Consider the following 230686-nt stretch of genomic DNA (forward strand, 5'->3'; position numbering starts at 1 on the left):
AAAGACTGAAACGCCCGAGCAGATTGCCGAGCGCGACCAGCGCCACGCCGACGACGAAGCCTACTTCGCCGACCAGCGCGCAACCCACGCCCAGCAGGCCGACGAGCTCAGCGGCCGCAAGCAGCACCTGGAATCGGTGATTCTGCGCAAAACGGTGCTCCAGTCCAACGAGTACATAACGGGCCAAATTCACTTCCCGCGTACCGATGCTGCCCGGCGGCTACGGGTGGTACTGTTCGTGAATGCTCGGCCGGTGGTATTCGATTTCACCCAGAAGCCCGGAACCTACTCGGCCGCGCCAAGCAGCAGTACGGCATCCGGCTATTAGGGCTGTTCAGCGGGCGGGCTGAGGCAGAAATGTTACTTCAGCAAACCCAACTGAACCGGAAATAAGGCTTGCGCTTCTGACGGCTACTGAGCAGGTGTAAAACCAGCACGGCCCTTTCTGAACTGGTCAGAAAGGGCCGTGTGGGCTTCAGGCAGCGGAAGGCTAGATGAATTCGGCCAGCTCCAGCCACCGCTCGCCTTTGGCGTCGAGGTCGGCGTCGGTGCGCTTGAGCTGGGCGGCCCAGTCGGCCAGGTCGGTGTGCGAGCCGGAGCCGGCGTTGAGCTTGTCGATGAGCTGCTGTTTCAGGATTTCCAGCTGTGCCAGCTCCTTTTCCAGCGTTTCGTACTCCTTTTTCTCGGCAAAGCTGGCCTTGCGCTTGGCCGGCGCGGGGGCGGCCACGGGAGTCGGGGCTGGGGCCGCTACGGCCGCTTTAGTGGCAGCGCGGGCTGCCTTGGCGGCTTTTTCCTCGGCTTCGAGGGCGGCTTCGGTTTCGCGCTCCGCCAGGTACTCACGGTAGTCGGTGTAGTTGCCGGGGAAATTAAGCACGGCCCCGCCGGGCTCCAGCACAAACAAGTGCTCGGCCAGCTGGTCGAGGAAGTACCGGTCGTGGCTGACGATGAGTAGGCAGCCCGAGAAGTGCAGCAGGAAGTCTTCCAGGATGTTGAGCGTGCCCAGGTCCAGGTCGTTGGTGGGCTCGTCGAGAATCAGGAAGTTGGGGTTCTTGATGAGCACGCGCAGCAACTGCAGCCGGCGCTTTTCGCCCCCGCTCAGCTTGCTTACCAGCGTGTACTGCTGGGCCGGCGGAAACAGGAACAAACTCAGGAACTGGCTGGCCGTCAGCACGTCGCCGTTGGCCAGCTCCACCACCTCGGCCACCTCCTTCACAATGTCGATGACGCGCTGAGAAGGGTCGAATTCCAGCTCGGTCTGGGTGTAATAGCCGAACACGGTGGTCTGGCCCACCTCGATGGTGCCGGAGTCGGGCGCCAGCTTGCCTGTGAGCATGTTCAGCAGCGTAGACTTGCCCGCGCCGTTGGGCCCCACAAGGCCAATCCGGTCTTTCTTCTTGAACACGTAGCTGAAATCGTCCAGCACCACGTTGTCGCCGAAGGCCTTGTTGAGGTGGCTGGCTTCAATGATTTTGCCGCCCTGGCGGGTGGTTTTCACGCTCAGCTCCACCTGCTGCTTGCTCAGGTTGGTGCTGGCTTTTTCCTTGGTTATGTAGAAGGCGTCGATGCGGGCCTTCTGCTTGGTACCGCGGGCCTGCGGCATGCGGCGCATCCATTCCAGCTCCTTCTTGAACAGCTGGCGGGCCTTTTCCACCTCGGTAGCCTGGCGCATTTCGCGGTCGGCTTTTTTCTCCACGAAGTAGGCGTAGTTGCCCTGGTAGCGGTACATCTGGCCCTGGTCCAGCTCCACAATTTCGTTGGCCACCTTGTCGAGAAAGTACCGGTCGTGGGTCACCATGAGCAGCGTTAGGGTCGGCGACGACAAACGGTTTTCCAGCCACTCGATGGTGGCCAGGTCCAGATGGTTGGTTGGTTCGTCGAGCAGCAGCACGTCGGGCTCCTCAATCAGCACGCGGGCCAGGGCCACGCGCTTGCGCTGCCCACCCGAGAGCATGCTCACGTTGCGGGTGAGCAAGTCGCCCAGAATGCCCAGGCGGCTCAGAATCTGCTGCACCTGCGCCTCGTAGTCCCAGGCATTGAGGGCGTCCATGCGCTCCAGTACCCGCTGCAGGTCGTCGGATTTGTGGTTGGGGTCATTCACCACGTGCTCGTACTCCTTAATGGCGCGGAGCGTGTCGTTCTGGCTGGCGAAGATGGTTTCCTCCACCGTCAGGCTCTCATCGAACACAGGCTGCTGGCCCAGATACGTCACCCGGATGCCCTTGCGAGTGCTCACCAGGCCGGTGTCTGGCTGCTCCAGGCCCGCCAGAATGCGCATCAGCGTGGTTTTGCCGGTGCCGTTGATGCCCACAAAGGCCACGCGCTGGCCCTGCAGCAAGCCAAAGTTCAGGTCCCGGAAAAGCCACCGGTCGGCATAGTTCTTCGAAAGGTTCTCAGCGGAAAGCAGATTCATGCCGCAAAGGTAGCCTTTGCAGAAGTGAGTACCGAGTATTGAGTAATTAGTAGTGAGACTTTGCCGGTCAGTTATCGAACGAAGTCTCACTACGCACTACTATGTACTCAATACTTACTTCTGCGCTAAATCACCAGCACCCGGTCGACGTGCAGGTCGTCGCGCAGGATTTCCAGGCCCCGGTAGGCCAGCGGGCGGCCGGTGTTGTGGGTCAGCTCGCCACCATCGGCGTGCAGGTGGGCCACATCCAGAATCAGCTGCGTGTATTTTCTTTCGCCCAGCTCAATGGCAACAGGGCGTCCGCGGGAAGAATCGAAAGAGGCCAGAGCCTGGTCAATTTCAGCCAGAATAGTGCTCATACGCAGGGGCAGAAGGGCGGTACGAAGTCGGAAGATAGGAAATTGGCGGTATTGTGGAAACCGGCAGCTACAACAGTTTGCGTGCTTCCTCGTTACTTGCCGCCGATATGAACCCAGACCTTTCCACCCGTCCCATCGGCGTATTCGACAGCGGTATCGGGGGCCTCACCGTCGCGCGGGCCGTGGCGCGCGTGCTGCCCCACGAGCGGCTCGTGTATTTCGGCGACACAGCCCACCTGCCCTACGGCGACAAAAGCACCGCCGCCATTCAGGCGTACAGCGTCAAAATCTGCGACTTACTGCTCAAGCAGCAGTGCAAGGTCATTCTCATTGCCTGCAACTCAGCTTCCGCCGCGGCCTACGAGCTGGTGCGCGAATACGTGGGGTCCAAGGCGCGTGTGCTCAACGTTATCGACCCGATTGTGGCCCACGTGGGGCAGGCCTACGCCGGCCGCACCATTGGGCTGATTGGCACCAAGCAGACGGTAAACAGCAACGTGTACCGCAAGAAAATAGACGAGCTGGATGCCGGCGTGCAACTGCAGAGCCTGGCCACCCCCTTGCTGGCCCCGATGATAGAAGAAGGCTTTTTTGATAACAGCATCGCCGGCAACATCATCGAAAGCTACCTCACCAACCCTGCTCTGGAAGGCATTGAGGCCCTGGTGCTGGCCTGCACGCACTACCCGCTCATCAAAAAGCAGATCACCGACTTCTACCAGGGCCGCACGGCCGTGCTGGACGCCTCCGACGTGGTGGCGGCGCACGTGCAGCACTACCTGCAGCAGCAGAACCTGGCGGCCCAGCCGGGCAAAGCGGCGCCGGTGCATCACTTCTACGTTTCCGATTTCACCCGTTCGTTCGAGGAAAGCACGCGTATATTTTTTGGCCAGGAAGTGCACCTGGAGCACTATCCGCTCTGGGAGTAGTGTTGTACTAGTTGCCGCTCACGGCCCGTGCCGTTGCTTTCCGTTTCGTAACCCTTCCTTTTCTCACTCCGATGAATAAGCCTTATTACCGCCTCGGCGACCTGCGCCGCAATGTGCTGCTGATGGCTGCCGCTACCAGCCTGGGACTCCTGCTGCCCGCCTGCTCGGGCGGCAGCTCCGACACCGATAGGGCCACCACCCAGGAAGACTGGGGCGGCGGCGAGTCGTACTCGGAAGGCGTCATCACGGAAATGACCGAAGTGAAGCCGGGCGAATGGAAAATCACGGCGGAGCGCCCCGCTGGCAAGGAAGAAGTGGCCGCCGTGCTCAAGCACTTCGATGGCAAGGTAGATACCCTGCAAGGCCAGGCCCTGCAGCGCCAGATGCAGGATTACACGCGCGTGAACCCGGAAAACCGCATGGGCGGCACCAGCATGATGGACATTCTGATGTGGGGCGGTATCGGCTATATGGCCGGGCGCTTCCTCACGCCGAACGTGGGAGCCTACGCCAACCCCGGTATTGTGCAGCAAAACAACGGCTGGCGCGGCCGGGTGGCGCAGGAGCGCGACCAGGGCCGGGGCTTCTTCGGCCGCGGCTTTGGTGGCAGCCGCACCAACAACGGCGTGCGACCCAGCACCAGCGTAGTGCGCAGCACCGGTTTCGGCAGCCGCAGCAGCGTCCGGAGTACCGCGCCCAGCAGCAGCCGGAGTTCCGGTTTCGGTAGCCGCAGCAGCAGCCGGGGCTTCGGCGGCTGACTTTGGCGGCCGGCGCGGCCCATCAGCCTACACGCTTTTTTGATTCTCCTTTCCTAATCTCGCATTCATACCGCTTACCCCCATGCCTGATATTTCGCTTTTGCCGCTTTCCGGTGACGTAACGCCGGCCGTACGTAGCCTGGGCTGGGATTGGGTGGTGGAAGAAGACTGCCAGAACTACGTGGCCCGCGAGGCCGTGCAACTACCCGAAGCCGAGGCCGACGCGCTGCTGGAGGCCGCCGATACGCTCTACGAGCTGCTGCTACAGTCCATTCCCGACCCCATTCCGGACACGCTGCTGCGGCTACTGGCCATTCCGGAGCTGCTGTGGCCTGCCGTGCGCCACTCCTGGAACGACGACCGGCACTGGCACCTCTACGGCCGCTTCGACCTGGCCCAGACCCCGGAAGGCCCCAAGCTGCTCGAATTCAACGCCGACACCGCCACCAGCATCCCCGAAACCGCCGTGGTGCAGTGGGCCAGCCTGGTAGCCGCCGGCCAGGCCTCCGACGACCGGCAGGCCAACGGCCTCTTTGAAGGCCTGCAGGCCCAGCTAACCGAGTGGCTGCAGCGCAACCCCGACCTGCCGCCCACGCTGCTGCTCGTGCACCTGCCCGACAGTGCCGAAGACGCCGCCAACTGCGCCGTAGTGGCCGAGGCGGCTGCGGAAGCCGGCTTCGAGCACGTGCACATCTGCTCCGTCGATGCCATGCAGGTGTCGGTGGCAGGGGAGGAGCGGGGCGTGTGGGCCGAGCAGGCCCCGGAGCAGTGGCGGCAGTACGGGTTTCTGTTCAAGCTGGTGCCCTGGGAAATTCTGGCTGCCGAAGAGCCTGAGCTGACGGCCGACCTGCTGCAACTGCTCCAAAGCCGCGACCTGATCATCGCCAACCCGGCCTACACGCTGCTGTTCCAGAGCAAAGCCATCCTAGCCTGGCTCTGGCAATGCTTCCCGCAGCATCCGCTCCTGCTGGATGCCTCCCTCTCCGAGCTGCCTGGCCACAGTGTGCGCAAGCCGCTGCTGGGCCGCGAGGGCCAAAACGTCACGGAAATGAATGCCGGCCGGCCCGGGCAGGGCGTAGAAGGCGAGTTTGCCGGGCAGACGCAGGTTTATCAGCGTTTCGCCAAACTCCCGCAGGATGCCCAACAACGCTTTTATCAAGCCGGGGTGTTCTGGGCTGGCAGCGGCTGCGCCATCGGCTTCCGCCGGGCCGCCGGCTTCATCACCAACCTGTCGGAGTTCGTGCCGCACGTGCTGGGATAAAGCGCCTGCAAGCTTATTGCTTACATAGATAAGGCCCGCCTTTACGAAAGTAGAGGCGGGCCTTATCTATAAGCTTTGAGCTATGGCGTCTGAGCAATAAGTTGTTACGGAGTGACGTGTGCATGGATTTTTAATTATTTCAATTATTGATAGATTAAAATCGTGAAAAATCATTGTATTATTTTGTTTAATATTTACATTCATGCCGCAAAACTGCTCTGCCTATCTGGTCCTGGTAAAACCGAGTTTTTAACGTCCTGGCTTACTCTGCCTGCGAAGGGCATACTAGGTACTACGTAAGCTCAATCTGGCGACAAACGGACAGTCTATAAATCCATCAATTCTCATTCAACCCAATGCTACGCCAGCTCTCCTTACCTACATTGGTGTACTGGCTTACTTGTAAGCAGCCGCCGTTTAGACAGCTGGCCAGCACCTGTTTTGTTATCTGGTTGGTATTGTTAGTCTGCCCGGCGCTGGCCCAAAATGAGCGACGGATTCCGGTAAGGGAAGGTAGCAATGCCCAGAAAACGCCCGAAGTGCCTGTAAAAGAATCGCAGGCGGCACCGTTGCCGGCCAAGAAACTGGAGGAGGCCCTGCGGCTGCTGTTGCAAGCCGACTCTTCGCAGACACAACGTCGCCAGACGGCTGGAATAGAATCACAAGGTTTGGTTGTCGATCAGACGATAACCAAGATTGGCCGTGACTTCTACAGCGTATTCTATACCGCCTTCGAAGCCCCACCAGGCGTCATCGAATACAACATCACCATCACGGAACTACCGGCTCGTGGCAACAGTGCCTTGGTGTCGCTCGCCGTGAACGACGAGACGCTACTCGAAATACCCTTGCAGCCTAAGTACGACCTGATAGAAGAAGCCGCCATCCAGGCCGTAGGGTTGGCCAGCGACTATCTGGTGGAAGCCCAGCGCGTGAGCAATCAATTAGAGCGCGGCGAACTGAAGGGCCGAGAAACCTACTGACAACTTCCCATTTCTTGCTTCACTACTCCCACCCCTTATGAAAACTCTTTTTACTCTATGCACTGCCCTGCTGCTTATGCTCGCTGGTAGCCAAGCGCATGCACAGGACTTCGTTTACGAACCCAAAAACCCATCTTTTGGTGGGGGGAACAGCTTCAACTACCAATGGCTGCTCAGTTCCGCCACTTCGCAGAACACCATTGAAGAGCCGGCCCGCGATACCGGCACCGGCGTCAACGCCAACGATCCGCTTAATGGCTTTGCTGAAAACCTTAACCGGCAGATTCTGAGCCAGCTGACCAACCGGTTTATTACGTCGCAGTTTGGCTCGGGGCCGGTGCGGGAGGGTAGCTATACAGTGGGTTCTTATCAGATTGAGGTGACACCTGGTGCCAATGGAGTAGTAATCCAGATTACCGATTCCGGCACCGGCAACCAGACCACCGTCACTATTCCAAATATCCCTTAGCCAGTCGCACGGCCACTAGCTTATCTTCTCTCTGTCATTGCCTCACCTCCCCATGCGTACCATCGCCACCTGGAAAGTATACTTAGCCATCACGCTGCTCCTGGCAACTGGTGCCTGCGCGCCTTATTTCCATCAGCCACTCACCACCGAGCCCGCACGTCTGGGGGCCGAGGTCATCCGGCCCCGTCCAATCCAGAATATGCCGCAGCCCCGCGAAAAGGCGGTAGTGGCCGTATATAAGTTCCGCGACCAGACCGGGCAGTACAAGCCTACCGTGAACGGATCAAGCTTCTCAACGGCCATCACGCAGGGTGCTACTACTATTTTGATAAAGGCGCTGGAAGAGTCTAATTGGTTTGAGCCGATTGAGCGCGAAAACCTAGGCAATCTGCTGAATGAGCGCAAAATCATCCGTTCGACTCGGGCTGAATATAGCGAGCAGACTGGGCAACGACAGTCACCATTGCCGCCGCTGCTGTTTGCAGGAGTGCTGCTGGAAGGCGGTATTATCTCCTATGATGCCAACATGCTAACCGGCGGTGCCGGCCTGCGCTACTTTGGAGCCGGGGCCTCGGGCCAGTATCGGCAGGACCGTGTCACGGTGTATCTGCGGGCCATCAGTACATCCAATGGGCGGGTGCTCAAAACAGTTTACGTCAGCAAAACGATTCTTTCGCAGCAAGTGGATGCCAGCCTGTTCCGATTTGTGAACTTCAAGCGGCTGCTGGAAACCGAAACTGGTTTTACCTACAATGAGCCCAGCGAAATGGCAGTGAAGGAGGCCATCGAGAAATCAGTGGAAGCTCTCATCTTCGAGGGCCTGCGCGACCGGCTGTGGGCGCCTAAAAACGTGGAGGACCTGCAGGGGCCGGCTATGGCTGCCTACTTCCAGGAGAAAGAGCAGAATGCTTCTATTGATGTGCTGGGCCGCGAACTGACGGAACGCCGCAGCCGCTTTGGGATAGGGCTTTCGGCCTCGCTACAGCAATATTCCGGCGACTTTGCCAGCCCCCGTAACGATCCGGAAGGCACTGCCACGCTCCGCTACCAATGGGGCACCGGCTTCCTGAGCTCATTCGCCAACGTAGGATGGGGCCAGTTGTCGGCCCGGCGCTACTTCAGCCAGGACTTCAGCTATGCCGAAGCGGGCCTGATGATGCGTCTGCTGCCGCAAGACCGATTCACGCCCTACGCTATGGCAGGGGCAGGTGCTACGTTGCGCAATCAGCCAGCAGTCAGCGGCAGCCAGCGGGTACTGCCGCATACCTTATTGGGCATAGGAGGAGAGTACCTGCTCTCACCACGTATTGGCCTGAATGCCAGCATCGAAAACCGCTACTACCTGAGCGACGACCTCGATTATATGGACTACGGCAAGTATAATGACTATGTCTGGGCAGCTCGTCTGGGCTTTACCTACTACTTAGGTAGCCGTCGTATAAAATAATGTGAAGCCCTTTTAATCGGTCAAATGGCTGATTGAAAGGGTTTTCACTTGTTATATAACTATGTAAATAAAAATTTGAATAAAAAATTTACACACTTGCTTGTATTATGAAAAAAGTGCTTTATATTTGAATTGTCTATCCGGAAGAGACAATTAAAAAGAAGTAAAACAAAATTCTAACCCTCCCCAAAAGTCCCCCTTTTCCCCATGAAAAAGATCCAACTCCTCGCCGCTGCACTCCTGATGGCCGGTGCTGCTTTCGCTCAGTCTACCCCTAATGCCCGCCCAGCAGCACAAGGCCGTGGTGCAGCTGTCCGCGCAATTCCCACTACTACCCAGATTTCTGCTACCAGCCGTAATGCCGGTTCGGTTGACCATGATTCGTATGTGCAGCAGGTAGGTACTGATAACTATGGCGTCGTTCGGCAGGTTGGTTCCAACCAGTCGGCTGATATGTACCAGAACGGCACGGGCAACGATGCCTATCAGACGCAGTCTGGCAGCTCGCCACTTAATGGCCTAAACACTGCTTACTCCAGCCAAACCGGCAACAACAACTATGTTGACCAAGTACAAAGCGGCTGGCGTGGAGAAGCCATCGTAGAGCAAGGTGCTACTGGTGACGCCCAGAACCGCAACTATGCTGTGCAAGAGCAGACCGGTGACCTCAACTACGGCTACATCGACCAGGATAGCGACGACAACTTTGCTCATCAGAAGCAAACCAATGCTACCGGTTTGATCTTTGGAATCCCCGGCAACTTTGCTGACACGCGTCAGGGTGATGGCAGCCTGGGTTCTAACAACCAGTGGAGCCAGGTTGTACAAGATGGTAGTGGCAATGCTGCCATCGTTCGTCAGGACCACCCCTAATCGGTTTTGTGTCTAACGCACAATTGGCCGGGTCTTCTCTTCTTTGTGAAGGGAGGCCCGGCCTCTTGGGCATTAACATGACATGGCTATGAAAAAACTGTTTTTTCTGCTTTGCACAGTTAGCGCCGCAAGCCTCTGGCTGCCAGCTACTGCGCAAAGCCGTACCGACCCGGAAGACCTGCGTGTAGAGCAGCGTCTCGCCGAAACCATTGGCTTGGAGCGACTGCCCAATGCCCCAAGCCAAGCCGATGCGCGCAACGTGTCGTCGTTGCTACAAATGGGCACCGGCAATCGGGGCGCTATTACGCAGAACAATACCGGCGTTTTGGCCAACTCGGCTTTTGTGGAGCAGGCAGGCCTTAGCAACCAACTCAGCTTCACTCAGACAGGAGAAGGCAACAGCGCCCGCATTACGCAGGACGGTGACCGGAACGAGCTAAACGTAAACCTGACCGGCGACAGAAACGAAATGAAGCTGGTGCAGGATGGTGACGACAATAAGATCAACAGCACCGTCGTTGGCGACAGCCGTAAGTACGAAGTCATGCAGATAGGTAACAACCATACTCTCAACCAGCTGGAGTCTACACCTTTGGCGCCACGTGGCTATAGTGTGGAAATGCGCGGCAACGGTATCCAGCTCACCATTGAGCAAGGTAGGGTATTGCCCTAAGCTGCACCATGCATATTGTAAAAGGCTGATGGCAACCTGGTTATGTACGATAACCAGGTTGCCATTTTTTGTGTTAGTGTATTTTTGAATTAAATTCTGAATTTTTAAAATTATTCTTACATTTATGGATCCAATAATGCGGCCATTCTCATAATAGCATATTCTTATGCATTGCATAGATGATTGGTTTGAACAGACCTTGCTATACACCTGCTGTGCCCGTCTGGCACTCTATACATAGGGTTTCTTGATTTATAATACTGAATTTACTGTGTATAGTGGTTTTGCTGCCCGATACCTGAATAAGTTCCCTTGCTACCGCACTGGTTGTACCTACCCTGAACTCTCCCACCTTAGCCTACCTTAAGCCATGAAAACACATGTTACCAACCGAATACCACTCGTGTGGATTATCCAGTGTCTATTACTAGTAAGTGCCCTGTTTGCCGGGGGCTGTAAAGAAGATACAATAGAACCTACGTTGTATGGAGCGGTGGAAGGAGTAGTAATAGATGGGGCAACCAACCTGCCACTTGCAAACGTATCCATTACCACTAACCCTGCCACCAGCTCTTATACTACGGATGCCGCTGGCAAATTTTCCATCCCGGACGTGCCGGTTGGTGCGCTGGCTGTGACGGCCCGCAAGGCGGATTATCGCCAAGAAGTAACAAACGTATACGTTAATGAAAATCAGACCCTGCCCGTTTCGCTAACGCTGAGCAAAGCCACTACCGCTAACAGCCGTCCTTATTTACCTTCTAGGCCTCGTCCGGCTGATGGTGCAACTGCCCAGCCAGTTGAATTGACGCTTCGCTGGAAGGTATCGGACCCCGATAAAGTTGACTCGGTGCTGTATAGCGACGTGACGCTGTTTGAAAGCAATTCTACCGACCGGCGCCAACTGTTGACCAATTCCACTGACAGCAGTGTAGTGGCCAGTGGTTTGAAATTCAATACCACCTATTACTGGCAGGTAACGGTGCGCGACAAAGCCGGTGAGATAGTGCGTGGGGATGTATGGAGCTTCCGCACACGAGAAGTTCCCGATAATGCATTCCTGTACGTGCGGCAGGTAGGGGGCAACACTGACATCTACTCATCGGATGCCACTGGTGGCAATTTGGTTCAGCTTACTAATTCACCCTTTGTGGAAGCCTCGCCCCGGCTTAGCCCCTTACTCGACAAAGTGGCCTATACTTCTAATGCTTCTGGCCAGTACCGGCTCTATACTATGAATCGCGACGGTTCCGATCAGCGTCTGGTTTCGCCGTTGCCAGTGGAAGGCTACAATAACTTTGGTACCGGGTATTGCTGGTCGCCGGATGGCGCGCAACTATTGTTCGCCAACAACGACAAGCTTTGGCGCATCAACCGCGACGGCTCTGGCCTAATGCTACTGGCCACGGCACCCAGCGGCCGCAATTTCCGCGAGTGCGACTGGAATGGTCAGATCAACCGGATTGTAATACAAACGGTAGGAACCAGCATCTATGATTCGGAGATTTATCTGCTCGATGCCAATGGTGGGAATCTTACGCAACTGGTCGGTAACCTACCTGGACGGCTGGATTCACCAACTTTCAATCTGCTAGGTACTAAAGTGATGTATACACGTGATTTAAGCGCCTATATGGATCCGACAGGTCGGCAGTTGGATGCCCATATATTTATTCAGAATCTGGACGGAACAGGAGTAACTTCCCTGTCAGCTACACAAGGTAGCGGCGGGGGAGGAGGCAAGCCTGTTGGTACCAACGATATTGTGCCCCGCTTCAGTGGCAATGGTGCGAAAGTGGTTTTCGTGAACGTAAGTAACGTCAACCAAGCAACACCGGAAGTATGGCAGATGGACCTGACGGGTAATAATCGTGCCCGTTTGTTTCAAAATGCGACGCAGCCTGATGCTCGCTAGCCACAGCTACAGGCTTGCATAATGTGCTCATTTAGTCCACTATCCTCGAAAGGGTAGTGGATTTTTTTGTATCATCTTGTTTGTGTCCAGTTTTTGATGGATAATGGTTTCAAATTGGGACAACAATACTATGAGGTTAATGAGGCTATCTATACTAGCATATCCAGCTTAGTAGGTTGCCTTCGCTATGGCTATATAAGCTACCAATAATGCCTGGTCTTTGGCCAGATGTAGCCACTACAAGTGGGACCTTATTACAAACGGGAAAGGGTAAAAGGAGAGTGAATGAGGTGGCAGGTAGGTTATAATCAGGTAATATCGAAGTATCTGTAGTAGCTAATGCACTGACTTGCAATGGATAAAAAAACTATTATTTGGTGTGTAGCATAACAAACTGACAGGTTATTCAGATTTTTGCCGCAAATTTGCATTTGAAACAAAGAGCATAAAACATTCATTATTTTATATATGATGAGTCCTTTAGGGATAATTATTCTTGTCTGCCCGAAGACCTAAAAAGAGAGGTGTTGGCACGGAATGTGGTCAGGTGGCTTCAAAAAATGAAAAACAAATTACATTCTGCATGCTTAAAATTGTTCAATAAGATGTAAGAAACATGGTAATCTTTAGGGTTACTTCTGCGTACCATCTTCTGTCGCCGGTGCAGTTACTCGCTGCCTTTCCTCTGTTCTTTTCTCACGCTTGAAACGCTTACTTTTTCCTATACTATGAATCACTCTTACCTGCGTAATGTACGCTGGACGTTGAGGCCCTTCCGTCAGCTGCTTCTGCTGATGGCATTGGTATTGCCAGGCTTGTCCCACGCTCAAAACTTCACCGAGACGTTCGGCACTGCTGTGCCTTTCGAAACACCGGCGAATGCAGATGCCAACGGCCGTCTGGATAATTCGGCGACGCTCACGTTCAGCGGGGCCTCCGTAGTTTCGCCAGCCAACGGATTTTCCACTAATCAGTACACATTCACCAATGCGGCTGGGGTAACTCAGTCGGCTTCTGGTGGAGCCAGCATTGCTCTGGCCCGCGAGAATGCTACGAGCCCGGGAACCCTGCAGTCGCCAATAAATACGCAGTTCGATCTGACTATTGGTGGTATCAATACTACCACGCTCAGTAGCCGTCAGCGTATCTCGTTTGGCCTAAGGATTCCGCCGGCTGGCGCTGCCAACGATGTACGGCTACAGTTTCGCGACGCCACTGTTGTGGGTGCCACTTTCACCGAAATTCCGTTTACGTTTCCTACGCTTGGCACTACGGCAGACTGGTATTTTATCAGCACCGTGGCATCGCTGCCCAGCACCACAAACTTGGAAATTCGTTTTCTGAAGCCCGCCGGCATCAGCAACCGTCAGTACCGCATTGATGATGTCACGTTCCGGGCGTTCCAGCCCTCGCTGGCAGTTAGCATCAGCAGCCAGCTGTTTCCAAACACAGCTGTTAATCAGCGTTCGATAGCGCGCACACTGACCGTTACGGGTACTGATCTGGTAGCAGATGCAACGGTAACGGCGCCTGCTGGATACCTGTTGCGCCCTACTGGTTCTTCCGATCCGTATGAGCAGTCTACTACGGTTACGCCCAATGCCAATGGCAATGCCTCGGCACAGTTTGACGTGATTTTCGCGCCTACCTTCGCTTCGGCTCCTGGTCCTTATCCTCAGACCATCCAAAATGACATTACTGTAACCAGCTCGGGGGCTACGGCCGCTGCTATTACTGTATCAGGTACTGCTACAACTCCTCAGCCTCAGCTATCGGCTGCCCCGACTTCTATAGCATTCGGCTCGCAGGTGGTTGGTACTAGCTCCGCTCCGCAGTCGTTCACCTTAACTGGCCAGGATCTTACCGGCAATGTAACCGTAACTGCTCCGGTAGGCTACGAAATCCGGGTTAATGGCCAAGCCTTTTCGCCGAATCCCATCTCGCTGGTTCCTGCTAATGGTGCCATCAACCAGTTGATAGATGTACGCTTTGTGCCAGGTGCCACTGGCGCTATCACTGGCAATATAGTAGCTACCGGCAACGGCAGTGCTACAGCTTCGGTGGCCGTAAGCGGCTCGGGTGCTCCGGCTCCGGTTACGCCCACGATCAATGCTTCGCCTCTGGCTCTGGATTTCGGTACCGTTACTAACAGTGGTTCGGCCCAGACCCAGACCTTCACGGTAAGTGCCACCAACCTGAGCGGCCCGCTGACGCTGGCTGCCTCGAACGGCAACATTCAGTTCCGCGACATTACGAACGGTATTAGTGATTACACCAGCGGCCCGCTGAACATTCAGCCGAATGCTTCCGGCAACATCACCAACCGGACAATTGAAGTACGGTTGGTGCCCACGGTAGCGCAGGGTAGCTTCTCGGGTACCATCGCCCTTACTAGCACGGGAGCCACTCAGGTGAATGTTGCAGTTACTGCTAACAACCCTAGCGGTAGCATCTCCGACATTTCGCTCACCGATGCTATTTTGCGCGAGTTCAGCACGTCGCCCGGCGTACCTTCTTCGATTCAGTCGTACAAAGTTTCGGCTGATAACCTGCTGCGGGACCTAACGATTCTGGCGCCGCAGTTCTTCCAGATTTCGCTGTCGGCTGATCCGGCTGCTGCTGGTGGCTTCAATTCCCTGGGCACGACTACCGGCAACTCGCTGACGCTGCCCCGCATCCAGAATTCGCCAACGGCGTCGCTGAATGGCGACGTTGACCAGACGACCATCTATGTGCGTTACTTCCCGGCAGCAGCGCAGACCAACCGCGGCCAGGTAATTTCCAACGAGAGTGCTCCGGCCCGGCCGCAATATGTATCGGTGAACGGCTCGAGCGAGCCGGAACTGAACGTGCGTGGCTCGTTTACGCCGGTAGTAAACCAAGTGAAGGGCACGCAGTCAGCTATCCAGACTCTGACGCTGGAAGGCGCCCGCCTGAACAGCCCAGTAGTTGTGCGGGTACCGAACGATCCTGAAGCTCCAACTACGGCTTCGCCGCTGAACCCCAGCCGTACGCCACAGTTCCAGATTTCGTTGACGGCTGACTTCTCGGACTTGGGCACTGCTGCCAACCCAACTGGTTTCCAGCTTACGCTCACGCCAGACGCTCAGGATAGCTTGGCCCTGGTGCCATTGTATGTTCGCTATGCACCAACCCGCGTAGGCTCGGCGCTGGCCGACCTGCTGTTCCGTACGCCGGACATCAATGGCAACGTAGAGTTCAACCGCGTACCAAATGCTCGTCTGCAGGGCCGCTCCATCGATGTGGAGCCTACGCGTCAGTCGTCGGCTACGGTAGTGCGCTCGACGGATGGCACTACGGTAACCATCAACTTCACGCAGGAAGATGGCTCGACTTTCCCCGGCAACCCTGAGGGTGCTGGTTTCGGTGAGAACCGCCTGATTGTGGCCAGCCTCAGCCCAACGCTGACTCCCGGCTTCTTCCCGCAGGATGCTACGCCATACGATCCAGGCAACAACATCTATGGTAACGGTTCCAACCTGAACGGCAACTTTGTAGTATTCGCCAGCTCGGCTACTACGGCCGTAATTACGGGCCTCAACCCAGGCACGCAGTACTACTTCTTTGGCTTCGAATACAACAACGACCAGGTAGGTGGTGCTGAAAACTACAAGACGCCAAACCTGCCCATCACGGTGCAGCTGCCGCTGCCAGTGGAGCTGAAGAGCTTCACGGCTCAGCTTCGCAACGGCCAGGTGAACCTGAACTGGGTAACGGCTTCGGAGCGTAACAACCAGGGCTTTGAAGTACAGCGCAGCCAGGACGGCCGCGAGTTCTCGACCATCCTGTTCAAGAAAGGCAACGGCACCACCAGCGCCCGCAGCAACTACGACGCCGTAGATGCCCGCCCACTGGCCGGCCTGAGCTACTACCGCCTCAAGCAGATTGACACCGATGGCAAGTTTGCGTACTCGCCGGTAGTGACGGTGAAGAACGCCGGCCTCACCGAGGCTAGCTTCTACCCCAACCCAACCTCGGGCAAACTGACTGTGGCTCTGCCCCAGGCCACGACTGCTGAAGGCCTGCGCGTTCGTATCGCCGACCTGACCGGCCGTGTGCTGCGCGAGCAGACGCTGCCCGTAACCGGCGAGCTGGACCTGACCTCGATGCCCGCTGGCACCTACATGGTGACGGTAGGCACCGGCGACCAGCAGGTGACCCGCAAAGTGGTAAAGAACTAAGCTAACGGCGCGGCGCTTGCCGCTCTGCCCCAGGAAAAAGCCTCCCGCAGATGCGGGAGGCTTTTTTTATGGCCCGATTTGTAATGATTCCTTAATATGTAGTATGTTGTACTACGCCTTGAATAACTTGTACCTTTGGGGTTGCACTACCTCGTCTACTACACCTCTTACCCTTGTTGCACATGGTCACACCAGTTACTCGCTTATCCGCAACCCGTTCTGGCCCTGTCTGGCGGGCGTTGTTTGTCTTGCTGCTTTTGCTGAGCCCAATAGTAGGATGGGGGCAGACGACGATTGCAATTCAGGATTTTGAAACTACGCCAGCAACACCAACTGCGGCTGTATCATTTACTGGTGCCGCTGGTGCTTTTAGAACAGGCAATGGTACAGCTCCTAATGCTCCGCTTTTTGTAAGTGGCACGAGAGGGTACGGCGCAAGCAATGGTACTACTACGATTCAGTCGTCGGCTGATATAGATGCTAGCTCTTACAGTGATATATCAGTTGAATTCAGGCTAGCATCTTTCTCTTTAAGTTCTACCATGAATGGAGCCGATACGGGAGACATTGTTACGTTCGCAGTAAGTACTAACGGAGGAAGTAGTTACTCCAACGAAATAACAGTCAACGGAAACTCCAATGCTCGTTGGAGCTTCTCAAGTGGGACAGGGACAGCCACTACTGTATATGATGGTAATAATATAGCATCAGCAAATACAGGATCCAATACTCTCGGTTATAGCACGGTTCGAGTAACTGGTGTAAGTACTACTTCTCAACTACGCTTCCGGATAACGCTACTTAATAATGATGCTAATGAGTTATGGGTCGTTGATGATGTGGTTGTAAAAGGAACACCAACTACTGCTACTCCTACCATCACTACTGGCACAGTTACGCCGAACCCAGTAACGGCTGGCAGCAACCTAACGGTGAACTTCAGTACTACCGGTACCTTCAACAGCGGCAACACGTTCAGCGCAGTATTGTCGGATGCGGCTGGCACTTCCTTCCCAACACCCCTTACTACCGTCTCTTCTACGGCCACTAGCCTGACCGTAACTATTCCGGCCGGTACCGTAGCCGGCACCACCTACAAAGTGCGTGTTGATGGTTCCAGTCCGGCTACGACAGGCACACCTTCAGGTAATTTTGAGGTTACGGCGCCTGCCACCACTCCCACACTTACCGCTAACCCTACCGCACTGACGGGCTTCACCTACGTAGAAGGGTTCGGGCCTTCGCAGATTCAGAGCTACCGCCTCACCGGCAACAACCTGCCCGCTAACTCCACCGTGACTGTTACGGCTCCTACCAACTACGAGGTGTCGCAGGACAATGCCACGTTCGGGAGCGGCTTTACCGTGAGCAACTTTTCGACGACCGACGTGTACGTGCGCCTGAAGGGCGGGCTGCCGGTGGGCACCTACAACAACGAACTGGTAGTGAATACCGGCGGCGGGGCCGCCCAGCTGGATGTGCCGCTAAGTGGCAGCGTCGCGCCTCCGAATTCGGTGCCGGCTATCAGCAGCCTGTCGCCGAATACGGCCGTGGCCGGGAGCGGCAACTTCACGCTCACTATAGATGGTACGGGTTTCATTAGTGGATCTACGGTCAGCTTCAACGGCACAGACCGTGCTACTACGTTTGTGTCGGCCACACGCTTGACGGTCGCCATTCTGGCTGCTGACATTGCCACGCCCGGCACCTTCGATGTGGTGGTGACTAATGCCGCGCCGGGCGGCGGGGCCTCGGCTGCCGCGCCATTTACGGTTACGGCGCCAGTCGCCACCCTTACGGCCACACAGTCTTCGCTGAGCTTCAGCGCACAGGTTGGCACCACTTCCATCTCTCAATCCTACACCCTCAACGGTAGTAATCTGCCTGCTTCAAGTACGGTAACCATCACGGCTCCGGCTGCCTTCGAAGTATCTGTAACATCGGCTACGACCGGTTTTGCTGAGACCCAGACAGCCACCACTACGGCTGCTGGTTCCTTGAGCCGGCAGGTATGGGTACGGTTTGTAGCCCCAGCCACACCCGGTACCACCGGCCCGGCCGATGTCACCAACGTCATTGGCAGCACAAGCGTGGCCGTAGCTGTAACAGGCAATGCCACGGCCCCGCCCTCTGCGTTGAAATGGGACGGTGGAGGTGATGGCACTAGCTTTGCCGACGCGCAAAACTGGGCGCCGGACGTAGTGCCTGCCACAGGTGATGATGTACTGTTGGATCATTCACTGGTTACAACTGCTTACACGGTAACGCTGCCTGCGGTTAGCTCTGGCACGCTAAGCTTGGGTTCTTTGGTAATTAATCCGGATGGAGGGGCTGCCATCACGGCAATATTGCCCAATACCAATACTGCCAACGACTATCTACGCTTTACCAAGGCTGCCGACGCCTTGGTGATATACAGCGGTGGTACATTCATCAACAGTTCTGCAAGCGGAAGCGGTACGCCTGTTGATGTGCAGCCTGCCGGCGAGAACTTTATCATCTATAATGGGGGCACCTACGTGCATAACACCATCCGTTCTGCATCCACCCTAATTGATAATCTGTCGGCCGCAAGCGGCACTGAGAACGGCAATTTCCAATACGATGTTCCCAGCGGCACGAGCCAGACGTTGTCGTTGTCAGGCCGTAGCTACGGGAACTTGGTATTGCGTGCTACGGCACAAGCCTTCTTCACATATTCCGGAGCTGGTGGCAGCGGATTAATTATCCGCGGCAACCTAGACATTGCTCCCAATGTAACCTTTAACCCGGCGCTTACCAGCAATCTGGAAATCAGGGGTGATTTACTCAATGCCGGCCGTTTCCGGTTTGTGCCTTCTAATAGCACTACCCGCCGCTTTTTGGTTATGAACGGGACGGCAGCACAAACCATTAGCGGTTCACCACTTACACTCAGTAATACCGGTACTTCTTATCTGGGCTTCAACGTGATGCTTCGCATTGATAATCCTGCCGGGGTGACGTTGGCTACCAGTGTTGTACTGAACTCGACCAGCAACACTGCCACTACCGGTGGTTTGGACTTGGTATCCGGTCTGCTGACCACGTCTGCTACCAATCTGCTGACCTTTGCCAGCGGAACTGAAGTACTCGGCGGCAGCAACACCAGCTTCGTGAACGGCCCGGTAGCCCGTCAAGCCGATGCAGCCGGCAGCCTGCTGTTCCCGGTAGGCAAGGGCACGGCCTACCGCCCGCTTACCGTAAACGTGGCCTCGCAGGCCGCCGGCACCGTAACGTACACGGCCGAGCAGAAGGAGAGAGCTAACCCGCAGACCTTCGACAACGCCGCCAGCACCCTGGACCCGCTCACGCGCGTGTCCAACATCCGCCGCTACACCGTTACGTCGTCCGACAACACGGGCTTCAACGGCAACATCCAACTCAGCTTCGGCGCCGATGATGACGTGAACAACCCCGCGTCGCCGTCGCTGGTGATTGGCAAGAACAACGGCAATGGCTGGTTCAACATCGGCAGCGTCACGTCTGATGCCAGCACGGTTACCTCCGGCAACTTCACTTCGTTCAGCGACTTCGCCCTGGCCAGCACCGACCCCGACGTGACCAACAACCCGCTGCCCGTGGAGCTGATCCGCTTCACAGCCCAGCGGCAGGCCGACGCCGTGCGCCTGGACTGGGCTACGGCTTCCGAGCAGAACAACGCCCGCTTCGAGGTGCAGCGCTCCGCCGACGGGGTGCAGTTCCGCACCCTGAGCACCGTAGCCGGCCAGGGCACCACCACCCAGCGCCATACCTACTCCGCCCTCGACCGGCAGCCGCTGCCCGCCACGGCCTATTACCGCCTGCGCCAGGTGGACACCAACGGCCAGGCGTCGTTCTCGCCGGTGGTGGCCGTAGCCGCCGGCAAGGAGTTGGCCCTTTATCCTAATCCCGCCCACACAGAACTGCAGGTGGTAGCGCCCGCGCCGGAGGCTACCTACCGCGTGCTGAGCACCATCGGAGCCGTACTGCTGGAAGGCCGCACCAGCACCGGCAGTGCCACGCTGAACGTAGCGTCGCTGCCCGCCGGCCTCTACCACCTGGAGGTTACGACGGCCACCGGCCGCGTGGTGCGCAAGTTCACCAAGCAGGAGTAGCAACTCAGAATACGTAGCAACAAAGGTTGCTACGTATTCAAGAGCATCAACAAAAAGCCTCTTCTACTGCAGTAGAAGAGGCTTTTTGTTGATGCTCTTGGGGCATTGCAGTACAACCGATACAGGATATATGGCTGGGCTTAATTGTATGGATTTGTTCACTGGTTGTCAGCACTATCGGGGCACTCCAGCTGTGAAAGCAGTAGTTTATTCATAATAGGAATGTAGGATATGTAGAAATGTATGTACAATTAAGGTACATTTATCTAAAATAACTTGCAAAAGGATACTAACATGCAACTCTCTACGACTAATTTCTTCGCTTCGGCCGCTCTCCGCACCGCCGTGTTGCTTGGTGCTCTTCTAAGCTTGGGACAAACAGAATTGTACGCGCAGGCATCCTATCTACAGCAGGGATTCGAGCCAAGTGGTAACACGCCGGCTACAGGTCCTGGAGCCAATGCTAGCGGAGGTGCGGGTGGACAATACATATACAGCGTTACTGGCGCTGGTGCAACCTATATAGGGACATTCTCTCAGGCTACATCTGCCAATAACGCTAACACAGGTCCACTTACCGCTAACGTATTTTCAGAGGGTACGACGGGGTTTGGTGTGGTGAATAACAACGGCAACGGAGATGTTTCATCTACCCTGACGTTTAATAACGTGTCATTTCCTCTGTCATCAACAGGCAATTATATCTCTTTTAGGTTAGCCTCTTATCGTACTAACAATAATGGAGGAATAGATAATGGTACTAGTGGGAACCCAGCCATAACCAATAATGGAGTAGCTGTCAGGATAGCATATAATGGCTCAAGCACTTTTACTAGGCTGTGTCTGAAAAGGGGTGTTATGTATCTTAGGGTATGGCAGCACGGTATGAGTTAACAGATGCCCAATGGGCCGCGGTGGAAAGCGAATTGCCCCCACAACGTCTGGGGCGCCCCCGGCGCGATGACCGCCAGCAATGGAATGCCTTACTCTGGATCCTATGCACCGGAGCGCCCTGGCGGGATTTACCAGCACGCTACGGCCCCTGGCAAACGGCGTACGAACGATTTCGCCGGTGGGCCGCTGATGGCACCTTCGAGCGGGTGTTGCACCGCTTACGCCTGCGCCTGGATGCGGCCGGCTTGTTAGACCTGGACACGTGGCTGGTGGATTCGACCACGGTGCGGGCCACCAAAAGTGCGGCGGGCGGCACGAAAAAAAAGCCCAGTGCCTCGGGCGCAGCCGCGGCGGGCTGACCAGCAAGCTGCATGTAGTCTGTGATGGCGCGGGTACGCCGCTGGCCCTGCATCTGTCGGCCGGCCAGCGGCATGATGGGCCCCAGTTTGAACCGCTTTGTGAACAGGTGCGGGTGCGTCGACGCCCACGTCAACTCCTGGCCGACCGCGGCTACGACGCGGTCCACATTCGCCACTGGCTCCGTCGTCGTCGCATCCGGGCCGTCATTCCACGTCGGCAACCAGCCGCAGGCCGTCGCTGTCGGCGGCGAGGACGGCCACCCCGAATCGAGCCAACTCGCTATGCGCGGCGCAATGTGGTGGAACGCTTCTTTGGCTCGCTCAAAGAACATCGCCGCGTGGCCACGCGCTATGAGAAACACGACGCCCATTTCCTCAGCATGGCCTCGCTGGCCTGTATCCGCCGTATTTTGCAGCATCACTTTTCAGACACAGCCTAATACACTGGAAGTGAGAGGAGACCGTAATGGCTCTGTTTTTGGATTTAATGCTGCCGGGGTTGCATCACCAACTGGTGTAATCAATGCAGCTCCACTAACCCCAACTATAGTTACTTCACCATCAGATTTAGACAATAGTGGAAACGTTCCTGCTTCAGGCGGAAGTGGTACGTCTACAGTTAGAATAGATTTTGGAAGTGCCATTAGTAGTGTTCGATTGGAAATTTTTCTAACGGCAACCAATAAAACGGCTGTATTCATCGACGACGTGCGCATTGGTAGCAACCGCCCGCTTCCGGTGGAACTGAAAAGCTTCACGGCGGAGCCAACGGCCAAAGGCACCCAGCTCAAGTGGGCAACGGCTTCCGAGAAAAACAACGTCGGGTTTGATGTGCAACGCGGCACTGACACCAATGAATTCACCACCATTGCCCGGGTAGCCGGGCAGGGCACCACCGCCCGCAGCCACAGTTACGAGTGGCTGGACACCCGGCCGCTGGCAGGCCTGAGCTACTACCGCCTCCGCCAGCTGGACACCGATGGCACCGAAGCCTTTTCGCCGGTGGTAGCCGTGAAGGCGGGAGCTGCCCAGACAACTTTCTTCCCCAATCCCACCACCGGCCAGATCATGTTGTCGGCGGCCCCCGGACCGGTTCACTACCGGGTGCTCAACCCGCTGGGCCAAGCACTGCTGGCGGGCGAAGCGGCAGGCGGTGGGATAGTCGACGTACAGGCGTTGCGGCCGGGTTCCTACTTCTTGGAACTGCAGACTGCTGCCGGCCGCCAGGTGCAACGTTTCGTGCGGGAGTAACCGCCGTAATTGGGCTGCCTGACAACAGCACCAATACAAAGGGCCTCATCCGAGTGGATGAGGCCCTTTGTATTGGTGCTATGCAAAGGCTGAAAACCGGCTGGCTATACCGAGAAACTCTCGCCACAGCCGCAGGTACGCGAGGCATTCGGGTTATCGAAATAGAAGCCTTTGCCATTGAGGCCGTCGGAGAAGTCCAGCTCGGTGCCGGCCAGGTAGAGGAAGCTTTTCATATCCACCACTACCCGCACACCTTTGTCCTCAAACTCCTGGTCCATGTGCTTCACTTCGTTGTCGAAGTCAAGCTTGTAGCTCAGGCCCGAGCAGCCACCGCCGGCCACAGAGGCCCGCAGGCGGTAGGTAGAATCCAGCTCTGCATCGCGCATGAGGCTTTCTACTTTCGCTTTAGCTTTTTCAGAAACGGTAATCATGGCGTTGGTACTTGGTATGGAGTGCTTGTGCAACTGGAAAGGCAGCCAGAATAGTCCGGCACTGCGCTATGCCAGCCGCGTATTGCTACGACGATGGATTCAATACAACACTGAACACGGTGATTGTGTTCAGGTCGCGGCCGAAGTACAGCTTGTCCAGCGCTTCATAGGCGTTGTGGGCCCGGAAGTAGGACGTCTGTAATTCCTTGTCGCCGCGGGCGCGCCACTGCAGCGTGAAGGAGCTTTCCTCGTCGCGGTAGCGCTGCACGTAGGCCAGCATCCGGCGCAGGGCGTCCAGTTTGTCGTATCCGGTTTCGTAGCGAAACAGGAAGCTCTGCTGGTGCCGTGGGTTCACGGTAATCAGGTCCAGGCGGGTCTGCCCGTCCAGTTGCCGAAACTCAAACAGCAGGTTGCCCGGGCCCAGCCCCAGATAGTCCTCTATCTGTCGCTGAATCCGGGCACTTTCTACGTGTACGTCAGAAGAAGTAACGTCCATTTATTAAATAGCTGAATGGCCGAATTATTAAATGGTTAGTTGCCTTCCAACTTTTCGTAAAGCAGACAGCCATTTAACAATTCAGCTATTCAACAATCAACTTAGTGGTGCGACTTGGCCATTTCCAGCTCCGGCATCCCGTTTTTCACGCGGTAGTCGTTGATGGCGGATTTTATGGCGTCTTCGGCCAGCACCGAGCAGTGGATCTTCACGGGCGGCAGCGCCAGCTCTTCCACAATCTCCATGTTGTCGATGGCCAAGGCCTCGTCCACGGTCTTGCCTTTCAGCCACTCCGTCGCCAGCGACGACGAAGCAATGGCCGAACCGCAGCCGAAGGTTTTGAATTTGGCGTCGGTGATGGTGTTAGTGGTTTCGTCAACCTCGATCTGCAGACGCATTACGTCGCCGCACTCAGGCGCGCCTACCAGGCCGGTGCCTACGTTTTTCTTGCTCTTGTCCAGCGTGCCCACGTTGCGGGGGTTGCTGTAATGGTCGATTACTTTATCGGAGTAAGCCATGGCTTTTGTTGTTTGTGCTTAGTTGTTTGTGCTTAGTGCTTAGGACAAAACTTGACTGTTGATGCGGAGTGCAAACTACGCCCTGACAACCAAGAAATAAGCACTATTAATGTTCAGCCCACTCGATTTTGTCGAGGTCGATGCCTTCCTTGAACATCTCCCACAAAGGCGACATTTCGCGGAGCTTGGTGACGGCCTCCTTTACGTGGTTGATGGCGTAATCGATTTGCTCATCGGTGGTAAAGCGGCTCAGGCCGAAGCGCAGCGAGCTGTGGGCGAGGTCGTCGCTCAGGCCCAGGGCCTTCAGCACGTAGGAGGGCTCCAGCGAAGCCGAGGTGCAGGCCGAACCCGACGATACAGCCAGGTCTTTCACGCCCATCATCAGGCCTTCGCCTTCCACATACTTGAAGCTGATGTTGGCTACATGGGGCAGGCGGTGTTTTACCGAGCCGTTCACGTAGCTTTCTTCCAGTGTCAGCAGTTCTTTCTCCAGCCGGTCGCGCAGAGTGCTCAAGCGGGCCGTGTCGGCCGCCATTTCCTGCTTGGCCAACTCACAGGCTTTGCCCAAGCCTACAATGCCGGGTACGTTGAGCGTACCGGAGCGCATACCACGCTCGTGGCCGCCACCGTCCATCTGGGCCGTCACTTTCACGCGTGGGTTCTTGCGGCGCACGTACAGGGCACCTACACCTTTCGGGCCGTACATCTTGTGGGCCGTGAAGGCCATCAGGTCGATGCCGTCGGCAATCACGTCTACCGGAATCTTACCTACAGCCTGGGTGCCGTCGGTCATGAACAGGGCGCCGTGCTTGTGGGCAATGGCGGCAATCTCGCGGATAGGCTGGATGGTACCAGTCTCGTTGTTGCCGTACATGATGGTCACCAAGATGGTTTCCGGCGTCATGGCAGCTTCCAGCTCAGCGAGGCTGATGAGGCCTTCGGAGTCGACGGGCAGGTAGGTTACCTTGCCGCCCAGCTTCTCGATGTGCTTGCAGGTATCGAGTACGGCTTTGTGCTCGGTGGTGGTGGTGATGATGTGGTTGCCTTTCTGGGCATACATCTCAAACACGCCCTTGATGCCCAGGTTATCGGACTCGGTAGCACCTGAGGTGAAGATAATCTCCTTGGGGTCGCAGTTGATCAGGCCGGAAATCTGTTCGCGGGCGTAATCCACGGCTTCCTCGGCAGCCCAGCCGAAGGGGTGGTTGCGGGAAGCCGCATTGCCGAATACCTCTGTCAGGTACGGCATCATCGCCTCCAAAACGCGCGGATCGAGAGGCGTGGTGGCGTTGTTGTCGAGGTAAATAGGTAGCTTGAGCATGGCTCGGGGTCTGGTTTCAGCGGAGAATCTTTCGCAGGTAGAACACAAAAACCGCTAAACAGGTTTTCATTTCTTCCCACATTTGCACCTGCAAAAGTAGAACAAATCCAAACAAGCCGCGCTATCCGGCGGCGGCACTTTTACAACCCCACCATGCTCCTCAACCTCGAACACTTAGGCTTAGCCGTACCTGATCTGGAAGCCGCCACGGCGCTCTACACCACGCTGCTGGGCCAGGAGCCCTACAAGCGCGAGCATGTAGCGTCTGAGGCGGTAGATACGGTGTTTTTTCAGGTGGGAGGCTCCAAGATAGAGCTGCTGGCCGGCACCTCGCCCGACAGCGCCATTACGCGGTTTCTGGAGAAGAAGCCGGCCGGGATTCACCACGTTGCGTTTGAGGTAGACGACATCCGGGCCGAAATGGCGCGCTTACGGGCCGAGGGGTTCCAACTGCTCAATGAAGAACCCAAGCCGGGAGCCGACAACAAGCTGGTATGCTTCGTACATCCCAAATCAGCCGGCGGTGTGCTGGTGGAACTGTGCCAGACCATTAAGTAGTATAAGGCTTTAGGGCATAGGAATCAGGGCCTATGGATTAGGTATTCCTGAACTCCTGACGCATATTCTAATCCCTAATCCCTAATCCCTAATCCCTATGAGCCCCCGATTCCTCCGTGAAGAAGTAGATGCCGCTGTGGATGCACTGCTGATGCAGCAGGTCATTCTGTATCCGACCGATACGGTGTGGGGTTTGGGGTGTGATGCCGAGCTGCCGCGGGCTGTGGAGAAAATCTATCAGCTCAAGAACCGCCCTGCCAACAAGGCCTGCATTGTGCTGGTGGCCGATGAGCAGATGTTTGCCCGCTACGCCGCCGTGGTGCCGCCCAATCTGCCGGAGCTGCTGGCCACCCAGCAGCGGCCTACCACCTACGTGGTGCCCGGCAGCCCGCACCTGGCGCCTAACCTGCTGGCCCCGGATGGCACCATCGGCCTGCGCGTTGTGCTCAACGACGAGTTCTGCCGGCTGGTGGTGCGGCGGCTGGGCCACGGACTGGTGTCGACGTCGGCCAACCTGAGCGGCGAACCAACGCCCGCCCTGTACACGGAAATCAACCCGGCCCTGGTGCGCAAAGCCGACTACGTAGCCTACTGGCGCCAGGACGATACCACGCGCGCCGCCCCTTCGCGGGTGGTGCGCGTGCTGCCTGATGGTAGCCTGGAAGTGCTCCGCGACTAAGCTGTCAGCCCCAGTTCCGCTCTTATGGGCGGGCAGAATGACGTAGCCGGGCCCGATAATGGCGCACGGTGCGCGCAATCAGCAGGCTGCCTACCAGCGTGGGAACAATCCAGACGGCCGTGCCCAGCCAGGCGGGCGCATCAGCAGGCAGCACCCGGCCCGTATTCACAACCAGAAAAGCCGTGAAGGCCGCTATATACGAGCCACCGAGGCGCGCAAGGTGCCGCAGCATCCAGGGCTCGGCTTGCTCGGCCGGCCTTGGAAACAAACTCTGGCGAGTGTCGAGGCCGGCAAACAGGCAGATCAGGCCGCCAAAAAACGCGAACAATACCGCCTGCAACCACAACCCAGTTCCTACCATCAGCACCCCGACCAGCAAGGCCACAACAGCCAGCAACTGGTCTGGGCGGGCCAGGCTGGCACTGCGGCGGCGGGCGGCGCGCCAGCCGCTGAAGCTGAGGTAGAAGCTCAGCATGGCCACGCCCGTCAGGAAAAGCCGGCTCAGTGTCAGGGGCTGCAGCAGGCATAGCCCGACGGCGGTGAGGGCGACGGCCAGCATGCAGTAGACATAGAGGCGGCCAGCCCGCACGTGCCAGACGCCGCCTTTGCGGCCCAGCATTGGCACCAGCCCGGCCAGTAGGGCCGTGGTACCGGCCGCAATGTGTGTGGCCAGCAGCAGCCGGACGGGCAGAGCCGAAGCAGACAGAGCGAAAAACAGGGAAGAGGCCATGGCTTAGGTGCAGATCAGGAAGACAGTTAGAACACCCCAAACGTCTGGTTTTCCGGCTAAGACTTCAATATAAACCTCCTCGAACGCCGCATTTCAGGGACAGAGCGTCATAAAATCGGTACAAGCTGATTGCCGCTATATAGCAACCGGCAACGCCTATTTCGGGGATGGGAGGGTGAAAGCAGGTTACGTTTAATCGATTGGGCTATAAACCGTACATCCATCACCAACTCTGTTTGTACTTATGAAAACGACCTTCAAATCCCTGCTCGTTCTGGCTGCATTCGCTCCATTCGCTCTGGCTTCGTGCTCGGAGAAAACCCAGGAAAACGCTGAAGCCACTGCCGAAAGCGCTGCCACCGATGCTGCCAATGCTACCGAAAATGCCGGCGACGCTGTAGAAAATGCTACCGATAATGCCGCCGCTGACGTGAAAGCCGATATGGCTACCGAGGCTGGCGACACGGCCGTTGTGGTAGACAAAGAAGCCAACAAAATGGTAGAAGAAGTGCCTGCCAAGCAGTAATCGGCAGCTCACATCATCTTGCGAAAGCGCCTTCCGACTAGTTGGAAGGCGCTTTTTTATTTTGGCGGACGCCCGCGGTGGCAGGAGCCTGCAACTCTGGCTGGAAACCTGCCGGCAAGAATCCTGCACCGCCGGCGTAGGCTGATGCAGCCGGGGCCGTACCTTTGCGCTTCACTCTGACCAGCATGAAAAACCCACAGCTCCCCAGCCTGCCCTTGTTTCAGACCATTGCCGAAGCCGCCGGCGAGCTGGGGTTTCCGGCTTATGTGATTGGGGGCTACGTGCGGGATCTGGCGCTGGAGCGCGGCAGCAAAGACGTGGACGTGGTGTGCGTCGGCGACGGGATTGCGCTAGCCCAGGCCGTGGGGCGCAAGCTGCCCGGCCGGCCCCGCGTGACGGTGTTCAAGAACTTCGGCACGGCCATGCTGCCCACGCCCGAGATTGAAGTGGAGTTTGTGGGCGCCCGCAAGGAAAGCTACCGCGCCGAAAGCCGCAAGCCCGAAGTGGAGGCCGGCACCCTGGAAGAAGACCTGGCCCGGCGCGACTTCACCATCAACGCCCTGGGATTGAGCCTCAACCCTGACACCTACGGCGAGCTGGTAGACCGCTACGACGGCATGGGCGACCTGCAGCGCCGCATCATCCGTACGCCGCTGGACCCCGACGTGACTTTCTCCGACGACCCGCTGCGGATGCTGCGCGCCATCCGGTTTGCCACCCAGCTGGACTTCGACATCGACCCCGACACGTTTGACGCCCTGGCCCGCAACAAGGAGCGCATCAAGATCATCTCACAGGAGCGCATCACCACCGAGCTGAACAAGATCATCATGGCCCCGAAGCCCAGCTACGGCTTCAAGCTGCTGTTCAGCTGCGGGCTGCTGCAACTCATCTTCCCCAAGATGGCCCAATTGCAGGGGGTGGAGAAAGTGGGCAAACACGCCCATAAGGACAATTTCTACCACACCCTGCAGGTGCTCGACAACGTGGTGGCGGCCGGCGGCGACCTGTGGCTGCGCTGGTCGGCCATCCTGCACGACATCGCCAAGCCCGCCACCAAGCGCTTTGATGCACGCGTGGGCTGGACCTTCCACGGCCACGAAGACAAGGGCGCCCGCTGGGTGCCGGGCATCTTCACGGACCTGAAGCTGCCGCTGGGCGAGGAGATGCGCCAAGTGCAGAAGCTGGTGCGCCTGCACTTGCGCCCCATTGCCCTGAGCAAGGAAATCGTGACCGACTCGGCGGTGCGCCGCCTGCTGTTCGAGGCCGGCGACGACATCGACCGCCTGATGCTGCTGTGCCGCGCCGACATCACCAGCAAAGACTACGACCGCAAGAACCGCTACCTGCGCAACTTCGACGTGGTGGAGCAGAAGCTGAAGGAGGTGGAGGAAAAAGACCACCTGCGCAACTTCAAGCCCGTCATCACCGGCGAAATCATCATGGCCACCTTCAGCCTGAAGCCGTCCCGCGACGTGGGCGAGCTGAAGGAAGCGCTGCTGGAAGCCATCCTGGAAGGCAAGATTCGCAACGAGCATGACGAGGCGTTTGCGCTACTCCTGGAGCTGGGGGCGCGCAAAGGCCTGACGCCGGTACCCGCTGCAGAATAGGCACAGCCGGCCAGCCAGCTTGGGAGGCCAGCTGTGCTGTCAGCCAGATTCTATTTAGCGCCAGCGCGGCCTAGCGTTTGGGCGGCTGGGCGCACAGCGTGGCCAGCGTTTGCCGGAGCAGCGCCGGGCCCTCGGGGCGGTAGAGGAAGCCGTGGCCGCCGCTGGGCAGGGTCTGCAGAAACCATTGCGCCGCCTGCGACGGGCGGGCGTCGTAGGTGGCCTTCACGGCCGAGTACTTATACAACGAGTCATCCTGGGCGCTGAGCTGGTAGCAAGGCTTGTCCTGGCCTAAGCGGCCGTAGCTGGCCTGCAGCGGCAGCACCGGCGCAGGCGACAACGCGTAGAACCCGCTGAAAGAAGCGGGGCGCTGGCTGGCAAACCACAGGGCGGCACTGCCACCGTTGCTCATGCCGCCGAGTACCGTGTGGCGGCCGTCGGTGCGGTAGCGGGCCTGCACTTCGGCCAGGATTCGCTCGATCTGGGCGAAGGCGGCCGGTTGCGTGACCCAGCCAAAGCTGGCCCGTCCGAACGGATACACCACCAGCGCATTGGCGGGCGCCACCTCGAAAATCGTTTCTTCTGCCACGTCCCGGTCGGCATAGCCAAACTGCTTGGTGTTCACCACGCCGCCGTGCAGATACACCACCACCGGGGCTGGCTTGGCCGGATCGTAGCCGGCCGGCACGCGCACCAGATAAGGCATCCGAACGGTATCGGCCGGTACCGGACTGAAGTAGAGAGCGAAACCGGGCGTGGCGGCCGTTCGGGCTTTACCGTTGTAGGCGGGCAGCGTGCGGGCCTGGGTTTCGGCTATCCAGCGGGTACTGGCGGCTCGGGCGTCAGCGGTTTGCTGGGCTAGGGCCTGGCGCATGGCGGCCAGCCAGCGCGGCCAAGCGGCCTCGGTGCGCAACGGGGCCAGCATCGGGTCGTTGGCGACGTTGTCAAGGTCGCGGGGCTGCATGCTCAGGGGGCGGTGGCGGCTCAGCTGCCCTAGCCAGCGCCAGGCCAGCGGGCGGCGCGCCGGGCAGTTGGCGGCTGCTATGGCCCCGCTAAACAGCTCAAACTCATTGGCGCGGGTGCTATCGGGCCGGAAAGCCTGCTCGAAGGTGGCAGCAGCCGCGCAGAAGTCTTTGGTTTGCATCTGGGCGCCGCTCTGGTTTATCAGCTGGTCATAGGTAGGCGTGGCAGATTGCGCAAACGAAACGGCTGGAGCCAGCGCCAGCGCGAAAATAAGAGGCTTCATAGATGGGAGGATAACAGGAGGGAAGGAACCTAATCGGGCGCCCGGTTAGGCGAATAGAACCACTATTTGTTCAGGCCCAAACATGAGAAAGCCCCTTATCTACTGGTTGCAGCACAGTAGGTAAGAGGACTTTCTCGACCAGTCTTTCACTCACCAGAAAAAGACACTTTGGGTCACTCAGGCAGATAGATGCACGTTGGAACAGCAAGGTTGCCTGCCTGAAAACAATTGTGGGTCCCGGTAGCAAAAGTGTTGCCAGCCGGGTGAGGACCGCATGAAGTAGCAGTTATTTACACACGGCACTGACGCAGGAAGCCCCAACGATATCTTTTCCCTCGTTGTGCGGGCTGCCGTTGTTGTACCATGCCGGGCCCGATGGCGTCGGCTTTCAGGTTATCTGCCACGTGAAGGCACACTTTGCTGAGGCCGGCCAGATCCACGCCAGCGGTGCGAGCCAATGTAGGCTGGCCCGCACCGGGCGCGGCTACTCCACGCTGCGGACGGAGGCAGCCCCCAGCGCTTCGCGGCGGATGGTAGTAGGCTTGCCGCTGTACTCGATGAGGCTGGCGCCGATGGCCTCGGCCCGCAGCTCATCCGTCACGTGCAGGCGCACCTTGGTGGCACCTACCGCGTCGATGTCGGCGCGGCGGGCGGTGAACTCGGCGGCGGCCACTTCGCAGGCGCCGGCGCCGTCTACTTTCAGCTCGTCGGCGCTGCCCTGCAGGGCGGCCTGGCAGCCGCCGGCCAGCTCCAGCTGCAGCTGCTGCAGCGTGCCGGTCAGGCGCAGCTTGCTGCCCCCAGCCTGCGTGACGCGAAGGTCTCCGGAATTGAAGCCGCTAACCTCGGCGTGGGTGCCGCCAACCAAACTCAGGTTGTTCAGCTCGGGCAGCTCAATGATGAGCAGCACTTGGTCCTGGTCGCCGCTGCGGGAATCGAACAGGTCGCGGTTGCGGGGGCTGATGGTCAGCTCGCGGCCGTCGCGGGTGACTTTCAGGTCGCGCAGGGTGCGGTCGTCGCCGGCGGCGCGCACGGTGTAGGTGCTGCCCTGCCGGATGATGGCCCGGTAGCCGCCCACGATGTTGACCTCGTTGAAGTCGGTTTCGTTGAAGCTCTCCCGCCCGGAGCCGTAGGCGTCCTCGTCGGCGTTGATGGACCGCACGCGGTCAAAGCTCAGTTTCACGTCGGAGTCGTCGCGGCCGTCGTTGTAGTCTTCGTCGTCGGAGTTGGAGGCGTCCTGCTCGCGCAGGTCATCGGCGGAGCAGCTGAGGCACTCCACCTTGTTGCCCTGCATGCGGAATACCTCGTTTTCGGGGCGCTGGGGCTCGCGGCCGTTCACGTAGTTGTCGGAATCAAGCCAGTCGGCAAACGTCTCGCTCATGCGGAAGGTGCGGCCGCGGGGCATTAGCAGGCGCAGGCGCATCTGCTGGTCGCGGAAGCGGGCGTTGGGCTGGTAGGTGAAGTGGTCGTCCACGCTCAGGGTCGAGTCGTTGAGGACGCGCACATTGTGGCTGGTGGAGGTGGCTGCCGTGCGGCGGGCCAGCGAATCGGTAGCGCCCTTGGCGGCGATGATGCGCTCCAGGCGCGGGGCCTGGGCACTGTCGATGCCTACTAGGTCGAGGTCCACCCACTTGTCGTTGTTGAGCTGCCGGCGCTCCAGCACCAGGCGAGGGCTGCTGAGGCGGTCGAGCGTGGTGGTCTGGGTGATTTCCTCTTCGCGCTGAAACTCGCGGCCCACCCGGATGCCGGCCACCGAGCTACCCACGATGCCCAGCAGCCACAAGCCCAGCAGCGTGAGCGACGCCGTGCGGCTCAGCACGGAGCGGCGCAGCAGCAGCCCCAGGCCCGACAGCATCAGGGCCAGCGCCGGAATGGCCGTGAGCAGGAAGAAGGAAAGCACGGCCCACACTGAAATGTCATTGAAGAGCAGGAAGGGCTGCAGCGGGCCGAAATCCAGGTTGTCGGAAGAGGAAATCAGCCCCAGGCCGATGCCCAGCGCAATAACCACGCTCAGCAGGATGGCAAAGCCGGTGAGGGCCATGATGCCGCCGGCCACCACCCGGATCAGCGAGCCAATGCCATTGATGACGGGCCGCACGTTGCTGAACGAGTCTTCCAGGAACGTGCCCACGGGCCGGTTGTTGACGGGGCTAGTCTCCGAACCGGCGGCGTAGGGGTTGTTGCGCAGGTTTTCATCCAGGGCCGAGAGCGTGACGGCGTCGCCGCGCATGCGGAGCTTGTCGGAGGCGGTTTTCGCCTCCGGCAAGAGAATCCACAGGATGATGTAGAGCCAGAAGCCCAGGCTGCCGGCAATGAGCAGCAGCAGGAAGGCAATGCGCACCACCACCACATCTACCCGCAGGTAAGCCGCCAGCCCGGCCGAAACCCCGCCGACCTTGCCGTTGTCGGTGTCGCGGTAGAGCTTCTTAAACGCCGGGTCGGTGTCGGGGTCGGTGGTGTCGTAGCGTTTGGGCAGCACCACCCACAGAATGATGTAGGCCAGCACCGTGATACCCGCTACCCGCTCGCCAAACTGGTTGAGGGGCGTATCGTCGAACGCTGCGGGCACGGCCAGCAGCAACACCAGCAGGGCAATCCGAATCCAGAGCGGGTTGGTGCCGAAGTAGTGCGCCAGCCCGGCTGCCACCCCAGCCACCTTGCGGTGAGCCATGTCGCGGTACATCTGCCGGGGCGCGGCCTGGGCGGTATCGGCGGTTTCGGGGCCGGACTTGGCGCGGCGGCCGGCACCGGCAGTGCCGTCGGCGTAGGTGCCCTGGGCCGAGCCGCTAGCTACGGCCTCGGCCAGCAGTTCTTCCTCTTCTTCGGCGTCGTCGGCGCTCTGAAAGTCGCTCACCCGGCCCATTTTGGCCGTCATGGCCTCCACGTCGTCCAGCGTGATGACCTGCTTGAGGCCGGAGAGGCGGGCGGCGAAGAGCTCGGCAATGCGGCCTTCGATGTCGGCCACAATTTCCTCGTGGCCGCGGTAGCCGCTGAAGTGGGCTTTCACTTCCGCCAGGTAGCGGCTAAGCACTTCGTAGCCATCCTCCTCAATGTGGAAGATCATGCCCTGAAGGTTGATGCTGATGTTCTTTTTCATCTCAGTGCTGCAACTAGTCAAGAAAAACGGGTTGGGGGCGGTGCGTTAGAGCAGCGCGTCAGGAGGAGAGGGCGCGTCCGGCGGGGCTACCGTGAGCGGGGCCGGCGTGGCGGCGGCCGGGGCGTGCGGTTTCTGACGGATGATGCGGATGGAGTCCTGGACTTCCTCCCAGGTCAGGCGCAGCTGGTGCAGAAACTCCTGGCCGTCGGGCGTGAGGGTGTAGTACTTGCGGGGTGGGCCGGAGGTGGATTCCTTCCAGGTGTAGTCCAGCAGGCCCGCGTTTTTGAGGCGCGTCAGCAGCGGGTAGAGCGTGCCTTCCACCACAATCATGCGGGCAGCAGTGAGCTCTTCGAGCATATCAGACGCATACACCTCCCCGCGGGCAATGATTTCCAGAATGCAGAACTCCAGGATGCCCTTCCGCATCTGCACTTGGGTGTTCTCGACTTTCATGGGCTGAGGCAGATATCGGTGAAGAATGAGACAAATATAACGGAAGGTACTATGCAACGCAAGGTACTGGTAGAAAATATTTTTCAGCAGCAGATTTCGGCCGAAAAAAAACGGTTTGACCGTCCGACGGGCGCCTGGCCGGGCTGGTGGCAGAGTCAGTGAAGGATCCCATATAATGGGCTATTGGCTGGCAGGGCGCTATTTGCCGCCAGCCGGGCCATTTGGGGAGGGCTGCGCCGACGGCCACGCCCGGAATCCGGGAAGGGTAGGGGTGCGTAAGTGCCGGAGAATCCGGCTGGTTGCGGGCAGTAGCCACGCGGAGCGGGGGCGGGTTTATCGAGCCCCCGAAGTCACGGCGCACTATTAGTTAGTAACTTGCGTTGTGAATCGGATTAGCCGTTTTTAGCTTGTTTTCTATGTCGCACATTTTCCGTATTGCTCCTGTAGTGCTGGGGGTTGGTGGGTTGCTGGCGCTGTCTTCGCAGCGGGCCGTTGCCCAGGACACCACGCCCAAGTACAGCAACGAATTCCTCAACATCGGTGTCGGGGGCCGCGCCCTGGGCATGGGCAAAGTGCAGGTCAGCCTGGCCAACGATGCCACCGCCGGCTACTGGAACCCAGCCGGCCTGCTCGACCAGAAAGCCAAGTACGATGCCGTGCTCATGCACTCCGAGCTGTTTTCGGGCATCGTGAAAAACGACTACGGCGCCTTCTCCATGCCCCTCGACGACAAAAGCGCCATCGGCGTGAGCGTCGTGCGTCTGGGCGTCGACGACATTGCCGACACCCGGGACCTGATCAACGAGTACGGCTACATCCAGTACGACCGGATCCGGTACTTCTCGGTGGCCGACTACGCCCTGATGCTGTCGTATGCGCGGCGCCTCGGCAACATTGAGGGCCTGAAAGTGGGGGCCAACGCCAAGGTCATCTACCGCAACATCGGCGAGTTTGCCAACGCCTGGGGCTTCGGCATCGACGCGGGCGTGCAGTACGACAAAGGCAACTGGCGCCTCGGCCTTATGGCCCGCGACATCACCACCACCGTCAACGCCTGGTCCATCAACTCCGACAAGCTGCGCCCCATTGCCGGCGACTCTACCGGCAGCAGCGTGCCCAAGGGCAGTACCGAAGTCACGCTGCCCCGCTTTGTGCTGGGCGTAGGCCGCTTGGTGAAGCTGCCCGGCGAATTCACAGCCCTGGCTGCCGTGGATCTGGACCTGACCACCGACGGGCAGCGCAACACGCTGGTATCGGGCAAGCTGGTGAGCATCGATCCGCGCGCCGGCCTGGAAATCGGCTACAAAAACCTGGTATTCCTGCGCGGTGGCGTGAGCAACGTGCAGAAGATCCAGGCCTTCTCGGGCTCCGAGGAGTGGAAGGTGCAGCCCAGCCTGGGCGTAGGCGTGGCCCTGAGCGGCCTGCGGCTGGATGTGGCCCTGTCGCAGCTGGCCATTGAGAAGCTGGCCGGCCGCACCCAAACCAACAACATTATTGTTTCGCTGGGTTACGGCATCAAATAAGACTGCCAGTGGAACCTATTGCCGCGCCAAGCGAGTTGGCGCGGCACTTCTCTCTCACTACGTTTCTACGTTACTATATGACACAACCTTACCGACTTCGCTATCTGCTGAGCTGGTGTCTGGTGTTGCTAGGCCTGCTGACTGCCGGCTCCGCCTCCGCCCAGACGCTCTACGGCAACGAGTGGATTGTGCCCAGCCAGCAGTACTATAAGATCAAGATTCTCAAAGACGGCCTCTACCGCCTCGACCAGCAGTACTTGGCGCAGGCGGGCATCAGCGGCGTAAACCCGCAGCGGGTGCAGCTCTGGCGGCGCGGCCGCGAGGTGGCCATCTTCGGCGGCGGCAACCAAACCACACTCGACGCCACCACCTATTTCGAGTTCTACGGCCAGCGCAACGACGGCAAGCTCGATCAGGCTATTTATAAAGGTGGCGCCGCCACCCAACCCAATCAATTTTATAGCCTCTATACCGACACCGCCGCTTATTTTCTTACTTGGTCGGCGACAAGTAATGGTAAGCGGATGGCACAGCCAGCGGTGCCTGCCACTGTTACGCCCCATCCACATCGTATCAGTCGCGAGCTAGAACAATTTACATATGCTAATGCCTATGTAGATGATGAATCCAACGTTTACTTCCCTTGGGGCGAGGCCGGTGAAGGCTTTCTATCACTTGCCTTTGGTGGCAATAGTAATAACCCTACTGCTGGAGCACTTACCGATTCGCTTTGGAGCCGTAGTAGCAGTGGCCCATCCCCAGCAGTAGAGGTGATGATGGTGGGCGGCTGGAACGGACAGCGTTCAGTTGACATTTCGGTTTCCTTACCGGGTTCTACAGCAAAGCGTCTATTGGGACGTGTGGTACTCAATAATTATAATAAACAGCTAGTAAAATTACCTCTACAGCGAAGTGATATTGATGCAGCAGGCCGAATAGATTTGTTCTTTAACGTAACAGGCAACCCACCAGCGGCTAATAGCAACCGATTTAGAGTAGCTTATGCGCATTATAGCTACGCCCAGAACAGTCGTTGGTTTGCTGGGCGCAAGCATGTAGCCTTTCATAATGATTCTACCTTGGCTGGGCCGGCTTATTATGCACTGGATTCTATTCCGGCTACAGTCGTTGGCTTTGATATCACGGACCCTTACAATGTGCAGCGGATTGCCGGAGCTACCTTAGGGGGCCAGCGCAAAGGTTACGTGTTTCCTGACGCCTCTAGCCGCACACGTAACCTTTTGCTCGCTGATGAGGCCGTAGCATCTGTGCCCCGCCCCGCTATGCGTGTGCGCTTCCGTACGCTGAATGCTGCTGCCAGCAACTTTCTTATCATTAGTCATCCGTTACTAATGCGGCCAGTTGGTGGTGTTGATGCAGTGCGTGCTTATGCTACTTACCGTGCTTCTACAACTGGCGGCCGCTACGATACGGTTGTAGTTACTTCGCAGCAGCTTTATGACCAGTTCCATTATGGAGAAAAGTCAGTAGGAGCCATGCGTAATTATGTGCGCTGGGAACTAGCTAATTCTCCAACTGCGCAGACCAACTATCTACTGCTACTCGGCAAAGGGCTGATAGTTGGGGAATACCGGCGTGACCGGCTTGCACCAGCTCTTGACTTAGTACCTGCTACAACTCGCAGCGGATCCGACAACTTTCTTTCGGCCGACTGGGAAAACAACAGCTACATTGCTCGGATGCCCACCGGTAGGCTCTCGGCAACCAACCCAACAGATATTATAAACTATCTGAACAAGCTTAAGGCACACGAAGCGCTGGGTGCTGAACCTTGGCGCAAAAATATTGTGCACATGGTAGGTGGGCAGAAAACAGAGGAGTACCCTATTTTCGAAGGGTACATGGAAAAATATCGCCAACTGGCAGCTAAGCCTCTATTTGGTGGTACCGTGCTGAAAACATACAGACGCTCCGATGCTGGTGCTGCTAGCCCCTTCCCGGTAAGTATTACGATTGCACCGGAGGTGAATGCTGGCGTGTCGTTGGTAACCTATTTTGGGCATGGCTCCACTTCCGCTTATGACCTGAATTTTGGGGATCCCAGCGACGCGGGAAAAGGGTACAACAATCCAGGCAAGTACCCGGTATTTCTGCTGAACGGCTGCGCGGCCAACGCCGTGGATCGGAATGTAATAGGAAAGACAGTTTCTGAGAACTGGATTTTCTCTGAAAACAAAGGTGCCGTAGGATTTATGGCCGCTTCAGATGAGGCATTTGCCTTTGATTTGGATCTGTTTACCACCAATTTTTATAAAGTAGCCTTCAACGAGCCGGCTTGGTACGGTAAGCCTATAACTGTGCTACAGGCAGAGGCATCCCGGCGCATGCTAGCCCAATCTGGTGGTGGTGCTTCAGCTTTGGCTTTGTCATTTATCAATGTGTGGCTCGGTGATCCGGCCTTGCGCTTCTACGCTCCCGACAAGCCCGACTTCATTGCCAACCAGCCCGGCGACGTGCAGATCCAGCCCATCGGGGCCGGGCCACTGCAGGCGTCGGCTACTAGCTTGAAGGTGGTGGTGAACGTGAAGAACCCCGGCAAAATCACGACGGATCCGCTGGACGTGCGCATCACGCGGCGTTACCCCACCACCAGCGCCGGCACCCGCGCCCCCGACGTGTATACTTTTACTGTACGTCAGGCCTGGCGCGATACTACGTACGCATTCGTGCTGCCCAACGCCGGCAACGTGTTCGGCGAAAACTGCTTCCAGGTAGAGCTGGATTACCAGCAGCGCATTGCGGAACTGTCGGAAACCAACAACAGCGGCCAGGCCTGCTTCAACTTCCTGCAGGGCGGCGTCACGACGCTCTGGCCGCCGGAATTTGCCATTGTGCCCGCTGCCGGCCTGCGCCTGGTAGGCCAGACCAATGACCCCCGCGGCACCTCGCGGTCCTATGAAATGGAGCTCGATACCGTGCCCACGTTCAACAGCGGCCTCAAGCAGACCCGCACCGTCACGACCACGCTGGTGCCCGATTGGCGCCCCACGCTGCCCACCCTTGCGGGCCGCGACAGTGTGGTATGGTACTGGCGCCTGCGCTTCCAGACGCCCGACCCTACGCTCAACGAAAATCCGGAGTGGGCCACCAGCTCGTTCCGTGTGATTCCAGGCACCCCGGGCGGGTGGTCGCAGAGTCACCACGGCCAGTTCAAGCGCAATCAGCTTGGTCGCGTGATGGTAGCCGCGCCTTCCGGCCGCTGGGATTTCGCCGAAATCAACCAAGCCATAACAATGGTGACGCGCGGTGGCGGCACCGGTGCCGGAGCTACATTCAACGAAATAACCGACGGCATTACGGCAGCTACCTCTCCGTTTACTGGTAACTGCGCGGTGTCACGACCCAATATCATGGTGGCCGTGTTCAACGGCCGCACGCTGCGGCCCGTGCGCAATGTGGGGGGCGGCCTCTACGACTCCTGCGGACAAGGTGATTTGCGCTTCTACCATTTTGCTGCACAAGGAGGTGCCGGCGGTACCGACAACATCAATACACCCGCCCGGCAGGCGCAGCTGCAGGCGCTGCTCACCAACGTGCAACCCGGCGACTACATAGCCCTGCTGTCGATGAACAAGGTGAACTTCTCCGCCTTCCCGGCTTCGCTGAAAACGGTGCTGGCTGGCTTGGGTGCCACGCGCATCAACAGCTTGCAGGATGGCGACCCGTACGCGCTGCTGGTGCAGAAAGGCCCCAACGCCCGCCCGGCCCAGGAAGTAACCGCCGACCCTACCAGCTCAACACCGCGCAGCAGCCAGGTGGTAACGCTGAACGGCCAAATCGGAACCCGCGTGGGCAGCGGCACGGTGTCGTCTACCCGCATAGGGCCCGCCCGGCAGTGGGAAACGCTCTACCACACCGTGCGCCTGCCCGACGCCTCCGACAGCTACACGCTGCAGCTGGTGGGAATCAATGCCCAGGACGTGGAGAGCGTGCTCAACGCTAACGTCATGAGCCGTAGCCTGTCGCTGGCGGGCATCTCGGCGCAGCAGTACCCGTACTTGAAGCTGGTGCTGACCCTGCGCGACACTGTGAATCGCACGGCGCCGCAGCTGGAGCAGTGGCTGGTAACCTACCAGGGCGTACCCGAAGGCATCGTGCGCCGCGACCTGGCCACGCCCGCCACGGCCTACGACGCCGCCACTCTGGCCCGGCAGGCTGCCGCAACCGGCAGCGTAACGGTGCCGGTAGTGTTTGAAAACGTATCGTCCATCAATTTCAGCGGAGCGTTGAAGGCGCGTATCACGCTCAGCAACGGCGGGGCCACCCGCACGACGCTGGTAGATGTGCCCGGTGGGCCGCTGGCAGCCAACTCGCAAGTGAGCTTCAACGCCAGCGTGAACGTGGTGGGCCTCGATGGCTCCATCAGCGGCAACGTGGTGGTGAACCCGCGGCCAGCCACGGCGGCCGAGCCACAGGCCCTGCCCGAGCTGTACTTCTTCAACAACGAACTGCTGCTGCCGGCCTTCCAGGTGGACGACCGCAACACGCCGCCGGTGCTGGATGTGGCCTTCGATGGCCGCCGGATTCTGAACGGCGAAATTGTGTCGCCGACGCCCATCATCCGCGTGCAGCTCAAGGACGACGACCGGCTGCGCCGCATCAAAGACGTGAACAACTTCGACGTGCTGCTGACTGCGCCCGGCCAGACCACTGCCACCCGCCTCAACCTGAACGGCTCCAACGTCATCTTCGAATCGGACTCGACCAGAGGCCTGGCGGTGCTGACGCTGGACATCGGCAAAACCCAGGCACTGGCCGACGGTATCTACACGCTGGAGGTGCAGGGCCGCGACGCTACCAACAAGCCTGCCGGCTCCGAGCCGTACCGCGTGACGTTTGAGGTGGTGAATGCCTCCACTATCACCAACGTTTTCCCGTATCCGAACCCCGTCACCAGCAAAGCCCAGTTCGTGTTTACGCTCACGGGCGCCGAGCTACCGCGGGACATGAAAATCCAGATCCTGACCCTCACGGGCCGGGTGGTGAAGGAAATCATGATGGAAGACATTACGGCCAAGGGTCCGCTGCGCATCGGCAACAACATTACGGGCTACGCCTGGGATGGCACCGACACCTACGGCGACCGGCTGGCCAACGGCACCTACCTGTACCGCGTCATCCTCGACGACCCGACCAGCAAGTTCAGCCGCCGCGCCACCAGCGCCGAGGCCGACCGCCGGGCCTTCAAAAACGACTGGGGCAAGATCGTCCTGATTCGCTAAGCGGGTAACGCTAGGTAATACCCAATAAAAAGGGCCGCCAATTTTGGCGGCCCTTTTTATATGTACAGAATGTTGCTGACAACTGCCTACCGCCGCCGCAGCGTCACGAAGCTAAAGGCGTAGGTGTGCCGCTCGTCGGCTTCGTGCCGCTCGCGCGACTCTTCGCGCCACTCGGTGTGGTTGAGCTCCGGAAACACGGTGTCGCCCTCGAAGCTATGGTGTACTTCGGTGAGGTAGATGGTGTCGGCGGCCGGCATGGCCTGGCGGTAGATTTCGGCGCCCCCAATCACGAATACTTCCTCATCGAGCTGGGCGGCCTGCTCCAGCGCGGCGGGCACCGAATACGCCACTTCGCAGCCCGGCGCTTGCCAGTCCTGCTGCCGGGTAATGACGATGTTGGCGCGGTTAGGTAGGGCGCGCCCGATGCTGTCGTAGGTGCGGCGGCCCATGATGACGGGGTGGCCCTGGGTGAGGCGCTTGAAATGCTTGAGGTCGTCGGGTAGGTGCCAGAGCAGCTGGTTATCATGCCCGATGACGTTGTTTTCGGCCGTAGCTACTACAAAGGATACCATGCGTTTTGATTAGTGAGTTGCTGTGGTCAGAAGCACATTTCAGTCGGACTCAGACTGACAGACGACGAATTCAGACTGACAGAGAAGCCGCGTTGAACCCGCGCAGAAACTCCTGCACGGGCATGCGCTTTTTGCCTTCCAGCTGCACGTCGAGCAGGCTGAGCAGGCCGCTGCCGGTTTGCACGCGCAGGTAAGTGCGGCCGTCGGTGTGCCAAGTGCCGATGCCGCCCGTATCGGGGCCGCTGGCTTCCTCGTCGTCGAAGGGCTGGGCGCGGAACACCTTGAGCGTGCGGCCGTCAGGCAGCTGGGTGAAGGCCGTGGGGATGGGGGAGAGGCCCCGCACGCGGTTGGCCAGCGCCGGCGCCGACTCGTTGAAATCCAGTCGGCCGGTTTCCTTCTGGATTTTGGGGGCGGCGCGCAGCTCCGCGCTTTCCTGCTGGGGCAGGCTGGGTGCCGTGCCGGCCGCAATGGCCTGCACCGAGCGTAGCGCCAGGGCTGCGCCGGCCAACTTCAGCTTCTCGTAGAGCGAGCCGAAGTCGTCCTCGTCGGCAATTGGTACCACGTCCTGGAAAATCAGGTCGCCGGTATCTATTTCGTGGCGCAGGAAAAAGGACGTGACGCCGGTCTGGGTTTCGCCGTGGATGAGGGCCCAGTTGATGGGCGCCGCCCCGCGGTACTGCGGCAGCAGCGAGGCGTGAATGTTGATGCTGCCCCGCGGCGGCATGTTCCAGACAGCCTCGGGCAGCATCCGGAAAGCCACCACCACCTGCAAATCGGCCGCGTAGCCCTTCAGCTCCGCCTGAAACTCCGGCGACTTCAGGTTGGTGGGCTGCAGCACGGGCAGGTTATGCGCTTCGGCGGCCTGCTTCACGGCCGAGCCCTGCAGCTGCCGGCCGCGCCCGGCCGGCTTGTCGGGCGCCGTCACGACGGCTACCACTTGGCAGCCGTCCCAGGTTAGCAGGCTTTCCAGCGTCGGAACGGCAAATTCCGGCGTGCCCATGAAGATGATGCGGAGGGGAGTCATAGAAAAGCGTAACGCGAAGCTTCACTTCGCGGAGTAGTGAACAATTGGCTTCCGAAAGCCGGCCAGTTGGGGCGCTGGGGCGCGAAGTGGAACTTCGCGTTACCTCTCCGGATACAACAGATACTTCTGCCGCATGGCTTTGTACTGTCCCAGCGCCGGCTCCCACGAAGCCCGGATTTCCGGCTCCGTCTTGCCGGCCACAATCATCTGGCGAATGGTGGAAGTGCCGGTCAGCTGCTCGAAGTACTTGCCGAAGAACTTGTCTTTGGCGGTGCTTTGCTGGTAGAAATCGAGCAGATACTTCACCGTGAAGCCCACCTCGTTGTCGGAGCTGCGCAGGTCGAGGCCGTAGCACTGCTTGCCGTTCTGGGGCGGCGTGGGCGAGCCGGTGTTGGGCTTGGGCGTGAAGCGGAACGGGCGCGTGGCGGGCTGGGTAGGCGCTCCAATCACCTCAAACGGCATATCGGTGCCCCGGCCCACGCTCACGTCGGTGCCCTCAAACAGGCAGACGGTGGGGTAGAGGCTCACGGAATGAGCGTTGGGCAGGTTAGGGGAGGGGCGCACCGGCAGCTCGTAGCGGGTGGCGTGGGTGTAGCCCTGCACGGGCACCACCGTCAGGCGGCATTGCTTGCCGCCGGCCAGCCACTTTTCGCCGTTGATCATCTTGGCCAGCTCGCCCACCGTAAGGCCGTGCACCACCGGAATGGGGTGCATGCCCACAAACGACCTGTGTTGCGGCTCCAGCACCGGCCCGTCTACGTACCAGCCGTTGGGGTTGGGGCGGTCCAGCACAATCACCTCTTTACCCTGCTCGGCGGCCGCCTCCATTACATAGTGCATGGTGCTGATGAAGGTGTAGAACCGCACGCCCACGTCCTGAATGTCGAATACCAGCACGTCCACGTCGGCCAGCATTTCGGGCGTGGGCTTTTTGGTGGCGCCGTAGAGGCTGCGTACCGGCAGGCCGGTTCGGGCGTCTTTGCCGTCCTTGATGGTGGCGCCGTCGGCGGCCTCGCCCCGGAAGCCGTGCTCGGGCCCGAATACGGCCTTGACCGCTACGCCCTGGGTGAGCAGTGTGTCGAGTAGGAAGGCGCGGCCCACCAGCGCCGTTTGGTTCACCACCAAACCCACACGCTTGCCCTTCAGCAGCGGCAGATACCGCTCAAACTGGGCGGCACCCATGCGCAGGCCGGCGGCCGGCTCGGTGAGCACCTGCGGCGCCGAAACCACTGTGGCAGAAGGGGAAGCAACTGGCGCAGTAGCGACAGGCTGGGTGGGCGCGGTGGCGCTGCAGTTGGCGAGCAGGAGCGCAGTGCTCAGCAGCCCGGAGAAATTGGATATCGGCATCAGGAAACGAAGCTAGGAAACTGACCGTAGACGCGTAGCTTTACGGCAGTGAACGTCTCGCGGTACATATCCCACAAGATTGACGGAGCCGACTCGGGGTCTTTTACCTCGTCGGTGACAAAGATAGCCATCATCAGCATTGCCATGGGCGTTGCGGTGATGATCGTGTCTTTTGCTATCCTCGAAGGATTTCGCAACGAAATCCAAAGCAAGATCTTTTCCTTTGGCGCGCACCTGCAGATCAGCAAGTACGACACCAACAATTCGCTGGAAGTGGAGCCCATCGGCGGGCCCCGCCTGGTGCGCGACCTGCACCGCTTTCCGCAGGTGCAGACCATTCAGCCTTTCGCCCGCAAAACGGCCATCATCAAAACCAAGGATGAGGTGCTGGGCGTGGTGCTGAAAGGCATTTCGGAGGAAGACGGCAAATCGCCGATGCGCGAAAACCTGCAGTCGGGCAAGTTTCTGACCTTCCCCGACTCAACGGCTTCCAACGACATTCTGCTTTCGCGCAAGGTGGCCGACAAGCTGCGCCTCAAGGTCGGCGACGACGCTCTGTTCTACTTCATCCAGAATCCGCCGCGGGTGCGCAAGTTCACCGTGAAGGGGATCTACCAGACCGGCCTCGACGAGTTCGACGATGTGTACGTCATCGGCGACATTCGCCAGATCCGGGAGCTGAACGCTTGGCCCGACTCCCTGGTAGGCGGCGTGGAAGTGGTGCTCAAGGACTTCAACCGCCTCGACCCCGTAGCCGAAAACCTCTACGAAAACCTGCGCTACGACCTCAAACTGGACAAAATCACGGACCAGTACGCGCAGCTCTTCGACTGGCTGCAGCTGCTCAACCGCAACGTCATCATCTTCCTGATTCTGATCATTTTTGTGGCCACGTTCAACATGGTGGCCACCATCTTCATCATGATTCTTGAGCGCACCAATATGATTGGGGTACTGAAGGCCGTGGGTGCCACCGACCGCCAGATCCGGAGCATGTTCTTCTTCCGGGGCCTGAGTCTGACGCTGCGCGGCATGCTCTACGGCAACCTGGTGGGGCTGGGCTTCTGCGCCCTGCAGTACTACACCCACCTCATCCCGCTCGACCCCGAGAACTATTACATGGACCGGGTGCCGATTTTCTGGGACCCTAAAATCATCGTCATCCTCAACGCCGCCGTGTTTGCCACCTCGTTGCTGGCCGTGCTGATTCCTACTTACCTAATCTCCCGCATCAAGCCTGTCACGGCTATCAAGTTCGACTAAACAAAGAGGCCCCGCAGCACTGCTGCGGGGCCTCTTTGTTTGAATATAGCTTACAACCAGCGGCTCTGCAGAATCAGGTTTGGGTTGGGGCATAGGGCAGCCCACTGCTCGCGCTCCTCGGGCAAGGCCACGCCGGGGAAGTCGCCGGAGCGGCCCTGCAGGTCGGCTATCACCTGGAAGTGCAGGTGCGGCGGCCAGTCGCCGTTTTCGGGCGCGGGGCCGACTTCGGTGAAGGTCTGGCCTTTTTCGATGGCCATGCCGGGGCGGAGCAGCGCGGTTTCGCGGCGGCTCAGGTGGCCGTAGAGCGTGTAGAACGTGGTGTCTTCGAGGGTGTGCTGCAGGATGACGGTGGGGCCATAGTCGCCGAAGTTGTCGTTGTCCTGCACGCTGTGCACGGTGGCATCCAGCGGGGCCAGCACGGGCGTGCCGGCGCGCAGCCATACATCTACGCCCAGATGCAGGGAGCGGGCAGGCACGGCCGGGTCGCCGAACAGGCCGGGGCTGCGGCGGTAGATGACGCGGTTTTCGAGGTAGCCACCCACGCCGATATGCGCGTTCTGGTCGGCCAGCAGCTGCGTTACCAGCGTCTCGAAGGCAGTCGTATCGCGCAGGTCGGCGTCGCGCACCACGGGGTTGTGGGCCGTGAAGTCGAGGCGGGCTACGTCGGCAGCATTCAGGTCGACGGGCAGAACGGGGTGGAATTCGTGTTGGTGGCGTTCGAGCAGATCAGCAAGCATACTTCTGAACAAGATGAAAATGAAAGGAGTTACCCAGGTGCCCCGGCCTACGGCCGTGGGGCAAGGCCGGCCGGTCATACGGCATAGCCGCAAGGCAATATTTTATACGCCGGGCAGTGGGGCCGCAAGCTAAAGCATCCGCTATAGAATCCCGTACTTTGCAGCCCTTATTCCACGTCTGCACGCGGCTACCGCCAACTTGCGCAGGCTTTCCGGTCAAGTTCCCAAGTCCCCAAGCCCCTAAGTCTCTAATGAGCAGTACGTACCTCACGCTTACCGTTGTTGAGCTCACCCAGGAAACCAACGACGCCGTTACCATTCACCTCGAAGCCCCCGGTCGTCAGCCCATTGCCAGCGCCCCCGGCCAGTTCCTGACCCTGATTCTGCCCTGCGGGCCGGGCGGCAAAAAGGAGCGCCGCGCCTACTCGCTCAGCAGCACGCCCAGCGAGGCGCCGCGCCTGTCCGTGACGGTGAAGCGCGTAACGGGCGGCCTCGTCAGCAACTACCTGCTCGACACGGTGCGCGTGGGCCAGCAGCTGGAGGCCATGGCCCCGCTCGGCAACTTCACGCTCACGCCCAACCCCGCTGCCGCCCGCTCGCTGGTGCTGGTAGGGGCCGGCTCGGGCATCACCCCGCTCATGAGCATGCTGAAAGCCGTGCTGCGCGACGAGCCCCGCAGCCAGGTGCTGCTGGTGTACGGCAACCGCAACGAGGCCTCGGTGATATTCGGAGAGCAGCTGCGCCAGCTGGAAGCCCAGAGCGGCGGCCGCCTGCAGGTGGAGCACGTGTACAGCCAGCCCACCGGCCCGGTGGCCGCCCACCAGCATACCGGCCGCCTCAACCGCACCATGCTGTTGCGCATTCTGGAGCAGCGCCACCAGGCCCCGCCCGCCCAGGCCGACTACTACCTCTGCGGCCCCGACGGCATGATGGCCGAAGCTAAATCGGCGCTGGAGCTGCTGGGCGTGCCCCAGGCCCAGATCCGGCGCGAGAGTTTCGTGGCCGCCGCAGACACGCAGGAAACCGCCGCCGCCCAGCCTGGCGGCCATGGCGACGTGTCGGACGCCGACGACGACGGCCAGCTCGTGACCCGCAACGTGACCGTGAACTACGAAGGCACCGAGTACCAGTTTGAGGTGAAGCCCAGCCAGACCATTCTGGAAGCCGCCCTCGACCTGGACATCGACCTGCCGTATTCGTGCCAGGCCGGCCTGTGCACGGCCTGCCGCGGTAAGTGTCTCTCGGGCAAAGTCCACCTGGATGAGCGCGAGGGCCTGTCGGACTCGGAGATGAAGCAGGGCTACGTGCTGGTGTGCGTGGCGCACCCGCTCACCCGCGACGTGGTTATCGAAATCGACTAGTGCCTGTAGCCACCGCTGTGGTGCCACGAGTTGCCCGTAGGGCCTCGTGGTACCACTACCGTTGAACGGCCTTCGTTGCAGTCATCCGCAACAATAGGGATGCCCCGACTGTGAAAATGTCGGGGTGCCACCCCCGCCGCCCATTTCCCCGTATCCGAGCTTCTATGTCTACTTCCTCTGAATTGCCGACTGCTTCGGCTACTGATACCCAGCGCCCGCCCCGCCACTACCTGCCCGAAGACTACCTGGTGACGGATTGGGCGGCGCTGGAGCCCTTTTTTGTGGAGCTACGCGACCGGGCCATTGGTTCCGGCGCGGAGCTGGAGCGCTGGCTGCTCGACCGCTCGGAACTGGAGTCGGCGCTGAGCGAAGACTTGGCCTGGCGCTACATCCGCATGACCTGCGACACCCAGGACGAGGCCCGCAGCACGGCGTTTCAGTACTTCGTGAGCGAGATTGAGCCCAACGTGGCGCCCTACGACCACGCCCTCAACGAGAAGATGCTGGCCTCGGAATTTCTGCCGGAGCTGGATCCGCAGAAGTACCGCGTGTTTCTGCGCTCGGTGCGGCAGGCGCTGGAAATCTACCGCGCCGAGAACATTCCGCTCAAAACCGACATCAGCACCAAGCAGCAGCAGTACGCTGCCATTGCCGGCGCCATGACCGTCACGCTCGACGGCGAGGAGGTAACGCTGCCCCGCGCCGCCGACCGCCTCAAGAGCACCGACCGTACCGTGCGCGAAGACGCCTACCGCGCCATTCAGGCCCGCCGCCTCCGCGACTCGGAGCCGCTCGACGCGCTGTTTACCGAGCTGATTGGGCTGCGCCACCAGGTGGCGCTGAACGCCGGCTTCGCCAACTTCCGCGACTACATGTTTGCCGCGCTGGGCCGCTTCGACTACACCCCGCAGGATTGCTTCAACTTCCATAAGGCCATCCGCGAAACCGTGGTGCCGCTCATCGACGACCTCGATCTGGAGCGCCGCCAGGATCTGGGCCTGCCTGAGCTGCGCCCCTGGGACCTGGACGTGGACGTAAGCGGCAAAGCCCCGCTGCGGCCCTTCGAAACGGGCGCCGAGCTGCTGGAAAAGACTATCGACGTGTTCCAGCGCCTCGACCCGTACCTGGGCGAATGCCTGCGCACCATGCGCCAGATGGGCCACCTCGACTTGGAAAGCCGCAAGGGCAAAGCCCCCGGCGGCTACAACTACCCGCTCGACGAAACCGGCGTGCCGTTCATCTTCATGAACGCCACCAGCTCGCTGCGCGACGTGGTAACGATGCTGCACGAGGGCGGCCACGCCGTGCATTCGTTCCTGACCCGCAACCTGCCGCTGGGCGCCGACAAGCACCCGCCATCCGAAGTGGCCGAGCTGGCCTCCATGAGCATGGAGCTGATGAGCATGGACCACTGGGACGTGTTCTTCACCGACCCCGACGAGCTGCGCCGCGCCAAGAAAACGCACCTGGAAGGCGTGCTTGAAACCTTCCCCTGGGTGGCCACCATCGACAAGTTTCAGCACTGGATCTACGAAAACCCTACGCACACCGAAGAGCAGCGCCACCAGCAGTGGCAGCAGGTATTCGACGAGTTCAACCAGCGCACCGTGAGCTGGAAGGGCCTGGAAGGCATCAAGCCCTACCTGTGGCAGAAGCAGCTGCACCTCTACGAAGTGCCGTTCTATTACATCGAGTACGCCATGGCGCAGCTCGGGGCCATTGCCGTGTGGCGCAACTTCCGCCAGAATCCGCAGCAGGGTTTGGCGGCCTACAAGCGCGCTTTGGCGCTGGGCTACACCGCGCCCATCGGCGAGATTTATGCCGCTGCCGGCATCCGCTTCGACTTCAGCACCGAGTACCTGCGCACCCTGGCCGACTTTGTGCGCGACGAAATGGCGAAGCTGTAAATCTGCAAGGCTTCCCTTTAAAAGATCAAGGCCCCGCTTTCCAAAGAAAGCGGGGCCTTGATCTTTTAAAGGCTCATTTACCTGTCGATCAGCAATAGAAGAGAAGCTATTCAAACACAACCCCTTGAAACGTAAAAAAGCGGCCGGAAACTTCCGGTCGCCTTTTCCACAACCAACTCAACCAGCATGGCCGGGCGCAAAGCGCGCCAGCCAGCGGTTTGATCAAGGAGTCACGGTCAGGGCAATTGGTTGCATGGCCTGCTGCCTTTTTTTGCCGCGCTGCCCGCGCCCGGCGGTCTGGGCCGGCGCGGCGCGGAAGCCGCGGCTTATTCCTGCAGCTCAAACAGCGGAAGCGGGGCCAGGGTGCTATTGGCCTTCTGGCCCCGCAGCTGGCTTTCGTGCAGCTTCAGATAGTTGTTAAACTGCTTGGCCGCCCGGTCGTACTGCACGCGGTAGCCGACCACCTGCCCATCGTACTGGCCAATGGTTTCGAGCGTGTTCTGGACAGTAGTGCTGGCGCCGGGCGCCTTCGCGAGGCCACGCAAAGCCGTCAGCAGCGAGTCCTGGGCGGAATCGTAGCGGTCAATCTGGGCCGACTGCATGCTGAGCTGCTGGTAGCGCAGCGCCTTGAGGCGGTCGTTGGCGCGGCTCAGTTGTTGCAGCTGCGGCTGGCTGGCGCCGGGGGCGCGTTCCAGCTCGTTCAGAATCTGGGCGGTGGCCACCAGCTTGGCGTCGTCGCTGGCCATCATCTGCGTCCAGCGTATATCCACGGAGTCGCGCAGTACACTCAGCTGGGCTTTAGCGGCCGATGCCGAAGCCGGGTCAACAGCTTTAGGGGTGCGGTTACACGCGGTGAAGGCAGCCAGCAGCAGCGCCAGCCAAACGGTGTTTTTCATAAACAAAGAAGGGCGGTTCGGATCAGCGAAGAAAGTACGCAATGGTGGGCAAATGCCAAGCAATGATAATAGGCTCAGGATAATTTGGTGCTGTAAGCTACTGCTGGCAAGCAGGCGCAGGCGCATCAGGCTCGTGGAAACGTGCAAAAATACGACCTGAAACCCACGTGGCTATTTAGTCTACCGGCTGATAATCAGAAGATTCAACTATATAGCTGATGCGCGTTTTACACATTGGTAACGTATAAACCCCAGGCAAAGTGCCTATCTTTGATTTCAGATTAGTGACCCTTTCACCAACCTTCTTCATGAAAAAACATTACGTATTAGTGTCGGCGCTGCTGCTGGCAGCGGCTACTTCCCGCGGCCAGGGCACCGAACTGTTCCTGTCGGAATACACCGAGGGTGCTCACCAGTCGGGCATCAGCTACAACGGCGGCGTTTCCAACTCCACCGGCAACGAGCGGGCCCTGGAGATTTTCAACCCCACGTCTTCGTCGGTCAGCCTGAACGCCTACTCCATCCGGCGCTATTCCAACGGCAGCGCTACCGTAACTGAAGAAGAGAAGCTGCAGCGCACCACCGGGGCCAATACCCTGAACTCTGCTGCTGCCTTCGTGTACGCCAACGGCGAAGCAACTATTACGGCCATCGTGAGCAAAGCCAACCAGCTGGCGGCTTCCCCCGTGGCTACTGTCGGCCCCAACACGCTGGTGCGTGGCGGCGTGGCCTACCATAACGGCGACGACGCCCTGGCCCTTGTTCGCTGGACCAGCGGCACGGCTGGTGTCGGTACGCCAGTATTGGTTGACATCTTCGGCGTTATTGGCTTCCAGCCTCGGCCAGCCGGCGGTGGCACGGGCACCGGCCAATGGAGCGGCACCAATGCCGCCGACCCGCCCGTGAACGGCCAGACGACTCCGCCGCTGGTAGCCTCGGCCAACCAGTCGCTGATTCGCCGCGCTACGGTTTCGAGCGGCACGCGCGTGAATCCGGCTTCGGCCACCTACAACATTGCCGATCAGTGGCAGGCGTACAGCTACGCTTTCCCTCCCGGAGGCACTTCTGACCCGGCTGCCCAGAGCTACTCCCGCCTCGGCGAGCACAACGACTACACCGGCCCGTTCGGTACCTACGGCCCGCTGAAGGTGCTGGAGAAATTCAACAACGGCATCAGCGTGTATCCTAACCCCGCCAGCGGCACGGCGTTCGTCGAGCTGAAGGATGTGAAGGTGGGCTCCATCGTGGTGATGAACAACCTCGGCCAGTCCATTTCGGCGCAGCCACAGGGCCTGTCGACGGAGAAAATTACGCTGGATATTTCCGGCCTGAAAGCCGGTTTGTACTTCGTGCAGTTTATCTCAAAAGACGGCCAGACCAAGCTCTACAAAGAGCTGATGGTGAAGTAAATTGCTGATTCGCGCTGATTTCATTGATTGCGCTGATCTTTTTAAGAGCAACGAGGCCCACGACTTATCGTGGGCCTCGTTGTTTTATGGGCTCTTGCAAGGACGCGCTGGCGGTCTGGCCGAAATACGGGCCGCCGACTTCCTGTCGTACCTTTGCTCTTGGCGCCCATGGTAGCCGGGCCGCCGGGCATTACTTGGTGAACAGGCCAGCCAATCAGCGAAATCAACACAATCAGCGCAAATCAGCGATTCTAATGAGCGACGTAACCCCCCTTGATAAAGTAGGCGAATTCGGGTTGATTCGCCGGATTCAGGAAACCGTACACCTGCAGCAGCCCAGCACCATCCTCGGCATCGGCGACGACGCGGCCATCCTCGCGCCCCCGGCCGGGCAGGAAGTGGTTATCAGCACCGACCTGCTGGTGGAGGGTGTGCATTTTGACCTCACGTTCTGCCCCCTCAAGCACCTGGGCTACAAAGCCGTGGCCGTAAACGTATCGGACGTGGCGGCCATGAACGCCCTGCCCACCCAGATTGTGGTGGCCTTGAGCGTGCCCTCTCGCTTCTCCGTAGAAGCCGTGGAGGAACTCTACGAAGGCATCCGGCTGGCCTGCGAGGCCTACAACGTGGACGTAGTGGGCGGCGACACCACCGGCAGTCGCTCGGGCCTGACCATCGGCATCACGGCCCTGGGCTTGGCTGAAGCCGGCAAAGCCGTGCGCCGCAGCGGGGCCGGCCCCAACGACCTGCTCTGCGTGACGGGCGACCTGGGCGGGGCCTACCTGGGCCTGCAGGTGCTGGAGCGCGAAAAGCAAGCCTGGCAGGCCGACCCCGAAACCCAGCCCGAGCTCGGCAAGTACCCCTACGTGCTCCAGCGCCAGCTCCGCCCCGAAGCCCGCATGGACGTGGTGCACGAGCTGCGCGACCTGGGCGTGGTGCCCACCAGCATGATTGACATTTCCGACGGGCTGGCCTCCGAGGTGCTGCACCTGTGCGCCGCCAGCGGCACCGGGGCCCGCGTGTTCACCGAAAACCTGCCCATTGCCAACCCCACGCTGGAAGTAGCCGAGGAGTTCAACCTCGACCCCATCATGTGCATGCTCAACGGCGGCGAGGACTACGAGCTGCTCTTCACCGTGCCCTTGTCGGCCCACGACAAAATCAAGAACCACCCCGATATCACCATCATCGGCCACATGGTAGACAAGAGCGAAGGCGCGAACCTCATCACCAAAGCCGGCCAGCCCATCCCGCTGCGGGCCCAGGGGTTCAACCACTTTGATCACTGATTAGCACGGATTTTAGCAGATTTCACGGATTTTGTGGACGGCGCTGCTCTGTTGAACATGCCCCACATAACGCAAAGAGGCTTGCCGATCGGCAAGCCTCTTCTGTTTCTCAGTCGTTCACAAAATCCGTGAAATCCGCTAAAATCCGTGCTAATCCGTGATCAGTCTTCCGGGTAGGGGATGTAGACGAAGTTGGTGAACTCCTCGTCGAGCACGAACAGGCAGCAGTACTCATCGGCGTCGCGGTAGGTGTTTTGGAAGGCTTCGATGCCGTCCTGGCCCACGATGCCCTGCTGCACGAACAGCTCCAGGTAGCTGGCAAACACGTGCCACTCCAGGTTCAGCTCGTCGGCGTTGATGAGCAGGCCGCCCAGCGGCACCTCCTGACGGGCAAACACGAAGATGGGATACTTGGAAATATCCCGCTTGCGGATCTGTGAGGAAGCCTCGCTCAGCGTATCGGAAACGGTAGCAAAGTCCTTGGTGATAGTGCCGAGGTACTTGCCATTCAGTTCGGGGTCGTTGGTATAGTCCATATTTAGTAGGCTGAAGGTATTAGGCAAACAATCGAAACACCCAATCAACAAATCGTTTTGGCAAAGATTGTCCCGGCGAGATTTTTTGGTCCCAAAGACCATACTGGGAGGGAACCAGTTCTCGCAGCCTTTGCACAACTGTGGAATCCTCACAAAAGGCCGATAAGTTGGCCTCAAGTTCCTTTACATAGGAACTTGAGGCCAGTCCGTTTTGAATAAGGTACAAGTCCTGTACGCTCCTGTCGATTAAAGACCAATCTTCCTCCCTCAATATGCTGGGCTTACCTGCTTGCAAACTATGGATTCCTTCTGAGCTACGTAGCCAGTTTTCCCAGTTGCCCTTATAGCGCGCATAAATATCCAGCTTTTCGTGGGTCAGCATGGCGCTCAGGATGATAGTTACCGCAACTCCAGCAACACCACATTCTCCACATGGTGGGTGTGGGGGAACATGTCTACGGGCTGCACTTTCACTACTTTATACGCTTCGTCCAGCAACTCCAGGTCGCGGGCCTGGGTGCCGGGGTTGCAGCTGACGTACACGATGCGGGGGGCGCGCATTTCGAGGAGGCGGGCCACTACGTCGGGGTGCATGCCGGCGCGGGGCGGGTCGGTGATGACGACGTCGGGACGGCCGTGCTTCTGGATGAACTCGGCGTTGAGCACGTCCTTCATGTCGCCGGCGTAGAACTCGGTGTTGGTGGTGCCGTTGATTTCGGAGTTGATGTAGGCGTCCTTCACGGCCGATTCCACATACTCCACGCCCACTACGTGTTTCGCCTGCCGGGCCACGAAGTTGGCGATGGTGCCGGCCCCGGTGTAGAGGTCATACACCAGCTCCGAGCCGGTGAGCTGGGCGAAGTCGCGGGTGATTTTGTAGAGGTTGAAGGCCCCGTCGGAGTTGGTCTGGTAGAAGGATTTCGGGCCGACGCGGAAGCGCAGGCCTTCCATTTCCTCGTGAATGTGCGGCTCGCCCTTGTAGCACACCACCTCCAGGTCGTGGAAGGTTTCGTTGCCCTTGTCGTTGAGCACGTAGTTGAGGGAGGTGATTTGCGGGAACCGCTCGTGCAGGAAATCCAGCAGGGGAAATAGCGCGTCGTGGGCATAGTAGCACTGCAGAATCACCATCAGGTCGCCGGTGTTGGCCGTGCGGATGATGAGGTTGCGCAGGAAGCCTTCCTGGGTCACGAGGTTGTTGAAGGGCAGGTCGTGCTCCAGGGCGTAGTCGCGCACAGCCAGCCGGATCTGGTTGCTGGGGTCGGGCTGCAGCCAGCAGTGGTTGATGTCGAGAATCTTATCGAAGCGGCCGGGGGTGTGGAAGCCCAGCACGCGCCGCTCGTAGTTGTGGCCGCTGGCAATCTGCTCGTTGGTGAGCCAGCCGTTGTGGCTGAAGGTGTACTCCAGCTTGTTGCGGTAGTAGGTCTGGTCGGGGGAAGGCTGAATCGGCAGAATTTCGGGCAGGGCCACCTTGCCGATGCGCTGCAGGGTGTCGGCCACCTGCTGGTGCTTGAACTGCAGCTGGGTTTCGTAGCCCAAATGCTGCCACTTGCAGCCCCCGCAGGTGCCGAAATGCTCGCAAAACGGCTGCACGCGCAACTCCGAATACTTGTGGAAGTGCGTGGGCACGGCTTCCAGGAAGTTCTTTTTGGCCTTGGTCACGCGCAGGTCCACCACGTCGCCGGGGGCCACTTGCGTCACAAAGATGACCAGGTTCTCGCGGCGCACCAGGCATTTGCCCTCGGCCACCATGTCGGTAATTTCGACTTCGCGGAGCAGCTCCGCCGGGATGTTTTTAACGGATTTTCTCACCCGACAAAGGTAATCACGGATTACAGCGGATTTGACGGATTCATCGGATTTTGTGGACGGCGCACGTTTGGGCTCTTTGCTTTGGATGGGGCACGTTTGGGGGCTTTGCTCGTAGCCGACACCTGTTCGATTTCTTCAAGTAGACCACAAAAAAGAGGCTTGCCGCTTGGCAAGCCTCTTTTGCTTTAGCAAACCCCGAATTTGAATCGACTACAAAATCCGATAAATCCGTCAAATCCGCTGTAATCCGTGATTCTATTTCACCACGTCGAACCAGCCTTTGAAGGAGCGGCCGTCGGGCAGCTTCAGCAAGTAGTAGTAGACGCCGGCCGAGGTGGTGCTGGCGTCAAAGGTGTTGCGGTAGCTGCTGGCTTTGTAGACTTCCTTGCCCCAGCGGTTGAAGATGGCCAGCGAGTTGCCGGGGTAGAGCTCCACGTTTTTGATGATGAACTGGTCGTTGAGGTTGTCGCCGTTGGGCGTCACCACGTTGTAGAACACCAGGTCGTTGGCGAACTGCACGCAGGCCTCGTTGGACGTGGACGTGAGCGTGCCCGGGCCAACGGCTTCAATCCGGAAGCATTGGTCGAAGCCAGCGCTGCCCGTGGTGAGCTGCACGCTGGTGGCGGTGCCGGCCACGGTCTGCACCAGCTCGGCGGTGCCGTTGGCGGCCCGGCGGTAGAGTCGGTACTGCTGCACGGCAAAGCCCTGGTAGGCGTTCCAGCTCACCGTCACCTTGCCTTCGTCGCGGCCCGCACCGCCCTCTGCGGCCAGCGCCTGGGTCCGGATGGTGGTATGCTGGGTGCTGGCCAGCAGGTCGCCGCAGGCATTGGTCAGCTCCACGCGGTACTCGTAGGCGGCGGCATCGGCATCCACGCCGGTATCGATGAAGGTGGTGGCGGTGTTGGGCACGTTGCCCACGGTGGCGAAGGCCGAGGTGCTGCCCGCCACGCGGCGCAGAATCTGCACGCGGTTGGCGTTGCCGGTGTTGTTGGGCACGTTGAGCGCGAGGTTGATTTTGCGGTCATCCTGCAAATCCACCGAGGCCACGTTCAGTGCCACGGTGGCGTTGTCGGGGCGGATGGTGAAGGTGGCGGCGCAGGCGGTGCTGGTAGTTTCCGAGACGCTGAGCGTAGCGTTGGCCGCGCCGGCCGGCACGTCAACCGTTATGGTGGGCGTGCCCTGGCCGCTGGTGATGGTGCCGCCCGTTATCGTCCATTGGTACTGGCCTCCGCTGAGGGCCGCGGTGCTGTAGCGCAGGCCGGTGCGGCTGGCTGGGCAGTAGCTAGCCGGACCGGCAATAGCCAGCGGCGGCACGACCACGAAGGTTTTGGTGAACACTGGCCCGGCGCACAGGCTGGTGTTGGTTTCGCGGGCCGTGATGTTGTAGGTGCCCACGGCGGTCGGTACGCTCAGGGTGCTGGCCGTAACCGTCTGGGGCGCGCCGTTCACGGTCCAGGCGTAGGTGGAGCCGGCGGTGCCGGCCAGTGCAAACTGCGCTGCCGTCTGGCTGGCGCAGGCCCGGGCCGGGCCGCTGATGGCCAGGTTAGCGGCCGGCGACGGCAGTACCGTCACGTAAAGCGTGTCGCTCTGGCCCAGGCAGCGGCCGCCGGCCGGGTTGCTGGATTCCGTCACGACCAGCTTGGCAATGCCGGGCCGGGTGAAGTTCACCTGCACCGTGTTCTGGCTGGTGCTCAGCTGGGTGCCGCCCACAATCTGCCAGCCGTAGGTGGAGCCGTTGGTGAGCTGGGTCTGGTAGGTGAAGGGGCCATCGGCGAGGCACACACGCAGCGGACCGGTGGGCCGCTGCGTCACGAGCTGCTGATTGATGCGTACCGGGAACCGTACGGTATCCGACGAGCAGCCTTCAGCATTCAGCCGGAACGCCTGCACGCTGGCCGTGGCGGAAGCCCCGCCCCAGTTCACGGTGATGGCCGCCGTGCCCTGGCCGCTGGCAATGGTGCCGCCAGTCACAAGCCACTGGTACGCCGTGGAGCGCGGCGCCCGGATGCTGTAGGCAATGCCCTGCACCGTGGGGCACACCGAAGCCGAGCCCTGGATGCTGTCGGGCAGCGGCCGCGGGTTGACGAGGATGCGCACCGTGTCGCGGGCCACGCAGTTCTGCGCGCTGGTAGCCGTGAGGATGTAGGTGAGCGTGAGCGGCGTTTGGGTGGTGTTCACGCCCGTGAATACCGGGCGGGCCGTGGTGGCGCTGCTCAGGTTGGCGGCCGGGCTCCACTGGTAGCGGTAGCCGGTGAGGGCCGCGCTGCCCAGCGTTGTCGACTGCCGGTCGCAGAGCGTGGCGTCGGGGCCGGCGTTGGCAATGGCGGCCGGGTTGAGCGTGATGCGCACCGTGCTTTGGGCCACGCAGCCCTCAGCCGTAGTAGCCATGACCGTGTAGGTGAGCACCTGCGCCGTAGTGCCAGTGTTGGTCAGGCTGAAAGTCGGGTTGGCAGCCGTAGCGCTGCTCAGGCCGGTGGCCGGGCTCCACTGGTAGGTGTAGCCCACCAATGAGGCGGCGCCCAGCGTGGTGGTTTCGCCCGAGCATACGGCCCGGTCGGTGCCGGCCGTGGCCACGGCGGCCGGGTTGATGGTGACGCGCACCGTGTCGCGGCTCACGCAGCTGTTGGCGGTAGTGGCCGTGACGATGTAGGTGAACGTCTGCGGCGCGCTGCCGGTGTTGGTGAGCGTAACCGTCGGGTTGGCGGCGGTGGCGCTGCTCAGGCCGGTGGCCGGGCTCCACTGATAGGTGTAGCCCACGAGCGAGGCCGAGCCAATCGAAGTAGGCGTACCGGAGCACACGGCGCGGTCGGCGCCGGCATTAGCCACAGCGGCGGGATTCAGCGTGATGCGCACCGAGTCGCGGGCCACACAGCCCTGGGCCGTGGTGGCCGTTACGGTGTAGGCGAAGGTCTGCGCCGTGTTGGTGGTGTTGCTCAGCACGAAGGTGGGCTGCGCGGCGCTGGTGTTGCTCAGGCCGGTAGCGGGGCTCCACTGATAGGTGTAGCCGGCCAGGGCAGCCGTGCCAATCGACGCAGACACGCCGGAGCAGGTAGCCACATCGGTGCCGGCATTGGCCACGGCCGCCGGGTTGACGGTCACGGTGGCCTGGCGCGTAGTGGTGCAGATGCCGTCGAACGTCGATACCGTGTAAGTGGTCGTTACGGCCGGCGAGACGGTGATGGTGCTGCCCGTGAACGTCTGGCCGGTGCTGGAAGTCCACTGGTAGGTGGTGCTGCCGGTAGCCGTGAGGGAAGTGGAGCCGCCCGGGCAGATGGCGGTGGCGGTTGGCGTCACGGCCAGCGCACCGGCCGGCCGCACATCGATGATGCGCACCACCGAATCAGTAGGGCAGCCGAACGCCGATACGCCGCGCAAAACCAGGCGGCCAGCGCCGGTGCCGGTCCAGAGCACCTGCACGGTGTTGTTGGTGGCCGGGCCCTGAATGGTGCCGCCCTGCACCGTCCAGCGGTAGGAGCTGGCCGTGGGGCCGCCCGCCGTATACTGCTGGGCTACAGTTCGGTCGCAGATAACGTCGTTGCCGCTGATGCTGGTTGGCCCCAGGGCCTTCGTCACCTGAATCTGGAACACGTCGGCCACGCTTTTCGCGCCGCAGGCTACGTCGGTGGCGGTTACTACCACGTCGTAGGGTGTGGCGCGGCCGTTGCCGCACTGGGTGTTGAACACAAACTGCCCGTTGACGGCACCCGCCCCCTGGATGGTGGCGCTGCCGGTCACGGCGCCCGGCAGCACGGTGCCCTGGCTGCCGGCGAAGGTGGCATTGAACGGGCCGCTGCCATCAAGCAGCACGCTGTTGACACGCAGGTTGATGGGGTTGCCATCGGCATCAGTGGCGCCCAGGTTGAAGCTGACCGGCTGGCCTTCCTCCACGGTAAACAGCCGCGGCTGCGCGGTGGTGGCGGCCGTAAACTGCGGCGAGTTGTTGGGCGAGCAGGTGCGCGACACCAGCTGAATTTCGCGCCTCGTCGAGCCAATCAAAACCTCCGCGCCGTTGATGGTGCGGTATTCCTTGACTTCCACGGCCACCACATAGCGGCCCACGCGTGAGGTGGCGTAGCGGCTGATGCCGTTGCTGGCATTTAGAAAGGCGTAGTTGCCGGCGCCGGTGCCAAACGGTGTGGTGGCCGAGAAGCCGCCGGTGTTGGCATACGTGACGCTGGGCGGCGCCACAAAGGTGGCTGCTGAGCCCTGGTTGCCGTTGTAGGGGGTGCTGAACGAGTAAATCAGCCGGTCACCGTCGGGGTCGACGGCGTTGTTGACCAGAATGCTGGTGTCGCCCTGGCAGATAACGACGACGGCCGTATCGGAGAAGGTAGGCGAGGAGTTGGGCAGCAGCGGCGGCGCCATTTCCACAAACAGCGTCTGGTTCTGGTTGCTGGGGTTCTGCAGGTTGTCGATGTTGAAGTTGCGCGTGCCGTCGGTGTACACGGCGTAGTAGCCATCAAACGACACGGGCAGGTTCACGATGGCCTCGTAGCGGGCCAGGCGCACGGGCGGTACCGAGCCGGGCGGGATGCTGCAGCCGCCGGGCTGCGGCGGCGTGATGCTGGGGTTGGAAATGCGCGGCAGCCGGAACGTGCCCGCCTGCTGCTGGTCGTTCTGGATGGGGTTCTGCAGCGTCGAGCAGCTGACCTGCGTGCAGGGGAAGGTGTTGGCCCCTTCGTTGCTGGCAATGCGCTGCCGGGTGGCTTTGTCGTAGATGTTGAGGAAGATGTTGCAACGCCCGTCGGGCACGTTGGACTGCGTGCTGGACGAGCCGCCAGCCGGCGGGCATTCCCAGTTCAGATACACAAGCACCGTAACGCGGTACCGGTAGCGGGCGTTGGCCGGGCCGTTGGCATCCAGATACTGATAGCGCATCTCGCCGCCCAATAGGTGAGAGGCAACGGCCCACCCGGGGCTCAGCCCTGCCAGCAGCAACAGGAAGCATATGGCGCGGAGTACAGTTTGGCGCATATAAAGTAATGAGGTAATGAGGGAGAGAGGAGACAGGGAATAGGTGATAGGAGTGATGTGTGACAGGAAAGAACGTCATTCCGAGCCTGCGAGGAATGACGTTCGGCTTCTCACCTCATCACCAAAAATCACTCAACTTATTGCAGTTGCACGCGGCGCACGGCGGTCTGGCCGTCGGCATTTTGCAGGCGCAGTACATACAGGCCGCGGGGCAGGCCGGCCAAGTTCAGCTCGGCATCCTGGCTGGGGCTCAGGCGCAGGGTGGTTTCCTGAACCAGGGCTCCAAGCAGGTTCTCCACCCGCACGGCGTAGGTGCCGGCCGCCGTGGGGTCAGGCAGGCGCAGGTGCAGGCGGCCATCGGTAGTGGGGTTCGGGAACACGCTCAGGGCGGGCAGCGTGCGGGCCTCCATCGACGACTGCGGCTGGCTGACCAGCACCGAGTAGTCCTCGGTTTCCGAGTTGTTCTGGTTTACCTGGCAGGGGTTGGGCGTGGGCAGGTTGTTGAGGCGCACCATCACCCGCATGCGCGTCAGGCCCCGGAAAGCCGGGTTAGTAGGCACTGTGAAGCCCGCCGTGAGGGTCGTGGCCGACGTGGCCGTGTTGGCCAGCAGCTCCGAGGCCTCAAACGTGCCGTTGCGGTTCCAGTCAACCCAGGCCCAGAGCAGGTGCTGGAAGTTGGCATTCACGCTCATGTCCAGGAAGGTGTTGGTGCCCTGGTACAGCGGAATCACCTTGTCCACGAAGTTGCCGTAGCCGTTGGCGTTGGCGCCCGAAGTGTTGGTGAAGTCGATGGCCGTGCCGCGGCGCGTGGCCACGGTGGTCAGCCATATATTGGGGGTGGTGCCGGTGGCCTCACAGTAGCGCACGCAGGGCACCATCAGCACCACGGCGTTGGTTTTGCTGATTGTGTTGGAGCCGAAGGCATTGGTGGTGGTGAGCGTGACAGTGAAGGCCCCGCCGGTGGCATACTGGTGGCTGGGGTTCTGCAGGGTGCTGGTGGTGTTGTCGCCGAAGTTCCAGAGCCAGCTGGTGGGCGCGTTCTGGCTCTGGTCGGTGAACTGCACCGGGTTCTGGCAGTTGCCGGGCACGTGGTTGGAGCTGAACGCCGCCACCGGTGGGGTTGTGTTGGCGCGCACTGTCACGGTATAGTCCTCAATCTGGCCCAGCTGCGGCGTGGCGCAGGCCGTGGCGGCCCCGCCCACGAAGTCGGCCAGCACCCGCAGGCGCAGCGGCACATTCTTGAGCGCCGTGGCCGGAATCAGCACTGTACCGGCCGGATTGGTGCGGTTAAGGGCTGTGTACAGCAGCTCGTTGCTCGTGAAGATGCCGTCATTATTAAGGTCCAGCCACACCCGGATATCCTGCGGATTGGTGGCGGTGCCAAAGCTGATGGGGTAGGAGTTGCCTTCGGTCAGCTGCGCCCGGCTGGTGCAGGTGAAGTCCTCGTAGCTGGCCTGCCCATCTTGGGAAGTCTTGCTAAGCGGGCCCAGCGTAAACTGCGTGATGCCGTAGCCGCAGCAATAGGCCGCCGTGGTGGGGGTGCAGGAAGCGGCCACCGGCACGGCGTTGTCATACACGATGTAGCTGGCGCGGGTGCGCACGTTGCTACCGGCCGCGTTGGTAGCCGTGAGCGTGACGGTGTAGGTGCCCGGCGTAGAGTAGCAGTGGTTGGGGCTTTGCTGAGTGCTGGTGGTGTTGTCGCCGAAGTTCCAGAGCCAGCTGGTAGGCGCGTTCTGGCTCTGGTCGGTGAACTGCACGCAGCCCGAGCAGGTCAGGGTCTGGTTTGCCACGAACTCGGCTACGGGCGCCGCCGTGTTGGCCTGCACCGTCACAGCGTAATCTTCGGTCTGCGAATATTGGGACGTGCTGCACGGGCCCGGAATGGGCGCATTTACGTAGTCGGCGGCCACACGCAGGCGCAGGCGGGTGCCCAGCACCGCCGAGGCGGGCAGCGAGATGGTGCCGGTGTGTACCCGGGCCGAAATGGAGCTGAACACCATTTCGGTGGTGGGGTTGAGGGTGCCGTCGTTGTTGAGGTCCAGCCACACGCGCACGTTCTCGTTGGCATTAGCGTTGGTGCGGATGCTGATAGGGTAGCTCTGGCCCGCCGTAAGCGTGGTGCCCACCGTGCAGGAGTAGTCCTGAAAGCCTTCCTGAACACCGCCGGTGGTGCTGTTGATGGTGCCCAGCGTCACGTTGAGAATGCCCATCCCAAAGGGTATGTTGGAGGCTGGTGCCGCGCCGGGCGTGCAGGCACTGGCCGTTGCCGGGCATTGTGCCCACGCCGTGCTGCCCAGCGGCAGCAACCCCAACAGACTGCACAGAAGAAAAGGCGCACTGCGCCGGATACGTAGAGTTGTAATCATAAAAAGCAGCTGGAAAAGGCTAAGGAAGAGGTAGGTAAATGTAGGTACATTGCGGAGACAAAATACAATTTCTCACACCGACAATCCAATATAGCAGAGGATTAATTCAGGCCGGGCCGGCGGCTAACCGAAAGCCGGTTTATTCCGGCGAATAGGCGCGAAAATCGGTAGTTTTGCCCGCCGCCTGCCCCGGCAGATTTCACCGCGGCGCTTCCAGATGAAAGACAAAGTAGTATTGATTACCGGCGGTACTTCCGGCATCGGCCGGGCCTGTGCCGTGGCCTTCGGGCAGGCCGGCGCGCAGGTGGTCGTCACGGGCCGCGACGAAGCCCGCCTGCAGGAAACCGCGCAGGAGCTGGCCCGCCTGGGCATCCGCCACCACACCGTGCGCGCCGACGTGGGCGTGGCCGCCGACGCCTTGCGCGCCGTCGCCGAAACCATCAGCGCCTTCGGCCGCCTCGACGTGCTGCTCAACAACGCTGGCATCAGCATGCGCGCCCGGTTTCAGGACGTAGACCTGGCCGTGATTGAGCGCCTGATGCAGACCAATTTCTTCGGGACGGTGTACACCACAAAAGGCGCTTTGCCGCACCTGCTGGCCAGCAAAGGCTCGGTGGTGGGCATCAGCAGCATTGCCGGCTACCGCGGGCTGCCAGGCCGCACCGGCTACTCGGCCTCCAAGTTTGCCATGCACGGTTTCCTGGAAGCCCTGCGCACCGAGCTGCTGCCGCAGGGCGTACACGTGCTGCTGGCCTGCCCGGGCTTCACGGCTTCCAACATCCGACAAGTAGCGCTGGCCGCCGACGGCTCGCAGCAAGGCGAGTCGCCGCGCGACGAGCAGAAGATGATGAGCAGCGAGGAAGTGGCCCAGCACATCCTGTACGCCGTGCAGCACCGCCGCCGCGACCTAGTGCTCACCAGCCAGGGCAAACTCACCGTCTTCCTCAACAAGTGGCTCCCCGCCCTCACCGATAAACTGGTGCTAAGCCACTTCCGCAAAGAGGAAGAAGGGGAGATGAAGTGAGTTTTTGGTGATGAGGTGACAGGTGACAGGTGAAAAAAGAACGTCATTCCGAGCGGAGCGAGGAATCTCGCGTGCTGATGTTGACCTGTCACCTGTCACCTGTCACCTCATCACCAAAAAAACTCACTGCACCAGCAGCAAATCCTGGGTGCGGATGTAGGCATCCTGGCCCTGCCACTGCACGCGGTACCAGGTGTCCTGGCGGCCTTGCACGAGGAGCCGGTCGCCAGCGGCGGCGGTGGTAAGCCAGGAGGCGCCGGCGCTGGGGCCGCTCATCAGCGCGGCGCGGGGGCGGGCCACCAGTGCCGCCCGCTCGGGCGCCAGCCGCAGCAGGTACACGCCCGCCAGCAGCAGATACGTCCCGTACGATACCCACCAGCCACGGCTAAGCCGGCGGCGGCGCAGAATCAGCAGCATGCCTCCCGCCACGGCCCCAATCAGCAGCACCTGCAAACCCGGGTAATAGTAGCGCTGCACCAGCAGGCGCAGGTCCTGGCGCCAGGTGTCGGGGTAGCCGGTCAGGCGCCGGTCGCGGGCCAGGGCGGCCATCTTGCGCCACGTGGCCAGGCTGGGCTGGCGCTTGTAGGCCATGCTCAGGTAGTAAAGGGCAGCCGGATAGTGGCCCAGGCCATCCTGCACGTAGGCCATGCGCAGCAGCATCTGGGGCGAGGCTACCTTGTGTTGGCGCAGTACTTGTCGATATAATTGATAAGCAGGTGTATAAGCACCGGCTACAAAGGCCGAATCGGCTTTCTGAAGCTCCTGCGCCCCCGGTTGCGCCATGACCGAGCCGGCAGTCAGCAGCGAGGCGGTAAAAAAAGGAAGAGTTTTTTCAGCAAAACATTTGGAGGGTAAAAGGCGGCCGACTACTTTTGTGCCACAATCAGCAAATAAGCCACGATTTGCGTGCAAAGTAACTGATTCTGTAGCTCAGCTGGTAGAGCAATACACTTTTAATGTATGGGTCCTGGGTTCGAATCCCAGCGGGATCACCAAAGCCCTCATCTGCACTGCGCAGGTGAGGGCTTTTTTGTGCTCCGGAATGGAGGTATGGCGGGGGAGACGTTGGCGCGAAACGGATACCATAGCACAATGCTCGGGTTGGTACCCAGGCAGTAGCACGAAGCCTTTTCTTCGCGCTTGCGGTTTCCGGCCAGCCGTACACCAACCTGGCATCTGATATACATGCCTGTTTTCAGGCCTGTGAGGGACGCAGCAAAAAGCCCCGCAACGCTGGAGTAGCTGTGCGGGGCTTTTTGCTGGGTAAGGAATCAGAAGGAAATCAGGCTGGAAGCGGGGTGGCGGCTACCACCTCGTCCACGTGCTGCTCGAAGAACTCGTCGCACCAGCGGCACACGTTCTGCAGGTCCTCGGTGCGGGCCAGGGCATGTGCTTCCGACACGCCGATGGATTCGCCCATCTTCCAGGGCTCGCCCTGGTTGAGGCGCTGCATGATTTCAGACTGAGAGGCGCGCAGCAGTACGTCGGCTACCTTTTCGCGGCGGGCGTCGCCGAGCGGGAACTTGGTGCCAGGGCAGCAAGGGTTGATTTTCCAGAGTTGAATGCTGATTTCCTGCGGCAGATCGGTGCCGCCCAGGAAGCCCTTGGCCCCCGACAGGATGGCGCAGAAGTTGTGGCTGGGGTCGCGCAGCCAGATGTTTTTCTCCATGGCCCGGCCGCGGGCCCAGTTGCCGCCCAGCCACATTTCCTCGGTGGCGCCCCAATAGCCCCAGCTCAGGCGGTGGCCTTCTACCAGCAGGTGCTCTTTGTCGATGAGCGGGTCGTGGTCGTCGCCGTTGACGCCGCGGCTCTCAAACAGGTCGGCCAGCGTCATCAGGCGGGCTCCGGCGGCTTTGTGGTAGCGGTCGATGCTGGCAATATCGAAGCGGGTGACGCCTTTGGCAATCAGCAGATCCAGGATTTCGGGCGTGAGCAGGTCGCCGTTGGTCTGGAGCATAATCTGGGTGCGGCCCTGGTACTTGGCCTGCAGCGCCTCCAGAATCGAATACAGCTTCACCCGGTCGGCCAGCGGCTCCCCGCCCGACAGAATCAGGCGGTCGACCCGCTCCGGCAGGTTATCGATGATGCGGAAGCAGTCCTGCACGCTGATGCGCGTACCCTGCGGGCCAGAGTCGTTGTAGCAATGGTCGCACTTGTCGTTGCAGAGCTGGGTGAACACCCAATAAATGGATTCGCAGTGCGTGAAGTCGGTTTTCATGTAGGGCTTAGTTGTTAGCGCCAAGTTGTTCGTGCTTGGTGCCTAGGTCGTTTGACCTAAGCACTAAGCACCAGCTACTAGGCACTAAATGCGGTGCGCTGGATAGTGTCCCAGAAAGACAGTTCGGCGGCAATATTGGTGCGTGGGTCCTGGATAAAGTCGGCGACGGAGGCGAAGCTGCTCAGCGTGCCGCGGTCGAGGTAGGCGAAGCGGGTACCGACGGTGAGGGCCTCGCGGCTGTCGTGCGTGACGAAGAGCGAGGTAATCTGGTGTTGCTCACTGACGCGCCGAAACAGCTCCTGCATGGCGGCGCGGGTCTGGGCATCGAGGTTGCCGAAGGGCTCATCGAGCAACAGCAGGCGCGGCCGGATGATGAGGGCCCGCCCAAACGACACGCGCTGCCGCTGCCCGCCCGACAGCTGGTGCGGTGCCTTACGGGCGTGCTCACTCAGCTCCAGCTCAGCCAGCAGGGCCGTTACCTGGGCGTTGATTTCGGCCTCTTTCACGTGGCGGATGCGCAGCCCGAACGCCACGTTCTCGAACACCGTGAGGTGTGGAAACAGCAGGGGCTCCTGGTAGAGGTACACCATCTGCCGCTCGTTGGGCGGCACCGGGCGCAGGTCGTGGCCGTGCAGGGTGAGCGTGCCGGTTTCGGGCGTTTCGAGGCCAGCCAGGATCTTGAGGAGCGTGGTTTTGCCACAGCCCGAGCGGCCCAGCACCGCCAGCACCTCGCCCTCGCGCAGCTCCAGGGAAATGTCGCGCAAGACGGGCTGGCCGTTGAACTGTTTGGATAGCTTAGAAACGCTGAGCATGGAGTTGGTAGTGGGAGAGGTTGGTGCGGAAAACCCGCCGCAAGCAGTCAGAGGAGATGTAGGGGGCGGGCTAAGCCGGACACTGATTGATCATACTGGTCGTCGTGAAGCAATCCAGGCACACGAATACGTGGATCACGCAACAATCCATCAGGTCGTACGCATCCCCGATGGAATCCACCTGCGCGTAAAATGTCATGGTGTCCGAGCACTCCGGGCAAGTCGGATACACCACCTCACCTGCCGAATCAGGCTTACCTCCCAGCTTGTGTCTGGTCCCCGCAACGTCGTTCCACTGGTAGCCAACCGCTTGTTTCGCTGCCTCAGACTCGGGCTGCGGCACCATCTTTATTTCCGGTATTTCCTCCATTTTTTCACTGTAATCTGAGAGTTGAAAGCAGGTTGATTCAGTGCGGAGAAGTTGCCGCGCAATGGCTAATCGTGCTTTGCTGATGGTTGAAACCTGCCTTCCGGCCTTAAGCTACGGCTTCCGGAGCAGGGCAGATTTGTTGGCCAGCAGCAGCAGGGCCGGCGGCAGCAGCAGCAGCAGCGAGGCCACGGCCGCCAGCGGGGCGTTGGCCTCGCCCACGTAGGTGAACACCTGCACCGTGAGCGTACGCACTTTGCCCACGCTCAGCAGGTTGGTCAGGCCGAAGTCAAACCAGCTCAGCAGAAACGTCTGGACCAGGGTGGTGCGCAGCAGCGGCCAGGCCAGCGGCAGCAGCACCAGCCGCAACGCCTGCCGGGGCGTGCAGCCCAGGGTGCGGGCCAGCTGCTCGTACTCGGTGGCCTGGCGGGTCCAGAAGCTGCCTAGCAGCAACGTGGCAAACGGCAGCGCCACCAGCAGCAGCCCCAGCAGCACGCCGCCCACCGAGCCCGAAAGGTGCATCCGGATGATAAACGGCTGCACCAGCACCGCCAGCAGCACCGGCGGCAGGGCGTAGGGCAGGTAGCTGAGCAGCAGCCAGCGTTGCCCGCCGCCAGTGCGGGCCACAGCACGCGCCACCCCGAAGCCCCCGGCCGTAGCTACCACCGCCACCGAGCCCGCCAGCAGCAGACTGCGGCCCAGGCCGGCCAGCAGGTCGTTGTCGGCGGAGAGCAGGCTACGTATAGCAGCCAGCGAGTAGGCGGGCGGCAGCGCGTCGGGAAACCGCCAGCCTTCTCCTACGGCCAGCAGCCCCAGCAGCCCAAACGGCAGCAGGAACAGGGCGGCAAGCAGGAAAACGAGCAGTCTGGAGCGCATTTTTTTATTTGGTGATGAGGTGATGAGGTGATGAAGGGAGCGTGCTAGCTGGTTAGCTGTGTCAGTTTTTTTCGGCCTGGGTTACCCGCAGCACCCGGAGCAGCAGGGCAATCAGCAACAGCAGGCCCACCGCCACCAGGAAGCCTGCCAGGTAGGCGGCGGGCAGCTCGCTCAGGTCGAAGCGTTGGAGGCGGGTGGCGATGTATACGCTCAGCATTTGGGGGTAGGGGCGGCCCAGCAGCAGCGGGATGTCGTAGGCGCCAAGCGTGGCAATGATGCTGAGCAGCAGCGTGGGCGCCGCCCGGCGCAGCAGTACCGGCACCGCCACCCGCCACCGGAACTGCCCGGGCCTAGCGCCCAGCGTCAGGGTGAGCTGGCGGTAGTCGTCGAGGCGACTTTCGTGGTAGATTGTTTGGAGCAGCAGCGTCAGGAACGGGAACAGCAGCAGCACGTGGGCCAGAATGATGCCCAGGCCAGCGGCGTCCTGCACCAGCTCCGGAAACGCCTCGGGGCTGCCGGTCAGGCCCAGCCGGAAGCTAATCCGGGAAAGCCAGCCGGCCCCGCTTAGCAGCTGAAACAGGTAAAACGCCACCACCAGCGCCGGCATGATCAGGGGCACGTAGAGCAGGCCCGGCAGCGGCCACCGCCGCAGCGCGGGTTGCGCGTGCAGCACCAGCCCTAGCGCCAGCGCCACCGAAACGCCCACCGCCGCCGTGGCAATCCACAGGCTATAGAGCGCCGCGTAGAGCAGGCCGGTATCGTGAAGGAGGGCCTGCCAGTGCTGGCCGGTGAAGCCCGTAGCCAGCGGCCCCACCACGCCCACGCTGCCCAGGGCCGCGTAGCCGAGCCCGGCCAGCGGCAGGCCGGCCACCAGCAGGGCATACAGCAGCAGGATCCAGGAACGGTTAGCGGGTTTCAAAAAAGAGGAGAGTTTCAGATTTAAGAGAGGGTCATTCCGAGCGTAGCCGAGGAATCTCGCGTGCTGACGTTGTCGGAGCAGCTCGCCCGCTTCGGAGCAACGAATGCGCCTCACCCCCGGCCCCCTCTCCGGAAAGGAGATGGGGAGCCTGACGAATAGGGTAATTTGGCGAGCGAGATGCTTCGCTTCGCTCAGCATGACATTCGGCAGTCGTTCTATCCGGCCGGAACGGGCTGCTTTTCGATAACGTAGGTGCGGAAGTCCTTGAACAGGCGGGTCATGTACTCCGGGTCGGGCTCCATGATGGCCTGACCCTGGATGTTCTGGCGGCGGGGCGCGTAGCGGCGCGAAGGTAGCTGCTCAAACTGCTGCCGCTGCGCCGCGGGCAGCGCCTGCAGATTCAGCACGGTATGGTCGCCCCACACGTTGGGGTCCATTTTGCGCAGTTGGGCTTCCGGCGAAAGCAGGAAGTTGATGGCCACCAGCGCCGCCTCGGGGTGGCGGGCGCCGCGCACCACGCCCAGGTAGTGCGAGTTCTGGATGGTGCCCGGCAGCGGCACGTAGGCACGGGCCGTGGCCGGAAACACCTTCTGGTTGACCTTGTTGTCCACCTCGGCGTCGTTGTTGGAAAACGTGAAGGCTACCTCGCCGTTGGCAAACAGCTGGTGCAGCGGCGCCAGCTGCTCCGGAAACGTCTGGCCCTGCTTCCAGAAATACGGCCGGCTGGCGTTGATCTGCCGCCACAGCGCGCCCGACCACTTCCGGTACACACCCTCATCAAACTTGCCCCGGAACAGCTCCGGCTTGCCCGACAGCGCTATCATCCACGACTTGAGCAGCGTCATGCCCGTGAATTCGTTCGGGATGGTGAACTGGCCGGGGTGGGCCTGCACGAAGGCTGGCAGCTCGGCAAACGAGCGGGGCGGCCGCGCCACCCGCGCCGAGTCGTAGATGAAGTTGAACTGCACGTTGCCCCAGGGCGCTTCCATGCCCGCCACCGGCTGCTGAAAATCGGTGTTGATGAACGGGTTCTGCATATCCAGCAGCCGGGCGTTCGGCAGCTTGTCCACGAAGGGCCCCAGCAGGGCATCCACCTGCCGCAGCTGGTAAAACGTCTCGCCGTTGATCCAGACCATATCGGCCTCACTGGGCTGCCCGGCCTGCAGCTCGGCGGCCAGCGTCTGAACCAGTTGCGCACCCTGGCCGGCCGCAATTTCCAGCTCGATGCCGTAGCGCCGCTGCAGCTCGGGCTTCACGTAGGTGCTCATGTAGCGGTTGATGAGCGGGTCGCCCATCCACATCAGCATGCTCACGGTCTGGCCTTTGGCGGCCGCCTCTATCTGCGGCCAGGTTTGGGTGAGCACCTGCTGTGGCTCCCGCGCCTTGTCGGTGGGGTTGCAGGCGGAGAGCAGGGCGAGGATAGGGAAAAGGTATTTTTTCATTCGTTGGGAAGGTAATGTCAAAGAACGTGTCATGCTGAGCTTGCCGAAGCATCTCTACCGCTTCGTTGAATTCATGCAGGCGAAGCGGTAGAGATGCTTCGGCAAGCTCAGCATGACACGCACATCCGTTTTGCCTGACTACAGCGCGTAGCGCAGCCCGAACTGGAACTGGCGCGGGGCGCTGGCGTTGCGGCGCACGATGCCCGAGCCAGCCGCGCCCACCTGAATCTGGTTGCTTTGGGTGGCGTTGTTGGCGTAGCCGCTCAGGTTCTGGGTGTTGAGCACGTTGAACACGTCGGCGGTCAGCTCCAGGCGGCTGGTTTTCTCGCCGAAGTGCAGCGAGTACTGCGCGCCCACGTCAAACGTCTTCGACCAGGGCAGACGGTCGGAGTTGCGGCCTTCGCCGGGGAAACGGTCGGCGTTGCCCTGGTAGGCAGTGCTGAACGAGCTGCCGTCGCCGTTCAGGTCGTTGGTGAGCACCACCGGGTTGCTGCCCGGCACCGGGTAGCCGCCCGTCACGCGGTTTACGGGCTGGCCGCTTTGCAGCAGCGAGGCCACCGTGAGGCGCAGCGCCCGCACCGGGTAGTAGCTGCCGATGGCGTTGATGACGTGCGTACGGTCATTGATGGAGTTGGCGAATTCCTGGCCGTAGTTGTTGGCGTCGGCGGCGCGGAAGTTCACGTCCTCGGTGTCGTTTTTCAGGTTCGACAGCGTGTAGGACACGCGGTAGCCGTACTTGTCTTCGGCGGCATCCTTCTGCAGGTTGAAGCTGGCGCCCATGTAGCGCGAGCGGCCTTCCGACTCGGTCATCACCACGTTGCGGGCCACGCCCGTTACGCGCTGGCCGCCAATCAGGGCGCTGCCGTCGGCCAGAATAGGCACGGGACGGGTGGCGTTGGCCTGGGTTTCGGTGCGCACGGTCACGTTGTTGGGGTCGGTCTGCGGGTACTCCGATACGCTGTTGACGTTGCGCAGGCGGAACAGGTCGTAGCTGCGGTTGTACACCAGATCCACGAAAAACAGGGTCTTGGTGTTCACCTGATACTGGTAGCCCAGCGTGCTCTGGTGCGAATACGGGTTCTGGTAGCCGTTGGGGTTGAGAATGCGCCGCTCCCCGCTCGAAACGCCGGCCCGCTGGCCTTGTAGCGTAGAGCCCGAAGGGCCCTGCAGATACGTTACGCCGGCCACGCTGCCGCTCTGGTTGCCATCGAACGTAATCCGGTCGAAGTTGGTGCTGGCAGGCAGCGCGCCCACCCGCACCAACTCGCGCAGCTGGGTTTTGTAGTCGGCGGAGGTGGTGTTTTGCTGCAGCGCGTCGCTGTACACGGTGTACAGGATCTTGTCGTAGAACAGGCCGTAGCCGCCGCGCAGGCTGCTGCGGTCCGTGAGCTGCAGGTTGAAGTTAGCGCGCGGGGCCACGTTGTTCCGGTCGCCGTTGGCGGCGCCGCCCTTCGAGAGGTTGTCGTAGTCGTAGCGCACGCCCAGCGTCACGTTCAGGCGGTCCGTCACGGCATACAGGTCTTCCACGTAGATATTGTACAGGTTCTGCGTGGTGCCGAACGAGGCCGGCCGTAATTCCACGCTGTAGTTGTTTACCTGCACGTTGGCCGGAATGTCGTTGATGCCCAGGCCGGGCCCGAGGTTGCGGGCCCGCAGCGCATCAAGCTGGGCCTGCGTGAGCTGCACGGTGTAGCTGCCGTTAGGGTTGCCGCCGCCGAACAGCGAGTGCTCAGTGCTGATAACCCCGAAGCCGCCCTTGAAGGTGTTGCGGCCGCGCAGCAGCGTGAATTTCTGCTGGGCCTGCCAGGTGCTCTGGTGCGAATCGAACAAGTAGCCGGGGTGGCCTAGCACCGCCAGCACCTGCCGTGTTGGGCCCAGTACTGTCACGTCGGGGCTGTCGGGGTTGTCGGCGCTGGCGTAGTTCCAGCGGAAGCGGGCGTACTGCACATCGGTCTGCGAGGTGAAGTTGTTGCCCACGTACACGTTCTGCGAGGCGATGTTGATAGAGTTGCGGTCCTGGCGGTTGCCAGTCGACGGGAAGGCTATGCCGCCGTCGAGGCCGCCGCCCTGGCGCTCAATGTTCACGAGGCCCACGTTGGCCCGCAGCGACGAGCGGAACCGCTCGGTCCAGCGCTGGTCGAGCTTGCCGGAGAGGTAGGTGAAGCGGTTCTGGCCGCGCACGGTGGCCGCCACGCCCAGGTCGGGCGAGGTCAGCACGTTGTCCTTGAAGTCGAAGGTCTGCTCGGCGTTCAGGTAGAAGAACGTCTTGTCCTTCACCAGCGCCCCACCCACGCCAAAGCCGAATTGCTGGCGCTGGAAGCCGCCTTTCACCTGGTTGCCCGACAGGTCGCGCTGCGCAAAATCGGTCTTGCCGTCGATGCTCGGGCCGGGCCGGGTCAGGTAGAAGGCCTCGGCCGTCAGGTCGTTGGAGCCGGATTTGGTGGTGATGTTGACGATGCCGTTGGCCGAGTTGCCGAACTCGGTGCTGAAGTTGTTGGTCAGTACGTTCAGGTTCTGGGCGAAGCCCACCGGCATGGCAAAGCGCTGCCCGCCCAGGAAGTTCTCGTTGTTGTCGAGGCCGTCGATCAGGTAGTTGGTGTAGAGGCCGTTGGCGCCGTTGATGCTCACGTTGGGTGCTTCCGCGAAAAAGCCCGTGGCCTGCGTCACGTTGGGCAGGCGGTAGAGGGCGCGCGTGATGTCGCGGGCCTCAATGGGAATCTCGCGCAGCTCCCGCGCCGACAGCTGCGAGGCTACCTCGGCGTTCTGGGTGTTGAGGGTGGTGGCGTTGTTGGGGGCCCGCACCGTCACGCCTGTCAGGGTTTGGGCGCTGGCCAGCGGCAGCACCAGCGTCACGCTGGGGCTGGAGTTGGCGCGCAGCGTAAGGCCCGTTTCGCGCACGGCCTGAAACCGGTCCGATACCTCGGTGCTCACGGTGTAGGTGCCAGCCGTGCTCAGCCCCCGGAAGCGAGTCTGGCCCTGGGCGTTGGTGGTTTGCTGGGCGCTGAAGCCCACGGCGGCGTTATCGAGGTGTACCAGCTGGCCCGCCACGGGCTTGCGCGTCGAGACGTCCACGATGGACACCACCAGATCAACCGACTGCGCCAGGGCACCGGAAACCGGCCCGCCCAGCAGCAGGAAAAGCAACACATAGAAAAGATTTTTCATCTACGAAGTCAACAATCTGAAAAACAAAACCCAGCCGCACCAACCGCCGCAAGACGCCCCGTGCAGGGCGCTTGCAGCTGGCTGGCCGGCAACTTTCGGCTGCTTTCAGAGAGTTGGTGGGCCGCGCTGCGGCAGCATGGCCGCTGCAGCCAGTAGGCTCGGCCGAAGCCGGAGCACGGGCCGCAGCGGCTGCTCGGCGGCCAGAATAGTGTGCAGACGGCTGCGGAAAGAACCGGCAGGTAGCCAAGCTAGCAGGCCGGCAAAATCGTGGGCCGTGTCTACATCGGCGAGGGGGCGCAGGGTGGCCACGGCCGCGCCGGCCCGGTGCAGGCAGCGGCGCAGCGCGTGCCCCAGGGCGGCCGTCTGCCAGGGCAGCGCAACCCAGGCTTCGGCCTCGAAAAAGCGGCGGTGCAGCCCCAGCAGGTACACGCCCCCATCGAGGGCGGGGCCCAGCACGGCGTCGGTGGTGTGCAGGGCGCGCACAGCCTGCCGTACCAGGGCGGGCGTCAGCTGCGGGCAGTCGTTGCCGATAACCACCAGCTGCTCGTAGCCCAGTTCAAACCCATACGCCAGCGCCGACGCCAGCCGCTGCCCGAAGGTGCGCCCGCTTTGCTCGCCCGACTCCACGCACACAAAATCAACGCCTGCCTGCCGGGCCGTGGCGCTGGCGCGCGCAATCAGCTGCGCCGCAATGGCCGCCGCCGTCCGTCGCCCCCGTCCAAACGATTTGTGCGCGGCTTCCTCACCCGCCGGGCGGGTGAAAAGCAGAATGGCGGCACGGGCGGGCGTAGCGGGCAAGAGAAACAAGTAGTAGTGTGGGTAGTAAAGCGGGGCGGGGTACTGGCAAGTTAGGCGGTAGCCGGCAGTCAGCGGCAGCCAAGGCCGGGTGGCCTGTTTGCTGACGCACGTACGCAGCCGGCGGCCGGTTCGGTTTAGTTGCTCACTCGTAGAAATTGCGCATCCGGCGCATCGTGGTGAGCACCACCCAGTCGCCGAGGCGGGGCGCGTAGGTGTGCACGATGGCAATCAGCCAGCCCAGCGCCGAAATAACGGTGCGCTGCCGCCGTCGCCGGATGTGTCGAACGATGATGGCCGCCACTTCGGCCTGGGTTTTCTGCCAGCGTGGCGGGCGGTGCGCAATGGGCACTGGCTGGCCCTGGGCGTCGAGTACGCGCTTGTCGTCGTCGTTTTGGGTGAAGCCGATGTGCACCACGCCGAAGTGCACGCCGGTGCCGTCCAGCTCCAGGCGCAGGGTGTGGGCCAGGTTAGTGAGGGCCGCTTTGCCGGCGCAGTAGGCCGAGCCGCTGGGCATGCCGTTCAGGGCCGAAATCGAGGAAATAAACGTGACGCTGCCGCGGCTGGCGAGCAGGTGCGGCAGGGCGGCTTTCAGCGGAAATACGGCCCCGTACACGTTGCTGTCGAGCACCTGCCGGAACACGTCGGGCTGCATGTCGGCGAAGTAGGCGCGCTGCGAGATGCTGGCATTGGCCACCAGGATATCCAGCCGGCCAAACTCCCGGATAGCCGTAGCCACCAGCGTTTCGCAGGCGGCGTAGTCGGTTACGTCAGCCACGCAGGTGGCCACCAGGTAGCCGGCGGCGGCCAGCTGCTGGCGTGTGAGTTCCAGGCGCTCGGCCTGGCGCCCGTTGAGCACCACGGCGGCTCCGGCGGCGCACAAGGCCCGCGCCGTTTCGCGCCCGATGCCCGACTCCGAGCCCGTGACGATGGCCACCCGGCCCGCAAACTGCCCGGTGCGCGGCAGCGGCAGCGGCTGGGGCAGCTGCGGCAGTGCGGCGGCAAGCGATGGGGAAGGAATAGGTGGTAAGTCGGCAGAAGCCGGTTGAGAATCAAACATACTGATGGGCTTTAAACCACGCGAAGGCCTCGGCGGCGGCCTGCCCGATAGGCGTTTGCGGCAGCGCCAACTCGTGCCGGGCTTTCTGCACGCTGAAATAATGACCGTCGTTGGCGACGGCGGCCATGGCGGCATTGAGCTGGCCCGGCCGGCCCGTAAGGCGCGCCTGCATTTCGGCAAACGCCCCATACAGGCGCGCCAGCCCGCCCGGAATGGGCCAGCGCGGCGGTGCCACGCCCAGCACGCCGGCCAGCTGCCGGAAGGCGTCGCGGTAGCTCAGGTTTTCGTTGCCGAGAATGTAGGATTCGCCTATGCGGCCCATGGTCAGGGCATTGATGGTGGCCACGGCCACGTCGTGGACGTGCACGTAGTTTTTGCCGCCGGGCGGATAGCCGGGCAGCCGGCCACGGTACAGCTCCAGCAGCAGGGCGTTGGAGGTGGGCCGGGCGTCCTGCGGGCCCAGCATGAAAGTGGGGTGCACCAGCACGGCCGGCAGCTGCCACTCGGCCACGGCGCGCAGCACCCGGTCGGTGGCGGCGCGCTTGCTGTCCATGTAGTCGAGGCCGTAGCGGGCGCCGGCGTAGGGGCGCGTTTCGTCGCCGGGGTCGGTTAGGGTTCCGAAGCCGAAGACGTTGGCTGTGCCTACGTACACGAAGCGCGCCACCCCGGCCTGCCGGGCCAGGTCCAGCATAGCGGCCGTGCCGGCGTCGTTCACGGCCCACACGGCGGGGTTGCGGGCGGGGTTCACCTGGGCCAGGGCTGCGGCGTGCACGATGGCCGCGCAGCCATCGGCGAGGCCGGCGAGGGTGGCGGGCTGGGTGAGGTCGGCGAAGCGGTAGTCCACGGCCCAGGCGGCCGGGAAGGGCGGGGGCGTGCCGGGCCGCACCAGCGCCCGCACGGGCAGGCCGCGCCGGTGTAGCTCGGCCACCAGGTGGCGGCCCAGAAAGCCATTGGCCCCGGTTACGAGAACGGGCGCCGGCATCAGCGGTGGTTGATCATGGCCTTGTAGGTGCGCGCAATCCGGACCGGCGACACCTTCAGAAAGTACAGCGAAAACGCCGTCAGGTTGGCCAGCTGCACCCGCAGCCAGCTGTTGTGCTCATACTTGCGGGCCGAAACTACCACGTCCTGCGGCACAATCAGGAAGCGCGCCACGCGCCGGATGCGCTGGATGATGTCGAAGTCCTCCATCACCACAAACTGCTCCCGGAAGCCCCCCAGCTGCCCAAACAGCTCCCGCGTGACAAACAGCGTCTGGTCGCCGCCGCGGCTCATGATGCCCTTGAAGCGGGTGCCGTAGCTGTTGAAGCGCAGCAGCGGGTGCTCGGAATCGAAGCGGAACCGGTAGCAGCCGGCGGGGTAGCCGTCGGCCACGGCCTGCCGGATGGTGGCTGCAAAGTCGGGGTGAATCTGCACGTCGGCGTGCACGAAGTAGAGAATGTCGCCGGTGGCGTGGGCGGCGCCGTGGTTCATCTGGGCGGCGCGGCCGGGCTTGGGGGCCGGCAGCACGGTGGCGCCGGCCTGCCGGGCCACTTCGGCGGTGCCATCGGCGCTGTTAGCGTCTACAACCAGGATTTCGGGAGCTTCGGCGGATCCGTAGTGGCGCAGCTCCTGCACCAGCCGGCCAATATTGGCGGCCTCATTATAGGTAGGAATGATGATGCTGATGGTCATGGAAAGCAGATATACGCAGCGGAAGCGGGGCGGTGTTTTGTAGTTAGTAGCGCTACGGCTAGCAAGCTAGTTCCCCTCCTTGGAAAGGAGGGGCTAGGGGTGGTTGATACATTCAGGACGATTTTAGAGCTAATCTTACATACCGACCAACGATTGTCAACCACCCCTAACCCACACTCGCTTGATGCGCGACATTTTCCAAGGAGGGGAACCAGCTTGCTAGCTGTAGCACTAATACCCATCAAAACGCTTCTCCAACGGTCAGGTAGAACCCGCTGGATTCTTTGCCGAGGCCGTAGTCGAGGCGCAGGTTGAGGTGGTCGCGGCGGTTGAGGGTGAAACGCAGGCCGGCGCCGTACGCGCCCTTGGGCTGGCGCAGGCGCAAGCCGTCGGCGGCGTCGCCGAGGGTGCCTACGGAGCCGAAAGCTACGGCTCCCAGCCGTTTATACACGGCCAGGCGCAGCTCGGTTTGCAGCAGGGCCGCGTGCTGGTCGCGGAAACGGCCTTCGTAGTAGCCCCGCATCCGGCGCGTGCCGCCCAGCAACGACAGCGCGTTGAACGGGGCCGTACCGGCCGTGAAGCTGGCGAAGTAGTTCAGGGCCAGCACCGCCCGCCGGTTCAGGCTGTGGTACGACGACACGTCGGCCGAGTAGCGGCTGAAGTGGGTGGTGCCCAGCGGGCCGGTGTTGTCGGCGCGGTTGCGAATCATGCCGGTCAGGTCGGCCACCACGCCTTTGGTGGGGAAGAACAGGTTGTCGCGCGAGTCGAAGAACACGCCCAGGCCGCCGCCATGCAGCCGGCTGCCCAAGCCGCCCGGCACGCGGCCGCTGGCCAGCTGCCCGCCGTCTTCGGTGGTCGTCACGTCGTAGTCTTCCAGTTGGTAGCGCAGCCCGGCGTAGAGCTTGCCGGCGGCCAGGGTCGGGGCCACGCGGCGGAAGGCGTTGAGGCGCACCCGTGGGAAATTGACGCCGTACAGCTCACGCGGCACGGCCTGCTCGCCCACGCCGTAGAAATAGTAGTTGTAGCGGTAGTAGCCCGCCTCGCCGTAGGCGTAGTAGGTGTTGTGCTGGTAGAACACCTGAAACGGCAGATACAGCAGCAGCTGCCGGTTCTGGGTGTAGGCGGCACCCAGCGTGAACTGTGAGGGCCGGGCATCAGTGAAGGCGGAATCCTGGCGGAAGCGCACGGTGAACACCAGCGCGGCCCCGTAGGCCAGCCGGGTTTCCGGGGTGTAGTAGACGAGTGGCAGCGGCAGCACCGACAACCGGCGGGTGGTGCTGTCGGGCGGTGGAGCCTGCGTGGCCAGGGCCAGCAGCACGGAGGTCAGCAGCATGCAGGAGGAAGGGGGTGAAACAGGCGTACGTAAGCGGTGCGGCACGGAGTTTGGCGCGGCTGCAATCTTTTTGTGATACCTCGCCCGTATATTCCGGCCAAACTGCTGCTACGGCCGCTGCGCCGGCCCCGTACCGCCGGCCACCGCCGCCGTATACTGCGGCAAATCCCCTTGCTTATGAAACTGCCCAATCTGCCTGTTCGCGCCTTGTTCACTCTTCAGCTGGCTGCTGGCCTGGCCTTGGCTGCGCCGCTACCCACCCTGGCGGCCGTGCCCGCCGTAGCTGCCGCGCCAGCCGCCGCCCCCGACCATGCGGCGTTCGACAAGCTGCTCAAAAAGCACGTCAACAGCAAAGGCCAGGTGAACTACAAAGGCTTCAAGGCCGACGAAAAGGAGTTCAACCAGTACTTGGCGCTGCTGAGCAAGAATGCCCCGGCCGCTTCGTGGAGCAAGCAGGAGCAGATGGCCTACTGGATCAACGCCTACAACGCCTACACCATCCGCCTGATCCTGGACCACTACCCGGTGCAGAGCATCAAGGATATCGGCTCGAAAATCAAGATTCCATTCGTGACCACGCCCTGGGCGGCCAAGTTCTTCAGCATCGGCGGTAAGAAGATGAGCCTCGACGAAATTGAGCACGGCACGCTGCGTAAGAAGTTCAACGACCCGCGCATTCACTTCGCACTGGTGTGCGCCTCCGTCTCGTGCCCCAGTTTGCGCAATGAGGCTTACACCGCCGCCAAACTCGACAGCCAGCTCGACGACCAGGGCCGTGACTTCGTGAACAACCCCGCCAAAAACAAGATCAGCAAGAGCAGCGCCCAGCTTTCCAAGTACTTCGACTGGTACAAGGGCGACTGGAGCGAGAACGGGCAGTCGGTGGTGAAGTGGGTGAACAAGTACTCCACCACCAAGCTCGACGCCAACGCCAAAATCGACTTCCTGGACTACAACTGGAACCTGAATGAGCAATAGGCCGGAGCATTGGCACGTAGCCGGCCGCGCCGCATGAGTGGGAGTGGCTTCCGGCTGGGCCTGACGGGGGCGTTGGTTGGTCTGGTTGGAGCTGCCTCGGCGCAAACTCCGGCGGCGCGCCCCGCGGTGCCCGAAACGCGGCGCTACGCTATTGAGGTGGCCGGCGTGCGCGTGGGCACCATGACGGCCACGCGCGTTCCGCAGACGGCCACCACCGACGCCGTTTCCACGCTCACCAGCGACGTGAAGGTGAACTTCCTGATCTATAAGCTGAAGATCTACTACCAGGTGGTGAACCGGGTGCGCAACGGCCAGCTGCTGCTTTCCACCGTGGAAGCCCACACCAACCAGGGCGATTTCGCCTCGCGCACCGAGTGGAAGGGCGACCATTACGACATCGTGGCCAGCCAGTACCGGTACCAGCACCGCGCCACCGAAAAGCAGCCGATCCGCTACACTGTCACGGACCTGTTTTTCGGTGAGCCGCAAGGGCAGGCCCGGGCATTTTCCGAGTATTTCGGCGACTTTTTCAGCGTGCAGCGCCTGGGCCCGGCCCGCTACACCGCCGGCCTGCCCGACCGCGAAGGCGAGTACCGATACGTGAACGGCGAGCTGGTGCTGCTCATCACGAAGAACCCGCTGAAGAACTTTGTCATTCGGTTTTTGCCTTAACGCGAAGCTCCGGCTTCTGCGAACGAGCGTAGCAATGTAGCCGATACTGTGCTATTGGTCTTATGGCAGCCGGTCCCATACCTCACCGCCAAGGCTCACCATTCGCACAATGCCGGCGCGCCGGTCATAATACAGCTCTTGCATGAATGAGGCAGGCGTGGGCGCGCAATCTGGGCCGCGAGAAGTGCCCACAAACGCAACTACTTCGGTGTACTGCCGGCCCCGAATGCTGAGTTGCTGAAACGGCCCTTCCAAGGCAGACCCACGCGGGAATTTCAGGCCTCTGCAGTGATAGTAGTCGCTGATAAGGTCGGTGTTGCCAACGAAAGCCGACCATTCTCCTTTCGCATAGAAGCTGCTCTTGTTTTTGTCGTAGCCATCGAAACTACGGTTGGTCAACTGGGCCGCACCCCGATAAAAGCGAAACTCTCCGCCACCAACCCGTACACTATCAATACGGGTCAGGCGCACTGTTTTCTGGTCGAAGTAGTTCAGCAGCTTAGGAGAAGAAAAGTTTGGGCCGGGTGGCTGAACTTCCTTTTTTTCTGCCTGAGTGTAATCGATAATCTGGCTGACCTGGTAAGTTCGTCGGTAGCCGCGCCCATTCTCAAACTGCCAAGTGTCTCCTTGCCGCATCGTCAGCCACGGTTGATCATCTTCCGTGAAATGATAATAAGGGACTTTATTGACGATGCGCAGCCCAGGACCTGATTCAGAGTCTTTTTTACATGCTGAAGCTGTCAGGAGTATACAGCAGGAAAGCCAGTAAGTCAGACGTAGGGAGGATAGCATAGGAGTAGGATGGTTGGTACGCTAAAAGTAGCAGTGAATACCTCCTGTTCCATGTCCATAATTGACTTATTTCAGGCTTTGTTTTGTGGTGTTTATGGCGGTTAATAGTCTGAATTTCAGTGATTTTTACACGGTATAAAGGATATTGGTTGTTAGTGTTTTTTAATGGTTTGCAGCGGGTCGGTTTCCATGCGAAACGGCCCCGCTGAACAGGTGTCAGCGGGGCCGTTTATTAGGGCGGCACAAGCTAAAGGGTGTGCTACATAAACACCTTGCGCAACGCCCACAAACTCCACACAATCACCATCAGGCCCACGCCCACGAACATCCAGCGGACGGGCAGGCGGCCGGCGAGGCGGGCGGCCAGCGGCGCGGCGGCCACGCCCCCGATGATGAGGCCCAGGATAATCTGCCAATGCGAAATGCCCAGGGTGGCGAAAAACGTGACGGCGCTGGCAAACGTGACAAAAAACTCCGTGACGCTCACCGAGCCAATCACGTACTGCGGCGTGCGGCCCCCGGCAATGAGCGTGCTGGTGACCAGCGGCCCCCAGCCGCCCCCGCCAAACGAATCGAGGAAGCCGCCGGCCGCGGCCAGGATGCCCAGTTTCTTGTGCTTCTTGCGCGGGCCGGGCTTGCTGAAGGCCTTGCTGATGATGCGGATGCCCAGCAGCAGCAGATACACCGCCAGGAACGGCTTCACGTAGCCGGCGTAGGTTTCGCCGAACTTCGAGAGCAGGTAGGCCCCCGCAATGGCGCCCAGCACGCCCGGAATCAGGAGCACTTTGAACAGGCGCTTGTTCACGTTGCCGAAGCGGTAGTGGTGGTAGCCCGAGGCTCCGCTGGCAAACATTTCGGCGGTGTGGATGCTGGCACTCACGGCCGCCGGGGCAATGTTCAGGCTCATCAGGCTGATGGCCGTAACCACGCCGTAGCCCATGCCCAGCAGTCCATCAATGAGCTGTGCGCCGAAGCCGATGGCCACGAACAGCCAGAAGGTTTCGGCGTGAGTGGCAGCGTCCCAGACTTGCTCCAGGGTGAAATAGTAGCTCAGAATGTTGAACACCAGCATGGCCGCAAAGGCCAGCAGCGCCCCGGTGGCAATTTTGCGCCACCGCGCCGCGGCGGGTGATTCGTAGGCCGGCCCGCCGGTCAGCTCGGCCGTTACGGCGTTCAGCGACTTTACCTTTTGGGCGAAGTCGCCGCCCACCTTCTCCCGAATCTGCGACATGCGCTGGAGCACGTCGTGCAGCTCGTCGGGGAGGGTGTGGGTGAGCATTTCGCGCAGGCGCTTGGCAATGGTGGGCGACTTACCGTTGGTGCTGATGGCAATTTTCAGGTCACCCTTCTGCACGATGGAGCCCAGGTAAAAGTCGCAGGCGGCGGGCGTGTCGGCCACGTTGCAGAGCAGGCGCTGGCGGGTGGCGTCAGCCTTGATCTGCAGGTTCAGGGCTTTGTCGTTGGTGGCCACAATCACCAGGTCGTGGCCGACGAGGTGGGTGGGGTCGTAGGGCTGCTCGCGCAGCTGCACGGCGGGGTGCTGGCCGGCCAGCACCCGCAGCTCGGGCCTAAACCAGGTAGCCACCACCGTAATGGCCGCGTTGGGGCTGTTGGCCAGCATGGCCGAGAGCTTCTCGAAGCCCACGGCCCCGCCGCCCACCAGCAGCACGTGCATCTGTTCCAGCTTCAGAAACACCGGAAACAGCCGGTTGCCATCGGGCACCGCCGGGGGCGGCTCGGGCTGGGGCAGGGCGTTGTTGGAGGAAAGGGGCATGGTTGGCGGTGTTGGTTGGGGTCGGATGCAGGAAAGAAGTTGGCCGTCATGCTGAGCTTGCCGAAGCATCTCTACCGCTTCGTTGTGTAAGTGCAGGCGAAGCGGTAGAGATGCTTCGGCAAGCTCAGCATGACGTTCTATCGGTTACTCATGAAACGTCAGGCCGCTTGCGGTGGGCTGCACGTAGCCCTGGCGGATGACGAAATCACCAAACCGCTCCTGGGGCTGGCGGTTCTGGGCGTAGTCGGCGAGCAGGGGCGTGAGCTCCCGCACGATGCCGTCTTCGTCCAGCATTTCCTTGTAGAGCTTGTTCATCCGCTCCCCGTTGAAAGCGGCACCGAGGTACAGGTTGTAGCGGCCCACGGCCCGGCCCACCAGCCCGATTTCGCCGAGGTAGGGGCGGGCGCAGCCGTTGGGGCAGCCCGTCATCCGCAGCAGAATATCGTTCTGAGCCAGACCCTGTTGGCGAATCACCCGATCCAATCTATCCAATAATTCCGGAAGATACCGCTCGGCCTCCGCGAAGGCCAGCGTGCAGGTGGGCAGGGCCACGCAGGCCAGCGCCCCGCGCCGCAGGGCCGTATATTCCTTGCCGGCCTCGATGGCCACGCCGTGCTGCTGCAACATGGCCTGCACGCTCAGCCGGTGCTCGGGGGCAATGTTGGCGATGATCAGGTTCTGGTTGCCGGTGAGGCGGAAGTCGCCGGTGTGAAAGGCGGCAATTTCGCGCAAAGCGGTTTTGAGCGTGTAGCCTTCCCGGTCGAGCACCCGGCCGCCTTCCACGAACAGCGTGAGGTGGGCCCGGCCATCGGCCTGGATGGACCAGCCGTAGGCGTCGCCGGAGCTGCGGAACTGGTAGGGGCGGGCGGGCTCCACCGGGAAGCCCAGGCGCTGGTTTAGCTCGGCTTTAAACACGTCGAGGCCCACGCGGTCCACGGTGTACTTGAGGCGGGAGAACTTGCGGTTTTCCCGGTTGCCCCAGTCGCGCTGAATCGTCACGATTTTCTCGCAGGCGTCCACCACTTTATCGGCGGGTACGAAGCCGATGACGTCGGCCAGGCGGGGGTAGGTGTCGGGCATGCCGAAGGTCATGCCCATGCCGCCGCCCACGGCCACGTTGAAGCCCACCAGCTGGCCCCGCTCCTCTATGGCAATCAGACCCAGGTCGTTGGCGAAGATGTCGGTGTCGTTGTAGGGCGGAATGGCCAGGGCAATCTTGAACTTGCGGGGCAGGTAGGTTTTGCCGTAGATGGGCTCGGCGTCCTCCTCGCCCTCGTTGGGGGCGCTGGTGAACTGGGGCTCGCCGTTCAGCCACAAATCCCAGTAGGCCGAGGTGCGGGGCGTGAGGTGGGCGCTGATCTGCTTCGACACCTCGTACACGGCCGCGTGCAGGGGGCTCTCGTGCGGGTTGGGGTTGCACATCACGTTGCGATTCACGTCGCCGCAGCCCGCAATGCTGTCCAGTAAAGCCTCGTTGAAGCCCTGGATGGTTTTTTTCAGGTCGCGCTTGAGCACGCCGTGCAGCTGAAAGGCCTGGCGGGTGGTGAGCTTGAGCGTGTGGTTGCCGTACTCGTCGGCCAGCTCATCCATGCGCAGCCATTGGGCCGGCGAGGCAATGCCGCCCGGCACCCGCACCCGAATCATGAGCGAGTACAGCGGCTCCAGCTTCTGGCGCTTGCGCTCCGAGTCCAGGTCCCGGTCGGTTTGCTGGTAGGAGCCGTGGAACTTGATCAGGTGGGTATCGTCGGGGTAGAGGGCGCCGGTGAGCGGGTTCACGAGGCTTTCAGCCAAAGTGCCGCGCAGGTAGTTGCTGGCTTCCTTGACGTGCTCGACTTCGGAAAGTTTTGGGGTATCGGCCATGGTGGTGGTTGGATGTCGGTGGTTCCAGGGCGGAAGCCCTGGGCTAGGTAGCGGTTCTCGTTGAGGTGGCTCACCTCATCCCCCGGCCCCTTCTCCTTCAGAGAGGGGGAGCCAGACGAACTGCGCGGTTGTAGAGACGCAATAGTTGGAGTCTCGTCGTTGCTGAGGTCGTTTCGTTGAAGCGGTAAGCGGTGCAGGGCCGGTTGTTCTGGCGGGAGACGCGAAGTGTCGCGTCTCTACAATGGTTGGTGGTTCGCGCGGGGCCGGCTGTTCTGGCGGGAGACGCAAGATGTTGCGTCTCTACATTTATGGACGACACTTATCATCTCACTACTCACGTCTCAGTACTCACTACTAATACACATCCTCCAGAAACCGGCGCGATTTTTTGAGTTGGCGCAGGTACTCGGCGGCGTAGTCGGCGTCGTGGCCGCTTTCCTGCTGGATGATCTGGCGCAGGGCCTGCTGCACGTCGTGGGCCATGCGGGATTTGTCGCCGCACACGTAGAAGTAGGCCCCGTTTTCGAGCTGCTCGTACACGCGGCGGCTCTGTTCCAGCAGGCGGTGCTGCACGTAGAGCTTCTGGGCCTGGTCGCGGGAGAAGGCCACGTCGAGGCGGTCGAGGGTGCCGCGCTTGAGGTGCTGCTGCCACTCGGTCTGGTACAGGAAGTCGGTGGTGAAATGGGGGTTGCCGAACAGCAGCCAGTTGCGGCCGGTAGCGCCGGTTTCGGCCCGCTCCTCCACGAAGGCCCGGAAAGGCGCTACCCCGGTGCCAGGGCCCACCATGATGATGTCGGTGGCAGCGTCCTGCGGCAGCTTGAAGTACTCGTTGCGGTCCACCCACACCCGGGCCGTGTCGCCGATGCTCAGGTGGTCGGCCTGGTAGCCGGAGCAGGCCCCGTGCTTGGCGCGGCCGTAGGTTTCGTAGCGCACGGCCCCCACGGTCAGATGCACTTCCTCGGGGTGGGCCAGCAAGGAGGAGGCAATGGAGTAGGCCCGGGCCGGCAACGGCCGCAGCACCGCCGCCAGCTGCTGCCCCGACAGCTCCACCGGAAACTCAGTGAGCAAGTCGGCCACGTCGCGGCCGTAGAGGTAGGTGCCCAAACCGGCCGTATCGGCCAGAATTTCGCGGAGGCGCGGGTGTTGTGGGGCCACGGCGGCGTAGCGCTCCAGCACGTCGCGGGTGATGACCGACAGTTCCAGCCGCTCGGTGAGGGCGGTGGTCAGGTCCAATTCCTCGGCTTCGAGGCGCACCGGGGCGGCTTCGGAGAGGCGGGCAGCCTGCAGCACCTCCTGCACCAGCGCGGGGCGGTTGCGGGGCTGCACCATCAGGGCATCGCCGGTCTCGTAGGTCAGGCCCGAATCAGCCAGGGAAAACTCCAGGTGGTAGGTTTCCTTGGTGGAGCCCCGGCCGTTGAGCTGAATCTTCTCCAGCAGCTCCGCCCCAAAAGGGTTGCGGGCGTTGTACTCCACGGCGGCGGGCCGCGGGGCCACTTCCGGCGCGTAGCCCGCACCAACCGAAGCCACCAACGGCGCGGCCACGGCGGCACCAGCCGTTACGGGGGCCGGGACGGGCTGCAACTCAATGATGCGGCTGAGCACCTGCTCGGCCCACTGGCGGGTTTCGTCCTCGAAGGTTACGTCGCAGTCCAGCCGCTCGGCCAGGCGGCGGCCGCCCAGCTCGGCCAGGCGCTGGTCGAACTCGAAGCCGGTCTGGCAGAACTGCAGGTAGCTTTTGTCGCCCAGGGCCAATACGGCGTACTGCAGGTCGGGCAGCTTGGGGGCGCGGCTGCTGAGCAGGAACTGGTGCAGCTCCTCGGCCGCCATGGGCGGGTCGCCTTCCCCCTGGGTGCTCACCACCACCAGCAGCAACTGCTCGGTTTTGAGGTCCTTGGTGGGGTAGTCGTTCATGTCGCGCACCTGCGGCTGCAGGCCCCGGCGGCGGGCCGCTTCGGCCACCAGACCGGCGGCTTTCTTGCTGTTGCCGGTCTGGGAGCCAAACAGGATGGTGAGCCGACTAGCCGCGGCTGCTTCTACCACCGCCGGAGCCGGGGCCACGGCCGCAATGGGGGGCGCTGCCGCGCCGGCGCGGCCGTACAAGTAGCCGCTCAGCCACACCAGCTGCTGGGAGGTGAGGCTCGCTGCCAGCTGCTGCAGCGCCTGATCGTCGAGGCCAATGGGAAGCGTGGGGGAAGCTGAAAGAAGAGACATAGGACGTGGTGGTTGGGGCAGTGGGTTGGGCGCGTCAGAGAAGGAAGAGGTCATGCTCTATCTGGCGTCCGCTTGCCGAAGCATCTCTACCGCTTCGTTGTGGCGGTTCAGTAGCCCAGGGTTTAGACCCTGGGCTATGGAGCGTTAATCGGTATAATCAGGTTGGTTAGCCAGCGGTAGAGATGCTTCGACTTCGCTCAGCATGATGTGCTGTTTGTGAATTGCTGTTCAGGCTACCGCCGCGTACAACTCCGGCAGCAGCGCCAGCTTCTCCGGGGTGGCCAGGCGGGTGACTTCGCCGATGATGATGATGGCCGGCGCGCCGATTTCGGCGGCGGCGGCGCGGGCGGGCAGCTCGGCTACGGGGCCGGTGACCAGCCGGGCGTGGGGCAGGGTGCCGTTCTGGATGATGGCGGCCGGGGTGTCTGCGTGGCCCTGCTCGCAGAAGGCCCGCACGATGCGCGGCAGTTCGCCCAGGCCCATCAGAATGACGGTGGTGCCACGGGCGTCGCGGGCGGCTTCCCGGATGCTGCCGGCCAGCTCGCCGGTGGCGGTGGTGGCCGTAATCACCCGAAACCCTTCGCTCAGGCCACGGTGCGTGACGGGAATACCGGCTGCCCCGGCGGCGGCCACCGCGCTGCTGATGCCGGGCACGTAGTCCGTCAGCAGACCGTGGGCTTCGGCGTAGAGCATTTCCTCCCGGCCGCGCCCGAACACAAACGGGTCGCCGCCCTTGAGGCGCACCACGTGGCCGTAGCGGCGGGCGTAATCCACAATCAGGGCGTTGATGTCGTCCTGCGAGTGGCTGCGCATGCCGCGCCGCTTGCCCACGGGCACCAGCACGGCCTCGGGGCGGGCGTGCCCGAGCAGGGCGCGGTTGGCCAGCGCGTCGTACAAAATCACATCGGCTTCCGACAGCACCCGCGCCCCTTTGAGCGTGAGCAGCTCCGGGTCGCCGGGGCCGGCACCCAGTACCGTAAGGCGGGGCGTTTGCATCAGTGAATGAGTGAGTTGGTGAATGAGTGAATTGGGGAAGGCACTGTCATGCTGAGCGGAGGCGGAGCCGCAGTCGAAGCATCTCTACTTCTGACTAATCAATTGGCAGTGCAACGAAGCGGTAGAGATGCTTCGACTGCGGCTGCGCCTTCGCTCAGCATGACGTTCGTCAGCAGCCTAAATCGAAAAGGCTACTGGCGGCGCAACGGGGGCGGTGAAGTACTCGGAGTTAGCGGCTTCTACCAGGCCGGCGGCCAGGGTGTCGCCGGTCAGCTCGTCGACCAGGATGAAGGAGCCGGTGGTGCGGTTGTCGGCGTAGTGGTCCACGGCCAGGGGCAGGGCGGTTTTGAGGCGCACCCGCACGATGTCGTTGAGCTGGGCCTGCTCGGTGTGCACCCGGGCGAAGGTCTGCACGTTCACCTTGTAGAGAATGGCCGACACGGCTGCTTTCGATAGGGCCGAGTGGTGCTGCACCAGCAGCTTACGGCCGGGCCACAAAGGCTGCTCGCTCATCCAGCACAGGGTGGCTTCCAGCTCGCGGGTGAGGGTGGGCTCCTCGGGGCCGGCGGGCACCAGGGCGTCGCCGCGGCTCACGTCCACGTCGTCGCGCAGGCGAATAACCACGGCCTGCGGGGCCGCGGCCGTTTCCACTTCCTGCTGGTTCACCTCAATGGCTTCGATTTCCGATTCCAGGCCTGAGGGCAGCACCCGCACGCGCTGGCCGCGGCGGTACTGGCCGCTCAGAATCTGGCCAGCGTAGCCGCGGTAGTCGGGCAGCTCGGGCGTCTGGGGCCGGATGACGTACTGCACCTGGAAGCGGGGCGCGGCCTCGGTTTCCTGAGCGCCGGGCACGCTTTCCAGGTGCTGGAGCAGGCTGGGGCCGGTGTACCAGGGCAAGTGCTGGCTGGGCTTCACCACGTTGTCGCCCTGCAAGGCGCTCAGCGGAATGGCCGTAGCGGCGGGCAGGTTGAAATGGTTGGTCAGCTCGGCGTAGTCGGTGGCAATGCGGGCAAACACGGCCTCGTCGTAGTTCACCAGGTCCATTTTGTTCACGGCCAGCACAAAATGCCGGATGCCCAGCAGCGCGGCAATGAGGGTGTGGCGGCGGGTTTGCTCAATCACGCCCTGGCGGGCATCCACCAGCACAATGGCCAGATCAGCGTTGCTGGCACCCGTGACCATGTTGCGGGTGTACTGCACGTGGCCGGGCGCATCGGTAATGATGAACTTGCGGCGGGGCGTGGTGAAGTACTTGTAGGCCACGTCGATGGTGATGCCCTGTTCCCGCTCGGCGCGCAGGCCGTCGGTCAGCAACGCCAAATCCACGGTGCCATTGGAAGCCTGCCGCTTCTCCAGCGCCGCCAGCACGTCCAGCGACACGGATTCGGAGTCGTACAGCAGCCGCCCAATCAGGGTGCTCTTGCCGTCATCCACGCTCCCGCAGGTGATAAATCGAAGTAAGTCCACGGTTGTAATGTGAAGAATGTGGGTGAATGTGAGAAATGTGAAAAATGACTGTTCAGCGAAGTGGAATGAGTGGTGAGAAAGAGCAGCAGAGCGGCGCGTCATTGTGCCGGACGGTGCACCCTTTATTTCTCACATTCACCCACATTCGTCACATTTCACACATTTAGAAATATCCGTTCCGCTTGCGGTCTTCCATGCCGGCTTCGGAGATGTTGTCGTCGAGGCGGGTGGCGCCCCGCTCGCTTACTTTGGCCAGCAGCAGGTCCTGGATGATGTCTTCCACGGTGCGGGCGTCGCTTTCCACGGCGGCGGTGCAGGTGGAGTCGCCCACGGTGCGGAAGCGCACCTGCCGGGTCACGATTTCGTCTTCGTCATCGAGCTGCAAATGCTCGGTGAGGCCCAGCAGCTGGCCCGAGGGCAGCACCACGCAGGTACGCTCGTGGCCGAAGTAGATGTCGGGCAGCGGAATGTTTTCGCGCTGGATGTAGCGCCACACGTCCAGCTCCGTCCAGTTGGAAATCGGGAACACGCGCACGTTTTCGCCCTTCTGGATGCGGCCGTTGTAGATGTTCCAGAGCTCGGGGCGCTGGCGCTTGGGGTCCCACTGGCCAAATTCGTCGCGCACCGAGAAGATGCGCTCCTTGGCCCGGGCCTTTTCCTCGTCGCGGCGGGCCCCGCCGATGCAGGCGTCGAACTCAAACTCCTCGATTACCTCCAGCAGCGTGTAGGTCTGCAGCGGGTTGCGGCTGGGGTACTTGCCGCCCGGCTCACGCAGGCGCTGCCGCTTAATCGTATCCTCCACCTTGCGCACCACCAGCTTTTCGCCCAGCTGGGCGGCTAGCTGGTCGCGGTAGGCCAGCACCTCGGGGAAGTTGTGGCCGGTATCCACGTGCACCAGCGGGAAGGGGAAGCGGCCGGGGCGGAAGGCTTTCTCGGCCAAACGCGTGAGTACAATGGAATCCTTGCCGCCCGAAAACAGCAGGGCCGGCCGCTCAAACTGCCCCGCCACCTCCCGCAGGATGTGGATGGCTTCGGCTTCCAGCCGGTCGAGGTAATCGAAAGTGGTACTCATATTTGTCTGGATTTCAGTTCTGTTGTTGTCCGTCATGCTGAGCGCAGCCGAAGCATCTCTACCGCTTCGTTGTGGCGGTTCATTAACCCAAGGTTTAAACCCTGGGCTATGGAGCGGTTGACGTTGGAATCAACTTGATTAGCCAGCGGTAGAAATGCTTCGACTTCGCTCAGCATGACGTTCTTTTTTGCCGTGCTATCTGGCCGGAACCGGCTCCACCACCGGGTCGGGGCCGTCGTGATGCGCGGTGGCGTGCAGGCCGCACTCCTTGGCCGAAAGGTCTTCCCACCACCAGCGGCCGGCCCGGAAATCCTCGCCGGGCTTGATGGCGCGGGTGCAGGGGGCGCAGCCGATGCTCACGAAGCCCTGCTGGTGCAGCGGGTTCACCGGAATGCCCTCTTGCTGCACAAAGGCCAGCGCCTGCTCCCAGGTCCAGTCGAAGAGCGGGTGGATTTTTACGAGTTGGTGCGCCGCGTCCCACTCCACGGGGTCCATCGTCTGCCGGTTCTGCGACTGTTCGGCCCGGATGCCGGTCACCCAGGCCCCGCGGCCGGCCAGGGCCCGGTTCAGGGGCTCCACCTTGCGGATGTGGCAGCACTCCTTGCGGTTGTCCACGCTCTCGTAGAAGGAGTTCGGGCCTTTCTGCAGGAGCAGGTTTTCCAGGTCCTCGCGCTGCGGGGCGTACACCGCAATGGGCTTCTGGTAGCGGATCAGCGTCTTATTCCAGGTAGAGTAGGTTTCCTGGAAGTTGCGGCCGGTATCGAGGGTGAACACCTCAATGGGCAAGTTGTGGGCGAAAATCAGGTGGCTGATGATCTGGTCTTCCAGCCCGAACGAGGTGGAAAAAACGGCCTGACCGGGGAAGGTGTCGGCCACCAGACGCAGGCGCTCCAGGGCGGAGGCGGCCACTATGAGAGGGCGCAGGCGGTCCAGCAAGGCGTGGGCGGCCGGCGCAGCATCAGCTGCAGGCATAGCAGAAAGAGGGGAGGAGGAAGCCGCCCGATTGGGTCGCGGCATTCCGGCCGGAAGATGGTTTCGGCGAAAACGGCCTACGCAGCGGCGCAGCGCAGTTTTCAGCGAAACAGAAACGGGTGTGCGGTTCCCCTGGCCGACGGCGCAAATGCGCGCGTCAGCTCAGAAATAGGCGGCGCACAAACCAGAAAAATGGGAGCGTGCCTAGCCCTGACAACAGCCCATGCTCAGCATACCACAACATCCATGCTGTACAGCACAGAGGGTAGCAGAAGCGGCGGCGGTGTTGAACAAGGATTTCACGGCTTGTTGTTTTTATATGGTCAGGACTTGGCACCGTTTCGGAAGGTCCGCTGGTTGCCGGCGTTTCGTCGAGCCTGTCTCTCCACGCCTCTGTATAAAAACAATCCTTTCGGGGGGTAAAGAATTGGTAGTACAAAGGTAGAAGCGGAAATTTTACACTTCCAAATTATATTTCATTTACAAGGGCGCAGAGCTAATCTTTGCAGAGGTTATTTTATGGTTAAACTATTAAATTATAGATTTTTATGTGCAAATGGTAGCCGGTTGCAGCAGCTTGGTCCCGACCTGCCAGAACGGCGCAGCTAGAACCGGTAGCACCGTGCCAGTGCCTTTCCGCCCTATAGCGACCCTAGCCGAAGCGCCACTCTGGCCGGGCCCAGGAGCCGGCTCAATCCGTCGGAAATCAGGCTGGGGTTTTCCTGCCGTCACGGCCCACTCGTAGGTGGGGGCCAACCTTGGTAGCGGAAACTTCATGTAACCTACAGCCGCGCAACGTAGTCTTACAGGAGACACCTTGCCTTTCAACTATGCCTGCACTTCCTTCTTCCAAGCGCCTCCAAAACCAAGTAGCCCTCGTCACGGGCGGTAGCTCCGGCATTGGGGCCGGGGTGGCCCGAGCCCTGGCCGCCGAGGGTGCCCGGGTGTTTGTCAATTACTCGCACAGCGCCGACGATGCGGCCGAAGTGGTGCGTGAAATAGAGCAGGCCGGCGGCCAGGCCACAGTGCTGCAGGCCGATGTGAGCAAGGAAGAAGACGTGCTGCGCATGTTCGACCAGATCCGCGAGCAGGCCGGCACGCTGCATATCCTCATCAACAACTCCGGCATCCAGGACGATGCCCCGCTGCTGAACATGACGCTGGAGCAGTGGCAGAAAGTTATTGGCGTGAACCTGACCGGGCAGTTTTTGTGCGCCCGCGAGGCCGCCCGCGAGTTTGTGCGGCGCGGCCCGCAGCCGGAGATTTCCAAAGCCACCGGCAAAATCATCTGTATGAGTTCGGTGCACGAGGTTATTCCCTGGGCTGGGCACGTCAACTACGCCACCAGCAAGGGCGGTATCATGCAGTTGATGAAGACGATGGCCCAGGAACTGGCCCCGCACCGCATCCGGGTGAACAGCATCGGCCCCGGAGCCATTGCCACGCCCATCAACCTCTCGGCCCGCGACACGCCGCAGGAGGAGAAAGACCTGCTTACGCTCATTCCCTACGGCCGCATCGGCGAGCCGGCCGACATCGGCAACGTGGCCGTGTGGCTGGCTTCCGACGAGTCGGATTACGTGACCGGCATCACGCTCTTCGCCGATGGCGGCATGACGCTCTACCCCGGTTTCGCCGACAACGGCTGAGCCACTGATACCAGAAAAACGCTGGCCCTGGCGCAGACAGGGGCCAGCCAGGAGCGCGTCAGCGGCGCCAGTGACAACCTAAGGCCTTAATCAACCAGCAATTTTATCCAATGAACGAGGAACAGCGCCGGCAGCAGGAGCTGCGGGAGGGCCGGCAGCACTGGCACCAGTTCGGCCCCTACGTGAGCGACCGGCAGTGGGGTACCGTGCGCGAAGACTACTCGGCCGATGCCCAGCCCTGGAACTACACCACCCACGACATGGCCCGCAGCCTGGCCTACCGCTGGGGTGAGGATGCGCTGGGCGGTATCTGCGACGACCAGCAGCTGCTGTGCCTGGGTTTGGGACTCTGGAACGGGCAGGACACCATCCTGAAAGAGCGCCTGTTCGGCCTCAGTGGGCCCGAAGGCAACCACGGTGAGGACGTGAAGGAACTCTACTACTACCTCGACAACACGCCCACCCACTCCTACATGCGGATGCTCTACAAGTACCCGCAGCACGCCTTTCCGTATGACTGGCTGGTGAAGGAAAACGGCCGCCGCAACCGCCAGAAACCCGAGTTTGAGCTCACCGACACCTGCATCTTCCGCGAAGACCGGTACTTCGACGTCTTCCTCGACTACGCCAAAGTCGGCCCTACCGACCTGCTCATGCAGATTACGGTGCACAACCGCGGCCCGCACGAGGCGCTGCTGCATGTGCTGCCGCAACTGTGGTTCCGCAATACTTGGAGCTGGGGCAACGAAGCCTATAAGCCCCGCCTAGCCGCCGCCGACACCGGCCGGATTTGCGTGGACCACGCCAAGCTGCCCGCTCTGGAGCTCTACTGCGACCAGCCTGCCGACCAGCCCTGCACGCTGCTGTTCTGCGACAACGAAACCAACACCGCCCGCCTCTACCAAGCCCCCAACCCCGCCCCGTACTGCAAAGACGGCATCCACGAATACGTGGTACAGGGCGAGAAAACGGCCATCAACCCGGCCCGGGAAGGCACCAAGGCTGCTGCGCACTACACCCTCAACGTGCCGCCCGGCGAGAGCCGCACCGTGCGCGTGCGGCTGGCCGCCCCCGGCCTCGCGGCGCCCTTCGAGGAGTTTGAGGCGCTGATGAGCCAGCGCAAAGCCGAGGCCGACCAGTTCTACGCCGACCTGCAGCACGACCTGGCCAGCACCGACGCCCGCAATGTGCAGCGCCAGGCCCTGGCCGGCATGCTCTGGAGCAAGCAGTTCTACTACTACGACGTGCCCGAGTGGCTGGCCGGCGACCCCACCATGCCACCCCCGCCGCCTGAGCGGCAGCACGGTCGCAACAGCACCTGGCCCCACCTCAACAACGCCGACATCATCTCGATGCCCGACAAGTGGGAGTACCCGTGGTATGCGGCCTGGGATTTGGCGTTTCACTGCATTCCGCTGGCATTGGTGGACGTGGAGTTTGCCAAGCACCAGCTACGCCTGCTCTGCCAGGACTGGTACATGCACCCCAGCGGCCAACTGCCCGCCTACGAGTGGAAGCTGGAAGACGTGAACCCGCCGGTACATGCCTACGCCACCTGGCGGGTCTACAAAATGTGCCTCAAGCACAGCGGCAACCCCGACACGGCCTTCCTGGAAAGCATGTTCCATCGGCTGCTGCTGAACTTTACGTGGTGGGTGAACCGCAAAGACCGCCACAACCGCAACGTATTCGAGGGCGGCTTCCTGGGCCTTGACAACATCGGCGTGTTCGATAGAAGCGCGCCGCTGCCCACCGGCGGCCACATCGAGCAGGCCGACGGCACCAGCTGGATGGCCATGTTCGCGCTCAACATGATGCGCATTGCGCTGGAGCTGTCCAAGACCAACCCGGTGTACCAGGACATGGCCAGCAAGTTCTTCGAGCATTTCCTCTACATCGCCCACGCCATGAGCAGCTTCTCGGAAGGCGAAATTGACATGTGGGACGAGCAGGACGAGTTCTACTACGACGTGCTCAACACGCCCGACAAAGGCCGGGTGAGCTTGCGGATCCGGTCGATGGTGGGGCTGATTCCGCTGTTTGCGGTGGAAGTGCTGGACGAGGACGCCCTGCGCGGCGCCCCGCAGTTTGTGCGCCGCCTCAACTGGTTTCTCGACCACCGCCCGCAGCTGGCAGCCCTCGTGAGCCGCTGGCAGGAGCCCGGCAAAGGCCAGCGCCACCTGCTCTCGCTGCTGCGCGGCCACCGCATGAAGTTGCTGCTGCGCCGCATGCTCGACGAGGCCGAGTTTCTATCGGATTACGGCGTGCGGGCGTTGTCGCGCTACCACCTCAAGCACCCGTTCCGGCTGCAGGTGGCAGATGGCCCGGATGCCGTAGTGGCCTACGAGCCCGGCGAGTCCACCACCTCGCTGTTTGGCGGCAACAGCAACTGGCGCGGCCCCATCTGGATGCCCATGAACTTCCTGATCATCGAGTCCTTGCAGCGGTTCTACCACTACTACGGCCCCGAGTTCAAGGTGGAGTATCCGACCAACTCCGGCCACATGCACACGCTGCAGGAAATCGCCCAGGCCCTCACCGAGCGCCTCACCAAGTTGTTTCTGCGCGACGAGCAGGGCCACCGCCCCGCCTTCGGCGACGACCGTCAGCTCCAGACCGACCCGCACTTCCAGGACTACCTGCTCTTTCACGAGTACTTCCATGGCGACACCGGCCGCGGCCTCGGCGCCAGCCACCAAACCGGCTGGACCGGCCTCATCGCCAAGCTCCTGCAGTACCGCCAGCTGGAAGAATAGATTTCAGCATGACGTGCTTTCCTAAATCCCGTAATGATGTGGCTTGACTTCACGACCACCATTTCCGACGGCATGGCCTACTGGCCCGATAACGCCCCGGTGCGTATCCGCAAAACTCTGAGCATGGCCGACGGCGCCGCCGCCAACGTCACGGAAATGAGCCTGAGCGTGCACACTGGCACCCACGTGGATGCCCCGCGCCATTTCCTGCCCGATGGCCCCGACGTCACGCAGCTGGACCTGAGCACCCTGATGGGCCCGGCGCTGCTGGTGGAGGTCGACGACGAGCGGTTTATCACGCGGGCCGCCGTGGAGCACCTGCAGCTGCAGCCCCACGACCGGGTGCTGTTCAAAACCCGCAACTCCCGCCACGACTGGGCCACCCAACCCTTCAACCCCGATTTCGTGCGCCTCCGCGCCGATGCCGCCGAGTGGCTCCGCGACCAGGGCGTCGTCTGCGTCGGGGTCGACTACATATCGGTGGGCCCGGCCGATACCCACCACGCTTTGCTCGACGCCGGCATCAGCATCATTGAGGGCCTGGCCCTGCAGCACGCCGCGCCTGGCCGCTACGAGCTGCTGTGCTTGCCCCTGAAGGTAGCCGGCGCCGACGGGGCCCCGGCCCGCGTGCTGGCCCGCCGCCTGGAGTAGTCTGGAGTGCCGCGGGTGGGAGTGAGGCGGAACTGGTCTGGCCCGGTTCAGGCCCGCGTAAGCAGTGGTGGCACCGGCCTCAGGCGGCTTCCTACCGTAAAAATACCTATACTGCTTCCTCCCAAACCCCTCAATGCGGAGCCTTTTCTTTGGCTGCGCTGTTCTGTTCCCGTGATTGATTCTGCTGCTACCACCCCGCGCCCCGATTTGCTGCGCGTACCCTACGACGACTACCGCGCCCTGCCCGCCATTGCCAACTCCGACCTGTCCCGCCTGCGCGACGCGCTGAACGGCCGGCCGCCGCGCCCCACCACGTCCAGCGGCGCGCTGGGCCTGGGCACGGCCTTCCACACCGCGCTGCTCGAGCCCGACCTCTACGAGCCCGGCCTGCCCGGCATCAACGACACGCTGGTGTGGTGGATGGTGGAAGGCGTGCAACTGAACCCGCAGGTGAGCGAGTGGCTGAAAACCGGCATTGCCGAGCCCAGCTGCGTGTTCACCGAAGCCGTAACCGGCACGCTCTGCAAGCTCCGCGCCGACCTCATCGTGGATCAGCCCGGTCAGCCCTACACCATCATCGATTTCAAAACCACCCTGGCCCGCGACCATCAGCACTTTGTGGCCCAGTGCAGCGGCTACGACTATGACCGGCAGGCCGCCTTCTACGCCGATGCCCTGCGCGCCGACCGGTTTGTGCTGGTAGGAGTGCAGAAGGTGGAGCCCTTCAGCCTGTTCGTGTACGAGGTGCCGCGCTTCATGCTCTCGGAGGGCCGCGCCAAATACCTGCGCCTGCTCAAACAGCTGCAGCCCGACACGCCCGTGCCGGCCTCAGTAGCCGGCGCCGTGCGCGACGTCCGCGACGCGCTATTGGGCACCGAATAGGCCGATACATATAATAGTAGAAAGCTCAATAGTATTTTAAGAAGTAATTCAACGAAAATGGAAAATTAAACCTGATTATTTTAGGAGTTACTGAAATTGATTTTTATACTTGCATACATCTGACGAAAACAGCTCCTGACCATGCGCCTTTTCTGCAATAATCTTCCTAATAATAACTCGAATAATAATCCGATTCGAGGCAGGAAGGCTATTGCTCCATTGGAGATATAAAAAATCAACCACTGATTTTTTAAGCAGCCTTCCCTCATCCGGAAGGCTTTTTTTTGTGCCTGCCGAACCGGTTGCCTGATTTTGCCGGCCGGAGTGGTGTCGTACTTTTTTCGGCACGCTTAATTTCTGGAAATTAAAAACTCCCGATGGGGAGGCTGGAAAACGCGTGCCTTTTTTAAATAAAATCACTCACGTCACTTAAATATAAAACGCATCATGACTGCCCCCGAAATGCTCAAAACCGAAGAAGCCATCAGCTTTGTGAAAGACACCTTCTCCCGGGAATTGTCGTCGCAGCTGCACCTGGTGAAAGTATCCTCGCCGATTGCCGTGCTCGATGGCACCGGCATCAACGACGACCTAAACGGGATTGAGCGGCCAGTAGGCTTCCCTGTGAAGGCCCTGGACGAGCGCCGCGCCGTGGTGGTGCACTCGCTGGCCAAGTGGAAGCGGGTGCGCCTGCAGGAGCTCGGCATCGAGGCCGGCCGCGGCCTGCTCACCGACATGCGCGCCCTGCGCCCCGACGAGGACTACTCGCCCATCCACTCCATCTACGTAGACCAGTGGGACTGGGAAAAGCACATCAGCGCCGAGCAGCGCACGCCGGAGTTTCTGCAGGCCACGGTGGAGCGCATCTACGAGGCCCTGCGCACCACCGAGGCCCGCATAGCCGAAGCCTACCCGGAAATTACGCCGGTGCTGCCCGGCAAAATCACGTTTGTGCACGCCGAAGACCTGCTCCGCCAGTACCCGACCCTCACGCCCAAGGAGCGCGAGCATGAGGTGGTGAAGCAGTACGGCGCGGTGTTCCTGATGGGCATCGGCGGCGAGCTGAGCCACGGCGAGGCCCACGACGGCCGCGCCCCTGACTACGACGACTGGAGCACCGAAACCGCCGCCGGCTACCGCGGCCTCAACGGCGACATCCTGCTCTGGCACCCCATCCTGCAAACCTCCTTCGAGGTATCATCGATGGGCATTCGGGTGGATAAGCACGCGCTGGTGCGCCAGCTGGCGTTGCGCGGCTGCGAAGACCGGCAGGAGCTGTCGTTTCACTCGCGCTTGCTCAAGGACGAGCTGCCGCAGAGCATAGGCGGGGGCATCGGGCAGAGCCGGGTGTGCATGTTCATGCTGCGCAAAGGCCACATCGGGGAGGTGCAGGTGAGCATCTGGCCCGAGGCCGTGCGCACCGAGCTGGCGGGGGCCGGGGTAGGGCTGCTGTAAGGCACCCTGAAAACGGTTTTCGGGGCGATGCGCAAGCGGCGCCCGCCGGAGTCAGGCGCGTACCGTTCCGGAAACTTGCATAGGTTCGCTACCTCTAACAGCGAAGCGGAGAAGCAGGCTTGGCGGCCGGAGCTTCTCCGCTTTTTTTGTGCCCGCTGTCCGCTTTCAGGCCGTTTTGTTGCGTTGGGAGGCGCACCGGAGCAGCTGGAAAGGAGGGCTGCCGCGGGCATGGGCGCGGCCGCCGCCGGCCACATTGGCACCATGCTTGCCAAAGCCCCGCCAGATGCTTCGGCGCAGGCTGCGGCCCGCGTTCGGCTTCCTGGCCCAAACGGTATTCACCCTGTAATCTTCCTTCCCATGAAAACGCTCCTGCTGTCCTTTGCCGCCGCAATATTGCTGGCCACTTCCGCCGCTGCCGCGCCCCTTGCTTCCCGTGTTGATGATGACCGCTGGGAGCGGAAATCTGACCGCGACCATGACCACGACAGAGGTCACAGAGATGATAAACGTTACGACAAGAAAGGCAAAGACAAGAAGTACCAGGACCGCCGCGGCTACGACAACCGCCGCGACAACGACAAGTGCCAGCGCGACGGCCGCTACTCCCGCGACGAGCAGAAGCGCCGCAACGACCAATACGGCTACGGCCGCCGCGAGCCGGTGAAGCGCTTCCCCGGCCGCTAGCCGGCCCTGCCGCCGCTGATTTGCCCCGATAACGTCGGCCCCGCTTCCTCTGGAGGTGGGGCCGATGCCGTTTGGGCCATGTGGGCGGCTGGGTTTGGGGAGAAATAATACCGGCTGATTTATAGGGGATTGAGTACTTTGATTCCGGAAGGACGGAACGCCGCTGCGCCCGGTCGGGGGCCTGCCGTCTGTGCTTTCTATGTCGTTTCTCACCAGTTAAAAGTCGTCTGTTATGTCGCAATCAGATTCTCTCATGGGCCCGCTGAAGGGAGCCGACCACCGGGTGGTGGGCGGCGTTGCTATTGATGTAGTGCGCACCGGCGCGGCGCGGGTGAAACGGGTGGTGTATCCGGTGGGCTTCCGGTGGTCGAAGGACATGCAGCCGGTGGTGGGCACGGCCCTGTGCCAGCACGCGCACGTGGGGTTTCTGGCCCGGGGCGAGTTTCATATTCAGTACGCCGACGGGCAGGTGGAGCAGTTTGTGGCTCCGCAGGCCGTGGCCATTGCGCCCGGCCACGACGGCTGGGTGGTAGGCGAGGAGCCGGCCGTGCTGATTGAGTTCGACTTTGAGGGCGAAACCGTGCAGCGTCTGGGCCTGCCGACGCGCTAGCAGCGGCCATCGGTAGCCCTGCACCGGCAAAAGCCGAAATCGTGTGGTAACCTGTAAGCCCCAGCTGGCAGTACAACCGGGTATCCTTTCACTGCTACCCACTTTGTACCTATGGCTACTTCTGCTTCCGGCGACATTTATGCCGACTTCAAACACGATGTGAACATGACCGCCGCCGAGCTGGAAAAGTGGCTGAAAACCGAAGAATCGAAATCGGTGGGGCAGGACAGCGGCGACGGCACCAGCGTTGGGCACCACTCCGGCGAGCATATCGTGCAAATTCTGCACAAGAAAAAGGCCGACCTCACCGCCGCCGACGAGCAGCACATGCACAAGGTGCACAGCTACATCAGCCGTCACCTGGCCCAGGGCCCGCACGACCAAAAGGACGTGAAAACCTCACGCTGGCGCTATTCGCTGATGAACTGGGGCCACGATCCGCTGAAAAAAGGGTAGACGCCAACGAGCAGAAGGCCAGCGCCTGACGTTAGCGCCCCCCCGCATCCGTGAACTGCCGCTGGCCTCGGCTGGTTTAGGCAGCAGCCAGCCGTTGCGCGGCGTGCAGGTGGCCGCTTTTGGCGACCTTGCGGCTTCGTTGCCGCCGCTTCTTTCGTATGCTCCGTATGCCTCACCCTCTTCAGCCGCTGGAAAGCGCCGCTTTCCAGAATTCTTTTGTCGACACGCTGCGCGGCGACGCCTCCTCGGACAACAGCCCGCGCCAGGTGCCGGGCTACCACTACTCGCGCACCGCGCCCACGCCCGTTGCCGATCCGCACCTGCTGGCGTGGTCCGAGGAAATGGCGGCGTTTCTGGGGTTGGAGAAACCAGCCGAGCGCGGCCCTGGTGCCGCCGTGTTGGCCGGCAACCTCGTAACCGAAACCATGAAGCCGTTTGCGGCGCGCTACGGCGGGCATCAGTTCGGCAACTGGGCCGGCCAGCTCGGCGACGGCCGCGCCATGAGTTTGGGCGAGCTTACGGCCACCGACGGCACGCCGTGGGAGCTGCAGCTGAAAGGCGCTGGCCCCACGCCCTACTCGCGCCGCGCCGATGGCCGCGCCGTGCTGCGTTCCTCGGTGCGGGAGTTTCTGTGTTCCGAAGCCATGTACCATCTCGGAGTGCCCACCACTCGCGCCCTGAGCCTGGCAGCCACTGGCGACCAGGTGGTGCGCGACATGTTCTACGACGGCAACGCCCGGCCCGAGCCCGGCGCCGTGGTGGCGCGGGTGGCGCCCACGTTCGTGCGCTTCGGCAGCTTCCAACTGCTGGCCGCACTGGGCGAAATCGACAACCTGCAGGCCCTGGCCGACTACGTGATTACGCGGTATTTCCCGGAGCTGGGCGCACCCTCGCCGAAGGTGTATGTGCGCTGGTTTGCCGAAGTAAGCCGCCGCACCGCCGTAATGGTGGCGCACTGGCAATCCGTGGGCTTCGTGCACGGCGTGCTCAACACCGACAACATGAGCATCCTGGGCCTCACCATCGACTACGGCCCCTACGGCTGGCTGGAGCCCTACGACCCCGACTGGACCCCCAACACCACCGACTTCGGCGGCCGCCGCTACGCCTTCGGGCAGCAGCCGCGGATAGGGCTCTGGAACCTGATGGCGCTGGCCCAAGCCCTCGGCCCCCTGCTGCCCGACCCGCAGGCGCTACGCCCGCTGCTCGATGAGTACGCCGCCACCTTCAACGCCACCTACCGCCAGCTGATGGCCCGCAAGCTCGGCCTGGCCACCTTCGCCGCCCCCGACCACGCCCTGCTGGAAGCACTGCCCGCAGCCCTGGAAACCGCCGAGGCCGACCTGACGCTGTTTTTTCGAGGCCTCTCGGAAGCTGTGCCGGCGCTGCTGCAGGAAGATGACGACGCCCTGGACACGCTGCTGGCTGCGGCCTGCTACACCGAGCCGGGCAGCGCCGCCCACGTGCCGTTGCGGGCGTGGCTGGTGCAATACGCCGGGCGGCTGCGCCAGGAATCGAACCCGCCTGAAGCCATTCAGCAAGGCATGCTGGCCGCCAACCCCAAGTACGTGCTGCGCAACTACCTGGCCCAGCAGGTCATCGAAGCCGCCGAAGCCGGCGACCTGGCCCCGCTGCACCGGCTGCAGCAGGTGCTGAAGACGCCCTTCACCGAGCAGCCCGGCCACGACGACCTGGCCGCCAAACGGCCCGAGTGGGCCCGCACCAAGCCCGGCAGCGCTACGCTGTCGTGCAGCTCGTAAGGGCGAGGTAAAACCAAGTTGCGGACAGTAAAAACTAGAGCTAAAAAGTTAGTTCCCCTCCTTGGAAAGGAGGGGCTAGGGGTGGTTGATACTCGGCAGGACGATCATTAAAACTGGTTTTTAGAACCGTCCACCGATCATCAACCACCCCTAACCCCTCCTTTCTAAGGAGGGGAACTAGCTTCCTAGCTCTTGTCGTACACGATTTAAAGTAGCAAGCCGGAAGTCAGGCGTTACGCTGCCGGTTTGCGGTTCGCTGCCGACCTTTGGGGCATGCATACCCTTGAAGAGCTGCGCAGCGGCCAGTTGGCCGGCGCCCGGCGCCTCGACCTATCCGAAAACCTGACCGAGTTTCCCCGCGAGATTTTCAGTCTGGCCGATACGCTGGAAGTCCTCAACCTGTCGGGCAACGCGCTGGCGGCGCTGCCCCCGGATTTTGGCCGCCTGCGCCACCTGCGCATCCTGTTTTGCTCCGATAACCGCTTCACCGCCGTGCCTGAGGTGCTGGGCGAGTGCCCGCAGCTGAGTATGATTGGCTTCAAGGCCAACCAGATCCGGACGCTGCCCGGCGCGGCGCTGCCCCCGGCTCTACAGTGGCTGATCCTCACCGATAACCAGCTCGAAGCCCTGCCGCCCGAAATCGGCACCTGCCAGCACCTGCAGAAGCTGATGCTTGCCGGCAACCGCCTCACCGAGCTTCCCGAAACCCTGGCCCGCTGCACGAATCTGGAACTGCTGCGCCTGGCTGCCAACCGCCTCGCGGAGCTGCCTACGTGGCTGCTGGCGCTGCCGCGGCTGTCGTGGCTGGCCTACGCCGGCAACCCGTTCAGCGAAGCCGCCGAAGATGCGGCGCTGGCGCAGCACCCCATCGGCACGATTGCCTGGGACACCCTGACGCCGGGCCGGCTGCTGGGCGAAGGCGCATCGGGCGTGATTTCGCAGGCCCGCTGGCAGCCCGGCGGCTCGCAGCCGGCGCGGGAAGTGGCCGTGAAGGTGTTTAAGGGCGCCGTAACCAGCGACGGTCTGCCGCACTCCGAAATGGTGGCCTGCATCAGCGCCGGCCGCCACCCCAGCCTGGTGCCCGTGGATGGGCGTCTGACCGGCCACCCAACCGGGGCCGAAGGCTTGGTGCTGGAGCTGATTCCGCCCGATTTCATGAACTTGGCCGGTCCGCCCAGCTTCGCCACCTGCACCCGCGACGTGTACGCGCCCGGCACCACGTTTGCGCTGCCGGCCGTGCTGCGCCTCGCCCACGGCGTAGCATCGGCGGTGGCGCACCTGCACCGCCGCGGCATCCTGCACGGCGACCTGTACGCCCACAACATCCTGTACACCAGCACCGGCGCGGCCCTGCTCAGCGACTTTGGCGCGGCCTGCTTCTTTGCGCCGCACGCCACCACAGCGCGAGCCCTGCAGCAGCTGGAAGCCCGCGCCTTTGGCTGTCTGCTGGAAGAACTGCTGGCGCACTGCGTTCCATCGGCCGCCGAGCAGCCGCTGCTGCCGCGCCTGCAGCAGCTCCGCGACCAGTGCTTGCAGCTGGATGTAGCCAGCCGGCCGATGTTTGCTGAAATAGCGGCTGCATTGGCGGAATTAGCCGGGTAGAAATGACTATCAGAACGGCGTAGAGACGCAATACTTTGCGTCTCGTCGTTGCTGAGGTTGTTTAGCTGGCGCGGTTCTGAGTTGTTCGGCGACGGGTCCCGGTCCGGCGGCTTTTTCCAGCCGTCGGGCCGGTCGCTAAATGAACGAGGTGGCCGCACGTTGATGCTGCGGCAACATCAGCCGAAGCAACGTCAGCTTATAACGACCGGCCCGACGGCTGGAATAAGCCGCCGGACCGGAGCTGCTGCAGGTAGTGCGTTTTCACCTCGATACGCGTATACCACCAACCCACATCAACCCCAAACCCGCATTATGCTGCGCTGGAAAGACGTGCTGATTTTTGCCCGCTACGCCAACCCCGAGCCGTCCCGGCGGGTGGAGCTGACCGAGGAGCAGTGGCAGCAGCGCCTGACGCCCGCCCAGTACGCCGTGCTGCGCGGCCGCGGCACCGAGCCGCCGTACCGCAACGCCTACTGCCGCGCCTACGAGCCCGGCCGCTACCACTGCGCCGGCTGCCACAGCCTGCTCTTCGACTCGGCCACCAAGTACCACGCCATTTCCGGCTGGCCCAGCTTCACCCAGCCCGCCACGCCCGCCGCCATCTGCTACCTCCCCGACGACAGCCACCACATGCAGCGCATCGAGGCCCGCTGCAACGTGTGCGGCGGCCACCTCGGCCACGTTTTCCCCGACGGGCCGGCGCCGGCCGGGTTGCGCTACTGCATCAACTCGACGAGTCTGGTGCTGGAGCCGGTGGCGGCGCCCGATACCGGGACTGGCTGCTGAGAGCCGCTAAAAAAACCTCAACATAACGTCGCATCAAGTGGCTGAAGCATCTTTTTGGAAGCTGGAATCCGGCTTTGTTAGAGACTCCAAATAACCCGCGTTGCGCGGTAGCAGAGTAGCCCCAGCGGGGCGACATGTTGGTAGCACTGTAGTCGATAAATGGAACGAAGCCCCGGCGGGGCGACACCCGAACCGGGCGGTCAGGGTATCGCCCCGCTGGGGCTTGCGGCAATATTCCGGCGAGGCTTCTACCAACATAACGCCCCGCTGGGGCTACATGGCAACGGCGCAACTTGAGGCAAGCAGCGGCCGCCGCCGGCTGCTTTGTGCGGCTTTTGTGCGTCCTTTGCGCCCCAACCTGCTTAGACCCCCGACGCTGTATGCTGGCAAGTGACCTTTCGTTGAGAACCGTTGACGTGACGCGCTACGTGGCCCCGCTGCGCGAAGGAGGCTCGCTGCCAGCGCTGGTAGAGGCCGACGACGGCTTTCTGTACGTGGTGAAATTCCGCGGGGCGGGGCAGGGGCCCAAGGCGCTGGTGGCCGAGCTGATTGTGGGCGAGCTGGCCCGCGCGCTGGGCATGAAGCTGCCCGAGCTGGTGTTTATCCGCCTCGATGAAGCCTTCGGCCGCACCGAGCCCGACGAGGAAATTCAGGATCTGCTGCGGGCCAGCACCGGCCTCAACCTGGCCCTGCACTACCTGGCCCGCGCCAGCACCTTCGACCCGCTGGTAACCACCGTGGATGCGCGCCTGGCCTCGCAGGTGGTGTGGCTCGACGCCCTCACGCTGAACGTAGACCGCACGGCCCGCAACACCAACCTGCTGCTTTGGAACAAGGAGCTGTGGCTGATCGACCACGGCGCGGCCCTCTACGTGCACCACACCGCCCCCAACTGGGCCGAGCAAACCAAGCCGCGCGCGTTTCCGCAGGTGAAAGACCACGTGCTGCTGCCCCTGGCCTCGGAGCTAACCGCCATAGACGCCGAAGGCCGCGCCCGCCTCACGCCGGACGTGTTGCGCGCCATCGTGGCGCTGGTGCCCGACGAGTGGCTGCTGGAGCCCGACCGCACGCCCGGGCAGCAGCGCGACGCCTATGTGCAGTTCCTGCAAAACCGCCTGGCCGCATCAGAAACCTTTGTTCAGGAAGCCAATGCTGCCCGAGAAGCACTTATTTGAGTATGCCGTGCTGCGCGTGGTACCGCGCGTAGAGCGGGAAGAATTCTGCAACGTGGGCGTGGTGCTGTACTGCCGCCCGCTGGGGTTTCTGCAGTGCCGCTTCCACCTCGACGAAGCCCGCCTGCGCGCCCTCGGCGGCCTTGCCCTCGACCTGGACGAGCTGCAGGCCCGGCTGGGTGCGTTCCAGCGCATCTGTGAGGGCCGCCGCCACGGCGGGCCCATCGGGCAGTTTGGGGTGGCCGAGCGGTTCCGCTGGCTTACGGCCACGCGCAGCACCGTGCTGCAAACCTCCGCCGTGCACCCCGGCCTCTGCCTCGACCCGGCCGCCACCCTGGACCGCCTGTTCGAGCAACTGGTGAGGTAGCGCGGCGCCGGTTGTGTTAGTCTAAATTGTGCAACTCAAACGAAATCAGTCCGATGTAGAGACGCAATATATTGCGTCTCTACATCGGACTGTTGGCTTACGGAGTCAGCTCAGAACTTTCCTACTCCTTCATCACGCGCTGGGTGGCGTCTACGCCCTGGCCTTTGATGCGGAGCATGTAGAGGCCGGGGGCCAGGTGGGCGGTGGCGCGGTTGAGCTGCGACTGTATCAGCGCCTGCGGGCCCTGCAGGCGCAGCATGGTAGCGCCCTGCGGCAGGCTCATTTCCAGCGAAATCGGGCCGGTGGTGGCGGGCAGCTCCGGCAGGGCAAAGGCGCGGGCGCCGCCCTCGGGGTTGGGGTACATGTAGAGGCGCGAGGCGCTGATGCTGGTCGGGGCGAGGCCCTTGAAGTTCACGCCGATCAGCACCGGGTCGTGGTCGGAGGAGCGGAAGGGGCTTTGGGTGTCGGTGGCGGGGCCGGCGGCGTCATACTGCAGAGAGTTCGGCTCGCCGGAGTTGATGTTCCATTTGTGCACGTCAATAAACCCCACTAGGTTGGGCGTCACGATGCAGTGGTCGAGCGAGCCAGTGAGGCCCCGGAACACATAGGAAGCGCTAGTGGGCGGCGTCACGACCACCAGGCCGGCGGCGCGCAGAATATCGAGCGGGTCTTCTTCGTAGTTGGAGTTGTAGTCGCCGATGCAGATCACGCGGCGGGCGCCGGCCGGCTTCACGGTTTTGTTCAGGAACTGTACCAACTCGCGGGCCTGGGTGCGGCGCCGGTCGTTGGAGCCGCCCTGGCCGTCGTTCTGGTCGGCATCCACGCCCTTGCCGCTGCTCTTGGACTTGAAATGGTTCACGACCAGCGCCAGCGTGTCGGGGCGGGTGGTGCGGCGGGTGGTGAACAGCTGGGCCAGCGGTGGGCGCTCGAACACGCCGGGCGTGGTGGCCACCATAGCCGCTTTCAGCGGTGTTACCGCGGCGGGCTTGTACAGGATGGCGCACCGGATAACGTCGGTGTTGTTGGGCTGCTGGGTGGCGCCGCCGTCGTTGATGAAAGCGTAGGTGCCGGCGCCGGCCACCTGGTTGAGGCCGTTCACCAGGTCCTGCACCGCCGACTCGGGCCCGAAACCGTCGTTTTCCATCTCACTCAGCCCGATGATGTCGGCGTTCATGGCCACCAGGCCGGCAATGATTTTGGCGCGCTGGCGGGCGAAGTCCTCGGCGGTTTTGGCACCGCGGGGCGTGGGGAAGCCGCCGCCCGCGCCGTCGCCGTTGAAGTAGTTGAGCACGTTGTAGCTGGCAATCTTCAGGTCGAGGCGCCCGAAGGTGGGCACGGCGGGGCGGCGCACGTTAAACGAGGGCGCATCGGGGCCGGGCAGGGGCTGGATGCGCCACTTGCCGTAGCTGAAGCCCATGATACCGCGCAGCCGCGCCACGGTGCTGCCCACCCGCACGGTGCCCAGCACCGGATCAACAAAGGGCATGGTGGTGGGCTTGGCGGCGGTGCCGTCGTCGAGCACCAACGACCGTTCGAGGTTGGCGGTCTGGTAGGCATTGACGGCGGCCACGTTGCTGGTGCCGGTGCTGGTGGTGCCGGTGGCGGGGTTGTCGTTGGGGTCGATGAACTGGGTGGGCTGGTAGAGCGTGCCGCCGGTGGTCAGAATCAGCTCGCCGCGCTGCTTGAGGCTGTATACATCGGCCACCGTGAGCGGCACCGGAAACTGCACGCGCATGCCCTCAAACCGCTCCAGATCGGCCGAGGAATACTGGCCGGCGGGCAGCACCGAGAAATCGGGGAGCTGGTTTTTGGGCCAGAGCACTTCCACGGTGGGCTGGGTGAGCACGGCCTGGGTGTAGGAGGGCGCGTCGGCGCTTTCCAGCACCGTGCCCGTGATGCGCACGTTGTCGCCGATCTTCACCTTGGTCTCGGGCTGCACCACGTAGAGGGCGTCGGAGGTGGCGGGGTTGCCGTCGGTGGCGGCGGTGGCTTCCTGCACGTAGAAGCCGCCCGGGCTCAGCCCCGGATACACGCCTGTCACGACGCCCTCAATGGTGTAGGTACCGGGCGTGGCCGCCGGACCCGTGCCCTGAATGGTGCCGATGTGGGTGATGGCCGGCGTGGATTGGGCAGCGGCGGGCCGGCTGCCGATGGGAAAAGCACTGATCAGAGCGAGAGCAGCAAAGCGAGTAGAAACGGCGGGCATGTAGGGGGGCAGGAAGAGGTAAATAGTGTTTAAAAGTATCACTTAAGCGCGGGATAATTACATGAAATTGCGACCCGGCCAAAGACAAAAAAAAGTCTGCCGCGGGTGGCCGGGCAAGGCGACGTATGCGGCCCTACCCGACCACCCGCAGCAGACGGTGGCAATGCGTGAAAAGAAGCTGACTGAGCTACCGCGAGGCAGCTAGCAGGCACCGAAAAGCTGTATCAGGCCGACAGAAAGCTCGTCAGCTCTCCGGAATAGGTGAGCGTGAGCTGGTGCATGGCGCGGGTGCAGGCCACGTACAGCATGCTGCGGTCCACCTCCGTTTTGTAAACGCGGGCCGATACGAACGGTACCACTACCGCATCAAACTCCAGCCCCTTGGCCAGGTGGGCTGTGGTGAGGATGATGCCTTCCTTGAACTTCGTGGACTCATCGGTGAGCAGGTACACGCCCGCTGCTTCCAGCGCCTCGAAAGCCTGCTCCGCCTGCCGCAGCGTCTTGCAGATAATGCCCAGGGAGTGGTGGCCGGAGCCGGGGAAGTCCGCTATCAGCTGCCCCAGGGCCTGCAGCTCCTCGTCGCGGCTGCCGAACTGCCGCACGGCGGGCGCGGGGCCGTGCCGCTCCAGCGGCATGATGTGCGGGTTGGGCGTGATGCGCTGGGCGAAGGCCGTAATTTCGAGGGTGGAGCGGTAGCTGCGGTAGAGGCGCACTACCTCGGCCTGCGGAAACACCCGCTCAATGGTTTCGGCCGATGATGCGCTGTAGGGGTTCACCGTCTGGCTCACGTCGCCGAGGATGGTTTTGCGGCAGTGGAACAGGCGCGACAGCACGGCGTACTGCACGGGCGTGTAGTCCTGCATCTCGTCGATCAGCAGGTGCTTGACGTGGTCGTAGCCGGGCAGGCCTTCCAGGCGGATACGCAGGTAAATCAGGGCAAACACGTCGGCGTACTCCAGCGGCTGGCCGGGGTGCATCTTCAGCAGCTCGGGCCGCCCGATCCAGTGGTAAAAGTCGCGGTAAAGCTCCGGCACCTGGTGCAGCCGGAACATGCGGGGCAGGGCCTCGCCGATGGTGCCCTTCTCCTGGCCCGTGAGCTTGCGGCCCACGGCGTCGCGCACGTGGGCCCGCACATCGTTGGCCACCAGCGCAAACCGCTTCAGCAGCGGCACCCGGTGGTAGGTCCGGAACTTCTGCTGAATGAAAGCAGCCGGCACCACCGTGCGGCCCACGCGCAGCTCCGTTACGGTGAGGTAATTATTCTCGATGTGGAGCAGATACTGATTGAGCTGGCTCAGGAACTCAAACGACGACTTGAACCGGATCCGCTCAATAAAGGCCGCGTCGTGGCGCTCCAGCAGGGCCGTTACCTGCTCGAAAAAGGTCTGGAACTGGTAGCGGCCTTCCAGCAGGTCGGCGGCCAGCTCCTCCATGCCCATTTCCGGCAGGTGCTCCTCGCCCAGCTCAGGCAGCACGTTGGAAATGTAGTCGGCAAAGACCTTGTTGGGCGAGATGATGAGCAGGTCCTTGGCGGCCATGGTTTCGCGGTAGCGGTAGAGCAGAAACGCAATGCGGTGCAGGGCAATGGAGGTTTTACCCGAGCCGGCCACCCCCTGAATCACCATCACCGTGGCCTCCTCATTACGGATAACCGCGTTCTGGTCGCGCTGAATGGTGGCGACGATGTTCTTCATCTTATCGTCGGAGGATTTGGCCAACTCCTGCTGCAGCACGTCGTCGTGGATGTTCACGTCGCTGTCGAGCAGGAACTCCAGGCGGCCGTCCCGGATCTTGTACTGTCGCTTCAGCTCGATGCGGCCCTGCACCGTGCCCGACGGCGTAGCGTACGACGCCTCGCCCAGCTCGAAATCATAGAACAGCGAGGAAATGGGCGCGCGCCAGTCGTAAATCAGGTTCTGGCGCTGCTGCTCATCAAAAAACGAATGCACCCCAATATACACCGGCACGGCCGGCTGGTTTTTGGCGCCGAAATCGAGGCGGCCGAAGTAGGGCGACTGCACCAGCTTGAGCAACCGGCGCTTGCGGCCCACGGCGCCTTCGCCCGTGAGGGCCATGCGGTTGATGGACTGGTCGGCGGCCACCATGTCGGCCTCGTCCATGCCCGACTGGTTTTCGTGGATGTACTCCTTTTTCTGGCGCAGCTCGGTGGAGAACTGCTTCACGGCGTTGTCCACGCGGCGCACGGCCAGCGTGAGTTTCTCCTTGATTTCTTCCAGGTACTCTTTTTCTTCCTGTTCGGTAGCGTTCATCACGGGCTGCTGAAAATAGACTTCAAAGGTGCCATCAAAAGCCGGGCTGCCGAAGCGCCGGGCGTATTTTGCCGGAGCGGCGCCAGCTACTCGGCCGTTACCACGCGGTATTCGGGGTCTTCCTGAATGTTGACTTCGATGAGGGCGCCGGCGTTGCGCAGCAGCTGGCGGCAGTCGGGGCTGAGGTGGCGCAGGTGCAGGGTTTTGCCCAGGCGGTGGTAGCGCTCCGTGAGCTTGTGCAGCGCATCAATGCCCGACATATCGGCCACCCGGCTTTCGCGGAAGTCGATGACGACCTGAGTGGGGTCCTGCTGCACGTCGAACTTATCGGTGAAGGCCTGCACCGAGCCGAAGAACAGCGGCCCGTAGATTTCGTAGTGGCGGGTGCCGGCGGCGTCGGTGTGCTTGCGGGCCCGGATGCGCTTGGCGTTTTCCCAGGCGAACACCAACGCCGAAATCACCACGCCCAGCAGCACAGCCAGCGCCAGGTTCTGCGACACGGCCGTGACCAGCGTCACGAGCAGCATCACCAGCACGTCGGCGCGGGGCATGCGGCGCAGGATGCGTAGGCTGGCCCACTCGAAGGTGCCAATCACCACCATAAACATCACGCCCACCAGCGCGGCCAGCGGCAGCTGCTCGATGAGCGAGGAGCCGGCCACCACAAACAGCGCCAGCGCCAACGCTGCCACCACGCCCGACAGCCGCCCGCGCCCCCTGGATTCCAGATTCACCATCGTCTGCCCGATCATGGCGCAGCCGCCCATGCCGCCGGTCAGGCCCGAGGCCACGTTGGCCAGGCCCTGGGCCACGCAGTCCTGGTTGCCGTGGCCGCGGGTGTCGGTCATTTCGTCCACCACGGTCAGGGTCAGCAAACTTTCGGTGAGGCCCACCAGCGCCATGATGACGGAGTAGGGCAGCACCAGCGCCAGCGTAGCCCAGGTCAGGGGCACCTGCGGCCAGTGCAGCGTGGGCAGCCCGCCCTTGATGGAGGCAATATCACCCACCGACTTGGTATCGAGGTTGCCCCCAATCACCAGCGCCGACACTATGATGATGGCCGCCAGCGAGGCCGGCACGGCCTTCGTGAGCTTGGGCAGCAGGTAGACGATGGCCATGGTGAGCGCCACCAGCCCGAGCATCAGCAGGAGCGGGGTGCCTTGCAGCCACTGATCCTCTCCACCCGCGCCGGGCACCTTGAACTGCTCCAGCTGGGCCATGAAGATGATGACGGCCAGCCCGTTGACGAAGCCGTACACCACCGGCTGCGGCACCAGCCGGATAAACTTGCCGAAACGCAGCAGCCCCACGGCAATCTGCAACACGCCCATCAGGGCCACGGCCAGGAACAGGTATTCCACGCCGTGCTGAGCCACCAGGGCCACAATGACGACGGCTACCGAGCCGGCCGCGCCCGAAATCATGCCCGGCCGACCGCCGAAGATGCTCGTGATAAGGCAGATGATGAAGGCCGAGCCGATGCCCACCAGCGGGCTGATGTGGGCCAGCAGCGCGAAGGCCACCACTTCCGGCACCAGGGCCAGCGCGGTGGTCAGGCCGGCGAGAATTTCGTTTTTGACGTTGATTTTGTACTGAGCCAGATAGGGCAGAACCTGAAACATAAACAGCTGAGAATTGACGGGTTTGGGCAAAACAAAAGCCGCCCACTTCCGGGCAGGAAGCGGCGGCGCAGGGTAAGCAGGCCAGTCCTCAGGGTGGGGTGAGCTTGAACGTATAGAGTGGGGTAAGGCGCATAAGCAGGGGCAAAGGTACGAACGGAGGCGGGTACGCGCCAGCGCGAAGGTGGCCGGTGGCCGCAGCCGCCCCGCTGCCGGGATAATTAAGCGTACCTTGGAGGAAAGGCCTGCCCCGGTGGGGCGTTGGGCCGCTGCCGTCTGCCGCGCTGTGCAGGTTGGCGCTACCTTCTCGCTCCATTGTCTGGTGGGGCGCCCCAGCTACGGGTTTCCCTCATGTCTGCCTTCTACCAGCCCACGGCCGAGCTGCTGCTCGCGCTGGGCTTCACGCGCTTCGCCTCGCCGCCCCGCCAGGCCCGCTTCAGCCGCCCCAGCGCCTGCGGCCTCGAAACCATCGTGCTCTACGACGACGGCGAGCTGACCCTGCTCGAAAACGTGGACAGCCAGCTGCTCTACAGCTTCCAGGGCCGGCTGGCCTCAGAGGCCGAGTTCCGGGTGCTGCTGCGTCAGGTGAACTGGGCCGCGGAAGGGTAGAGGGGCGTAGTTGTCAGTTGCTCGTTGTCAGTTGTCAGGGCTGAGGCCGGCTGCAATCGATGATAGCCAGCCAACACGCGCCAACAGCTGCTGACAACTAAAAACTGACAACTGACAACGAAAAACTAACAACTAAGCACCATGAACGACCTGTATCTGCGAAGCCTCGGCTTTGCCCCCACCGACCCGGCGCAGGGCGCCAGCCGCCCCCCCTTCAGCGACGCCTGGCGCTACCAGCACGACCAGCTGGCGCAGGATGGCGCCAGCCTGTTCATCGAGCACCCGTTTGGGGTGGGCCGCTGCCGCCTCAGCGCGCTGGTCGCCCCGCTGGATGCCCACGACGTGTTTGCGGATATGCCGCTGGACGACCGCCAGGCGCTGGAAACGGCCATGGCTGCTTTCTATGCCGCCCACGGCGGCGTAGGTGCTACGGCCGAAGTGTTCGAGCCTCACCAGTATCTGCCCTACCGCCGCCAACGCTAACAGCGAGCCACGCATGAGCCGGCCCGGTTTCCGCTGCTGCCTTCGGGTGGCGGCGGGAGCCGGGCCGGCTTGTGTGTGCTAGGCGCAGGCCAGAGCTGACCAAGGCCTCTGAAGCTACAACATGGCAATACCTAAATATTTAGCCTGGGATGCGGCTCTGATTCAGCACAGAATCTCTATGTTTAGCCCTTGGTTTCCTGTTCCAGCCTTTCCACTATGCCCACATCCTTTACTTCCTTTCCCAAAGCCCGCACTCCGCTGCTGCGGGCTCTGCAGCAGGCCTTTGGCCTAGCCACGCTGGCCAATGAGCCGGGCGCGCCGTCGGCAGAAGTCTTAGCCGACCTAGCCACCAGCCAGAGCCGCCGCGACTTCATGGCGGCCACCGCCAAAATGGGCCTGCTGGTAGGGGCCGGGGGCCTGCTGGCAGCCTGCGAAGCGCCCGTGGTAGAGCCTGCAGCACCTGCTGGTCTGGCTGCCGGTTTCGATGCCCAGAATCCGCAGCCGCGCATCGTGGTGGTGGGCGCGGGCTTGGCGGGCCTCAACTGCGCGTATCAGCTGCGCAAGGCCGGCCTGCGGGCCGATGTGTATGAAGCCAGCAACCGCGCCGGCGGCCGCATTTTCACGGCCACCGGCCTGATGGCGCCAGGCCTGACCACCGAGCTGGGGGGCGAGTTCATCGACAGCGGGCACCGCGACATGCTGGAGCTGGCCCGGGAGTTTGGGCTGCCGCTCTACGACGTGGAAGCCCCCAGCGAAACCGTGCTACGCAAGGATGCCTACTACTTTGGGGGCCAGCAGTACACGGTGGCGCAGGTGATTGAGGCCTTCCAGCCCTACGCCCGCCAGATTGGGGCCGACTGCCGCTCGCTGCCCGGCACCATCACCTACGACAACCTGTCGGCCGCCGCCGCCCGCTTCGACCAGCTGTCCATTGCCGGCTACTTCGACTCGATTGGGCTGACCGGGCTGGTACGCACGCTGCTGGATGTGGCCTACGTGACCGAGTATGGGCGCGAAGTGAGCGAGCAGACGGCCATCAACTTTCTGTGGCTGTTCTCAGCCGATACGCACAAGGGCACCTTCGACATCTTCGGCATCAGCGACGAGCGGTACAAGATTCAGGGCGGCAACCAGCGCCTCACCGATGCCATGGCGCAGCAGCTCAGCGGCCAGCTTACGCTGCAGCACAAGCTGCTGGCCGTGGCGCAGCCGGCAGCCGGCGGCGAGTACCAGCTCACCTTCGAGCAGGCCGGCGGCCGCCAGGTGCAGATTGCCGCCGACTACGTGGTGCTGACGCTGCCCTTTACGGTATTGCGGCAGGTGCAGCTGCTGGTAGCGCTGCCCGCCTGGAAAACCAACGCCATCCGCAACCTGGGCTACGGTACCAACGCCAAGCTGTTTCTGGGGTTCAATGGCCGCCCCTGGCGCACCGACGGCTACACCGGCTACATCTTCTCCGACACGCCCGTGCAGAGTGGCTGGGACTCGGGGCAGCTGCAGCCCACGGCGCAGTCGGCTTATACGGTGTACCTGGGCGGGCAGGAAGGCGTGCGGGTAGGCACCGGCTCGGCGCAGTCGCAGGTGAGCCGGTATCTGCCGGTGCTGGAAGCCGCGTGGCCAGCCACGCGCGGGCGCTACAACGGGCGGGTGGAGCGGATGCACTGGCCCACGCACCCCTACACGCTGGCCAGCTATGCCTGCTACCGGCCCGGGCAGTACAGCACCATTGCGGGGGCCGAAGGCCGGCCGGTAAGCAACCTGTACTTCGCCGGGGAGCATTGCAGCGCCTGGTACCAGGGCTACATGAACGGCGCCGCCGAAACCGGCCGCCTGGCCGCCGACGGCCTGCGGGCAGCGTTGCGCGGCAACAGCACGGCGCTGCACCGCCGCCTGCGCCAGCGCGAGCAGGCCCTGGTATAGCGGCATGCTGTTCTGTGCGGTCTGACTACCTACAACAAGGGTCCCGGCATGTGCCGGGACCCTTGTTGTAGGTAGTGGGCTGATGGCTCGGGAATGGAACAACGGTAGCGCGGTAACCCCATGCAGGCTACCGCAGCAGCAGGCCCAGCCGGCTGAGAATAACGAACTGCTCGGGGGCGGGGGCCGGGTAGCGCACGGTTACCTTCTGGCCGGTGATGAAGCGGGCGGCGCGGCACTTGCGGTGGCAGCGCAGCGTGAGCCACTGGCCCTGCCGGCCCTGAAAGCGCACCACCGGAAACTCTTCCAGCCAGCGCTGGGCGTCGGTTTCGAGGGCCACGATGGTGCCCTCGGCGACGATGCTGGCGGGGGCGGTGGCCGAGCCAGGGCGGTAGCGTTGCCAGAGCCAGCGCAGCACCCAGCCCGCAATGGCCAGGTGCGCCAGCGCCAGGGCGCCGGATACTAGGGGGAAGGTCGTCATCGGGCAGAAAGCTTGGAGGCCAATGGGGTATTCTGCGCGCAGCAATGCTGCTACAAGATAACAGAATTGGGGCCTTGTGATTTAGGCTCTTACGAGGGCCTCACCCCCCGGCCCCCTCTCCCGTGGAGAGGGGGTGCCAGGCGACGTTTGGGACAACGAGTAACCTCACCCCCCGGCCCCCTCTCCCGTGGAGAGGGGGTGCCAGGCGACGCTCGGGCAACGAGTGGCCTCACCCCCCGGCCCCCTCTCCCGTGGAGAGGGGGAGCCGGACGACGTTGGGCAACGATTGGCCTCACCCCCGGCCCCCTCTCCCGTGGAGAGGGGGTGCCAGGCGACAGTTGGAGGGACAGGAGCTTATGGTTGGGACTCTTGCTATGCCTATTTACTCGAAGACGATGGTGCGGTTGCGGTGGACGAAGACCTGCTCGCGGAATACCAGGGTGAGGGCGCGGGCCAGGGTGATTTTCTCGACGTCGCGGCCGGCCTGGGCCATGTCGAGGGCGCTGTGGGTGTGGTCGGTGGGGATGACGCTTTGGGTGATGATGGGGCCCTGGTCGAGCTGGTCGGTGACGAAGTGGGCGGTGGCGCCGATGCTTTTCACGCCGCGGGCGTAGGCCTGGGCGTAGGGGCTGGCCCCTACGAAGGCCGGCAGGAAGCTGTGGTGGATGTTGATGAGGCGGGCCGGGAAGTGGGCCACAAACTCGGGCGAGAGGATGCGCATGTAGCGGGCCAGCACCACGTAGTCGGGGTTGTAGGCGTCGATTTGCTGGAGCACGGCGGCTTCGTGGGCCTCGCGGGAGAGGCCTTCGGCACTGAGGTGGTGGTAGGGCACGCCGAGGCGCTCGGTGAGGTCGCGCAGGTTATCGTGGTTGCTGATGACGGCCAGCACCTGGGCCTGCAGCTGGCCGAAGAAGTGGCGCAGCAGCAGCTCGGAGAGGCAGTGGTGCTCTTTGGTGGCCATGAGCACGATGCGGCGGGGCCGGTCGTCGCGGAGGCGGATGGTGGCGTGGGGCAGGGCGGTTTGCAGGTCCAGGAGCAGGCGGGCGGGCTCGCAGGGGCCTTCGAGCTCGGTGCGCATGAAGAAGTGGTGGTCGTGGCGGTCGACGAACTCGCCGTTGCGCAGGATGTTGAGGCCGTGGCGGTAGAGCACTTCGGTGATGCGGTACACCAGGCCCGGCTCGTCGGGGCAGTTGATGAGGAGGTAGTGGGTCATGGCGGATCGGCAGGGGAAAGGCGGCCGCAAGGATAGGAATAGATCGGGAGAATAGGGCCTTACTCCTGGTTGCCGCTTCTGATGATGTTGGGCAGTGGCCTCACCCCCCCGGCCCCCTCTCCCGTGGAGAGGGGGTGCCAGTCGACGGTGGGCAGCGGTGGGCCTCACCCCCCGGCCCCCTCTCCGGTGGAGAGGGGGAGCCAGGCGATGGTGGGCGGTTGTAGAGACGCGACACTTCGCGTCTTGTCGTTGAGCGACTGAGGCCGAATGAGGGGGCAAAACAACGTCAGCAACGACGAGACGCAAAATATTGCGTCTCTACGGGAGCTTAGTTCGCTACAGAAACAGGAACGGGCTGGGGCTGGGGCGGCGTGGGGGCGTGGTGCCAGACGTGCTGGAGCTGGGGCAGGGCGGAGGCGCGGGCTTCGCCGAGCGACCAGTCGAGGGCGCTTTCGATGTTGGCGAAGAACTGGATGTCGTAGTGGATGAAGTGGCGGCTGACGCGGATGAGGCTTTCCACGACCATCTGGTTGTACATGTTGCTGGTGGGCAGCACGAGGGCAATCTGCTGGATGGCGGGCACGGACACGCGCGGCAGCCAGGTAGTAGTGAGCCAGAACTGTTCTTCCAGGCCGAGGTTGGGGAGCTGGTGCAGGTCGAGGATGGCGCTGTGGACGGTACCCTGCTCTACGAGCTGGGCTACTTGGTTCATGCTGGCCCGGAAGTGGCGGAGGCCGGGTTGCGTGGGGTGCCACTGGAAGCGGAGCAGGTGGAGGTCGGGCTCATACTGGGCCCGGATATCGTGTAAGCGTAGAATCATAGAGCACCAAAATGTGGCGTTGCGGGGTGTTGGCAGAGAAAGGGGCTACAAGGTACGGGGGCGGCGGTGGTAGTGGATTCGGGGGCGGCCTGGTTTCCTGTGTTGCGGCCTGTGCTTATCGGTAGGTGCTATCTGGCAGGCAGTGGATGATAACTGGCAAGCAGTGGATACTAGCTGGCAAGTGGTAGATGGTATCTGTCAGGCAGTAGATGCTATCTGGCAAGTGGTGGATGACGTCTGGCAGGCAGTAGATGACGTCTGGCAAGTGGTAGATGCTATCTGGCAAGCGGTGGATGACGTCTGGCAAGCAGAAGATGACGTCTGGCAGGCGGTGGATGCTATCTGGTAAGTGGCAGATGCCAAGTGGCAGCTGGGGGAAGCGGGGATATGGTAAGATAAGAGGGTGGCTAATGTAGTATAGATGTTTTGTTATATAAAAAAATGGTAGATTTTGCCGCTGGCTCTGACCGGCCGGAAATCCTTCATTTACCCCCTTTACGCTTATTTATGACTACCAAACAACAAAACCAGGTGACGATGTATGCGGCGGTGCTGCGCTTCTTTGCGGAAGCAGGCGTGCCGCTGGTGGGAGTTAAGAAAATTGCACAGGGCCGTGATGCGCTGGCGGCGCTGGTGGCCCGCATTGAGGCAGTGGCCGCGGCGCAGGACCACTCCACGACGGGCGTGACGCGGGACCGGAAGGTGGTGAAGACGGAGGCGGCGCAAAAAGCCGAGATTCTGCGGCTGCTGGTGGTGGCCCTGACGACGGACGCGGCGCTGCGCGGGGAGTTGAAAACGCCGCTCAGCAAGCTGGTGACCGGCAAGGAGGCGGAGCTGCTGCGCTACCTGCAGAAGGTGGATGCGGCAGTGGGCACCATTGACGAGACGGAGCTGGCCGATGCGGGCTACGACCCGCAGGTGCGCCAGACGCTGCAAACCGATCTGGCGGAGCTACTGGCCACGCAGGGCGAGGCGCGGCAGATTGAGACGGGCACCAAGGCGGCCACCGAGACGCTGCCGGAGCTGGTGCTGGCGGCCTCGGAGCTGCTGGAAACCCAGCTGGACCCGTTTGTGAAGGCCCAGCAACTGGCCCAGCCGGAGCTGGTGCTGCAATACGAGGCGGTGCGGCGCATTGTACGGACGGCGGCGCGGCGGGCGCCGGAGTACCGGGGCGCGACGCTGCCGGGCAAGCCGGCGCTGGTGTACGACCGGCGCGAGGCGGGCGTGGTGGCGCCCATGCTGGGCAACCGTAGCGGCCGGGGCCTGACGCTGCGCTACTACACGGCGGCCACCCCGGCGGCGCTGCCGGAAGCGGGGCAGGGGCTGGCGGTGAAGAACAAGGCGGAGGTGCATCTGCCGGATTACAGCAAGCTGGGGCCGGCCGATGCGCCCTACCTGCTGGTAGTGCAGGAACAGCTGGATGGGGAAGGGCGCTGGGTGGTGCGGTAGGGGCCTCACCCCCCCAGCCCCCTCTCCCGTGGAGAGGGGGAGCCTGACGATTATTGGGCATGAGAAAGGCCCCGGCGCAGTTGCGGCGGGGCCTTTGTTTGTGGTTTATTCAACAGTATTTGAAGGGAGTTTCTAAAGGATGAGTGTGTTTGCGTAATCGGCTAGAATGGCAGATCGTTCTGATTTAAACCTTTCATAATCGTCGTGAAAGATGTCTTTAGGGCACAATGCACTTTTCATTATTTTATTCACTGCCATTTTACTGCCAGACATTTTTGATTTGTATATTGAGGGTTTGTCTCCACCTAGTCTGTTGTTGTCAGATCTTGATAAGATCGTAAAGTTTACAAGAGAATTTATCTCTCTGGTTGGAATATTGCTTTTTATTAAAAATGATTTTGGATAAATATGGTGAAACTCGTTTTTATTTCCATCTCTCAATACTGGTTCTAATGATATTGGTCCTCCTGATATAAAATTTAGAGGCTTATTATTTGCTAGCATTAATACAAATGTTTTTGTATTAACTGTGTTTAAATTAAATATATTATCGGTGAAAAAAGTATAATCTATTTTAACGTCAAACTCGCCAAGTGGTGTTAAGGGATTTGATTTAAGGAGTTTTATTAGTTTTATATCTTCATTTAATTGTTCTAGGCGTTTGGAGTATCTTCTCGAAAAGAAAACCTTCCATGTCCAAGAAACAAGTTTTTTTGTTGTTTCGTGTTTGGATGTGTGTCTTGCTCTTTTGTTGTTGCAAAAAATACTGATAATGGTATTAATATAGTAGGGAATGGTAGTGACTGAGCTGAATACGACTTCATGGATGACCTTAGGAAGTCAACAGCTCCATTAATTCCTTTCCTTATTTCTGGGAAGCGTGATCGTACTTCTTCGCCTTTTAGGTTTACAATTGAATTAGGAGATGCGTCTCCATTAATTATAGCGGCGCAGCATCGTAACAACAGATCTGAATCCTCTCCAACATCCCTGAATCCATAGGGGGCAAGATCTTCAGCCAATTCCTGAAATTCATCTTGTAGATCAAAGTCTTCACTCCAAGTCCAAGCAGAAAGCAATTGAAGGGTATCAAGTTCTACGCCCAAACGGTTGATTCTCTCGAAGACAATTGCTACAGCTGTTCTATCGTCTGATTCAAATGTTTGAACTGGTAATCTTGCTCTTGTAAATTTTTGGTAAAGCATATCTACTTTTTCAGCTGTTTCCTCTGGAACGCTCAAAAGATATTTGCGGTATTTAGGAGAGTCGAATAATAATCTTAGGGGAAAGTGCTTTTCTGGGTTAACCTCTTCGTCAGGTATAAATAAAAAATTAGAGTCCTGAATAGAATTTTGCTCACTTAGATCAAAATATATTTTAAAGGGTGAGTCATCTTCGCCTTCTATGGGGAGTAAGTGATTTTGGAAAACGCCAAAAATTGATGTTGCTCTTTGCTGGCCATCCAATACATAATCTATTGGGTAATCAGGGTCGTTGCTTGGTAATTCAAAAGGGCCAAGAGCTCGTTCGGATTTTAAAGGGTGTTTAGTTCGCCAGAAAAGTAGGGAGCCGAATGGAAATCCTTTGTATATAGAATCCATTAAGTGTGAAACCCTATCTGCGTCCCAAATAAATCCTCGTTGGAAGCTTGGAATCCTGATATTTCCATTGTTTATCTTTTGAATAAGCTCTGGAATGAATAATGGTTCTGCCATCGTATTTATGCTTAGTGAGTGAAAAAAAGTGCTTATGTGATAGAGTTGATTTTACTTCAGTCCGCTGCATTAATACTGTTTCAACGTCTTTCGAAACCTACTCAACCCACTGGCCATGTTTTCCAAGTTCTCCAGCATCTGCGGGAGTTGGGTGAGGCTGGGGTGGCGGAGGTAAGATAGGTAGTGTTGACGGCTGTTACGCCAGCATATAAGCAAGTATGGCAACAACACCCAACAGGCCGGTGGCCCGGCCCAGCCAGCGGTAGATTACAATATCGGACTGATTGTAGGAGAGGACCAGAATTTCGGTGGGCGTGGCGGGATAGTACTGGATTTGCAGCGGCTCGCCCACGCGAAACTGGTAGCGGCGCTTGCTGTGCGGGTAGCAGACCGTGACGGTTTCCTGGGTAGCCGTCTGGAAACGCAGGACGGGGAAGTAGGTGCGGTGGTCGGTAGAAGGGTTGTCTTCCAGGCGGACAATGGTGGCTGTGGCGGAGAGGCCGTGGGTGAGCAAGTGCTGCTGTTTCTGGTGGAGCTGGCTGGCTTTGCGCAGGAATAGCCCACCCAGCAGCAGGCAGATAAGCGCAAACAGCAGGTCTTCAGGAATTGCCGGGATGGTCATGGCACTTGAGGCCGTTGGGGTGGAGGTGGCTGTTTGCGCTGCGGCAGTGGCAATTGGATGGGTAGCAACGTCAGCACGCGAGATGCTTCGACAGGCTCAGCATGACGTTCTTTTTAGAAAGCTTCCTCCAGACGGGGCGGTTGCGACGATAAGTCGTCTGACCAGGTAGCGGGGTCGATAGTGGCCCAGGTCGGATTGAAGGCGGCTATCAGGGCTTCTTTTTTTGCTCGGGTCCAGCCTTTTAGCTGCTTTTCGCGGGCTATGGCTTGGGTGGGGTCAGGGCAGGGTTCGAAGTAGATCAGTAGGTTGGTTTGATAGCGGCCCGTGAATTTGCCCGCATCACCCAGACCATTGCTATGCTCGTGCAGGCGTCGTGGCAAGTCGTTGGTGATGCCGATGTAGAGGACGGTATGCGCCGGATTGGTGAGGATATAGACATACATAGGTTGGGTCGGGTAATCATAGGTTGATAGTTGAACGTCATGCTGAGCTTGAATAGAACGTCATGCTGAGCTTGTCGAAGCATCTCGCGTGCTGACGTTTGATTACTACTCTGGTGTCAGCGGGCAAGATGCTTCGGCTTCGCTCAGCATGACGGTTAGTTTGGCAACGTCAGCGGGCGAGATGCTTCGGCTTCGCTCAGCATGACGTTCTTTTTTGTGCCTCTACTCCCGCTTCAATACCTCCCGGATGCCGCTCAGGCCGCCGGCAATGTTTTCTAGTTTCTCCAGCATCTGGAGGAGCTGGGCGGGGCCGGAGTGGCGGAGGTTGTCGAGGTAGGTTTGCTTGATTTGCTGCCAGCGGGCGGCTTGCTCGGGGGTGAGCCAGCCGAGCAGCTCGCGCAGTTTGAGCAGGTTGGCTTCGGTGGCGCTGGTTAGGGTCTGGGCTTCGCTTTCGTAGTGGGCGGCCAGCAGGTCGGTGATTTCCTGGTCGTTCATGACGGGGCGGACTTTCTCGGCCAGCTTGTTCATGTTGCGGTAGGAGCCCTGAAGCTTGAACGGCGGCTCGGTGCGGTAGGCGTCGGCCTGGGCGGCGCTGGCAATGTAGGCGGCGTTTACGCGGGCCACCACGTCGCGCAGGCGCAGCAGCTGGCCGAGCACGGCCACGTACTCATTCAGCTCCTCGGGCGAGTGGTTGCCCTCGAAGCTGAGGCCATCCTGCTGGCCGGTTTCGGCGAGGCGGATGAGGGCGGGCACGTCCTGGGGGCTTTGGGTGGCGAGGCGGGCCAGGGCGGCGTTGCTGGTGAGGGCGTTTTCGAGGTAGGAAAGGCGGAAGGCGTCTTCGGAACCGGCCGTGAGGATGTCGCCGAGGTTGTAGATGTCGGCGCGGTTGGCCAGCATGTCGGGCAGCTGGAATACGTCGCCGCTTTCGGTGTAGGGGTTGCCGGCCATCACCACGGCCACCTTGCGGCCCCGGAAGTCGTAGGTGCGGGGGCGGCCCTGGTACACGCCTTCAATCTTGCGCTGGGCGTCGCAGAGCGAGATGAACTTCTGCAGAAACTCGGGGTGGCAGTGCTGAATGTCGTCGACGTAAATCATCACGTTGTCGCCCATCTCGAAGGCCAGGTTCAGCTTTTCCAGCTCCTGCCGCGCCCCGGCGTTGGGGGCCTGGGCGGGGTCTACGCTCGTCACGGCGTGCCCGATGGCGGGGCCGTTGATTTTCATGAAGATGAGGCCCAGGCGGTTGGCCACGTATTCCATGAGGGTGGTTTTGCCATAGCCGGGCGGCGAAATCAGCAGCAGCAGCCCCATCAGGTCGGTGCGCTTGCCCTCGCCGGCCGTACCGATCTGCTTGGCCAGGTTGGCCCCGATGATGGGCAGGTATACTTTGTCAATCAGCTGATTGCGCACGAAGGACGTGAGCACGCGGGGCCGGAAGTCTTCCAGGCGCAGGTCCTCGGCGGTGCGGGCCAGCAGCTGCTTTTTCGTCTCCTGAAACTGCTCGTACTGGGCCACCGTGGCGCGGTCGTAGTGCAGCAGGCGGCGGCGGAACTCGGGGAAGTTGAGGTGATAAGTCCGGTCGTTGGTGATGCGCGGGTGGGTGCCCTGGAAGCCTTCGAGGGTTTCGGTGGTGGGCGTGTGGACCACGCGGGCGGGGTCGAAGGTGTGGGTGAGCAGGAGGACGGCCACCTCGGTTGCCTCACCCCCCGGCCCCCTCTCCTTCAGAGGAGGGGGAGCCTGACGAATGGGGTTGATGAGCTTGGGCCTGACTTTTAAAAGCCGCTTCCTGTGCAGCCGTGGCTCCCCCTCTCTGAAGGAGAGGGGGTTGGGGGGGAGGCAGCTCTGCACCCACTGGCGCACCAGCTGGAACTGGGCTACGGGCTGGTCCTGGAGCTGGGCTATGGACTGCTGGAAGAGGGCGGCGGCGTGGCGGTCCTGCAGCTGCTTCTGGAACTGCTGGTGGAGGTCGGCGGCTTCCTGGGAGATGATGAAGGAGCCGGTGTGGGTCAGCTCGTGGAACAGGTAGTCGCCGGCTTCCTGCACCTGGGCGGGGGTGAAGAGGCCGGTTTGGGCGGCAAAGGTTTCGACGGCGGTTTGCAGCTCGGCTTTCAGCTGGTCGAATTCCTGGGAATCGGGGAAGACTTGCAGGAGTACGCCGATGCCTTGCAGCTGCCGCTCCCAGTGGGCGCGCTGGTCGGGGTCACAGAAGCGCAGCCAGTAGAGGGCGGCGGCGGCGCGGGTGTCGGCGGGGTAGCGGAGCAGGTCGGCGGTGCGGGTGAGGCGCACCAGGGCCGTGAGCAGCAGGGCGGCGTCGTGGTCGTGCACGCCTTTGAGGTAGCCTTCCTGGTAGCGGGCGGCCATGAACTGCTGCACGTAGCTCAGCAGCTCGGCTGCGCTCAGGTGGCCCAGCTCGGGCACCGATAGCACGGCGGGGCGGCCCGCTTCCGGATTGGCGGGGGCGGGGTGCTGGGCGGCCTGCAGGATGCGCCAGGCCAGAAACTCGGCCCGGTACACGTCCTGGTTTTCTGATACCACGGTTTGCTCCCAGACTGGCCTAGAAGCCAGTAAGGCGGGGTCGGTTATCTTCTGGAAGAAATTGGTGCCGGTGAGGTGGTAGTGCAGGTTGCCGTCGCGCAGCACCACGGTCAACTCCAGCGGCTGGGTGTTGACGGTGAAGGCGTGGGTGCCGAAGCGCAGAGTCTGGCCGCCGTCGGCGAACAGGTCGGCCCGGTCGCGGAGCTGGCGCACGGCGTTTTCGCGCAGGGTTTTCAGGCGGCTCTGCACGTCGTCGGCCTTCACCGAGTCGCCGAGGCTGAGCAGGTCCTGCGCGGTCTGGCGCACTTTCTCCACCATCACGTCGGTGGCAAAGTAGCCGTTGATGTCGGCCACTGATTCCAGCCGGCTGACGCGGCTCTGCACCGCTTTCAGCAGCCGCTCCGCGCTTTGCAGCAGGGCCGTGGCGCGCTGGTTGCGGGCCGCCACCAGGGCCGTTTTCTTCGACTCAAAGGCTTCCACCACCTGCTCGCGGCGGGTGGTCAGCTGCTCAATGAACTGGTCGAAGTCGGGGAACTTGCCTTCCAGCTCTTCCAGCTGCACCATCAGCTTGGTGAGGTACTCGTCGCACTTGGCAGGGGTGTCGGCCAGGTCGAGGTAGTTGGTGAGAGCCTGTTCCAGCAGCTTGAGCTGGGCCGTAAATTCGGCCTGGGCCTCGGTGCCGGCCAGGGCCTGCCGCCGCCGCTTCAGCGCCGCCCGAATCTGGTTGAAGCGGGCGTACACCGTCGAGATATTGTCGATGATGGCCGTGGTCTGGGTGGGGTCGGGGATGGGTAGGTTGCTCACCACCTCAATCAGCAGCTCCAGCTCCTGAGCCACGGCGGCGGTTTCCTGCTCGCGCTGGTCGGCCTCGATGGTTTTCTGCACCTGCTCCACGCCGTCGGCAATGGCCTGCACGCGCTGGGAATAGGGCAGAAGGGCATCGGGCCGAAGCAGGAAGTCCACGGTTTGCAGCGCCACTTCCTTGCTGAGCGCCTCCAGGTCCTGGGCGTGCTTTTCCACGGCCGGCAGCTCCACGTAGCGCAGCTCCTTCAATGAAATAACCTCGCCCCGCACCCCGCGCAGCTCGCCCAGCAGCTGCACAAACTCCGTGACGGTATCGGGCGCCGAGCGGCGGATGCGGCCGGTCAGTTCGTCGGCTTTCTGAAACACGGCGGCCGTTTGCTGGGCCGTGTTTTTGCGCAGGCTTTGCACCTTCTCGAACTCCTCCACGGCCGCCGTGGCCGTCTGGCGGATTTCGGCCAGGGGCTCGGCCAGGGCCTGGGCCGCGGGTTCGCGCAGCCAGTGGTAGGCGTCGGTGAGGCTGGTCGTCTGGCGGATCAGGTCGAGGTAGAGGCCGGCGTAGCTGTCGTCCTTGCCGGCGAGGGTCAGCACTTCCTGCACCTCGCTCATGGCCCGCACAATCTCCTTGTTGCCCAGCTTGTAAAGGTAGGAATCGGAGGTGACGGGCAGCTGGAAATCGGGCGCGGTGTAGGGCGTCTGCCAGATCTGCACCGCGTGGTGCTTCTTGGGCTCGTCGTCGGCCCGGAAGTAGCACAGCTCCCCGTTCTCAAACAAAGCGTAGCCGTGGCACACGATGGGGTTGTCCACGCGCTGGGCAATGCGGTTGTAGCTCAGCAGCAGGTAGGTGCCGTGGTCTTTGTTGAAGAACACGTACAGAAAATCCTCCCCGTTCGGCGACACCACGCGCTTCTCAAACAGCATTTCGCGCAGGCCGTTGTCGAAGAGCTTGTTGTCGCCGGTTTGCAGGTAGAAGCCGTGGGGGAAGATGAGGCCCTGGCCGTCGGGCAGCAGCACGCAGGCATCGGCCAGGGCGTCGAGGCGCTGGGCGGTTTTGAGCCGGTGGTTGAAGATGAAGTAGCGATACTGCTGCTCCTGGTAGGGCCGGATTTTGAGCAGAATCAGGTTGCCGACCACCGCGTAGTAGATTTCCGAGTCGTCGAGGGTCTGGTCCTTGTCGTCGACCGGCTCGCTCAGGATGCCGTGGCCGGAGGTGGTGTTGTCCTCGATCTTGATGGTCAGGTCGCCGCCCACGGTTTCCACGAACACCTTGTCCTCGATGCTGATGTGGGGGTGCTTGCCGCCGCGCTGCATGTCGCGGGTGGCGCGCTTCCACTGGAACTCGTGCTGGGGCGGGAAGGTGTATTCGTGGTCGGAGCGGTTGTCGAGGTAGCTCAGTGTATCGCCTTGGATAAGCCACTTAAACGTCTTCACATCCGACGCACTCTTGCCCACCCGAAACACCATGAACAGGTGCACGCCAATGACGGCGAACTTCACGAACTGGGTGTTTTTGTAGTAGCGGTAGAGGTTGCGGAACTCCTCCAGAAACTGCGGGTGTTGCAGCAGCTCCAGCCCCAACGGCCGGAAATCGTGCCCGGCGTACTCGTACACCCCGAATACGTCGGCCAGATCGGGCTCAGCCTTCAGCCCCAGCACCACGTTGTAGCCGAAGATGAACCGCTGGCCCACCGGCACCATGTCCCAGGCCACGCAGTTGTTTTCGGTGCTGATGCGGCCGGTGCCAATCAGGCGCGTATCCACGGCTCCGAACACCTGCTTGCGCTCCGCGTTGAGCGTATCGAGGCGATGGCGCAGGTCGGTGCTGCTTTTGAGCAGGCGGTTGCGCAGGATTTCGTAGGTGCCGGTTTCGAGTTGGGTAGCTTGAGCTTCCATAGGAGGGCAAGGCACAGACCCTTGCAGGGAGAAAAAACGGCTTAGTAGTTTCGTGAAGACCGCAACCGGGCCTTCAGGATAGCATTAGCCGGATCTGATTTAGCGTAGATGACGGCGGTAGTGTCGCCTTTGGCGTGGGTGCGCAAAAAGTTTCTGGACACCCGCGTCCGAAGCAAATGCTCCACACCGCCCACAGTATACCGCACGGATACGCGCCGGCTCTTGTACCTTCTTACCCGGGTAATAATGCCCGTAGCGTACCCCGGACTTTTCAGAATTGCCGCGCGCTTCTCGGCAATATCCGTTTTGATGAAATAGATAAAGCCGGCCAGAAGGGCAATGCAGAAAGCTAGGCCAAGGGCGAGACTCACGATTTGCCGGCGGGTCATTTGGGGGGGAGTGGTGGAATCGGGAGCTTGCATGAGCAGGTAGCTAAAATGGTAGCTCCTTCTTGAATGAGGAAAGGCTAACGGTGATTAAATGCTGGCAGAACGGTGGCTACGGAGTGAAACCTGCTATTTCTTAGTCAGAATGACCCAAATGCCGGTGCCAATGCAGAAAAGTCCAAACGTAAATAGGGCGGCACCGCTTATCACCTCAAGAACCCCAGTGTCTTTTTGAAACAAGAATATTTCGGGGTATTTGGAAAGATGCTTCATCAAGATATGTTGCCTTCCTTGCAATGATATACAGTCCCTGTGGCTTATTTGCTTTGAGTAAATACGACTCCGATATTCGATATGCATCCATCGTTTTGCTTTGCTCGTGATACCACAGTCGTTAGGAAACTGATGTATTCTGACCTGTACGAAATGGTCAGCCCGTGCTACTTCCCATTCTTTTAATTTCTGCGGTAAAAGGATAATAGTAAGCCCTATGAAGAATGAGCCACAAAGGAAGTAGATACTTTTCACGCCAAGTTGAGCCTGATTTATAGGCCGATATTCTGTGGCTCCAAGAAACTAGAAGCTAGTTCCCCCTCTCCTTTCCGGAGAGGGGGCTAGGGGGTGAGGCGACTAGAGGTTACAGCATCCGCGCTGGCTTATCCCCGATGCCCAGCGCGGTAGCGGTGCCGGCCAGCTGCGTGATGGTGGCGCGGGTGGCGTCGTCGCCGGCCTGGTTCATCATCTTCAGCAGCAGGGCCGAGACGCTCAGGTTCTTCATGTCCTCCGAGCTCAGGCCGAACTGGTCCACGAAGCGGCGCAGGTTGGCTTTGAAGTCGCCACCGCCGTCGGGGCTGAAGAAGGCATCCTTCACGGTGCCCAGCACCTCGGAGTTGTGCACCGTGCGGTCAATCATCTTGCCCTTGGTGATGGAGCCGATGATTTGGTCGAAGAACATGGTTTCGCCGCCCACGATGTCGATTTTGGCGGCCTTGAGGGCCTCGCCAATCACGCCGGCCTGCGAGGCGGCAATGTCCTTCTGGATGTTGATCTGGGCCAGCTCTACCGACTTGTCCTTGTCGAGGCGCAGCTTGAATTCCTCGTGGTCTTTGCCCACGCCGTCGAGCTTCTTCATGGCGTCGGCCTTGGCTTCGATGCCCTTGGCTTCCACCGCGAATTTCTGCTCCGATACGGCGGCTTCGGCGAGGCCCTTCTTTTGGTCGGCATCGGCGCGGAACTGGATGATGTCGGCGTCGGCCTGGCCTTTCTCGCGGTTCACTTTGGCGGCTACCAAACCCAGCTTCTCGTCGGCTTCGGCCTGGGCGCCGGCTTTGGCCTGGATGGCCTGGGCCTCGGCGGCAGCAGTGAGCTGGAGCACGGCGGCTTCGGTTTCGCCTTCTTTCTGGCGGGCGGTGGCTTTGGCCTGCATCACCTGCGCTTCGGCCAGGCCCACGGCCGTGGCCTTGCTGGCTTCGGCCTCTGCTAGCGTGCGGATGGCTTGGCCCTTGAACTCGGCGGCGGCCTTCTCGGCTTCGGCATCAATAAGGGCCTGCTTGGCGCGGAACTCGGCGGCTTGGCGCTCCATGTCGGCGTTGCCTACCAGCGTGACGGTAGCGGCTTCGGCCTGCTGCTTGGCGGCCGTCAGGGCCACCAGCTTTTCCCGCTCGGCCAGGGCCTGGGCGCGGGTATCCTTGATTTTTTCTTCTTCCTGCACCGTGGCCTTTTCCACCGTGATTCGCTCGCGGATGATGGTCTGGATGTTCTTTTTCTCTTCTTCCAGGGCTTTCTCCTTTTCAATCTGGGCGAGGGCCACAATTCGCTCCCGCTCGTTTATTTCCAGGGCTTTGGCCTGGGCTACGCGCTCGGTTTCCACGGCGTCGGTGCGCTGCTTGTTGCGCTCGGCCACCAGCACCTGCCGGTCGCGGTTCTGCTCGGCAATGCCCACTTCTTCCTCGGTGGCAATGCGCGCCTTCTCCGATTTCAGGGTTTCTTCCTGCTGCACCTTGGCCGCCTCGGCGTTTTCGCGAGCCTTGATGTTGGCAATTTCCCGCTTCTGCTTTTCCTGGTTTTCAATCAGCTGCTTTTCCAGCTGCAGAATGGTTTCCTGGGCCTCTACGTCCTGCTTCTTGATGGTTTTCTGCTGCTCGCGCTGGATGGAGTTGGCCTGGATTTTCTGCTCCGAGGTCAGGGCAATAATCTTCTTGATGCCCTCGGCGTCCAGAATGTTGTCCTGATTCAGGGCCGTGAGCGGGGTTTGCTCCAGGTAGTCGATGGCGCAGTCGTCGAGCACGTAGCCGTTGAGGTCGGTGCCGATGATGCGCAGGATTTCCTGCTTGAACTGCTCGCGGGAGTTATACAGCTCAATGAAATCGAAGTGCTTGCCCACGGTTTTGAGGGCTTCCGAAAACTTGGCGTCGAAGAGGTTTTCCAGCGCGGCCGGGTCGGAGGCGCGGTGCGCGCCGATGCTCTGGGCCACGTTCAGCACGTCGTCGTGGGTTTTGTTGACGCGCACGAAGAAGTTCACCTTCACATCGGCCCGCAGGTTGTCTTTGCACACCAGCCCCTCGGAACCGGCCCGCTGGATGATGATGGTTTTGAGCTTGATGTCCATCACCTCCAGCTTGTGCAGCACCGGCACAATGAAGATGCCGCTGAACGATACCTTGGTTTCGCCCATGCCGGTGCGCACCAGGGCCTCGCCCTGCACGGCCTTTTTATACATGCGGGCCACAATGGCAATAAAGCCCAGAATAAGAACGGCGACGATGACCAGCACCGCAAGAGAGAGTTGTTCCAGCATGGAAGTAAGGAGTAGGAGTAGAAGCAAATCGGGAGAAAGAAAGAGAAAAATATGGGTAGCTGCCGCGCAGGAGCAGGATGTTAAGAGCTTGTATTGACCGATGTAGAGACGCGACACTTCGCGTCTCGTCGTTGCTGACGTTGGCTAATGGTGTGGTTCTGGTCCGTTCAACGACGAGACGCGAAGTGTCGCGTCTCTACATCGGGCACCGCCCTGAGCAGCGTTCAGGGCGCGTCGTAGGGCTCCACAAGGTAGCAGCGGCGGGCGGCATCGTAGTCGATTATCAGGGCCGTATCGCCTTTTTTCAGCTCGGTGGCGGCCGAGGCGGCCCGCACGTTGAGCACCAGCGGTGCGCCGGCGCGTTGCGGCACGCTGGCCTGGCCCAGTTGCTCCTGGCTGGCGGGCAGCAGCAGCGTGCAGACTTTGCCCAGCGGCTGCGCGCCGCTGTCGTGGTTGTGCTCCATGGCCGCAAACAGCCGCACAAACGGCGTGGTCAGCACCTTGCCCACCAGCAGGCTGCCCAGCAGCAGCGGCATCAGCAATGCCAGCCCCAGCAGCCCCGACGTGTTGCCCAGGTAGTAATTCAGCAGGATGCTGCCCACCCACCACGGCAGCGCCACCAGGCTCACGAACACCATCAGCGGCACCCGGCCCAGGTTGAAAAACGCCAGCGCGTGGTTCAGCCAGCTCACGCCCGCGTGGGCCGTATCGGGCGCGGCATGGCCATCGGTGCCCAGGTGCCCGACGTGGTCGGTATCCACGTCGATGGTCTTGAAGTCGAGCACCCCCAGTAGCACCGTCAGCCAGTAGAGCAGCACGAACACCAGCAGGCCGGTGGGCAGTAGGTTGGGCGGCGAAACAGCAGCGTGTAGAAGTTCGGTCATGGTAGGAAACGGAAGCTGAGGGCCGGAAGATAGAGCAATAATGCCTGCCGAAAATGCCCTGATTCTTAACCGTTCAGGGGAAGCGTGCCAACCGACAACGTTGGCTGAAGCTGCTGTTCCAGCTCAGCATTGCGCCGCTCCAGCCGCTTGCTGTACCGCTGGTATGCCACCACGATGAGCACCCAGCCAAACGGGAAGCTGGGTGTCAGACCCTGAAAATCGTAGTGCAGGACCCGAGCCACGACGCTAAAGAGCAGAAGGGCAAAGCCGAAATACAACGGGAGTTTTTCGTTGCTATTCATAGTATTTGATAGGCAGTAATGTTGATAGGGATAGGGAGTAGCCAGAACCGCTTACCCCAGCCCCAGCTTGGCCTTCAGCGCCTGCAAATCGGCGGAGGCCTGGCCGCTGCCGTCCTTGCCCAGCGCCTTATCGATTTCCTGGTCGATGGACTTGCTTTCCTGCGCAATCTGCCCGTACGATTCGGCCAGGGCTTCCTCGGTGGCCACCTTGTCCTTCATGCGCTCCAGCAGCGCCACCGTCCCCGACGAATCCAGCTGGGCCAGCTGCTGGTTGATGGTTTTGGTGGCCGTGCTCACCGTCACGCGGGCTTTCAGGGTTTTCAGCTCGTTGTCCCACTGCGAGATGGTGCTTTTGAGCTGCTGCACGTTCTGGTCGAGCTGCTGAGCCGAGGCCTCGAACTTCTGCTGCTCCTGGGTGGCGCGGGCGGCCTGCGCTTCGTGCTGGGTTTTCTTGAGCAGGGCTTCCGTGGCGAGGCGGTCGGCTTCGGCGGCTTCCAGCTCCTGGCGGTGGGCCTTCTGGAGCAGCAGCACGGCCTTGTTTTCGTAGTCGAGGGCGCGGCTGCGCTCCGCTTCGGCCTCATTGCGGCTCCTGATGGCCAGGGCCTTCACTTCCGCCAGCGCGTGCAGGGCCTTGTCCAGGTCCTGGCGCAGGTCGCGCAGGCCCTGCTCGGTCATTTTGATGGGGTCCTCGAACTGGTTGACCGCCGAATGCGCTTCGGCCTGCCCGATTTTGAAGATGCGGTTGAAGAGGTTCATGGCTGTTGGGAGTTTGGGGTGTTGAGGAAGTTTGGCCCGTCATGCTGAGCCTGTCGAAGCATCTCTACCGCTTCGTCTGAATGGTATTGCAACGAAGCGGTAGAGATGCTTCGACTTCGCTCCGCTGCGCTCAGCATGACGGTTAGGCGTCCTCAGAATCCGGTTTCGAAAACGCAATCAACTCGTCGCTGAACTCGCTGAGTAGCAGCCCTAGCGAGTTGAAAACGGCCTCCAGCTCGGGCCGGTCGAGGTGCTCCAGCTGCAGCGTGTCGCGAAAGATGACCTTGCGGCCCGTTTCGTCCAGCACGAAAGCCCCGTGGATGATGTCGCGGTTTTTCTGGAGTAGCCGCTGGTAGATGTCGCAGCTGGGGGCGGGCAGCTCCAGCAGGTACTGCTCCAGAATCAGCAGCGGCTCGCCGCAGCCCAGCACTAGGTGCTCGATGCCCAGCTCCGGCTTGCTTACTACCAGCAGGTTGTTGGCCTCATCCTGGTGGCGGATATCGAAGTCAAGTTCGAGCAGGTAGTTTTGAATCGTATAGAAGTAGGAGTTGGCCATAGAGTAGGTCGAACTTGGGGAGAAGGAAAGTTGGCCAGAAGGTACTTACTATCGGGAAGTAGTCTGTAGCACAGCGCCGGAAGGCAGAAGCTATAACAGCTCAAAATAATAGCGACCAGAAAGATGGGCATCGGGAATATGTGCTAGCTTTACGATGCAAGTGTACTCAAAGTTTGAGATAGGCTCAAGTTTTGAGCAGAAAATATTTTTGCCGCATGTCGTACGTAGGGAAGAACATCCGCAAGATAAGAACCGTCAAGAAGCTGAGTCAGGCCGCTTTTGCCGAGCTATTTGGCTTGGCCCGTCCCAGCGTAGGGGCGTATGAGGAAGGGCGGTCGGAGCCGAAAATGGAGACGCTGATCCAGATTGCTCATCATTTTGGCTTGTCGGTAGACCTGCTACTTACGAAAGAGCTAACCGTAAACGAGCTCTATCATTTCGATATTTTCCGGCAGGAAGCCGCCCCCGAAGCTCCCGCTACGCCAGCCGCCGCCGAGGCCGACCGGCTGGCCCAGCTCACGCCTTTCGTGCCCGCCGACCGCCTGCTCGAGTACATCGTGCAGCACCACAACACCGCCTTCATCGACGCGCTGCCGCCGCTCACGTTTCCGCATCAGCTGGGGCCGGCCACCCGGGCCTTCGAGATTGTGGGGGCCGAAATGCAGCACCAGCAGCAGGGCCTGCGCCACCAGGACGTGGTACTGTGCTGCCGCGTAGACAAGGCCACGGCCACATTGCGGCCGGGCCGCATCTACGCCTTCGTTACGCAAAACAGCCTGCTGGTGCGCCGCCTCTCCGAGCGGCTGCCCGCCAACGTGCTCCGGCTCCGCGCCGACAACCCCGACTACGGCGCGCAGGAATTTGCCCTGGAGCAGGCGCTGGAAATCTGGGAAGTGAAGGCGGTGTTTACCACTCACCTGCGCCCCCCGTCCCGCATCGAGGACCGGGTGACGCGGCTGGAGCGGCAGGTGGAGGAGCTGCTGGCGCGGCTGGACGGGTAGGCAGCAGATATATGCGGCTCTCAGACTACTTCACACAATTAACTATAAGGCCCCGGCTGTTGCTGGTGTTTCTGCTGCTGGTTGGCTTCGTGCTGCTGAGTTGGCAGAACTATCAGCCCCCCGCCGACGCGGAGCTGAACAAGCGTGTGCGGTATCTGGAGCGAGTTATTGAGGAAGGCGCGGGCGCGGGCACTGACCTGGCCAGCATCAACAGCCAAAATCCGGAATGGGCGCTGTTTTCTCTTTCCTTCACAGCGTACGCGCTGGCCAGCCGGGCCGAGCAGCAGCCGGCGCTGCGGCCAGAAGCAGCGCGCTACGTGGCGCTGGCCGTTGCGCAGGTGCTGCAGCCGGCTATCCGCAGCACCTTCGAGCCGCTAGCTACCGCGGCCAGTCCCATCGACACCACTGGCTCAGTGCTATATCTGGGCCACCTCAACCTGATGCTGGGCTGCCTGCGCCAGCTCGACCCTAAAACACCCTACGCCGGCCTGCACGATACGCTTTCGGGGGCGCTGTACCGGCGCTACGCTCAGGCGGCAAGTGGCTGCCTGGAGTCGTACGTTGGGCGGCGCTGGGTGCCCGACAACACGGTGGCGCTGGCGTCGTTGGCGCTGCATAGCCAGCTTACCGGCAGCCCCTACCGCATGGCAGCTGAGCGCTGGGTGGCGCGGGCCCGCCAGCACTACCTCGACCCCAAAACCGGCGTTCTGGCCTCGCAGGTGGATGCGCAGGGCCGGCCGCAGGAAGAAGCACGGGGCTCGATGGTAGGCTGGAGCATCTGGTTTCTGGCCCGCTTCGACCCCGAATTTGCCCGGCAGCAGTATCAGCTGTACCAGCAGCATTTCAGCACCAACCTGGGCGTGCTGCGGCTGTACCGGGAGCGGGCCGGCGCCTATACCACCAGTACCGGCGACATCGACAGCGGCCCGCTGCTGCTCGGCTACAGCATGCCCGCCAACGCCTTTGCCTTCGCCGACGCCGTGGCGCTCCACGACCAACGGAATGCACAGCGGCTGCACCGCCTCATCGCGCTGGGCCGCCGTTCGGTGGAAAGCCCCACGGAGCTGCGCTACGGAGTCCGGTTCCTGGATTTGCCGGTTAGCCCGCTGGCCGAGGCCCTGCTGCTCTACGCCGAATGCCCGGTGGTTCGCTAGCTTGCCGCCTGTTTGATTGAATTTCCATAATGCCTGTTTCATCTTCTGCTACGGCCGTTTCGCCGTCCCTGCCGCCCGGTATCGGGCTGATGCGTTTGAAATTCCTGCTGCTGTCGGCGCTGTCCACGGAGTGGGCGTTTCGGCAGGCGTGGCGCCTGTTCACTTCGCCTCGCCCGCTGCCTACTAAGAAGTGGGAAGCGGCGGCGCTGGCTGAGGCCCGGCAATTTTGGGTGCCCGTGGGCGGTAGCCAGGTGGCGGCCTACGAGTGGAACCCCGGCGGCATGCGCACGCTGCTGCTGGTGCACGGCTGGGAGCACCGGGCCAGCTTCTGGGGCACCATGGTGCGGCCATTGGTGGCGGCCGGCTTCCGGGTGGTGGCGCTGGATGGGCCGGCGCACGGCGCTTCGCCGGGCACGCGCACCACGCTGCCGGCCTTTGGGGCGGCGGTGCAGGCCGTGGCCGATGCGCTGGGTGAGGTGTACGGCGTGGTGGCACACTCCTTTGGTGGGGCGGCCGTGGCGGGCATTCCGGTGCGCTTCAACGAGGCCACCGGCGGGCAGCTGCCGCGGCTGGTGCTGCTGGCGGTGCCGGCCAGCACCACAGCGGTGGCCCAACGGTTTGCCGCCCTGCTGCAGTTGCGCCCGGCCGTCATGGCCCGCATCGGGCGCCACGTGCGCGAGCAGCACGGCCGCGACGCCGAGAGCTTCAGTTTGCTGCACATGGGCCACCAGCTGCCCGTCGGCCGCGCCCTGCTGCTCCACGACCACGCCGACGCCAGCATCCCGTTCTCGGAGGCCGAGGCCATTGCCGCCAGCTGGCCCGCCCTGGATTTCCGCTCCACCACCGGCCTGGGCCACAACCGCATCATGCGCGACGCGGGCGTGATAGAGCAGGTGGCGGCGTTTCTGGCGTAGGTGGCAGGCGGCCTAGCGGCTGACTTCGAGCCAGCCTTTGTAGGTGCGGCCGGTTTGCGGGTGGCGCAGCAGGTAGTAGTAGGTGCCGGGCGCGGCGTTCTGGCCCCAGTCGTTTTGGTAGGAGCCAGTGGAATAGATGCTGCGTCCCCAGCGGGAATAGATGGTGAGGGCCCAGCCGCTGCCCTGCAGGCCCCGAATGACGAACCGCTCGTTCTGCGTGTCGCCGTTGGGGGTGATGATGTTGGGGATGGTAAGGCAGGCTTCGGTGCCGACGCGGCGCGTGGCGGTCTGGGTGCCACAGGTGCCGGAGATGGTAAGCGAGTAGGTACCGGCTTCGCGCACCAGCAGCGCGGGGGCGGTAGAGCCATCGGACCAGCGGTAGCTCAGGCCGGGGGCCGTGGTGGCGGGGGCCAGCAGCCGTAGCGTGGCGCCTTCGCAGAGGGTGGTGTCGGGGCCGAGCGTGAAGGTCCGAACGGGTTCGGCGGCGCGCACGCGCAGGGTAGCTACGCGGCTGCAGCCACTGGCAAAAAAGGCGGTGAGCGAGTAAGTGCCGGGCTGCTGGGCGCTGATGGTGGGCGTGGTGGCGCCGGTGCTCCAGAGGTAGCGGGTGGCGTTGGGCGCGGCGGCGCTCAGGGTGAGAGGGCGGCCGGGGCAGAGCAGCGAGTCGCCGAGGATGGCCGCTGTGGGCGCAAAATCCCGCACCGTGTAGCGGGCCGTGCTGCTGAAACCGCCGCCGAAGCTGGCCGTGACGGTGTAGGTGCCGGGCTGGGTGGCGGTGATGGTGGCGGTAGTGGCCCCGGTATTCCAGGCGTAGCTGGCCGCGGCCGGCGTGGCGGCGGCCGTGAGCAGCACCTGTCCGCCATTGCACAGCAGCGAGTCGCCGAGGATGCGCACGGTGGGCGCTCCGCTGAGCCGCACGAGCCAGAAGTCGCTAGTGCCATAAGGGCCGGCCAGGGGTTGGGTTTTGTCGCCGGAGCTATCAGAATAAGACGTGCCGCCGAGGAGGAAGCCGCCATCCGTGGTCTGGCGCAGGCTGTTGAGCGCGTCGCCGTTGTTGCCGCCGTAGGCCAGGTCCCAGCGTTTGGTGCCGTTGGCCTCCAGCTGCACCAGCCAATAGTCGCCGTTGGGACTACGGTTGGGCTGGGTCCGGTCGCCGGAAACTCCGGAGGCAGAAACCCCGCCCAGGGCGTAGCCACCGTCGGCAGTCTGGCACAGGCTGCGCAGGTCGTCGGCGTCGATGCCACCCAGCGTCCGGTTCCATTGCGGCGCACCGGCGGCGCTGAGCTTCACCACCCAGTAGTCGTGCTGGCCGCGGCTGGGCTCCGACTTCTCCCCGGAAACCCCGGAAAAGGACAGGCCGCCCACCAGGTAGCCGCCATCGGTGGTTTGCTGCAGGCTACGGAGCTTGTCGTCGTCGGTGCCGCCGAGGGTCCGGTCCCAGAGCTTACGGCCGCCGGCATCGAGCTTCACCACCCAGAAATCGGCGGAGCGAAACGGCACGGTGGGGCCGCGGTTGGGTTCCGATTTGTCGCCGGTCGCGCCCGATTCAGAAAATCCCCCGACGATGTAGCCCCCATCCGTGGTTTGCTGCAGGCAGGTCAGCTGCTCGTTTTCCTGGCCGCCCAGCACCTGGTCCCATTGCTTGACGCCGTTGGCATCGAGTTTCAGGAGCCAATAATCGGCGGTAGGGTAGGCGCCGGGCAGGCCCCGGTTGGGCTGGGTTTTGTCGCCGCTGATGCCGGAAGAGGAGGCGCCGCCCAGGATGTAGCCGCCGTCGGCGGTCTGCTGCAGGGCGCTGAAGTAGTCGAGGCTATTGCCGCCGAAGGTGTAGTCCCACTGTTTGGTGCCGTTGGCCGTGAGCTTGACGATCCAATAGTCGCTGGACTGGGTGGGACCCTGGTTGGGCTGGGTTTTGTCGCCGGAGGCCACGGACAGCGACCAGCCGCCGAGGATGTAGCCGCCGTCGGTGGTTTGCTCCAGGGCCAACAGCTCGTCGGTGCTGGAACCGCCGAAGGTGTAGTCCCACTGCCGGGTGCCGTTGGCATCGAGCTTCACCACCCAGTAGTCGGCGAGGCCCCGGCTGGGCTGGGTTTTGTCGCCGCCGCTGCCGGAGGTGGAGAGGCCGCCCATAATGTAGCCGCCGTCGGCGGTCTGGCGCACTACGGCCAGATCTTCGAAGGCCGTGCCGCCCAAGGTAAGGTCCCAGAGCTTGGTGGGAGTCTGGGCCTGGCTGGCCACCGTGGAAAAAAGGAAACCGAGCAATAGCAGTGCCCGCAGCCCGGGCAGATAAGGCAGTGACACCAGCGTAGTCTTGAGGAATGTGGTAGCGGGCCGGAAAGCAGCCGCCAAAAATGCAGCAGGCGGTGCCAGGTTGTCGCAAAAAACCTGATTGGGCACGGAAAAAAAGGACTCCTGCCTCGTTCGGGCCCGACTGCCCGGCGACACCCGTACGACAACGACTCAACAAAGAAGCTGCATAACGGGCGTGCTACGTTCACACCGTGTCGTGGCCGGCGGCAGCCAGCTCGCGCAGTACGTCGCGCAGGCCTTCCGGTTCCCTGATCAGCTGGCCGATGTGGTGCAGGTAGTCGGTTTCGGCGCGCAGCTGGCGCTTGAGCTGGCGGATTTCCTGTTCGCGCTTCTTGCCGGTGCTGTCCATGAAGCCATTGTCGCCGAATTTCAACTCGTTGAGCTGCTGCTTGAGCTCCAGCTGCTGCTGGTGCAGGGCCTGGGTGTAGCGCGCGAGCAGCGTGTCGTCGGTGGAGTCGGTGGGGGCGGCTTCGGAGAGCAGCTGCAGCAGCGTGTAGAGGTCGTTGGTTTCGTAGGCCTCCGTGATGCGCTGCATGAGGGCCGTTTTGATCTGCTGAGCCTCCGGGTCGCGCTGCAGGTCGGGGTGGTGGGTGCGGGCCAGCTGGCGGTAGAGGGTCTTGGTGTTGGAAAGCAGCTCCTGCTGCGCCTGGCGGGCAGCTTTTTCGGCAGCTTCCTGCGCTTTCTCGGCCTTCGATTTGCGCCGGTTGCGGGCCTGCGCCGCGGCCTGCTCGTGCGGCGGCAGACTGCTGTCTGCCGGCTCAGCGGCGGATTCTCTCGGCTCCTGGGGCTGTTGTTCATCGTCGTCGTCGGCATCGGCGGCGCGGCGGCGGGGGGCGTACTTGCGCAGGATGTCGGCGGCATCCTCGCCGAAGCGGTTCTGCAGGGCCCGGGCGTTGCCCACCAGCAGGGCCGTAATCTGTTGCTCCTCCAGGCGGCTGAAATAGCTCAGCAAAAAGGCTTCTTCCAGCGGCGCAAACAGCGCCTGCCGGGCCTCTACTACGGTTCGGGCTGCGGGGCCCACCTGCTGCCAGTAGCGCCGCAGGGCGTCTTTCTGCTCGTCCTGCAGCTCCCGCAGGCGCTGCCGCAGCCCCTCCACCTGCGCCACCGCCGCCCGAAATGCCTGCTGCGCCGGTGTGCTCACCGGCTCGCCGGAAGAGGGCACAGGCAAAGCATTAGCGGCAGGTAGGTCGGTGGCAGGGTTGTGCAGGTTCATGGTGTAAAGGTAGGTTTTGAGGTGGTGGGGTGAACGGTGATGGGGTGACAGGTGGCAGGTAAAGAAAGAACGTCATTCCGAGCGGAGCGAGGAATCTCGCGTGCTGACGTTGGAGTGGCATTGTCTACCACGCTAGCGAGATTCCTCGCTCCACTCGGAATGACGTTCTTCACTTTACCTGTCACCTCATCCTCTCATAACCCCATTCCCTCATCACAAAAAAAACACCTCATACGCTACCCGAAACGTGTTGCAGTGCGCGTCTACGATGTCGGAGAGGCGTTCGGAGTAGCCGCCGCCCATACTCACGGCCACAGGCAGGCGGTGCTGGTGGCAGAGGCGCAGCACATACTCGTCGCGCTGGCGGCAGCCGGAGAGCGTGAGGGCCAGCTTGCCCAGCTTGTCGGTGGCCAGCACGTCTACGCCGGCTTGGAAAAACACGAAATCGGGCTGCACGCGTGCCAGCAGGCCGGGCAGCGTGTCGTGGAGCAGGCCCAGGTAGGTGGCGTCGTCGGTGCCCAGGTCCAGCGCTACATCCAGGTCCGACTGCTCCTTGCGCAACGGGTAGTTGGCGCCGGCGTGCATGCTGAAGGTGAACACGCGCGGCTCATCCCGGAAGATGCTGGCCGTGCCGTCGCCCTGGTGCACATCGAGGTCCACGACCAGCACCTGCCGGGCCAGGCCGTGGTGGAGCAGGTGGGCGGCGGCCACGGCAATGTCATTGAGCACGCAGAATCCTTCGCCCCGGTCGCGGAACGCGTGGTGGGTGCCGCCAGCCAGGCTCATGCCGATGCCCGTGCGCAGCGCTTCCTGCGCCGACTGCACGGTGCCGGCCACGCTGCTCAGCGAGCGGCGCACCAGCTCCGGGCTTTGCGGCAAGCCCAGGCGGCGCACTTCGGCGGCCGTCAGCTGCAGGTCGCGCACCCGGTGCCAGTAGTCGGCGGAGTGCACGCGCAGGATGTCTTCCTCGCTGGTCAGGCCGGGGTCGTAGAAGTCGGCGGCGGGCGCAATGCCCTGCCACAGCAGCTGCTCCCGAATCAGCTCGTACTTGGCAATCGGGAAGCGGTGGCCATCAGGCAGGCTGATGCTGTATCGTTCGGAGGTGGCGAGGCGCGGCATATGCTGCGCAAGTACGTAACCCAGGGACGGAGGATGGGGCAGGCGGTTGTTTGCCAGGATTTCGGAACGTACGTAGAGACGCGTACTCGCGTCTCGTCGTTGGTGATGTTGTTTACATGACGCGGCTCCAATCGTGCGGTGCCATTCGTTCAATGACGAAACGCAAATATGCCTCTCCACGGGATGCGAAAAATCACAACATTTATTAATGGTCTGCCGATAAATAGGAAAGGATAGAGTCACGAGTTGAAAAAAATAATTAAAATATTTTCGAAATTAATTTGGTGGCTATAAAAAGTCCTTTCATATTTGTGACACCAAACACAACAACCCCATGCTGCGCCACATCAACTACACCTTTGAGCAAGACCGGATGAAGCCAAGTGCATCGTCCATGGTTCGGTATAGCTGAAGCAGTAGCAGATTCCCTCTGACACTTCCGCAACCCGAACCCAGAAGGTTCGGGTTGTTTGTTTTTCAACCCCTTATCCCCTTCGGCCATGCACCAGCCAGCTGCTTACGTTGCGCTATCCTTCCCGAGTAAACGGCAAAATCGCCGCGAGTGGGATATGTGCGGCCGGGACTTTTTATCGAAAGATTCACGCGGATAACTTCCGTCTGATGCCTTCGTGAAGAAGCCCGGCTCTCCCCAGAAGCCGGGCTTTTTTCATGCTAATTTTTCAATCGAATAAATTAATTTTTATTCGAAACAGGAAAAGTATGTCTGAATTATAGAGCGCAAAAGCCCGGCTTATTTCTCAATTAAATGCGTGTCGTTTTCATCTTTTTACCGCCATTTTTATGCGTTTTAATTTACCCTTCCGCAAAGCCCGGCCCGATACCGTAAACCACGCCGGGGCCGCCGCTTTCACTTTGTCGCCTGCGCTGGAGCTGTACGCCGCCGTGGCCACCACGGCCCTCACCGACCAGTTCTACGAAACAGCCGATACGCGGCTGACGCGGCTCCGGGAGCTGGTGGCGCGGTGCGAGCCCCGCTTTGTGGCCCAGCTGGCGGTGTATGCCCGGGAGCGGATGCACCTGCGCTCCGTGCCGTTGGTGCTGGCCGTGGAGCTGGCCCGCCGCCACCGCGGCGACAGCCTCGTGAGCTGCCTGGTGGCCCGCATCGTGCAGCGCCCCGACGAAATCACGGAGCTGCTGGCCTTCTATACGCAGGCCAACCAGCGCACCGGCCGCAAAACCCTCAACCGCCTCTCCAAGCAGGTGCAGAAAGGCCTGGCCCAGAGCTTCAACCGCTTCGACGGCTACCAGCTGGCCAAGTACGACCGGGCCGGCGCCGTCCGCCTCCGTGACGCGCTGTTTCTGGTGCACCCTGCCGCCAAAAACGCCGAGCAGCAAGCCCTGTTCAACCAGTTGGTGGCGGGTACGCTGCCCACGCCCTACACCTGGGAAACCGAGCTGTCGGCGCTGGGGCAGGTGGCCTACGCCACGCCGGCGGAGCGCACGGTGGCCTTCCGCCAGAAATGGACCGAGCTGATTGGCAGCGGCAAGCTGGGCTACATGGCCCTGCTGCGCAACCTGCGCAACATCCTCGAAGCCGACGTGTCGGCCGAAACGATGGTGGAGGTGTGCGCCACCCTGGCCGACCGGTTTGCGGTGGCGCGCAGCAAGCAGCTGCCCTTCCGGTTTCTGGCGGCCTACCGCGAGGTGAAAGCCCTGCACGGCGGCCACGTGTCGGCGGTGCTGGCGGCGTTGGAAGACGCCATCAGCCACAGCGCCGCCAACCTGCGCGGCTTCGGCCCCGACACCCGCGTGGTAATTGCCTGCGACGTGTCGGGCTCGATGCAGCAGCCGGTGTCGCCGCGCAGCAAAGTGCTGCTCTACGACGTAGGTTTGGTGCTGGGTATGCTGCTGCAGAGCCGCTGCCAGCACGTGGTGGCCGGCATGTTCGGCAACACCTGGAAGCAACTCAGCTTGCCCCGCGGCCCGGTTTTGCGCAACGTCGACGAGTTCTACCGGCGCGAAGGCGAGGTCGGCTACAGCACCAACGGCTACCTCGTTATCGAGGACCTCAAGCGCCGCCGCGAGGTGGTAGACAAGGTGCTGGTGTTCACCGACTGCCAGCTCTGGAACACGCACTTCAATGGCACCACCATCGCCAAAGAGTGGGCTGAATACCGCCGCACGGTGGCACCCCAGGCGCGGCTGTACCTCTTCGACCTGGCCGGCCACGGCACCGCCCCCCTCGACGTGCGCGCCGAGGACGGAGTGGCCCTGATTGCCGGCTGGTCCGACAAGGTGTTCGACGTGCTGGCGGCGCTGGAAAACGGTGGCTCCGCCCTCACCGAAATCGAATCGATTGACTTCTAATACCCGCAACCCCGGGAGTGGCATTCCGCCAAGAAAAGCTGCCGCTGCTCCCGGGCCCCTGCCCGATTTTCTACAAGCCCCACGCAATAATCATGTCCAGTACATCGTAAACTCTTTGGGAAGGCGGCTGACCACTATTCGGCAGCCGTCGGCCGGAACGGCGCGGCGCCGGGGCAATTCGGCCTCGGCCCCCCGTTCCAACCCCTGAACTGCGGCCGTTGGGTGCCGTAAGCGGGCGGTACTTCGCTGGTTGAAGCAGGCTTCTTCGGAAGTGCTGCCGGGTTCGAGTCCCACGCCGCGGCTACTGCCGGGGTACAATCCGCCGGCTGACCGTTGCCCCAGCGCCGTGGTTTCAGGACGTTATGATAAGTCGGGTGCCGTGGAGAAGCGTTTCTTCGGGTCGCACGTTCGAGTCGTGTCTGCCGGCCGCATCAGGGCAGGCAGTAGCTCAGCTGGTAGAGCAGAGGTGGCATCAGCCACTGTTTCTCACCTGTTGCCCCGGGCTTATTCTATTTCTATTGCCTATTTACTTCAGCGTAACGCTGTACGGGTGCCGTAGCCGGGCCATACTTCGCGCTCTTAACGCCCAGGTCGCGGGTTCGAGTCCCGCTGGCTGCTGCTTCGGTGGCAGCTGTAGCTCAGTTGGTAGAGCAGGTTTTTGGAGGCCGGGCGCTTGTTGCCTCGTACAAATTGCCGGCTGATCGGTGCCGTAGCAGGGCCTTACTTCGATGGGGTCGGTGGGGTCGTGGGTTCGAGTCCCACCTGCCGCAAGGCAGTAGCTCAGTTGGTTAGAGCACGCATGTGGGCCCTGCACCCTGTTGCCCGATTAGCGGAAAAAAGCTGGTGCCGTAGGGCCGCCATACTTCGTCCTGTCACTACCAAGCGGCGGTTCGGCTTGTTGCCCAGCTTTTTTCATCCGGCAAATTCAATACGAAATTCTACTCAGTTATCCGCATTACCCATTATTTACAGCTCATAGTTAATTACTTGATAAGCAACGATTAGTATTTAATACTCAATACCAGCTAATCCATACTAACTACTTTCCACTCACGAATTCCTCCATCATGGCCTCACAATTACGTGGCAACGACTTGCGCCAGCTCGGGTTTCCCGAAGGCCGGGCTATTGGCCTGGCGCTGGCCCAGCTGCAGCGCAAGCACCTCAAAAAACTCTCTCAAACCGACCAGTTGGCTCTGCTCACGGCGCTGCTGGCAAACCCCACTGACTTTCTTACCGACCTCGACTGGAGCCATACGGCCGCCGCGCTGCTGCCAGCGCCCAGCCGCCATATTGCCCTCGCCGAGCGGAAAAGCTACGCCGTCTTCGGGGCCGAGCACATCGAGCAGGGTGCCATCCACCAGATGGAAACGGCCATGAAGCTGCCCGTAACCATGGCCGGCGCCCTCATGCCCGATGCCCACCACGGCTACGGCCTGCCCATCGGCGGGGTGCTGGCCACCGACAACGCCGTGATTCCCTACGCCGTGGGCGTGGACATTGGGTGCCGGATGGCGCTGTCGGTGTTTGCGCTGCCGCCCAAGTTCCTGGAGCAACGGGTGCAGGAGCTGCGCAAGCTGCTGCTGGAGCACACGCGGTTCGGCAACAAGCAGGGCTTCGTGCGCGGCCAGAAGCTCGACCACGCCGTGCTGGAGCGCCCCGAGTTCCGCGACATTAACTTCCTGCGCAACAAGCAGGGCACGGCCGCCGAGCAGATTGGCACGTCCGGCGGCGGCAACCACTTCGTGGAATGGGGGGTGGTCGATATCCTCGACCCCACCAACGAGCTGGGCGTGCCGGTGGGCCAGTACCTAGGGCTGCTCTCGCACAGCGGCTCGCGGGGCTTGGGCGCCAGCGTGGCCAACCACTACACCAAGCTGGCCAAAGACGTCTGCCAGCTGCCCGCCGAAGCCCAGCACTTAGCTTGGCTTTCCCTGGACAGCGAGGCCGGCCAGGAATACTGGGCGGCCATGAATCTGGCCGGTGACTACGCTTCGGCCTGCCACCACCAGATTCATCAGCGGCTGGCCAAGGCCTTGGGCGAGCGGCCCCTGGCGAAAGTGGAAAACCACCACAACTTCGCCTGGAAAGAGCGGCTGGCTGATGGCCGTGAAGCCATTGTGCACCGCAAGGGCGCTACGCCGGCCGGGGCCGGCGTGCTTGGCATTATTCCCGGCTCCATGACGGCTCCCGGCTTCATTGTGCGGGGGCGGGGCGAGGCAGCCTCGCTGTCGTCGGCGTCGCACGGGGCGGGGCGGGCCATGTCCCGGACCCGGGCCAAGCAGGAGCTGGGCGAAGCGGAAGTGCGGCGCTACCTGCAGCAGCACGGTATCGAGCTGATCGGCGGCGGCCTCGACGAAGCTCCGCAGGCCTACAAAGACATCCGGGCCGTGATGCAGAGCCAGACCGAGCTGGTGGATGTGCTGGGCTCATTCACGCCGCGTATCGTGCGGATGGAAGGCGGCTGATAGCCCCTTGGATTGCTGCGCAGAAAACAACGCCCAGGCCTCGGCCTGGGCGTTTGCAGTTGTTAGGAGGAAGATTGAAAAATGGTCTGACAACCCCAATGCCCGGCATGCAGAGTGTAGCATGCCGGGCATTGGGGTTTACTATTCGCGCAACTCAGGCAAGCACGCGCCGGTGGCGGGCCACGCGGTGTCTGGACTTGAATTTGCCGGCCGGATCAGTGTGGCGCTGGTCGGCGTCCATGTTCCATAGGCCAGAAGACCCGATACAGCCCGATAGGGTATTGGCCGACAGGATACCGCTGGCAAGCAACAGCACTGCTATGGCAGTAGTAGGCAAAGATGAGGTGAGCACATGGCGTTCCATACGAATGGGGATTCGTGGTGAGAAAGAAACTCAATGGAACCTGGGCTAGGTGTAATGCGCAGGAGTTAGCGTGGAGCGGAGCGGCGGCTGCACTAATAGTGCAGCTAATATTTATAGCAAAATGATATGCAAAGATATATACGGAGAAGACCCGAATGTTGGATTCTAGTTGGAATAAAATATTTCTGATGTTGTTTTTAAGTATTCTGATAACCAATTGGATGAGTCTGTAAAAAGGGAGAAATATTTTTGATTTTTGTAATGTGTTACCGCAGATTCGGATCAGGCACATACCTTGGTGGTAGCTGGTGCAGCTACGCTACTATACCGTGCTTCTAGGCTCATGAAGGTGTCGGATAGCATTGCAGCCACCTAGCAATATGCTTGGAAACGTAATGCAAAAAGCCCGCTCCACGAGGTGGAGCGGGCTTTTTGCGTATTCGAGGCGAAGGGTTTATCGTTTGCGATGGTCGCACAGTTTTTTGAGGCCGAAGCCTACGCCCGCTGCCAGCAGCAGGGAGGCGCCGCCATCAATAGGGACGGCAGTAGGGGTTGGGGTGGGGCCACCCGAACCGGGGCCCTGGGCCTGTACTAGGTTAAGGCCACCAGACACCAAAACAATGCCAGCCGTAGCTAGCACGAAACGAAGAGAAGAGGAAATGATTTTCATACGAAGAGGGCTAGCAAAATAGGGAAGACAAGTTGCGCTACACTGTGGCCCGGCTGCCCGCAAGAGCTGAGCAGCCAGGCCAGGTGTGCAGTCTATTCTACAATCAGGCGCTTGTTGATGGTGCCTTGGGCAGTCTGCAGACGCAGCGTGTACACCCCGGCAGCTACGCCCGACAGCGAAACCTGACGAGCATCGGTAGAGCCAGCGGGCAGCGTGAGGCTGCGTACGGCCTGGCCAAGCGAGTTGACCAACTGCACATCGGTGGCCTGGCGGGCCAGCGAGGCTGGCAGGCTAACCGATACCGTACCGCGAGCTGGGTTCGGGAACACTGCCACCTGCTGGCTCAAAGACGCTGGCGCGTTGGCCAACACGCGCTGCTGGGTGAGCAGCAGCGAGAACCGGCCAGTAGCAGCGGCGCCGGCATTCAGCGAGAAGCTGTATTCCGACTGGCTGGTGAGGTCAGTGAGAGTGCCGGTCTGCGCATCGCGAAGGTAGGCATAGGTGCCAGCCGGCAGGCGCAGCAGCTCTGTGGCGCGCAACGTGTAGCTGCCAGCAGCAGCTTGCACCCGGAGTGGCACCTGCACATCGCGCTGGGTTAGTTGCGGCAGGGCATTCACGGCGAGCAGTGTGCCCGACGCAGCCTCGCTGGCCAGCAGGAGCGGCGCACCGCCCTGCAGCTTATAAGCATCCATTTGCGAATCGAACCCAGCAGTGGCTGTGCCCTCGAAGTACACTACGGCTTCATCGGCGGCACCGGCGGCACTACGCAGGTCCAGTCGCACGAGTGGGGCGTCGGCTATGCCACGCTGGAACACGGGGTTTTCGTAGGTGGTGTAGCGGGCTGTGTTGTTAAACGTGAGCGAGGCATCTGAAGTGCCAGGGAAACTGGCTCGTACAAAGAAGCCTTGGCCCGAAGCAATGCGCCGCTCGCCACCGTTGGTGCCCGCACCGTTTACGGTGTAAGTGGAGTAGGTGCCAGCATACTGGCCCGTAGAACGATACACGTATACCGTAGCGTCCACGTTGTTGCGCACTACCAGTTCCCAATCAATGGGCGACGGGTAGGGGTTGCCACGCAGGTGGTAGCCTGATTCAGGCTGCGTGCCGCGGGTCAGGCCGCCGGCAGTATACGTACCGTTGTTGAGCGTACCCACGAAATCCACGGTCTGTGCGGCCGGGATGTTAACCGTGTAGCCGCGCCCTACGGCCAGCGCATCGCCAGTGCCGTTTGGCGAGAAGAAGCCGCGGTCAAAATCCTGAGGGGCAGGGTTGCCGCTGGTTGTTACGCGGGTTTCGTCATAACCGAACACCGTAGGGAAGGGCGTAACGGCGCTTGGTACAGCAGCGGTGTTGTAGGCGGGGTTCACCACCGGCGAGAAGCCGCTGGTGCCCAGATCGGCTACCGTGGAGCCCGTCACAGGCGCTGAGTAGTGGCGGTAGCCGCTGCCGCCGTTGCGGGTAGCATCAATGTAACGCTGCACCGTGGCCGTGCCACTCACAACGGCCGCGCCATTGTTTACGACGTGGGCCGTGCCGGTGGCGTTGGAGAGCAGCGTCAGGTTGCCGTTGGAGGTGAGGTTACCATTCAGCAGCAGCACCCGCTGCACCAGTACTGGGGCGTTGGCTATTACGCCGGCCGGGCCGGCGGTCAGGTTATTGAAGGTTGTGCTGGAGCCGCTGATGGTTTGGGCCGTGGAGCCCGAGAAGCGGAACTCGCCGTTGCCGGTACCCAGCACTGAGCCGCCGGTGTTCGTGAAGTTGCCGTTGAGCGTGAGCTGGCTGCCATCGGCCGTGGTAAGGGTGGCGCCGTTGCCCAGCAGCAGGCTGTTGACCTGTTGCGTGGTGCTCACCACCGGGTCGTTGGCTACGTTCGGAATCGTGACGTCGTCGGTGGCAGTAGGCACCTGCATGGGGTTCCAGTTGCCGGGGTTGGTCCAGTCACTATTGATGGCGCCCGTCCAGGTGATGCCGTTGAGTACCGGTGTCAGGAAGGCAGCCAGGCCAGTAAGGTTGGAGCCGCTGCCGATGCGGCCCACCACCGTGGCGCTGCCGCTGGTCAGGTCGACCGTATACAGGTTGTCGGCGCTGCTACCTGTTGGCGTTGCTACCAGATAAGCCGTGTTGGCCGGAGTAGCTGGCGTAGTCAGGTCGGCGAAGATGTCGAAATCAGCCCCGGGCGTGATGGTCAGGCCCGTAGCGCCCTGGTCTACGTAGGTGCCGGCGTTGGCATCGGTAGAGCGCAGCAGCACGTTGCGCGTCTGGTCGTAGCCGTAGAGCGTGGTGCCGGTGGCGGTGTTGTTGTCGTTGTTAGTGTAGCCCACAGCCGACAGCGCCGGTGCGCCGTTGGGGTTGGAAAGGGTGCCGTCCGTGAGGAAGGTGCCATCGTTCGGGTTCATCCGCAGGTTGGCCTGAGTAGAAGCCGACGTGATGCGGATTCGGTCCGGAACCGGGTTGAAATCGAAACCGATGCTGGAAGCCACGGTGCCCAGCGGCATGGCCTGCAGACTGCCTACCGGCATCAGGGCCCCGGATGTCAGGTTCAGGGTGTAGAGCTGGCCCTGCTGGTTGGCAGCATCGTAGCCGAGCGCATACAGCATGCCGGTGGCAGGGCGGAAGTCGGTGCCCACCAGCACCTGCGAGCCGTTGGCGGGCAGGCCGGTGATGTTGACGGCCGTGCGGATAACACCAGGGTTACCGGAGTCAAACGACACCAAGTTGCCGCCGGCCACGCCGTACAGCAGGCGGCCGGTGAGGGCCGCCGACGCATCAGCGCCCCCAATCAGGGCAGCCACGTCGCGCACCGGAATGCCCAGCCCGATGGCGCCTACCAGCGTTGGGTTGGCCGTGCCCAGGTCCAGCGTGTAAAGGTTGCTGGTGGCCTGGCCGTTGGGGTTGGCGGTCAGGAATGCGCGGTTGGTGGAGGTGCTCTGGTCGAAGAAGATGTCGAGGTCGGCCAGGGCGTTGTTCGGGTTCAAGGTCAGCCCGGTGTTGTTGCCTACCGTGTTGAGGATGCCGGCATTCGGCGGGTTCTGGGTGGCCAGAATGCTGAGCGCCTCGTCGATATCATACAGCGTGGTGCTGGTGCTGCCCACGTAGCTGTTGGTGTAGCCCACCGTGCCGATGCGCGGCGTCTGGCCAACGTTCACGTCGGGGGGAGTAATACCATCACCGGGATTGTAGGTCAGCGGCCCGTCGGTGGCGGCCAGGGCGCCGTTGTTGGGGTTGAGGCGGTAGTTGGCCCGGTTGGTGCTCACCACCCGGATGCGGTCCACGGTGGGGTTGAAGTCGAAGCCGATGTTATCGGCCGGGCCGCCCAGCTCCAGCCGGATAGCCGCGCCAATGGGCGTGGCCACTCCGGTAGCCGGCACAATGCTGTAAAGCTGCGTGTTGGGGCCGGTTGTGGTGGCATCGTAGCCCAGGCCAATGTACTGGCCGTTGTTGGGCCGGAAGTCGGTGCCTACCAGCGTTTGCCCGGTCGTAACCCCCGTAATGGACGTGGCCGCCAGGATGTAGCCGGGCGTGTTGGAGTAGAACGATACCAGCGTGTTGTTGGTGTTGAGCGCGTACAGCAGCTGCCCGCTCGGGGCCGGAGCGGTCCGGTCGATGCCAAACGTAATATCATCCACCGCCAGCCCTGCCTGGCCAGTCATCAGTAGCGACGCGTTGCCGGTGGCCAGATCCAGGGTAAAAAATGTGGTCTGTGGAATGGAGTTGGTGAACCGGGTTACGGTTAGCAGTGCTATCTGCGTGCGGGTCGCCGGGTCGGTGTAGATGTCGAGGTCGGTCTGGTCGCCGGCCGCCAGCAGTGGCTGAGAGAGGCGCGTGATGGGTACGGGCGAGGCTAGCGTGCCGTTGTTGGGCGGATTCTGGATGTAGAGCGTCGAGCGGCTCTCGTCCACATCGTAGAGCGTAGTAGTAGCCGTACCGATAAAGCTGTTGGTATACGCTACCGAGCCTACGGCTGGCGTACCGCTGGGCATGTTCAGCACACCGTCTGTGAAAGCCAGGGCGCCGTTGTTGGGGTTGAGGCGGTAGTTGGTGCCCGTCAGGCTCGTCACCCGGATGCGGTCCACGGTGGGGTTGAAGTCGAAGCCGATGCCTTCGGTGCCGTTGCCTAGTGCCAAAGCCAGCGTGCCGCCAATGGCTGTAGCCGCGCCGGAAGTTTTGCTAATGGTGTAGAGCTGAGCCGTGCCGCTACCCGTATACCCCAGCGCAAATAGCTCGCCGGTTGCCGGCCGCGAATCCAGCCCAACGATGGTCTGGCCGGCAGCTACGCCCGTAATGGGTAGAAAGGCAGGCGTACCATTGCCCACAAAGCTCGACACTATCAGTTGGCTGGATGCCCGGTTGAGCCCATAAACTGTCTGGGCCTGTGCCGCTACGGTGCCCATCAGGCCCAGGCCCACGGTGAGGCCCAGCATACGGCGGTTGAAAGGCGTAAACGCAGAGCGTAAGGGTGTTTTCATCACAGGAAACAGGGTAAGGTTGAAAGGAAAAAATACAGCCGAATGTCCACAGCGGTAGGTTGTATTTTGCCAATACACCTTGCCAAGTAGACACAAACCTTACGGCAACGGCAAGCGGAACGGATTGGCAAAAAGGATTAAAAATTCATTAAAAATTTATGTTGTATAAGATTGTGGCTATTCAGGAACACTCGCCATTCGGTATCGTTCAGGGCTTTTCTCAAATCCGGAACCGCCAGTCAGCTAAGTAGTAGGTTGGGTCAAAACAGATTGTAAAGTGGTATTTTGCCGATATAGACCGTTGCAGATTACCGGCGGGCCCCGGCATGGGCCGGGCGGGCCGGGCTGCCCCGCGCCCTGGCTTCTCTTTTTGAAACGGACGGTCCCGAAACGGAAGCATCCGGATATATGCGCGCTTGCGTACGTCTGCTAACTTACGGGCTGGTTGGCCGGGCCCTGAAGGGCCTGGCTCGTCATATTCTCACTTCCTGTCATGTCTACTATTCAACGATCCGCGGCCGCGCAATGGCATGGCCGTGGCACCGACGGCATCGGCCAACTCAGCACGGGCAGCACCGTGTTGCAGGAAGCCCGCTACAGCTACCGCTCACGCTTCGCAGAAGGAGGAATGGGCACTAATCCGGAGGAGTTGCTGGCCGCTGCGCATGCCGGCTGCTTCGCCATGAAGCTGGCGTTCAACCTGCAGTCAGCGGGCTTCACCGCCGACCACATTCACGCCCAGTGCGCGGTAGCTTTGCACGAGGGCTGTATTGTCAGTTCGCACCTGACCGTCGATGCGGCCGTGCCCGGGCTGTCGGCCGAGCAGTTTCAGCTTCTAGTGGACGATGCCAGCCAGAACTGTCCCGTATCAAAAGTTCTGCAGGCTACTATCACCTACCAAGCCATACTGGCCTAATTTGGCGCTGGCTTACTCCGGCTTTGCGGCAGGAGCTGCCATCGGTGCCACCCGCACTGCGTCGCCTACCCGGATGAGGCCGCCCTGCACAATGCGGGCCGTGATGCCGCCGTGGCCGCGCATGGCGTTGTAGCCCCCGGGGCCCAGCTCTTCCTCCATGCGGGAGCAGGGGTGGCACTCACCCGTGATTTCCAATACAACAGTTTCTCCAATGAGCACCTGCCGGTTTTTGAGGGCCAGCAGATTCAGGCCGCTCACCACCAGGTTACGGCGCAGCCGGCCGGGGTGTACCGGCGCTTCCATGCCCAGGTAGCCGGCCACGGCCGCCAGATGCTCGTGCTGCACCAGCGTAATCTGGCGCTTGCCGCCGGCCTTGGGCCGGGCATGGTCGCCGGCCAGGTGCCGGTCAGTTTCCACGGTAGCTTCCGGCACCGAAAGCAGCGGCTCGCGCCGGGCCGGGCGCAGGCCTATCCATTCCAGGCGGCCGGTTTGGGGCAGCGTGGAAAGGAGTTTGGCAATGGTGGATTTGTCGTCGCCGAAAAAAGGAAAAGGCATGGCAGAGCGCTGGAATGGAAAGAAAAGAGGCAGCCTGGAACCGCCCCGGCTACTCCGTCTACGCACACAGCGCAGCCGCAGCCATAACAACTATGACAGGCGCGCGCAGGTCAGGCGCTGACAAGGCGGGCCACGAAGAAGGCCGCGCCGGCGGCCAGCGCCCCGATGTCCGCCATCCGTAGCGCCCCGATAACGGGCGGCTGGCCCGTCAGGCGGCTTTTCAGGTAGCCGAACAGCAGCAGACACACCAGCGTTATCACCGCCGACCAGAGCAGGCCCTCGGTGGGAGTGTCGGTGAGAAAGTAGGCGCTCAGCGGAATCAGGCCGCCCAGCGCATACGCCAGGCTGATGGTGAAGGCGCTTTTAGGAGCCTGGCGCGGGTCGGGCTGCTCTAGGCCCAGTTCGTATTTCATCATGAAGCGCACCCACTGCTCCGGGTCGGCGGTGAGTTCGTGCACGGCCAGAGCGCGGGTTTCGGGCGAGAGGCCCATTTCGGCCAGAAGCTCGTCTACTTCGGCGCGCTCCACGTGCGGCACTTCCTGCACTTCCCGGTGCTCACGCGCCAGCTCGGCGGCGTAGTGCTCCACTTCAGTGCGGCCCGCCAGGTAGCCGCCCAGGCCCATGGCAATGGAACCGGCCACAATTTCAGCCAGGCCCGCCGTAATCACCAGCTCTGACGACTGCACCGCCCCGCTCAGACCAGCGGCCAGTGCAAAAGGCACCGTCAGCCCATCAGACAGGCCGATAACGATGTCCTGTAGGATGGCCGAGCTGGTCAGGTGAGCCTCGGGGTGAGGGTGCGTGTGGGCGTGCTGCATTGGGAGGAGTAAATATAGAATGTAAGCTAACCCAAATTTGATTTCAAGCGTATGGATGCACGTTGCCGGCCTTCGGGCAGCGACATTCTTCTGACCTTACTTCGCTTCCTTTTTTCCCATGGCCAAAGCTCCCGCCAAGAAAACTGCCGCCCCTGCTGCGCCAGCTACTTCCAAGGCTTCGTCTGCCCGCAAAGCCGGCGTTTCTTCCGCTTCAGAACAAGCTGCTCCCAGCGTGCAGCCCATCCTCAACCAGCAGTTCCACGCCCCGGCGCCGCTGCAGAAATACGGCACTGTATCCCAGCGCCTGCCCATCGGCCTCGACGAGAAAACCCGTCAGCAGAGCGTGACCAACCTCAACCAGCTGCTGGCCGACACCATCACGCTACGCGACCTGTACAAAAAGCACCATTGGCAGGTGGTAGGCCCTACCTTCTACCAACTGCACCTGCTCTACGACAAGCATTATGAAGAGCAAAGCACGCTGGTAGACACCATTGCCGAGCGCATCCAGATTCTGGGTGGCGTGGCTGTGGCCATGGCCCACGACGTAGCCGAGCTGACCAGCATTCCGCGCCCTCCCCGCGACCGGGAAGAGGCTCCTATTCAGGTAGGCCGCCTGCTGGAAGCCCACCAGATCATCCTCAAGAACTGCCACAAGTTTGCCAAAGAAGCCGACGACGCCGGCGACGACGGCACCAACGACCTGGCCGTGAGCGACGTAATGCGCCTCAACGAGCTGCAGGTGTGGTTCGTGTCGGAGCACGTGGTGGACACGCCACTGGCCCGCGCCGAGTAAGCGCCTGCCTGCTAAAGGCACCACGAAAAGCCGGTCTGTTTCCTGAAGCGGACCGGCTTTTTTGTGCCCTAGCGGGGCTGGTGGCCGGCCTGCAGCTTGGTTTCGTGGTTTTCCTCGGCTTCCTCCACGCTGTGCGTGCGGCCCAGATTGTGTTCCTGTCGGGCCATTTCGGCCAGCTTGGTGAAGTAGCGGTGGAGCAAATGAATTTCCTCTTCCGAGAAATCCTGGGCATTGATGAGTCGGTTGCTGGCGCCTTTGTGAGCGGCAATAAGCTCATTAAGCTTGAGGTGCAGCACCAGCGAATCCTTGTTCTGCGCCCGCTGAATCAGGAACACCATCAGAAAGGTGACGATGGTGGTGCTGGTGTTGATGACCAGCTGCCAGGTTTCGGAATACTGGAAAACAGGGCCAGTGAGGGCCCAGACGACCACCGTGCCCAGCGCTAGGCAGAAGGCCAGCGTCGTGCCCGACCACGCCGTAACCCGGCCCGCAAACCGGGCGAAAAAGTTGCCGTGCGAGGAGCCGGCAGGCAGTAAGTCGTGCATAGGTATCATTCAATGGGAGGTGAAACGCCTGTCCAGCATGCCAGCGCAGCTGATTTTCGGCAAAATGAGGGCAGTAGTATGAAATTTTAATGAGTCGGCTTTTCGCTGATTCTGAGTGCACAACGGGAAGCAGTAGGGCGTAGGCATGGCATAATCAGCAAAAAATACGGGAGTGGGCTTGCGCCACCCGGTCAGAGTCCCTACTTTTGCTCTCGCTTTACCACCTCAGTAAGGCCTCAGGCTTTGGCTTGAGCAAGTTTGAAAGGAGTGCTTGCCAATCTGCGCACGTGGTGAAACTGGTAGACACGCCATCTTGAGGGGGTGGTGCCTTCGGGTGTGGGAGTTCGAATCTCCCCGCGCGCACTCCAATAAAAAGCCGCTTCAGCTTAGCTGACGCGGCTTTTTTGTGTCCGTTTGCGGCTCCCTTAGGCAGAGGGCTTACCCGCCGTTGCGCTCGAACGGGTTGAGCGGCACTACCAGCACCACCTTTTCGCGCTCTACCAGCACTTGGCCCGGCAGAGCGCCTTTGGGCTTGCGCACGAATTTTTTGGGCGTCACCGTCACCGGGCAGAGCGAGTCGTTCTGGCGGCGCGAGTACCACGCGGCCAGCTGGGCGGCGCGCTCTACCACGGGCTCCGGCACCGGCAGGCCCGCCCGGTGCCGGATAACAACGTGCGAGCCGCTTACATCCTTGGCATGCAGCCATAGGTCGTCTTTGTGGGCGTAACGCTGCGTAAGCAAATCGTTGTTCTGGGCGTTGCGGCCCACCAGAATCGTGAATCCGGAGTCCTCGAACACTTTGAAGGGCAGCTCGGTGGCGGCTTTGGCTTTGGTTTCGGGCTCCAGCTGGTGCTGCTTGCGCCAGGCGCGCAGGGTTTTCAGATCGGGTGGGAGCAGGGGCAGTTCTTCCAGGCGCTCCAGGCACCAGAAGGCTTCGGCTTCGCGGCGCTCTGCCCGCTCCGAAAGCTGGCGGGTTTCCAGCTGCTGGTTTTTGGCTTTGCGGTACAGGTTCTGGGCCGTGCGCTGGGGCGTCTCGCTGGGCTTGAGCTTGATGGTGCGGGGCTGGTTGTCTTGGTAGAAATCCACGACTTCCACGCTGCTGGCGCCGGCCGGAATCTGGCTCAGGTGCGCCATGATGAGGTCGGCCGTCTGGCGGTAGCCCACGGTGTGCTCCAGGGCGTAGAGCCGGCGGTGGGCCATGCTGGCGCTTGTGCTTGCTTCCTCGGCCCGGCGCTCCAGCGTCTGGCGCAGCTGCCGCAGCTCCAGCTCATGGGCGCGGCGGCTCAGGGCCAGTGGCACGAAGGCGCGCAGGGCCGCTATGGGGTCGGTGGCGGGCAGTTCCCGCTCTATCTCGCCGAGGGGCAGCAAGCTCAGGCGGGTGCGGCCTTCTAGCGTGGTCAGATAAAAAGCCACTGGGTTTTCGAGTTGCCGCAGCACCTGCTGCACCAGTTGCTCCTGCTGCGCTGTGGTGGCCTGATCGTAACCGTGGGCGCGCAGGTAGCGGGCGGGCAGGTCGGCCAGGGCGGGGTAACGCTTGAGTGGGTGCGGGGCCGTAGCGGCAGAGCCGGCCGGCTGGTCGGCGGCGGCTGTGAATACCGGCTGCAGGTCGGCATCGGTGGTGTAGCGCTGGTGGAACAGCTCGGCCGGGCCCTCGGGCCGGTGGCGGAACACGGCGTTGGGACGGGAGCTATACAGCTTCAGCAGCAGCGTGGCGCCACTCTCGAAGCGCAGTTGCAGCACCCGGTCGTGGGGCGCGGCCGTCACGTCGCGCAGCTGCTGGCCCAGCAGGTCGGGCAGCAGGTCTACGGAGTTGGCGCGGGCGCGGTGGAAGGTTTCGGGCAGCGCCAGCGCCGTGAAGGTGGCCGACAGCTGGGCTTTCAGCCAGAACTCGGCCGTGCCGTTGGTCAGGCCCAGTACCAGCTCATCCTTTTCCTGTGAAAAGCACGCCACCACCCGGTAGCCGGCCAGCTGCTGCGTGAGGGCGGGGGCCAGCTGGCGCAGGAAATAGTAGTTGGTGTGCATGAAAGAGCGGGCAGAAATCGGGTATCTGGAGAGTAAGCTGGATTATACGACAGCTCCCGGCGAAGATAGAAACGGCTGCGCTGCCACTGCTGCTTTGCAACCTTCGGTGTAGCTGCAGGCTCCACCAAACACGAGCAACTTTGCTCGGGCATCCAGATATAGTTTATGAAACAGTATTTACTTCTTGCCGCCCTGACTGTTAGCCTTGGAGCCTGTCAAGAGACGGATAGCAACGAAGACGCGACGCCAGTTGCTATCGAGGCGCAATTCAGCCAGGATTTCACACTTAGCTATCGGCAACAGGCTATACTGCCAACCGTAATTCAACCGGAGCTGACAATAGAGTTAGTTGATTTGCAGTATTCTATCTGCCCCAAAAACGCTCGTTGCTTCGGCGCCAATTTTGCGTTTCCGATTCTGGCCGTAACAGACGCGCAAGGCCAAACGCAGCAACTGAAAATGCCAGTAAATCACACAACTGGCTTGCGTTATGGATCTTTTGTTGACACTACCAGCGTACGGGCAAACGGCCGCCGCTACTTACTGCAATACACAGAATGGAGCGTAAAATCTGACTGTGATCAACCAGAGAAAAAAGATCTATCCGTAGCTCTGCGTATCACAAAGCAGACTGTAAATTGACTGGTCCTTACTCTACCTCCAGCCGCAGCCCATCATAGGCCAGCCGGATGAAGTCGGGCAGGGTGGCTTCTACTTCGCGGTGGCGGCCCAGCAGGTGGCTGATGTGAGTGAGGTAGGCGCGGCGCGGGGCCAGCTCCTCCAGCACGGCCACGGCCTCCGAGAGCGAAAAGTGCGAAATGTGCTTTTCCTGCCGCAGGGCGTTCAGCACAATCACGTCGGAGCCGCGCATCAAATCCAGCGAGGCCGACGACAGGTGGTTGGCGTCCGTGACGTAGGTGAAGTTGCCCACCCGAAAGCCCAGCACCGGCAGCTTGTAGTGCAGCGCCCGAATCGGCTGAAACGACACGCCCTGCACGTCGAACGGGGTGGTGTCGCTGAGGATGGGGATGGTTTGTACCTGCGGCACGCCGGGGTACTTGTGCTCCGAGAAGATGTAGGCGTACTCACGCCGCAGCTGCTCCAACACGCGCAGCTCGGCATACACCGGCATGTCCTGCTGCTGCTTGAAATTGTAGGCCCGGATGTCGTCCATGCCGGCCGTATGGTCTTTGTGCTCGTGCGTGAACACCAGCGCATCGAGGTGGTCGATCTGCTCGCGCAGCGCCTGCTGCCGGAAATCGGGGCCGGAGTCGATGACGAGGCTTTTGCCCTGCACCTGCAGGTGCACCGACACCCGCAGCCGCTTGTCGCGGTAGTCGAGGGAGCGGCACACGGCGCAGTGGCACCCAATCACGGGCACGCCCTGCGACGTGCCCGTGCCAAGGAAGGTAATCTGCATTGCTTAATGGTTGAATTGTTAAATGGTTGGTTGTTCAACAAGTCGTTAAAACAGCCAACCATCTAACCATTTAACAATTCAGCCATTCGGCATCTAGCCAACATACTGCTTCACCACGCGCACCAGGGCGTCGAAGTCCAGCGGCTTGGGCAGATAGTCGGTGACGCCGGCTTCGCGGAACTGCTCCATGGAGTAGTTGTTAGCGTTGCCGGTGATGGCAATGATCGGAATTTTGGAGATGCGCTCATCCTGGTGCGCCCGGATTTCGCGGGTGCACTCCATGCCGTCTTTCACCGGAATGTTGATGTCCATCAGAACGCAGTCAATGGGCTGGCTTTCCACCTGCTTGATGACTTCGCCACCGTTTTTGGCCGACACGATGCGGTATTGCTGGAGTTCGAGGATTTTCTTGGTCAGGTTCAGAATGACAGAGCTGTCTTCCGCAATTAGTATTGTTTTCGTGTCGCTCATGGGAGGAAGAAGAATGGAGAGTTGGTAAGACAAAGAAAAGGATCAAGCATTGCGCAGGCAAAAAGGAACTCAATCCACGCTGGTTAACGCGAGATACTGGGTTTTGAATTGGTTGAAATAACGCAACAAATTCTGGAAATCCTTCTCTATGTTTTGGGTGGGGTTCAGTTTCAGCTCGTGCTCTAGGTGTTTGGCGCATTCCGCCAGGGCCGTAAGCCCTAACGTAAAACCAGTGCCCTTTAGCTGGTGCAAATGTGGTAAAATCCCGGCGTACTGCCCGCCACTTACCAACGTTTCGGCTTCTGCCAGGAGCTGGCCGGCTTCTTCCTCGAAGTCCTGATAAAGCTGCGCCGCAAACTCGGCCCCGCCCAACTGGCGCAGCTGCTCCAGCACTTCCGGATCGATAAACAGGGGCGGATGGGCGGCCGGTGCAGGCACTACCGGAGCTGGGGCCGGGGTTGCAACCGGAGCCGGCGCTGCTTCGCCGCCGGGTGGCAGCAGGGCCGGGCCCGCCAGCACCCAGCGGCGCAGCACGGCATGCAGGTCTTGGCTTTTCACGGGCTTGGAAACGTAGTCGTCCATGCCTTCATTCACGAAGCGCTCTGCATCCTCCTTCATGGAGTAGGCCGTCATGGCCACTACGGGCGGGCAGGCGCTGCCCAGCCGCCGCCGGATTTCGTGCATGGCCGTGACGCCGTCCATCTCCGGCATCTGGATGTCCATGAAAATCAGGTCGAAAGGCGCGGTGCTGCTGGTGGCCTTGCTGATGGCCTCGAAGCCGTTGTCGGCCATTTCAATCTCGCAACCCAGCTTGTCGAGCAGCCGGGTGGCCACCTTCTGGTTGATGGGGTTGTCGTCGACGAGCAGCACCCGGGGAGGCGTATCGAAGCGGGCAATATCTGGGCCCCGCTCGCGGGAGGCCAGGCGCTCCTGTACGATTTCCTCTTCGTTGTGCGCCGCCCGGCATACCAGCGTAAACCAGAACGTGCTGCCGTCGCCCTCGTTGGAGAGCATCCCGATTTCGCCGCCCAGCAGGGCCGCCAGCTGCTTGCTGATGGCCAGCCCCAGACCCGTGCCGCCAAACGATTTGGTGGGCGTCGTGTCGAGCTGGGTGAAGTTAGTGAAGAGCAGTTTGGCGTTGTCTTCGGAAATGCCAATGCCCGAATCTTGCACGGCAATCCGCAGCATATACTCGTCGCCGGTGCGCGAGACGGTCGAGACGATGATGCTGACGGTGCCCTGCGCCGTGAACTTGATGGCGTTGGAGGTGAGGTTGCTCAGCACCTGCAGCAGACGCGTTTCGTCGGAGATGATGAAGCGCGGCGTGCCGGGCGCAATGTGGTAGGTGAAGGTGAGACGCTTCTGCTGGGCGCGGTTCGAGAACAGCGAGTGAATCTTGTCCAGCGTGTAGTGCAGGTCCATGCCTTCCTCGTTGAGCTGGAGCTTGCCGGCCTGAATCTTGGACAGGTCCAGAATGTCGTTGAGGATGGCCAGCAGCGCGTCGGAAGACTTGCGCAGCGTGTCTACATACTCTTCCTGCTCCTCGCTACTCACGGTCTGGTGCAGCAGGTCAATCATGCCGATGATGCCGTTCATGGGCGTGCGGAGCTCGTGGCTCATGTTGGCCAGGAACAGCGTTTTGGCTTCCAGCGCGGTTTCGGCGGCCTCCTTGGCGTGGCGCAGGTCGTCCTGCATCTGCTTGAGGCCTGTAATGTCGCGCCCGATGCCTTCGGTGCCGCCGGGTCCGTCGAGTACGCGCCGCGCATTCACGAGCACGCTCACGGCGTGGCCGGCCTTGTGGCGCATGGCTATTTCGAAGTTGCGGGCCTCGCCATGTTCCTGCACGCTACGCAGCAAAGTTTCGCGCTCATTAGGGTACAGATAGTAGTCAGTGATGGAGGTACCCGTCACTTCCTCGGGCGTGTAGCCCAGCATTTCCTCCACCGAGGGGCTTACCAGCGTCAGGATGCCTTTGCCGTCGGTGCGGTAGTACACGTCCTGGAACGACTCGAAGATGGCGCGGAACTTCTCTTCCTGCGCCGCCAACTCCAGCTGCCCACGCTTTTTCTCCGTGATATCGTGGGCAATGCCCGAAATTTCCTCGAACGAGCCGTCGTCGAGGTAAATGGGGTTGAGGAAGATTTCGCGCCACGAATCGGCCCCGCGGGCGTCGCGCAGGCGCACCTCAAACCGCTGCGGATGGCCCTGGAACGCCTTGCGGTAGTTGTCCAGGAACAGTTCGCGCGGCTCCTTGTCCATCATGGCCAGGTCGGCCTGGAACAGGTTCACGTTGGGCGTGGGATACACGCCGTTGCGGCGCAGGAAATAGGCAGCGTAGTTGCGGTTGAAGCTGGTCAGGCGGGAATGGGTGTCCACGCTCCACATCAGGTGAGAGCCGCTTTCGAAGATGGCGTTCAGGCGGGCGTTCTGCTTCTGAATCTGCACCTCATTGCGCTTGCGCTCAATAGCCAGCGCCACCTGGTTGGAGATAAAGTGCAGGATTTCCAAGTCGGTGGGGGCGTAGGCGTCGGCCTTGTAGTAGTCCTGCACGGCAATCACCCCGATAATCCGCTCGCCAATGCTCAGCGGCGAGCACAGCATCACCTCCGGCATCAGCCCGTAGGCCGTGATGGTGCCGTTGGCAATCAGCTCTTCCAGTTCGTGGCGCAGCATATACTGCGGCCGCCCCGTGCGGATGATGTACTCCGACATGCCCGACGAAAACGGCCGCGACACGGCACCCGTCTCGCCCTGCGAGTTCTGGTCGACGAAGTAGGCAAACTGCAGCTGGGTGCGGGCCTCGTCGCAGAGGGCAATAAAGAAGTTGTTGGTTTCAATAATCTTGCTCAGCTCGCGGTGAATGGCGCCGTAGAGCGAGTGCAGATCCTTGGAGCTGATGGCTAGGTTGGCAATGCTGTAGTACACCTTCTGCAGCCGCTCCGCCTTGATACGGTCCGTAATGTCGTGCAGAATGGCGCGGGTACTCACTGGCTCGTCGTCCTGCCAGGAGCAGGAGATGGAGCCGATGAGGTGGACGGGCTTACCGGTTTTGGTGAGAAACACGGTTTCCAGCTTGTTCACCTTTTCGCCCTTGTAGAGGTTGCGCAGCTGGTAAAGCAGCTTGGCCTTGTAGTAGGGGTGCACCACGTCGGAGAGCGTGAGGTGGGGCAGGTCGTCGTCGTCGTAGCCGAGCTTTTCCTTCCAGGCCTTGTTCACGAACAGCAGCCGGTTGTCGATGCTCAGGTTCTGAATCAGGTCGTGGGCGTTGTCGAGGAAGTCCTGCAGCCGGTTGCGGTTGTCGGTGAGGGCGCGGGCGGCCACATGGCGCTCTGTGAAGTCGCGCCCCACCATGAAGATGCCGGTAATCTGGCCCTGCGTGTCGTGGGCGAATTCGGCGTGCCAGTACACCATGCGGGTTTTGCCGCTTTTCGTGACAAGGGCCCGCTCGTAGAAGTCCTGCAGGTGCTCCGTCTGGATGATGTTCCGGTAGTTCTCCTCGTTGGCGGCACGGGTAGCAACCGGCGAAAACAACTGGTTGTAAACGTGCCCCAGCACTTCGCCCCGAGTATACTCAGTGAAGTCGAGGAAGAAGTCGTTGACATCAAGGATGATGCCTTCGCGGTCGAGCCGAACGTAGCTCAGGGTGGTGCGGGAGAGCAGGTCGCGCAACTGGTGCTGGCTGTGGTCGATGAGGCGCTGCTGGGTGGTTTGCTCGTAGCGCTGGCTATCCTGGGTGACGTCGCGCAGCACCAGTTGCACGCGCACCGGGCCCTCGGGCAGGGTCAGGCGGTGCAGGGTAGCCCAGGCCGTGAGCGGGCTTCGGCTGCTAGGGTAGCGGCCGCTCCAGCGGGCCGAAACCTTCTCGCCGGTGCGAGCAGTACGGCGGATGGCTTCGCGGAGGTGGCTTTCATCGCGCCATTCCTCGGCGTAGCCGGGCAGGCGCACGGCACCGGGCACTGCCAGTGCCATTAGGCCGGTTTGCTGGAGCTGGGCCAGGGTGGTGCCCAGCAGGCGTTGCGCGGTGTTGTTGCAGTCGAGCAGCTGGCCCTGCTCGTCGTAGAGCATCTGGGCATCGTAGGCCTCTTCAAACAGAGCGCGGTACAGATCAGGAGGCGAGGCCACGGCAGACGAAGCCAGCGGAATGGCGGATTGCGGCATGAGGGAAGGCAGTGGCGTCGGCGGCAACGACAAGAAACTACCGCCGGGGCCAGGTTTAACCGTTAAATTTGTCGAAAATATCCCAAACCCCCTGCGCTTTTTGCCCGGAGCCCGCTGTGGCCAGAGGCGGCGCTTCCTTCTATGGCTGCACCGCGCCTGGTTTTTACCGTCACCACCGATCTGAATTACGACCAGCGGATGCAGCGCATTTGCGGCTCGCTGGCGCGGGCCGACTACGCGGTGCTGCTGGTGGGGCGGGAGTGGAGCACTTCGCGGCCGCTCACCCCGCAGCCCTACCAGCAGCACCGGCTGCGCTGCCGCTTCCAGCGCGGCAAGCTGTTTTACCTGGAGTTCAACCTGCGGCTGCTGTGCTACCTGTGGGGCCAGCGCGCCGCCGCCTGGTGCGCCATCGACCTGGATACGGCGCTGCCCGTGTGGCTGCGGTCCCGCTTTGCGGGCCAGCCGCTGGTGTACGACGCCCACGAGCTGTTTACGGAAGTGCCCGAAGTGGTGGCGCGCCCGGCCGTGCAGCGCCTGTGGCGCGCCGTAGAGCGGTTTGTGGTGCCGCGCGCCGCCCTGGCCTACACCGTGGGGCCGGCGCTGGCCCGGCTGTTTGAGAGCCGCTACGGCCGGCCGTTTGAGGTGATCCGCAACATCAGCCGCTTGGAAGCCACGCCCCTGCCGCCCGCTCCGGCCGCCGCGCCTGAGGGCGGCTACATCCTGTACCAGGGTGCCCTCAACGCTGGGCGCGGTCTGGAGCAACTGCTGGCGGCCATGCCCGCCGTGGCAGGCCGGCTGGTGATTTGCGGCGAAGGCGACCTGTCGGAGGCGCTGCGGGCGCAGGCGGCGGCGCTGGGGCTCACCCAGAGCGGGCAGGTGGAGTTCCGGGGCTTTGTGCTGCCCGATGAGCTGCGCGAGATTACGCGCCACGCCGGCCTGGGCCTCAACCTGCTCGAAAACAGGGGCCTGAGCTACTACTATTCGCTGGCTAACAAATTTTTCGACTACCTGCACGCCGGCATTCCGCAGGTGGTCACCGACTTTCCGGAGTACCGCGCCCTCAACGAGCAGTACGACGTGGCCGAGCTGGTGCCCGACCTGAAGCCCGACACTCTGGCCGCCGCTCTCAACCGCTTGCTGCCCGGTGGCGAGGCTGCCCGCTACCACCAGTTGGCTGAAAACTGCCGGCTGGCCCGCCCGCAGCTCAGCTGGCAGCACGAAGAAACCCGGCTGCTGGCGCTGTATGCCGCGCTGGTCGGCCCTCCCCAACCTGTTTCCGCATGAGTGTTCTTTCTGATCTGATAACTACGCTGGAGTTGCAGCTGGCCACTGCTCCGGGCCCTACGCTGGTGGTGGTGGCCGGCCCCACCGCCGTGGGCAAAACGGCGCTCAGCGTGCAGCTGGCCCAGCATTTCCGCACCGAAATCGTGTCGGCTGACTCGCGGCAGTTTTTCCGGGAGATGAGCATCGGCACGGCCAAGCCCACTCCTGTCGAGATGCAGGGCGTGCCGCACCACTTCATCGACTCGCACAGCATCACGGAAGACTACAGCGCCGGCCGCTTCGAGGCCGATGCGCTGCGGGTGCTAGCCGAGCTGTTCGGCCGCCACGAGGTAGTAGTGCTCACGGGCGGCTCCGGCCTCTACCTGCAGGCCCTCACCGACGGCCTTGATGAGCTGCCCACTTCCAACCCGGACCTGCGCGCCCAGCTGCAGCAGGAGCTGGCTGCCACCGGCCTCGCGCCGCTGGTGGAAGAGCTGGCCCGCCTCGACCCCGTGGCCCACGCCCGCATCGATAGGCAAAACCATCAGCGAGTGCTGCGAGCCGTGGAAGTGTGCCGCGCCACCGGGCAGCCGTTCAGCAGCTTCCAGACCGGGCGCACGGCCGCCAGCCGGCCCTTCCGCATCATCAAAACGGCCCTCACCCGCGAGCGGGAAGTGCTGTACGAGCGTATCAACCAGCGCGTCGACGAGATGCTGGCCGCGGGCCTGCTGGCTGAAGTGGAAAGCCTGCTGCCCTTCCGCCACCACAACGCCCTGCAAACCGTGGGCTACCAGGAAATCTTCGGCTACCTCGATGGCCTCTACGACTGGGAAGAGGCCGTGCGCCTGCTCAAGCGCAACACCCGCCACTACGCCAAGCGCCAGCTCACCTGGCTCCGCCGCGACGCGGAGTATCAGTGGGTTGAATTGTTAAATGGTTAAATGGCCGAAGGGCTGGCCGTGCTGTTAGCCCCGGAGGGGCGGCATGTTGGTAGCCATCCGGCCCGCCTGAAACGACAAAAAGCCCCAGCGGGGCGACACCCTGTCCGCGCGGATAAGGTGTCGCCCCGCTGGGGCTTTTGTTATGGGAAAGCGGCTGGTATCTACCGATATGTCGCCCCTCCGGGGCTAACAAAACGGCCAGCTGCCAGGCCAGTCAGCTAACCGGTCCGCAGACCAGTCAGCCATTTAACAATTCAGCCATTCAACCATTAAACACTCAGAATCTCTACCATGCGCATGAAGCTCTGGTTGATGAGTTTCTTCTTGTTGATAGTGTCGGAGAAGGGCGTGTAGACGAGCTTGCGGTCCACGATGCCGGCCATGACGTTGCGCATGCCATTGAGCAGGCCTTCCACGGCCGCAATGCCGATCTGCGAGGCCAGCATGCGGTCGGCAGCGGAAGGAGCGCCGCCGCGCTGGATGTGCCCGATAATGGTCACGCGGGTGTCGAGCTCCGGAATGGCTTCCTTCACGCGCTGGGCCACGGTGTGGGCGTTGCCTTCTTCCTCGCCTTCGGCTACTACCACAATGAACGAGGTTTTGGAACGGCGCCAGCTGTTTTGCAGCGAGTCAATCACGGCCTCGGTGCTCATCTGGGTTTCCGGAATCATCACAATTTCGGCCCCGCCACCGATGGCGCAGGGAATGGCAATGTAGCCGGAGTCGCGGCCCATCACTTCCACAAAGAAGCAGCGGTCGTGCGAGTCGGCTGTGTCCCGGATCTTGTCGATGGCCTCCAGGGCCGTGTTTACGGCCGTGTCGTAGCCGATGGTGTAGTCGGTGCCGAACAGGTCGTTGTCGATGGTGCCGGGCGCGCCCACGGTGGGGATGCCGAACTCCTGCTCGAAGAGGGTGGCGCCGGTGAAGGTACCGTTGCCGCCGATGGCCACGAGGCCTTCGATGCCGTTGTTAACCAGCTGGTCGAACGCCTGCTGGCGGCCTTCCTTGGTCATGAACTTCTGGCTGCGGGCCGACTTGAGGATGGTGCCGCCTTTCTGGATGGTGTTAGCCACCGAGGCCGAGTCGAGGCGCACGAATTCGCCCTTGATCATGCCGCTGTAGCCGCGCATGATGCCATACACCTCAATGCCGTGGTAAACGGCCGTGCGCACCACGGCCCGAATGCAGGCATTCATGCCCGGTGCGTCGCCGCCGCTGGTGAAAACTGCAATACGCTTCATCATACTTCTTGTCAAAAATGCCCGTTCCGCCCTCCCCGGGAAGGCGGAACGGGCAAAGGTGGCAAATCAATAGCGAAAAGCCGCTCCGAATTTGGGAACAGCAACAAAATTATGGCAAAGCCGGCTATCTGTTTTTTTTCGGGCTGCGTATGCCCAGCAGTTGCAAACCTGTGCCAAGCCTAGTAACTTCCACTTGCCGCCCCCGGCCGGGCGGTTTTTTTTGTTTCTTTTCCGTCTGCCCTTCCTAAGCCGCACCCACCTATGTTTGGTTTTTTTGAAAACGAGCAAACCCGCAAAGTCAAGAGCCATATTCAGAACCTGGCGGCGCTGGCCAAGGCCGACGGCCACATCGATGAGCGGGAGATGAGCTTTATCGTAGCCGTGGGCAAGAAAAACGGCATCCGGGCCGACGAAATCCGGACGCTGGTAGCCAACAGCGCCAACAGCCGCATGATTGTGCCCGACAACGACTCCGAGCGATTCGACCAGATTTTTGACATGGTGGACATGATGCTGGCCGATGGCATCGTGGACGACAACGAAATGGACTTCTGCACCATCATGGCCGAAAAGCTGGGCTTCCGCAAAGACGTGGTTGGCCTGCTCATCAAGCAGATTTCGCAGGGCGTGAAAGACGGCATGGACCGGGACAGCATCAAAACCGACACGCAGGCGTTGTTGAATTAAAAAGTAAGAATTAGAAATTAAAAACTGGCCGTTCAACGCCCCGTTTGGGAATCGTTGAACGGCCAATTTTTTATGCCTGACTCTTACGCTACAATGGCCGATATGGCCCGGAGCAGGGCGGCGCAGGCCTCGTCGATTTGCTCATTGGTGATGATGAGGGGCGGGGCGAGGCGCAGGGAATTGTCGCAGAACAAGAACCAGTCGGTGAGGATGCCTTCGTGCTCCAGGGCGTGGTCGATGATGGGCTTGAGGACCTCGAACGAGTCGAACTCCACCGCCATCAGCAGGCCGCAGCCGCGCACCGCCCGGATGGCCGGATGCACCAACTGCCGCCGGAAACGGGCCGCCTTTTCGGCCACGCCGGCCAGCATGCCTTCTTCCTGAATGGCCTGCAGCGTAGCCAGTGAGGCCGCGCACGACACCGGATGCCCGCCGAACGTGGTGCAGTGGCCCAGGATGGGGTTGGTTTTGAAGCCCGCCATGATTTCCTGCGACGAGATGAACGCCCCGATGGGCATACCGCCGCCCATGCCCTTGGCACAGACCAGAATATCGGGCGTGATGCCGAATTGCTCGAAGGCCCAGAGCGTGCCGGTGCGCCCGAAGCCGCACTGAATCTCGTCGAGAATGAGCAGGGCGCCTACTTCAGTGCAGCGCTGGCGCAAAGCGGGCAGGTAGCCGGGCTCGGCCACGCGCACGCCGGCCTCGCCCTGCACCGTTTCCACGATGACGGCGGCCGTGTGCTCGGTTATCAGGGCCAGATCCTCTAAGTGATTGTAGCGGAAGTGCTGCACGTCGGGCAGCAGGGGGCGGTAGGAGTTCTTGAAGCCCTCGGAGCCGGTGATGCTGAGCGCGCCGTGCGTGGAGCCGTGGTAGGCATTGTGGCAGCTGATAAAGCCGGTGCGGCCGGTGTGGCGCTTGGCCAGCTTCAGGGCGCCCTCAATGGCCTCGGTGCCGGAATTGGTGAAGTACACCGCGTCGAGGTGGGCGGGCAGGGTGGCGTGCAGGGCTTCGGCCAGCAGGGCCGGCGGCGCCTGCACCAGCTCGCCATACACCATCAGGTGCAGGTACTTGTCGAGCTGTTTTTTTATGGCCTCGATGACGCGGGGGTGGCGGTGGCCGACGTTGCTCACGCCGATGCCGGAAATCAGGTCGAGGTAGCGGCGGCCGTCGGGGCCGTACATATACACGCCCTCGGCCCGCTCAATTTCCAGCAGCAGCGGAAAATCGGAGGTTTGGGCTTGGTGGCGCAGAAAAAGCTGGCGAGTGGTAAGCATATGCGGCAAAGGTACGGCACCGGCCGCGGCCAACGGCCGGCCCCGGGTAGGTAGCAGGCAACAAACGGGCAACAAAAAAGGCTGCCGCGGCAGCCTTTTTTGTGGGAGAAGTTAGTCGTCGAGGCCGGGGCCGCCGCCGGGGGGCAGGCCACCGCGCCGGTCGGCTACGCGCTTGAGTACGTCGCGGGTGAACTGCCGCTCAGCCACGAACAGCTTGCCGACCTGCCGGATGGTGAGCACCTTCTGAAACTTGTCGAAGTACTCTTTCTCCAGATTCACTTCCTGCTGGCGCAAGGCCAGGGCCTGGGTCAGGTTGTCCTTGATCTGGGCGTCGGAAAGGCCGTCGGGCTCGTCGGTGCGGAGTAGGCGCATGCGGCGGTTCAGGTCGCGGCGCTTCTGCGTGAATTCGTTGTAAACGGGCCAGAAACGCTGGGCCTGGTCCTGGGTAAGCGCTATTTTTTCGGTGAGGTAGGCGATTTTAGCGTTTTCGAGCTGGCTCAGGCGGCCACCCGGGCGGACGCCTTTCTGGGCCACGGCCGGCACGGCAGCCAGCAGGCACAGCAGCAGCAGCGTACGGAAGAGGTAGTTCATGGGAGTGAAAGTCGGGAGAGAAGACAAGGCGAATTATAGATAGGTTTCGTCGGTGGGCTGGGCATCGAGCACGTCCTGCAACTCGGCGGAAGAGGCCTGCAGGTAGCTTTCGGGCAGGGCCTGGGCTGTGGCGGGCAGTTCGGCCAGGTCGGTGAGGGTGATGCGCTGCTCGTTGGCCAGCAGGTACTCTACCAGTTCGGTGCGCGGCACGCTGGCCAGCGTGCCGGCGGCCGGCGTGGTGGGCACTGCGCCGGGCCCGCTCAGCAGAAACGAGGCCGCGAAGCTGCCCAGCACCACCGTAGAGGCCAAGGCCGTGCGCAGCGGCGCCGAGAGGGCCGCCAGCCAACCCGGCACGGCCAGCGGGCCGGAGGCCATGGCGTGCGGCTCCACGCGCTGCATCACGCGCATCGGCAGCTTATCGAAATAGCCGTCCGGCGGCGGTGCCAGCGGCTGCGGCCGGCGCGGATGGTCATCCAGACGAAAAGGAGTTTTCATGGCACTTAGAAGCAACTCAGGCAGTAAGGTTTAATCGGGGTGTTCGTTGTCAGTTGGTGGATATCGACACTGACAACTGACAACTCATTCAGCATTTGTGATGTAGGCTTCGATTTTCTTGGCGGCGTGGTGGTAGGAGGCTTTCAGGGCGCCTACGCTGGTGCCGGTTACTTCGGCCATCTGCTCGTAGGGCATTTCGTCGTAGTAGCGCAGGTTGAACACGAGGCGCTGCTTGTCGGGGAGCGTGAGAATGGCTTTCTGCAGGCGCAGCTCGATTTCGTCGCCGGCCAGGCCCGGGTCGGCTTCCACTTTGGCCGTAAGCTCGGCCGCCACATCATGGATGGGCAGGAAGAACTTGCGGCGCTTGCTTTGCAGGAAGTTCAGGCACTCGTTGGTGGCAATGCGGTAAATCCAGGTGTAGAGCGAGGCATCCTGCCGGAAGTTCTCCAGGTGCTTCCACACTTTCACAAACACGTCCTGGGTGAGGTCGTCGGCGTCGTCGTGGTCGATGACCATCTTGCGCACGTGCCAATACACCTTAGTCTGGTACTTGCGCACCAGCTGGTTGAAGGCCACGTTGCGGGAGGCCGGGTCTGCGAACTTGCGGAGGATGTCCTGGTCTTCCAAGCAGAAGATGGGGTTAGGCGGGGCGGAGAGCGAGCGGTTGGCCGGTTAGAGTGGCAGGGCTGGCCTGGGTTTAATCAGGGACGAATAAAAAGCACGGCGGGCGCCGAAACAGCAGGGGCCGGCGCTATCTTGGCGGCTTATTCATACGCTGCTATGGCCTCAAAAATATTCTATCTGGACGAAAGTAAGCAGGATGCTATTGTGCTCAAGTGGGGCCTGCTCTGGAGAAACTTCACCATTCACAAAGACGGCCAGCTGATCGGTAGCCTCCATGGCACCACCGAGCTGGAGCGCGGCGACACGTTTCTGCTGCCCGACGGCCGCTCGTTGCGCGTGCAGCTCACCCGCAAATTCGTGTTCAGCCAGGGCCTGGATGTGCTGCTGGATGGCCAGACGCTGCCCGGCAGCCACACGCACCCGCAGCAGCAATTCCGGCAGGGGCTATACACACTGCTGTTTTTGGCGGTCGTAAATATTGGGCTGGGGCTGCTGGCGCTGCTGCCGGGGATGCTGATGCTGCGGCAAATGGGCTTTGGTTCTGGCCTCATCGGGGCAGGCCTGATCTACGCCGGACTGGCTTGGTGGGCCTGGAGCCGGAAATCAGCCGCGGCCATGTACTGCGCGCTTGGGCTGTTTGTGCTGGATTTTGTGGCGGGCATCGTGCTGTCGACCACCGCGGGCGGCAGTGCTACAGGCGCCATGTTCATGCGCCTGTTCATTGGCGTTCTGCTGCTGAATGGTGCGCAAGGGGCCAAAGTGCTACGCGGGCAGCAGGAACCGGTAGCGGAAGGAAGCGTGTAAGCAATGCGGCGTTCAGCTGCCGGGAGACGGCCACCACACAGCGCCGCTACCGCCGCGTGCTGTACGACAGGCCCACCGTGACGTTGGTGTTTTCCGGCACCCGGCCTTCGCTGAACTGGCTCTCGAAGGAGTAGTTGTAGGAGAAGCTGACAGCCAGCTGGCGCGTGAGCTTGAGGGCGGCGGTGGTGAGGTTGCTGAAGCGGTAGTTGCCGAAATCGGCCAGGGAAGGCTGGTAGAACGTAGTGGAAGCCAGCGTCAGAATCCGCACCGACCAGGCGGCTTTCAGGCGCACCGAGTTGCGGGCCGTTACCTGGCGGCGGCCATCGAGGAAGCTGGTTTGCTCCCGGATGATGAGGTTGCTGACCGATACTTCGCGGCCCAGCGTGTCGGAGTAGAAGGCCCTGCCGGGCCCGGCGCCCACCTGCGTGCGGCTGGTGATGCCGCGCAGGTTGCTTTGCTCGAACCCGCCGAGGGCGTAGGCCCGGAACCGGCCTTTATAATAGTAGGGCGTGGCATTGAGCAGCAGCTCCCGCTCGCGCAGCCGCTTGTCCTGCCGGCCAAAGATGAAGCTGCCGGTCAGGGGCAAACCGAAGTGCTGGCCGCGCGTGAACGTGAGGCTCTGGGTGGTGGACAGCAGCGTGCGGTTGACGCCGCCGCGGCTGTAGGCGCCCGTCAGCTGGGTGTTGTAGACGATGAGCGTGGTGTCGGGCTGCTGCTGGTTCTGGGCCTGGGCCCGGCGGGCGGGCAGCAGCGCAACGAGCAGGAGCAGGAGGAAAGATAGGCGCATAAGCAAAGGAAATAGCACAGTCGGCAAGCCGTAAAACCGCGGAAAAACCCGTTTCTTCCCGCTTTGCCGGCGGCCCCAAACTTACGGCCGTCCTCCGTGCCTATGAAGCTGCTACTGCATTTTATCCTGTGTGTATGGCTGAGTGGCCTGGCGAGCGGCCCGGCCTGGGCCCTGCGCATCACCGAGCACCGCCGCGTGGGCACGGCGGCGCCGGCGCGGCTGCAGAAGCTGGAGTTGGGGTTGGCCCTGGCCACGGCCCCGGTGCAAAACCCCTACGACCCCGCCGAAATAACGGTGGGGGCCGAGTTTACCAGCCCCAGCGGCGTGGTGCACCGGGCGGTGGGCTTCTGGTACCAGGATTTCCGGCGCTGCACCACCTGCGCCCCGTTTCCGCGCCAGAGCGCCACCGACACCTGCACCTACTGCACCACCTGCCCCGAAGACCCGCGCTACCTCGTGCCCGTGCCCACGCGCCTGCCCTGGCGCATCCGGTTTGCGCCGCCCGAAGCCGGCCGCTGGAGCTACCGCCTGCTGGTGCGTCACCAAGATTCCAGCACCGTAAGTGCGCCCACCTACTTCACTGTAGCCGCCGCCGACAACCCCGGCTTCGTGCGGGTGCACCCCAACGGCCGCAACTTCGCCTTCGCCGATGGCCGCGTGTTCTTTCCGCTGGGCATGAACGTGGTGAACAACGGCGTGGAAGAGCGCTACACCCGTCTGCCGTACCACGATGTGCGCGACGGGATCCGCAAAATAGCCGACAACGGCGGCAACTTCGCCCGCCTGATGCTGATGCCCGGCCAGTTCAGCCCCGAAGGCTCCGACAGCCCCGCCGGCTGCTACGACGCCCGCCAGAATCGCGCCTACGACCTCGACGCGCTGGTGGAGCAGGCTGCCCGCCGCCGCGTGTACCTGCAGATTGCGCTGTCCTCGGTCACGGACATTGCCGACAACGGGGAGGTGGGGCAGGCCTGGCAGCGGCACCCGTACCGGCAGCGGCTGGGCCCGGATGCGCCGCCCATCCGCTTCTTCACCGATTCCGTGAGCCGGCAGCTGTTCCGGCAGCGGATCCGCTACGTGGTGGCCCGCTGGGGCTACTCGCCGGCCATTTTCGGGCTGGAAATGATGAACGAGGCCGACCTGTTCGGCGGTAAAGCCGACAACTTCTGGAACCCCGGCAACTCGGCCCGCGTGGGCAGCTGGGTGCGCGAGATGATAGCCTACGCCCGCACCCTGGCCCCGCAGTATCTCTACACCAGCTCCCTGGGCTACGCCTTCAGCGGCGACTACCCGGGCCCCGATGGCAAGCCGCTCTACCAGGCCCCGGAGCTGGATTTCGTGCAGGACCACTACTACAGCTCCGACCTGAACGTGGAGCACCAGCGTGCCTACCTGGCCCGGCGGGCGGCCGTGCATTTCCCCGGCAAGCCCTACCAGCTGGCCGAGTTTGGCCTCGGCATCGAAAAGCAGTGCTGGTACGGCAGCTCCAACTTCACGGCCCCGCGCTACCCGCCCGGCGTCCGCTACCACGACCTGATTGAGATGCACAACACGCTCTGGTCGTCGGCGTTCAATGGCTCGGGCGGGGCGGCGCTGTATTGGTGGGCCAATCAGGTGTTCGGGATCTGCTACGGCGGCCAGTACCACTATTTCAAGCCGCTGCAGCTGTTTCTGGCCGGTAGCCCCATCTTCAGTGAAGACTATGAGGTGCTGGCCAGCGCCTGCCCCGGCACGGCCGGCCCCAAAGACACGCCGCACACGCCCACCACGCCCGGCAACTGCGTGCCGGTGTGGGCCGCCGGCAGCCCCGTCAAGGACACCGTTTCGCTGGAGCCCGGCGGGGCTTTCACGTCTGACACGCGCCTGGAAGTGTTTGCCCTGCGCAGCCCTGCGCAGGTGCTAGGCTGGGTGCACAACCGGGCTAGCTACTGGTACCAGCTGCCTCACCAGGCCGGCTCGTTCACCGATACCTCCTGCCTGCTTTTCAACGACAACCAGCCCAGCACCCCCGACAGCATTACGGCCCTGGTAGGCCAGACCGTAAGTCTGCCCGGTATGGCCCGCCCGGGCCGCTACCGCTTGGAGTTTTTCAGCACCTATCCGTTCTATGCCCTCAGCGCCGGCGGCTCGGTGGCGCAGGGCGGGCGCATCACCCAATTCACCACCGAGGTGCGCACCGATGCGGCCGGCCAGCTCACGTTCACGGTGCCGCCGCTGCGTCCGCTGGGCCGCCCGCCCTTCGCGCCCGACTACGGGTTTCGGGCCACCTGGCTGCCGGATACCACGCCCAACGTTACCTCGAAAGCCCCTGCCAACTCCGCCCCTAAAAAGCAAACCACCCGGCCTGCAGTTCGCAAGCCTGCCACCCAGGCTACTCCTCGTCGCTAGCCGTCAACTCAGGCGCTTTGCCTGGCTACATGCTTATGTGATACCGCCGCATCCTTCTATTTCCTAGCTTGAAGAAGAGCAATAGGGCTTAGTTTCACGTAACCCCGCAAGCGCATGGAAGCACAACTGGAGCAGATTCGGGAGCAGCAGAAAGACACCTGGAACCGGTTTTCGGCGGGCTGGCGCAAGTGGGATAGTTTCACCATGGACTGGCTGCGGCCCATGGGCGAGGAGATCATCGCCTGCCTGCACCTGCACGATACGGATATAGTGCTGGACGTGGCTGCCGGTACCGGCGAGCCCGGCCTGACGATGGCGCCGCTGGTGCCCCACGGCAGAGTGGTTATCACCGATCTGGCCGAGCAGATGCTGGCCGTGGCTCAAGACAATGCCGCTCGCAAAGGCATCCACAACTACGAAACAGTTGCCTGCGACGTGTGCGAGCTGCCTTTCGACAATGAGTCGTTTGATGCCGTGAGCTGTCGGTTTGGGTTTATGTTTTTTCCCGATATGGCCCTTGCCGCGCAGGAAATGGTGCGGGTGCTGAAACCGGGCGGGCGAATAGCCGCTGCCGTGTGGGGTACGCCCGACAAAAACGCTTGGATTACAACCATCATGGGCACCATCAGCCAGCACCTGCAACTGCCTGCACCCGCCCCGGGCGCCCCGGGCATGTTCCGGTGCGGCAGTCCGGGCTTTTTGGCCGACTTGTTCCGGCAGGCCGGCCTGCACAACGTCACGGAAAAAGACCTGACCGGCCACCTGAAATGCGGCACCAACGACAACTATTGGAATTTCATGAACGACGTGGCTGCCCCGGTGGTAGGGGCGCTAAGCAAGGCAGACGAGCCAACGAAAGCCGCCATAAAAACCGACGTCTTCGCCCAGGTTGACCGCCGATATCCTGACCGAAAGGCCGCCCTCGACTATGGCGCAGTGGTGGTGTGCGGTGAAAAGTAGGAGCGGCTGGCCAGCGGGGTTTTGTTTGCTGCGCTGAAACTATCCGGCAGCCTCCAGGCCCGGCCGGTGGCGCATCAGAGAGTGAGAAAAAGTGGGAGAGATATAGGAAAAAGGTAATTTGAGCCCTGGCACCTACTACCACCGCTATGAGCAGCATGATTCACTTCGTGGCCAACCACGATGACCTCAGCACCGACAAGGGCTTCCAGTTCAAGTTCTACTGCGACAAGTGCCGCAACGGGCACATGTCGCGCTTTCTGCCCAACAAAATCGGGATTGCCGGGGAGCTGATGCGGGCCGCTGGCAGTCTGTTTGGCGGATCGTTTTATGATGCCGGCACCGCTGCCTACCACGTGCAGCGTGCCATCGGCGGCAAGGCCCACGACGACGCCCTGGAAACGGCCGTGCAGGAAGGTAAAACCTACTTCAAGCAGTGCACCCGCTGCGGCCACTGGGTGTGCCCTGATGTGTGCTGGAACCACACCGCCGGCCTCTGCGAAGATTGCGCCCCCGACGAACACGAGGAGCTGGCCGCCCAGCAGCGCCAAGCCGCCCGCGAGCAGATCCATACCAAAACCCGGGAGCACGACTACACCCAAGACCTCGATTTTCTGGGCCAGGCCAAGGTAGAGCAGTGCCCCAACTGCCAAGCCCGCCTCCAGCCCGGCCAGAAGTTCTGCCCCGAGTGCGGCACCGCCAGCGCCACCGCCGCCGCCGCGCCCAAAGAGAAATTCTGCGGCGACTGTGGCGCCTCCGTAAAGCCCGGCCAGAAGTTCTGCGCCGGGTGCGGAGCCAAGCAATGACAAATAGAAACGTCACCATCTACATATTTGGACACTGGCTGTAAACTCAGAAACACTTAATCATGACAGAAGAAATTGAAGAGAGTATAAAGAAATTAGTAGCTCGGAATAAATTAAGTGAAGCTATTACTCTTGCAGAAGGGCAGATATTGCTAAACCCAGCTTCCGACTTTGTGGATGCAGTAGGGAAAAATTTGCTTCATCTCACAGACGATTTAGTTGATTATCTAAATCGATTTTTTGCTGGTGCTGAGAACGAAATAAAAGTTCAGAGCCTGTTTGCTGAAATGAATGGCTTCACCATAAACTGCGATTCGTGGTATGTTGACCTATTTGCCTTCGACCGGGATGAGGGGCTCAACGATACCGATTGGCTGGCTGACGACAGTTATCCAGCTGCTGTCCCGCTGCCAATAACCGGGCTGGAAGACATTCAAGCCATTTATGAGAACTACGCGGAAAAGTGGGAGGACGCCGCTGGGGAAGAGGCTGCCCATGACTGCGCTGCCCTGATCCTACTTCGGGTGCAGGAGCTTTTTAATGCCGCCAAAGGAGTGGCCGCCCAGCAACTCAAATGGGCTACCCTCCCGATCTACGTAACCTCCCACGACGCCTATATTGAACTGCTCTACCGAGCATAGCAAGTCCCAGACGTCACAACGCCCCGGCTGCAACACGTGCGGCCGGGGCGTTGGGCATTTGGGGCGGCTGTCAGAAACCTACTTCCGGCGGGCCATTACCTTCTCCACGGCGCGCACGATGGCGGCTTCGTTGAGCTCGTACTTCTCCATCAGCTGGTCGGGCGTGCCCGATTCGCCGAACGAGTCGTTCACGGCTACCATTTCCAGCGGTAGGGGCTCCTCGCGGGCCAGCAGCTGGGCCACGGAGTCGCCGAGGCCGCCGTTCATCTGGTGTTCCTCAGCCGTCACCACACAGCGCGTCTTGCGCGCCGACTCCAGAATCAGCTGCGCATCCAAGGGTTTGATGGTGTGGATGTTGATGATTTCGGCGTTGATGCCTTTCTCGGCCAGCAGCTTGCCGGCCAGGATGGCCTTCCATACCAGGTGGCCGGTGGCGAAGATGCTCACGTCGGTGCCTTCGTTCAGCACCACGCCCTTGCCGATTTCAAACTCCTGGTCGGCGGGGGTGAAGTTGGGCACCACGGGGCGGCCGAAACGCAGGTACACGGGGCCCTCGTAGTCGGCAATGGCCAGGGTGGCGGCTTTGGTCTGGTTGTAGTCGCAGGGGTTGATGACGCACATGTGGGGCAGCATCTTCATCAGCCCAATGTCCTCCAGAATCTGGTGGGTGGCGCCGTCTTCGCCCAGCGTGAGGCCGGCGTGCGAGGCGCAGATTTTCACGTTCTTGCCCGAGTAGGCAATGCTCTGCCGGATTTGGTCGTAGACGCGGCCGGTGCTGAAGTTAGCGAAGGTGCCCGTGAACGGAATCTTACCGCCAATGGTGAGGCCGGCGGCCAGGCCCATCATGTTGGCCTCGGCAATGCCCACCTGGAAAAACCGCTCGGGGAAATCCTTCACGAAGGCGTCCATCTTGAGCGAGCCAATCAGGTCGGCGCACAGCGCTACCACATTGGGGTTGGTTTTGCCCAGCTCGTGCAGGCCGGCCCCAAAGCCGCTGCGGGTGTCCTTCGATTCGGTGTAGGGAAAGTCTTTCATGGGTTGGATGTTGGGAGCTTGGGGACTAAGGGTCTTGGGTTTTATGTGAGAGGAAGGGCCAGCCGCTCGCGCCACTGCAACCCGTCGGGCAACTCGGCGGCGCTGAACTCCAGGTGAATCACGCGGCGCGGCTGGGCGCTGGTGCTGCGGTTGGAAGCGTGCAGCGTGAGCGGCTGCATCAGCATCACGCCCCCGGCGGGCACGGCGCACGTCAGCGCCTGCGGCGTAAAGGTAGGATGCTGGTCGTTGGGGATGACGCCGTGGCGGTGCGAGCTAGGCACCACCCGCAGCGCGCCGTTGCTGGCGTCGCAGTCGTCGAGATGCAGCCGCACCGTAACGATGCTTTCCAGGATTTCGCGGGGCGGCAGCACGGTGGTTTCGCCGCCCTTGCTGCTCCAGGGGCCGTAGCCGGGCAGTTCCATCCGGTCGATTACAGCTACCATCACATCCTGATGCCAGGCCACCAGCCAGTTGGAGCCGGCCGGCTTATCGAAGTAGATGGCCTTCACCAAGTGCGGCGTTTGGGTTGGAAACAGCGCCGCCAGCACGTCCCGCAGCCCGGACGTCAGGAGTTGCTCCTGCAGCACCGGAAGCTCCTGCAGCAGATTCTGGATGGCAAACACGTCCTGGCTGCGCCGGAAGCGGGGCGAGGTGGTATCGGCCGTGGCGATGGTGCCCAGCACCGCCGCCGTTTCAGCCGGAGTGAAAACGCCGGGCAGGATGGCGTAACCGTCGGAGCGGAGCTGCGCGGCGGCCAGTTTGAGAGCAGGAGCTGATGCGGCTGGTATCGTTACAGGCATATCAGGCAAGCGTAAAAGCTCCGCGAGCCTCCGCGGTGTGGCGAATGGCGGCTTTGTGGTTGGGATGCCTGGCGGCACAAGCTGAAGCGTGTGCTACATTTCATCGGCCAAAGATGCTAACCGAGCTGGTCTGGCCCGAGCGGATGGTGAAGTTGCGCACGTCGGTGAACTGGCTGCCGGTGGCGGTTTTGGTGCGGAAGATGAGGCGGTAGGAGCCGGGCTGCATTGGTACGTTGATCTTGCTGCTGCCGCCATCGGGCAGGTTGTAGAGCCAGGTCTGGGTTTCGTCGTCGTTGAGGCGGTAGATGCTGCCGTAGCCTTTCAGGTCCGACACAATGTTGAGGATGCCCGGCGCCGGGTACGTGACGGTGGTTTCCTGGCCCTGCCGGATGCTGATGCGCCGCACCTGCCGGGGCAGCGTCAGCAGCTCCACGTCGTAGGTGCCGGCCAGCAGCTTCTGCCGCGCCCCGAAGGGCAGGGCCAGCAGCGTGCCGTCCTTGCCGGGCTGCCGGATAACAGCCTGCACCGTGCCGTAGGGGTTGGGCGTCACGTTGGGGTTCTGCAGCCAGAGGGTGCCCTGCGGCGTTTTGTAGGTCAGCACGTTGGCCTTGCCCGGCCGAATCTGCAGGTTTTCCTGGCGCACCGGCGGCACGGTGTTTATCACCAGGTCGTAGCTCTGCAGCGCGTCGATGTCGAGGGCGTCGGGCTGGCCTTTGGCGTCGCGGTAGTGCACGTAGTTGTACTCGGGCAGGCCCGTGACGTTGTTGAGAAACGTCAGGTTCACGTTCGTTTCCACGCCCCGGCCGGCCTCGTCGGTGAGGTTGACGGCCACGGTGGTTTTGGCCAGCGTCTGGGCCACCACGTCGTTGAGGATGGTGCGGAACGTCTTCACGTCGGCGGCATTGTAGTACTGCCCCAGACATTCCAGCTGCTTGCCAAACTCCCGTTCGGCCCCGATGCCAATCACGAAGGGCTTGAGAAACACCCGCTTCCGCTGCAGCGCCAGCGAGGTGGCGCACGGGTCTCCTTTGCACGATTCCAGCCCGTCAGTAATCAGAATCAGCACGTTGCGGGCCGTTTTATCGGTCGGGAAGTCGCCGGCCGACTGCAGCAGCGAGTAGGTGATGGGCGTGTTGCCGCGGGGCTCAATAGTTTTGAGCTTGGCCTTGATGGCCCCCGCGTTTTTGGGCGCGAAGGCCACTTCCAGCTTGGAGTCCTCGCAGTTGTTTTCCGACTTGTCGTGCAGGTGGCCGTAGGCGCGCAAGCCCAGCTCCAGGTTGGGGTAGGCGTTCAGCGAATCGACCATGCGGGCCAGCAGGCCCTTGGCCACGTCCATGCGCGCCCGCCCTTCCCACGGTGCCAGCATCGAGCCCGAGGCATCCAGCAGAAACAGGATGCGCGTGACACGCGGCTTAACCGGCGGCGCGTTCTGGGCACGCAGCCCCGCGCCCGGCCAGGTGGCCAGACTCACAAGCACGCATACAAAAACGGCCAGGCGGCGCATAAGAAAGGAAACAGCAGCTCCCCCACGAAACGCGGGGAAGCCAAATGTCAGCGGGTACGGCACCAGCAGCAAACTGCCGCGAGGCTCATAGCAGCAACGCTCATCAGACCAATGCCTGTATAAAAAGGCTTCTGCTTACAAACGCAAGCCAGACATTAAACCGGCGGTTTGATCAGCGAAATCCCCTTTTTATCTGCAACATCTGCGGTTTAGTAGTCGCCGGCTTCTTCTACCAGCAGCTGCTGCAGCGCCTTTTCCAGCTGCTCATCGTTGGGCGCTACGCCGTGCCACTTGTGCGAGCCCATCATGAAGTCCACGCCGAAGCCCATCTGGGTGTCCATGAGCACCATTACGGGGCGGCCCTGGCCGAGCAGGCTTTGGGCCTCCTCGATGGTAGCCAGCAGCGTGGTCAGGTCGTTGCCGTTGGTTTCCAGTACCTGCCAGTTGAAGCTCTCAAACTTGGCGCGCAAATCGCCGAGGCCGCCGATCTTGTCGGTGGGACCGTCAATCTGCTGGCCGTTGCGGTCCACGAAGGCAATCAGGTTGTCGACTTTATGGTGTGGCGCGTAGAGGGCCGCTTCCCAGATCTGGCCTTCCTGCAGCTCGCCGTCGCCCATGAGCACGAACACCGTGCGGTCGTCGCCGTTGAGCTTTTTGGCCTGGGCCGCGCCCGTGGCCACGCTCAGCCCCTGGCCCAATGAGCCCGACGCAATGCGGACACCGGGCAGGTGCTCGTGGGTGGCGGGATGGCCCTGCAGCCGCGAGTTGAGCTTGCGGAACGTAGCCAGCTCGCTCACCGGGAAGTAGCCGGAGCGGGCCAGCACCGAGTAAAACACCGGCGAAATGTGGCCGTTGGACAGGAAAAACAGGTCCTGGCCGGTGCCGTTCATGTCGAAGGGCTGGGGCGTGTGCTTCATCACCTTGAAGTACAGGGCCACCAGCAGGTCGGTGCAGCCCAGCGAGCCGCCGGGATGGCCAGAGTTCACGGCGTGCACCATGCGCACAATGTCGCGGCGCACCTGCGCGGCAATCTGCTGCAGCTCGGCCACCGACTTGGTGGCTTCGGGGGCGTGGGTTTCGGAAGAAGCGGCGAAGGAAGAGGCGTCGTGCGACATGAATTCTATGAAGTTGAGGGAAAGCAAAGGTAGGAACTTGGGCGAGGCGCGCGAAAAAAAAGCCCCGCCAAACTGGCGGGGCTAACAGGGCCTACAGCAACTGGGCCGCGTGGTTTTTGGTGTCGACTTTGGTGATGACCTTCTCGATGCGGCCGTCGGCGTCGATCAGGAAGGTGTAGCGCATGGTGCCCATGTACTTGCGGCCGTACATGGATTTCTCCTGCCACACGCCGTAGGCTTCCACCAGCTTTTTGTCTTCATCCACGAGCAGCGGAAACGGCAGCTCGTACTTATCGGCGAACTTCTTGTGCGACTTCTCGCTGTCGATGCTCACGCCCAGCACCTGAATGCCGGCGGCCTGCAGGCTCTGGTAGTTGTCGCGCAGGTCGCAGGCCTGGGCGGTGCAGCCGCTGGTGTCGTCTTTGGGGTAGAAGTAGAGGGCCACTTTGCGGCCGGCATAGTCCTGCAGGCGGTGCAGGGTGCCGTGCTGGTCGGGCGCTTCAAAAGCGGGGGCGGCGTCGCCGATCTGGGGAATGGGCATAAGGCTGGGATTTGCGGCAAATATAGCGCGCCGCCGCGTGCCGGGCACGGTTACGGCTTGCCGGCAATGGGCTGAGGCGTGAACAGGATGCGGTCCACATCAAAACCCAGCTCGTGGGCCCGGGCCAGATACTGGTCGCGCAGGTTGCGCTCCATGTGCGGCGTGCGGCTCAGCAGCCACAGGTTGGTGCGGTCGGGGCCGCCGGCCACCAGGGCGTGGCGGTAGTCGGAGTGGTCGAGGGCAATGATCCAGTAGTCGCCTTCAAACGGCCAGAAGAAGCTCACTTTCAGCTTGGCGTTGGTGGCGGCATCCACCACGCGGGCCGTACCCGTCACGGTTTCCACGGGGCCGTTCAGGCCGTCTTTGTGGCAGGTGTTGCGCACGGTTACTTTGCCGTCGGGCCGCAGCATGTACTCGGCCGTCACGTGCTGGCAGCCTTTCTCGAAGCGCGTCGGGAGCCGGGCCACCTCGTACCAGAGGCCCATGTACTTGTGCAGATCCACGTGGGCCACGGTGGGCAGGGGCGGGTGCAGCTTGCGGCGGGCGAAGGCGTAGGCGGCCACGCCGGTAGCTACGGCCGCAGCCACGGAGGCCAGCAGCACCGGCTTGCGGCGCTTGAGCAGGTTGTTGGACATGAGGGTAGGGGAAAGGTTACTGGAATATACGAACCCGTACGCGGCCGACGCTACAGCACCACGTTCAGCACCTTCTCGTTGCCAGCCTGGTCGGTGAGGCGGAGCGTGGCTGGGCCGCGCAGGGCCGGGCCCAGCGTATCGGAGCGCTCCGAGAACAGGGTGCTGTTTTTGTGCTCGAAGCGCAGCAGGTGGAACTGCCCGTTCACTTCCAGCCGGTAGCTGGCCAGCCCCGACAGGTCGTCGCCGACCTTAAACACCACGCCGCCGGCACCTTTGCTGAGCAGGCGGCCCGAAGGCGGAATGGTGTCGGTGAGCAGGCGGAAGCGGCCGAAGGTTTTGATGGGGGCCGACACGGTGGTGTTGTCGGCGGCCCACTTGCCGCCCACGTAGCCTTTGCCGCCGTTGGGCGCTATGCTGTAGATGGCGGTGCGGCGCGGGTCCGTTACGGGCGTTTCGGGCCGGAGCGTGAGGCGCAGGGTTTCGTAGAGCGGCGTGCGGGGCAGGTGCACCGTCCAGAGGCCGGCGGCGTAGCTGGTTTGCACATACAGCGTGTCGAACAGCGTTTTGGGCGTGAAGCCCAGCTGCAGGTGGCTGGTGGAGAAGGCGAAGTCCCGGCCCGACGGAATGCTGCCCTGCCGGTCGAAGCGACGCGTGACGCCCTGGAAGCTGAGCGAGTCAGGCAGGCCGGCGCGCAGGTCGTAGAGGTAGGTGTTTTCGCTCTGCACGGTGTAGCTGGGGCGCAACGTGAGGCGGCGGTTGCCTTTGTAGAGCGTCAGCGGCCCGCCTACAGAAGCCGTGTCGGGGTCGGCGGCCGTGGCCACCAGCAGGTTGCGGCTGATGTCGTAGCGCAGGGTGGGCTTTTTCACCAGCGCCGAGCGGGTTTTGTAGTACACCGGCTGCTCGCCGCGCAGCACGAAGCGCAGCGGCGTGCGGTTGCCGTAGGAGTCGGCCAGCATGATTTCCACGGCGTAGAGCTTGCCGGCTTCCACGCGCAGCTTGCCCTTGGCGGGGCCGGTTTTGTACATGCTCAGGTCGTTGCCGTCGTCTACGAACAAGCGCTCCAGCTGCCGGCCCTGGGTGGCGCGCCACTCATAGTCCACGTGCCGGTTGATCTGGCGCGAGCCTTCCGGAAACGGAATATCGTCCACGACGTGCGAGTAGAGCGGTTGGCCGTTCACGCGCACGTCCACGCGCTGCAGGCCGTTCTTGTTCCACACGCCGTCGAACCTATCGAAGCCTTGCACCAGCAGCCCCACCTGCCCGAAGGCGGCAATGGTATCGGCCCACACGTAGCCGCCGCCGTTGGGCAGCATCGGCGCTTTCGGCACGAATATGCTCTTGCCGAAGCGGCCCTGCACGCGGGCCTCAATGCCCAGGGCCTCCACGGCAAACGCCTGCAGCTGCGGCGCCACGTGGTCCTGGATTTCGGCGAAGCCCCCAAACTGCAGCGGATTGAGCTGGTGGTCGTCGGCGGTGCGCACTTCCCAGTGCAGGTGCGGGCCCGCCGAGCCGCCCGTGTTGCCCGACAGTGCCACCACCTCACCGCGCTTCACCGGAAACTGGCCCTTGTCAAAGAACAGCTCCAGCTCGTAAGTCTGCTTCTCGTACTGGCGGCGCAGCAGCTCGGCGGCCACCGGCCCCTTGAAGTGGTTGAGGTGGCCGTACACCGTCGTCAGGCCGTTGGGGTGTGTGATGTAGAGCACGTTGCCGTAGCCGTAGCTGCTTTGCTTCATGCGCGAGATGTAGCCGTCGGCGGCGGCGTACACCGGCAAATCCACGCGGCCGTCGGTCTTGATGTCGAGGCCACCGTGGAAGTGGTTGGGGCGCAGCTCGCCCATGCTGCCGGCCAAGTAGTTCTGTACGCCGGGCTTAATAGGAAACAGAAAGTAGCCGGCCGGCACGCTGGGGCGCCGGGCGTCGGCGGGAGCCGCCGCGGCAGGTTTCGGGCCCGACGAGTCAGGCGCCTGCCCTTCGCAGGACGTGGGCGGCCAGGTGAGCAGCAGCGGCAGCGCCGCCAGACTCAGCAGCCGGCGCGAAAAGCCGATAAACAATGTATTGGGCATTCAAAAAGGAAATGTAGGCGGCAGTCTGTGGCACGGACTTCAGTCCGTAGCCTACTATACGGGCACAATACCGGAGCGCAGCCCGTGGGCCACAATTCTTAACACCAAACGCCGAGTAGCGTGGTTGCTGCGAGCTACGGACTACAGTCCGTGCTACAGGGGCTATTTCACGGCCAGGTTCAGCAGCTGCTGGTCTTCGATATAGCCCGTGAGCTGGTCGCCGGGTTGCACCGGGCCTACGCCGCTGGGCGTGCCCGTGAAGATCAAGTCGCCCATTTTCAGGGTTATGAACTGGGAGATGTAGCTGATGATTTTGTTGAAATCGTGCAGCATCAGGCCGGAGTTGCCCTGCTGGCGCACCTGCCCGTTCACTTCCAGCCGGAAGTTGATGTTCTTCAGGTCCGGGAAGTCGGCCACGGGTTTGAACTCCTGCGAAATCGGAGCCGAGCCGTCGAAGCCTTTGGCCAGCTCCCAAGGCAGGCCCTTGCTTTTGAGCTTGCTCTGCAGGTCGCGGGCCGTGAAATCGATGCCCAGGCCGATGGCGTCGAAGTAAGTGGGCGCAAACTTCTCCTCGATGTTCTTGCCGTTTTTGCAGATGCGCAGCACCAGCTCTATTTCGTGGTGAATGTCCTGCGAGAAATCGGGCACGAAGAACGGCTGGTTGCGCTGCAGCAGCGCTGTGTCAGGCTTGGCGAAGATGACGGGGGCGTCGGGCGTTTCGTTCTGGAGTTCGGCAATGTGCTCGGCGTAGTTGCGGCCAATGCAAAGGATTTTCATAGCGTAGATAAGCAGGGGGAGAGGAAATGATGCCGGCCACTGGTGGCGGCCGGAGCGCAGAAACAGGGGATACGTACAGGCGGGCGCTGCTGCCTGGCGGCCGCCCAAAAGTCAAAACTACCGCTAATTCGTAGCGGCAGAACGAAGAAACGGCAAAAAACGGGTACGCCGCCGCCCAATCAGGGTGAAATAAACATTTTTGTTGCCCGGCAACGTATAGAAGCCTCGGGCCGACTCTGCCAGCAGGCCGGGCCCGCGCCCTCTCTCATTCCCCAAGCCTCTCCTTCCCATGCTTAGAAAACTCGCCCTCGCCAGCTGCCTGTTAGTTACTGCCGCCTGCTCCACGGTGCCCATCACGGGCCGCCGCCAGCTCAGCCTCGTTTCCGATACGGAAATGAACCAGATGGCCGCCACCGAATACCAGAAGGTGCTGGCCTCCAGTCAAGTGGTCAGCAGCGGCGAGCAGGCCGCTATGGTGAAGCGCGTGGGCCAGCGCATTCAGCAGGCCGTAGACTCCTACTTCCGCCAGCAGAACGCCCAAGCCCAGCTGGAGGGCTACGCCTGGGAGTTCAACCTGATCAATGATAAGCAGGAAAACGCCTGGTGCATGCCCGGCGGCAAGGTGGCCGTGTACACCGGCATCCTGCCCATCACGCAGGACGAAAACGGTCTGGCCGTGGTCATGGGCCACGAAATTGCCCACGCCGTGGCCAAGCACAGCTCGGAGCGCATGAGCCAGCAGATGGCGGCGCAGGGTTTGGGCGGCGTGCTGTCGGCCTCGGCCGGTCAGAACCCTACGGCCACCCAGAACGTGTTTCTGCAGGTGGTAGGGGCCGGCTCGCAGCTGGGCCTGCTCAAATATGGCCGCAGCCAGGAGTCGGAAGCCGACCGCCTGGGCCTTATCTTTATGGCCATGGCCGGCTACAACCCCGATGGGGCCGTGCAGTTCTGGCAGCGCATGGACGCCCGCGACGGCCAGGCCTCGCCGCCTGAGTTTCTCTCCACCCACCCCTCCAACGGCACGCGTATCGCCGACATTCAGCGCGACCTGCCCGAGGCCCGCAAGTACTATACCGCGCGTTAATTTCTTCGCTTTATTCAGCATCCTATGATAGACTCCTCCCGGCCATTCTGGCGCCTGCTGCTGGCCGCAGGCCTGCTCACTGCTTCCTTGCCTGCCTGCGAAACTACTAAGCGTGGCTTTCCGGAGATGAGCTCGCCCGACGGCGAAACCAGCGAGGCCAGCCGCCGCCGCCGCGAACCAACCAGCAAGCTGGTGGCTTCCGTCGGCGACCGGGGCCTGATTAAGTATGAGGTGCCCCGCGAACAGCTGGCTTTGGCCTTCAGCCGGCAGTTCGGCGACGGCACCAGCATCGACAAAACCATGGTGCGCAAGGTGCAGGGCAAGCCCAAAGACCCGGCCATGTACTACCTGGTGGGCCTGGGGCTGCGCAACGGCATGTTCCGCGGCATGGCCCTGCCCCTGAACCTGACCACCGACAACGACCTGTACCTGAGCACCAGTGCCTCGCGCTACATCATCAACGGCGTGGGCTGCACGTTCTGCTTCTTCAATTTCGAGAACAACGACATTGTGGGCACGAGCTGTGAGGAAAACACCGGAGGCAGCAGCTGCGACCTGCGCGTCGAGGAAACCAACACCCTGCTTCTCAACCGCTAGCCATGCTGAGCCGCAAATGGATGCTGCGCCTGGCCCTCACCGGCCTGGCCCTACTGGTCACCACCGACCGCCGCCGCCGGCCAGCTGCCACTCCGCCCGCGCCGCCGGAGCCGGATACGAAATCGGAATAAACCGCAAAGGCCCGCCTCACAAGGCGGGCCTTTTTTGTGGCCGGAAATCTGGCTAGGCTAGCGGCGCTGGTCTTCCGTCTGCTCCACGAAGCGTGCAATGCGGCTCGTCAGCAAATCCGGGTTCACCTTGTCCAGCGGGTGCGGGGTGTTGAAGATGATTTCGAAGGTGGCGCGGGGCATGAAGTCGGCGAAGTGGCGGGAGGCATCCACGCCGGCCGTTTTGTCCAGCTCGCCCACCAGCACCTGCACCGGCACTTCCAGCCCCGACAGGTTCTGGGGCGTGAGCAGCGGCACGTCGCCGAGGCCGCGCATGAGGCCGGCCGTGGCGGCCAGCAGCGCCGGCAGGGGCGTGGGGGCGTGCTGCTGCTCCAGCTGCGCGGCAAACTGCGGAATCTTCTCCCGCATCTTCTCTGCGTCCAGAAACCGGGTTTCCAGCGCGGCCGTGGCCGGCGACCAGTCGAGCTTGGTGCCCAACGTGGTGATGCTGCGAAACCGGTGCGGGGCCGCCACCGCCGCCGCCAGCGCCGCGTAGCCGCCCATGCTGTAGCCAAACACGTGCGCCGACTCCCAGCCCTGCGCATCCAGAAACTGCGTCACCTGCGCCGCAAAATGGCGCATGGAAAACACGTCCGTTTCCAGCGGCTGGCCGCCGTGCCCGTCGAAGCTAAAGGTGCGTACCGTGTATTGGGCGGCCAGCTCGCGGGCCAAAGGGCGCAGCTGCTTTTCGCAGGCCAGCGCGCCGTGCAGCAGCAGAACCGGGTGTTTGAGTGGAGCCTGCATGGTTAGCGGACCACTTTTTCGGCCAGCTCGGCCAAATCCAGCCCGTCGAACGTGCCCGACGACATCATCAGCAGGTTGGCCTCGTGCCAGTCCTGGGCATGCAGGAAGGCGGCCAGCTCGCCGCTATCCGTGAATACACGCAGGTCGGGGCGCTGGAAGGCCTGCTGCACGGCTTCCGGCGGCAGGGCCGGCAGGCGCTTGTGCTCCAGCACGTGGGGGTTGAAGTACACCACGGCCACGTCGGGCGCGTCGAAGGTATGGGCGTACTGCGGCAGGAACGCCGGGTTCAGCGAGCTGAAGGTGTGCAGCTCCAGGCAGGCCACCAGCTTGCGCTTCGGAAACTGCTTTTTAAAGGAAGTAGCCGTGGCTTTGAGCTTGCTGGGGGCGTGGGCGAAGTCCTTGTACACCACCGAGCCTGCCCCTTCGCGCACCAGCTCCAGCCGCCGCGCCGCGCCCTTAAACGAGCCCAGCGCCTCGTAAAAATCCTTGCCCTTGATGCCCAGGCACTTGCACACTTCCTTGGCCGCCGAAATGTTGCGCAGGTTGTGCTCGCCGAACACCTGCACCGGCACTTCCTCGTCCTTCTTATTGAGCAGGTAGGTTTTGCCGTCCCGGATGACGTGCTCGTGCGGGCCGTAGCCCACGTAGGCCACGTCGGGGCTGCTGGGCACGGTCACGAGCTGCACCTGCTCGTCGTCGCGGTCGTAGATGAGCGTGCCGGCCTTGGGCGTCATGTCAGCGAAGATCTTGAACTGCTCGCGGTAGATTTCCTCGGTCGGAAACACGTTGATATGGTCCCAGCTAATGCCGGAAATCACGCCGATGTGGTGCTGGTACAGGTGGAACTTGGGCCGCCGGTCAATCGGCGACGACAAATACTCGTCGCCCTCAATGATGATGATGGGCGCGTCGTCGGTGAGCTGCACCATCAGGTCGAAGCCTTCCAGCTGGGCCCCCACGGCGTAGTCGAACTTGCGGCCGTGGTAGCGCAGCACGTGCAGAATCAGCGAGGTAATGCTGGTTTTGCCGTGCGAGCCGCCAATCACCACCCGCTGCTTGTCTTTGGACGCCTCGTAGATGAACTCCGGAAACGAATACACCCGTAGGCCCAGCTCCTGGGCGCGCAGCAGCTCGGGGTTGTCGGCGCGGGCGTGCATGCCCACAATCACGGCGTCGAGGTCGGCGGTTACTTTTTCCGGAAACCAGCCCTCGGCGGCGGGCAGCAGCCCAGCGGCAGCCAGCCGGCCTTTGGCGGGCTCAAATATCTCGTCGTCGGAGCCCGTGACGTGGGCGCCGCTTTTGTGCAGGGCCAGAGCCAGGTTGTGCATGATGCTGCCCCCGATGGCAATCAGGTGCAGGCGTTGGAGCGAAGAAGGAGTAGCGGCCATTTACAGAATAAGTAAGCAGGCGGCAAAGGTAGGGCATGGTGCCTAAGCTTTGGCTTGCGCCGGCTGGAGAGCTGTGAGCCGTAAGCCGCAAGCTTTTTCACCCCGGCCATTTTGCTAGCTGCTTGCAACTTACGGCCTGCAGCTCATCGGCAAAACGGCACGAGCGGAAGCGGATGCTACCCCTGCTCATTCTACGCAAAAGAAACCTTTTTGCCCAGCCCTCACTTGTGAAGCCCAGCCGTTAGCTTTGTACCCCTTTCCAGAAAAACGGGCCGCTACGGAAGAAATTCTGGCCAGACCGGCTCAACCTGCTTACCTTGTAGTGCCCCCCTATTGATGAACGACCGGATGGATGACCGCCTGAAACTCTCGGCTTCGCGCGCCAAAGCCGCCTGGAGCAGCCGCCCTGCGCAGCTGCCCATGGGCGGGCCCGCGGGTAAGCTGCCGCCCCAGGCGCTGGAGCTGGAAGCCGCCGTGCTGGGCGCCCTCATGCTGGAAAAAGATGCCCTCACCACGGTTATCGACATCCTGAAGCCCCAAAGCTTCTACAAGGACGGCCACCAGCGTATCTTCAAGGCCATTCTGAACCTGTTTGATAAGTCGGAGCCGATTGATATTCTGACGGTTACGCACGAGCTGCGCGAGATGGGTGAGCTGGAGCCGGCCGGCGGCGCCCACTACGTGGCCAACCTCACGTTCAAGGTCAACTCGGCGGCCAACATCGAGTACCACTCCCGCATCATCACCGAAAATGCCATTAAGCGGGAGCTGATCAACATTGCCAGCACCATCCAGCGCGACGCCTTCGAGGACACCACCGACGTGTTCAACCTCCTCGACAGCACCGAGCAGGCCCTGTTTGAGGTATCGGAGTCGAACATCCGCAAGAACTTCGACGACATGCGCAGCCTGATGGGCAAGGCCATCAAGGAGCTGGAAGAGAAGAAGGACCAGAAGGATGGCCTCACCGGCGTGCCCTCTGGCTTCTCGGCCCTGGATCGGGTGACATCCGGATGGCAACCATCTGACCTGGTGATTATTGCGGCGCGCCCCGGCATGGGTAAGTGCCTTGGCAAAGGCACCAAGGTGCTGATGTACGACGGCACACTGCGCAACGTGGAAAACGTGCAGGCCGGCGAGCTGCTGATGGGCGACGACTCCACGCCGCGTCGGGTGCTGAATATTGCCCGGGGCCGCGAAAACATGTATTGGGTGCGCCAGAACAAGGGCGAGGCCTACCGCGTCAACGAAAGCCACATTCTCTCGCTGAAGCGCAGTCGCACCGAGGGCGCGCACCGCCACGGCGACGTGCTCAACATCACAGTAAAAGACTGGTTGGGCAAGTCGGCCAAGTTCCGCTCCAACTATAAGGGCTATAAAGTGCCCGTAGAATTTGCCGCGCAGGAAGTACCGGTTGATCCGTATTTCCTGGGCGTGTGGCTCGGAGACGGCGCTTCCGACAACTGCCGCATCACGGGCCAAGACCCGGAAATTATCGAGTATCTGCACCAGTACGCTGCCGAGCTGGACATGCAGGTAACAGTAGGCGTAGTGGCGGACCGCTGCAACAGCTACGGCATCACGCGCGGCCGGCAGGGCGGCAGTATCGCCCAGTACTCGCTGCAGGACGAGCTGCGCCAGTTGGGCGTGCTCGGCGACAAGCACATTCCGCAGTTGTACCTGAGTAACAGCACCGACAACCGCCTGCGTCTGCTGGCCGGCCTCATCGACTCCGACGGCCACCTCGACCCGGTGTCCAACGGCTACGAAATCACCCAGAAAAACCACCGCTTGGTCCGGCAAATCAAGTTCTTGGCCGACTCGCTGGGCTTCCGTACTTCCCTGAAGAAGAAGCGGGCCGCCATCAGCGCCATCGGCTACGAAAGCGAGGTGTACCGCGTGCGCATCTACGGCGACATCAACCGGGTGCCGGTGCGCGTGGCCCGCAAGCAGGCCCAGCCCTGGCGCAGCCCCGTGGATTGGCGTATGACTGGCATTTCGGTGGAGTTTGACGGCGAGGACGATTACTACGGCTTCAGCATCGACGGCAACCGCCTGTTCTTGCTCCAGGACATGACCGTGACGCACAACACGGCCTTCGTGGTATCCGCCATGCGCAACGCGGCGGTGGAGTTCAAGAAGCCGGTGGCCATTTTCTCGCTGGAAATGTCGTCGCTGCAGCTCGTGAACCGTCTGATTTCAGCCGAGGCGGAGCTGGACTCCGAGAAGATCAAGAAGGGTAACCTCGCCGACCACGAGTGGGCCCAGCTCAACCACAAGATTTCCAGCCTGTCGTCGGCGCCGATTTATATTGACGACACGCCGGGCCTGAGCATCCGGGAGCTGCGCACCAAGTGCCGCCGCCTCAAGGCCCACCACGATATTTCGATGATTATCATCGACTATCTGCAGCTGATGACCGGCAACACCGATGGCAAAGGCGGCGGCAACCGTGAACAGGAAATTGCTTCGATTTCGCGGGCGCTCAAAGGCATTGCCAAAGAGCTCAATGTGCCGGTGCTCGCCCTGTCGCAGCTCTCGCGCTCCGTGGAAACCCGCGGCGGCGACAAGAAGCCGCAGCTGAGTGACCTTCGTGAATCCGGCTCTATTGAGCAGGACGCCGACATGGTTATCTTCCTGTACCGCCCCGAGTACTACAAGATTACGGAGGACGAGATGGGCAACCCCACGCAGGGCACCGGTGAGGTTATCATTGCCAAGCACCGGAACGGCTCCCTGGAAACTGTGCAGCTCAAGTTCATCGGCAAGTTCACCAAGTTCGCCGACCTCGACGGCGCGGGCGGCTTCGGCGACGCGGGCTTCAACCCCAGCGCCTTCCCGCCCAGCAGCTTCGACGAGCAGACCGGCTTCACGCCCAACACCATCCGGCTGGGCTCGCGCCTCAACAACGACGGCCCGCCACCCGCCCAGGCCTTCCCCCGCAGCAACTTCGATGACGGCCCGCCGCCGTTCTAATCTTTGTTTCAAAAGCGTCAGTCGGTAACGGCTGACGCTTTTTTTGTGCCACAGCCATACGGCGGCTTTTGCGTAAAATTGCCCGTATGAAAGACCTGCTGCGCCCCGACCTGACCTTCCGCCTCACCGGCCGCCTCTGGGTGGAATCCGCGGACGACCGGTTTATGGGCATCGGGCGGCTGGAGCTGCTGCGCCAGATTCAGCAGCACGGCTCCATCTCGAAGGCGGCGCAAGAAATGGGTATGTCGTACAAGCGGGCCTGGGATTTGGTGTCGTCGCTGAATGCCCAGAGCGCCCGGCCGCTGGTGCTCACCCAAACCGGCGGTAAGCGCGGCGGCGGCACCGTGGTAACGCCTGAGGGCGAGGCGCTGATTGCGGAGTTCGAGGCCCTGCAGGCCCGTTTTCAGGCGTTTCTGGCGGCGGAGGCTGAAGGGCTGTTCTGATATAGGTTCCCGCAGAAGACGCAGAGGTTTTCGCAGACGCGGAGGTCGTTCACTGCGTCCTCTGCGCAACCTTCTGCGCCCTCTGCGGGAAACCCGGGCGCGCCATATTCGTTATGTTTGTAAAAATATAACGCATGAAACACGTTACGCCCGCTCTGTTGCTGCTTCCGATACTGGCCCACGCCCAGGCCCCCGCCGATACCACGCGGCTGGGGGAGGTGGTGGTGACGGCCTCGAAGGTGGAGGAAAGCATCCTGCAGTCGCCCGTAACGGTGGAGAAGCTCAACGCCCGGCAGCTGCGGCTTACGCCCGCGGCGTCGTTTTTTGATGCCCTGGAACACCTGAAGGGCGTGCAGATGATTACGCCCAGCCTGGGGTTTCGGGTGCTGAACGCCCGGGGCTTCAGCAACACCACCAACGTGCGCTTCGCCCAGCTCGTGGACGGCATCGACAACCAGGCCCCGCACATCGGCGGGCCCATCGGGAACGTGCTGGGGCCGAGCGACCTGGATATTCAGGCCGTGGAGCTGGTGCCGGGCACGGCTGCGGCGCTGTACGGGCTCAACGCCATCAACGGGCTGGCCAACTTCAGCACCCGCAACCCGTTTCGCAGCCCCGGCCTGAGCGTGCAGCAAAAAACCGGCATCAACCACCTCAACGACCCGGCCACCGGTGCGCACGCCTTTTCCGAAACCAGTGTGCGCTACGCCCGGGTGCTGGGCCCGAAGTGGGCGGTGAAGGTGAACGGCACTTACCTGCGCGGCTACGACTGGATTGCCCGCGACCCGACCGACATCAACCCCAACGGCAACGCCACCACCGGCCTGCCGGGGGCCGATAACCCCGCCCGCGACCCGGTGAGCAGCTACGGCAACGAATCCTCGAACCGCTCGACGCTGACGCTGGGGGGCAAAAGCTACCAGGTGGCCCGCACCGGCTACCGGGAGCAGGACGTGACCGACTACCAGCTGCAAACCCTCAAGTACGACGCGGCCCTGCACTACAAGCTCTCGGACAAAACGGAGCTGGCCTACACCTACCGTGGGGCCAGCTTCGACAACGTGTACCAGCGCAGCAACCGGTTCCGGCTCGACAACTACCACCTGCAGCAGCACGCCCTGCAACTCATCGGCCCCGTAGTGCAGGCCCGTGCCTACTTCACCCAGGAGAACACCGGCCGCAGCTACAACCTGCGCAGCATGGCTGAAAATCTGGACCGCAGCTTCAAGCCCGATGCCCGCTGGAACCAGGACTACACCGCCGCCTGGAACCAGGCCGGGGCCGACAGGCAGACGGTAGCTCAGGCCCACGCCACGGCCCGCGCCGCCGCCGATGCTGGCCGTTTGCAGCCGGGCACGCCGGAGTTTCAGCAGCGCCTGCGCGAGCTGGCCGACATCAACAACTGGGACCAGGGCGCGGCCCTGCGCGTGCAGGCCGACTTGCTGCATCTGGAAGGCCAGCTGAACCTCGGCGAAGCCCTGCGCCGGGGCGGCGGCAAACGCCTGCCCGCCTGGGCCGACGTGCTGTTGGGTGTCGACCACCGCACGTACTTTATTCAGCCCGATGGCAACTACTTCATCAACCCCGCGGCGGGGGAGGACCCGTACAGCACGCTCACGTACGGCAAAATGGGCGGCTTTGTGCAGGCCGGGGCGCGGCTGTGGCAGGAGAAAATTCGCCTGACGGCCACGCTGCGGGCCGATAAGAACGATTATTTCAGTACCCGCTTCAACCCGCGCCTCACGGCCGTGTACTCGCCCACCCAGCGCCACAACTTCCGGGTGAGCTACCAGAGCGGTTACCGGTTTCCAAGCTTGTTTGAGGGGTTTTCCAACGTGAACAGCGGGCAGGTGAAGCGCATCGGGGGGCTCCGGGTGATGTCGGACGGGGTATTTGAGAACAGCTACCTGCGTAGCTCCATTGATGCCTTCAACGCCGCCGTGACCCGGAGCGTGAACACCGGCAGCCTCTCGCGCAGCCAGGCTATCAGCCAGAACCAAGGCCTGCTGCAGAAAAACCCCTACACCTACCTGCGGCCCGAGCACATCTATTCCATCGAGCTGGGCTACAAAGCGGCGCTGCTGCCCGGCGGCCGCTTGCTGGCCGACGTGGACTTCTACTCCAACACCTACCGCGACTTTACTGCCCAGGTGGAAGCCTACGTACCCCTGGACGCCACCGGCCAGCCCCTGTCCCCCAACTCCGACCAGAACGCCGTGGCCACCGCCCTGAGCGCCCGCGCCGGCCAGGCCCGCTACCGTCTCTGGACGAACTCCCGCAGTCGGGTGTACAACTACGGCGGCTCCTTGGGTTTGCGCTACGAGGTGGCCGGCGGCTATCTAGCCGGAGCCAGCACCACCTACGCCCGCCTGCGCCGCACCGAGTCGGGCGACGGGCTGGAGGACGGCTTCAACACCCCGCGCTGGGCCGCCAACCTGAGCCTGGGCAACGAAAACGTGGCCCACAACTTCGGTTTCGGCCTCAATTACCACTGGCAGCAGCGCTATTACTCCCAAACCTTCCTGGTAACCGGCTACGTGCCCGCCTACGGTACTCTCGACGCCCAGCTGAGCTACCGCCTGCCCGAGCCCAACCTGCGCCTGAAGCTGGGCGCCAGCAACGTGCTCAACCACTACTACGCAAGCTACCTCGGCGGCCCTAATGTAGGCGGGCTGTACTACCTGCAGGTTACGTACGGGCTGTAAGGGGCCGCATGGGGAGGAGAGCAGGGCATATTAACGGAGGCGCATCTACAAAGCAGATACCAGCTCCATCAGGGCCTTTTGTACCGTCGGTATGCGGGTGCAGATTCTGGGGTCCATGATGTTGCCGCCAAAGCCATTCTCTTCTTCAGACGCCTTCTTAACCAGCTTCTGGAGCGTGGGCTTGAGGTCGTGCGGCTGGTGAGCTGCCAGCGTACGGATGGCTACCACTTTGGTGAAATCGGTTGTGTTGTTGTCTTGCAGCAACTGCAGCAACTCCTGATGGGCTTCCGGCGTGTTAATAGCCATCAGGGCGCGGGCGGCAGATACCTGCGCATGAAAATTGTCTGCGTCGTGCAGGAAAGGCAGCGTAGAGGCGTAATACTCGGTGAAGCCCAAGTGGTAGATAGTTTCGAGAGCCACATGCTGCCGGAAAAAGTCCGCCATGCCTTCCTCGCTGATCGGAGCGGGCTTGTGGGCTAGTTGCTCAGTAATAAATGCCCGAACCGGGGCCGCGTCGTAGGGCAGGCCATGGTATTTCCGGAATATGGCGCCCATCGTCATTTCGTACACCGGCTGCTCGACGCCTGCCTGGTGGTAGCTGTGCCGGTAAGTTGCGTAAACGATACCCTTCGACACACCAGCGAAGCCAGTACTGGGCGTGGCCAGGCTGAAGCCTCCCTGCGGATTCTTCTTCAGAAAAAAGTACGCTGTGTCTGCCGCATCAAGGTGAAATTCCGGCCCGTGCCCTCCCGAAGTGCTGCACAAGTCCAGCAGGTAAAAGTCCGTGACCTGCAGGCTCCCGTCCAGAGTGCCGCCCGCTGCATCACGGATAATTTGTAGGGTCAGTTGCTGCTTGTCAGCTTTTGTGACTGTGGCTAAAACAAAGTGGTCGGCCTCCTTTACTACTCGTTCATGCCAGGGCTCGTCCCAGGTGGTGGCACGGGCGGCAGAGGCTACTAAAACTAAAAGAACTGCCAATAGATAACGGCAGTTGACGTACCAGCCAGACATAGCAAAACGGAATAATACGGTGACGATAAAGCAACCTTACAATAGTAAGGGCTTTTGGCCAGAACTTCGGAAGGTGAATTTTCTATTCGATGCTTGACTCCCTTCGCACTACTTCCACTACAAGCCCCCGCTGACTGAAACCCGGTTTTCTACCTTCGCCGGCCAGCTGACACCGCAGCAGTTAGCTAGAGGGGATTTCCTTAGGCCCGGAGTTTCAGCAGCTATATACCCCACGCTGGCCCGGCTGTGCCCCAGCGCCACATTGCGGCCTACCTGGGCATTACGCCCAAGTCGTTGAGTCGGCGGCGAGCGGGGCGGGGGACCCGGCAGGTAGTTAAAAACCCGGACCGTAGGCCTGGCGTGAGTGTTGTGTTTTATAAAATATAAGGAAAGGCAGAACCTAATCTTGCTGCTGGTATTCCGAGAACCGGATTTGTTTAGATTAATTCTTGATATGGAGCTAATCCGCTGAAAAACCAAGCGGTAGGTGAGGGTTGAGGAAAAGGATAGGATTTTGTACAGGAGAAATACGGCCGAAAGCATAACGCTGGTGTGGAAGCTCGCGTAACCTGATAAGTCTGCCTTGCCGATCCGGTCAGGCTGGGCTTGCCTGCGTTTCCACTCCAACACCACAATGCTCTTTCTATGATCCAGCAACCGATTCCCTCAGCCGCCAGCGCCGGTGTGGTAGCTGCGCCGCCGCCCACCAGCCCGGTGCAGCTTACTATCAACGGGCAGCAGCACACCCTCCAGATTGCGCCCTGGACTACCCTGCTCGACGCTCTGCGCGAGTATGCCGGCCTCACGGGTACCAAAAAGGGCTGCGACCATGGCCAGTGCGGCGCCTGCACGGTGCTGGTAAACGGCAAGCGCGTGAACAGCTGCCTGACCCTGGCCGTGATGCACGACGACGACGACATCACCACCATCGAGGGCCTGGGCACCCCGGAGGCCATGCACCCGCTGCAGCAGGCTTTCGTCGACCACGACGCCTTCCAGTGCGGCTACTGCACGCCCGGCCAGATCTGCTCGGCTCAGGGCCTCATCAACGAAGGCAAAGCCCACACCGAAGACGAAATCCGGGAGCACATGAGCGGCAACCTCTGCCGCTGCGGCGCCTACGTAGGCATCCTGAATGCCGTGAAGGAAGTGGTGGATAAAGGCAGTAATGAGGTGAGGAAGTAACTGGGAATGAAGTAAGGCCCTGTTTGCTTGCGGCGAACGGCAACTGCTTCTCCTGTACTGCCTCATCACAAGTCACTTCATCACCTCATCACCCTACACCATGAATTCATTTACCTACCACCGCGCGACGGCCGTTGAGGATGCCGTGCGGGACCAGGCCAGCCACCAGGGCTCGGCCTACATCGGGGGCGGCACCAACCTCATCGACCTGATGAAGGAAAACGTGGAGCGCCCCACCCACCTCGTGAGCGTGGCCAAGCTGCCGCTGGCTGCCATCGAAAGCCTGCCCGACGGCGGCCTGCGCCTGGGCGCCATGGCCACCAACGCCGACACGGCCTGGAACGAGGACGTGAAAAACCGCTACCCGCTGCTCAACCAGGCCATTCTGGCCGGCGCCTCGCCCCAGCTGCGCAACGCGGCCACCAACGGCGGCAACCTCATGCAGCGCACCCGCTGCTTGTATTTCTACGACCTGGCCACGCCTTGCAACAAGCGTGAGCCGGGCACCGGCTGCTCGGCCATCGGGGGCTTCAACCGCATTCATGCCATTCTGGGCGCCAGTGAGCATTGCATTGCCACCCACCCGTCGGATATGTGCGTGGCCCTGGCGGCGCTGGCTCCTACGGTGCGCGTGAGCGGGCCCAACGGCGAACGGAGCATTGCCTTCGACGACTTCCACCGCCTGCCCGAAAATCAGCCCGAGAAAGACAACACCCTGGCTTCCGGCGAGCTGATCATCAGCCTCGACCTGCCCGAGAAAGGCTTTGAGAAGAACTTCAGCTACCTGAAGCTGCGCGACCGGACCAGCTACGCCTTCGCCCTGATTTCGGTGGCGGTAGGGCTGGAGCTGGAAGGCGGCACCATTAAGGACGCCCGCCTGGCGCTGGGCGGCGTGGCCCACAAGCCCTGGCGCGACCAGAAGGCCGAAGCCATGCTGAAAGGCCAGCCCGCCACCGAGGATACCTTCCGCCGCGTGGCCGCCCAGGTGGTGGCCGACGCCAAAGGCCAGGGCTCCAACGACTTCAAGATTGCGCTGGCCCAGCGCGCCATCGTGCGGGCCCTCAAGCAGGCCGCCGACGGCTCGCAGAAGGCTTCCGACGTATTTCAGAACTCCAATCCCTAACCCGCATGAGCACCACTAACTATATCGGCACCGCCACCAGCCGCGTCGACGGGCCGGCCAAGGTGACGGGAACGGCCACCTACGCCGCCGAGTACCACCTGCCCAACATGGCGTATGCCTACGTGGTGAGCAGCCCCATTGCCAAGGGCAAAATCACGAAGATCCACGCCGACGAGGTGCTGGCGCTGCCCGGCGTTATTCAGGTGTTTTCGCACGAGAACGTGCCCTCCGTGGCCTGGCTCGACAAGAAGCACAAGGATCTGGTAGCGCCCGGCGGCTCGCCGTTCCGGGCTCTGCAGGACCCCGAAATCCAGTTCAGCCAGCAGCCGGTGGCCCTCGTGGTGGCCGACTCTTTTGAGCTGGCCCGCTACGCGGCCTCGGTGCTGCGCATCGAGTACGACGAAGAAAAGCACGAAACCAACCTCGAAACCCAGCGCGCCAAAGGCTACGAGCCGGGCAGCGGCAAAACCGGCTTCCAGCCGCCGCCGCCGCCCCGCGGCAACCCCGACAAAGCCTGGGGTGCCGCCGAGCACCGCATGGAGGCCGAGTACGTGCACGGCACCCAGCACCACAACCCCATGGAGCTGTTCAGCACCACGGTGGAGTGGCGCGGCGAAGGCCAGATTACGGCCTACGACAAAACCCAGGGCGTTTTCAACGTGAAGAACTACCTGGTGGGCGTTTTCGGCCTGAAGAAGGACGACGTGCGCGTGGTGAATGAGTACATGGGCGGCGGCTTCGGCGCGGGCCTGCGGCCGCAGTACTCGGTGTACCTGGCCGTGCTGGCCTCGCTGGAGTTGCGCCGCTCGGTGCGCCTCACGCTCACGCGCCAGCAGATGTTCAGCTTCGGCCACCGGCCCCACGTGCTCCAGACCGTGAAGCTGGCCACCAACCCCGATGGCACGCTGGCCGCCCTGCAGCACCATGCCCTCCACGAAACCTCTCACTTCGAGGACTACACCGAGAATGTGGTGAACTGGAGCGGCATGCTCTACCAGTGCGAAAACGTGAAGCTGGGCTACCAGATTGCCAAGCTCGACGTATTTACGCCTCTCGATATGCGCGCCCCCGGCGCCGCCTCGGGCAGCATTGCGCTGGAAGTGGCCATGGACGAAATGGCCTACGCCGCCGGCCTCGACCCGTTGGAGTTCCGCCTGCGCAACTACGCCGACCGCGACCAGAACGTAGATAAGCCCTTCTCCAGCAAGAAGCTGCGCGAATGCTACCACCAGGCCGCCGCCAAGTTCGGCTGGGACCAGCGCAGCCAGGAGCCGCGCTCCATGCGCGACGGCAAGATGCTGGTGGGCTGGGGCATGGCCGGTGGCGTCTGGGATGCCACCCAGCAGAAATCGGCCGCCAAAGCCTCCATCACGGCCGATGGCAAGCTGACGGTGCTGAGCGGCGCCGGCGAAAACGGCGCCGGCACTTACACCATCATGACGCAGATTGCGGCCGAAACCCTGGGCCTGCCCCTGGAAGCCGTATCCTTCAAGCTCGGCGACACCGACCAGCCCGAAGCCCCGCTGCAGGGCGGCTCCTGGACGGCAGCCTCCGTGGGAACGGCCATCCAGAGCGTGTGCCAGGACCTGGCCGGCAAAATCCTGAAGCTGGCCCAGAAGCAGGACGACTCCCCGCTCAAGGACGCCAAGTTCGAGGACGTGGAGTTCCTCAACGGCCAGATTCGCCTCCGCGCCGACCACAACCAGTCCGTAGTAATCCGCGACGTGCTGCAGGCCAGCGGGGAAGCCAAAGTGGAAGCCGATGGCTCTACGATGCCCAACATGCTCAAGCAGAAGCAGTACTCGCTGCACGCCCACAACGCCGTGTTTGTGGAAGTGAAGGTAGACGAGGACCTGGGCACGGTGCACGTGACGCGGGTGGTGAATGCCATTGCCGCCGGCCGCATCATCAACCTCAAAACGGCCCGCTCGCAGGTGTTGGGCTCGGTCGTGTGGGGCATCGGGGCGGCTCTGATGGAGGAAACCGTGATGGACCACAAGTTCGGGCGCTACATGAACCACAACTTTGCCGAGTACCACGTGCCCGTCAACGCCGACATTCACGACATCGACGTCATCTTCGTGGATGAGGAAGACGATGTGGTGAACCCGTTGGGCGCCAAAGGCATCGGGGAAGTAGGCATGCTGGGGGTAGCCGCCGCCGTGGCCAACGCCATCCACCACGCCACCGGCAAGCGCGTCCGCGACCTGCCAATTACGATTGACAAGCTGCTGTAACGAAGTGTAGCATAGGCTTCAGCCTGTGCCGTCAGCCGCAAAAAAAAACGCCCCGCAACCAGATGGTTGCGGGGCGTTTTTTTGTGTGAACTACAAGCTGCAGTAACCGCCGCCGCTTGCCGTAACGCAAACCGCCCCGTAACCGTGAGGTTGCGGGGCAGATTTGTGAGTGGAAAAAAAATGTGTCTTGAGCACTCAGATGACAAGATTCATATCAATCTTGTATCCGCTACTTCTAAGCTCTTTAGCAAGACTTAGTTTCCAATCATTTGCCATTGATATGTAAACTACACCAGAAATGTCATTAGGGGTCTCAATATTCCCTTTTACCAAAGCACATACATTATTTCTGCCTATTTTACCAATTAAAAAACCATGCTCAAAAACGACATTTTGACGTGCCCTAGATTGAAGATTTTCTGCATCTTCTTTACTTGCTCCAACATCGCAAGGTGTATATAATACTATGCCGAATCCTACATTAGAATGAGCTTCGATTTTCTCTATAATTGTTCTTCCAGAGCTTGCTTGCTCATGAAGAATTATTGGGTTTAGCCCTAATTTCTCTATAAATCGTGCGGTTTCAATTTTGGCTAATTCATCATGGCCATGTACTATGAAAACCTTATTTAGGTCAGCTGTTGCATTTATAGAAATTGACTCTTTCTTATCTACTGAGTCGGATGATGATTTTATTAATTTGACTTTTTGATGTAAGTTCTCAAGATTATTTACTTTGCTTTCAATTTTTGCAATTTGTCCTTGCAAAATTTGATTTTCAGTTGGCGGTGGAGCCCCAATACTTCGAATTCGCATGCCGCTCCATTCACCCGCATTATCATACGAGTGCCTATATTCGTTGTACGGAATGTTGAATGATTGCTTCAATAATTCCAGATTATAATCGTTCCATGACGAAAAAAAGGTATACAGTGTTTTTGGGTAATTTTGATCATTTTTATTATTCAATATATCTCTTGCTATTTTGATTCTTTCTTGAAGCTCTTGCGAAAAATGTTCCTTTGATTTAATGAGCACTGTAACCTCATTTTGTTCTGATTGATTATTTCTCTTTGTTGCCATTTAATCTGTGAATTTAAGTTGCTATTTATTGCAAGGGCAATATAGTCCTCTTTGTATAAAATTTCTGTAAAAGCTAAAACTTACAATAATTTTAAACTGCCCGCCTTCCCCGCCACAACGCCCACAGCCCCAGCGCCGGGCCGATGGCCAGGGGCAGCAGCAGCAACTGAGGCGGCAGGCGCGGGGCCAGCCAGCCGGTGAGTTGCACGCTCCCGATGGTCAGGGCAAACCCCAGGCAGTTGACGATGGTCAGGGCCGCGCCGCGCGATTCGGCGGGGGCGTGCCGGGCCACTAGGGTGGAGAACATGGGCGAGTCGGCCACCACCACCAGCCCCCAGAACGCCAGAAACGCCACCAGCCCCACCACCGAGCCCCCGCCCAGCACCAGCCCCGAAGCCACACAGCACGCCCCCGACAGCGCCAGCGCCGTGGTGGCTACCCGCGCCGGGCCCAGCCGCCGGGCCAGCAGCCCCGCGCCCACGCAGGCCAGGCTGCCCCCGCCAATAATGCCGAACGAGAGCAACGGCACCGGCAGCGCCGCCGCCGGGTGCCGCGCCTGAAACGCCTCCAGCACCACCGGCACAAACGCCCAGAACGCGTACAGCTCCCACATGTGCCCGAAGTAGCCCAGCGCCGCCGCCCGAAACTGCGGCTGCCGGAACCCCGCCAGAAATGCCGTGATGCGGGGCCGCTGCCCGGGGCGGCGGAAAGGGCCATCGGGCACCAGCAGCAGCAGCGCCACCCCGCCCAGCACCGCCAGCGCCGAGGTAGCGCCCGTGACGTAGTACCACGGCAAGTGCTCCGTAACGCTACGCAGCAAATGCGGAAACGCCGTGCCCAGCACCAGCGCCCCCACCAGCCAGCCCAGCGAGCGGCCCAAGCCCTCCTGGTAGTAGTCGGCGGCTATTTTCATGCCCACCGGATAGATGCCGGCCAGGAAAAAGCCCGTCAGGAAGCGGCAGGCCAGCAGCCCTTCGGCCCCGAGGTCGCTCAGGTGCACGCCCAGGTTGGCCGTGGCCGCCGCCAGCGCACTCACAAAAAACACCCGTGAGGGCGAAAACCGGTCGGCCAGGGCCAGCAGCGCAAACAGCAGCGTGCCGCTGATGAAGCCCAGCTGCACGGCGCTGGTGAGCGAGGCCACAAAACCGGCCGGCAGCTGAAACCGCGCCGCCAGCTCGGGCGCCACGGCATTGCCGGCAAACCACAGCGAGGTGCAGCAGAACTGCGCCCCCACAATGGTGGGAAGAGTACGGGACATGAGAGCGGGCGAGAAAGTGGGAGAGCCGCGAAAGTACCCAAATCGGTCGGTTGCCGCGTTTCTTATCCTACATCAAGTCTCCGCCGTTTCGGGCCGGGTACCTTTGGTGTGTCGAAGCAGGTTAGAACGTCAACTACCGCCCGTCATGCTGAGCCTGTCGAAGCATCTCTACTGCTTCATTGGATTACTACTGCAACGAAGCGGTAGAGATGCTTCGGCAAGCTCAGCATGACGTTCTTTTAGCCTGACGTTCAAAATAACTGCCCGAACGGTGTAGAGACGCGACACTTCGCGTCTCGTCGTTGCTGACGTTGTTTACCTGACGTAGTTCCAGCTGTTCAACGACGAGACATGAAGTGTCGCGTCTCTACACCCCCGATAACGTCCTCATTATAGCTGCCATGAACTCCCTGCAAGATCTTCACAACACCGCCCGCAGCTTCCAGACCACCGCAAAAATGCCCGTGCTGTTTGTGGGCCACGGCTCGCCCATGAACGCGCTGGCCGATAACGCCTTCACCCGCACGCTGCACCAGCTGGGCCTCGATATCCGGAACCGGCAGCCGCCGCGGGCGGTGCTGGTAGTGTCGGCGCACTGGCTCACGCGCGGCACCTTCGTGGGCGTGAACGAGCGGCCGGACACCATCCACGACTTCGGCGGCTTCCCCCAGGAGCTGTTTGCTATGCAATACCCCGCGCCCGGCGCCCCCGACGTGGCCCAGGAGGTGCTGCAGGCCCTGCCCGACGCCCATCCCACCGACGAGTGGGGCCTCGACCACGGCACCTGGACGGTGCTGCACCACGTCTTCCCCGAAGCTGATATTCCGGTGTTCCAGCTCAGCATCGACTACCACCAGCCGATGACCTACCACGCCGAGCTGGCCCGGCAGCTGCAGTTTCTGCGCCGCCGCGGCGTGCTGATTCTGGGCAGCGGCAACATCGTGCACAACCTGCGCCAGAGCATGCCCAAGCTGATGGCCGACGACCCCACACCCTACGCCTGGGCCGCGGAGTTCGACGAGTGGGCCAAGCGCAAAATCGACCAGCGCGACTTGCACGCGCTGGCCCATTACCAGCAGGCCGGCGCCAGCGGCCCCCTCGCCGTACCCACCCCCGACCACTACATCCCGCTGCTCTACAGCCTGGCCCTGGCCGAGCCCGACGACGACATCCGCCACGCCTACGAAGCCGTGGAATACGGCGGCCTGAGCATGCGCACGTTTGTGGTAGGAGGGTAGAAGAGGAATTTGGCCTGTGATATACAGAACGTCATGCTGAGCTTGCCGAAGCATCTCGCGTGCTGACGTTGCTAAATCGTTAGATGGTAACCGCTCCGTAGCCCAGGGTTTAAACCCTGGGCTAGTGAAGCAACATCAGCACGCGAGATGCTTCGGCTGCGCCTCTGCATGACGTGCTGTAGTTGACGTTCTTCAGGTCCCAGGCAACGCCTGCGCCCCAGGCGGCATCTGGCGAAGCACAGGTTTTCTACCTTGTCCTCCCTATGCGCCAACTCCTCCCGCTGCTGCTCAGCCTGACCGCCGCCACGGCCGCTACCGCCCAGACGCCCGCCACCACCTACCGCGCCGCCGAGCGCAGGGTCAACGACCTGGTGCACACCCGGCTGGATTTGCGCTTCGACTACGCCAAACGCTACGCCTACGGACAAGCATGGGTGACGCTGAAGCCCCACGGCTACGCCACCGACTCGCTGCGGCTCGATGCCAAGGGCATGGATATTAAGCAGGTGAGTTTGGTGCAGAATGGCGCGCCCCAGCCGCTGAAATTCACCTACAACCGGCAGCAGCTGTTGGTGCAGCTGGGCCGCGTGGTGCCGGCAGGGGAGGCCTACACGGTGTACGTGGAATACGTGGCCAAGCCCGATGAGCTGGGGGCCAAGGGCAGCGCGGCCATCGGCGACGCCAAGGGGCTGTACTTCATCAACCCCGACAGCGCCGTGGCGGGCAAGCCGGTGCAGATCTGGACCCAGGGCGAGACGGAATCCAACTCGGCTTGGTTTCCCACCATCGACAAGCCCAACCAGAAATCCACCTCCGAAATCAGCCTGACGGTGCCCGCCAAGTACGTCACGCTTAGCAACGGCGCCCTCGTCAGCCAGAAGCCGGCCGGCGCGGGTCTGCGCACGGACACCTGGAAGATGGACCAGCCGCACGCGCCCTACCTGTTCATGCTGGCCATCGGCGACTTCCGCAAAACCACCGATACCTGGCGCGGTAAGGAAGTCAGCTACTACCTGGAGCCGCAGTATGCCGGGCAGGCGCGGTCCATCTTCGGCAAGACGCCGCGCATGCTGGAGTTTTTCTCTAACCGGCTCGGGGTGGAGTTTCCGTGGAATAAGTACGCCCAGGTGGTAGTGCGCGACTACGTAGCCGGGGCCATGGAAAACACCTCCGCTTCCCTGTTCGGGCCCCAGGCCCAGGGCTCGGCCCGCGAGCTGCTCGATTGGGAGTACGCCGGCGTGGAGCGCGAAGTGGCCCACGAGCTGTTCCACCAGTGGTTTGGCGACTACGTGACGGCCGAAAGCTGGGGCAACCTGACCGTGAACGAGAGTTTTGCCAACTTCTCGGAGGTGCTTTGGGCCGAGCATGAGTACGGTCCCGATGCCGGCGCCGCCCAGGCCTACCGCAGCCTGCGCACCTACCTCATCGACCCCAGCAACCACACCAAGCCCCTGGCCCGCTACCAGTACGCCGACAAAGAGGACCTGTTCGACAACGTGAGTTACCAGAAGGGCGGTAGCATCCTGAACATGCTGCGCGCCTACCTGGGCGAGGCGGTTTTCTTCAATGGCCTGAAAACCTACCTGACCCAGAACGCCTTCGGGACCGGGGAGCCGCACCAGTTGCGGCTGGCGCTGGAGCAGGCGTCGGGGCAGGACCTGAACTGGTTTTTCGACCAGTGGTACTACCGCCCCGGTCACCCCATCGTCAGCATTGACTACGCCTACGATGCTGCCCACCGGGAGCAGACTGTGACCATCAAACAAACCCAATCCGGCCCAGCGTATCAGCTGCCGCTGGCGGTGGACGTATACCTGAATGGTAAGCCGCAACGGCATCAGGTAAGGATGACGCAGGCCGCCGAAACCTTCCGTTTCCCGGCTGCCACCCGGCCCGAGCTGGTGAACGTGGACGCCGACAAGGTGCTGCTCTGGCAGAAAACCGACAACAAGCCCCTCACCGAGTACGCCACCCAGCTCCGCCTCGCCCCGCGCTACCTCGACCGGCGCGAAGCCCTGGCCGCCGCCCAGACCCAACTCAAAGCCCAGCCCACCGACGCGCTGGCCCGCCAGCTGCTAACGGCCAGCCTTACGGATAAGTCGCCGGGGCTGCGCCAGTTCGCCATCGAAGCCCTCGACCTGCAGAACCTTGCCCAGCGCAAAGCTGCCGCGCCGGCTCTGGCCCGACTGGCCGCCACCGACACCGTGGTAGCGGTGCGCGCCGCCGCCCTCACGGCTCTGGGCACGTTGAAGGACAAGCAGTACGCGCCGCTGTTCACGAAAGCGCTGGAAAACCCCTCGTACCGGGTGCAGGGCGCGGCGCTGCTGGGGCTGCTGGGGCTGCGGCCGGAGCAGGCGCTGGCCCGCGCCGCTGCCTTCGAGGCCGACAACAAGGGAGCCCTCACCGTAGCGATGGTGCAGGTGTACGGCCAGGCCGGCAGTCCTGCCCAATGGTCCCTGATGCGCACCAAATACGACGCGGCCGACCCACCTAGCCGCTTCAGTCTGCTGGCCAGCGTCGGCAGCATGATGGGCCGCACCGACGATGCCGCGGCCCTCACCGAAGGCATCACCCGCATCAAAGACCTGACCGTGCGCTACAAACCCTACATCGACTCCGCCCGCCTCATCGGCCTGCTCCGCCAGATCGAGCAGCAGCAAGCCACCCGCCCCAACGCGGCCCTGGTTGCCCGGCAGGTAACCGCCGCCGTCGCCGAAATCGAAGCCGCCAAGTAGAGACGCGTATTCGCGTCTCGTCGTTGAACGACCGGCACCCAAACAATGCCGGCAACGACAAGCCTGACTGGTGTAGAGACGCGACACTTCACGTCTCGTCGTTGCTTACGTTGTTCAGGCTGCGTCGATCCGGGTTGTGCAACCACGAGGCGCAAAGTGTCGCGTCTCTACATCGTTTTCAACCCTTGCTGTAGCTGACAACCGCCCGGAATATCGCTGCTCGACAGCAACCCTGGCCCCGTATACGCAGTACGCCTGACCTTCACCCAGCCGGTATGCGGGCCTTGCCAACAGAAATGGCCCGACCTTTGGGAAACCGCCACCCGGCGCGCCCCCAACCGGTGGCTACCTGAAGTTGCGCTGCTGCGTATATTCAGCCAGGCCTGAGCTTGAAGTTTATGACGCAGGAACAACTACGCTTAGCCGCGGCCAACGCCGGGCGGGCCCCATGGAAAAAGTTCGGACCCTACCTCACCGAGCGCCAGTGGGGCACGGTGCGCGAAGACTACTCAGCTGAAGGCAACGCCTGGGACTACATCACCCACGACATGGCCCGCAGCAAGGCCTACCGCTGGGGCGAGGAAGGTATCGGCGGTATTTCCGACGACCGACAGTTGCTGTGCTTCGCGGTGGCCCTCTGGAACGGCAAAGACGAGATGCTGAAGGAGCGCCTGTTCGGCCTCACCAACGGCCAGGGCAACCACGGCGAGGACGTGAAAGAGCAGTACTACTACCTCGACAGCACGCCCACGCACTCCTACATGCGGATGCTTTACAAGTATCCGCAGCGCAAGTTTCCGTACGGCAAGCTGGTGCGCGAAAACGGCCGCCGCACCCGCCTGGAGCCCGAATACGAGCTGCTCGACACCGGTATCTTCGACCAGAGCCGCTACTTCGACGTGTACGTGGAGTACGCCAAGGCCGGCCCCGAAGACGTGCTCATCAAGCTGACGGTGCACAACCGCGGCCCCAAAAAGGCCAGCGTGCAGCTGCTGCCGCAGCTCTGGTTTCGCAACACCTGGAGCTGGGACGGCAAGTCCACCCGGCCCAGTATGCGCGAGTCGCAGCCCGGCGCGGTGCACGCCCAGCACCCCGAGCTGGGCCACTACCACCTCTACTGCGAGCCGCACGGCACGGCCGAGCCGCCCCGCCTGCTGTTCTGCGAAAACGACACCAACGGCGCCCGCCTCTACAACCTGCCCGCTGAAGGCCGTCACTTCAAGGATGGCATCAATGACTACGTGGTGAACGGTGCGGCAGCCGCCATCAACGACGAGCAGGCCGGCACCAAAGTGGCCGCTCAGTATCAGCTGACCGTGCCGGCCGGCGAGGCCCGCACCGTGCGGCTGCGCCTGAGCCAGCCCTGGCAGGACGCGCCCTTCCACGACTTCGACCACCAGTTCTACCTGCGCCAGACCGAGGCCGACGAGTTCTACAACTGCCTCCAGGAAGGCCTGCCCGCCGACCCCGACGTACGCAACGTGCAGCGCCAGGCCTTTGCGGGCATGCTCTGGAGCAAGCAGTTCTACTACTACGACGTGAACCAGTGGCTGAAGGGCGACCCGGCCATGAGCAAGGCCCCGGCCAGCCGCCGCGCCGGCCGCAACAGCACCTGGCACCACCTCTACAACGCCGACATCATTTCGATGCCCGACAAGTGGGAGTACCCGTGGTACGCGGCCTGGGATCTGGCCTTCCACTGCATCCCGCTGGCCATGGTGGATACCGAGTTTGCCAAGCAGCAGCTGCGCCTGTTCACCCAGGACCGGTACATGCACCCCAACGGCCAGCTGCCGGCTTACGAGTGGAATTTCTCCGACGTGAACCCGCCCGTGCACGCCTGGGCTACTTGGCGCGTGTACCAGATGGACAAGAAACTCCACCACGGCCTCGGCGACACCGTGTTTCTGGAGGCCATGTTTCATAAGCTGGCCCTGAACTTTGCGTGGTGGGTGAACCGCAAGGACAAGAGCGAGCGGAACATCTTCGAGGGCGGCTTTTTGGGCCTCGACAACATCGGCGTGTTTGATAGGAGCGCGCCGCTGCCCACCGGCGGCTTCATTGAGCAGAGCGACGGCACCAGCTGGATGGCCATGTTCGCGCTCAACATGATGCGCATGGCCATGGAGCTGGCCAAGGCCAACCGCGTGTACCAGGAAATGGCCGGCAAGTTCTTCGAGCACTTCCTCTACATCGCCGACGCCATGACCCGCGGCGGCGACGGGCAGTTCAACCTCTGGGATGAGGAAGACGGCTTCTACTACGACGTGCTGCACACCCCCGACGGCGTGCGCACCAAGCTGAAGGTGCGCTCCATCGTGGGGCTGATTCCGCTGTTTGCAGTGGAAGTAGTGGAGCAGGATATTCTGGATGCGCTGCCTGAGTTTACGGCCCGCGCCACCTGGCTGATCCGGCACCGGCCGCACCTGGCGCAGCTCGTGAGCCGTTGGCAGGAGCCCGGCAAGGGCGCCCGCCACCTGCTAGGGCTGCTACGCCGCCCGCGTCTCAAGAAGCTGCTCACCCGCATGCTCGACGAAACCGAGTTTCTGTCCGATTACGGCATCCGGGCCATGTCGCGCTACCACTTGGAGCACCCCTACGTCTACAGCACCCCCGAAACTGACTTCACGGTGCAGTACGTGCCCGGCGAGGCCGAAAGCAGCATGTTTGGGGGCAACAGCAACTGGCGCGGGCCAATCTGGATGCCCATCAACTTCCTTATTATCGAGTCGTTGCAGCGCTACTATTTCTACTACGGCGACAACTTCAAAATCGAGTACCCAACGGGCTCCGGCAAGCTGCTCAACCTGCAGCAGGTAGCAGAAGCCCTGGCTGGCCGCCTCACCAAGCTGCTTCTCAAGGATGAAACCGGCCGCCGCCCCGCCTTCGGCAATGACGAGCGGCTGCAGACTGACCCGCACTTCCAGGACAACCTGCTCTTCCACGAGTACTTCCACGGCGATGCCGGCCACGGCCTCGGCGCCAGCCACCAAACCGGCTGGACTGGCCTAGTGGTGCGCCTGCTACAGCTCAGCGGCCAGTAGCGCGGGACTCTGCACAGCCAGCGGCCCGGTTTCCGCTCAGTAGCTGGCCTTGGGCTGAGGTACTGAGCGGAAACCGGGCCGTTGGCTGGTTTGGTTGAAGCTAAATACTGTGCGCTAGTTGTTGCGGTCAGTGAGCAGCGTGAGCTGGGCGGCCATTTCGGCCGGGCCCTGGTACACGAGGCGGCCATTGCGAATGGACCCGGCGTACACCTCTACCTCCGTGGAATTGTGAGGCAGAAACACCCGCACCGATTCACGCCGGCCGGGCCGGATGAGCGTGATGCCCGTAGGCGAGTTGTCGGGGGAAGCTATTTCGTAAAAGCCAGCGTTAGTAAGTTGTTTATCAAGCATTTCAGGTGAGTGGGTTTCACTGGCCCAAATGCTTGGAGTTGTTAGATAGTTTCATTTAGGTAAAAGAATTTTACTATAAAACTGCGCAGCGCCATTCCGGTAGAAAACTGCCGCCTTTGCCGGCTAGCTTACTGAGGAGCTTACTTATAAGCAGAAATTTCAGGTAGCCCGCCGGCAAATGGGTGCGTGGCGGGCCTCGTTTCCGCAGCGCTCAATGGCCGGACAATGCGCCCGGCTTTTGGTAGGGTAGGTGCAGGGCTGAAGCGCCCGTTATTTGGCTTTGTGAATCAGCTTCACCACGTCGGAACTACCACCTTCCTTGGCATGCGCCAGCACGTCTTTGCCGTCGCTGTCTTTGGCATTGGGGTTGGCGCCGCTGGCCAGCAGAAAGGCCGCTACCTCCGCGCTGCCCTCGTCGGCCGCCGCCATCAGGGCAGTGGAATTAAAGGAGTCATTCTTATCGATCTGTGCCTTGTACTTCACCAGAATCTTGACCAGTTCCAACTGGCCTTTGCCGGCAGCCAGAATCAGGAACGTGGTGGGAAAGCCCGGCACCATCTCCACCGGCGCATTGGCGTCGGCGCCAGCGGCCAGCAGCTTCTCTAGGGCTTCCGGCTGGTTTTTTACGATGGTGGCGTAAACCTTCTGAGTAGCCGTTTGGGCGTTGGCCAGAAATGGCAGTGACAGCAATAAGACAAAAAGCAGTAATAGTTTTTTCATGATAAAAGTACATCTGAAAGGAGTGGGCACTCTCAAATGTAAGACTTGATTATCGGAATATATCTATTCGCTTAAGAGTCGACTATATGTTCCGGTACCGGAGGATGGTAGCCCGGGTAATAGCCGTAAAACCTAGCTAATGGCTGGTATTTAAGGCAACTGATTCTGGAAGCGGGAAAAGGGGAGATGTAGCGCAAGCCGCTAACATTGGCAGCAGGACGCAGCAAAGTGCATTTTTCAACTAAGCTGGAAAATGTCTTAGCTGGGTAGCTTTATAGTGCAATTATATCATTGGTCACACGGCCACCGGGGCGGCGTCGGGCTGGCGGCTCATCTGCTGGGCCATCATGCTGGCCAGAATGATTTGTAGGGCGTGATAAAGCATAAGTGGCAGCAGGAGCAGCCCGGTGGCCGCCATACCCGGAAACAGCAGGCTGGCCATCACGCTGCCATGCACCAGTGACTTCTTGGAGCCGCAGAACAAGGCCGTAATTCGGTCCTCGCGCGAGAAGCCCAGCAGCCAGCTCATGCCCCACACCAGCCCGAAAATGGCGGCGTACAGGCCTACCATGCCCAAAGCCAGCAACGCCACATCGGCAGGGGCGTAGCTGCGGAAGATGCCTTCAGCAAACGACTCGCAGAAGGCTGTAAACACGATCAGCAGAATCACCACTTGGTCGGAGATGCGCAGGGCACCTTTGTGGCGCTCGGCAAAGGCGCCGTAGCGGCGGTTGAGCAGCACCCCGGCCACCACCGGCAGAATCACCTGCCAAACCAAACTCAGAGCCAGGTTCCAGAGGTGGCCGCCGTCGGCGCTGGTGTTCAGGAATAAGCTGGTCCAGAGCGGCGTGAGCACAATGCCCAGCAGGCTGCTGATGCTGGCGTTGAAGATGGCCGCCGGCAGGTTGCCGCGTGCAATACTCACCATCACGACGGACGTGGAAACCGTGCTGGGCAGGGTGCACAGGAAGAAAATGCTTTGCCAGAGCTGCTCGCCCTTCAGACCCTCAAACAGCGGCCGGGCCAACAGCGCCAGCAGCGGAAACGCCAGAAACGTAATGCCCTGCACCACCACGTGCAGGCGCCAGTTGCGCAGGCCGGCCGTGAGCTTTTCGGCACTCAGGCGCAGGCCGTAGAAAAAGAAAATCAGGGCCACGCCGGCCGTGGTGATGATTTTCCAGGGAATAGGGCTGCTCTTGCTCCCAACTCCGGGCACTAGGTAGGCCAGCGCCACGGCCCCCACTAGGCCCAGCAGAAACCAGTCGAGCAGGCCGGCGCGGCGGAGCAAAGCCAGAAGGCGGTTTTCGAACGGCGCGGCCGGCGTGGGCGAGAGAGGTGGAGGGGTGGGCTGCAGCATGAGCAAAGCAAAAGAAAAGCGTCAGACTACCGTAGTCTGACGCTTGCCGGCAATACGCAGGGGTCGGGCCGGGGGTTGAGGCCCGCCACCAGCGCATCAGGCCGCCGTGGCCAGCTTGCGCTGCTTCTTACGGCCCTTCTTCAGCCGGTTCAGCCACATAATCGTGCCCGTAATCGGGAACGTGACGCCCAGCAGGCACACCACCAGACTCACGATTTTGGAGGGCCAGCCGAAGATGGCGCCCGTGTGCACCGGCTTGAACAAACCCCGCACCCGCTGGCCCAGATTGCGCTGCTCGTAGGTCTGGCGTTTGAGCACGCTGCCGGAATACTGGTCGAGGTAAACCTCGTCGGTGGCGTTGTCATACACCGCATTCGGCCGCAGCGTGGCCACTTTGATGCTGCCAGTAGCGTCCTTCGGCAGCTGCAGCGAGTAGTACACGGCGTTGGGCGCCAGCTTCTGCGCCTCGCTCAGCACCGCATCGGCTGAGAGGCCAGGCGCGGTGGCCGATGTAGCCGGCTGCGCTGGCGTAGCATTAGCGGCTGAGGCGGCGGGTATCAGCGCGGTGGTGCCGGCCGGCACCACCGATACGGGCGGCTCGGGCCGGTCCATCGGTGAGTTCGTAACGGCGTAGATGCCTTTGTTGAACCACTCAAACGACCACGCCAGCCCCGTGAAGGCAAACACGAACAGCACCAGCGCCGAGTAGAAGCCCAGCACCACGTGCAGGTCGTGGTTGAGGCGCTTCCAGCCGCCGCCCCACTTCACCTGCAGCCGCTGCCGCATCGCCTTGCGCGAGGCCGGCCACCACAGCACCAGCCCGGTTCCGATAATCACCAGAAACAGCAGCGTGCTCACGCCCACCACCAGCTTGCCGATGGCGCCGCCCACCATACCGCGGTGCAGGGCCATCATCGAGAAGAAGAAGGTTTCGCGGTAGTTCAGCTCACCCGTTACGGCGGCAGTGTAGGGGTTCACAAACACCACCGGCCCCCGGCCGCCTTCGCCGCCTTTACCGGCCTCCTTGCCACCCTTGCCTTCTTTTCCTCGGCCTTCGCCGCTCTTTTCACGCGCGCCTTCGTTTGGCTGGCCGCCCCGCTCGGGGCGGCCAGCTTCGGGCTTCCGCTCGCCACCGGGGCCGCCGGGGGCTACGGCCAGACTGATTTCCACGGTGCGGGTGGGGTCAGCGTACACTTTCAAGCCGGTAATCCTGGCGTCGGGCTTGTAGGCCCGCACGGCCGCCGTGAGCTGGGTTAGCGGCTGGCGCGGGGTGGTGGCGGGCACCACAGAGTAGCGCTCCGGGTGCCAGGCCTGCTCCAGCTCTTTCTCGAATACCAGCACGCCGCCCGTGAAGCACACCACGGCAACAACCAGCCCCGACGCGAGGCTGAGGTAGAGGTGAAGGTTGCGAAAGAAAATTTTCATAAAGTGTGGGTTGGGCAGCCGGCAGCCGGCATTGCTAGGGTTTTGTTGAATGGCAGAAACTTCGGCGCAGATGAAAACCCGGGCCGACACCAGTTGCAGCTGGTGCCGGCCGGGCTTTCGACTCACGCTTCACTCACCTGTGTTAGAAAGGCCCGGGTGCGGGCTTACAGTTTGTAGCCCAGCGTCGCGGCAAAGCTGCGCGGCGCAATGGGGTTGATGCTGTTGTCGTCGTGCAGATTGTAGCTCAGCTCGTTGAGGATGTTGGCCATCTTCACCCGCACCGAAAACCGCTCATAGGTGTAGCCCAGCGAGGCATCGAACTGCGTGTAGTTGGGGATGCTGATGAGCTTGTTGGCATCGGTAACGGGGTTGCCGTTGGTGTCGTAGAGCAGGCGCGGGTTGCGGCCGGCCAGCTTGTCGCCCACGTAGTAGGCCGTGACACCCGCCGTGAGGCCGCGCAGCAGGCGCTGCTCCGGGGCCAGGCTCCCGAAGTTGTAGAACAAGCTCAGGTTGGCGGTGTGGGCCGGGTTGTAGCGCAGGCGGCTGCCGGTCTGGTAGAGGGTGCTGCGGGTGTAAGCAGTGTAGTTGTAGCTGTAGCCCGTAATGAAGCTCCAGCCCATCATCGGCTTGCTTTGCACGTCCACTTCCACGCCCTTGCTGGTCACCTGGCCGGCCAACTCCTGGGCGCTGGGGTAGGCCGCGTTGTAGGCTGGGTTCGGGGTGTTGGGGTTGCCCCCAACGAACTGCTGAATCACCTGCGCTTGGTTGCTGTTCACAATGCGGTAGGCCGTCACGTTGGCCGACAGCGCACCCTTGAACAGATCGTTTTTCAGGCCCACCTCATACTGGTCGATGATGGAAGGCGGCAGGGCCGCGCCCTGGTTGTCCGTCACGGTGTTGCCTTGGGGCGTGAAGGAGTTGGAGTAGGAAGCAAACAGCGCCATCGTCTTCAGCGGCTGATACACCACGCCCAATCGCGGCGAAAAGGCGTTGTCGTAGCGGCGGGTGTCTACCACCTGGCCGGCCAGCGGGCCGCTGGCGTTGATGGCTTTGCGGTTGGCGGCGGTGTTATAGTAGTAGATGTCGCTGGGCGTTTCCTGGTAGCTCCAGCGCAAGCCGGCCAGCACCTTCACCTTCTCCGACACGCTCAGCAGGTCCTGGGCGTAGAAGCCTGCGCGACGGGTGTTGGCCTGCGTGGAGGCATTGCGCACCAGTGCCTCAAACCCGGCAATGCGCTCCGTGGGCTGCGCCACCACCTTGCTGCGGTCCAGAATGTTGATGGCATCGAAGGCCGTAACTACCTCCGTGGCGGGCCGGGAAGGCGAGTTCGGGCCGGTGTAGGCCAGCGTGTTGGTCAGGTATTGGTCGGCATCGGCGCCCACCAGCACGGTGTGTTCCAGGCGGCCGGTGCGGAGCTTGCCGGTCAGGTCGAGCTGGGCCAGGAAGTAGTTTTCTTGGGTTTCGGTGCGCTGCAGGCTGCGGGTCAGGTTGCCGTAGGTGGCCGGCGCGGCGCTGGCCACCGGGCGCGAGGCCGAGCGCAGCTCGTTGTCGTAGCGCTGGAAGCCGGCCACGCCGCGCAGTTGCCAGGCATCGGTGAGACGCGTGGTGAGGGTGGCCGTGGTGCTGGTCTGGATCGTGGCGTTGCGGGCGCCAGCCACGTTCAGGAAGCGGCTGCGCGACTCCGGAATCTGGTAATCAATGCTGCCGATGCCAAAGTCGGGCGTGCGGTTGTCGCGCAGGTAGTCGCCTTCCAGCACCAGCGTGGTCTTAGGCGTCAGCTCGAACAGCAGCGAGGGATTCACATACACCCGCTTGGATTTCACTTCGTCGCGGAAGCTGTTGGCGTTTTCGTAACTGCCGTTCAGCCGGAACGCCGCTTTCTGGCTGCCACCGATGGCGCCGTATACGTCCACCGTCGGCTTCCAGAACCCGAAGCTGCCCACCCGCAACCCCACCGAGCCGCCGCGCTCAAACTGCGGCTTTTTGGTGACGAGGTTGAGCACGCCGCCCGCGGCCACGTTGCCGTACAGGATGGCCGCGCTGCCCTTCAGCACTTCCATGCGCTCCAGGGAGCTGGCTTCGGGCATCACGCCGTTGTTGAACCGGACGCCATTCTTAAAGGTGTTGTTGGAGCCGTAGGCGAAGCCCCGGCTGCCCAGCTCTTCCTGCGTGCCGCCGGTGGTGCTGGTCACGTACAGGCCGCTTACGTTGGCCAGCGCGTCGCTCAGGCGCAGCACCTGCTGCTGCTCCAGTACCTCGCGCTCCACCGTCACGGCGCTCTGCGGCAGGTCGAGGGCCGCCACAGGCAGCTTGCCCACGCTCAGCGCCCGCTGGTTCATCGACTTGGCTCCCGTCACAGTCACTCCCGCCAACGACTGGCTGCTGGCCACCAGCACGAACGTCGGCAGCGAAGTAGTTTCGCCGCTCACCACACTCACCGCCACTTCCTGAGGAGCGTGCCCGATGCTGCTCACCGCCAGCTGGTAAGCGCCCGGCTGCGCCGCCAGCCGGAAATGGCCGTCGGCGGTGGTGCTGGCCCCGTACGAAGTGCCTTTCAGCGCCACCGTCACGCCTTCTACACCCTGCCCGCTGGCATCCGTCACGCGGCCCGCCACCCAGCCGCGCCGCGCCGGATCATCAGCACTTGATTTGGAGACCGGCTTCCCGGAAGGCACAACAAACGCAGAAACAGGAAGGGCCGCCGTCGTGAGGGGCAGGGCGGCGGTCAGCAGCAGCGGTAGCAGTCGGGACATGGCGCGGTGGTTTGCTTATTTAGATTGATTAAAAACAATGCAAAGCACGATGCTATTTAGATAGATTCAAAATAGTGTAGCTGAAAATTTTTCCAATCTTTCGCCAACCCGATGATTTTTAGTTGGATGCCGGGCACAAAAAAGCGCCGGACCCAATCGGGTCCGGCGCTTTTAGTAGGCGAATTCAGCGGTGCGGCCGGGCTACACGGCCAGGGCGGCCGGCTCCGGCACCGGTGCGTTCAGCGCGAAGGCGTCGGCCAGCAACTCGTAGGAGCGCAGCCGGTCGTCGTAGTCGTGGGTGATGGTCACGGCCGATACCTCATCCACGCCGTAGCTGGCAGCCAGGGCCGTAATTTCGGCTTTCACCTTGTCGGGCGTGCCGCTGATGATGCGCTGGTGGTGGTAGGCTAGGCGCGCCCGCAGGTCGGCCGACAGGCTAGATACGTTCACTTTCTCCACGGCTTCGATGGACGTAAACTGGCCGGTTTCCAGTTTCAGCATCTGCAGCGCCAGATTGTCGGCCAGGGCCTGAGCGTGGCCGGCGGTGTCGGCGCAGGCCACGAAGATGGCCACGTTGGCCTGCGGCGCGGCCAGCTCCGGCGACGGGCGGAACCGCTCACGATACATCTGCACCATCTTCGGCCCGCCGTTGGGGTTGATGAAGTGGGCAAACGAAAACGCGGCCCCCACGTGCGCCGCAAACAGGCCGCTTTGCCCGCTGCTGCTCAGCAGCCACAGCTCGGGCACGGTGTCCACAAACGGTGCGGCTTTCACGCGGGCATGGATGGTGTCGGGTACGGTTTCGTCGCGCAGGTAGGCCCGCAGGTCCATGAGCTGCTCGGCAAAGTCTTCGTCGCGGAACTGGTTGTGGGGGTTGAGGGCGTGGGCCGTTATGCGGTCGGTGCCGGGCGCCCGCCCGATGCCCAGGTCGATGCGGCCGGGGTAGAGCGCCTCCAGCATGCGGAAGTTCTCGGCCACTTTCAGGGCCGAGTAGTGTGGCAGCATCACGCCGCCCGAGCCCAGCCGGATGCGGCTGGTTTCGGCGCCCAAGCGGGCCAGCAGTACTTCCGGCGAAGAGCCGGCCAGCGTGTTGGTGTTATGATGCTCGCTCACCCAGAAGCGGGTGAAGCCCAGCCGGTCGGTGAGGCGCGCCAGCTCGATAGAGTGCTGCAGCGCCTCGCGCGGGGTGCGCCCCAGCGGCACCGGCGACTGGTCGAGCACGCTCAGGCGCAGAGGGGCGGTAGCAGAAGAGGAAGTCAGGTTCAAGGAATTCATAGCTGCTACAACACCAACCGGGCGCGGTTGGTTTACGGACGAGCTGAAGCCGCGGGGCGAAGCTTGCCGCCGCTACTCGGCTGCTTCCAGCGCATCGAGGTCGGCAGCATTGAGCAGGGCCAGATGGCGCGTGATTTTATCGGCAGGCCAGTGCCACCACGCCAGCGCCTGTAGCCGCGCTACCGTGGTTTCGTCGAAACGGTAGCGCACCACCTGGGCCGGGTTGCCGGCCACTATGGCGTAGGCGGGCACGTCGCGCGTCACCACAGCTTTGGCCGCCACTACGGCGCCGTTGCCGATTTGCACGCCGGGCATGATGGTGGCTTCGTAGCCAATCCAGACGTCGTGCCCCACCACGGTGTCGCCCTTGGAAGGGTATTTCTCCTGTACCGACTGGTCGGCCATCAGTGCCTCCCAGCCACCCCCGAAAATGGCAAAAGGGAATGTGGAAACCGGCGTGGTTTCGTGGTTGCCACCATTCATGATGAACTTCACGCCGGACGCCAGGGCGCAGAACCGACTAATAATCAGTTTGTCGCCAAGGAAGTCGAAATGGTAGAGCACGTTGCGCTCAAAGTTGGCCGGGTCTTCCAGGTCATCATAATAGGTGTAGTCGCCGACGATGATGTTGGGGCGGGTAACCAGGTTTTTGAGGAACACCAGCTTGCGGTGGTGTGGCAGCGGATACAGCGTAGCGGGGTCGGGGCCGTGCATAATAAACGAGCAAGGAAGGTGCGCCGCAAAATACGGCCTGCCGGGCGCCAATTGCATAGTGCGTGCTAAACCAGGGGCGTTGGGTGCTACTTTCGCGGCATGGTAACTCCCGTGGCGCTCGGCCTGCTGTGTTTTTTTGCCTTTCTGGCCGGTTTCATTGATTCCATTGTGGGCGGCGGCGGCCTGATTCAGCTGCCGGCCATGCTGCTGCTGCTCAAAGGCACGCCGGTGCCCACCATTCTGGGTACCGGCAAGGTTTCATCGTTGATGGGCACGGCGGCGGCGCTACGCAGCTACGCCGGCAAGGTGCCCATCCGGTGGCGGGCCGTGGGTACGGCGGCGGCCGTGGCGGGCGTTTTTTCGTTTCTGGGGGCGCGGGTGGTGAGCCAGCTGCCGCAGGAGCTGCTGCCGCCGCTGGTGCTGGGGCTGCTGGTGGCCATTGCCGTCTACACGTTCTGGCGCAAGGATTTCGGGAGTTTGCACGCCCCGCGGTTGTCGGCGCAGCGCGAGCCGCTCTATGGCGCGCTGGTCGGGCTCATCATCGGGTTCTACGACGGCTTCTTTGGGCCGGGCACGGGCTCGTTTCTGCTGTTTGCCTTCGTGGGTTTGTTCGGCTACGACTTCATTACCTCGTCGGCGTCAGCCAAGCTGGTGAACGTGGCCACCAACCTGGCGGCGCTGCTGTACTTCGCCTACACCGGCCAGATTCTGTGGGCCGTGGCGCTGCCCATGGCGCTCTGTAACATCCTAGGCTCCACCCTGGGCGCCCGCCTGGCGCTACGCCACGGCACGGGCTTCGTGCGGGTGCTGTTTCTGGTGGTAGTCAGCGGCTTCATCGTGAAGCTGAGTATGCAGGTGTTTGGGTGAGTTGGGGTGATGAGGTGATGGAGGGATGAAGTGATGAGGTGACAGGTAAAGAATGAACGTCATTCCGAGCCTGCGAGGAATCTCGCGTGCTGACGTGGGCCTCACCCCCCGGCCCCCTCTCCCGTGGAGGGGGGGAGCCAGACGAGTTTTTTGATAATGTGGTTTTGGGGTAAGCCCGCTTCCTGGTGATTACTACGCTGGCGAGATTCCTCGCAGGCTCGGAATGACGTTCTACCTTTTTCACCTCGTCACCTCATCCCAAAATCACTCATTCCCTGGCAGACCGGGGGCGGGGGTGCCTTGGGCGCCCTGGGCGTTCGGGACGCCCATTTTCTCTTCGCGCTTGCGCTGATACCGGTCGAACTGGGCGGGAGTCAGCACGTCCTTCAGGGCGCCCATCCGGGCCTGGCCTATGTCGTCGATGACGGTGGCCATCTTGCGCACGTTCTGGCGGTAGGTGAGGCGGGCGGTTTCCACGCCCCGCACGCTCACCAGGTTTATCTGGCTTACTTTCTCCACCTGTTGCGGGTTCAGGCCCAGCGCTTTCTGCATGTTGGCCGTGAGCGAGGCGGCGCGGGCGTCTACCTTGGCCGCGTCGGGCTCGGCGGCTGGCAACGCGGCGGCCGGAGTGGCCGGGCGGGCCGTAGCGGCGGGCGTCCGCGTCTTGGTTTTGGCATCAACGCCAGCCGTTTCCGACTTGGTTTTGACTTTGGTAGTGGTCTGGGCCAGCAGCAGGCCGGGCGCACCAAGCACCAGCATGGTGGCTAGAAGTGGTTTTTTCATGGAATGGCAAAGAAAATAGGAGCCGGCGGTAACTGGCCGATGTAGGTGGTGCCGCCGCCGCCCCAACCGATATGTAAAGATGATGCCAATTCAGAAAAGGCAGGGCTATAACGCCGGCTTTTCCCTTTTTGGTCGGCCCAGCGCCAGAATTTCGGCAAAGGTGCCTGGCCGGCAAACTTCCGGCGGCTTCCGGCAGTATGTAAGCGGCAGGCTCACCTTCCGCAACCCTCTCTAGCCATGACTTCAACTACCCGAAACAACTGGCTGGCCGCCGCTGGCGCCGGCTTGGCGCTGGCCGCCGCCACGCTCTGGAGCAACCGCCGCGGCACCTACGATCTGCGGGGCCGCGTGGTGCTGGTAACCGGCGGCTCGCGCGGCCTGGGCCTTATTCTGGCCCGCCAAGCCGTGGCCGAAGGCGCCAAAGTAGCCATCTGCGCCCGCGACGCCGAGGAGCTGGAGCGGGCCCGCCAGGAGCTGGCCGCCGACGGCGCGCAGGTGATGGCGCTGGTGCGCGACCTGACCAACGCCGTGGAAGTCCGCACGCTGGTGGCCGAGGTGCAGCAGCAGCTGGGGCCCATCGAGGTGCTGGTCAACAACGCCGGCATCATCACGGCCGGCCCTCTCGACCACATGGAGCTGCGCGAGTACGAGGAGTCGATGGACACCCACTTCTGGGCCCCGCTGCACGCCATGCAGGCCGTGCTGCCCGATATGCGCCTTCGAGGCGAGGGCCGCATCGTGAACATTGCCTCGGTGGGCGGCAAAGTGGCCGTGCCGCACCTGGCGCCTTACAGCGCCAGCAAGTTCGCGCTGGTGGGTTTGTCGGAAGGCTTCCGGGCCGAACTGCGCCAGTACGGCATTCAGGTGACCACCGTCTGCCCCGGCCTGCTGCGTACGGGCAGTCCGCGCAATGCCATTGTGAAAGGCCAGCACCGCAAGGAATATGCCTGGTTCACCATTGCTGACTCGCTGCCGGCCCTCACCGTGGCGGCCGACTCGGCGGCCCGCCAGATCTGGAACGCCTGCCGCCGCGGCGACGCCGAAATCATCATCGGCCTGCCCGCCAAGCTGCTCTCGGCCTTCCATGGCCTGGCCCCCGGCACCACAGCCGACCTGCTGAGCTGGGTGAACCGGACGCTCCCGGCCCCCACCGGCGAACAGGGCGACGCCCGCCGCTTCGGCCACGAAAGCGAGTCGGAACTGTCGCAGTCGTGGCTCACGGCCCTCACCCGCAAAGCCGAGAAAGAAAACAACGAGCGTCCCTAAGCTGCTTGCGCCAAAGCTACCAGCACAAAAAAGCGCCTGGCTGATTAGCCAGGCGCTTTTCTTGTTGAACGGTGGTAAATGCTGGGGTGTGCGGCTGGCGAAAATTCTAGCGGCCGTACACCGAGGTTACCGTGGTGGTTTTACCATCGGTACTAGGTACAGTTTGCACCAAGCGCAGCGTAGAGGCCGTCAGCTCGGCAATAGAGTAGGTAGTGGTGGTGCCGGTGTGCGTAACCGACAGCGACTGGCCGTCTTCATTGAAGGACCAGCTGCCTTCCGACTGCTGGGCAACTTCAGCATCGCGCTTAAGGGTGCCCTCATCCAGGAAAAGCTTGCCTTCAGCCCGGAACTGAGTGAGGTTGTCGCGCTTGTCGGCTTTCTCCATCACCAGCAGATTGGTGGTCAGCTGGCCGGTAGTGGCTACGCTGCTGGTTAGCTTCCAATCGCCGGTAGTCAGGAGGCTGGTTTTCTCTTCTACTGATTGCGTGACAGGCGCAACGGCGGCTGTGGCAGCCTGGTCAGGTGTATTCACATTATCCAATTCTTTCTCACAGGAAGCCATGCTTAGAACGGTGGCAGCTAGGCTCAGGAACAAGGTTACTTTCTTCATGAAACGGGATTTGGGTGATTTTTGAGTTACTTCAACAACACGTCTTACTTCGGCATGGCCACTCCGGGCCGGTACTTCTCCACTAGGGGTCCAACTTCTCTTCTCAACGAATCACCCAGGTGGGCTTCGTTAGTGCAAATCTAACTAACTGTTTATCAAGTTGGTTCAGGATGTATAGGAAAAGGTCAATTTTTACCACTTTATATCAGAAGAGTGCAGTAGAGTGCTGATTATCTTGATTTTGTGATTAATTATTCCCTGAAAAGTAAAAAAGGCCTCTGAATCTAATTCAGAGACCTTCTAGTTTCGTCGGATAGCACTATGCAGCAGCGGGCGGCGGCGGCTGGCACCGCGGGCAGTAGTAGGTAGCGCGGCCGCCTACGTAGCTTTTTGCTATTTCAATTTTAGGATGACGCGGACAGTAAATATGGTTATTCGTGCCTGGGGTGGCTGAGTCGTCCCACTCACGGGCATGAATCAGAAACGAAGCCGGGAAATACCGGTAGGTGGCCTCGTGCCGGATGGCGGTGCTGAGCACCAGCTGGATAGCCGCGTGCAGGGCCTCAAACTCGGCGGTGCTGAGCGTGTGCGCCCGCCGCTCCGGATGGATCCGCGCCTGGAACAGCACTTCGTCTACAATCCAATTTCCGAGGCCGGCCGTGATGCTCTGGTCGAGCAGCAGCGGCTTGATCATGGGCTTGCGCGTGCCCAGGGCCTGCTGCAGCTGAGCGGCCGTAATATCGAGGGCGTCGGGCCCCAGCTTTTTGGCTTTCTGGTACTGCGCCACGCCTTCGGCCAGCCGGATGCGGCCAAACTTGCGGGCATCCACGAAGGCCACGCACAGGCCGCTGCCCAGGTGCAGGGCCACGCGGGTGAAGCGCGGGGCGTCCGGCTCGTCGCGGTAGGCGCCCACGTCGCCGGTCATGCCGAAGTGCAGCACCAGCACCCGGTCGTCATCGAGGTGCAGAAAGCAGTTTTTGCCCAGGCGGCTGGTGCGCGTGACGGTGCGGCCGGTGAGGGCGCGCCGCAGGGTGTCTTCGTCGGTGGCCAGCACTTTGGGGTCTTTCACTTCCAGCGCCGTGATGGTCTGGTCGACCACCAGGTCGTCGAGGAAGCGGCGGTAGGTTTCTACCTCGGGTAATTCGGGCATAAGCAGCGCAAAAAAGGATACGCGCGGCCTGGTGGCCGCGCCGGGGTATAACCGCCAACCAGCCGCCGGGGTTGCGCCCCCGGGGCCGGTACCGCCGCGCTACAGCGTAAGGCGTCCTTCCAGCACCACCACGCCCGTCCCGCTGATGCGCACTGCCTCGATGTCAGTCGGCGGGCCCTGCACCAGCACCTGCACGGTGCCGGGGCGGCCCAGCCAGTGGCCCTGCTCGGCCAGAAACGCCGGCGAATCGAGCAGGCCGTAGTGCCAGAGGTAGGCCGCCATGCCGCCGGTAGCCGAGCCCGTGACGGGGTCTTCGAGTACATCGGGCGGGGTGCAGATGTGGCGCGCAAACGTGCGGCCCGCCGGCGTGGCACCTTCCAGGCAAAACAGATGGGAGCTGAAAAAGCCGGTGGCCTGCCGGTAGGCCAGCAGCGCCTCGGGCTGGGCCAGGTGCGCCCGGCGCAGGGTGGCGGCGTCGCGCAGGGGCACCATCAGCTGCGGGGTGCCGGTGCTCACGGTTTGCACCACGGCGCCGGGCAGCAGGTCGGCGGGCGTGAGGCCGAACATCGGCAGCACCTCGGCCGCGTTGTGCACCTGCCCGAACACGGGGCGGCGCTGCGTCATGTGCACTAGGTGCGGGCGGCCGGGCTCGGCGGGCTCCACGGCCACCGCAATGGGCCCGTGCAGTAGCTCCAGCGTGAGGGGCATAGCGTGCGTGGGGCGCGGTAGGCGGCCGGTGTGCAGCAGGGCCGTGAGCGTGGCAATGGTGGGGTGGCCGGCCAGCGGAATTTCCTCGGCCGGCGTGAAGTAGCGCACGGCAAAGTCGGCGGTGGCGGAAGTGCGCACGAAGGCGGTTTCGGGCTGGTTGAACTCTTGGGCCAGGCGCTGCATCTGTTCGGCGGTCAGGTTGTCGGCGTCAAGCACCACGGCGCAGGAATTGCCACCCAGCGCGGTTTCGGTGAAGGCATCGACCAGCAGAAAAGGATAAACGGGCATCGAAAGCAAAGAGAAGAAGAAAAGAAGCAGCCGGCACCGGCGGCCCTAAAGATAACGGCCGGCCCCTGCACGCAGGAGCCGGCCGTTGCCGAAGAGAAGCCAGAACAAAAATCTATGCTGCCTACGACGGGTCGGAGAGCATGGCGACCTGGCGGCCGTTGGCGTCGAACACGCCCCCGGCGGCACTCACGAACAGGCGGCGCTGCTGCCCATCGACGATGATATAAGGATACGACACCGAATCGGAGCGGGTGAGGCGGCCCACCACCTGCGTGGTGCGGGCTTCCTGGTTGAGGCGCACGATGTTGAGGTGGCTAGTGAGGTAGTAGAGCTCGGCAGGGTTGCTGCGGAACGTGATTTTGCCGATGGTGTTGCTAGGCTGGCTGATGCGGCTGGCTACCGTGGTTACCGGCGCGGGCATGGGCCGGCTCACGACCATAGCCGGCGAGGCCGAAGGTGAGGTGCCGCGGGTGCTGGCCACAATCTGCTGGGTGGCGCGCTGCCAGCCCTCGTTAATGGCCTGCAGGCGGGTGCTACGGCCGGGGTGGGTGGGCGAGGCCTGCTCGTCGGACACCACGGCCATGCCGGCCTGCGCCTGCGCCAGGCTGGCGCCCATCTTGCGCAGCACAAACCCTGAAAACTCGTCGGCTTCCAGCTCGTCGGCGGGGTTGGAGCCGCCGGGGCGCAGGGTGTGGCCGTTGAGGTGGTGACCCATTTCGTGGGCTAGAATGCTGATGCCGGCCCAGTCGGTGCGGCCGGCCTGGTTCACGGCCGTCACGAACCGCGGGTTGTAGAGCAGGTAGCGCTTGCCACTGTACACCACGGCGGCGGCATTCTGCACCTGCGAGGTGGCCAGCAACTCAAAGCGGGGCTTGAGGCCCACTACGTCGGTGATTTCGCGCAGTACGTCGCGCTGTGGAGCGGAGTAGGATTGGGCACCGGCCGTGCCAGCCAGCAGCAGCCACCCAGCCAGCAGCGAGCCGGCAAAGCGACGAATAAGGCGAGGGTGAAGCGTCATGAGAAGTCGTTTAGAAGCGAAACTAACAGAAGAGAGAAGTCAGTAATCGTGCCGAAATGGCTGCTTCTATAACGCGAGGGCGCTGGTTTTAGTGCGTTTTTACGGGTCGCGCTACTGCCTTACGCCGGCTGGCGCTGGGGGCGGATGGAGGCCTGGGGCCGCTCGCCAATCTGCTGGCGCCACATGGCGTAGTAGAGGCCCCGCTGCTCCAGCAGTTCCTCGTGGCGGCCGGCTTCGGCTACGTGGCCGCGCTCCAGCACGAAGATGCGGTCGGCGTGCAGGATGGTGCTCAGGCGGTGGGCAATGAGGATGGTGATGTGCTGGCGCGAACCCGACAGCTCCCGCACGGTCTGGCTGATTTCTTCTTCCGTGAGGGAATCCAGGGCCGAGGTGGCTTCGTCGAATACCAGCAGGGTGGGGCGGCGCAGCAGGGCCCGGGCGATGCTGAGGCGCTGCTTTTCGCCGCCCGATACCTTCACACCGCCTTCGCCGATTACCGTATCGAGGCCCAGCGGGGCGCGGGCCAGCAGGGTGTCGGCGGCGGCCTGGTGCATGGCGTGCAGGCACTGCTCGTCGGTGGCATTAGGGGCCACGAAGCGTAGGTTTTCGCGGATGGTGCCGGCGAAGAGCTGGGTGTCCTGAGTCACGAAGCCGATCTGCTCGCGCAGGGTGTCCAGGTCTAGCTCGGGGCCGGGGATGCCGTTGTAGAGAATCCGGCCCTGGGCGGGCGGGTAAAGGCCCACCAGCAGCTTCACGAGCGTGGTTTTGCCCGAGCCCGAGGGGCCCACGAAAGCAATGGTTTCGCCCAGCTTGGTCTGGAAGCTGATGCCGTCGAGGGCGGGGGCGCTGGCCGTGAGGTGCTGGAAGTGCACGTCGTCGAAGGCCAGGGTTTCGATCTGGTCGATGGTTTTGGGGTGAGCCGGCTTGACTTCCTTGGGCGTGTCGAGAATCTGCTGATAGTTGGCCAGTGAGGCCTCAGTCTCGCGGTAGATGTTGATGAGGGTGCCCATTTCCTGCAACGGCCCGAAAATGGCGAAGGAGTAGAAGAAGAACGTGATGAACTTGCCCGGCTGAATCACGCCCTGCACCACCAGAAACACCAGCATCAGAAGAATCACGTTGCGCATCAGGTTCACGAAAGTGCCCTGCACAAACGAAAGGGAGCGGAGGTAGCGCACCTTCTTGAGCTCCAGCTTCAGAATTTTGCCGGTGGTGGCGTTCAGGCGCTGGGTTTCCTGCTGGGCCAGCCCCAGGCTCTTGATCAGCTCAATGTTGCGCAAACTCTCGGTGGTGGAGCCGGCCAGCGCCGTGGTTTCGGCCACGATGGTTTTCTGAATCACCTTGATGCGCTTGCTCAGGAAAAAGCTCAGCGCGCCCAGCAACGGAATGGTCAGGAAGTACACCAGGGCAATGGGCCAGTACACGCTCAGGGCGTACCACGTCACGAAAATGATTCCCACCAACGAGATGAACAGGATGTTGATGAAGCTCTGAATGAGCTTCTCCACGTCGGTGCGCACCTTCTGCAGCTTGCCCAGCGTTTCGCCCGAACGTTGGTCCTCGAACACCTGGTAGGGCAGCTCCAGCGAGTGGCGCAGGCCGTCGGAGTACAGCTCAGCGCCCAGCCGCTGGGTGATGACGTTGGTGTAGTAGTCCTGGAAGTTCTTGGCGATGCGCGACACCATGGCCACGCCCAGGGCCTTGAGAATCAGCAGCCCGGCCCCGCCCGAAACAAACGCCCAGAACGTGGGATGCTGGGTGCTTTTCAGGGCCGGCGACACGTACCGGTCGATAATCTGCCCCAGAATGAAGGGGTCGAGTAGGGAAAATATCTGGTTGATGGCGGCTAACAGCAGAGCCAGGGCCAGCAGGCCCCAGTAGTGGCGCAGGTAGCGGTAGAGTAATTGCATGAGGCAGTGTGAGAGGAGAGAACGAACATAAGCACCGAGACCGGCTAAATGTTCAGTGCGGGCAAAGGTCACATTTCCCGGGCTTCGGCTGCGCGGTTACGTAGCCTCGCCGGCGGTGCTGGCTACCAGGCGGGTGCTGCCGGGCACCATCACCGGAGGCGGCGTGGCAGCCGTGTACGTCTGCGCCAGCAGGTGCGCCACGGCCGGGGTGTCGGGGCCTTGGTGCAGGGCCCGGAGCTGGGTTTTCAGCGCCGCCTCGTCGCGGCTCACGCCCCGCTCGTGCTGCTGGGCGTGCTCCTCCCACGATTCGGTCATGAAGTATTCCACCAGGCGGGTGGGTTCGGCCAGGTCCACGTACAGGCCCCAGCCAATGGCCCCTTCGCGGCGCCGGATATCGGCCAGCTGGTCCATGAGGTAGGTGAAAGCGGGGCGGTCGGCGGGCGCGACGTAGTAGGTGGTAGTGATGATGACCGGGCCGGCGGTGGGGGCCGGAGCTTCAGCCAGCTGCGGCTGAGGGCGGGGGCGAGCTGGCGTGTGGTCGAGGGTTTCGGGCGCGTTGTAGAGGGAGAAGCGCAGGCCCAGCAGCGTGCTGAGTGTAAGCCAACTGGCCGCGCCGGCCAGCGCCGCCGGTAGCCCCCAGCGGCTGGCCACCGCGCCCCACACCACGCTGCCCAGCGCCATGCCGCCCTGAATGGTAAGCAGGTACAGGCTGATGGTGCGGGCCTGCACCCAGCGCGGTACCACCGTCTGCACCCCCACGCTGAAGGAGTTCAGTACCAGCATCCAGGCCAGGCCCACCAGCACCAGCAGCGCCATCAGTAGCGGCTTGCTGCCCGAGTAGGCCAGCCCCAGCAGCCCCAGCGCAAACGCGGCAGTGGCCAGCGTCACGCGCCAGTCGATGCTAAGGCGCTGGTTGAGGCGCGGCAGCAGCAGCGCCCCCAGCACCGCCCCGGCCCCCATGCATGAGAGCAGAATGGAATAGAACGAAGTGGGCAACTGCAGCTGCCGGATCACCACGGCCGGCATCAGGGCCAGCAGAGCACTAGCCCCAAACGTGAAGCTCACGCCCCGCACCAGAATGTGCTGCACCGGCGGCGAAAACCGGGCGTAGCGCACTCCGCCCCGGATGGCCGCCACCACCCGCTCGGTAGCTAGCGTGGACGTAGCCTGCGGTGCCCGTTTCCAGCTATACACCATGTAGATGGTGGCCAGAAACGACAGCCCGTTCAGCAGAAACGCCGCCCCCGCCGAGAAATACCCAATCACCAATCCGCCCAGCGCCGGCCCGAAGGCCCGGGCCAGGTTGAAGCTGACGCTGTTGAGGGCAATGGCCTGGGGCAGTTCGGCGCGCGGCACCAACTCGGGCGTCACGGTTTGCCAGACGGGATTATTCAGTGCACCACCCAGTCCCAGCAGAAATGTAAGCAGCAGCAGCAGCCATGGATTGTTGAAGCCCAGCAGCGTGATGGCCGCCAGCAGCAGCGCCACCGTGGCCATCCAGGTTTGGGTGGTGAGCAGCATCTTGCGGCGGTCCACCAAGTCGGCGAGGGCCCCGGCGGGCAGACTCAGCAGAAACACGGGCAGCGCCGAGGCCGTCTGGAGCAGGGCCACCAGCACCGGCGAGGGCGTAAGCTGCGTCATCAAACCCACGGCGCCCACGTTCTGCATCCAGGTGCCGATGTTGCTCACGAATGACGCAATCCAGAGCATCCGGAAGATGGGAATGCGCAGCGGCGTGAATGGAGAAGAGGCGGCGGGCAGGAGCGGCGGAGCAGAGGCAGGCATAGAAACGGAAGCGGTAGACCAGCCTAGTACGTAATTGTCTACGCTACGACTGCCGGACCAGCGCCAGCGTGCTGCACTACTATCTTTGCCAGGCCGGCTTCCAAGCCAAGTACCCCAGGGCCCACTACAGCACAGGCCCCGATGCGCCGTGCACCGAGGCCTGTAGAGCACTGCTTACAAACAGCGCAAAAAGCCAGGAAACAACTTACTCCTGAATCGGTGAGCGGCGGACCAGGCCGCCTTTGCGTCCGGCTTCCCGGGCTTCTTCCGAAGTAAACCGATGGCCTCGGCCGCTGGCGTGGGAAGCTTTGCCGCCTTCGCGGGCAATGCGCCGCTGCAGCTCCGGATCCATCGAGGCAAAGCCACGACAGCTGGTAGTGGAAGGACCCGGAGCGGCTGCATTGGGCATAGATATGGCAGATGCGTGGATAGTAGCCATAAACGAAGGAATAAAAGGGTGAAAAAGTAGAAAGCTGATTTTAGACCAGAGTTTGCTGTCCACTTGGTGTTGCGGAAGCTGGCCAGATCCGGAAAAGCTGTTGCAGTTGTAGCAGCTGCAACGCCCGCAGCAAAGTGGGGCCTACATTGTAGAGCAGCAGCTCGGCACCGGCCGTACGGGTGAGCAGCAGCCGGGATACCAGAAAGCTGACGCCGCGGGTGCGCAGGCAGCGCAAGTGCTGGCAGTCTACCAGCAGGTTGGGGCGCTGCGTGGGGTTGCCCTTCCGAAGGCGCCGAACCAGCTCCACCGAATCAGCAGCGTCGATATCCACTGCATAGGCAGGAGTAGCAAGAAGCTGTGCATCAAATAGCATAAAACAGGTTTGGTTATGGTAGTAGTAGAACAGCCGGGAGTTTTCGCACCTATCCGTCAGAATCTAGCCTCTGTCAACTCAGGTGCTAGGTAAAATTAGCGTACATATTAGCGCGATAAGTCAGTGTTAATAACCAAATTAGCGCTACGTATTAACCGCTTCGATGCAGCACAAGTCTGAGCTGGGGGATGCTCTACTGAATGAGGAATACAGCGGTGGAGAGCAGCGCCGGGCCGGCATCCAGCACCAGATTGGGCAGCACCGTGGCTGCCCCGGCTTCTGTGAGCAGCAACGCGTGTTACGGCTCCGGCAACCCATACGATTCGTAGAGTAGCAGCCAGTGCGCTACTGGCGGCGCATCAGTAGCAACAGGCAAGCCGAATAGGGCCAGATGCTGATAAATGCTCGCTCTTGTAACCTGGCCTGAATGAATAGAGAAACCACTACCAGCACTGTCTGCTACACTCTCTGCCCTGCATAACTGTTCCTAGGCTTACACGTTTCTGCGGCCTGTTGGCTACTTGGTGGCTGGATTTGCTTGAACGCAGTAACCAGATCGGGTAGCAGCTGCAGAAATACTGAAAAGCAGCCGACCCTATACGGACTTTGCGAGTCCGTATTTCCCGAACCAGTGAACCACTACCCGCACAGCTCTGCGGATACAGCTCTAAGACTCGCTAGCTGCGTTGCTCGCATTATGGGCGCTTAACCCGTTCACGCCGTTGAGCATAAACTCACGCAGCCGATTGATGTGACGCTTTATTTCTTCCAGGCGCTCCTGCTGCTGGGCGCTCCACGGGGTCTGTTTGCGTGAAGCCATGCTGGAAAGCAGGTTTTTGCGCTCTTCCATCATGCGCAGGGCCACCCACAGCGTTTCTTCCAGTCCCTGGCGCGAGCTGTCCAGCAGAGCCTCAGCCGTGAAGGCGTGGCCGGTATGGCAGCGGAAGCGCAGCACACTGCCGTGCTCTAGCTTCCAGAGCGAGCCGCCGCAGTCGGGGCAGGTGAATGGCGTTGGCGCGCCGATGTGCTGTACTTCAGAAATTGTCCCTACCACACGGGCCGCAATAGCCGCCTCAGCTTGGATGTCTTCAGGAATAGGCACGGGAGCAGGCGGCGGCACGCGCGTAAGTTCCTGCAACAACTGCCCCATCTGAGGCAGGGGCGTCACGTAGTCGATGGCTACGTTGCGAAGGGCCGTTTCGGGCATGCTCGGATAGTCGGCATCCTGCGGGTCCTGCACCACGGCGCGGCCGCCGCAGCGCTTAACGAAGTCGAGGCCGGCAGTACCATCGTGCAGCATGCCCGTGAGCACCACCCCAA

General features: G+C 62.0%; 182 protein-coding genes, 2 tRNA genes, 1 pseudogene and 1 riboswitch (2 of these 186 cut by a window edge). Of the genes and pseudogenes, 78 read left to right on the forward strand and 107 right to left on the reverse strand.

Features of this window, described 5'->3' with window-relative positions; all coding sequences use genetic code 11:
• Positions 1-328, forward strand: the 3' end of a protein-coding gene (locus tag N008_RS14830) for a hypothetical protein (RefSeq protein ID WP_044017100.1). It extends 506 nt beyond the left edge of the window; the window shows 328 of its 834 coding nt (coding positions 507-834); its start codon lies off the left edge, out of view; the stop codon is at positions 326-328.
• Between the two features lie 162 nt (positions 329-490).
• Here N008_RS14830 and N008_RS14835 read toward each other — a convergent pair whose 3' ends face one another.
• Positions 491-2410, reverse strand: a complete 1920-nt coding sequence (locus N008_RS14835) for an ABC-F family ATP-binding cassette domain-containing protein (protein WP_044017102.1) — start codon at positions 2408-2410, stop codon at positions 491-493.
• A 125-nt stretch (positions 2411-2535) separates the two neighbouring features.
• Positions 2536-2769, reverse strand: coding sequence for a hypothetical protein (locus N008_RS14840; protein ID WP_044017104.1), 234 nt, complete (start codon positions 2767-2769; stop codon positions 2536-2538).
• A gap of 107 nt (positions 2770-2876) precedes the next feature.
• Here N008_RS14840 and murI point away from each other — a divergent pair, with 107 nt between their 5' ends.
• The 13 genes and pseudogenes from murI (at position 2877) to N008_RS21745 (ending at position 22898) form a co-directional block, all read left to right on the forward strand.
• Positions 2877-3698, forward strand: a complete 822-nt coding sequence (gene murI / locus N008_RS14845) for a glutamate racemase (RefSeq protein WP_044017106.1) — start codon at positions 2877-2879, stop codon at positions 3696-3698.
• Positions 3699-3769: 71 nt separating this feature from the next.
• Positions 3770-4456, forward strand: a complete 687-nt coding sequence (locus N008_RS14850; RefSeq protein ID WP_044017108.1) for a hypothetical protein — start codon at positions 3770-3772, stop codon at positions 4454-4456.
• Between the two features lie 82 nt (positions 4457-4538).
• Positions 4539-5717 (forward strand): glutathionylspermidine synthase family protein, encoded by a 1179-nt coding sequence (locus N008_RS14855; protein WP_052381590.1) that lies wholly within the window; start codon positions 4539-4541, stop codon positions 5715-5717.
• A 356-nt stretch (positions 5718-6073) separates the two neighbouring features.
• Positions 6074-6700, forward strand: coding sequence for a CsgE family curli-type amyloid fiber assembly protein (locus N008_RS14860; protein ID WP_044017110.1), 627 nt, complete (start codon positions 6074-6076; stop codon positions 6698-6700).
• A 37-nt stretch (positions 6701-6737) separates the two neighbouring features.
• A complete protein-coding gene (locus N008_RS14865) occupies positions 6738-7169 on the forward strand; it encodes a curli production assembly/transport component CsgF (RefSeq protein WP_044017112.1) in 432 nt (143 codons plus the stop codon).
• A 52-nt stretch (positions 7170-7221) separates the two neighbouring features.
• Positions 7222-8616, forward strand: a complete 1395-nt coding sequence (locus tag N008_RS14870; RefSeq protein WP_044017115.1) for a CsgG/HfaB family protein — start codon at positions 7222-7224, stop codon at positions 8614-8616.
• A gap of 207 nt (positions 8617-8823) precedes the next feature.
• A complete protein-coding gene (locus N008_RS14875) occupies positions 8824-9489 on the forward strand; it encodes a hypothetical protein (protein WP_044017117.1) in 666 nt (221 codons plus the stop codon).
• Between the two features lie 88 nt (positions 9490-9577).
• Positions 9578-10162: a hypothetical protein gene (locus tag N008_RS14880; RefSeq protein WP_197062868.1), complete on the forward strand. Its 585-nt coding sequence runs from the start codon at positions 9578-9580 to the stop codon at positions 10160-10162.
• 370 nt (positions 10163-10532) lie between these two features.
• On the forward strand, positions 10533-12077 hold the full coding sequence (locus tag N008_RS14885) for a carboxypeptidase regulatory-like domain-containing protein (RefSeq protein ID WP_081910827.1): 1545 nt from the start codon (positions 10533-10535) through the stop codon (positions 12075-12077).
• 1325 nt (positions 12078-13402) lie between these two features.
• The gene (locus N008_RS21735; protein WP_197062869.1) at positions 13403-16279 is read left to right on the forward strand and encodes a T9SS type A sorting domain-containing protein; all 2877 of its coding nucleotides are present in this window, start codon (positions 13403-13405) and stop codon (positions 16277-16279) included.
• Between the two features lie 932 nt (positions 16280-17211).
• Positions 17212-20394: a T9SS type A sorting domain-containing protein gene (locus tag N008_RS21740; RefSeq protein ID WP_052381592.1), complete on the forward strand. Its 3183-nt coding sequence runs from the start codon at positions 17212-17214 to the stop codon at positions 20392-20394.
• 941 nt (positions 20395-21335) lie between these two features.
• Positions 21336-22087, forward strand: a pseudogene (locus N008_RS22405) (IS5 family transposase).
• 217 nt (positions 22088-22304) lie between these two features.
• Positions 22305-22898, forward strand: a complete 594-nt coding sequence (locus N008_RS21745) for a T9SS type A sorting domain-containing protein (protein ID WP_052381593.1) — start codon at positions 22305-22307, stop codon at positions 22896-22898.
• A 104-nt stretch (positions 22899-23002) separates the two neighbouring features.
• Here N008_RS21745 and N008_RS14910 read toward each other — a convergent pair whose 3' ends face one another.
• The 4 genes from N008_RS14910 to N008_RS14925 form a co-directional block, all read right to left on the reverse strand.
• Positions 23003-23329, reverse strand: a complete 327-nt coding sequence (locus N008_RS14910) for a HesB/IscA family protein (protein ID WP_044017122.1) — start codon at positions 23327-23329, stop codon at positions 23003-23005.
• 85 nt (positions 23330-23414) lie between these two features.
• On the reverse strand, positions 23415-23825 hold the full coding sequence (locus N008_RS14915; protein ID WP_044017124.1) for a hypothetical protein: 411 nt from the start codon (positions 23823-23825) through the stop codon (positions 23415-23417).
• Between the two features lie 101 nt (positions 23826-23926).
• On the reverse strand, positions 23927-24343 hold the full coding sequence (gene iscU / locus N008_RS14920) for a Fe-S cluster assembly scaffold IscU (RefSeq protein ID WP_044017126.1): 417 nt from the start codon (positions 24341-24343) through the stop codon (positions 23927-23929).
• Positions 24344-24449: 106 nt separating this feature from the next.
• Positions 24450-25664, reverse strand: coding sequence for an IscS subfamily cysteine desulfurase (locus N008_RS14925; RefSeq protein ID WP_044017128.1), 1215 nt, complete (start codon positions 25662-25664; stop codon positions 24450-24452).
• Positions 25665-25817: 153 nt separating this feature from the next.
• Here N008_RS14925 and mce point away from each other — a divergent pair, with 153 nt between their 5' ends.
• Together mce and N008_RS14935 are read left to right on the forward strand one after the other, a co-directional pair.
• Positions 25818-26222: a methylmalonyl-CoA epimerase gene (mce, locus tag N008_RS14930; protein ID WP_044017130.1), complete on the forward strand. Its 405-nt coding sequence runs from the start codon at positions 25818-25820 to the stop codon at positions 26220-26222.
• Positions 26223-26319: 97 nt separating this feature from the next.
• Positions 26320-26901, forward strand: a complete 582-nt coding sequence (locus N008_RS14935) for an L-threonylcarbamoyladenylate synthase (RefSeq protein WP_052381594.1) — start codon at positions 26320-26322, stop codon at positions 26899-26901.
• 22 nt (positions 26902-26923) lie between these two features.
• On the opposite strand, the gene N008_RS14940 is transcribed toward N008_RS14935, so the two are convergent.
• A complete protein-coding gene (locus N008_RS14940; protein ID WP_052381595.1) occupies positions 26924-27631 on the reverse strand; it encodes a DUF2306 domain-containing protein in 708 nt (235 codons plus the stop codon).
• 244 nt (positions 27632-27875) lie between these two features.
• On the opposite strand from N008_RS14940, the gene N008_RS14945 reads away from it, so the two are divergent.
• A complete protein-coding gene (locus N008_RS14945; RefSeq protein ID WP_052381596.1) occupies positions 27876-28157 on the forward strand; it encodes a hypothetical protein in 282 nt (93 codons plus the stop codon).
• Positions 28158-28342: 185 nt separating this feature from the next.
• Positions 28343-29767 carry a CCA tRNA nucleotidyltransferase gene (locus N008_RS14950; RefSeq protein ID WP_044017132.1) on the forward strand — a complete coding sequence of 475 codons (1425 nt, stop codon included), beginning with the start codon at positions 28343-28345 and terminating at the stop codon, positions 29765-29767.
• A 70-nt stretch (positions 29768-29837) separates the two neighbouring features.
• Here N008_RS14950 and N008_RS14955 read toward each other — a convergent pair whose 3' ends face one another.
• The 3 genes from N008_RS14955 to N008_RS14965 all read right to left on the reverse strand — a co-directional run bounded on the left by N008_RS14955 (position 29838) and on the right by N008_RS14965 (position 34557).
• Positions 29838-31010 (reverse strand): alpha/beta hydrolase-fold protein, encoded by a 1173-nt coding sequence (locus N008_RS14955; RefSeq protein WP_044017134.1) that lies wholly within the window; start codon positions 31008-31010, stop codon positions 29838-29840.
• A gap of 484 nt (positions 31011-31494) precedes the next feature.
• The gene (locus N008_RS14960) at positions 31495-34104 is read right to left on the reverse strand and encodes a PspC domain-containing protein (RefSeq protein ID WP_044017136.1); all 2610 of its coding nucleotides are present in this window, start codon (positions 34102-34104) and stop codon (positions 31495-31497) included.
• Between the two features lie 45 nt (positions 34105-34149).
• The gene (locus N008_RS14965) at positions 34150-34557 is read right to left on the reverse strand and encodes a PadR family transcriptional regulator (RefSeq protein WP_044017138.1); all 408 of its coding nucleotides are present in this window, start codon (positions 34555-34557) and stop codon (positions 34150-34152) included.
• Between the two features lie 416 nt (positions 34558-34973).
• Between N008_RS14965 and N008_RS14970 the strand changes: the two genes are divergently transcribed.
• A complete protein-coding gene (locus N008_RS14970) occupies positions 34974-36080 on the forward strand; it encodes a PorV/PorQ family protein (RefSeq protein WP_052381597.1) in 1107 nt (368 codons plus the stop codon).
• 128 nt (positions 36081-36208) lie between these two features.
• Here N008_RS14970 and N008_RS23600 read toward each other — a convergent pair whose 3' ends face one another.
• Positions 36209-36535: a hypothetical protein gene (locus tag N008_RS23600; RefSeq protein WP_044017140.1), complete on the reverse strand. Its 327-nt coding sequence runs from the start codon at positions 36533-36535 to the stop codon at positions 36209-36211.
• Between the two features lie 828 nt (positions 36536-37363).
• On the opposite strand from N008_RS23600, the gene N008_RS14980 reads away from it, so the two are divergent.
• Positions 37364-41323, forward strand: coding sequence for a C25 family cysteine peptidase (locus tag N008_RS14980; RefSeq protein ID WP_262489721.1), 3960 nt, complete (start codon positions 37364-37366; stop codon positions 41321-41323).
• Between the two features lie 86 nt (positions 41324-41409).
• On the opposite strand, the gene N008_RS14985 is transcribed toward N008_RS14980, so the two are convergent.
• The 3 genes from N008_RS14985 to N008_RS14995 all read right to left on the reverse strand — a co-directional run bounded on the left by N008_RS14985 (position 41410) and on the right by N008_RS14995 (position 44266).
• The gene (locus N008_RS14985) at positions 41410-41895 is read right to left on the reverse strand and encodes a dihydrofolate reductase (RefSeq protein ID WP_044017144.1); all 486 of its coding nucleotides are present in this window, start codon (positions 41893-41895) and stop codon (positions 41410-41412) included.
• A 70-nt stretch (positions 41896-41965) separates the two neighbouring features.
• Positions 41966-42919: a methionyl-tRNA formyltransferase gene (fmt, locus tag N008_RS14990; protein WP_044017146.1), complete on the reverse strand. Its 954-nt coding sequence runs from the start codon at positions 42917-42919 to the stop codon at positions 41966-41968.
• A gap of 99 nt (positions 42920-43018) precedes the next feature.
• Complete coding sequence (locus N008_RS14995) at positions 43019-44266, reverse strand: exo-beta-N-acetylmuramidase NamZ domain-containing protein (RefSeq protein WP_044017148.1); 1248 nt, start codon at positions 44264-44266, stop codon at positions 43019-43021.
• 114 nt (positions 44267-44380) lie between these two features.
• Between N008_RS14995 and N008_RS15000 the strand changes: the two genes are divergently transcribed.
• The gene (locus tag N008_RS15000) at positions 44381-45529 is read left to right on the forward strand and encodes an ABC transporter permease (protein WP_231569723.1); all 1149 of its coding nucleotides are present in this window, start codon (positions 44381-44383) and stop codon (positions 45527-45529) included.
• Positions 45530-45579: 50 nt separating this feature from the next.
• Here N008_RS15000 and N008_RS15005 read toward each other — a convergent pair whose 3' ends face one another.
• Complete coding sequence (locus tag N008_RS15005; RefSeq protein ID WP_044018871.1) at positions 45580-46266, reverse strand: peptidoglycan DD-metalloendopeptidase family protein; 687 nt, start codon at positions 46264-46266, stop codon at positions 45580-45582.
• A 251-nt stretch (positions 46267-46517) separates the two neighbouring features.
• Here N008_RS15005 and N008_RS15010 point away from each other — a divergent pair, with 251 nt between their 5' ends.
• Complete coding sequence (locus tag N008_RS15010) at positions 46518-47627, forward strand: ferredoxin--NADP reductase (RefSeq protein ID WP_044017152.1); 1110 nt, start codon at positions 46518-46520, stop codon at positions 47625-47627.
• Between the two features lie 164 nt (positions 47628-47791).
• Positions 47792-49534 carry a M3 family oligoendopeptidase gene (locus N008_RS15015; protein ID WP_044017154.1) on the forward strand — a complete coding sequence of 581 codons (1743 nt, stop codon included), beginning with the start codon at positions 47792-47794 and terminating at the stop codon, positions 49532-49534.
• 326 nt (positions 49535-49860) lie between these two features.
• Here N008_RS15015 and N008_RS15020 read toward each other — a convergent pair whose 3' ends face one another.
• Positions 49861-50430, reverse strand: a complete 570-nt coding sequence (locus N008_RS15020; protein ID WP_044017156.1) for a hypothetical protein — start codon at positions 50428-50430, stop codon at positions 49861-49863.
• Positions 50431-50738: 308 nt separating this feature from the next.
• Between N008_RS15020 and N008_RS15025 the strand changes: the two genes are divergently transcribed.
• Both N008_RS15025 and thiL read left to right on the forward strand, forming a co-directional pair.
• Positions 50739-51839 (forward strand): T9SS type A sorting domain-containing protein, encoded by a 1101-nt coding sequence (locus tag N008_RS15025; protein ID WP_044017158.1) that lies wholly within the window; start codon positions 50739-50741, stop codon positions 51837-51839.
• Positions 51840-52093: 254 nt separating this feature from the next.
• Positions 52094-53128 carry a thiamine-phosphate kinase gene (thiL, locus tag N008_RS15030; protein ID WP_044017160.1) on the forward strand — a complete coding sequence of 345 codons (1035 nt, stop codon included), beginning with the start codon at positions 52094-52096 and terminating at the stop codon, positions 53126-53128.
• Positions 53129-53289: 161 nt separating this feature from the next.
• Here thiL and N008_RS15035 read toward each other — a convergent pair whose 3' ends face one another.
• From N008_RS15035 to N008_RS15055, 5 genes are all read right to left on the reverse strand, one after another.
• Complete coding sequence (locus N008_RS15035; RefSeq protein WP_044017162.1) at positions 53290-53664, reverse strand: hypothetical protein; 375 nt, start codon at positions 53662-53664, stop codon at positions 53290-53292.
• Between the two features lie 19 nt (positions 53665-53683).
• Positions 53684-54046 carry a hypothetical protein gene (locus N008_RS15040; protein ID WP_044017164.1) on the reverse strand — a complete coding sequence of 121 codons (363 nt, stop codon included), beginning with the start codon at positions 54044-54046 and terminating at the stop codon, positions 53684-53686.
• Positions 54047-54063: 17 nt separating this feature from the next.
• Complete coding sequence (gene rlmD / locus N008_RS15045; protein ID WP_044017166.1) at positions 54064-55473, reverse strand: 23S rRNA (uracil(1939)-C(5))-methyltransferase RlmD; 1410 nt, start codon at positions 55471-55473, stop codon at positions 54064-54066.
• A gap of 255 nt (positions 55474-55728) precedes the next feature.
• Positions 55729-60447: a gliding motility-associated C-terminal domain-containing protein gene (locus tag N008_RS15050; protein ID WP_156109337.1), complete on the reverse strand. Its 4719-nt coding sequence runs from the start codon at positions 60445-60447 to the stop codon at positions 55729-55731.
• A 137-nt stretch (positions 60448-60584) separates the two neighbouring features.
• The gene (locus tag N008_RS15055) at positions 60585-62813 is read right to left on the reverse strand and encodes a GEVED domain-containing protein (protein ID WP_081910832.1); all 2229 of its coding nucleotides are present in this window, start codon (positions 62811-62813) and stop codon (positions 60585-60587) included.
• 217 nt (positions 62814-63030) lie between these two features.
• Here N008_RS15055 and N008_RS15060 point away from each other — a divergent pair, with 217 nt between their 5' ends.
• Positions 63031-63837, forward strand: coding sequence for an SDR family oxidoreductase (locus tag N008_RS15060; protein WP_044017172.1), 807 nt, complete (start codon positions 63031-63033; stop codon positions 63835-63837).
• A 123-nt stretch (positions 63838-63960) separates the two neighbouring features.
• Here the strand turns inward: N008_RS15060 and N008_RS15065 are convergent, their stop codons facing one another.
• Positions 63961-64620 carry a hypothetical protein gene (locus tag N008_RS15065; RefSeq protein WP_156109338.1) on the reverse strand — a complete coding sequence of 220 codons (660 nt, stop codon included), beginning with the start codon at positions 64618-64620 and terminating at the stop codon, positions 63961-63963.
• A 136-nt stretch (positions 64621-64756) separates the two neighbouring features.
• Between N008_RS15065 and N008_RS15070 the strand changes: the two genes are divergently transcribed.
• Positions 64757-64832: transfer RNA gene (locus tag N008_RS15070), tRNA-Lys, on the forward strand.
• Between the two features lie 287 nt (positions 64833-65119).
• Here N008_RS15070 and N008_RS15075 read toward each other — a convergent pair.
• From N008_RS15075 to N008_RS15130, 11 genes are all read right to left on the reverse strand, one after another.
• Positions 65120-66055 (reverse strand): radical SAM protein, encoded by a 936-nt coding sequence (locus tag N008_RS15075; RefSeq protein ID WP_044017187.1) that lies wholly within the window; start codon positions 66053-66055, stop codon positions 65120-65122.
• Positions 66056-66132: 77 nt separating this feature from the next.
• The gene (locus N008_RS15080) at positions 66133-66867 is read right to left on the reverse strand and encodes an ABC transporter ATP-binding protein (RefSeq protein ID WP_044017189.1); all 735 of its coding nucleotides are present in this window, start codon (positions 66865-66867) and stop codon (positions 66133-66135) included.
• Positions 66868-67348: 481 nt separating this feature from the next.
• Entirely contained in the window at positions 67349-68110 is a 762-nt protein-coding gene (locus N008_RS15090; RefSeq protein WP_044017193.1) for an ABC transporter permease, read from the reverse strand.
• Between the two features lie 61 nt (positions 68111-68171).
• Positions 68172-69029 (reverse strand): ABC transporter permease subunit, encoded by an 858-nt coding sequence (locus tag N008_RS15095; protein WP_044017195.1) that lies wholly within the window; start codon positions 69027-69029, stop codon positions 68172-68174.
• A gap of 215 nt (positions 69030-69244) precedes the next feature.
• A complete protein-coding gene (locus tag N008_RS15100; RefSeq protein WP_044017197.1) occupies positions 69245-70471 on the reverse strand; it encodes an ABC transporter substrate-binding protein in 1227 nt (408 codons plus the stop codon).
• Positions 70472-70609: 138 nt separating this feature from the next.
• On the reverse strand, positions 70610-73636 hold the full coding sequence (locus tag N008_RS15105; RefSeq protein WP_044017199.1) for a TonB-dependent receptor: 3027 nt from the start codon (positions 73634-73636) through the stop codon (positions 70610-70612).
• 105 nt (positions 73637-73741) lie between these two features.
• Entirely contained in the window at positions 73742-74434 is a 693-nt protein-coding gene (locus tag N008_RS21750; protein ID WP_197062870.1) for a DUF2064 domain-containing protein, read from the reverse strand.
• A gap of 142 nt (positions 74435-74576) precedes the next feature.
• The gene (locus N008_RS15115; protein WP_052381601.1) at positions 74577-75491 is read right to left on the reverse strand and encodes an SDR family oxidoreductase; all 915 of its coding nucleotides are present in this window, start codon (positions 75489-75491) and stop codon (positions 74577-74579) included.
• Positions 75484-76473, reverse strand: coding sequence for an NAD-dependent epimerase/dehydratase family protein (locus tag N008_RS15120; RefSeq protein ID WP_044017201.1), 990 nt, complete (start codon positions 76471-76473; stop codon positions 75484-75486). The genes N008_RS15115 and N008_RS15120 overlap by 8 nt, the downstream gene beginning before the upstream one ends.
• On the reverse strand, positions 76473-77165 hold the full coding sequence (locus tag N008_RS15125) for a TIGR04283 family arsenosugar biosynthesis glycosyltransferase (protein WP_044017203.1): 693 nt from the start codon (positions 77163-77165) through the stop codon (positions 76473-76475). The genes N008_RS15120 and N008_RS15125 overlap by 1 nt, the downstream gene beginning before the upstream one ends.
• Positions 77166-77406: 241 nt before the next feature.
• Positions 77407-78498 carry a BamA/TamA family outer membrane protein gene (locus tag N008_RS15130; protein ID WP_044017205.1) on the reverse strand — a complete coding sequence of 364 codons (1092 nt, stop codon included), beginning with the start codon at positions 78496-78498 and terminating at the stop codon, positions 77407-77409.
• Positions 78499-78675: 177 nt separating this feature from the next.
• Between N008_RS15130 and N008_RS15135 the strand changes: the two genes are divergently transcribed.
• Both N008_RS15135 and N008_RS15140 read left to right on the forward strand, forming a co-directional pair.
• Positions 78676-79476 carry a DUF547 domain-containing protein gene (locus tag N008_RS15135; protein WP_081910835.1) on the forward strand — a complete coding sequence of 267 codons (801 nt, stop codon included), beginning with the start codon at positions 78676-78678 and terminating at the stop codon, positions 79474-79476.
• Positions 79477-79509: 33 nt separating this feature from the next.
• Entirely contained in the window at positions 79510-80148 is a 639-nt protein-coding gene (locus tag N008_RS15140; protein ID WP_044017207.1) for a DUF6134 family protein, read from the forward strand.
• 60 nt (positions 80149-80208) lie between these two features.
• Here the strand turns inward: N008_RS15140 and N008_RS15145 are convergent, their stop codons facing one another.
• The 8 genes from N008_RS15145 to N008_RS15180 all read right to left on the reverse strand — a co-directional run bounded on the left by N008_RS15145 (position 80209) and on the right by N008_RS15180 (position 91292).
• Complete coding sequence (locus tag N008_RS15145; RefSeq protein WP_156109339.1) at positions 80209-80940, reverse strand: hypothetical protein; 732 nt, start codon at positions 80938-80940, stop codon at positions 80209-80211.
• A gap of 259 nt (positions 80941-81199) precedes the next feature.
• The gene (locus tag N008_RS24170; RefSeq protein ID WP_052381603.1) at positions 81200-82714 is read right to left on the reverse strand and encodes a TSUP family transporter; all 1515 of its coding nucleotides are present in this window, start codon (positions 82712-82714) and stop codon (positions 81200-81202) included.
• A 144-nt stretch (positions 82715-82858) separates the two neighbouring features.
• The gene (locus N008_RS15155) at positions 82859-84574 is read right to left on the reverse strand and encodes an NADPH-dependent assimilatory sulfite reductase hemoprotein subunit (RefSeq protein ID WP_044017210.1); all 1716 of its coding nucleotides are present in this window, start codon (positions 84572-84574) and stop codon (positions 82859-82861) included.
• Between the two features lie 354 nt (positions 84575-84928).
• The gene (locus N008_RS15160; protein ID WP_052381604.1) at positions 84929-86785 is read right to left on the reverse strand and encodes an assimilatory sulfite reductase (NADPH) flavoprotein subunit; all 1857 of its coding nucleotides are present in this window, start codon (positions 86783-86785) and stop codon (positions 84929-84931) included.
• A 228-nt stretch (positions 86786-87013) separates the two neighbouring features.
• A complete protein-coding gene (gene cobA, locus N008_RS15165; RefSeq protein WP_044017212.1) occupies positions 87014-87781 on the reverse strand; it encodes a uroporphyrinogen-III C-methyltransferase in 768 nt (255 codons plus the stop codon).
• A gap of 177 nt (positions 87782-87958) precedes the next feature.
• Positions 87959-89248, reverse strand: coding sequence for a sulfate adenylyltransferase subunit 1 (locus tag N008_RS15170; protein ID WP_197062871.1), 1290 nt, complete (start codon positions 89246-89248; stop codon positions 87959-87961).
• Positions 89249-89411: 163 nt separating this feature from the next.
• Positions 89412-90356 (reverse strand): sulfate adenylyltransferase subunit CysD, encoded by a 945-nt coding sequence (gene cysD, locus N008_RS15175; RefSeq protein ID WP_081910837.1) that lies wholly within the window; start codon positions 90354-90356, stop codon positions 89412-89414.
• Between the two features lie 159 nt (positions 90357-90515).
• Positions 90516-91292, reverse strand: coding sequence for a phosphoadenylyl-sulfate reductase (locus N008_RS15180; protein WP_081910838.1), 777 nt, complete (start codon positions 91290-91292; stop codon positions 90516-90518).
• A 312-nt stretch (positions 91293-91604) separates the two neighbouring features.
• Positions 91605-91696, reverse strand: a riboswitch (SAM riboswitch).
• A gap of 426 nt (positions 91697-92122) precedes the next feature.
• On the opposite strand from N008_RS15180, the gene N008_RS15185 reads away from it, so the two are divergent.
• The 4 genes from N008_RS15185 to N008_RS15200 all read left to right on the forward strand — a co-directional run bounded on the left by N008_RS15185 (position 92123) and on the right by N008_RS15200 (position 97230).
• On the forward strand, positions 92123-92941 hold the full coding sequence (locus N008_RS15185; RefSeq protein ID WP_044017216.1) for an SDR family oxidoreductase: 819 nt from the start codon (positions 92123-92125) through the stop codon (positions 92939-92941).
• Between the two features lie 110 nt (positions 92942-93051).
• The gene (locus tag N008_RS15190; RefSeq protein WP_044017218.1) at positions 93052-95697 is read left to right on the forward strand and encodes an MGH1-like glycoside hydrolase domain-containing protein; all 2646 of its coding nucleotides are present in this window, start codon (positions 93052-93054) and stop codon (positions 95695-95697) included.
• 33 nt (positions 95698-95730) lie between these two features.
• Positions 95731-96348, forward strand: a complete 618-nt coding sequence (locus tag N008_RS15195) for a cyclase family protein (RefSeq protein ID WP_044017220.1) — start codon at positions 95731-95733, stop codon at positions 96346-96348.
• 171 nt (positions 96349-96519) lie between these two features.
• Positions 96520-97230, forward strand: coding sequence for a PD-(D/E)XK nuclease-like domain-containing protein (locus N008_RS15200; RefSeq protein WP_052381605.1), 711 nt, complete (start codon positions 96520-96522; stop codon positions 97228-97230).
• 87 nt (positions 97231-97317) lie between these two features.
• On the opposite strand, the gene N008_RS23230 is transcribed toward N008_RS15200, so the two are convergent.
• Positions 97318-97650, reverse strand: a complete 333-nt coding sequence (locus N008_RS23230; protein ID WP_156109340.1) for a hypothetical protein — start codon at positions 97648-97650, stop codon at positions 97318-97320.
• 27 nt (positions 97651-97677) lie between these two features.
• On the opposite strand from N008_RS23230, the gene asnA reads away from it, so the two are divergent.
• From asnA to N008_RS15245, 9 genes are all read left to right on the forward strand, one after another.
• On the forward strand, positions 97678-98685 hold the full coding sequence (gene asnA / locus N008_RS15205; protein ID WP_044017222.1) for an aspartate--ammonia ligase: 1008 nt from the start codon (positions 97678-97680) through the stop codon (positions 98683-98685).
• 357 nt (positions 98686-99042) lie between these two features.
• Positions 99043-99369, forward strand: a complete 327-nt coding sequence (locus N008_RS15210; protein WP_156109341.1) for a hypothetical protein — start codon at positions 99043-99045, stop codon at positions 99367-99369.
• Between the two features lie 232 nt (positions 99370-99601).
• Positions 99602-99979 (forward strand): hypothetical protein, encoded by a 378-nt coding sequence (locus N008_RS23235; RefSeq protein ID WP_197062872.1) that lies wholly within the window; start codon positions 99602-99604, stop codon positions 99977-99979.
• A 111-nt stretch (positions 99980-100090) separates the two neighbouring features.
• Positions 100091-100435: a DUF3140 domain-containing protein gene (locus N008_RS15220; protein WP_044017226.1), complete on the forward strand. Its 345-nt coding sequence runs from the start codon at positions 100091-100093 to the stop codon at positions 100433-100435.
• Positions 100436-100602: 167 nt separating this feature from the next.
• Entirely contained in the window at positions 100603-102195 is a 1593-nt protein-coding gene (locus tag N008_RS15225; RefSeq protein WP_044017228.1) for a protein adenylyltransferase SelO, read from the forward strand.
• A gap of 273 nt (positions 102196-102468) precedes the next feature.
• On the forward strand, positions 102469-103797 hold the full coding sequence (locus N008_RS15230) for a leucine-rich repeat-containing protein kinase family protein (protein ID WP_044017230.1): 1329 nt from the start codon (positions 102469-102471) through the stop codon (positions 103795-103797).
• A gap of 312 nt (positions 103798-104109) precedes the next feature.
• Positions 104110-104583, forward strand: coding sequence for a peptide-methionine (R)-S-oxide reductase MsrB (gene msrB / locus N008_RS15235; protein ID WP_044017232.1), 474 nt, complete (start codon positions 104110-104112; stop codon positions 104581-104583).
• Between the two features lie 380 nt (positions 104584-104963).
• Positions 104964-105758 (forward strand): HipA family kinase, encoded by a 795-nt coding sequence (locus N008_RS15240; RefSeq protein WP_044017234.1) that lies wholly within the window; start codon positions 104964-104966, stop codon positions 105756-105758.
• On the forward strand, positions 105736-106122 hold the full coding sequence (locus tag N008_RS15245) for a DUF3037 domain-containing protein (protein ID WP_044018887.1): 387 nt from the start codon (positions 105736-105738) through the stop codon (positions 106120-106122). Before N008_RS15240 ends, N008_RS15245 begins: the two co-directional genes overlap by 23 nt.
• A gap of 121 nt (positions 106123-106243) precedes the next feature.
• Here N008_RS15245 and N008_RS15250 read toward each other — a convergent pair whose 3' ends face one another.
• The 3 genes from N008_RS15250 to N008_RS15260 form a co-directional block, all read right to left on the reverse strand.
• On the reverse strand, positions 106244-108328 hold the full coding sequence (locus tag N008_RS15250) for an ExeM/NucH family extracellular endonuclease (RefSeq protein ID WP_052381606.1): 2085 nt from the start codon (positions 108326-108328) through the stop codon (positions 106244-106246).
• Between the two features lie 224 nt (positions 108329-108552).
• Positions 108553-110598, reverse strand: a complete 2046-nt coding sequence (locus N008_RS15255; protein WP_044017236.1) for a HelD family protein — start codon at positions 110596-110598, stop codon at positions 108553-108555.
• Positions 110599-110684: 86 nt separating this feature from the next.
• Complete coding sequence (locus N008_RS15260) at positions 110685-112220, reverse strand: SulP family inorganic anion transporter (RefSeq protein WP_044017238.1); 1536 nt, start codon at positions 112218-112220, stop codon at positions 110685-110687.
• Between the two features lie 348 nt (positions 112221-112568).
• Between N008_RS15260 and N008_RS15265 the strand changes: the two genes are divergently transcribed.
• The 3 genes from N008_RS15265 to N008_RS15275 all read left to right on the forward strand — a co-directional run bounded on the left by N008_RS15265 (position 112569) and on the right by N008_RS15275 (position 115229).
• On the forward strand, positions 112569-112826 hold the full coding sequence (locus tag N008_RS15265) for a hypothetical protein (protein ID WP_044017240.1): 258 nt from the start codon (positions 112569-112571) through the stop codon (positions 112824-112826).
• A 141-nt stretch (positions 112827-112967) separates the two neighbouring features.
• Positions 112968-113309, forward strand: coding sequence for a hypothetical protein (locus N008_RS15270; RefSeq protein ID WP_044017242.1), 342 nt, complete (start codon positions 112968-112970; stop codon positions 113307-113309).
• A gap of 216 nt (positions 113310-113525) precedes the next feature.
• Positions 113526-115229, forward strand: a complete 1704-nt coding sequence (locus N008_RS15275) for a flavin monoamine oxidase family protein (protein ID WP_071884551.1) — start codon at positions 113526-113528, stop codon at positions 115227-115229.
• 127 nt (positions 115230-115356) lie between these two features.
• Here the strand turns inward: N008_RS15275 and N008_RS15280 are convergent, their stop codons facing one another.
• The 3 genes from N008_RS15280 to N008_RS15290 form a co-directional block, all read right to left on the reverse strand.
• The gene (locus N008_RS15280; RefSeq protein WP_044017244.1) at positions 115357-115707 is read right to left on the reverse strand and encodes a DUF3592 domain-containing protein; all 351 of its coding nucleotides are present in this window, start codon (positions 115705-115707) and stop codon (positions 115357-115359) included.
• Positions 115708-116089: 382 nt separating this feature from the next.
• Positions 116090-116920 carry a formyltetrahydrofolate deformylase gene (gene purU / locus N008_RS15285; RefSeq protein WP_044017246.1) on the reverse strand — a complete coding sequence of 277 codons (831 nt, stop codon included), beginning with the start codon at positions 116918-116920 and terminating at the stop codon, positions 116090-116092.
• 328 nt (positions 116921-117248) lie between these two features.
• A complete protein-coding gene (locus N008_RS15290) occupies positions 117249-117740 on the reverse strand; it encodes a hypothetical protein (RefSeq protein ID WP_044017248.1) in 492 nt (163 codons plus the stop codon).
• A gap of 142 nt (positions 117741-117882) precedes the next feature.
• Between N008_RS15290 and N008_RS15295 the strand changes: the two genes are divergently transcribed.
• Together N008_RS15295 and N008_RS15300 are read left to right on the forward strand one after the other, a co-directional pair.
• A complete protein-coding gene (locus N008_RS15295) occupies positions 117883-118089 on the forward strand; it encodes a hypothetical protein (RefSeq protein WP_044017250.1) in 207 nt (68 codons plus the stop codon).
• 158 nt (positions 118090-118247) lie between these two features.
• The gene (locus N008_RS15300) at positions 118248-119189 is read left to right on the forward strand and encodes a hypothetical protein (RefSeq protein WP_044017252.1); all 942 of its coding nucleotides are present in this window, start codon (positions 118248-118250) and stop codon (positions 119187-119189) included.
• 653 nt (positions 119190-119842) lie between these two features.
• Here the strand turns inward: N008_RS15300 and N008_RS22410 are convergent.
• The 10 genes from N008_RS22410 to N008_RS15345 form a co-directional block, all read right to left on the reverse strand.
• The gene (locus N008_RS22410) at positions 119843-120904 is read right to left on the reverse strand and encodes a DUF262 domain-containing protein (protein WP_197062874.1); all 1062 of its coding nucleotides are present in this window, start codon (positions 120902-120904) and stop codon (positions 119843-119845) included.
• A gap of 196 nt (positions 120905-121100) precedes the next feature.
• Positions 121101-121526, reverse strand: a complete 426-nt coding sequence (locus tag N008_RS15305; RefSeq protein ID WP_044017254.1) for a DUF3592 domain-containing protein — start codon at positions 121524-121526, stop codon at positions 121101-121103.
• A 113-nt stretch (positions 121527-121639) separates the two neighbouring features.
• Positions 121640-121969 (reverse strand): GIY-YIG nuclease family protein, encoded by a 330-nt coding sequence (locus N008_RS15310; protein ID WP_052381607.1) that lies wholly within the window; start codon positions 121967-121969, stop codon positions 121640-121642.
• Positions 121970-122191: 222 nt separating this feature from the next.
• On the reverse strand, positions 122192-127195 hold the full coding sequence (locus N008_RS15315) for a DNA repair ATPase (protein ID WP_044017256.1): 5004 nt from the start codon (positions 127193-127195) through the stop codon (positions 122192-122194).
• Positions 127196-127236: 41 nt separating this feature from the next.
• Positions 127237-127617, reverse strand: coding sequence for a hypothetical protein (locus N008_RS15320; RefSeq protein ID WP_044017258.1), 381 nt, complete (start codon positions 127615-127617; stop codon positions 127237-127239).
• A 601-nt stretch (positions 127618-128218) separates the two neighbouring features.
• Positions 128219-130378, reverse strand: coding sequence for a hypothetical protein (locus tag N008_RS15325; RefSeq protein ID WP_044017260.1), 2160 nt, complete (start codon positions 130376-130378; stop codon positions 128219-128221).
• Positions 130379-130602: 224 nt separating this feature from the next.
• Positions 130603-131262: an OB-fold-containig protein gene (locus tag N008_RS15330; protein ID WP_044017262.1), complete on the reverse strand. Its 660-nt coding sequence runs from the start codon at positions 131260-131262 to the stop codon at positions 130603-130605.
• 65 nt (positions 131263-131327) lie between these two features.
• Positions 131328-131564, reverse strand: coding sequence for a hypothetical protein (locus N008_RS15335; protein WP_044017263.1), 237 nt, complete (start codon positions 131562-131564; stop codon positions 131328-131330).
• Between the two features lie 51 nt (positions 131565-131615).
• Complete coding sequence (locus N008_RS15340; protein WP_044017265.1) at positions 131616-132320, reverse strand: PspA/IM30 family protein; 705 nt, start codon at positions 132318-132320, stop codon at positions 131616-131618.
• A gap of 142 nt (positions 132321-132462) precedes the next feature.
• On the reverse strand, positions 132463-132876 hold the full coding sequence (locus N008_RS15345; RefSeq protein ID WP_044017267.1) for a molecular chaperone Tir: 414 nt from the start codon (positions 132874-132876) through the stop codon (positions 132463-132465).
• A gap of 215 nt (positions 132877-133091) precedes the next feature.
• On the opposite strand from N008_RS15345, the gene N008_RS15350 reads away from it, so the two are divergent.
• The 3 genes from N008_RS15350 to N008_RS15360 are packed head-to-tail and all read left to right on the forward strand — an operon-like array spanning position 133092 to position 135945.
• On the forward strand, positions 133092-133877 hold the full coding sequence (locus tag N008_RS15350; protein WP_044017268.1) for an XRE family transcriptional regulator: 786 nt from the start codon (positions 133092-133094) through the stop codon (positions 133875-133877).
• A gap of 11 nt (positions 133878-133888) precedes the next feature.
• Entirely contained in the window at positions 133889-135031 is a 1143-nt protein-coding gene (locus N008_RS23605; protein ID WP_197062875.1) for a hypothetical protein, read from the forward strand.
• 29 nt (positions 135032-135060) lie between these two features.
• On the forward strand, positions 135061-135945 hold the full coding sequence (locus N008_RS15360; RefSeq protein ID WP_081910840.1) for an alpha/beta fold hydrolase: 885 nt from the start codon (positions 135061-135063) through the stop codon (positions 135943-135945).
• 12 nt (positions 135946-135957) lie between these two features.
• On the opposite strand, the gene N008_RS15365 is transcribed toward N008_RS15360, so the two are convergent.
• The 3 genes from N008_RS15365 to N008_RS15375 form a co-directional block, all read right to left on the reverse strand.
• The gene (locus N008_RS15365) at positions 135958-138207 is read right to left on the reverse strand and encodes a gliding motility-associated C-terminal domain-containing protein (RefSeq protein WP_156109342.1); all 2250 of its coding nucleotides are present in this window, start codon (positions 138205-138207) and stop codon (positions 135958-135960) included.
• A 232-nt stretch (positions 138208-138439) separates the two neighbouring features.
• The gene (locus N008_RS15370; RefSeq protein WP_044017274.1) at positions 138440-139468 is read right to left on the reverse strand and encodes a J domain-containing protein; all 1029 of its coding nucleotides are present in this window, start codon (positions 139466-139468) and stop codon (positions 138440-138442) included.
• Between the two features lie 213 nt (positions 139469-139681).
• Positions 139682-140587 carry a histone deacetylase gene (locus N008_RS15375; protein WP_044017276.1) on the reverse strand — a complete coding sequence of 302 codons (906 nt, stop codon included), beginning with the start codon at positions 140585-140587 and terminating at the stop codon, positions 139682-139684.
• Between the two features lie 801 nt (positions 140588-141388).
• Between N008_RS15375 and N008_RS15380 the strand changes: the two genes are divergently transcribed.
• Positions 141389-142915 (forward strand): TROVE domain-containing protein, encoded by a 1527-nt coding sequence (locus N008_RS15380; protein WP_044017278.1) that lies wholly within the window; start codon positions 141389-141391, stop codon positions 142913-142915.
• A gap of 1067 nt (positions 142916-143982) precedes the next feature.
• Positions 143983-145383, forward strand: a complete 1401-nt coding sequence (locus N008_RS15385; RefSeq protein WP_044017280.1) for an RtcB family protein — start codon at positions 143983-143985, stop codon at positions 145381-145383.
• A gap of 818 nt (positions 145384-146201) precedes the next feature.
• On the opposite strand, the gene N008_RS22725 is transcribed toward N008_RS15385, so the two are convergent.
• Together N008_RS22725 and N008_RS21760 are read right to left on the reverse strand one after the other, a co-directional pair.
• Positions 146202-146417, reverse strand: a complete 216-nt coding sequence (locus tag N008_RS22725) for a PID-CTERM protein-sorting domain-containing protein (protein ID WP_081910841.1) — start codon at positions 146415-146417, stop codon at positions 146202-146204.
• A 92-nt stretch (positions 146418-146509) separates the two neighbouring features.
• Positions 146510-150883, reverse strand: coding sequence for a DUF4394 domain-containing protein (locus N008_RS21760; protein WP_052381609.1), 4374 nt, complete (start codon positions 150881-150883; stop codon positions 146510-146512).
• A gap of 493 nt (positions 150884-151376) precedes the next feature.
• On the opposite strand from N008_RS21760, the gene N008_RS15395 reads away from it, so the two are divergent.
• A complete protein-coding gene (locus N008_RS15395; protein ID WP_044017282.1) occupies positions 151377-151799 on the forward strand; it encodes an OsmC family peroxiredoxin in 423 nt (140 codons plus the stop codon).
• Positions 151800-151811: 12 nt separating this feature from the next.
• Here N008_RS15395 and N008_RS15400 read toward each other — a convergent pair whose 3' ends face one another.
• Together N008_RS15400 and N008_RS15405 are read right to left on the reverse strand one after the other, a co-directional pair.
• Positions 151812-152354, reverse strand: a complete 543-nt coding sequence (locus N008_RS15400) for an MOSC domain-containing protein (protein ID WP_044017286.1) — start codon at positions 152352-152354, stop codon at positions 151812-151814.
• Positions 152355-152464: 110 nt separating this feature from the next.
• On the reverse strand, positions 152465-153172 hold the full coding sequence (locus N008_RS15405) for a VIT1/CCC1 transporter family protein (RefSeq protein ID WP_044017288.1): 708 nt from the start codon (positions 153170-153172) through the stop codon (positions 152465-152467).
• Between the two features lie 118 nt (positions 153173-153290).
• On the opposite strand from N008_RS15405, the gene N008_RS15410 reads away from it, so the two are divergent.
• A complete protein-coding gene (locus N008_RS15410) occupies positions 153291-153968 on the forward strand; it encodes a Dps family protein (protein ID WP_231569724.1) in 678 nt (225 codons plus the stop codon).
• A 68-nt stretch (positions 153969-154036) separates the two neighbouring features.
• On the opposite strand, the gene N008_RS15415 is transcribed toward N008_RS15410, so the two are convergent.
• Positions 154037-154513 carry a low affinity iron permease family protein gene (locus N008_RS15415; protein WP_071884552.1) on the reverse strand — a complete coding sequence of 159 codons (477 nt, stop codon included), beginning with the start codon at positions 154511-154513 and terminating at the stop codon, positions 154037-154039.
• Between the two features lie 281 nt (positions 154514-154794).
• Between N008_RS15415 and N008_RS15420 the strand changes: the two genes are divergently transcribed.
• A tRNA-Leu gene (locus tag N008_RS15420) sits at positions 154795-154876 on the forward strand.
• 75 nt (positions 154877-154951) lie between these two features.
• Here N008_RS15420 and N008_RS15425 read toward each other — a convergent pair.
• Entirely contained in the window at positions 154952-156535 is a 1584-nt protein-coding gene (locus N008_RS15425; RefSeq protein WP_044017290.1) for an NFACT RNA binding domain-containing protein, read from the reverse strand.
• 165 nt (positions 156536-156700) lie between these two features.
• Here N008_RS15425 and N008_RS15430 point away from each other — a divergent pair, with 165 nt between their 5' ends.
• Positions 156701-157177 carry a hypothetical protein gene (locus N008_RS15430; protein WP_044017292.1) on the forward strand — a complete coding sequence of 159 codons (477 nt, stop codon included), beginning with the start codon at positions 156701-156703 and terminating at the stop codon, positions 157175-157177.
• Positions 157178-157184: 7 nt separating this feature from the next.
• Here N008_RS15430 and N008_RS15435 read toward each other — a convergent pair whose 3' ends face one another.
• From N008_RS15435 to N008_RS15445, 3 genes are all read right to left on the reverse strand, one after another.
• On the reverse strand, positions 157185-157955 hold the full coding sequence (locus N008_RS15435) for an MBL fold metallo-hydrolase (RefSeq protein ID WP_044017294.1): 771 nt from the start codon (positions 157953-157955) through the stop codon (positions 157185-157187).
• A gap of 93 nt (positions 157956-158048) precedes the next feature.
• Positions 158049-158426 carry a response regulator gene (locus N008_RS15440; RefSeq protein WP_044017296.1) on the reverse strand — a complete coding sequence of 126 codons (378 nt, stop codon included), beginning with the start codon at positions 158424-158426 and terminating at the stop codon, positions 158049-158051.
• A 69-nt stretch (positions 158427-158495) separates the two neighbouring features.
• Positions 158496-162584, reverse strand: a complete 4089-nt coding sequence (locus N008_RS15445) for a PAS domain S-box protein (protein WP_052381611.1) — start codon at positions 162582-162584, stop codon at positions 158496-158498.
• Between the two features lie 141 nt (positions 162585-162725).
• Between N008_RS15445 and N008_RS15450 the strand changes: the two genes are divergently transcribed.
• Both N008_RS15450 and miaA read left to right on the forward strand, forming a co-directional pair.
• Positions 162726-163868 (forward strand): glycosyltransferase, encoded by a 1143-nt coding sequence (locus tag N008_RS15450; protein WP_052381612.1) that lies wholly within the window; start codon positions 162726-162728, stop codon positions 163866-163868.
• Positions 163865-164788: a tRNA (adenosine(37)-N6)-dimethylallyltransferase MiaA gene (miaA, locus tag N008_RS15455; protein ID WP_081910842.1), complete on the forward strand. Its 924-nt coding sequence runs from the start codon at positions 163865-163867 to the stop codon at positions 164786-164788. The genes N008_RS15450 and miaA overlap by 4 nt, the downstream gene beginning before the upstream one ends.
• Before the next feature lie 269 nt (positions 164789-165057).
• Here miaA and pfkA read toward each other — a convergent pair whose 3' ends face one another.
• Positions 165058-166029, reverse strand: coding sequence for a 6-phosphofructokinase (gene pfkA / locus N008_RS15460; RefSeq protein ID WP_044018907.1), 972 nt, complete (start codon positions 166027-166029; stop codon positions 165058-165060).
• A gap of 261 nt (positions 166030-166290) precedes the next feature.
• Between pfkA and N008_RS15465 the strand changes: the two genes are divergently transcribed.
• Positions 166291-166716, forward strand: coding sequence for a TerB family tellurite resistance protein (locus N008_RS15465; RefSeq protein ID WP_044017299.1), 426 nt, complete (start codon positions 166291-166293; stop codon positions 166714-166716).
• 83 nt (positions 166717-166799) lie between these two features.
• Here the strand turns inward: N008_RS15465 and N008_RS15470 are convergent, their stop codons facing one another.
• The 4 genes from N008_RS15470 to N008_RS15485 form a co-directional block, all read right to left on the reverse strand.
• Positions 166800-167993: an aspartate aminotransferase family protein gene (locus N008_RS15470; protein WP_044017301.1), complete on the reverse strand. Its 1194-nt coding sequence runs from the start codon at positions 167991-167993 to the stop codon at positions 166800-166802.
• 111 nt (positions 167994-168104) lie between these two features.
• Positions 168105-168584: a hypothetical protein gene (locus N008_RS15475; RefSeq protein WP_052381613.1), complete on the reverse strand. Its 480-nt coding sequence runs from the start codon at positions 168582-168584 to the stop codon at positions 168105-168107.
• Positions 168585-168617: 33 nt separating this feature from the next.
• Positions 168618-169079: a hypothetical protein gene (locus tag N008_RS15480; RefSeq protein WP_044017303.1), complete on the reverse strand. Its 462-nt coding sequence runs from the start codon at positions 169077-169079 to the stop codon at positions 168618-168620.
• A gap of 84 nt (positions 169080-169163) precedes the next feature.
• Positions 169164-169706, reverse strand: coding sequence for an RNA polymerase sigma factor (locus N008_RS15485; protein WP_044017305.1), 543 nt, complete (start codon positions 169704-169706; stop codon positions 169164-169166).
• Between the two features lie 153 nt (positions 169707-169859).
• Between N008_RS15485 and N008_RS15490 the strand changes: the two genes are divergently transcribed.
• Positions 169860-170507, forward strand: a complete 648-nt coding sequence (locus tag N008_RS15490) for a hypothetical protein (RefSeq protein ID WP_052381614.1) — start codon at positions 169860-169862, stop codon at positions 170505-170507.
• Positions 170508-170553: 46 nt separating this feature from the next.
• Here N008_RS15490 and N008_RS15495 read toward each other — a convergent pair whose 3' ends face one another.
• Positions 170554-171294, reverse strand: a complete 741-nt coding sequence (locus N008_RS15495; protein WP_044017307.1) for a DUF481 domain-containing protein — start codon at positions 171292-171294, stop codon at positions 170554-170556.
• Between the two features lie 102 nt (positions 171295-171396).
• Here N008_RS15495 and N008_RS15500 point away from each other — a divergent pair, with 102 nt between their 5' ends.
• The 4 genes from N008_RS15500 to N008_RS23240 all read left to right on the forward strand — a co-directional run bounded on the left by N008_RS15500 (position 171397) and on the right by N008_RS23240 (position 176086).
• Entirely contained in the window at positions 171397-173682 is a 2286-nt protein-coding gene (locus N008_RS15500; RefSeq protein ID WP_044017309.1) for a DUF5060 domain-containing protein, read from the forward strand.
• A 114-nt stretch (positions 173683-173796) separates the two neighbouring features.
• The gene (locus N008_RS15505) at positions 173797-174642 is read left to right on the forward strand and encodes a class I SAM-dependent methyltransferase (protein WP_044017311.1); all 846 of its coding nucleotides are present in this window, start codon (positions 173797-173799) and stop codon (positions 174640-174642) included.
• Positions 174643-174788: 146 nt separating this feature from the next.
• The gene (locus N008_RS15510; RefSeq protein WP_052381615.1) at positions 174789-175445 is read left to right on the forward strand and encodes a zinc ribbon domain-containing protein; all 657 of its coding nucleotides are present in this window, start codon (positions 174789-174791) and stop codon (positions 175443-175445) included.
• A 62-nt stretch (positions 175446-175507) separates the two neighbouring features.
• On the forward strand, positions 175508-176086 hold the full coding sequence (locus tag N008_RS23240; protein WP_156109343.1) for a hypothetical protein: 579 nt from the start codon (positions 175508-175510) through the stop codon (positions 176084-176086).
• 78 nt (positions 176087-176164) lie between these two features.
• Here N008_RS23240 and N008_RS15520 read toward each other — a convergent pair whose 3' ends face one another.
• The 8 genes from N008_RS15520 to N008_RS15555 form a co-directional block, all read right to left on the reverse strand.
• Positions 176165-177121, reverse strand: a complete 957-nt coding sequence (locus N008_RS15520) for a transketolase family protein (protein WP_044017315.1) — start codon at positions 177119-177121, stop codon at positions 176165-176167.
• A gap of 41 nt (positions 177122-177162) precedes the next feature.
• Positions 177163-177921: a phytanoyl-CoA dioxygenase family protein gene (locus N008_RS15525; RefSeq protein ID WP_052381616.1), complete on the reverse strand. Its 759-nt coding sequence runs from the start codon at positions 177919-177921 to the stop codon at positions 177163-177165.
• A 100-nt stretch (positions 177922-178021) separates the two neighbouring features.
• The gene (locus N008_RS15530) at positions 178022-179425 is read right to left on the reverse strand and encodes a vWA domain-containing protein (RefSeq protein ID WP_044017317.1); all 1404 of its coding nucleotides are present in this window, start codon (positions 179423-179425) and stop codon (positions 178022-178024) included.
• Positions 179426-179634: 209 nt separating this feature from the next.
• Entirely contained in the window at positions 179635-180540 is a 906-nt protein-coding gene (locus N008_RS15535) for a transketolase (RefSeq protein ID WP_081910843.1), read from the reverse strand.
• 91 nt (positions 180541-180631) lie between these two features.
• Entirely contained in the window at positions 180632-181081 is a 450-nt protein-coding gene (gene bcp / locus N008_RS15540; protein ID WP_044017319.1) for a thioredoxin-dependent thiol peroxidase, read from the reverse strand.
• A gap of 50 nt (positions 181082-181131) precedes the next feature.
• Complete coding sequence (locus N008_RS15545; RefSeq protein ID WP_044017321.1) at positions 181132-181716, reverse strand: lipocalin family protein; 585 nt, start codon at positions 181714-181716, stop codon at positions 181132-181134.
• Between the two features lie 50 nt (positions 181717-181766).
• Positions 181767-183779 (reverse strand): M23 family metallopeptidase, encoded by a 2013-nt coding sequence (locus N008_RS15550; RefSeq protein ID WP_081910844.1) that lies wholly within the window; start codon positions 183777-183779, stop codon positions 181767-181769.
• Between the two features lie 162 nt (positions 183780-183941).
• Complete coding sequence (locus tag N008_RS15555; RefSeq protein WP_044017322.1) at positions 183942-184556, reverse strand: fumarylacetoacetate hydrolase family protein; 615 nt, start codon at positions 184554-184556, stop codon at positions 183942-183944.
• A gap of 289 nt (positions 184557-184845) precedes the next feature.
• Between N008_RS15555 and N008_RS15560 the strand changes: the two genes are divergently transcribed.
• From N008_RS15560 to N008_RS24070, 3 genes are read left to right on the forward strand one after another with little or no spacing between them, the layout of a single operon-like run.
• Positions 184846-185640, forward strand: coding sequence for a M48 family metallopeptidase (locus tag N008_RS15560; RefSeq protein ID WP_044017324.1), 795 nt, complete (start codon positions 184846-184848; stop codon positions 185638-185640).
• A gap of 24 nt (positions 185641-185664) precedes the next feature.
• Positions 185665-186237, forward strand: coding sequence for a hypothetical protein (locus tag N008_RS15565; protein ID WP_044017326.1), 573 nt, complete (start codon positions 185665-185667; stop codon positions 186235-186237).
• Positions 186238-186239: 2 nt separating this feature from the next.
• Positions 186240-186368: a hypothetical protein gene (locus N008_RS24070; RefSeq protein WP_262489696.1), complete on the forward strand. Its 129-nt coding sequence runs from the start codon at positions 186240-186242 to the stop codon at positions 186366-186368.
• A 57-nt stretch (positions 186369-186425) separates the two neighbouring features.
• Here N008_RS24070 and N008_RS15570 read toward each other — a convergent pair whose 3' ends face one another.
• Positions 186426-187148, reverse strand: coding sequence for an alpha/beta fold hydrolase (locus tag N008_RS15570; RefSeq protein WP_044017328.1), 723 nt, complete (start codon positions 187146-187148; stop codon positions 186426-186428).
• 2 nt (positions 187149-187150) lie between these two features.
• A complete protein-coding gene (locus N008_RS15575) occupies positions 187151-188536 on the reverse strand; it encodes a UDP-N-acetylmuramate--L-alanine ligase (protein WP_044017330.1) in 1386 nt (461 codons plus the stop codon).
• Between the two features lie 420 nt (positions 188537-188956).
• Here N008_RS15575 and dnaB point away from each other — a divergent pair, with 420 nt between their 5' ends.
• From dnaB to N008_RS15590, 3 genes are all read left to right on the forward strand, one after another.
• Complete coding sequence (gene dnaB, locus N008_RS15580; protein ID WP_081910953.1) at positions 188957-191512, forward strand: replicative DNA helicase; 2556 nt, start codon at positions 188957-188959, stop codon at positions 191510-191512.
• 86 nt (positions 191513-191598) lie between these two features.
• The gene (locus N008_RS15585; protein ID WP_044017334.1) at positions 191599-191955 is read left to right on the forward strand and encodes a winged helix-turn-helix domain-containing protein; all 357 of its coding nucleotides are present in this window, start codon (positions 191599-191601) and stop codon (positions 191953-191955) included.
• A gap of 134 nt (positions 191956-192089) precedes the next feature.
• Entirely contained in the window at positions 192090-194660 is a 2571-nt protein-coding gene (locus N008_RS15590) for a TonB-dependent receptor (RefSeq protein ID WP_044017336.1), read from the forward strand.
• A 45-nt stretch (positions 194661-194705) separates the two neighbouring features.
• On the opposite strand, the gene N008_RS15595 is transcribed toward N008_RS15590, so the two are convergent.
• A complete protein-coding gene (locus N008_RS15595; RefSeq protein WP_044017337.1) occupies positions 194706-195671 on the reverse strand; it encodes a HEAT repeat domain-containing protein in 966 nt (321 codons plus the stop codon).
• A gap of 645 nt (positions 195672-196316) precedes the next feature.
• On the opposite strand from N008_RS15595, the gene N008_RS15600 reads away from it, so the two are divergent.
• The 3 genes from N008_RS15600 to N008_RS15610 all read left to right on the forward strand — a co-directional run bounded on the left by N008_RS15600 (position 196317) and on the right by N008_RS15610 (position 200216).
• Positions 196317-196856 (forward strand): (2Fe-2S)-binding protein, encoded by a 540-nt coding sequence (locus N008_RS15600; RefSeq protein WP_052381618.1) that lies wholly within the window; start codon positions 196317-196319, stop codon positions 196854-196856.
• A gap of 100 nt (positions 196857-196956) precedes the next feature.
• Positions 196957-197979, forward strand: a complete 1023-nt coding sequence (locus N008_RS15605) for an FAD binding domain-containing protein (protein ID WP_044017339.1) — start codon at positions 196957-196959, stop codon at positions 197977-197979.
• A gap of 5 nt (positions 197980-197984) precedes the next feature.
• Complete coding sequence (locus N008_RS15610; protein WP_044017341.1) at positions 197985-200216, forward strand: xanthine dehydrogenase family protein molybdopterin-binding subunit; 2232 nt, start codon at positions 197985-197987, stop codon at positions 200214-200216.
• 195 nt (positions 200217-200411) lie between these two features.
• Here the strand turns inward: N008_RS15610 and N008_RS22420 are convergent, their stop codons facing one another.
• Positions 200412-201299: a TIR domain-containing protein gene (locus N008_RS22420; RefSeq protein WP_231569725.1), complete on the reverse strand. Its 888-nt coding sequence runs from the start codon at positions 201297-201299 to the stop codon at positions 200412-200414.
• A 91-nt stretch (positions 201300-201390) separates the two neighbouring features.
• Complete coding sequence (locus tag N008_RS15615) at positions 201391-202557, reverse strand: MFS transporter (RefSeq protein WP_044017342.1); 1167 nt, start codon at positions 202555-202557, stop codon at positions 201391-201393.
• Positions 202558-202958: 401 nt separating this feature from the next.
• On the opposite strand from N008_RS15615, the gene ygiD reads away from it, so the two are divergent.
• The 3 genes from ygiD to N008_RS15630 all read left to right on the forward strand — a co-directional run bounded on the left by ygiD (position 202959) and on the right by N008_RS15630 (position 209574).
• On the forward strand, positions 202959-203795 hold the full coding sequence (gene ygiD / locus N008_RS15620; protein WP_044017344.1) for a 4,5-DOPA dioxygenase extradiol: 837 nt from the start codon (positions 202959-202961) through the stop codon (positions 203793-203795).
• 263 nt (positions 203796-204058) lie between these two features.
• Positions 204059-206530, forward strand: coding sequence for a M1 family metallopeptidase (locus N008_RS15625; RefSeq protein WP_044017346.1), 2472 nt, complete (start codon positions 204059-204061; stop codon positions 206528-206530).
• Positions 206531-206928: 398 nt separating this feature from the next.
• Complete coding sequence (locus tag N008_RS15630) at positions 206929-209574, forward strand: MGH1-like glycoside hydrolase domain-containing protein (protein WP_044017348.1); 2646 nt, start codon at positions 206929-206931, stop codon at positions 209572-209574.
• Between the two features lie 114 nt (positions 209575-209688).
• On the opposite strand, the gene N008_RS15635 is transcribed toward N008_RS15630, so the two are convergent.
• The 7 genes from N008_RS15635 to N008_RS15665 all read right to left on the reverse strand — a co-directional run bounded on the left by N008_RS15635 (position 209689) and on the right by N008_RS15665 (position 218169).
• On the reverse strand, positions 209689-209925 hold the full coding sequence (locus N008_RS15635) for a hypothetical protein (RefSeq protein ID WP_044017350.1): 237 nt from the start codon (positions 209923-209925) through the stop codon (positions 209689-209691).
• Positions 209926-210195: 270 nt separating this feature from the next.
• On the reverse strand, positions 210196-210645 hold the full coding sequence (locus N008_RS15640) for an ankyrin repeat domain-containing protein (RefSeq protein WP_081910845.1): 450 nt from the start codon (positions 210643-210645) through the stop codon (positions 210196-210198).
• 295 nt (positions 210646-210940) lie between these two features.
• On the reverse strand, positions 210941-212002 hold the full coding sequence (locus tag N008_RS15645; protein ID WP_052381620.1) for a bile acid:sodium symporter family protein: 1062 nt from the start codon (positions 212000-212002) through the stop codon (positions 210941-210943).
• 96 nt (positions 212003-212098) lie between these two features.
• Positions 212099-213427: a PepSY-associated TM helix domain-containing protein gene (locus tag N008_RS21765; RefSeq protein ID WP_156109344.1), complete on the reverse strand. Its 1329-nt coding sequence runs from the start codon at positions 213425-213427 to the stop codon at positions 212099-212101.
• Between the two features lie 164 nt (positions 213428-213591).
• Entirely contained in the window at positions 213592-216180 is a 2589-nt protein-coding gene (locus N008_RS15655; protein WP_044017352.1) for a TonB-dependent receptor, read from the reverse strand.
• 201 nt (positions 216181-216381) lie between these two features.
• Positions 216382-217455: an LLM class flavin-dependent oxidoreductase gene (locus N008_RS15660; protein WP_052381622.1), complete on the reverse strand. Its 1074-nt coding sequence runs from the start codon at positions 217453-217455 to the stop codon at positions 216382-216384.
• Positions 217456-217527: 72 nt separating this feature from the next.
• On the reverse strand, positions 217528-218169 hold the full coding sequence (locus N008_RS15665; protein WP_044017354.1) for a CatB-related O-acetyltransferase: 642 nt from the start codon (positions 218167-218169) through the stop codon (positions 217528-217530).
• A 99-nt stretch (positions 218170-218268) separates the two neighbouring features.
• Here N008_RS15665 and N008_RS15670 point away from each other — a divergent pair, with 99 nt between their 5' ends.
• Positions 218269-219036 carry a sulfite exporter TauE/SafE family protein gene (locus N008_RS15670; protein WP_044017356.1) on the forward strand — a complete coding sequence of 256 codons (768 nt, stop codon included), beginning with the start codon at positions 218269-218271 and terminating at the stop codon, positions 219034-219036.
• 264 nt (positions 219037-219300) lie between these two features.
• Here N008_RS15670 and N008_RS21770 read toward each other — a convergent pair whose 3' ends face one another.
• Positions 219301-219819 carry a hypothetical protein gene (locus tag N008_RS21770; protein WP_052381623.1) on the reverse strand — a complete coding sequence of 173 codons (519 nt, stop codon included), beginning with the start codon at positions 219817-219819 and terminating at the stop codon, positions 219301-219303.
• Entirely contained in the window at positions 219816-219977 is a 162-nt protein-coding gene (locus tag N008_RS23245; protein ID WP_156109345.1) for a hypothetical protein, read from the reverse strand. The genes N008_RS21770 and N008_RS23245 overlap by 4 nt, the downstream gene beginning before the upstream one ends.
• A 79-nt stretch (positions 219978-220056) precedes the next feature.
• Here N008_RS23245 and N008_RS15680 point away from each other — a divergent pair, with 79 nt between their 5' ends.
• Positions 220057-221085, forward strand: a complete 1029-nt coding sequence (locus N008_RS15680) for an SDR family NAD(P)-dependent oxidoreductase (protein WP_044017358.1) — start codon at positions 220057-220059, stop codon at positions 221083-221085.
• 106 nt (positions 221086-221191) lie between these two features.
• On the opposite strand, the gene N008_RS15685 is transcribed toward N008_RS15680, so the two are convergent.
• The 9 genes from N008_RS15685 to N008_RS15725 form a co-directional block, all read right to left on the reverse strand.
• Complete coding sequence (locus N008_RS15685) at positions 221192-221695, reverse strand: lipocalin family protein (protein ID WP_044017360.1); 504 nt, start codon at positions 221693-221695, stop codon at positions 221192-221194.
• Positions 221696-222014: 319 nt separating this feature from the next.
• Positions 222015-222845, reverse strand: coding sequence for a DNA-formamidopyrimidine glycosylase (gene mutM, locus N008_RS15690; RefSeq protein ID WP_044017362.1), 831 nt, complete (start codon positions 222843-222845; stop codon positions 222015-222017).
• Positions 222846-222944: 99 nt separating this feature from the next.
• A complete protein-coding gene (locus tag N008_RS15695) occupies positions 222945-223841 on the reverse strand; it encodes a PhzF family phenazine biosynthesis protein (RefSeq protein ID WP_044017364.1) in 897 nt (298 codons plus the stop codon).
• A 121-nt stretch (positions 223842-223962) separates the two neighbouring features.
• A complete protein-coding gene (locus tag N008_RS15700) occupies positions 223963-224859 on the reverse strand; it encodes a hypothetical protein (protein WP_044017366.1) in 897 nt (298 codons plus the stop codon).
• A gap of 119 nt (positions 224860-224978) precedes the next feature.
• The gene (locus tag N008_RS15705; protein ID WP_044017368.1) at positions 224979-226769 is read right to left on the reverse strand and encodes an ABC transporter ATP-binding protein; all 1791 of its coding nucleotides are present in this window, start codon (positions 226767-226769) and stop codon (positions 224979-224981) included.
• 96 nt (positions 226770-226865) lie between these two features.
• On the reverse strand, positions 226866-228554 hold the full coding sequence (locus N008_RS15710) for an MFS transporter (RefSeq protein WP_052381624.1): 1689 nt from the start codon (positions 228552-228554) through the stop codon (positions 226866-226868).
• 205 nt (positions 228555-228759) lie between these two features.
• On the reverse strand, positions 228760-228963 hold the full coding sequence (locus tag N008_RS15715) for a KGG domain-containing protein (protein WP_044017369.1): 204 nt from the start codon (positions 228961-228963) through the stop codon (positions 228760-228762).
• 70 nt (positions 228964-229033) lie between these two features.
• The gene (locus tag N008_RS15720) at positions 229034-229366 is read right to left on the reverse strand and encodes an STAS domain-containing protein (RefSeq protein ID WP_156109346.1); all 333 of its coding nucleotides are present in this window, start codon (positions 229364-229366) and stop codon (positions 229034-229036) included.
• A gap of 667 nt (positions 229367-230033) precedes the next feature.
• Positions 230034-230686 carry the 3' portion of a chemotaxis protein CheB gene (locus N008_RS15725; protein WP_044017373.1) on the reverse strand. Its footprint extends 379 nt past the window's final position, so only the last 653 of its 1032 coding nucleotides appear in the window; its start codon lies off the right edge, out of view — the gene reads right to left on this strand; the stop codon is at positions 230034-230036.

This window comes from Hymenobacter sp. APR13, assembly GCF_000737515.1.
Classification (GTDB): domain Bacteria; phylum Bacteroidota; class Bacteroidia; order Cytophagales; family Hymenobacteraceae; genus Hymenobacter.

Bases quoted from the DNA above. Each gene is read 5' to 3' on its own strand.
- N008_RS14835 (WP_044017102.1), bottom strand. From the start codon at position 2,410: ATGAATCTGCTTTCCGCTGAGAACCTTTCGAAGAACTATGCCGACCGG.
- N008_RS14840 (WP_044017104.1), bottom strand. From the start codon at position 2,769: ATGAGCACTATTCTGGCTGAAATTGACCAGGCTCTGGCCTCTTTCGAT.
- murI (WP_044017106.1), top strand. From the start codon at position 2,877: ATGAACCCAGACCTTTCCACCCGTCCCATCGGCGTATTCGACAGCGGT.
- N008_RS14850 (WP_044017108.1), top strand. From the start codon at position 3,770: ATGAATAAGCCTTATTACCGCCTCGGCGACCTGCGCCGCAATGTGCTG.
- N008_RS14855 (WP_052381590.1), top strand. From the start codon at position 4,539: ATGCCTGATATTTCGCTTTTGCCGCTTTCCGGTGACGTAACGCCGGCC.
- N008_RS14860 (WP_044017110.1), top strand. From the start codon at position 6,074: ATGCTACGCCAGCTCTCCTTACCTACATTGGTGTACTGGCTTACTTGT.
- N008_RS14865 (WP_044017112.1), top strand. From the start codon at position 6,738: ATGAAAACTCTTTTTACTCTATGCACTGCCCTGCTGCTTATGCTCGCT.
- N008_RS14870 (WP_044017115.1), top strand. From the start codon at position 7,222: ATGCGTACCATCGCCACCTGGAAAGTATACTTAGCCATCACGCTGCTC.
- N008_RS14875 (WP_044017117.1), top strand. From the start codon at position 8,824: ATGAAAAAGATCCAACTCCTCGCCGCTGCACTCCTGATGGCCGGTGCT.
- N008_RS14880 (WP_197062868.1), top strand. From the start codon at position 9,578: ATGAAAAAACTGTTTTTTCTGCTTTGCACAGTTAGCGCCGCAAGCCTC.
- N008_RS14885 (WP_081910827.1), top strand. From the start codon at position 10,533: ATGAAAACACATGTTACCAACCGAATACCACTCGTGTGGATTATCCAG.
- N008_RS14910 (WP_044017122.1), bottom strand. From the start codon at position 23,329: ATGATTACCGTTTCTGAAAAAGCTAAAGCGAAAGTAGAAAGCCTCATG.
- N008_RS14915 (WP_044017124.1), bottom strand. From the start codon at position 23,825: ATGGACGTTACTTCTTCTGACGTACACGTAGAAAGTGCCCGGATTCAG.
- iscU (WP_044017126.1), bottom strand. From the start codon at position 24,343: ATGGCTTACTCCGATAAAGTAATCGACCATTACAGCAACCCCCGCAAC.
- N008_RS14925 (WP_044017128.1), bottom strand. From the start codon at position 25,664: ATGCTCAAGCTACCTATTTACCTCGACAACAACGCCACCACGCCTCTC.
- mce (WP_044017130.1), top strand. From the start codon at position 25,818: ATGCTCCTCAACCTCGAACACTTAGGCTTAGCCGTACCTGATCTGGAA.
- N008_RS14935 (WP_052381594.1), top strand. From the start codon at position 26,320: ATGAGCCCCCGATTCCTCCGTGAAGAAGTAGATGCCGCTGTGGATGCA.
- N008_RS14940 (WP_052381595.1), bottom strand. From the start codon at position 27,631: ATGGCCTCTTCCCTGTTTTTCGCTCTGTCTGCTTCGGCTCTGCCCGTC.
- N008_RS14945 (WP_052381596.1), top strand. From the start codon at position 27,876: ATGAAAACGACCTTCAAATCCCTGCTCGTTCTGGCTGCATTCGCTCCA.
- N008_RS14950 (WP_044017132.1), top strand. From the start codon at position 28,343: ATGAAAAACCCACAGCTCCCCAGCCTGCCCTTGTTTCAGACCATTGCC.
- N008_RS14955 (WP_044017134.1), bottom strand. From the start codon at position 31,010: ATGAAGCCTCTTATTTTCGCGCTGGCGCTGGCTCCAGCCGTTTCGTTT.
- N008_RS14960 (WP_044017136.1), bottom strand. From the start codon at position 34,104: ATGAAAAAGAACATCAGCATCAACCTTCAGGGCATGATCTTCCACATT.
- N008_RS14965 (WP_044017138.1), bottom strand. From the start codon at position 34,557: ATGAAAGTCGAGAACACCCAAGTGCAGATGCGGAAGGGCATCCTGGAG.
- N008_RS14970 (WP_052381597.1), top strand. From the start codon at position 34,974: ATGTCGCACATTTTCCGTATTGCTCCTGTAGTGCTGGGGGTTGGTGGG.
- N008_RS14980 (WP_262489721.1), top strand. From the start codon at position 37,364: ATGCGTGTGCGCTTCCGTACGCTGAATGCTGCTGCCAGCAACTTTCTT.
- N008_RS14985 (WP_044017144.1), bottom strand. From the start codon at position 41,895: ATGGTATCCTTTGTAGTAGCTACGGCCGAAAACAACGTCATCGGGCAT.
- fmt (WP_044017146.1), bottom strand. From the start codon at position 42,919: ATGACTCCCCTCCGCATCATCTTCATGGGCACGCCGGAATTTGCCGTT.
- N008_RS14995 (WP_044017148.1), bottom strand. From the start codon at position 44,266: ATGCCGATATCCAATTTCTCCGGGCTGCTGAGCACTGCGCTCCTGCTC.
- N008_RS15005 (WP_044018871.1), bottom strand. From the start codon at position 46,266: ATGCTTGCTGATCTGCTCGAACGCCACCAACACGAATTCCACCCCGTT.
- N008_RS15010 (WP_044017152.1), top strand. From the start codon at position 46,518: ATGAGCAGTACGTACCTCACGCTTACCGTTGTTGAGCTCACCCAGGAA.
- N008_RS15015 (WP_044017154.1), top strand. From the start codon at position 47,792: ATGTCTACTTCCTCTGAATTGCCGACTGCTTCGGCTACTGATACCCAG.
- N008_RS15020 (WP_044017156.1), bottom strand. From the start codon at position 50,430: ATGAAAAACACCGTTTGGCTGGCGCTGCTGCTGGCTGCCTTCACCGCG.
- N008_RS15025 (WP_044017158.1), top strand. From the start codon at position 50,739: ATGAAAAAACATTACGTATTAGTGTCGGCGCTGCTGCTGGCAGCGGCT.
- thiL (WP_044017160.1), top strand. From the start codon at position 52,094: ATGAGCGACGTAACCCCCCTTGATAAAGTAGGCGAATTCGGGTTGATT.
- N008_RS15035 (WP_044017162.1), bottom strand. From the start codon at position 53,664: ATGGACTATACCAACGACCCCGAACTGAATGGCAAGTACCTCGGCACT.
- N008_RS15040 (WP_044017164.1), bottom strand. From the start codon at position 54,046: ATGCTGACCCACGAAAAGCTGGATATTTATGCGCGCTATAAGGGCAAC.
- N008_RS15050 (WP_156109337.1), bottom strand. From the start codon at position 60,447: ATGCGCCAAACTGTACTCCGCGCCATATGCTTCCTGTTGCTGCTGGCA.
- N008_RS15055 (WP_081910832.1), bottom strand. From the start codon at position 62,813: ATGATTACAACTCTACGTATCCGGCGCAGTGCGCCTTTTCTTCTGTGC.
- N008_RS15060 (WP_044017172.1), top strand. From the start codon at position 63,031: ATGAAAGACAAAGTAGTATTGATTACCGGCGGTACTTCCGGCATCGGC.
- N008_RS15065 (WP_156109338.1), bottom strand. From the start codon at position 64,620: ATGGCGCAACCGGGGGCGCAGGAGCTTCAGAAAGCCGATTCGGCCTTT.
- N008_RS15075 (WP_044017187.1), bottom strand. From the start codon at position 66,055: ATGAAAACCGACTTCACGCACTGCGAATCCATTTATTGGGTGTTCACC.
- N008_RS15080 (WP_044017189.1), bottom strand. From the start codon at position 66,867: ATGCTCAGCGTTTCTAAGCTATCCAAACAGTTCAACGGCCAGCCCGTC.
- N008_RS15090 (WP_044017193.1), bottom strand. From the start codon at position 68,110: ATGCGCTCCAGACTGCTCGTTTTCCTGCTTGCCGCCCTGTTCCTGCTG.
- N008_RS15100 (WP_044017197.1), bottom strand. From the start codon at position 70,471: ATGAAAAAATACCTTTTCCCTATCCTCGCCCTGCTCTCCGCCTGCAAC.
- N008_RS15105 (WP_044017199.1), bottom strand. From the start codon at position 73,636: ATGAAAAATCTTTTCTATGTGTTGCTTTTCCTGCTGCTGGGCGGGCCG.
- N008_RS15115 (WP_052381601.1), bottom strand. From the start codon at position 75,491: ATGTTTGATTCTCAACCGGCTTCTGCCGACTTACCACCTATTCCTTCC.
- N008_RS15120 (WP_044017201.1), bottom strand. From the start codon at position 76,473: ATGCCGGCGCCCGTTCTCGTAACCGGGGCCAATGGCTTTCTGGGCCGC.
- N008_RS15125 (WP_044017203.1), bottom strand. From the start codon at position 77,165: ATGACCATCAGCATCATCATTCCTACCTATAATGAGGCCGCCAATATT.
- N008_RS15130 (WP_044017205.1), bottom strand. From the start codon at position 78,498: ATGCTGCTGACCTCCGTGCTGCTGGCCCTGGCCACGCAGGCTCCACCG.
- N008_RS15135 (WP_081910835.1), top strand. From the start codon at position 78,676: ATGAAACTGCCCAATCTGCCTGTTCGCGCCTTGTTCACTCTTCAGCTG.
- N008_RS15140 (WP_044017207.1), top strand. From the start codon at position 79,510: ATGAGTGGGAGTGGCTTCCGGCTGGGCCTGACGGGGGCGTTGGTTGGT.
- N008_RS15145 (WP_156109339.1), bottom strand. From the start codon at position 80,940: ATGCTATCCTCCCTACGTCTGACTTACTGGCTTTCCTGCTGTATACTC.
- N008_RS24170 (WP_052381603.1), bottom strand. From the start codon at position 82,714: ATGCCCCTTTCCTCCAACAACGCCCTGCCCCAGCCCGAGCCGCCCCCG.
- N008_RS15155 (WP_044017210.1), bottom strand. From the start codon at position 84,574: ATGGCCGATACCCCAAAACTTTCCGAAGTCGAGCACGTCAAGGAAGCC.
- N008_RS15160 (WP_052381604.1), bottom strand. From the start codon at position 86,785: ATGTCTCTTCTTTCAGCTTCCCCCACGCTTCCCATTGGCCTCGACGAT.
- cobA (WP_044017212.1), bottom strand. From the start codon at position 87,781: ATGCAAACGCCCCGCCTTACGGTACTGGGTGCCGGCCCCGGCGACCCG.
- cysD (WP_081910837.1), bottom strand. From the start codon at position 90,356: ATGACGGACAACAACAGAACTGAAATCCAGACAAATATGAGTACCACT.
- N008_RS15180 (WP_081910838.1), bottom strand. From the start codon at position 91,292: ATGCCTGCAGCTGATGCTGCGCCGGCCGCCCACGCCTTGCTGGACCGC.
- N008_RS15185 (WP_044017216.1), top strand. From the start codon at position 92,123: ATGCCTGCACTTCCTTCTTCCAAGCGCCTCCAAAACCAAGTAGCCCTC.
- N008_RS15190 (WP_044017218.1), top strand. From the start codon at position 93,052: ATGAACGAGGAACAGCGCCGGCAGCAGGAGCTGCGGGAGGGCCGGCAG.
- N008_RS15195 (WP_044017220.1), top strand. From the start codon at position 95,731: ATGATGTGGCTTGACTTCACGACCACCATTTCCGACGGCATGGCCTAC.
- asnA (WP_044017222.1), top strand. From the start codon at position 97,678: ATGACTGCCCCCGAAATGCTCAAAACCGAAGAAGCCATCAGCTTTGTG.
- N008_RS15210 (WP_156109341.1), top strand. From the start codon at position 99,043: ATGAAAACGCTCCTGCTGTCCTTTGCCGCCGCAATATTGCTGGCCACT.
- N008_RS23235 (WP_197062872.1), top strand. From the start codon at position 99,602: ATGTCGCAATCAGATTCTCTCATGGGCCCGCTGAAGGGAGCCGACCAC.
- N008_RS15220 (WP_044017226.1), top strand. From the start codon at position 100,091: ATGGCTACTTCTGCTTCCGGCGACATTTATGCCGACTTCAAACACGAT.
- N008_RS15225 (WP_044017228.1), top strand. From the start codon at position 100,603: ATGCCTCACCCTCTTCAGCCGCTGGAAAGCGCCGCTTTCCAGAATTCT.
- N008_RS15230 (WP_044017230.1), top strand. From the start codon at position 102,469: ATGCATACCCTTGAAGAGCTGCGCAGCGGCCAGTTGGCCGGCGCCCGG.
- msrB (WP_044017232.1), top strand. From the start codon at position 104,110: ATGCTGCGCTGGAAAGACGTGCTGATTTTTGCCCGCTACGCCAACCCC.
- N008_RS15240 (WP_044017234.1), top strand. From the start codon at position 104,964: ATGCTGGCAAGTGACCTTTCGTTGAGAACCGTTGACGTGACGCGCTAC.
- N008_RS15250 (WP_052381606.1), bottom strand. From the start codon at position 108,328: ATGCCCGCCGTTTCTACTCGCTTTGCTGCTCTCGCTCTGATCAGTGCT.
- N008_RS15255 (WP_044017236.1), bottom strand. From the start codon at position 110,598: ATGAACGCTACCGAACAGGAAGAAAAAGAGTACCTGGAAGAAATCAAG.
- N008_RS15260 (WP_044017238.1), bottom strand. From the start codon at position 112,220: ATGTTTCAGGTTCTGCCCTATCTGGCTCAGTACAAAATCAACGTCAAA.
- N008_RS15265 (WP_044017240.1), top strand. From the start codon at position 112,569: ATGTCTGCCTTCTACCAGCCCACGGCCGAGCTGCTGCTCGCGCTGGGC.
- N008_RS15270 (WP_044017242.1), top strand. From the start codon at position 112,968: ATGAACGACCTGTATCTGCGAAGCCTCGGCTTTGCCCCCACCGACCCG.
- N008_RS15275 (WP_071884551.1), top strand. From the start codon at position 113,526: ATGCCCACATCCTTTACTTCCTTTCCCAAAGCCCGCACTCCGCTGCTG.
- N008_RS15280 (WP_044017244.1), bottom strand. From the start codon at position 115,707: ATGACGACCTTCCCCCTAGTATCCGGCGCCCTGGCGCTGGCGCACCTG.
- purU (WP_044017246.1), bottom strand. From the start codon at position 116,920: ATGACCCACTACCTCCTCATCAACTGCCCCGACGAGCCGGGCCTGGTG.
- N008_RS15290 (WP_044017248.1), bottom strand. From the start codon at position 117,740: ATGATTCTACGCTTACACGATATCCGGGCCCAGTATGAGCCCGACCTC.
- N008_RS15300 (WP_044017252.1), top strand. From the start codon at position 118,248: ATGACTACCAAACAACAAAACCAGGTGACGATGTATGCGGCGGTGCTG.
- N008_RS22410 (WP_197062874.1), bottom strand. From the start codon at position 120,904: ATGGCAGAACCATTATTCATTCCAGAGCTTATTCAAAAGATAAACAAT.
- N008_RS15305 (WP_044017254.1), bottom strand. From the start codon at position 121,526: ATGACCATCCCGGCAATTCCTGAAGACCTGCTGTTTGCGCTTATCTGC.
- N008_RS15310 (WP_052381607.1), bottom strand. From the start codon at position 121,969: ATGTATGTCTATATCCTCACCAATCCGGCGCATACCGTCCTCTACATC.
- N008_RS15315 (WP_044017256.1), bottom strand. From the start codon at position 127,195: ATGGAAGCTCAAGCTACCCAACTCGAAACCGGCACCTACGAAATCCTG.
- N008_RS15320 (WP_044017258.1), bottom strand. From the start codon at position 127,617: ATGCAAGCTCCCGATTCCACCACTCCCCCCCAAATGACCCGCCGGCAA.
- N008_RS15325 (WP_044017260.1), bottom strand. From the start codon at position 130,378: ATGCTGGAACAACTCTCTCTTGCGGTGCTGGTCATCGTCGCCGTTCTT.
- N008_RS15330 (WP_044017262.1), bottom strand. From the start codon at position 131,262: ATGACCGAACTTCTACACGCTGCTGTTTCGCCGCCCAACCTACTGCCC.
- N008_RS15335 (WP_044017263.1), bottom strand. From the start codon at position 131,564: ATGAATAGCAACGAAAAACTCCCGTTGTATTTCGGCTTTGCCCTTCTG.
- N008_RS15340 (WP_044017265.1), bottom strand. From the start codon at position 132,320: ATGAACCTCTTCAACCGCATCTTCAAAATCGGGCAGGCCGAAGCGCAT.
- N008_RS15345 (WP_044017267.1), bottom strand. From the start codon at position 132,876: ATGGCCAACTCCTACTTCTATACGATTCAAAACTACCTGCTCGAACTT.
- N008_RS15350 (WP_044017268.1), top strand. From the start codon at position 133,092: ATGTCGTACGTAGGGAAGAACATCCGCAAGATAAGAACCGTCAAGAAG.
- N008_RS23605 (WP_197062875.1), top strand. From the start codon at position 133,889: ATGCGGCTCTCAGACTACTTCACACAATTAACTATAAGGCCCCGGCTG.
- N008_RS15360 (WP_081910840.1), top strand. From the start codon at position 135,061: ATGCCTGTTTCATCTTCTGCTACGGCCGTTTCGCCGTCCCTGCCGCCC.
- N008_RS15370 (WP_044017274.1), bottom strand. From the start codon at position 139,468: ATGAACCTGCACAACCCTGCCACCGACCTACCTGCCGCTAATGCTTTG.
- N008_RS15375 (WP_044017276.1), bottom strand. From the start codon at position 140,587: ATGCCGCGCCTCGCCACCTCCGAACGATACAGCATCAGCCTGCCTGAT.
- N008_RS15380 (WP_044017278.1), top strand. From the start codon at position 141,389: ATGCGTTTTAATTTACCCTTCCGCAAAGCCCGGCCCGATACCGTAAAC.
- N008_RS15385 (WP_044017280.1), top strand. From the start codon at position 143,983: ATGGCCTCACAATTACGTGGCAACGACTTGCGCCAGCTCGGGTTTCCC.
- N008_RS22725 (WP_081910841.1), bottom strand. From the start codon at position 146,417: ATGAAAATCATTTCCTCTTCTCTTCGTTTCGTGCTAGCTACGGCTGGC.
- N008_RS21760 (WP_052381609.1), bottom strand. From the start codon at position 150,883: ATGAAAACACCCTTACGCTCTGCGTTTACGCCTTTCAACCGCCGTATG.
- N008_RS15395 (WP_044017282.1), top strand. From the start codon at position 151,377: ATGTCTACTATTCAACGATCCGCGGCCGCGCAATGGCATGGCCGTGGC.
- N008_RS15400 (WP_044017286.1), bottom strand. From the start codon at position 152,354: ATGCCTTTTCCTTTTTTCGGCGACGACAAATCCACCATTGCCAAACTC.
- N008_RS15405 (WP_044017288.1), bottom strand. From the start codon at position 153,172: ATGCAGCACGCCCACACGCACCCTCACCCCGAGGCTCACCTGACCAGC.
- N008_RS15410 (WP_231569724.1), top strand. From the start codon at position 153,291: ATGGCCAAAGCTCCCGCCAAGAAAACTGCCGCCCCTGCTGCGCCAGCT.
- N008_RS15415 (WP_071884552.1), bottom strand. From the start codon at position 154,513: ATGCACGACTTACTGCCTGCCGGCTCCTCGCACGGCAACTTTTTCGCC.
- N008_RS15425 (WP_044017290.1), bottom strand. From the start codon at position 156,535: ATGCACACCAACTACTATTTCCTGCGCCAGCTGGCCCCCGCCCTCACG.
- N008_RS15430 (WP_044017292.1), top strand. From the start codon at position 156,701: ATGAAACAGTATTTACTTCTTGCCGCCCTGACTGTTAGCCTTGGAGCC.
- N008_RS15435 (WP_044017294.1), bottom strand. From the start codon at position 157,955: ATGCAGATTACCTTCCTTGGCACGGGCACGTCGCAGGGCGTGCCCGTG.
- N008_RS15440 (WP_044017296.1), bottom strand. From the start codon at position 158,426: ATGAGCGACACGAAAACAATACTAATTGCGGAAGACAGCTCTGTCATT.
- N008_RS15445 (WP_052381611.1), bottom strand. From the start codon at position 162,584: ATGCCGCAATCCGCCATTCCGCTGGCTTCGTCTGCCGTGGCCTCGCCT.
- N008_RS15450 (WP_052381612.1), top strand. From the start codon at position 162,726: ATGGCTGCACCGCGCCTGGTTTTTACCGTCACCACCGATCTGAATTAC.
- miaA (WP_081910842.1), top strand. From the start codon at position 163,865: ATGAGTGTTCTTTCTGATCTGATAACTACGCTGGAGTTGCAGCTGGCC.
- pfkA (WP_044018907.1), bottom strand. From the start codon at position 166,029: ATGAAGCGTATTGCAGTTTTCACCAGCGGCGGCGACGCACCGGGCATG.
- N008_RS15465 (WP_044017299.1), top strand. From the start codon at position 166,291: ATGTTTGGTTTTTTTGAAAACGAGCAAACCCGCAAAGTCAAGAGCCAT.
- N008_RS15470 (WP_044017301.1), bottom strand. From the start codon at position 167,993: ATGCTTACCACTCGCCAGCTTTTTCTGCGCCACCAAGCCCAAACCTCC.
- N008_RS15475 (WP_052381613.1), bottom strand. From the start codon at position 168,584: ATGAACTACCTCTTCCGTACGCTGCTGCTGCTGTGCCTGCTGGCTGCC.
- N008_RS15480 (WP_044017303.1), bottom strand. From the start codon at position 169,079: ATGAAAACTCCTTTTCGTCTGGATGACCATCCGCGCCGGCCGCAGCCG.
- N008_RS15490 (WP_052381614.1), top strand. From the start codon at position 169,860: ATGGCCTCAAAAATATTCTATCTGGACGAAAGTAAGCAGGATGCTATT.
- N008_RS15495 (WP_044017307.1), bottom strand. From the start codon at position 171,294: ATGCGCCTATCTTTCCTCCTGCTCCTGCTCGTTGCGCTGCTGCCCGCC.
- N008_RS15500 (WP_044017309.1), top strand. From the start codon at position 171,397: ATGAAGCTGCTACTGCATTTTATCCTGTGTGTATGGCTGAGTGGCCTG.
- N008_RS15505 (WP_044017311.1), top strand. From the start codon at position 173,797: ATGGAAGCACAACTGGAGCAGATTCGGGAGCAGCAGAAAGACACCTGG.
- N008_RS15510 (WP_052381615.1), top strand. From the start codon at position 174,789: ATGAGCAGCATGATTCACTTCGTGGCCAACCACGATGACCTCAGCACC.
- N008_RS23240 (WP_156109343.1), top strand. From the start codon at position 175,508: ATGACAGAAGAAATTGAAGAGAGTATAAAGAAATTAGTAGCTCGGAAT.
- N008_RS15520 (WP_044017315.1), bottom strand. From the start codon at position 177,121: ATGAAAGACTTTCCCTACACCGAATCGAAGGACACCCGCAGCGGCTTT.
- N008_RS15525 (WP_052381616.1), bottom strand. From the start codon at position 177,921: ATGCCTGTAACGATACCAGCCGCATCAGCTCCTGCTCTCAAACTGGCC.
- N008_RS15530 (WP_044017317.1), bottom strand. From the start codon at position 179,425: ATGCGCCGCCTGGCCGTTTTTGTATGCGTGCTTGTGAGTCTGGCCACC.
- N008_RS15535 (WP_081910843.1), bottom strand. From the start codon at position 180,540: ATGTCGCACGACGCCTCTTCCTTCGCCGCTTCTTCCGAAACCCACGCC.
- bcp (WP_044017319.1), bottom strand. From the start codon at position 181,081: ATGCCCATTCCCCAGATCGGCGACGCCGCCCCCGCTTTTGAAGCGCCC.
- N008_RS15545 (WP_044017321.1), bottom strand. From the start codon at position 181,716: ATGTCCAACAACCTGCTCAAGCGCCGCAAGCCGGTGCTGCTGGCCTCC.
- N008_RS15550 (WP_081910844.1), bottom strand. From the start codon at position 183,779: ATGCCCAATACATTGTTTATCGGCTTTTCGCGCCGGCTGCTGAGTCTG.
- N008_RS15555 (WP_044017322.1), bottom strand. From the start codon at position 184,556: ATGAAAATCCTTTGCATTGGCCGCAACTACGCCGAGCACATTGCCGAA.
- N008_RS15560 (WP_044017324.1), top strand. From the start codon at position 184,846: ATGCTTAGAAAACTCGCCCTCGCCAGCTGCCTGTTAGTTACTGCCGCC.
- N008_RS15565 (WP_044017326.1), top strand. From the start codon at position 185,665: ATGATAGACTCCTCCCGGCCATTCTGGCGCCTGCTGCTGGCCGCAGGC.
- N008_RS24070 (WP_262489696.1), top strand. From the start codon at position 186,240: ATGCTGAGCCGCAAATGGATGCTGCGCCTGGCCCTCACCGGCCTGGCC.
- N008_RS15570 (WP_044017328.1), bottom strand. From the start codon at position 187,148: ATGCAGGCTCCACTCAAACACCCGGTTCTGCTGCTGCACGGCGCGCTG.
- N008_RS15575 (WP_044017330.1), bottom strand. From the start codon at position 188,536: ATGGCCGCTACTCCTTCTTCGCTCCAACGCCTGCACCTGATTGCCATC.
- dnaB (WP_081910953.1), top strand. From the start codon at position 188,957: ATGGGCGGGCCCGCGGGTAAGCTGCCGCCCCAGGCGCTGGAGCTGGAA.
- N008_RS15585 (WP_044017334.1), top strand. From the start codon at position 191,599: ATGAAAGACCTGCTGCGCCCCGACCTGACCTTCCGCCTCACCGGCCGC.
- N008_RS15590 (WP_044017336.1), top strand. From the start codon at position 192,090: ATGAAACACGTTACGCCCGCTCTGTTGCTGCTTCCGATACTGGCCCAC.
- N008_RS15595 (WP_044017337.1), bottom strand. From the start codon at position 195,671: ATGTCTGGCTGGTACGTCAACTGCCGTTATCTATTGGCAGTTCTTTTA.
- N008_RS15600 (WP_052381618.1), top strand. From the start codon at position 196,317: ATGATCCAGCAACCGATTCCCTCAGCCGCCAGCGCCGGTGTGGTAGCT.
- N008_RS15605 (WP_044017339.1), top strand. From the start codon at position 196,957: ATGAATTCATTTACCTACCACCGCGCGACGGCCGTTGAGGATGCCGTG.
- N008_RS15610 (WP_044017341.1), top strand. From the start codon at position 197,985: ATGAGCACCACTAACTATATCGGCACCGCCACCAGCCGCGTCGACGGG.
- N008_RS22420 (WP_231569725.1), bottom strand. From the start codon at position 201,299: ATGGCAACAAAGAGAAATAATCAATCAGAACAAAATGAGGTTACAGTG.
- N008_RS15615 (WP_044017342.1), bottom strand. From the start codon at position 202,557: ATGTCCCGTACTCTTCCCACCATTGTGGGGGCGCAGTTCTGCTGCACC.
- ygiD (WP_044017344.1), top strand. From the start codon at position 202,959: ATGAACTCCCTGCAAGATCTTCACAACACCGCCCGCAGCTTCCAGACC.
- N008_RS15625 (WP_044017346.1), top strand. From the start codon at position 204,059: ATGCGCCAACTCCTCCCGCTGCTGCTCAGCCTGACCGCCGCCACGGCC.
- N008_RS15630 (WP_044017348.1), top strand. From the start codon at position 206,929: ATGACGCAGGAACAACTACGCTTAGCCGCGGCCAACGCCGGGCGGGCC.
- N008_RS15635 (WP_044017350.1), bottom strand. From the start codon at position 209,925: ATGCTTGATAAACAACTTACTAACGCTGGCTTTTACGAAATAGCTTCC.
- N008_RS15640 (WP_081910845.1), bottom strand. From the start codon at position 210,645: ATGAAAAAACTATTACTGCTTTTTGTCTTATTGCTGTCACTGCCATTT.
- N008_RS15645 (WP_052381620.1), bottom strand. From the start codon at position 212,002: ATGCTGCAGCCCACCCCTCCACCTCTCTCGCCCACGCCGGCCGCGCCG.
- N008_RS21765 (WP_156109344.1), bottom strand. From the start codon at position 213,427: ATGAAAATTTTCTTTCGCAACCTTCACCTCTACCTCAGCCTCGCGTCG.
- N008_RS15655 (WP_044017352.1), bottom strand. From the start codon at position 216,180: ATGTCCCGACTGCTACCGCTGCTGCTGACCGCCGCCCTGCCCCTCACG.
- N008_RS15660 (WP_052381622.1), bottom strand. From the start codon at position 217,455: ATGAATTCCTTGAACCTGACTTCCTCTTCTGCTACCGCCCCTCTGCGC.
- N008_RS15665 (WP_044017354.1), bottom strand. From the start codon at position 218,169: ATGCACGGCCCCGACCCCGCTACGCTGTATCCGCTGCCACACCACCGC.
- N008_RS15670 (WP_044017356.1), top strand. From the start codon at position 218,269: ATGGTAACTCCCGTGGCGCTCGGCCTGCTGTGTTTTTTTGCCTTTCTG.
- N008_RS21770 (WP_052381623.1), bottom strand. From the start codon at position 219,819: ATGAAAAAACCACTTCTAGCCACCATGCTGGTGCTTGGTGCGCCCGGC.
- N008_RS15680 (WP_044017358.1), top strand. From the start codon at position 220,057: ATGACTTCAACTACCCGAAACAACTGGCTGGCCGCCGCTGGCGCCGGC.
- N008_RS15685 (WP_044017360.1), bottom strand. From the start codon at position 221,695: ATGAAGAAAGTAACCTTGTTCCTGAGCCTAGCTGCCACCGTTCTAAGC.
- mutM (WP_044017362.1), bottom strand. From the start codon at position 222,845: ATGCCCGAATTACCCGAGGTAGAAACCTACCGCCGCTTCCTCGACGAC.
- N008_RS15695 (WP_044017364.1), bottom strand. From the start codon at position 223,841: ATGCCCGTTTATCCTTTTCTGCTGGTCGATGCCTTCACCGAAACCGCG.
- N008_RS15700 (WP_044017366.1), bottom strand. From the start codon at position 224,859: ATGACGCTTCACCCTCGCCTTATTCGTCGCTTTGCCGGCTCGCTGCTG.
- N008_RS15705 (WP_044017368.1), bottom strand. From the start codon at position 226,769: ATGCAATTACTCTACCGCTACCTGCGCCACTACTGGGGCCTGCTGGCC.
- N008_RS15710 (WP_052381624.1), bottom strand. From the start codon at position 228,554: ATGCCTGCCTCTGCTCCGCCGCTCCTGCCCGCCGCCTCTTCTCCATTC.
- N008_RS15715 (WP_044017369.1), bottom strand. From the start codon at position 228,963: ATGCCCAATGCAGCCGCTCCGGGTCCTTCCACTACCAGCTGTCGTGGC.
- N008_RS15720 (WP_156109346.1), bottom strand. From the start codon at position 229,366: ATGCTATTTGATGCACAGCTTCTTGCTACTCCTGCCTATGCAGTGGAT.